195 protein-coding genes, 4 tRNA genes and 4 pseudogenes are annotated in these 230,686 nt (G+C 33.1%); 58 read left to right on the forward strand and 145 right to left on the reverse strand.

Features of this window, described 5'->3' with window-relative positions:
- The 5 genes from dnaA to LNP27_RS00025 all read left to right on the forward strand — a co-directional run bounded on the left by dnaA (nt 1) and on the right by LNP27_RS00025 (nt 5,029).
- Nucleotides 1-1,428 (forward strand): chromosomal replication initiator protein DnaA, encoded by a 1,428-nt coding sequence (dnaA, locus tag LNP27_RS00005; protein ID WP_229942497.1) that lies wholly within the window; start codon nt 1-3, stop codon nt 1,426-1,428.
- An 8-nt stretch (nt 1,429-1,436) separates the two neighbouring features.
- Nucleotides 1,437-1,904: a low molecular weight protein-tyrosine-phosphatase gene (locus LNP27_RS00010; RefSeq protein WP_229942498.1), complete on the forward strand. Its 468-nt coding sequence runs from the start codon at nt 1,437-1,439 to the stop codon at nt 1,902-1,904.
- A gap of 83 nt (nt 1,905-1,987) precedes the next feature.
- Complete coding sequence (locus LNP27_RS00015) at nt 1,988-2,710, forward strand: SAM-dependent methyltransferase (protein ID WP_229942499.1); 723 nt, start codon at nt 1,988-1,990, stop codon at nt 2,708-2,710.
- A 474-nt stretch (nt 2,711-3,184) separates the two neighbouring features.
- Complete coding sequence (locus LNP27_RS00020; protein WP_229942500.1) at nt 3,185-3,718, forward strand: hypothetical protein; 534 nt, start codon at nt 3,185-3,187, stop codon at nt 3,716-3,718.
- 429 nt (nt 3,719-4,147) lie between these two features.
- Nucleotides 4,148-5,029, forward strand: a complete 882-nt coding sequence (locus LNP27_RS00025) for an SDR family oxidoreductase (protein WP_229942501.1) — start codon at nt 4,148-4,150, stop codon at nt 5,027-5,029.
- A 135-nt stretch (nt 5,030-5,164) separates the two neighbouring features.
- On the opposite strand, the gene LNP27_RS00030 is transcribed toward LNP27_RS00025, so the two are convergent.
- From LNP27_RS00030 to LNP27_RS00040, 3 genes are all read right to left on the reverse strand, one after another.
- Nucleotides 5,165-5,695: a YceI family protein gene (locus LNP27_RS00030; RefSeq protein ID WP_229942502.1), complete on the reverse strand. Its 531-nt coding sequence runs from the start codon at nt 5,693-5,695 to the stop codon at nt 5,165-5,167.
- 38 nt (nt 5,696-5,733) lie between these two features.
- Nucleotides 5,734-6,486 (reverse strand): pirin family protein, encoded by a 753-nt coding sequence (locus LNP27_RS00035; protein WP_229942503.1) that lies wholly within the window; start codon nt 6,484-6,486, stop codon nt 5,734-5,736.
- Nucleotides 6,487-6,574: 88 nt separating this feature from the next.
- On the reverse strand, nt 6,575-7,156 hold the full coding sequence (locus LNP27_RS00040) for a Crp/Fnr family transcriptional regulator (RefSeq protein ID WP_229942504.1): 582 nt from the start codon (nt 7,154-7,156) through the stop codon (nt 6,575-6,577).
- A 147-nt stretch (nt 7,157-7,303) separates the two neighbouring features.
- Here LNP27_RS00040 and udk point away from each other — a divergent pair, with 147 nt between their 5' ends.
- The 4 genes from udk to scpA all read left to right on the forward strand — a co-directional run bounded on the left by udk (nt 7,304) and on the right by scpA (nt 11,933).
- Nucleotides 7,304-7,912, forward strand: coding sequence for a uridine kinase (udk, locus tag LNP27_RS00045; protein WP_229942505.1), 609 nt, complete (start codon nt 7,304-7,306; stop codon nt 7,910-7,912).
- Nucleotides 7,913-8,037: 125 nt separating this feature from the next.
- Entirely contained in the window at nt 8,038-8,361 is a 324-nt protein-coding gene (locus tag LNP27_RS00050) for an FtsB family cell division protein (protein WP_229942506.1), read from the forward strand.
- Nucleotides 8,362-8,378: 17 nt separating this feature from the next.
- Nucleotides 8,379-9,743 (forward strand): methylmalonyl-CoA mutase subunit beta, encoded by a 1,365-nt coding sequence (locus tag LNP27_RS00055; RefSeq protein ID WP_229942507.1) that lies wholly within the window; start codon nt 8,379-8,381, stop codon nt 9,741-9,743.
- A 60-nt stretch (nt 9,744-9,803) separates the two neighbouring features.
- Nucleotides 9,804-11,933: a methylmalonyl-CoA mutase gene (gene scpA / locus LNP27_RS00060; RefSeq protein ID WP_229942508.1), complete on the forward strand. Its 2,130-nt coding sequence runs from the start codon at nt 9,804-9,806 to the stop codon at nt 11,931-11,933.
- A gap of 306 nt (nt 11,934-12,239) precedes the next feature.
- Here scpA and yidC read toward each other — a convergent pair whose 3' ends face one another.
- The 7 genes from yidC to LNP27_RS00095 all read right to left on the reverse strand — a co-directional run bounded on the left by yidC (nt 12,240) and on the right by LNP27_RS00095 (nt 21,789).
- Nucleotides 12,240-14,147 carry a membrane protein insertase YidC gene (yidC, locus tag LNP27_RS00065; RefSeq protein ID WP_229942509.1) on the reverse strand — a complete coding sequence of 636 codons (1,908 nt, stop codon included), beginning with the start codon at nt 14,145-14,147 and terminating at the stop codon, nt 12,240-12,242.
- Nucleotides 14,148-14,200: 53 nt separating this feature from the next.
- On the reverse strand, nt 14,201-15,814 hold the full coding sequence (gene pyrG / locus LNP27_RS00070; protein WP_229942510.1) for a CTP synthase: 1,614 nt from the start codon (nt 15,812-15,814) through the stop codon (nt 14,201-14,203).
- 197 nt (nt 15,815-16,011) lie between these two features.
- Nucleotides 16,012-16,245: a DUF3820 family protein gene (locus LNP27_RS00075; protein WP_229942511.1), complete on the reverse strand. Its 234-nt coding sequence runs from the start codon at nt 16,243-16,245 to the stop codon at nt 16,012-16,014.
- A 70-nt stretch (nt 16,246-16,315) separates the two neighbouring features.
- A complete protein-coding gene (locus tag LNP27_RS00080; protein WP_229942512.1) occupies nt 16,316-16,717 on the reverse strand; it encodes an OsmC family protein in 402 nt (133 codons plus the stop codon).
- Nucleotides 16,717-18,663, reverse strand: a complete 1,947-nt coding sequence (locus tag LNP27_RS00085) for a LysM peptidoglycan-binding domain-containing protein (protein ID WP_229942513.1) — start codon at nt 18,661-18,663, stop codon at nt 16,717-16,719. The genes LNP27_RS00080 and LNP27_RS00085 overlap by 1 nt, the downstream gene beginning before the upstream one ends.
- Before the next feature lie 127 nt (nt 18,664-18,790).
- The gene (gene guaA, locus LNP27_RS00090; protein WP_229942514.1) at nt 18,791-20,320 is read right to left on the reverse strand and encodes a glutamine-hydrolyzing GMP synthase; all 1,530 of its coding nucleotides are present in this window, start codon (nt 20,318-20,320) and stop codon (nt 18,791-18,793) included.
- Nucleotides 20,321-21,120: 800 nt separating this feature from the next.
- The gene (locus tag LNP27_RS00095; protein WP_229942515.1) at nt 21,121-21,789 is read right to left on the reverse strand and encodes a hypothetical protein; all 669 of its coding nucleotides are present in this window, start codon (nt 21,787-21,789) and stop codon (nt 21,121-21,123) included.
- A 285-nt stretch (nt 21,790-22,074) separates the two neighbouring features.
- On the opposite strand from LNP27_RS00095, the gene LNP27_RS00100 reads away from it, so the two are divergent.
- From LNP27_RS00100 to LNP27_RS00130, 7 genes are all read left to right on the forward strand, one after another.
- Entirely contained in the window at nt 22,075-22,485 is a 411-nt protein-coding gene (locus tag LNP27_RS00100; RefSeq protein ID WP_229942516.1) for a RidA family protein, read from the forward strand.
- Between the two features lie 33 nt (nt 22,486-22,518).
- The gene (locus LNP27_RS00105; RefSeq protein WP_229942517.1) at nt 22,519-23,775 is read left to right on the forward strand and encodes a voltage-gated chloride channel family protein; all 1,257 of its coding nucleotides are present in this window, start codon (nt 22,519-22,521) and stop codon (nt 23,773-23,775) included.
- Nucleotides 23,776-23,835: 60 nt separating this feature from the next.
- Entirely contained in the window at nt 23,836-24,840 is a 1,005-nt protein-coding gene (locus LNP27_RS00110; protein ID WP_229942518.1) for a DHH family phosphoesterase, read from the forward strand.
- Nucleotides 24,841-24,845: 5 nt separating this feature from the next.
- Nucleotides 24,846-25,502, forward strand: coding sequence for a gliding motility-associated peptidyl-prolyl isomerase GldI (gene gldI, locus LNP27_RS00115; protein ID WP_229942519.1), 657 nt, complete (start codon nt 24,846-24,848; stop codon nt 25,500-25,502).
- A 10-nt stretch (nt 25,503-25,512) separates the two neighbouring features.
- Nucleotides 25,513-26,628, forward strand: a complete 1,116-nt coding sequence (locus tag LNP27_RS00120; protein ID WP_229942520.1) for a peptidylprolyl isomerase — start codon at nt 25,513-25,515, stop codon at nt 26,626-26,628.
- A gap of 44 nt (nt 26,629-26,672) precedes the next feature.
- On the forward strand, nt 26,673-27,947 hold the full coding sequence (locus LNP27_RS00125; RefSeq protein WP_229942521.1) for a peptidylprolyl isomerase: 1,275 nt from the start codon (nt 26,673-26,675) through the stop codon (nt 27,945-27,947).
- A gap of 459 nt (nt 27,948-28,406) precedes the next feature.
- Nucleotides 28,407-30,911, forward strand: coding sequence for a beta-N-acetylglucosaminidase domain-containing protein (locus tag LNP27_RS00130; protein ID WP_229942522.1), 2,505 nt, complete (start codon nt 28,407-28,409; stop codon nt 30,909-30,911).
- Between the two features lie 211 nt (nt 30,912-31,122).
- On the opposite strand, the gene LNP27_RS00135 is transcribed toward LNP27_RS00130, so the two are convergent.
- Complete coding sequence (locus tag LNP27_RS00135) at nt 31,123-31,566, reverse strand: hypothetical protein (protein WP_229942523.1); 444 nt, start codon at nt 31,564-31,566, stop codon at nt 31,123-31,125.
- Nucleotides 31,567-32,126: 560 nt separating this feature from the next.
- On the opposite strand from LNP27_RS00135, the gene LNP27_RS00140 reads away from it, so the two are divergent.
- Both LNP27_RS00140 and LNP27_RS00145 read left to right on the forward strand, forming a co-directional pair.
- The gene (locus LNP27_RS00140) at nt 32,127-34,280 is read left to right on the forward strand and encodes a PAS domain S-box protein (RefSeq protein ID WP_229942524.1); all 2,154 of its coding nucleotides are present in this window, start codon (nt 32,127-32,129) and stop codon (nt 34,278-34,280) included.
- A gap of 317 nt (nt 34,281-34,597) precedes the next feature.
- A complete protein-coding gene (locus LNP27_RS00145) occupies nt 34,598-37,426 on the forward strand; it encodes a M16 family metallopeptidase (protein WP_229942525.1) in 2,829 nt (942 codons plus the stop codon).
- Nucleotides 37,427-37,624: 198 nt separating this feature from the next.
- Here LNP27_RS00145 and LNP27_RS00150 read toward each other — a convergent pair whose 3' ends face one another.
- The 3 genes from LNP27_RS00150 to LNP27_RS00160 form a co-directional block, all read right to left on the reverse strand.
- Entirely contained in the window at nt 37,625-37,984 is a 360-nt protein-coding gene (locus LNP27_RS00150; protein WP_229942526.1) for a hypothetical protein, read from the reverse strand.
- 33 nt (nt 37,985-38,017) lie between these two features.
- Entirely contained in the window at nt 38,018-39,196 is a 1,179-nt protein-coding gene (locus tag LNP27_RS00155; RefSeq protein ID WP_229942527.1) for an AIR synthase related protein, read from the reverse strand.
- Nucleotides 39,197-39,612: 416 nt separating this feature from the next.
- Nucleotides 39,613-41,802, reverse strand: coding sequence for a glutamine synthetase III family protein (locus tag LNP27_RS00160; RefSeq protein ID WP_229942528.1), 2,190 nt, complete (start codon nt 41,800-41,802; stop codon nt 39,613-39,615).
- A 285-nt stretch (nt 41,803-42,087) separates the two neighbouring features.
- Here LNP27_RS00160 and LNP27_RS00165 point away from each other — a divergent pair, with 285 nt between their 5' ends.
- The gene (locus tag LNP27_RS00165) at nt 42,088-43,038 is read left to right on the forward strand and encodes a TerC family protein (RefSeq protein ID WP_229942529.1); all 951 of its coding nucleotides are present in this window, start codon (nt 42,088-42,090) and stop codon (nt 43,036-43,038) included.
- 67 nt (nt 43,039-43,105) lie between these two features.
- Here the strand turns inward: LNP27_RS00165 and LNP27_RS00170 are convergent, their stop codons facing one another.
- Together LNP27_RS00170 and LNP27_RS00175 are read right to left on the reverse strand one after the other, a co-directional pair.
- The gene (locus LNP27_RS00170; protein WP_229942530.1) at nt 43,106-43,606 is read right to left on the reverse strand and encodes a hypothetical protein; all 501 of its coding nucleotides are present in this window, start codon (nt 43,604-43,606) and stop codon (nt 43,106-43,108) included.
- Between the two features lie 388 nt (nt 43,607-43,994).
- The gene (locus LNP27_RS00175) at nt 43,995-46,628 is read right to left on the reverse strand and encodes a valine--tRNA ligase (RefSeq protein WP_229942531.1); all 2,634 of its coding nucleotides are present in this window, start codon (nt 46,626-46,628) and stop codon (nt 43,995-43,997) included.
- Between the two features lie 161 nt (nt 46,629-46,789).
- Here LNP27_RS00175 and LNP27_RS00180 point away from each other — a divergent pair, with 161 nt between their 5' ends.
- Complete coding sequence (locus tag LNP27_RS00180; protein WP_229942532.1) at nt 46,790-47,176, forward strand: DUF1573 domain-containing protein; 387 nt, start codon at nt 46,790-46,792, stop codon at nt 47,174-47,176.
- 53 nt (nt 47,177-47,229) lie between these two features.
- On the opposite strand, the gene LNP27_RS00185 is transcribed toward LNP27_RS00180, so the two are convergent.
- A complete protein-coding gene (locus LNP27_RS00185; RefSeq protein WP_229942533.1) occupies nt 47,230-48,558 on the reverse strand; it encodes a PDZ domain-containing protein in 1,329 nt (442 codons plus the stop codon).
- A gap of 127 nt (nt 48,559-48,685) precedes the next feature.
- On the opposite strand from LNP27_RS00185, the gene LNP27_RS00190 reads away from it, so the two are divergent.
- The 5 genes from LNP27_RS00190 to lgt all read left to right on the forward strand — a co-directional run bounded on the left by LNP27_RS00190 (nt 48,686) and on the right by lgt (nt 53,797).
- Nucleotides 48,686-49,891 (forward strand): pyridoxal phosphate-dependent aminotransferase, encoded by a 1,206-nt coding sequence (locus tag LNP27_RS00190; RefSeq protein WP_229942534.1) that lies wholly within the window; start codon nt 48,686-48,688, stop codon nt 49,889-49,891.
- Between the two features lie 318 nt (nt 49,892-50,209).
- Complete coding sequence (gene folE / locus LNP27_RS00195; RefSeq protein WP_229942535.1) at nt 50,210-50,881, forward strand: GTP cyclohydrolase I FolE; 672 nt, start codon at nt 50,210-50,212, stop codon at nt 50,879-50,881.
- 128 nt (nt 50,882-51,009) lie between these two features.
- A complete protein-coding gene (gene cysS / locus LNP27_RS00200) occupies nt 51,010-52,491 on the forward strand; it encodes a cysteine--tRNA ligase (protein ID WP_229942536.1) in 1,482 nt (493 codons plus the stop codon).
- Nucleotides 52,492-52,524: 33 nt separating this feature from the next.
- Nucleotides 52,525-52,773 (forward strand): membrane protein insertion efficiency factor YidD, encoded by a 249-nt coding sequence (gene yidD / locus LNP27_RS00205; protein WP_229942537.1) that lies wholly within the window; start codon nt 52,525-52,527, stop codon nt 52,771-52,773.
- 67 nt (nt 52,774-52,840) lie between these two features.
- Nucleotides 52,841-53,797, forward strand: coding sequence for a prolipoprotein diacylglyceryl transferase (lgt, locus tag LNP27_RS00210; protein WP_229942538.1), 957 nt, complete (start codon nt 52,841-52,843; stop codon nt 53,795-53,797).
- A 470-nt stretch (nt 53,798-54,267) separates the two neighbouring features.
- On the opposite strand, the gene secDF is transcribed toward lgt, so the two are convergent.
- The 3 genes from secDF to gyrB all read right to left on the reverse strand — a co-directional run bounded on the left by secDF (nt 54,268) and on the right by gyrB (nt 60,439).
- Nucleotides 54,268-57,240, reverse strand: a complete 2,973-nt coding sequence (gene secDF, locus LNP27_RS00215) for a protein translocase subunit SecDF (protein ID WP_229942539.1) — start codon at nt 57,238-57,240, stop codon at nt 54,268-54,270.
- A gap of 225 nt (nt 57,241-57,465) precedes the next feature.
- Nucleotides 57,466-58,401, reverse strand: coding sequence for a malate dehydrogenase (gene mdh / locus LNP27_RS00220; protein WP_229942540.1), 936 nt, complete (start codon nt 58,399-58,401; stop codon nt 57,466-57,468).
- 94 nt (nt 58,402-58,495) lie between these two features.
- Complete coding sequence (gyrB, locus tag LNP27_RS00225) at nt 58,496-60,439, reverse strand: DNA topoisomerase (ATP-hydrolyzing) subunit B (RefSeq protein ID WP_229942541.1); 1,944 nt, start codon at nt 60,437-60,439, stop codon at nt 58,496-58,498.
- Between the two features lie 200 nt (nt 60,440-60,639).
- On the opposite strand from gyrB, the gene LNP27_RS00230 reads away from it, so the two are divergent.
- On the forward strand, nt 60,640-61,098 hold the full coding sequence (locus LNP27_RS00230) for an RNA methyltransferase (RefSeq protein ID WP_229942542.1): 459 nt from the start codon (nt 60,640-60,642) through the stop codon (nt 61,096-61,098).
- A gap of 166 nt (nt 61,099-61,264) precedes the next feature.
- Here the strand turns inward: LNP27_RS00230 and gatB/aspS are convergent, their stop codons facing one another.
- The 5 genes from gatB/aspS to LNP27_RS00255 all read right to left on the reverse strand — a co-directional run bounded on the left by gatB/aspS (nt 61,265) and on the right by LNP27_RS00255 (nt 68,687).
- Nucleotides 61,265-64,606: a bifunctional amidotransferase subunit GatB/aspartate--tRNA ligase AspS gene (gatB/aspS, locus tag LNP27_RS00235; RefSeq protein WP_229942543.1), complete on the reverse strand. Its 3,342-nt coding sequence runs from the start codon at nt 64,604-64,606 to the stop codon at nt 61,265-61,267.
- Nucleotides 64,606-66,003 (reverse strand): amidase, encoded by a 1,398-nt coding sequence (locus LNP27_RS00240; protein ID WP_229942544.1) that lies wholly within the window; start codon nt 66,001-66,003, stop codon nt 64,606-64,608. The genes gatB/aspS and LNP27_RS00240 overlap by 1 nt, the downstream gene beginning before the upstream one ends.
- A gap of 2 nt (nt 66,004-66,005) precedes the next feature.
- The gene (locus LNP27_RS00245) at nt 66,006-66,278 is read right to left on the reverse strand and encodes an Asp-tRNA(Asn)/Glu-tRNA(Gln) amidotransferase subunit GatC (protein ID WP_229942545.1); all 273 of its coding nucleotides are present in this window, start codon (nt 66,276-66,278) and stop codon (nt 66,006-66,008) included.
- Between the two features lie 302 nt (nt 66,279-66,580).
- The gene (locus tag LNP27_RS00250) at nt 66,581-68,206 is read right to left on the reverse strand and encodes an amidohydrolase (protein ID WP_229942546.1); all 1,626 of its coding nucleotides are present in this window, start codon (nt 68,204-68,206) and stop codon (nt 66,581-66,583) included.
- Nucleotides 68,207-68,237: 31 nt separating this feature from the next.
- A complete protein-coding gene (locus LNP27_RS00255) occupies nt 68,238-68,687 on the reverse strand; it encodes a hypothetical protein (protein WP_229942547.1) in 450 nt (149 codons plus the stop codon).
- A gap of 225 nt (nt 68,688-68,912) precedes the next feature.
- Between LNP27_RS00255 and LNP27_RS00260 the strand changes: the two genes are divergently transcribed.
- Nucleotides 68,913-69,458 (forward strand): DUF2911 domain-containing protein, encoded by a 546-nt coding sequence (locus LNP27_RS00260; protein ID WP_229942548.1) that lies wholly within the window; start codon nt 68,913-68,915, stop codon nt 69,456-69,458.
- Nucleotides 69,459-69,532: 74 nt separating this feature from the next.
- Here LNP27_RS00260 and LNP27_RS00265 read toward each other — a convergent pair whose 3' ends face one another.
- Together LNP27_RS00265 and LNP27_RS00270 are read right to left on the reverse strand one after the other, a co-directional pair.
- On the reverse strand, nt 69,533-71,347 hold the full coding sequence (locus LNP27_RS00265; RefSeq protein ID WP_229942549.1) for a porin family protein: 1,815 nt from the start codon (nt 71,345-71,347) through the stop codon (nt 69,533-69,535).
- 84 nt (nt 71,348-71,431) lie between these two features.
- The gene (locus LNP27_RS00270; protein WP_229942550.1) at nt 71,432-74,446 is read right to left on the reverse strand and encodes a tetratricopeptide repeat protein; all 3,015 of its coding nucleotides are present in this window, start codon (nt 74,444-74,446) and stop codon (nt 71,432-71,434) included.
- Between the two features lie 247 nt (nt 74,447-74,693).
- Here LNP27_RS00270 and LNP27_RS00275 point away from each other — a divergent pair, with 247 nt between their 5' ends.
- The 3 genes from LNP27_RS00275 (at nt 74,694) to LNP27_RS00285 (ending at nt 77,333) form a co-directional block, all read left to right on the forward strand.
- Nucleotides 74,694-75,380 carry a cell division ATP-binding protein FtsE gene (locus LNP27_RS00275; RefSeq protein ID WP_229942551.1) on the forward strand — a complete coding sequence of 229 codons (687 nt, stop codon included), beginning with the start codon at nt 74,694-74,696 and terminating at the stop codon, nt 75,378-75,380.
- Nucleotides 75,380-76,276: a glycosyltransferase family 2 protein gene (locus LNP27_RS00280; protein WP_229942552.1), complete on the forward strand. Its 897-nt coding sequence runs from the start codon at nt 75,380-75,382 to the stop codon at nt 76,274-76,276. The genes LNP27_RS00275 and LNP27_RS00280 overlap by 1 nt, the downstream gene beginning before the upstream one ends.
- Nucleotides 76,277-76,397: 121 nt before the next feature.
- The gene (locus LNP27_RS00285) at nt 76,398-77,333 is read left to right on the forward strand and encodes a glycosyltransferase family 2 protein (RefSeq protein ID WP_229942553.1); all 936 of its coding nucleotides are present in this window, start codon (nt 76,398-76,400) and stop codon (nt 77,331-77,333) included.
- Here the strand turns inward: LNP27_RS00285 and LNP27_RS00290 are convergent, their stop codons facing one another.
- Both LNP27_RS00290 and LNP27_RS00295 read right to left on the reverse strand, forming a co-directional pair.
- Nucleotides 77,334-77,726 (reverse strand): sugar 3,4-ketoisomerase, encoded by a 393-nt coding sequence (locus LNP27_RS00290; protein WP_229942554.1) that lies wholly within the window; start codon nt 77,724-77,726, stop codon nt 77,334-77,336.
- A 1-nt stretch (nt 77,727) separates the two neighbouring features.
- On the reverse strand, nt 77,728-78,801 hold the full coding sequence (locus LNP27_RS00295; RefSeq protein WP_229944081.1) for a glycosyltransferase: 1,074 nt from the start codon (nt 78,799-78,801) through the stop codon (nt 77,728-77,730).
- 55 nt (nt 78,802-78,856) lie between these two features.
- Between LNP27_RS00295 and LNP27_RS00300 the strand changes: the two genes are divergently transcribed.
- Nucleotides 78,857-79,753: a glycosyltransferase family 2 protein gene (locus tag LNP27_RS00300; protein WP_229942555.1), complete on the forward strand. Its 897-nt coding sequence runs from the start codon at nt 78,857-78,859 to the stop codon at nt 79,751-79,753.
- Between the two features lie 57 nt (nt 79,754-79,810).
- On the opposite strand, the gene LNP27_RS00305 is transcribed toward LNP27_RS00300, so the two are convergent.
- The 7 genes from LNP27_RS00305 to LNP27_RS00330 are packed head-to-tail and all read right to left on the reverse strand — an operon-like array spanning nt 79,811 to nt 86,070.
- Complete coding sequence (locus LNP27_RS00305) at nt 79,811-80,530, reverse strand: acyltransferase family protein (RefSeq protein WP_255673709.1); 720 nt, start codon at nt 80,528-80,530, stop codon at nt 79,811-79,813.
- Nucleotides 80,531-80,558: 28 nt separating this feature from the next.
- Nucleotides 80,559-80,864: an acyltransferase family protein gene (locus tag LNP27_RS15215; protein WP_255673710.1), complete on the reverse strand. Its 306-nt coding sequence runs from the start codon at nt 80,862-80,864 to the stop codon at nt 80,559-80,561.
- Nucleotides 80,861-82,354, reverse strand: coding sequence for an oligosaccharide flippase family protein (locus tag LNP27_RS00310; RefSeq protein WP_229942556.1), 1,494 nt, complete (start codon nt 82,352-82,354; stop codon nt 80,861-80,863). The genes LNP27_RS15215 and LNP27_RS00310 overlap by 4 nt, the downstream gene beginning before the upstream one ends.
- A 5-nt stretch (nt 82,355-82,359) precedes the next feature.
- Entirely contained in the window at nt 82,360-83,364 is a 1,005-nt protein-coding gene (locus LNP27_RS00315) for a hypothetical protein (RefSeq protein ID WP_229942557.1), read from the reverse strand.
- Nucleotides 83,352-84,458 (reverse strand): DegT/DnrJ/EryC1/StrS family aminotransferase, encoded by a 1,107-nt coding sequence (locus LNP27_RS00320; protein ID WP_229942558.1) that lies wholly within the window; start codon nt 84,456-84,458, stop codon nt 83,352-83,354. The genes LNP27_RS00315 and LNP27_RS00320 overlap by 13 nt, the downstream gene beginning before the upstream one ends.
- Nucleotides 84,455-85,441 (reverse strand): GNAT family N-acetyltransferase, encoded by a 987-nt coding sequence (locus LNP27_RS00325; protein WP_229942559.1) that lies wholly within the window; start codon nt 85,439-85,441, stop codon nt 84,455-84,457. Before LNP27_RS00325 ends, LNP27_RS00320 begins: the two co-directional genes overlap by 4 nt.
- Before the next feature lie 26 nt (nt 85,442-85,467).
- Complete coding sequence (locus tag LNP27_RS00330; protein ID WP_229942560.1) at nt 85,468-86,070, reverse strand: trimeric intracellular cation channel family protein; 603 nt, start codon at nt 86,068-86,070, stop codon at nt 85,468-85,470.
- Between the two features lie 178 nt (nt 86,071-86,248).
- On the opposite strand from LNP27_RS00330, the gene LNP27_RS00335 reads away from it, so the two are divergent.
- The 5 genes from LNP27_RS00335 to LNP27_RS00355 all read left to right on the forward strand — a co-directional run bounded on the left by LNP27_RS00335 (nt 86,249) and on the right by LNP27_RS00355 (nt 92,864).
- Nucleotides 86,249-87,034 carry a TrmH family RNA methyltransferase gene (locus tag LNP27_RS00335; RefSeq protein ID WP_229942561.1) on the forward strand — a complete coding sequence of 262 codons (786 nt, stop codon included), beginning with the start codon at nt 86,249-86,251 and terminating at the stop codon, nt 87,032-87,034.
- A gap of 54 nt (nt 87,035-87,088) precedes the next feature.
- A complete protein-coding gene (locus LNP27_RS00340) occupies nt 87,089-88,639 on the forward strand; it encodes a serine hydrolase (RefSeq protein ID WP_229942562.1) in 1,551 nt (516 codons plus the stop codon).
- Nucleotides 88,640-88,741: 102 nt separating this feature from the next.
- Nucleotides 88,742-90,964: a RelA/SpoT family protein gene (locus LNP27_RS00345; protein WP_229942563.1), complete on the forward strand. Its 2,223-nt coding sequence runs from the start codon at nt 88,742-88,744 to the stop codon at nt 90,962-90,964.
- 117 nt (nt 90,965-91,081) lie between these two features.
- Nucleotides 91,082-91,567: a Fur family transcriptional regulator gene (locus tag LNP27_RS00350; protein WP_229942564.1), complete on the forward strand. Its 486-nt coding sequence runs from the start codon at nt 91,082-91,084 to the stop codon at nt 91,565-91,567.
- 25 nt (nt 91,568-91,592) lie between these two features.
- Nucleotides 91,593-92,864 carry an adenylosuccinate synthase gene (locus tag LNP27_RS00355; RefSeq protein ID WP_229942565.1) on the forward strand — a complete coding sequence of 424 codons (1,272 nt, stop codon included), beginning with the start codon at nt 91,593-91,595 and terminating at the stop codon, nt 92,862-92,864.
- A gap of 44 nt (nt 92,865-92,908) precedes the next feature.
- On the opposite strand, the gene LNP27_RS00360 is transcribed toward LNP27_RS00355, so the two are convergent.
- The 6 genes from LNP27_RS00360 to LNP27_RS00385 form a co-directional block, all read right to left on the reverse strand.
- Entirely contained in the window at nt 92,909-94,552 is a 1,644-nt protein-coding gene (locus tag LNP27_RS00360) for a hypothetical protein (protein ID WP_229942566.1), read from the reverse strand.
- Between the two features lie 156 nt (nt 94,553-94,708).
- Nucleotides 94,709-95,128: a hypothetical protein gene (locus LNP27_RS00365; protein ID WP_229942567.1), complete on the reverse strand. Its 420-nt coding sequence runs from the start codon at nt 95,126-95,128 to the stop codon at nt 94,709-94,711.
- 11 nt (nt 95,129-95,139) lie between these two features.
- The gene (locus LNP27_RS00370; protein ID WP_229942568.1) at nt 95,140-95,715 is read right to left on the reverse strand and encodes a hypothetical protein; all 576 of its coding nucleotides are present in this window, start codon (nt 95,713-95,715) and stop codon (nt 95,140-95,142) included.
- Nucleotides 95,716-96,139: 424 nt separating this feature from the next.
- Complete coding sequence (locus LNP27_RS00375; RefSeq protein ID WP_229942569.1) at nt 96,140-96,583, reverse strand: hypothetical protein; 444 nt, start codon at nt 96,581-96,583, stop codon at nt 96,140-96,142.
- Nucleotides 96,571-97,860 (reverse strand): hypothetical protein, encoded by a 1,290-nt coding sequence (locus LNP27_RS00380; protein WP_229942570.1) that lies wholly within the window; start codon nt 97,858-97,860, stop codon nt 96,571-96,573. The genes LNP27_RS00375 and LNP27_RS00380 overlap by 13 nt, the downstream gene beginning before the upstream one ends.
- A gap of 96 nt (nt 97,861-97,956) precedes the next feature.
- The gene (locus tag LNP27_RS00385) at nt 97,957-98,169 is read right to left on the reverse strand and encodes a hypothetical protein (RefSeq protein WP_229942571.1); all 213 of its coding nucleotides are present in this window, start codon (nt 98,167-98,169) and stop codon (nt 97,957-97,959) included.
- Nucleotides 98,170-98,381: 212 nt separating this feature from the next.
- Between LNP27_RS00385 and nudK the strand changes: the two genes are divergently transcribed.
- Both nudK and LNP27_RS00395 read left to right on the forward strand, forming a co-directional pair.
- Nucleotides 98,382-98,963: a GDP-mannose pyrophosphatase NudK gene (gene nudK / locus LNP27_RS00390; RefSeq protein WP_229942572.1), complete on the forward strand. Its 582-nt coding sequence runs from the start codon at nt 98,382-98,384 to the stop codon at nt 98,961-98,963.
- Nucleotides 98,963-99,868, forward strand: coding sequence for a DMT family transporter (locus LNP27_RS00395; RefSeq protein WP_229942573.1), 906 nt, complete (start codon nt 98,963-98,965; stop codon nt 99,866-99,868). The genes nudK and LNP27_RS00395 overlap by 1 nt, the downstream gene beginning before the upstream one ends.
- A 37-nt stretch (nt 99,869-99,905) precedes the next feature.
- Here LNP27_RS00395 and LNP27_RS00400 read toward each other — a convergent pair whose 3' ends face one another.
- The 3 genes from LNP27_RS00400 to LNP27_RS00410 all read right to left on the reverse strand — a co-directional run bounded on the left by LNP27_RS00400 (nt 99,906) and on the right by LNP27_RS00410 (nt 102,926).
- The gene (locus LNP27_RS00400; protein ID WP_229942574.1) at nt 99,906-100,544 is read right to left on the reverse strand and encodes a peroxiredoxin; all 639 of its coding nucleotides are present in this window, start codon (nt 100,542-100,544) and stop codon (nt 99,906-99,908) included.
- A 227-nt stretch (nt 100,545-100,771) separates the two neighbouring features.
- Nucleotides 100,772-101,983 (reverse strand): MFS transporter, encoded by a 1,212-nt coding sequence (locus LNP27_RS00405; protein WP_229942575.1) that lies wholly within the window; start codon nt 101,981-101,983, stop codon nt 100,772-100,774.
- Between the two features lie 34 nt (nt 101,984-102,017).
- Nucleotides 102,018-102,926 carry an AEC family transporter gene (locus LNP27_RS00410; protein WP_229942576.1) on the reverse strand — a complete coding sequence of 303 codons (909 nt, stop codon included), beginning with the start codon at nt 102,924-102,926 and terminating at the stop codon, nt 102,018-102,020.
- Between the two features lie 207 nt (nt 102,927-103,133).
- On the opposite strand from LNP27_RS00410, the gene meaB reads away from it, so the two are divergent.
- On the forward strand, nt 103,134-104,276 hold the full coding sequence (meaB, locus tag LNP27_RS00415; protein ID WP_428979025.1) for a methylmalonyl Co-A mutase-associated GTPase MeaB: 1,143 nt from the start codon (nt 103,134-103,136) through the stop codon (nt 104,274-104,276).
- 7 nt (nt 104,277-104,283) lie between these two features.
- Here the strand turns inward: meaB and LNP27_RS00420 are convergent, their stop codons facing one another.
- Nucleotides 104,284-104,514 carry a hypothetical protein gene (locus LNP27_RS00420; RefSeq protein ID WP_229942578.1) on the reverse strand — a complete coding sequence of 77 codons (231 nt, stop codon included), beginning with the start codon at nt 104,512-104,514 and terminating at the stop codon, nt 104,284-104,286.
- A 7-nt stretch (nt 104,515-104,521) separates the two neighbouring features.
- A complete protein-coding gene (locus tag LNP27_RS00425; RefSeq protein WP_229942579.1) occupies nt 104,522-105,916 on the reverse strand; it encodes an MATE family efflux transporter in 1,395 nt (464 codons plus the stop codon).
- Between the two features lie 225 nt (nt 105,917-106,141).
- On the opposite strand from LNP27_RS00425, the gene LNP27_RS00430 reads away from it, so the two are divergent.
- Complete coding sequence (locus LNP27_RS00430; protein WP_229942580.1) at nt 106,142-106,711, forward strand: hypothetical protein; 570 nt, start codon at nt 106,142-106,144, stop codon at nt 106,709-106,711.
- Nucleotides 106,712-106,763: 52 nt separating this feature from the next.
- Here LNP27_RS00430 and LNP27_RS00435 read toward each other — a convergent pair whose 3' ends face one another.
- Nucleotides 106,764-107,642 carry a PPK2 family polyphosphate kinase gene (locus LNP27_RS00435; RefSeq protein ID WP_229942581.1) on the reverse strand — a complete coding sequence of 293 codons (879 nt, stop codon included), beginning with the start codon at nt 107,640-107,642 and terminating at the stop codon, nt 106,764-106,766.
- A 136-nt stretch (nt 107,643-107,778) separates the two neighbouring features.
- Here LNP27_RS00435 and LNP27_RS00440 point away from each other — a divergent pair, with 136 nt between their 5' ends.
- From LNP27_RS00440 to LNP27_RS00450, 3 genes are all read left to right on the forward strand, one after another.
- Complete coding sequence (locus LNP27_RS00440; RefSeq protein ID WP_229942582.1) at nt 107,779-108,615, forward strand: DUF6929 family protein; 837 nt, start codon at nt 107,779-107,781, stop codon at nt 108,613-108,615.
- A gap of 65 nt (nt 108,616-108,680) precedes the next feature.
- On the forward strand, nt 108,681-110,546 hold the full coding sequence (locus tag LNP27_RS00445; protein ID WP_229942583.1) for a M61 family metallopeptidase: 1,866 nt from the start codon (nt 108,681-108,683) through the stop codon (nt 110,544-110,546).
- A 198-nt stretch (nt 110,547-110,744) separates the two neighbouring features.
- Nucleotides 110,745-111,455, forward strand: coding sequence for a DUF4369 domain-containing protein (locus LNP27_RS00450; protein ID WP_229942584.1), 711 nt, complete (start codon nt 110,745-110,747; stop codon nt 111,453-111,455).
- 238 nt (nt 111,456-111,693) lie between these two features.
- Here LNP27_RS00450 and LNP27_RS00455 read toward each other — a convergent pair whose 3' ends face one another.
- The 7 genes from LNP27_RS00455 to dapF form a co-directional block, all read right to left on the reverse strand.
- Nucleotides 111,694-111,978, reverse strand: coding sequence for a hypothetical protein (locus LNP27_RS00455; RefSeq protein WP_229942585.1), 285 nt, complete (start codon nt 111,976-111,978; stop codon nt 111,694-111,696).
- 192 nt (nt 111,979-112,170) lie between these two features.
- Complete coding sequence (locus LNP27_RS00460; RefSeq protein ID WP_229942586.1) at nt 112,171-112,602, reverse strand: hypothetical protein; 432 nt, start codon at nt 112,600-112,602, stop codon at nt 112,171-112,173.
- A 303-nt stretch (nt 112,603-112,905) separates the two neighbouring features.
- Nucleotides 112,906-113,547, reverse strand: a complete 642-nt coding sequence (locus LNP27_RS00465; RefSeq protein WP_229942587.1) for a peptidoglycan-binding protein LysM — start codon at nt 113,545-113,547, stop codon at nt 112,906-112,908.
- Nucleotides 113,548-113,643: 96 nt separating this feature from the next.
- Nucleotides 113,644-114,561 (reverse strand): DUF2279 domain-containing protein, encoded by a 918-nt coding sequence (locus tag LNP27_RS00470; RefSeq protein ID WP_428979008.1) that lies wholly within the window; start codon nt 114,559-114,561, stop codon nt 113,644-113,646.
- Nucleotides 114,562-114,563: 2 nt separating this feature from the next.
- The gene (gene mltG / locus LNP27_RS00475) at nt 114,564-115,604 is read right to left on the reverse strand and encodes an endolytic transglycosylase MltG (RefSeq protein ID WP_229942588.1); all 1,041 of its coding nucleotides are present in this window, start codon (nt 115,602-115,604) and stop codon (nt 114,564-114,566) included.
- Nucleotides 115,605-115,689: 85 nt separating this feature from the next.
- Entirely contained in the window at nt 115,690-116,223 is a 534-nt protein-coding gene (locus tag LNP27_RS00480) for a GNAT family N-acetyltransferase (protein WP_229942589.1), read from the reverse strand.
- Nucleotides 116,224-116,236: 13 nt separating this feature from the next.
- Nucleotides 116,237-117,019 carry a diaminopimelate epimerase gene (gene dapF / locus LNP27_RS00485; protein WP_229942595.1) on the reverse strand — a complete coding sequence of 261 codons (783 nt, stop codon included), beginning with the start codon at nt 117,017-117,019 and terminating at the stop codon, nt 116,237-116,239.
- 137 nt (nt 117,020-117,156) lie between these two features.
- On the opposite strand from dapF, the gene LNP27_RS00490 reads away from it, so the two are divergent.
- On the forward strand, nt 117,157-118,557 hold the full coding sequence (locus tag LNP27_RS00490) for a trypsin-like peptidase domain-containing protein (protein WP_229942596.1): 1,401 nt from the start codon (nt 117,157-117,159) through the stop codon (nt 118,555-118,557).
- A gap of 123 nt (nt 118,558-118,680) precedes the next feature.
- Here LNP27_RS00490 and LNP27_RS00495 read toward each other — a convergent pair whose 3' ends face one another.
- The 5 genes from LNP27_RS00495 to LNP27_RS00515 all read right to left on the reverse strand — a co-directional run bounded on the left by LNP27_RS00495 (nt 118,681) and on the right by LNP27_RS00515 (nt 131,659).
- A complete protein-coding gene (locus LNP27_RS00495; protein ID WP_229942597.1) occupies nt 118,681-120,378 on the reverse strand; it encodes a tetratricopeptide repeat protein in 1,698 nt (565 codons plus the stop codon).
- 452 nt (nt 120,379-120,830) lie between these two features.
- Nucleotides 120,831-121,220 (reverse strand): hypothetical protein, encoded by a 390-nt coding sequence (locus tag LNP27_RS00500; RefSeq protein WP_229942599.1) that lies wholly within the window; start codon nt 121,218-121,220, stop codon nt 120,831-120,833.
- Between the two features lie 2 nt (nt 121,221-121,222).
- Nucleotides 121,223-122,131: a hypothetical protein gene (locus LNP27_RS00505; protein WP_229942600.1), complete on the reverse strand. Its 909-nt coding sequence runs from the start codon at nt 122,129-122,131 to the stop codon at nt 121,223-121,225.
- 69 nt (nt 122,132-122,200) lie between these two features.
- Nucleotides 122,201-130,771: a LamG-like jellyroll fold domain-containing protein gene (locus LNP27_RS00510; RefSeq protein WP_229942602.1), complete on the reverse strand. Its 8,571-nt coding sequence runs from the start codon at nt 130,769-130,771 to the stop codon at nt 122,201-122,203.
- Between the two features lie 9 nt (nt 130,772-130,780).
- Nucleotides 130,781-131,659, reverse strand: coding sequence for a tail fiber protein (locus LNP27_RS00515; protein WP_229942603.1), 879 nt, complete (start codon nt 131,657-131,659; stop codon nt 130,781-130,783).
- 524 nt (nt 131,660-132,183) lie between these two features.
- On the opposite strand from LNP27_RS00515, the gene LNP27_RS00520 reads away from it, so the two are divergent.
- Nucleotides 132,184-133,632, forward strand: a complete 1,449-nt coding sequence (locus LNP27_RS00520; RefSeq protein WP_229942604.1) for a glyceraldehyde-3-phosphate dehydrogenase — start codon at nt 132,184-132,186, stop codon at nt 133,630-133,632.
- A 177-nt stretch (nt 133,633-133,809) separates the two neighbouring features.
- Here LNP27_RS00520 and LNP27_RS00525 read toward each other — a convergent pair.
- From LNP27_RS00525 to LNP27_RS00535, 3 genes and pseudogenes are all read right to left on the reverse strand, one after another.
- Nucleotides 133,810-135,216 (reverse strand): annotated as a pseudogene (locus tag LNP27_RS00525) (APC family permease).
- Between the two features lie 256 nt (nt 135,217-135,472).
- Nucleotides 135,473-135,700: a CDGSH iron-sulfur domain-containing protein gene (locus LNP27_RS00530; protein ID WP_229942605.1), complete on the reverse strand. Its 228-nt coding sequence runs from the start codon at nt 135,698-135,700 to the stop codon at nt 135,473-135,475.
- Between the two features lie 47 nt (nt 135,701-135,747).
- Nucleotides 135,748-136,752 carry a TlpA family protein disulfide reductase gene (locus LNP27_RS00535; RefSeq protein WP_229942607.1) on the reverse strand — a complete coding sequence of 335 codons (1,005 nt, stop codon included), beginning with the start codon at nt 136,750-136,752 and terminating at the stop codon, nt 135,748-135,750.
- A 243-nt stretch (nt 136,753-136,995) separates the two neighbouring features.
- On the opposite strand from LNP27_RS00535, the gene LNP27_RS00540 reads away from it, so the two are divergent.
- Nucleotides 136,996-137,505 carry a pyridoxamine 5'-phosphate oxidase family protein gene (locus LNP27_RS00540; protein WP_229942608.1) on the forward strand — a complete coding sequence of 170 codons (510 nt, stop codon included), beginning with the start codon at nt 136,996-136,998 and terminating at the stop codon, nt 137,503-137,505.
- Nucleotides 137,506-137,568: 63 nt separating this feature from the next.
- Here the strand turns inward: LNP27_RS00540 and LNP27_RS00545 are convergent, their stop codons facing one another.
- From LNP27_RS00545 to LNP27_RS00565, 5 genes are all read right to left on the reverse strand, one after another.
- The gene (locus LNP27_RS00545) at nt 137,569-139,014 is read right to left on the reverse strand and encodes a peptidoglycan endopeptidase (protein WP_229942609.1); all 1,446 of its coding nucleotides are present in this window, start codon (nt 139,012-139,014) and stop codon (nt 137,569-137,571) included.
- A 707-nt stretch (nt 139,015-139,721) separates the two neighbouring features.
- Nucleotides 139,722-141,983, reverse strand: coding sequence for an aconitate hydratase (locus LNP27_RS00550; RefSeq protein WP_229942610.1), 2,262 nt, complete (start codon nt 141,981-141,983; stop codon nt 139,722-139,724).
- Nucleotides 141,984-142,322: 339 nt separating this feature from the next.
- The gene (locus LNP27_RS00555) at nt 142,323-145,094 is read right to left on the reverse strand and encodes a bifunctional aconitate hydratase 2/2-methylisocitrate dehydratase (RefSeq protein ID WP_229942612.1); all 2,772 of its coding nucleotides are present in this window, start codon (nt 145,092-145,094) and stop codon (nt 142,323-142,325) included.
- Between the two features lie 329 nt (nt 145,095-145,423).
- Nucleotides 145,424-146,377 carry an AAA family ATPase gene (locus tag LNP27_RS00560; protein WP_229942614.1) on the reverse strand — a complete coding sequence of 318 codons (954 nt, stop codon included), beginning with the start codon at nt 146,375-146,377 and terminating at the stop codon, nt 145,424-145,426.
- 118 nt (nt 146,378-146,495) lie between these two features.
- Nucleotides 146,496-147,932, reverse strand: coding sequence for a peptidylprolyl isomerase (locus LNP27_RS00565; protein ID WP_229942615.1), 1,437 nt, complete (start codon nt 147,930-147,932; stop codon nt 146,496-146,498).
- A gap of 441 nt (nt 147,933-148,373) precedes the next feature.
- Here LNP27_RS00565 and LNP27_RS00570 point away from each other — a divergent pair, with 441 nt between their 5' ends.
- Nucleotides 148,374-149,963 (forward strand): peptide chain release factor 3, encoded by a 1,590-nt coding sequence (locus LNP27_RS00570; protein WP_229942616.1) that lies wholly within the window; start codon nt 148,374-148,376, stop codon nt 149,961-149,963.
- A gap of 90 nt (nt 149,964-150,053) precedes the next feature.
- Here LNP27_RS00570 and LNP27_RS00575 read toward each other — a convergent pair whose 3' ends face one another.
- From LNP27_RS00575 to LNP27_RS00670, 20 genes are all read right to left on the reverse strand, one after another.
- Complete coding sequence (locus LNP27_RS00575; RefSeq protein ID WP_229942617.1) at nt 150,054-150,416, reverse strand: hypothetical protein; 363 nt, start codon at nt 150,414-150,416, stop codon at nt 150,054-150,056.
- Nucleotides 150,417-150,822: 406 nt separating this feature from the next.
- The gene (locus LNP27_RS00580) at nt 150,823-151,134 is read right to left on the reverse strand and encodes a DUF3467 domain-containing protein (protein WP_229942618.1); all 312 of its coding nucleotides are present in this window, start codon (nt 151,132-151,134) and stop codon (nt 150,823-150,825) included.
- A gap of 3 nt (nt 151,135-151,137) precedes the next feature.
- On the reverse strand, nt 151,138-155,445 hold the full coding sequence (rpoC, locus tag LNP27_RS00585) for a DNA-directed RNA polymerase subunit beta' (RefSeq protein ID WP_229942619.1): 4,308 nt from the start codon (nt 155,443-155,445) through the stop codon (nt 151,138-151,140).
- Between the two features lie 256 nt (nt 155,446-155,701).
- Complete coding sequence (rpoB, locus tag LNP27_RS00590; RefSeq protein ID WP_229942621.1) at nt 155,702-159,514, reverse strand: DNA-directed RNA polymerase subunit beta; 3,813 nt, start codon at nt 159,512-159,514, stop codon at nt 155,702-155,704.
- A gap of 275 nt (nt 159,515-159,789) precedes the next feature.
- Nucleotides 159,790-160,158, reverse strand: coding sequence for a 50S ribosomal protein L7/L12 (gene rplL / locus LNP27_RS00595; RefSeq protein WP_072993142.1), 369 nt, complete (start codon nt 160,156-160,158; stop codon nt 159,790-159,792).
- A gap of 89 nt (nt 160,159-160,247) precedes the next feature.
- Complete coding sequence (rplJ, locus tag LNP27_RS00600) at nt 160,248-160,760, reverse strand: 50S ribosomal protein L10 (protein WP_229942622.1); 513 nt, start codon at nt 160,758-160,760, stop codon at nt 160,248-160,250.
- 22 nt (nt 160,761-160,782) lie between these two features.
- Entirely contained in the window at nt 160,783-161,472 is a 690-nt protein-coding gene (gene rplA, locus LNP27_RS00605; RefSeq protein ID WP_188049611.1) for a 50S ribosomal protein L1, read from the reverse strand.
- A 13-nt stretch (nt 161,473-161,485) separates the two neighbouring features.
- Complete coding sequence (gene rplK / locus LNP27_RS00610) at nt 161,486-161,923, reverse strand: 50S ribosomal protein L11 (RefSeq protein WP_121925843.1); 438 nt, start codon at nt 161,921-161,923, stop codon at nt 161,486-161,488.
- Nucleotides 161,924-161,991: 68 nt separating this feature from the next.
- Complete coding sequence (nusG, locus tag LNP27_RS00615; protein ID WP_229942623.1) at nt 161,992-162,543, reverse strand: transcription termination/antitermination protein NusG; 552 nt, start codon at nt 162,541-162,543, stop codon at nt 161,992-161,994.
- Between the two features lie 10 nt (nt 162,544-162,553).
- Entirely contained in the window at nt 162,554-162,751 is a 198-nt protein-coding gene (gene secE, locus LNP27_RS00620; RefSeq protein ID WP_229942624.1) for a preprotein translocase subunit SecE, read from the reverse strand.
- Nucleotides 162,752-162,767: 16 nt separating this feature from the next.
- A tRNA-Trp gene (locus LNP27_RS00625) sits at nt 162,768-162,838 on the reverse strand.
- A 61-nt stretch (nt 162,839-162,899) separates the two neighbouring features.
- Nucleotides 162,900-164,087: an elongation factor Tu gene (tuf, locus tag LNP27_RS00630; protein WP_210644253.1), complete on the reverse strand. Its 1,188-nt coding sequence runs from the start codon at nt 164,085-164,087 to the stop codon at nt 162,900-162,902.
- A 53-nt stretch (nt 164,088-164,140) separates the two neighbouring features.
- Nucleotides 164,141-164,212: transfer RNA gene (locus LNP27_RS00635), tRNA-Thr, on the reverse strand.
- 182 nt (nt 164,213-164,394) lie between these two features.
- Nucleotides 164,395-164,475 (reverse strand) — tRNA-Tyr (locus tag LNP27_RS00640).
- 55 nt (nt 164,476-164,530) lie between these two features.
- Nucleotides 164,531-164,604, reverse strand: a tRNA-Thr gene (locus tag LNP27_RS00645).
- 91 nt (nt 164,605-164,695) lie between these two features.
- Nucleotides 164,696-164,998, reverse strand: a complete 303-nt coding sequence (gene hpf / locus LNP27_RS00650; RefSeq protein ID WP_229942626.1) for a ribosome hibernation-promoting factor, HPF/YfiA family — start codon at nt 164,996-164,998, stop codon at nt 164,696-164,698.
- 18 nt (nt 164,999-165,016) lie between these two features.
- A complete protein-coding gene (locus LNP27_RS00655) occupies nt 165,017-165,928 on the reverse strand; it encodes a tyrosine-type recombinase/integrase (RefSeq protein WP_229942627.1) in 912 nt (303 codons plus the stop codon).
- Between the two features lie 75 nt (nt 165,929-166,003).
- Nucleotides 166,004-166,198: a 30S ribosomal protein S21 gene (gene rpsU, locus LNP27_RS00660; RefSeq protein WP_035670421.1), complete on the reverse strand. Its 195-nt coding sequence runs from the start codon at nt 166,196-166,198 to the stop codon at nt 166,004-166,006.
- 167 nt (nt 166,199-166,365) lie between these two features.
- On the reverse strand, nt 166,366-167,535 hold the full coding sequence (locus LNP27_RS00665; protein WP_229942629.1) for an acyl-CoA dehydrogenase family protein: 1,170 nt from the start codon (nt 167,533-167,535) through the stop codon (nt 166,366-166,368).
- Nucleotides 167,536-167,712: 177 nt separating this feature from the next.
- Nucleotides 167,713-168,600 carry a ComEA family DNA-binding protein gene (locus tag LNP27_RS00670; RefSeq protein WP_229942630.1) on the reverse strand — a complete coding sequence of 296 codons (888 nt, stop codon included), beginning with the start codon at nt 168,598-168,600 and terminating at the stop codon, nt 167,713-167,715.
- A 372-nt stretch (nt 168,601-168,972) separates the two neighbouring features.
- Between LNP27_RS00670 and LNP27_RS00675 the strand changes: the two genes are divergently transcribed.
- A complete protein-coding gene (locus tag LNP27_RS00675; protein WP_229944083.1) occupies nt 168,973-170,451 on the forward strand; it encodes an amino acid permease in 1,479 nt (492 codons plus the stop codon).
- A gap of 74 nt (nt 170,452-170,525) precedes the next feature.
- Here LNP27_RS00675 and LNP27_RS00680 read toward each other — a convergent pair whose 3' ends face one another.
- On the reverse strand, nt 170,526-170,753 hold the full coding sequence (locus tag LNP27_RS00680) for a PspC domain-containing protein (protein ID WP_229942632.1): 228 nt from the start codon (nt 170,751-170,753) through the stop codon (nt 170,526-170,528).
- 107 nt (nt 170,754-170,860) lie between these two features.
- Entirely contained in the window at nt 170,861-172,132 is a 1,272-nt protein-coding gene (locus LNP27_RS00685) for a DUF2851 family protein (protein ID WP_229942633.1), read from the reverse strand.
- Between the two features lie 173 nt (nt 172,133-172,305).
- On the opposite strand from LNP27_RS00685, the gene LNP27_RS00690 reads away from it, so the two are divergent.
- Complete coding sequence (locus LNP27_RS00690; RefSeq protein WP_229942634.1) at nt 172,306-173,982, forward strand: PNGase F N-terminal domain-containing protein; 1,677 nt, start codon at nt 172,306-172,308, stop codon at nt 173,980-173,982.
- A 67-nt stretch (nt 173,983-174,049) separates the two neighbouring features.
- Here LNP27_RS00690 and LNP27_RS00695 read toward each other — a convergent pair whose 3' ends face one another.
- The 6 genes from LNP27_RS00695 to LNP27_RS00720 form a co-directional block, all read right to left on the reverse strand.
- Nucleotides 174,050-174,532, reverse strand: coding sequence for a 3'-5' exonuclease (locus tag LNP27_RS00695; protein WP_229942635.1), 483 nt, complete (start codon nt 174,530-174,532; stop codon nt 174,050-174,052).
- A gap of 99 nt (nt 174,533-174,631) precedes the next feature.
- Nucleotides 174,632-175,993, reverse strand: coding sequence for a pyridoxal-phosphate dependent enzyme (locus LNP27_RS00700; protein WP_229942636.1), 1,362 nt, complete (start codon nt 175,991-175,993; stop codon nt 174,632-174,634).
- A 186-nt stretch (nt 175,994-176,179) separates the two neighbouring features.
- A complete protein-coding gene (locus tag LNP27_RS00705; protein ID WP_229942637.1) occupies nt 176,180-178,135 on the reverse strand; it encodes a putative porin in 1,956 nt (651 codons plus the stop codon).
- A gap of 155 nt (nt 178,136-178,290) precedes the next feature.
- Entirely contained in the window at nt 178,291-179,676 is a 1,386-nt protein-coding gene (locus LNP27_RS00710) for a RagB/SusD family nutrient uptake outer membrane protein (RefSeq protein WP_229942638.1), read from the reverse strand.
- 4 nt (nt 179,677-179,680) lie between these two features.
- Nucleotides 179,681-182,602, reverse strand: coding sequence for a SusC/RagA family TonB-linked outer membrane protein (locus LNP27_RS00715; RefSeq protein WP_229944084.1), 2,922 nt, complete (start codon nt 182,600-182,602; stop codon nt 179,681-179,683).
- Nucleotides 182,603-182,638: 36 nt separating this feature from the next.
- On the reverse strand, nt 182,639-182,785 hold the full coding sequence (locus tag LNP27_RS00720; RefSeq protein WP_229942639.1) for a carboxypeptidase-like regulatory domain-containing protein: 147 nt from the start codon (nt 182,783-182,785) through the stop codon (nt 182,639-182,641).
- Between the two features lie 306 nt (nt 182,786-183,091).
- Here LNP27_RS00720 and LNP27_RS00725 point away from each other — a divergent pair, with 306 nt between their 5' ends.
- Nucleotides 183,092-183,832 (forward strand): tyrosine-protein phosphatase, encoded by a 741-nt coding sequence (locus LNP27_RS00725; protein WP_229942640.1) that lies wholly within the window; start codon nt 183,092-183,094, stop codon nt 183,830-183,832.
- Nucleotides 183,833-183,946: 114 nt separating this feature from the next.
- Here the strand turns inward: LNP27_RS00725 and LNP27_RS00730 are convergent, their stop codons facing one another.
- The 8 genes and pseudogenes from LNP27_RS00730 to LNP27_RS00765 all read right to left on the reverse strand — a co-directional run bounded on the left by LNP27_RS00730 (nt 183,947) and on the right by LNP27_RS00765 (nt 195,378).
- Nucleotides 183,947-185,914: a polysaccharide biosynthesis protein gene (locus LNP27_RS00730; RefSeq protein ID WP_229942641.1), complete on the reverse strand. Its 1,968-nt coding sequence runs from the start codon at nt 185,912-185,914 to the stop codon at nt 183,947-183,949.
- Nucleotides 185,915-186,382: 468 nt separating this feature from the next.
- Nucleotides 186,383-187,252: a glucose-1-phosphate thymidylyltransferase RfbA gene (rfbA, locus tag LNP27_RS00735; protein WP_229942642.1), complete on the reverse strand. Its 870-nt coding sequence runs from the start codon at nt 187,250-187,252 to the stop codon at nt 186,383-186,385.
- A 146-nt stretch (nt 187,253-187,398) separates the two neighbouring features.
- Nucleotides 187,399-187,623: pseudogene (locus tag LNP27_RS15315) on the reverse strand (GxxExxY protein).
- A gap of 84 nt (nt 187,624-187,707) precedes the next feature.
- Nucleotides 187,708-188,757: a dTDP-glucose 4,6-dehydratase gene (gene rfbB / locus LNP27_RS00740; protein WP_229942643.1), complete on the reverse strand. Its 1,050-nt coding sequence runs from the start codon at nt 188,755-188,757 to the stop codon at nt 187,708-187,710.
- 132 nt (nt 188,758-188,889) lie between these two features.
- Nucleotides 188,890-189,183 (reverse strand): GIY-YIG nuclease family protein, encoded by a 294-nt coding sequence (locus LNP27_RS00745; RefSeq protein WP_229942644.1) that lies wholly within the window; start codon nt 189,181-189,183, stop codon nt 188,890-188,892.
- A gap of 419 nt (nt 189,184-189,602) precedes the next feature.
- Nucleotides 189,603-190,454 (reverse strand): dTDP-4-dehydrorhamnose reductase, encoded by an 852-nt coding sequence (gene rfbD / locus LNP27_RS00750; RefSeq protein ID WP_229942645.1) that lies wholly within the window; start codon nt 190,452-190,454, stop codon nt 189,603-189,605.
- Between the two features lie 2,785 nt (nt 190,455-193,239).
- Nucleotides 193,240-193,572 carry a hypothetical protein gene (locus LNP27_RS00760; protein WP_229942647.1) on the reverse strand — a complete coding sequence of 111 codons (333 nt, stop codon included), beginning with the start codon at nt 193,570-193,572 and terminating at the stop codon, nt 193,240-193,242.
- Nucleotides 193,573-194,853: 1,281 nt separating this feature from the next.
- Nucleotides 194,854-195,378 (reverse strand): GNAT family N-acetyltransferase, encoded by a 525-nt coding sequence (locus tag LNP27_RS00765; protein ID WP_229942648.1) that lies wholly within the window; start codon nt 195,376-195,378, stop codon nt 194,854-194,856.
- A gap of 333 nt (nt 195,379-195,711) precedes the next feature.
- On the opposite strand from LNP27_RS00765, the pseudogene LNP27_RS15320 reads away from it, so the two are divergent.
- The 3 genes and pseudogenes from LNP27_RS15320 to LNP27_RS00780 form a co-directional block, all read left to right on the forward strand.
- A pseudogene (locus LNP27_RS15320) lies at nt 195,712-195,849 on the forward strand (tyrosine-type recombinase/integrase); the annotation flags it as partial.
- Nucleotides 195,850-195,906: 57 nt separating this feature from the next.
- Entirely contained in the window at nt 195,907-196,557 is a 651-nt protein-coding gene (locus LNP27_RS00775; RefSeq protein WP_229942649.1) for a tyrosine-type recombinase/integrase, read from the forward strand.
- Complete coding sequence (locus LNP27_RS00780) at nt 196,536-197,651, forward strand: IS91 family transposase (RefSeq protein WP_229941399.1); 1,116 nt, start codon at nt 196,536-196,538, stop codon at nt 197,649-197,651. The genes LNP27_RS00775 and LNP27_RS00780 overlap by 22 nt, the downstream gene beginning before the upstream one ends.
- Nucleotides 197,652-197,868: 217 nt before the next feature.
- Here LNP27_RS00780 and LNP27_RS00785 read toward each other — a convergent pair whose 3' ends face one another.
- Complete coding sequence (locus LNP27_RS00785; protein WP_229942650.1) at nt 197,869-199,287, reverse strand: DUF6794 domain-containing protein; 1,419 nt, start codon at nt 199,285-199,287, stop codon at nt 197,869-197,871.
- Nucleotides 199,288-199,673: 386 nt separating this feature from the next.
- Here LNP27_RS00785 and LNP27_RS15325 point away from each other — a divergent pair.
- The 3 genes and pseudogenes from LNP27_RS15325 to LNP27_RS00800 form a co-directional block, all read left to right on the forward strand.
- Nucleotides 199,674-199,811, forward strand: a pseudogene (locus tag LNP27_RS15325) (tyrosine-type recombinase/integrase); the annotation flags it as partial.
- A gap of 57 nt (nt 199,812-199,868) precedes the next feature.
- The gene (locus LNP27_RS00795; RefSeq protein ID WP_229942651.1) at nt 199,869-200,519 is read left to right on the forward strand and encodes a tyrosine-type recombinase/integrase; all 651 of its coding nucleotides are present in this window, start codon (nt 199,869-199,871) and stop codon (nt 200,517-200,519) included.
- Nucleotides 200,498-201,613 carry an IS91 family transposase gene (locus LNP27_RS00800; protein ID WP_229941399.1) on the forward strand — a complete coding sequence of 372 codons (1,116 nt, stop codon included), beginning with the start codon at nt 200,498-200,500 and terminating at the stop codon, nt 201,611-201,613. Before LNP27_RS00795 ends, LNP27_RS00800 begins: the two co-directional genes overlap by 22 nt.
- A 222-nt stretch (nt 201,614-201,835) precedes the next feature.
- On the opposite strand, the gene LNP27_RS00805 is transcribed toward LNP27_RS00800, so the two are convergent.
- From LNP27_RS00805 to LNP27_RS00880, 16 genes are all read right to left on the reverse strand, one after another.
- The gene (locus tag LNP27_RS00805; RefSeq protein WP_229942652.1) at nt 201,836-202,306 is read right to left on the reverse strand and encodes a hypothetical protein; all 471 of its coding nucleotides are present in this window, start codon (nt 202,304-202,306) and stop codon (nt 201,836-201,838) included.
- Nucleotides 202,307-202,669: 363 nt separating this feature from the next.
- Nucleotides 202,670-203,617: an alpha/beta fold hydrolase gene (locus tag LNP27_RS00810; protein ID WP_229942653.1), complete on the reverse strand. Its 948-nt coding sequence runs from the start codon at nt 203,615-203,617 to the stop codon at nt 202,670-202,672.
- Between the two features lie 142 nt (nt 203,618-203,759).
- Entirely contained in the window at nt 203,760-204,140 is a 381-nt protein-coding gene (locus tag LNP27_RS00815) for a hypothetical protein (RefSeq protein ID WP_229942654.1), read from the reverse strand.
- Nucleotides 204,141-204,151: 11 nt separating this feature from the next.
- The gene (locus LNP27_RS00820) at nt 204,152-204,334 is read right to left on the reverse strand and encodes a hypothetical protein (RefSeq protein ID WP_229942655.1); all 183 of its coding nucleotides are present in this window, start codon (nt 204,332-204,334) and stop codon (nt 204,152-204,154) included.
- 352 nt (nt 204,335-204,686) lie between these two features.
- Nucleotides 204,687-205,019, reverse strand: a complete 333-nt coding sequence (locus LNP27_RS00825; protein WP_229942656.1) for a hypothetical protein — start codon at nt 205,017-205,019, stop codon at nt 204,687-204,689.
- A gap of 205 nt (nt 205,020-205,224) precedes the next feature.
- Nucleotides 205,225-206,196 (reverse strand): hypothetical protein, encoded by a 972-nt coding sequence (locus tag LNP27_RS00830; protein ID WP_229942657.1) that lies wholly within the window; start codon nt 206,194-206,196, stop codon nt 205,225-205,227.
- A 233-nt stretch (nt 206,197-206,429) separates the two neighbouring features.
- Complete coding sequence (locus tag LNP27_RS00835) at nt 206,430-207,503, reverse strand: GTPase (RefSeq protein ID WP_229942658.1); 1,074 nt, start codon at nt 207,501-207,503, stop codon at nt 206,430-206,432.
- 270 nt (nt 207,504-207,773) lie between these two features.
- Nucleotides 207,774-208,325, reverse strand: coding sequence for a DUF7010 family protein (locus tag LNP27_RS00840; protein ID WP_076388682.1), 552 nt, complete (start codon nt 208,323-208,325; stop codon nt 207,774-207,776).
- Between the two features lie 185 nt (nt 208,326-208,510).
- Nucleotides 208,511-209,065: a GNAT family N-acetyltransferase gene (locus tag LNP27_RS00845; protein ID WP_229942659.1), complete on the reverse strand. Its 555-nt coding sequence runs from the start codon at nt 209,063-209,065 to the stop codon at nt 208,511-208,513.
- A 172-nt stretch (nt 209,066-209,237) separates the two neighbouring features.
- A complete protein-coding gene (locus LNP27_RS00850) occupies nt 209,238-209,756 on the reverse strand; it encodes a hypothetical protein (protein WP_229942660.1) in 519 nt (172 codons plus the stop codon).
- A gap of 43 nt (nt 209,757-209,799) precedes the next feature.
- Nucleotides 209,800-210,339: a hypothetical protein gene (locus tag LNP27_RS00855; RefSeq protein WP_229942661.1), complete on the reverse strand. Its 540-nt coding sequence runs from the start codon at nt 210,337-210,339 to the stop codon at nt 209,800-209,802.
- 45 nt (nt 210,340-210,384) lie between these two features.
- Nucleotides 210,385-210,534, reverse strand: a complete 150-nt coding sequence (locus LNP27_RS00860; protein ID WP_229942662.1) for a hypothetical protein — start codon at nt 210,532-210,534, stop codon at nt 210,385-210,387.
- 192 nt (nt 210,535-210,726) lie between these two features.
- Nucleotides 210,727-211,107 (reverse strand): hypothetical protein, encoded by a 381-nt coding sequence (locus LNP27_RS00865; protein WP_229942654.1) that lies wholly within the window; start codon nt 211,105-211,107, stop codon nt 210,727-210,729.
- 11 nt (nt 211,108-211,118) lie between these two features.
- Complete coding sequence (locus LNP27_RS00870) at nt 211,119-211,301, reverse strand: hypothetical protein (protein WP_229942655.1); 183 nt, start codon at nt 211,299-211,301, stop codon at nt 211,119-211,121.
- 147 nt (nt 211,302-211,448) lie between these two features.
- Nucleotides 211,449-212,168, reverse strand: a complete 720-nt coding sequence (locus LNP27_RS00875) for a formylglycine-generating enzyme family protein (RefSeq protein WP_229942663.1) — start codon at nt 212,166-212,168, stop codon at nt 211,449-211,451.
- The gene (locus LNP27_RS00880; RefSeq protein WP_229944085.1) at nt 212,165-212,527 is read right to left on the reverse strand and encodes a DUF4180 domain-containing protein; all 363 of its coding nucleotides are present in this window, start codon (nt 212,525-212,527) and stop codon (nt 212,165-212,167) included. The genes LNP27_RS00875 and LNP27_RS00880 overlap by 4 nt, the downstream gene beginning before the upstream one ends.
- A gap of 182 nt (nt 212,528-212,709) precedes the next feature.
- On the opposite strand from LNP27_RS00880, the gene LNP27_RS00885 reads away from it, so the two are divergent.
- On the forward strand, nt 212,710-212,931 hold the full coding sequence (locus tag LNP27_RS00885) for a hypothetical protein (protein ID WP_229942664.1): 222 nt from the start codon (nt 212,710-212,712) through the stop codon (nt 212,929-212,931).
- A gap of 136 nt (nt 212,932-213,067) precedes the next feature.
- Here the strand turns inward: LNP27_RS00885 and LNP27_RS00890 are convergent, their stop codons facing one another.
- The 14 genes from LNP27_RS00890 to LNP27_RS00955 form a co-directional block, all read right to left on the reverse strand.
- Nucleotides 213,068-214,111, reverse strand: a complete 1,044-nt coding sequence (locus LNP27_RS00890) for a hypothetical protein (RefSeq protein ID WP_229942665.1) — start codon at nt 214,109-214,111, stop codon at nt 213,068-213,070.
- A gap of 183 nt (nt 214,112-214,294) precedes the next feature.
- Nucleotides 214,295-215,116, reverse strand: coding sequence for a hypothetical protein (locus tag LNP27_RS00895; protein WP_229942666.1), 822 nt, complete (start codon nt 215,114-215,116; stop codon nt 214,295-214,297).
- A gap of 154 nt (nt 215,117-215,270) precedes the next feature.
- A complete protein-coding gene (locus LNP27_RS00900) occupies nt 215,271-215,561 on the reverse strand; it encodes a DUF3781 domain-containing protein (RefSeq protein ID WP_229942667.1) in 291 nt (96 codons plus the stop codon).
- Nucleotides 215,548-216,039 (reverse strand): GyrI-like domain-containing protein, encoded by a 492-nt coding sequence (locus tag LNP27_RS00905; protein ID WP_229942668.1) that lies wholly within the window; start codon nt 216,037-216,039, stop codon nt 215,548-215,550. The genes LNP27_RS00900 and LNP27_RS00905 overlap by 14 nt, the downstream gene beginning before the upstream one ends.
- Before the next feature lie 171 nt (nt 216,040-216,210).
- Nucleotides 216,211-216,798, reverse strand: a complete 588-nt coding sequence (locus LNP27_RS00910; RefSeq protein ID WP_229942669.1) for a hypothetical protein — start codon at nt 216,796-216,798, stop codon at nt 216,211-216,213.
- 161 nt (nt 216,799-216,959) lie between these two features.
- Entirely contained in the window at nt 216,960-217,514 is a 555-nt protein-coding gene (locus tag LNP27_RS00915) for a GNAT family N-acetyltransferase (protein ID WP_229942659.1), read from the reverse strand.
- A 187-nt stretch (nt 217,515-217,701) separates the two neighbouring features.
- Nucleotides 217,702-218,064 carry a hypothetical protein gene (locus LNP27_RS00920; RefSeq protein WP_229942670.1) on the reverse strand — a complete coding sequence of 121 codons (363 nt, stop codon included), beginning with the start codon at nt 218,062-218,064 and terminating at the stop codon, nt 217,702-217,704.
- 270 nt (nt 218,065-218,334) lie between these two features.
- Complete coding sequence (locus LNP27_RS00925; RefSeq protein ID WP_092910458.1) at nt 218,335-219,072, reverse strand: hypothetical protein; 738 nt, start codon at nt 219,070-219,072, stop codon at nt 218,335-218,337.
- A gap of 161 nt (nt 219,073-219,233) precedes the next feature.
- Nucleotides 219,234-219,845 (reverse strand): hypothetical protein, encoded by a 612-nt coding sequence (locus tag LNP27_RS00930; RefSeq protein ID WP_229942673.1) that lies wholly within the window; start codon nt 219,843-219,845, stop codon nt 219,234-219,236.
- A 178-nt stretch (nt 219,846-220,023) separates the two neighbouring features.
- Complete coding sequence (locus tag LNP27_RS00935; RefSeq protein ID WP_229942670.1) at nt 220,024-220,386, reverse strand: hypothetical protein; 363 nt, start codon at nt 220,384-220,386, stop codon at nt 220,024-220,026.
- A gap of 279 nt (nt 220,387-220,665) precedes the next feature.
- Entirely contained in the window at nt 220,666-221,253 is a 588-nt protein-coding gene (locus LNP27_RS00940; protein ID WP_229942669.1) for a hypothetical protein, read from the reverse strand.
- Between the two features lie 166 nt (nt 221,254-221,419).
- Nucleotides 221,420-222,007, reverse strand: coding sequence for a hypothetical protein (locus tag LNP27_RS00945; RefSeq protein WP_229942669.1), 588 nt, complete (start codon nt 222,005-222,007; stop codon nt 221,420-221,422).
- 173 nt (nt 222,008-222,180) lie between these two features.
- Entirely contained in the window at nt 222,181-222,684 is a 504-nt protein-coding gene (locus LNP27_RS00950) for a VOC family protein (protein WP_229942674.1), read from the reverse strand.
- Between the two features lie 77 nt (nt 222,685-222,761).
- The gene (locus LNP27_RS00955; protein WP_229942675.1) at nt 222,762-223,577 is read right to left on the reverse strand and encodes an AraC family transcriptional regulator; all 816 of its coding nucleotides are present in this window, start codon (nt 223,575-223,577) and stop codon (nt 222,762-222,764) included.
- A gap of 140 nt (nt 223,578-223,717) precedes the next feature.
- On the opposite strand from LNP27_RS00955, the gene LNP27_RS00960 reads away from it, so the two are divergent.
- Nucleotides 223,718-224,023: a hypothetical protein gene (locus tag LNP27_RS00960; protein WP_229942676.1), complete on the forward strand. Its 306-nt coding sequence runs from the start codon at nt 223,718-223,720 to the stop codon at nt 224,021-224,023.
- 137 nt (nt 224,024-224,160) lie between these two features.
- Here LNP27_RS00960 and LNP27_RS00965 read toward each other — a convergent pair whose 3' ends face one another.
- The 10 genes from LNP27_RS00965 to LNP27_RS01010 all read right to left on the reverse strand — a co-directional run bounded on the left by LNP27_RS00965 (nt 224,161) and on the right by LNP27_RS01010 (nt 230,534).
- The gene (locus tag LNP27_RS00965) at nt 224,161-225,240 is read right to left on the reverse strand and encodes a baeRF3 domain-containing protein (RefSeq protein WP_229942677.1); all 1,080 of its coding nucleotides are present in this window, start codon (nt 225,238-225,240) and stop codon (nt 224,161-224,163) included.
- A gap of 13 nt (nt 225,241-225,253) precedes the next feature.
- Nucleotides 225,254-225,448, reverse strand: coding sequence for a LapA family protein (locus tag LNP27_RS00970; RefSeq protein WP_123903519.1), 195 nt, complete (start codon nt 225,446-225,448; stop codon nt 225,254-225,256).
- Nucleotides 225,449-225,453: 5 nt separating this feature from the next.
- Complete coding sequence (locus LNP27_RS00975) at nt 225,454-225,846, reverse strand: hypothetical protein (RefSeq protein WP_163518348.1); 393 nt, start codon at nt 225,844-225,846, stop codon at nt 225,454-225,456.
- 217 nt (nt 225,847-226,063) lie between these two features.
- Complete coding sequence (locus LNP27_RS00980) at nt 226,064-226,753, reverse strand: restriction endonuclease (RefSeq protein ID WP_229942678.1); 690 nt, start codon at nt 226,751-226,753, stop codon at nt 226,064-226,066.
- The gene (locus LNP27_RS00985) at nt 226,753-227,250 is read right to left on the reverse strand and encodes a hypothetical protein (RefSeq protein ID WP_229942679.1); all 498 of its coding nucleotides are present in this window, start codon (nt 227,248-227,250) and stop codon (nt 226,753-226,755) included. The genes LNP27_RS00980 and LNP27_RS00985 overlap by 1 nt, the downstream gene beginning before the upstream one ends.
- 189 nt (nt 227,251-227,439) lie before the next feature.
- Nucleotides 227,440-227,994 carry a GNAT family N-acetyltransferase gene (locus LNP27_RS00990; protein WP_229942659.1) on the reverse strand — a complete coding sequence of 185 codons (555 nt, stop codon included), beginning with the start codon at nt 227,992-227,994 and terminating at the stop codon, nt 227,440-227,442.
- Between the two features lie 154 nt (nt 227,995-228,148).
- The gene (locus LNP27_RS00995; RefSeq protein ID WP_229942654.1) at nt 228,149-228,529 is read right to left on the reverse strand and encodes a hypothetical protein; all 381 of its coding nucleotides are present in this window, start codon (nt 228,527-228,529) and stop codon (nt 228,149-228,151) included.
- An 11-nt stretch (nt 228,530-228,540) separates the two neighbouring features.
- Nucleotides 228,541-228,723, reverse strand: a complete 183-nt coding sequence (locus LNP27_RS01000; protein WP_229942655.1) for a hypothetical protein — start codon at nt 228,721-228,723, stop codon at nt 228,541-228,543.
- 162 nt (nt 228,724-228,885) lie between these two features.
- Nucleotides 228,886-229,443 carry a hypothetical protein gene (locus LNP27_RS01005; RefSeq protein ID WP_229942680.1) on the reverse strand — a complete coding sequence of 186 codons (558 nt, stop codon included), beginning with the start codon at nt 229,441-229,443 and terminating at the stop codon, nt 228,886-228,888.
- Nucleotides 229,444-229,445: 2 nt separating this feature from the next.
- On the reverse strand, nt 229,446-230,534 hold the full coding sequence (locus tag LNP27_RS01010) for a DUF262 domain-containing protein (protein ID WP_229942681.1): 1,089 nt from the start codon (nt 230,532-230,534) through the stop codon (nt 229,446-229,448).
- Nucleotides 230,535-230,686 lie beyond the last annotated feature (152 nt).

Consider the following 230,686-nt stretch of genomic DNA (forward strand, 5'->3'; position numbering starts at 1 on the left):
ATGAACAAAACTGCTCAATCAGTATGGGAAAACTGTTTGTCTTTTATTAAAGACAACATCCAGGATCAAGCCTACAAAACGTGGTTTGAACCAATCAAGTCAGTTGAACTTACCGATAACGCATTATACATTCAAGTTCCAAGTAAATTCTTTTACGAATGGTTGGAAGAGCACTACGTAAAATTACTAAAAGTAGCTCTTACGAAAGAACTTGGAAAAAACGCTAAGTTACTTTATAAAATCAGAATGGAAAACACTTATGGCAATAAACAACCGTTCACAGAACAGTTGCCTAGCGCTAATAGAGTTCCTATGAAACCGCAGGAAGTGGATGCTCCTTTTAAAAATTTAAACCCAGAATTAAAAAATCCTTTTGTAATTCCAGGAATTAGAAATTTAAAAATTGAATCTCAGCTAAATGCAAACTATAGTTTTGATAATTTCTTAGAAGGTGATTCTAATAGATTAGCACGTTCTGCAGGCATGGCTGTGGCCAATAAACCTGGTGGAACTTCTTTTAATCCGTTATTAATTTTTGGTGGAGTTGGTCTTGGAAAAACGCACTTGGCACATGCGATTGGTGTGGAAATAAAAGATAAATATCCAGAGAAAACTGTTTTATACATTTCAGCGGAAATTTTCACGCAACAATACATTGATTCTGTAAAGAAAAACAATAGAAATGATTTCATCCATTTCTACCAATTAATAGATGTATTAATTATTGACGACGTTCAGTTCCTTTCAGGAAAATCAGGAACGCAAGATGTATTTTTTCATATTTTTAACTATTTGCATCAAAATGGAAAACAGGTAATACTGACTTCAGACAAAGCTCCTGTTGACATGCAAGACATCGAACAACGTTTACTGTCTCGTTTCAAATGGGGACTGTCTGCGGAAATTCATCAACCAGATTACGAAACTAGAATTTCTATCTTGAAAAATATTCTATATAGAGACGGTGTAGAAATTCCTGATGAAATTATTGAATATGTCGCTCGCAATATCAAATCGAATGTTAGAGAATTAGAAGGAGCAATCATTTCATTAATAGCTCAATCATCTTTTAACAAAAAAGAAGTTACTCTTGAACTTGCAAAAAGCGTAGTTGAAAAATTTGTTAAGAATGTAAAAAGAGAAATTTCGATCGATTACATTCAGAAAATTGTTTCGGATTATTTCCAATTAGATTTAGAGACCTTACAATCTAAAACGAGAAAAAGACACGTTGTACAAGCCAGACAACTAGCTATGTTTTTCGCAAAGAAATTCACTAAAGCATCATTAGCAAATATTGGTTCTCAAATTGGAGATCGCGATCACGCCACCGTATTACATGCTTGTAAAACCGTTGACAATTTAGTGGCAACCGACAAACAATTCAAAAAGTTCGTTGAAGATATCCATAAAAAATTAACGCTATAAACGCATTTATGTCTATTAAAATTTTAATGGTATGTTTAGGAAACATTTGCAGATCTCCTTTAGCCGAAGGAATTCTTGCTTCTAAACTACCTAAAAATAAATTCACTGTGGATTCAGCGGGAACAGGATCATGGCATATAGGTAATTCTCCTGACGAACGCTCTATTAGCGTGGGTAAAAAAAATAAAGTAGATATTTCCAGTCAAAGAGGACGTCAATTCAGTACTGCTGACTTTGATACTTTCGATTATATTTATGTTATGGATAGTTCTAACTACAGCCATGTTTTAGAATTAGCCAAAACTCAAGATCATAAAGAAAAAGTTCAAATGATTTTGAATGATTTGTTTCCAAATGAAAATGTGGATGTTCCCGATCCTTATTTTGGCTTACCTAATGGATTTGAAATTGTGTACAACATGCTTGATGAAGTTTGTGAGGTTATTTCGAAAAAACTAATAGAAAAACATTCCTAACTTTTTTACTTCAAAATATTTATTCTAATTCCTCGGAATAGGAATTGTCCACATAAATTACTGTCTGAATATAAATAACATCAATGAAAACAAATACTTCTTTAGGAAAACTGTATTTAATCCCTACAACTATGGGTGATTGCGAACCAATGGATGTACTACCACAGACCATAAAAAGATGTATTGATCTTATTGATTATTATGTTGTTGAAAATGACAAAACAGCTAGAAAATCTATAAAAGGCGTTAGTCCTGAAAAGAAACAATCAGAGTTGAAACTTTTTGTTTTAAACAAACACACAGAAGCTAAAGAACATTTAGACTTTATAAAACCTTTGCTAGAAGGACATAATATGGGTTTAATGAGTGAAGCAGGATGTCCTGGAGTCGCTGATCCTGGTGCTGTAATTGTTAAAATAGCTCATGACAGAGGAATACAAGTGATTCCTTTAGTTGGGCCTTCTTCTATTCTCTTAGCCATGATGGCATCAGGAATGAACGGACAAAGCTTTACTTTTCATGGTTACTTACCTATCGAAAAAGACGAAAAGAAAGCTAGTTTTAAAACATTAGAAAGAATCTCGTTTGAAAAAAATCAGTCTCAAATTTTCATTGAAACACCGTATCGTAACAATAAACTTCTAGAAGATTTAATCCAAACATTACATCCTGAAACACATTTATGTATCGCAACCGATATTACTTTACCAACTGAATATATAAAGACTAAAAAAATTGCGGCTTGGAAGAAAGAAATTATCGATTTACACAAACGTCCTACAATTTTTATTATTCACAAAATGTAGTTCCAACTTTAAGTTTAAGGCAATATCCACAATCATTTTTTAGTCCTAAACCATCACAAAAATAATACCGAATCGATCATTTTTTAAATTAAAAAAATACAAAATAATTCCTATTTTTCATTTAAATCAGCACTAAATACTAGATTTTTTTAGTTTCTTAGAGTTAAAAAAAAACACTTTTTTTTAGTTAAAGTAGTATTTAAAAACGGATTTTCCTGCTAAAAAACACCTATAAATTCGTGCTTAAATTAACACTATTTACAAAAAAATTAACCACGAGAAATTAAAAAAGTTTTAATTTTAATCGTTCCCAAAATCACTTTTGAACACCTATTCAAAAGCATTAAGCTGCTAATGTTTATATTTTAATGATTCATGAAGTTCATTAACAGAAGGGGAAGAAAAAACAAGCCTTACAACCTCTCTTGATCATTAAATGATGAGTACTTAATTTTAATTTAAAAAGTAAATATTATGAAAGCATTTAGTTTTTTAGTACTTTTTTTAAGTATTACAACTGCCTCATTTTCACAAGGCACTATGGAAACACCTGCGCAAGGGAACATGAAAATAGAGGAACTACCTGCAGTTGTTATCAAAAATGTGGGGAAGGATTTCTCAATTTACATACCGGACAGAAATCCAGACGCAAGTGTTAGAGCACTTGAAGATAAATTTATAGCCTATGATTTAGGAAAGGATTACCTAGGTTTTGAAAACTATTTAGTTATTATGGAAACTGCTAAAGGATCTTTAACAGCTACTTACAATAAAAACGGAAAATTATTGACCGTAATAGAAAATTACAAAAACGTTAAAATCCCTAATGAAGTCATTTATTCCATTTACAAATCATTTCCCGGATGGCATATTATAAAAGATAAATATCTATATTCTCAAAAAGAAGGTGACATAATTAAAAAAGAATACAATCTTAAAATAAAAAAGGATAAAGAAATCCGTTCGCTAGTAGTTAAAGCAGATGGAGAAGTTATAAAAGGAATGTAAATAATCAACTAATATAAAATTTAAGACTGCCTCTAAAAAGTTAATAACGCTTGGAGGCAGTTTTTTTTTGCGAAATAACAATTAACTTTATTGCGAATAAAATCTCTCCCGAAAGTACTATTTGAAAAGCATTTGGAGATTATTTGGCTCATTAAAAGCGAAAACTTATAATAGAACTACTAAGATTTATTTAACAACATAAAACTATATAATCAAATTTCTACCCATGAAAGCTTTAAAAGAAGCTTCATCTCCAAATTCTACTTTTTATTGTAATAGCACAATTAAAAGAATAATACATAATAATTAATAATTCGAAACCTTGAATAAAGCTACTATATCAATAGTTTAAATTAAAAAAAAACATTTTTTATTATGCATGCATACTATTTCAATTCGTTATATTTACAATTCAAAAAATAAAAAATTATGAGTTATACAGATAAAATGTTACGCGATGATGCTCTTAAAGGCAAAGTAATAGTGGTAACTGGCGGCGGAAGTGGGTTAGGAAAAGCAATGACTAAATATTTCTTAGAACTAGGCGCTCAAGTTGCAATAACATCAAGAGATTTAGAAAAACTTAAAAATACGGCAAAAGAACTGGAAGCAGAAACTGGCGGAACATGTCTTCCTATTCAATGTGACGTACGTCATTACGAAGAAGTTGAAAACATGCTACGACATGTTTTAAAAGCCTACGGAAAAGTAGATATTTTACTTAACAATGCGGCAGGAAACTTCATTTCTCCCACTGAAAGACTGTCTGCAAATGCATTTGATACTGTGATTGATATTGTGCTAAAAGGAACTAAAAATTGTACACTTGCTTTTGGAAAACATTGGATAGATACTAAACAAAAATCTTCTACTGTTTTAAACATTGTTACAACTTATGCTTGGACGGGTTCTGCTTATGTAGTGCCAAGCGCCACTGCAAAAGCAGGAGTTCTAGCTATGACACGAAGTCTAGCTGTTGAATGGGCAAAATACGGCATTCGCACCAATGCGATTGCTCCAGGACCATTCCCAACAAAAGGAGCATGGGATCGATTACTTCCAGGTGATTTAGCTGAAAAATTTGATATGGCTAAGAAAGTTCCAGTGCAACGTGTGGGTGATCATCAGGAACTAGCCAATTTAGCGGCTTATTTAGTTTCTGATTTTTCTGCTTATGTCAATGGCGAAGTAGTTGTTATTGATGGCGGCGAATGGCTAAAAGGTGCTGGACAATTCAATTTGCTGGAAGCAATACCAGAAGAACTTTGGGACCAACTCGAAATGATGATTAAAGCAAAAAAGAATAAATAAGATAAATGAAAGAGAGTAATTAAAGAAGATGCCCCAAAAAGTTTCATACTATTTGGGGCATCTTTAATAGAAAAAGATATAATTATAATCAGGATATTTCTACATACTATAACTACTCGATGTAATCATAGATAATTATTGCTTTATAAATTGCAGTTCGATAAGCAAACGCACTTCTTCACCTACTAAAACTCCTCCAGTTTCAAGTACTGAATTCCAGTTTAATCCCCAATCTTTTCTGTTAATTTTACCATCTAATGAAAATGCTATCTTTGCATTTCCCCAAGGATCTGTCAGCAATCCACTATATTCTGCCGATAATTTTACTGATTTTGTAACACCATGCAAAGTTAAATCGCCTACCAATTCATATTCACCTTCATTAACTTTAGTAAAAGAAGTAGCGCTAAATTTAAGTTCTGGAAACTGTGCTGCATCAAAAAAATCTACGCTCAATAAATGCGTGTCTCTATCAGCATTTCCTGTTGTTATAGAATCAACTGCTCCAGTAAATTCAATCGTTGCATTTTCAAAATCGTTGTTTTCAGATTCAATCGTTGCGTCGAATTTTGAAAATTTACCTGAAACATTTGTGAACATCATATGTTTCACTTTAAAACCAATTTCTGAGTGTGTTGGGTCAATTACCCATTTTGTTGCTGACATAGTAGTAGTATTATTTATTAGTTATTTTTTTTATTTAATTAGAATTGCATCGGCACTTCCATCAATAAGATTTCGGCATCAGCTGAATTAGCAGTAATTTTAATAGTATCAGTATCCCTTATTCCTAATCCATCACGCTCTTTTACGACGATGTTTCCAATCCTAAAATCCCCTTTTAAAACAAAAGCGTAAATTCCATTTCCTGATTTTTTTAATTCATAAGAAGTAGAAAATTCATTTTCGAATTTACCAATATGAAACCAAACATCCTGATGAATCCAAACCCCTTCATCTTCTGGATCTGGCGATAAAATTTGCTGTAATTTATTATGGCGGTCTTTTAAATCTAAACTAATTTGGTCATAACGTGGCGTTACATTTTTTTTATTTGGATAAATCCAAATTTGTAAAAATTTCACTAATTGATCATTATTCTTATTTTTCTCACTGTGAAATATTCCTGTACCAGCACTCATAACCTGAATATCGCCTTCCTTGATTACAGTAGTATTTCCCATACTATCGTGATGTTCTAAATCTCCCTCAAGCGGAATAGAAATAATCTCCATGTTATCATGCGGATGTTTTCCAAAACCCATTCCTTGATTAACTTTATCATCGTTAAGGACTCTCAAAACACCAAAATTCATACGCTCTTGATTTTGATAATTCGCAAAACTAAAAGTGTGGTAGGATTCTAACCAGCCATGATTGGCATGACCACGAGTATTTGCTTTATGCAAAATATGATTTGCAATTGCTTGGTCTATTATAGTTTCATTATTCTCCATTGTCTTTTTCTTTAATTTGCTAATACAAAGTTGCGACAAATGAAAACCAAAAGCATTGAACTAGGACAAGAAATGAAAAAATTGAACTTTACTGTTTTGCGATTTTTGTTCTTATTTTACTTAAAAATTCAGCTGAAATACCTAAATAGGATGCGATATAATGTTGAGCAACACGTTGCGGAAGCGCTGGGTAATGCTCTAAAAACTCAATATATTTCTCCGTGGCAGTTTTAGAAATAGTGTTAAATAGACGATCTTGAGTAACGGATAAACTACGTTGCATTAAAATTCGAAAAGCACGTTCAAACCTTGGTGCTTTGCGGAATAATTCTTCCTTCGTTTCAGGATTAAACATAAAGAACTCACAATCTTCTAAAGTTTCGATGTAAACTCGACTTGGGTTTTCTTCATAAATACTAAACGAAATATCACTAATCCACGCATTTTCAATGGCAAATTGAAGAATAACTTCAAAACCATTGGCATCAATATAATACTTTCGCACACAGCCTTTGATAACAAAAGCCTCAAAGTTGCACATTTCTCCTTCTTGAATCAAAATGGTTTTCTTTGGAACCGTTTTATACTCCAATAAAGAATTAAAAGTATCTAATTCAGTAGAGGTAAAAGAGACATATCGTCCTATGTTGGTATTGATTTGCGAATACAAGATGTAAAGTATTAAAAACTAAAGGTAAAAAATGTTTACCAAAAATGCTTGATAAATATATTAATTTAGCAATTATTTCTGCTAAAACAAAATTCACTCCCGATTAAATTCCTATTTTTGTATTAATATAAATATAACAGAAATTTTATGCTCATTATAGGAATTGCAGGTGGTACGGGAAGCGGAAAAACTACCGTTGTACATCAAATCATGAATGAATTACCAGACGCAGAAGTTGGTATAATTTCACAAGACTCATATTACAAAGAAAATATTGGACTTTCTTATGATGAAAGAGCATTAATTAATTTTGATCATCCGCGTGCTATTGATTTTGAATTATTGGTTGCGCATCTTAAGGAATTAAAAAAAGGAAATAATATAAATCAACCCGTTTATTCTTTTGTAACGCACAACAGGACGGACGATACTGTTTTTACACATCCTAGAAAAGTGATGATTGTGGAAGGGATTCTAATTTTGGCAAATCCAGAACTAAGAGATCTTTTTGATGTTAAAATATACGTTCATGCGGATTCTGATGAGCGCTTAATCCGACGTATGAAACGTGATATTGCTGAGCGCGGACGTGATATGAGCGAAGTTTTAAATAGATATCAAACTACTTTAAAACCCATGCATGAGCAGTTTATCGAGCCGACAAAGGCTTTTGCTGATATAATTATTCCAAACGATAAGTACAATACAGTCGCCATTGATGTCGTACGAGCGGTAATCAATCAGAAAATATCGTAAAGTATCGTTATTTAAATTAATAGCAATAATTGGGAGCTATTCCTGCTTTACATTACAATCTTTTTTCCTCGCAAGGGCGAGATAAAAAAGGATTTTCATTGCAATCAGGGCTAAAAAAAATAAAAATGAAAAATCCATATAAAAACAAACCTTGGTTTAAATTCTTAAGTAACAAATACGTTTGGGTGTTGTGTTTCTTTTTTACGTGGATGATTTTTTTAGATAATTATTCCTATTTCGACCACCGTATTTTAGATCAACAAATTGAAGATTTAGAGGACAATGCTACTTATTACAAAGAAGAAATAAAAAAAGACCAACAGAATATCAAACAACTGAAAAACTCTGAACAAATAGAAAAATACGCTCGCGAAAAATACTACATGAAAAAAGATAGCGAAGACATCTATATCATCGAGTTTGAAGGCGATACAATTGAAAAACAATAATATAATCTGCAAATAAAATGGCTGCTACTCTTTTCGATGATTTCAACCCCATTTCTTCCAAACAGTGGAAACAAAAAATTCAATTTGAACTAAAGGGAGCTGACTATAGTGAAACCTTAGTGTGGAATTCTGCAGAGGATATTCAGGTTAAACCTTTCTACCATAAAGATGAAAATAATAAGAGATATTCCAATAACACAAAGGCAACCGAATTTAAAATTTGCCAAAATATATTTGTCTATGATGTTGAAAAATCTATAGAAAGAGCCGTAAACACACTTAGTCGAGGTGCTGATAGTATTCGTTTTTCAATAGAAAACGATTCAATTGATGTGATACGTTTGTTAGAGAATTTACCATTAAACGATTGTACTGTTTATTTTAATCTAAGCTTTTTATCAATCGATTTCGTTAAAAAGATAGATGCATTTGCAACAAAAAACAATACAACAATTTTTTGTAATCTAGATCCAATAGGTCAATTAGCAAAAGATGGAAACTGGTTTACTACTAAAGAAAAAAATAATTTCGAAACACTAAATTTACTTTCAAAGCAAACAAAATCAGTTTCTTTACTAAGTATTAACGCCGCTTTGTATCAAAATGCAGGAGCAAATCTAGTTCAACAAATTGCTTATAGCTTAGGACAAGCGAATGAATATTTCAACAGAATTGAATCTATCAACAAACCTATCGTTTTTGAAGTAGCAGTTGGTACTAATTATTTTTTTGAGATTGCAAAATTACGTGCGTTACGACTTTTATTTAATCTCATCGCAAAAGAATACAACCATACTTTAGATTGTAATATCATTGTTTCGCCTACAAAACGAAACAAAACATTATACGATTATAATGTAAATATGTTGCGTACTACAACCGAATGTATGAGTGCTATTATAGGTGGCGCAAATGCTATTGCTAACTTACCTTACGATGCCTTATACCATAAAGACAATGAATTTGGAGATAGAATTGCTAGAAATCAATTACTGATCTTAAAAAATGAAAGCTACTTTGACAAAGTGAATAATCCAGCTGATGGAAGTTACTACATAGAAACTCTAACGAATCAACTAGCCGAAAAATCGCTTGCTTTATTCAAAGATATGGAGCGTAATGGCGGCTTTCTGAAGCAATTGAGCGAAGGAATTATCAAGAGAAAAATCCAAGAAAGCGCACATACTGAGCAAAGCTTATTCGATTCAGGGAAAGAAATTTTGTTGGGAACAAACAAGCATCCTAATAAACAAGACAAAATGAAGCATGATTTAGAATTGTTTCCTTTTGTAAAACAAAATCCTAGAAAAACATTGATCAAACCAATAATCGAAAAACGTTTGGCTGAAAAATTAGAACAGGAACGATTGAATCTTGAGTAAAATAAGAGTTTAAAAAAAACTAAAATTGATCAGGTTAGCTTTAATTTGGCACTTACACAAATGAGAAAAGACATACAACATATAAAACTAGATGAGGCTGAAGATAAATCAGTACGTTCAGACGAAAAAAGTTTTCTAACCGCTGAAAATATTGAACTGAAACAAACCTACTCTGAACAGGACATTGACAATCTTAATCATCTTGATTTTGGAGCTGGCTTTGCGCCAAATTTACGCGGTCCTTACGCAACGATGTATGTTCGTAGACCTTGGACTGTTCGTCAATATGCTGGATTTTCGACAGCTGAAGAAAGTAATGCATTTTACAGAAGAAACTTAGCTGCAGGACAAAAAGGACTTTCTATAGCTTTTGATTTACCTACCCATCGTGGTTACGATTCGGATCACGAACGCGTTGTAGGTGATGTTGGAAAAGCAGGAGTTGCAATAGACTCTGTGGAAGATATGAAAGTATTATTCGACCAAATTCCTTTGGATGAAATGTCCGTTTCGATGACGATGAATGGAGCTGTATTACCAATTATGGCTTTCTATATTGTCGCGGCAGAAGAACAAGGCGTAAAACCGGAATTGCTTTCTGGAACGATACAAAATGACATTCTGAAAGAGTTTATGGTGCGAAATACGTATATATACCCACCTACTCCTTCGATGAAAATCATTGCTGATATATTTGAATATACTAGCAAAAAAATGCCAAAATTCAATTCTATTTCTATTTCTGGCTACCACATGCAAGAAGCTGGAGCGACTGCTGACATTGAGTTAGCTTACACTCTTGCCGATGGTTTGGAATATATAAGAACAGGATTAGCAACAGGAATGAAAATTGACGAGTTTGCGCCAAGATTATCATTTTTCTGGGCTATTGGAATGAACCATTTTATGGAAATTGCCAAAATGCGTGCTGGAAGAATGATATGGGCTAAACTAGTCAAACAATTCGAACCAAAAGATGATAAATCATTAGCCTTACGCACGCACTGTCAAACGTCAGGTTGGAGTTTAACGGAGCAAGATCCGTTTAATAACGTGGCACGAACATGTATTGAAGCTGCAGCAGCCGCTTTTGGAGGAACACAATCACTACACACTAATGCTTTAGACGAAGCAATAGCGTTACCAACAGATTTTTCGGCTAGAATAGCTAGAAATACACAATTGTATTTACAAGAAGAAACAAAAATAACCAAAACAGTCGATCCTTGGGCTGGAAGTTACTATGTAGAAAGTTTGACTAATGAAATAGCTGAAAATGCTTGGAAACTTATCGAAGAAGTAGAAGAATTGGGTGGAATGACCAAAGCTATTGAATCTGGGATTCCAAAATTACGTATTGAAGAAGCAGCAGCAAGAAAACAAGCAAGAATTGATAGTGGACAGGATATTATCGTTGGCGTGAATCAATATCGTTTAGAAAAAGAAGATCCTTTACAAATATTAGATGTGGACAACCAAATGGTTCGCAAGCAACAATTAGAACAGCTAGATCGCATTAAAGCTACTAGAGATTCTAAAAAAGTTAAAAACTCTTTAGACAAATTAATTATTTGTGCTCAAACTGGAAAAGGAAACTTACTTGAAATAGCTGTTGAAGCGGCTAGAAACAGAACTACATTAGGAGAAATCAGCGATGCATTAGAAACAGTTTTTGGACGATATAAAGCACAAATTAAATCTTTTAGCGGTGTGTATAGTAAAGAAATAAAAGACGACAAAAGTTTTGAAAAAGCAAAACAAATGGCAGATGAATTTGCCAAACAAGAAGGGCGCAGACCGCGCATCATGATTGCAAAAATGGGGCAAGATGGTCACGATCGCGGAGCCAAGGTTGTAGCAACTGGTTACGCTGATGTAGGCTTTGATGTTGACATAGGTCCGCTTTTTCAAACGCCAGTAGAAGCAGCTAAACAAGCGGTAGAGAATGACGTTCATATCTTAGGCGTTTCATCGCTTGCTGCTGGACATAAAACATTAGTTCCCCAAGTAATTGCTGAACTTAAAAAATATGGCAGAGAAGACATTATGGTTGTTGTAGGCGGAGTTATTCCTGCACAGGATTACCAGTTTTTGTTTGATGCTGGTGCTGTGGCTGTTTTTGGACCTGGAACAAAAATTAGTGAAGCTGCTATTAAAATTCTTGAGATATTAATGGGAAGTTTCGAGTAGAAATAGTCAAAACCAATCTTCTATCTTCTATAGTAAGTAAATTATTAAGCGTAGCCCCAAGTCAAACTTATTAGATAAATAAAACTAAAAAAAAGACTGTCCGAAAATAATTTCTGGACAGTCTTTTTTGCTTTCATTATCTATTGCAATAAAATATTGACCTACCTCTATATTTTAATTCTACTCCTGAAGCTATAATTTATTTTATAAATAATAACCCACTTGAAACATTAGAAACAAAAAAAGGCATTAAGTAAACTTTCGTTTATTCAATGCCTTTTAATCATGGAGAAAAAACTAAAATAATTATTTTTTCTTTTTATCTAATGCTTTTTGAGCTTCAGCTTGTTCCATAACTTCTTGAAGTTTTTTCTGGAATTTACCTTGTTTTTTAGGTTCTTTCAATTTATTTTCTTGTATCTGAAGGTGGATTTTATCACTATCGATAAAATATCTTTTGATTACAATCATAATTCCAATTGTAATAAGGTTTGAAATAAAGTTATACAAACTTAATCCAGCTCCGTAACTATTGAAGAAAATTAACATCATTAATGGTGAAACATAAATCATGATTTTCATCATCTTAGCCATATCTGGCATACCTTCTTGTTGCGGAGCGGCCATTTGCTGATCTCCAGAAGTCATTTTCATATAAAAGAAAATCGCTATCGCAGCTAATATTGGAAACAAACTAATATGACTTCCGTACATTGGGATATGGAAAGGCAATTTAATAACCTCATCAAATGAAGATAAATCGTCTGCCCAAAGGAAACTTTTTTGTCTCAACTCAAATGCTGATGGAAAAAACTGGAACGACGCGTACATAAAAGGAAGCTGAATCAATGCTGGAATACAACCTGCCATAGGATTTACTCCTGCTTTATTGTACAATTTCATCGTTTCCTGTTGCTTCTTCATTGGATCTTTTTTGAATTTTTCACCTAATTCAGTTATTTCAGGACGTAGTACTTTCATCTTAGCTTGCGACAAGAATGATTTGAAAGTAATAGGCGACATAGCTATTTTTATTAGAATAGTAAAAACTATTATCGCAATTCCATAAGGAATATAATCACTTAAGAATCCAAATAAAGGAATAAAAATAAACTTATTTATCCATCCAAAAATTCCCCAACCTAGCGAGATAATTTTTTCTAGATTCTTATCGTAATGTTTTAAAGTCGTATAATCAGTTGGGCCAAAATACCAACTCATTTTGTGATCTAACTCTCCATTAGTAAATGCTAAAGGAATATTAGCTTTAAACTGTTTAGTATAAACGGTATCAATTTTATCATCATTAACTAAATTAACAGAGGTAACTTTAGCTGTTTCTAGTGGTGTTTTTGATAAAAGTATAGAAGAAAAAAAGTGCTGCTTGAATGCAATAAAAGTTGCCTTTTCAAGATCTTCCGCTTCTGTTTGCCCTAATCCAGCATAATCAATTTTTCCGTCTTTATGCTCAAAATAGATTTCATTATATCGGTTTTCATAAGCAATACTTTTTTCATTTCGGTATGCTTTCAAATCCCATTCTAAATCTAATGGTTTAGCAGTATTCAAAACTTTATTCAACCCTTGAGAACGAATATCGAAATCGACCATATATTCGTTTGGCTTCAAAATGTATTTGTACTCTAAAAATTCGTTAGCTCCCGCTTTCAACTTCATAGATAATACCTGGTCAGCTCCTATTTTCTCTAAAGTTGGTTCAAAAAATAAATCCTTAGAGTTTAACGTACGGTTATCACTAGTAAGTAATTGCACATTCAAATGAGCATTATTATCTTTAACTAATTCTACTAATTCTCCCGAACCTTTCTTGAATTTTTCAAATTTCTTTAAAACTGCCTCGACGATAAAACCACCTTTATTAGCAATAACTAATTTTACAACATCGTTTTCTATAGTCGTAACACCAGCTTTTGCTGAAGGAAGTGTAGCAGAATAAGCAAAATTACCAAGGTTTTTTTGCAATTGCGCTAATTGTGTAGAATCACCCGTAGCTGCAACAGCAACAGTTGCTACTTCAATTTTTTTATCTTCTAATTCTTTCGCTTTAGCAGCTTTTACTACTAACTCTTTCTCTGCTTTTTGAGCTGCAAGTACCTTTGGATCTGGCTGATTTTGATACATAATGAAGATCAAAATAACAAAAATCAATACAAAACCAATAATCGAATTACGATCAAATCTTTTTTCTTCCATTTTAATTTAAAAAGTTATAAATTTTAAGGTTACTGAAAACAAATAATTCTCAGTTATTTCTTCTTTGCCTGAACCGCTGCTGCCACAAAACTTACAAAAATAGGATGCGGATTCGCTACTGTACTTTTGTATTCTGGATGGTACTGTACACCGATGAAAAACGGATGATCTTCGACTTCTACTATCTCAACCAATCCTGTATCTGGATTTACACCTGAGGCAATTAATCCATCATTTTGTAATTGTGCCACATAATTACTATTGTATTCATAACGGTGACGGTGGCGTTCTGAAATAGTTTCTTTACCGTATATTTTGTGTGCTAATGAACCTTCTTTAATATCACATTTCCATGCTCCAAGACGCATTGTACCGCCTTTATCTGTAATGGTTTTCTGCTCTTCCATTAGATTTACAACTGGATGTGCCGTATTCTCATTCATCTCCGTTGAATTAGCGTCAGTCAATCCTAAAACATTTCTTGAATATTCGATAATTGCCATTTGCATTCCTAAGCAAATTCCAAAAAATGGAATTTTATTTTCACGTGCATAACGAACAGCGTATATTTTACCTTCAATTCCTCTTTCTCCAAAACCTGGAGCCACAAGAATTCCGTCTAAACCAGCAAATTTCTCGCTAATATTTGTAGCGTCGATGTGCTCAGAATGTATCGAAATTACGTTCACTTTAGTTTCATTTGCCGCACCGGCGTGAATAAAAGCTTCCAATATCGATTTGTAGCAATCTTGCATTTCAACATATTTTCCAATCAAACCAATGTTGATAATATGTTTTGGATGTTTTAATCTACGTAAAAAAGTATTCCAGTTTTTTAAATCTGGTGCCGCTTTTTTAGGCAAATCTAACTTCTTAAGCGCCACAATATCAAGCCCTTCTTCAAGCATTAAATTAGGCACTTCATAAATAGTAGATGCATCTATCGATTGAATAACTGCTTCTCTTTTTACATTACAAAACAACGCAAGTTTGCTACGGATTTCATCTGAAATTTCATGCTCAGTTCTACAAACTAAGATGTCCGCTTTAATACCACTTTCCATCAACGTTTTTACAGAGTGCTGCGTTGGCTTTGTTTTTAACTCACCTGCAGCAGCTAAATAAGGAACTAACGTTAAATGTATAACTATAGCGTTATTCTCACCTAAGTCCCACACCAATTGTCTAACAGACTCGATGTAAGGTAAAGATTCAATATCACCTACTGTTCCACCTATTTCAGTAATTACAATATCAAAATCGCCAGATTTTCCTAGCAACTGCATTCTATCTTTAATTTCGTTGGTAATATGAGGTACTACCTGTACCGTTTTTCCAAGAAATTCTCCTCGTCTCTCTTTTTCAATAACCGAAAGATATATTCTACCTGTGGTAACATTATTAGCTTGAGAAGTAGGTACATTCAAGAAACGCTCATAGTGTCCTAAATCTAAATCGGTTTCAGCACCATCATCAGTAACATAACATTCGCCATGCTCATAAGGATTTAAAGTACCTGGATCTACATTTATATACGGGTCAAACTTTTGAATAGTTGTACGGTAACCTCTTGCTTGTAACAATTTTGCCAAAGAAGCCGCAATGATTCCTTTCCCTAAGGAAGAAGTCACACCGCCTGTAACAAAAATATATTTCGTTTGATTCATTCTGTTGTTGTTTGTGTTGTAGTTGTGTAAAAAACTTGGCAAAAGTACGAATTAAATTAGAGAAACTGCCAATTAGATAATGAGAAAATAAAGAGATAATTTAATTAGAAAATTTATGCTTTGGAACATACAAAAAAAGCTACTTAAAGTAACTTGCATTTTATATCGAAAACTAAGAAAGACTATGAATTGAAGAATTACATTGGTTTTGGATACTTCTTTTTGATATTTCTAATTAGCTCCTCTAAACCATTTAACTTCAATTCGTAAATTAATTTCAATTGCTCTCCTAATTCTCCTTTTGGAAATCCTTTATTCGAATACCAAACGATATAATATTCAGGAATATCAATAAGAAACCAGCCTTCGTATTTACCAAAAGGCATTTTAGTATGAGCTAACTTTATAAGTTGTTTTTGATTTTTATCCATTTATAAAAAGAAAAAAGAAGCAAGAATATAGAATTTCTTTACACTTACTTCTTTTTTTTACACTTGATTATTATTTCCAGTTAAAAGTAATTCGCTTTTCAACATCTGGATGCAGACTTAAAAATACTGGACAAGTCATTGCTGCTCTTTCAAGAATCGTTTTGCTTTTTAGATCATCAGTTCCTTGCATCTGAAAAACTATTTCAATAGCACCAATACGTCTTGGCTCTGCATTCATAATTTTAACAACTTCAGCAGTAGTACCTGTCAAATCAATTTCTAAATCTCGTGCCTTGATTCCCATAATAGTCATCATACAAGTTGCTAAACCATTAGCAACAGTATCCGTTGGAGAAAAAGCTTCTCCTTTTCCGTTATTATCTAAAGGTGCATCCGACAGAATTTCTGTTCCAGATTGTATGTGAATAGAGGAGGTTCTTAAATCTCCTAAATAAGTTACTTTTGATGTCATTACTTTGCTTCTTTAATAGTTAAATCAGTGTCATAGTACAAAATATAAATCCCTTTATTTGCATAACCGCCACCTTCTTTTTTATAATACTCAAATTTATTATCCACTTGTTCCGTTGCTACATTTTCAATAGTATCTTGATATTTTTTATCTTGAGACAAACGCAACATTGTGTCAAAAGTAATATCAAAACCTCGGCTAGCAAAAACAGAAGGATCAATTCTATTTTTCTTTTTGAATTCTTTTTCGAAAATCAAAGCTTCAGGAGATTCATTTTCACGATTTACTGATGGATACATTAAGTTCAACTTTGCTAAGTTCGCAATACTAACCTCATCAGTATCCAATGTTTCGTTAGGTTCCAAAATAACAAGTTGCACTTTGTACGTCCACATAGCGCTTAGCATCGCTGCTACTGTAGCTTTAATCATTCCCGTATTTCCTGTTTCCATTACTACGTAGTTCATTTTTTCTTTTACAAATAAACTTTTTAGATTATCAGCTGAAACACCTCCATTTGCCGTAAGAGCAGAAAATTGAACATCTTTATGATTCTCTTTAATGTACTGAATTACAGAACCTTTCTTTTTATCCACTACCGCAATCATATTCCCGCCTTTTGAACGCATATACTCAAATATTGCATTTTTGACCGCATCAGGTGAAGGAACCGATTGAAAAACATTAGCAAAAGAAACGCTTTGGTCTTTTGATAATGGAGAAATTACAGCAACATCATTAGGCAATAATAATTCGGCAGTTTTATCAACATTACTTTGATAAAAAGGCCCAATTACAACATCTGAACTCTGCAAATTATTATCTTTCAAAAGCGAGCTAATCGCCGATGTATTTTTTGTTTCTTGCGAATCGTATATAGAAACATCAATATTAAGACCTAATACTTTAGCAGAATCAATAGCTACCAAAGCACCAGCATAAAAATCCAAAGTCATATTTAAGAATTTGTCTTTCTTTAATCGTTTTGATGTAGAATTTAATGTATCGCCTTCAATTTTAGCAATATTGAAAGGCAAAAGCAACGCTAATTTTTTTCTCTCATTACTTTTAACTTTAGACAAATCTGTATAATCTTTTTTAGCTTCCTGCACTACAACTGTTGAAACTCCAGGAACTTTAAGAATCATACCTTCTGTAACCCCTTCAGACAAACTAGGATTTAGCTTAGTTAATTCCTCCTGACTGATTTCAAACATTTTAGACAATCCATATAAGGTTTCTTTTGGCTTAACAACATACTCTCTATAACTTTTTACTTCAGCTATTTTTACTACCGCAGTTGGTGTTATAATTTCTTTTTTAGGTTCCATTTTTACTGGCGCTACCTCAGCTTTGACAGCATTCCCTTTAATTACTAATTTGAAACCTTCTGGCAAATTAGCAACTACTTCGGGATTTTTACGTTCTAATTCTTGTAATGATATTCCGTATTGCTTGGCAATTGAATATTTAGTTTCTTTTGGAAGAACAATATGATAAACCGCTTTTTCAGTCGATTCGGTTATGTTTTTCTTTGTTTTATTTGAAGGAATAGTAAGTACTTGACCTATCTGCAATCCGTCTTTCTCAAGAAATGGATTGGCTAGTTTTAATACTTCGTCTGTTACACCATATTTTTTTTGGATACCGTACAAAGTCTCTTTTGGCTGTACTTGATGCGTTATTCCTTGGCTCGTTGATTTCTCAGGAACAGTTAATGCTTGTTTCATAGATATAACTGGAATTAGCAATACGCTTTTTGGTTTTATACCCGATATAGCATCTGGATTTAATTGGTAAATATCGTAAGGTGTGACATTATATTTCTGGGCAATCTGAATGATTGTTTCTCCTTTTTCAACTTTATGTGTTGTGCTTTTAACTTGCGCAATAACACTATAACTGAACAATAGTGCAGTCGTGCAAATCGTATAAAAATATTTCATCCTATTTATTTATAAAATTATTCAAAACATTAATAAAACAACGGTATCAAATTTTATTCCAAAAATCTGATACCGTTTAGTAACGAACACTCTTAACATTGATGTTCAAAAAAAGATAAAATCTAAATTATTCCCATTCAATCGTTGCAGGTGGTTTAGAACTAATATCGTAAACGACTCTATTAACTCCTCTTACTTTATTGATAATATCATTTGATACTTTCATCAAGAAATCATACGGTAAGTGAACCCAGTCTGCAGTCATACCATCAGTAGACTCTACTGCGCGAAGTGCTACTACTTTTTCATAAGTACGCTCATCACCCATTACACCTACACTATTTACAGGAAGAAGGATTGCTCCAGCTTGCCATACTTTGTCGTATAAACCCCAAGATTTTAATCCATCAATAAATACAGCATCTACATCTTGTAGAATTTGTACTTTTTCTGGTGTGATATCTCCTAAAATTCTAATTGACAATCCTGGTCCTGGAAAAGGATGTCTTCCCAATAATTCTGGATCAATTCCTAATGAAGCTCCTACTCTACGTACTTCATCTTTGAAAAGCATACGCAATGGTTCTACAATTTTCAATTTCATATAATCAGGCAAGCCTCCTACATTATGATGTGATTTTATAGTTGCTGATGGACCTTTAACAGAAACCGACTCGATAACATCAGGATATATAGTTCCTTGCGCTAACCATTTTACATCTTCAATAAGGTGTGATTCATCATCAAAAACTTCGATAAATACACGTCCTATAATTTTACGCTTTGTTTCTGGATCACTTACACCTGCTAATTCAGATAGGAAACGATCACCAGCATCTACACCTTTTACGTTTAATCCCATTCCTTTGTATTGATCTAATACATTTTGGAATTCATTTTTACGAAGTAAACCGTTATTTACAAAAATACAGTAAAGATTTTTACCAATAGCTTGGTGCAATAAAACAGCCGCTACGGTAGAATCTACTCCGCCTGAAAGCCCAAGAACTACTTTGTCATCTTTTACTTTCTCTTTTAATTCCGCTACCATTTCTTCAACAAAAGCATTTGGAGTGAAATTTTGAGGCACTTCTGCTATTTTAACTAAAAAGTTTTCTAACATTTTAGATCCATCAGTAGAGTGAAAAACTTCAGGATGGTACTGAATCGCGTATGTTGTCTCGCCTTCAATCTTGTAAGCAGCAAATTCTACATCATGTGTACTTGCAAGTTTTACTCCATTTGTAGGCAATGCTTTAACGCTATCGCTATGGCTCATCCAAACTTGGCTATTCTCAGAAACGCCTTCAAAGAAAACTTCGTCTTCTTTAATAAAGGACAAATTAGCTCTACCATATTCTCTCGTATTCGAAGACGCAACTTCGCCACCACTAAAATGAGCTAAGTATTGTGCTCCGTAACATACGGCAAGCATGGGTAGTTTACCTCTAATTTGTGATAAATCAGGATGTGGCGCATCTTCTGCTCTAACAGAAAAAGGACTACCTCCTAAAATTACCGCTTTGTAAGAGGATAAATCAGTTGGAAAATTATTGTATGGGAAAATTTCGCAGAATATATTTAATTCGCGAACTCTACGCGCAATAAGCTGTGTATATTGCGATCCGAAGTCTAAAATAAGTACGTTGTGTTGCATGCGCAAAAATACTTTTTATATTTTGAATTGTAAAATTGAATTTTGAAAATCTTCAATTTATTTTTTTCAAGCGTCGGTTTACATTTTATTTTTAAATCACTAAAACATTAATTAAAAACAAAAAGAGTTTTAATTTCGTAAATAATCAAAGCACTAATCAACTAAAAACAATTAAAAATCACATTAAAAACAAAAGCAATTATCCTGATTACATTCCTATAGCTATCGCTATTTTCTTGCAATGTGATCGATAAACTACTCACTTTCAATATTAGCAATCAAACTTCATTTTAAATTTCTACAGGATTTCCACTTAATCGTGCTACAGAAATAATAACGCCAGACGTAACAACAAATTAGAGCTCAGAATTTAAAAACAATAACACAAAATCTGATTTAGTAAAAGACATTAAATTGAAAGAATTAAAACTTACAATCACTAATCCTAGCGACAAAACTTTTACTTTTTTTTAAAAAATCGATCCATTTATATATTTCGACTGATGGAACAGATGAAATTGAATTAGCCTACTCTAATAATATAAATGCTGCATCAAACTCAATAGAACTTACTTGTAAGTCACAAGAATTAGACAAATACATTAAAGCGCCTAGCTACAAAATACGACCGAAAGCAGTTATCAAAGAAACAATAACTAAAGATGTTACTGTAAAATGCGACATGAAATTTAAAGTTATTGCAGATCCTTTTTAAAAACGAAATTCACCTAACGTAACCTTCATCATGATACTAACTCAGCAATCTGTTTTTTTTTATATAAATATTTATGAACTGACAATTACTCTTTTACTAAGATAATAGTGGCTTTAAAACCAGTACCTAAATTCCACTGACTAGCTGAAATTAAACCGCCTTTATCATCATAAACCTTAAATTCAGCAGTATTAGGACCTGAAGTTCCCTGATTCAATGCTTCAAAATCAATTTTATTAAATCCTTTCTCTAATACAATTTCAAAACCTTTAAAATCGCTATCCAAGTTCACTTGATATTGTATCACTTTATCGTTCAAATACACTCTTATTTGATCGCCATCAACATACGCTGCATCACGATACATCACTTTTGCAGTAGTCGAACCCGTTTGAAAATTACCTAAGTTTTGATTTTTTCGGTAAACAACTCCCTCTTGTTTATCTTCTTTTTTATTCCATTTGTCTTTATAAACATCTCCAGGATTAATAAACTCGTTTTTTGGAGTCATCGAAAAATTAGTAGCAGGTGCAATAGTACCCGTAGGTTTTGGATTTGGATTAAATATCTCTGGATTTTTAAAAACGTTTGGCGTTGTTATAGGAGGTATATCTAATTTTGGCGGAGTTGCTTTTTTGATTTTTGGCGTGTTGCTTTTAGGCGGAATTGCTTTAAACTTAGAGTTGAATTCACTCTGAGCATATCCACTTAAAGACATTGTAAATGTAATCATTAACAATAAAATCCTTTTCATAACTTTCTTAATTAATTTAATCGGTTTTTGTGCAATTTTAAAAATAAAAAATCATTCCTAGTTAATCAAAAAACAGGCTGTAATTTAACTTTCATTTATAACTTCTAATAATCGCTTTTATTACATTTTTCCATCAAAAACTGGTAGGCTTGAAGCTCGTGAAAATTCAGCTTTTTAATTAAAATTCAGTATTTTTATTTATCATTTTTTGCTAAATTGCAAAAAATATACCAAAAACCTAAAGAGCTTGTATTATTTAAAAAATCCGCAAAAAAACCACAAAAAATGAAAAGAGAAAACATACTAACAGGATCTCCATGGGAAGATAAAATGGGTTACTGTCGCGCAGTACGAATAGGAAATATAATCGAAGTATCAGGAACGGTAGCAATAATTGACGGCGAAAAAGTAAAAGCTAACGACGCTTATAATCAAACACTTAATATATTAGAACGCGTAGAAAAAGTACTAGAAGAACTAAATGTAAGTATGGAAGATGTGATTCGCACGAGAATATTCACTTCTGATGTTTCCTTGTTTGAAGAAGTGGCTACAGCTCACGCAAAATTTTTTAAAGACATAAAACCAACAACAGGTTTTTATGGAATAAACCAATTAGTAGCACCTGAATATTTAGTAGAGATAGAATTTACTGCTATTGCTTCTGAAAAACCATTAATTCAAAAAGGATTATAATACTTTTGTAAAAAAAACACTTGCATCCATCTAATGAATCTAGTAATTACTAAAGAAAACATACCTGCCGCGCTGAAATGGATTTTAATTTGTGCACTGACAGGTGTTTTTTCTGGAACAGCTTCTGCATTTTTTTTAGTATCGCTTGAATGGGCAACAAATTATAGAGAAAGTAACAATTGGATAATTTGGCTATTGCCAATAGGTGGTCTGGTGATAGGATTGAGCTATCATTATTGGGGAAAATCAGTAGTAAAAGGCAATAACTTATTACTGGAAGAATACGAAAATCCTCAAAATATAATCCCATTAAAAATGGCTCCTTTAGTGCTATTTGGCACGCTAATCACTCATCTTTTTGGAGGTTCGGCTGGGCGCGAAGGAACAGCTGTACAAATGGGAGGTGCAATTTCTGCACAGTTTACACGATTTTTTAAGCTCGATAATTCTGATAGAAAAACAATTGTGATTCTAGGCATTAGTGCAGGTTTTGCTTCTATTTTTGGAACACCATTAGCAGGAGCTTTATTCGCTTTAGAGCTAGTTTATTTTAGTAAAATCAGTTTCAGAAGTATTCCTTTATCTTTCTTAACCGCATACATCGCTTATTATACGGTCGAGATTTGGAACGTGAAACATACCCATTATAGCATACCATTAGTTCCAGAAATGAGTTTAACTATTTTACTTTGGATATTCATAGTAAGTATATTATTTGGTTTAGCAGCCATGTTGTTTTCAAGAAGTACACACTTATGGGGTACTTTATTTTCTAAAACTATAGTCTATCCTCCACTCCGACCGTTTGTTGGAGGAATTATTTTGGCAACAGCCTTCTTTTTTATTGGGACAGAAAAGTACGCAGGCTTAGGAGTTCCCGTAATCGTTGATGCTTTCTCAACCTCTGCTGCTCCTTATGATTTTTTGATGAAAATCTTATTTACAGGTTTTACATTAGGAGCAGGTTTCAAAGGTGGTGAAGTAACTCCTTTATTTTTCGTGGGTGCAACTTTAGGCAGCGCGCTATCAATTGTAGTTCCATTACCAATAGCGCTGCTAGCAGGAATGGGATTTGTTGCGGTTTTCTCCGGTGCAACCCACACACCTATAGCTTGCACAGTCATGGGAATGGAACTTTTCGGCCTGGAAAGTGGGATGTTTATTGGGTTAACTTGCATTATTGCTTATTTCTTTTCTGGCTCCGTAGGTATATATAAAGATCAAATTGTAAAAGGAGCAAAATATCATTTGTACGAAAAATTTAAACGAAAAGGAACTGACCTTTTATAATAGGTGAAAATCATGTTAATGATTTCAACATTAGCGTAAAAAAATGTATTTTCGCACTCTATGAAAATACAAGACATTCAAGAAGTTCAGTTGTTATTATCAACTCCTAAAAAGATTGCCATAATCCCACACCGAGGTCCTGATGGAGACGCTATGGGCTCAACATTAGCATTATATCATTTTTTATTAAAAAACAATCACGAAGCAGTTGTCGTTTCCCCAAATGAATTTCCCGACTTTCTAGCTTGGATGCCGGGATCAGAAACCGTTAAAATATTCGAAAAAGACAAGCAGAACTGTACTAAAATTCTTGACGAAGCTGAACTTATTTTCACATTAGATTTTAATGCTTTGCATCGTACGGGTGAAATGGAACATGTTTTAGCTAAGCTAAAAGCGCCATTTATCATGATTGATCATCATCAAAAACCTGATGATTACGCTACCGTAACCTACTCGGATACCACTTTTGGTTCTACTTGCGAAATGATTTATAACTTCGTCTCTTTCCTTGGAAAAAAAGATCAAATTGATAAAACAGTTGGTACTTGTATATATACAGGAATTTTAACCGACTCTGGTTCTTTTAGATTCCCAAAGACAACTGGAAATACGCATAGAATTGTTGCCGAATTAATTGACTTAGGTGTCGAAAACACCGAGATTCCGACCTTGCTTTTTGACAACAGTGGTTTCGAACGCTTACAACTTTTAGGCAGAGCATTGCAAAATATGAAAGTAATTGCAGAGCATAAAACCGCTTACACCACATTGACTCAAGACGAATTAAATTCTTTTAATTATGTAAAAGGAGATACGGAAGGAATTGTAAATTACGGTTTACAGATAAAAGGGATTAATTTTGCTGCCATTTTCATCGAAAATAAAGATGAGAAAATCATTAAGATTTCTTTCCGTTCCCAAGGTGATTTTGATGTAAATCAATTTGCAAGAGATCATTTTAATGGTGGAGGACATCGCAATGCGGCTGGAGGAAAATCAGAAGAAACGATGGAAGAAACGATTAAAAAATTCGAAAATTTAGTTACGAAAATTAGCATCTAAATAGTATGAAAAACGCAAAGCTACTCACAATTATAGCTCTTCTATTCATTATAGCGTCAAGCTGTAAGCAATCTCAAGATGCTAGAAGACCTATTTCACAAGCTTCGGGAAGCTTCATGAAAAAATCGATTATTCGAAATAAGAAACTGGTTGCTACGGAAGAAAGCTTAATTAAAGATCTAATGAAAAGCAATCCATCTGTAAAGTACATCGCTTCAACAAAAGGATATTGGTATTCCTATAATGTGCAAAATAAACTAGACACCCTGACTCCAAAAAAAGGAGATGTAGCGTTTTTTGATTATGAAATAAAAGATTTAAAAGGAAACATAATCTACTCTGAATTAGAACTTAGACCTCAGATTTATTATGTAGACAAGCAAAATATTATGATGGGATTAAGAGATGGCATCAAATTGATGCATAAAAATGAAGAAGTGAATTTTTTGTTTCCATCAAATATGGCCTATGGATATCATGGAGATAATAAAAAAATTGGAGTGAATGAACCACTAATATGCAGGGTCACTCTTCGTGATTTCAAATCAGAAGCTATTTATAAAAAAGAAGTTCAAATAAAATTAAAACCAGTTCCTAGCGCTCCCGCTACTGTTGTTCAAGAGAAACTAATTGAAAAAAAACCTAACGATACTATCAAATAATAAATTACAAATGAAAAAAAACATCCTATTCGCATTCCTTATAATTGCTTCCTTTTACTCTTGTAAAGACGATCATAGCAATCTTCCTGATGGTCTATATGCCAAAATTGAAACTAATAAAGGAGAAATAATTGTACAATTAGATTTTGAAAAAGCACCTATAACTGTAGCCAACTTTGTGACGCTTGCCGAAGGTAAAAATGAATTTGTAACGAATGAAAATTTAAAAAACAAACCTTTTTTTGATGGTTTAAAATTCCACAGAGTTATCAAGGACTTCATGATTCAAACTGGAGATCCACTAGGGACAGGTTCTGGAGATACTGGTTACAAATTTAAAGATGAATTTTCTGATTTAAAATTTGATGACGGTGGTGTTTTGGCTATGGCCAATAATGGACCTGCTACAAATAGTAGTCAATTTTTCATCACGCACCTTGCAACGCCTTGGCTAGATGGAAAACACACAATCTTTGGTCATGTGGTTGAAAAAGGAATGGATATAGTAAATAAAATTGAACAAGAAGATTATATCACTAAAATCACAATTATCAGAAATGGTGAAGCTGTTAAAAAATTTAACGCAGCAAAATTATTCCATGATTATTTTTCAGTAGAATCGGAAAACCAAATTAAAAATGCGGCTATTGAGGCTGAGAATAAAAAGGTTTATGATGAAAAATACAAAACAGTTCGTGATGAAAAAATCGCTTATTTTGCAGATTTAAAAGCAAAATCAGTAAAAACTCCTTCTGGTTTACAATATGCAATAACTAAAAAAAGTGGTGGTAAAAAACCAGCTAGTGGTTCTACTCTTGCTATTCATTACGCTGGTTTCTTAGAAGATGGAGAATTATTTGATACTAGTATCGAAAGTGTTGCTAAAACCTACGGACGATATGATGAAAACAGAGCGGCTCAAAATGGATACCAACCTATTCCTTTTCAAGCTGGTAAAAAAGATGGCATGATTCCCGGTTTCATTGAAGGATTAGAGAAACTATCACTTGGAGATAAAGCAGTGATTTTTATTCCATCGCGTTTAGGATATGGAGCGGCTGGTGCTGGAGGCGTAATACCACCCAATGCCAATATCATTTTCGAAATCGAATTATTAGATCAATAGGCTTTATCACTTTTTAAAAAAGTACAACATTAATTATTTGTAAAATGAAATTTAAGATTCTATTTTTATTGTTTCTAGGAATGGCAAGTGTACATTCTCAAACTATCAAGAAATCTACTACTGCTAAAAAACCCACTACTACCGTTAAAGCAGCCATAAAGAAACCTGTAAAACCAGCTGTAAAAGCTCCCGTTGTAATCGAAGGAATTTTTGCAACCATCTCTACAAATAAAGGAGATATTACCATACAATTAGAGTATAAAAAAGCACCAGTTACTGTAGCTAACTTTATCGCTCTAGCGGAAGGTACTAACACATTTGTAACTGACGAGAAATTAAAAGCGAAACCATTTTATGATGGTTTAAAATTTCACCGTGTGATTAAAGATTTCATGATTCAAGGAGGAGACCCATCTGGAACTGGATCTAGCGGACCTGGATATTCATTTAAAGATGAATTTACAGATTTGAAGCACAACAAAGCTGGAATTCTATCCATGGCTAATTCAGGACCAGCAACTAATGGAAGTCAATTTTTCATTACCCATAAAGAAACGCCTTGGTTAGACGGGAAACACACTGTTTTTGGTCACGTAACAGAGGGAATGAATGTGGTCAAATCTATTGGTCAAAACGATGTAATTACAAAGATTACCATTATTAGAAAAGGTCCTTTAGCTCAAAAATTTGACGCTCCAAAAGTGTTTGCTGATTATTTCAATAATAGATCAGAGGATCAAAAGAAACAGGACCTCCTTGCTGCCGAGAACCGAAAAAAGCAAGAGCAAATAATGGCAGAGCATAGAGCAAAACAAGAGGCTCTAAAAGCAGAAGCTAAGAAAGTCTATCTTGAAAAATATGGCCCTGCAGTAAATGCAAAAGCAGCTTATTTTGCAACTTCAAAAGCAACTTCAACCACTACTCCATCTGGTTTAGCATACAAAATTGTTAAGCAAGGAAATGGCGTAAAACCTATTAACGGATCCACTATCTTTTTTCACTATGCAGGTTATTTTGAAGATGGGAATTTATTTGACAGCAGTTATGAAGACGTTTCTAAAGAATTTGGGAAATATGACGCTAATAGAGCTGCGCAAAACGGTTACCAAGCTTTTCCTTTTGAAGCAGGTAAAAAAACCGGAATGATTCCTGGATTTATCGAAGCACTTTCTTTAATGTCTTATGGAGACAAAGTTGTAGCATTTCTTCCGGCTAATTTAGCGTACGGTCAAAATGGTGCAGGTGATGTTATCCCTCCTAATTCAACCCTAGTTTTCGAATTGGAAATGTTTGAAAAACAACCCAACGCAAAACAATAAAATAATTCCTGAATTACTAAATTATAAAACCCGTCAGATTTCAAAATCTGACGGGTTTTATTTTTTTTAAAATAGTTTCTGTTTTTATTTAAACTGACTATTATTTTCAAAGTCTAAAAGATAAATTACAAGAACATTTTATCTCTGTATAACTTTGTTTGCTTAACTACATACATGACCTTATTATTATAAACCAAGAGCTACTTGCCGTTTAAAATTACATGATTCTAAAGAAACAGAAAGTTGATTTTAAAACTTACATATCTTAACTGGTAAAAAAAGAACATTAATTTCTTCTCAAGAATTAGCTGGCGTAATCAAAAAAAAAAAAAACATTTTACTATCAAAAGCATTTTATTTTATAATGTAAATCCTCTACTTTTACGTTTGGCAAAATTTGAACTGGCTACAACTAAAAAAAATATTCGCCTATTTTATTACCAAAATAAACTTTAAAAAATGAACCAAAAGCTTTACCTATTAATTGCATTATTCGCATTTATCACTAATTCTACAACGGCACAAAACAACAATGCCATCTTCCCTAGTCCACAAAAAATAAACTACAGTGAAGGAAAAACTAGTTCTGATACACCTTATTTATTGCAAGGTAATTTCAAACTCCAACCAAATAGTTTAGTCGTTTTGAACGAGCTATTCAATACCAAAAGTGCCAACAAAGCATTGCCAATAATCATAACTTCATTAAAAAGTACAGATAAAAACCTAAATGTTTCTGGAGCTTATACCTTAAAAGTAACGCCACAATCAATACAAATTAGCGTTTCAGATCATAGAGGCGCTTTTTATGCACTTCAAACATTAAAACAATTAAAAAAAGACAACAATTTCCCTTTAGTTGACATCACTGACTATCCAGTTGTTTTATCTCGTGGTTCTGTTGAAGGTTTTTACGGAAACCCATGGAGCCATCAAGATCGGATTTCACAATTCAAATTTTACGGTAGTTTAAAACTAAACACATATATATATGGTCCAAAAGATGATCCTTACCATTCATCACCAAATTGGAGAAAGCCATATCCGGAAAAAGATGCAAATCAAATTAAGGAACTAGTAAAAGAAGCAAAAAATAATGAAATAGATTTTACTTGGGCAATTCATCCTGGTTTAGATATAAAATGGAATAAGACAGATAGTTTAGCCATTTTAAACAAATTTGAATTAATGTACGATCTAGGAGTACGTTCGTTCGCAGTTTTCTTTGATGATATTTCCGGTGAAGGTACAAAAGCTGAAAAACAAGCGCAACTATTAAATTATTTACAAAGTCAATTCGTTGAAAAGAAAAAAGATGTTTTGCCTTTGATTATGTGCCCTACAGAATACAATAAATCATGGTCTAACCCAAAACCCGATACGTATTTAGATATTTTAGGTGATAAATTACATCCTTCTATTCACGTAATGTGGACCGGAGATAGAGTAATTGATGATGTAAGCGCCTCTGATCTTGACTGGATCAACAAGCGAATCAAACGTAAAGCGTACATCTGGTGGAACTTTCCGGTGAGTGATTACGTGCGCGATCACTTATTGATGGGTGCCGCTTATGGATTAGACACAACTATAAAAAATGATTTATCTGGATTTGTTTCAAACCCAATGGAACGCGCTGAAGCTTCTAAAGTAGCTTTGTTTAGCGTTGCATTATACTCTTGGAATCTTATAAGTTATGAACCAATGTCTGCTTGGCATGAGGCTGCAAAATATGTTATGCCCGAAGCGACTGCGGCATTCCAATTATTCAACGAGCATAATAGCGACTTAGGTCCAAACGGACATGGATACAGAAGAGTAGAATCAGTAATTATAAAACCAACAATTGATTCCTTTTTGGCAGCTTATAAAAACGGAAATTATTCAACGGAATTAGCTTCAAAAATCAAAACAGAATTTGAAAATATCATTCCAGTTTCTGAAGAAATACGCAGCAAATCTCAAAATAAAAACTTAATAACTGAGATTGAGCCTTGGCTAATTCAATTTAACTTATTAGGAAAGGTAGGTGTCGAAACAATGTCGTTTCTTGAAGCAAGACAAGCAGGAAATAAAGCATTGGCTTGGGACAGCTATTTAAAAATGGAAGCACTTTTAGAAAACATTCAATTAGTAGATAAAAAGTATAACCAAAACCCTTACCAACCAGGTGTCAAAACAGGATCTTTAGTTTTGATGCCTTTTGTCAAAACTATTTTTGATCAGGCACAGAATTATTTCATACCTACTACTGGAAAAATCGAAAAAAACAGCACTACGGCCTTAGTTAGCAATACTGAAAAATTAAAAAATCAGCCTTTACAATTAAATAATACAAGCATCGCAATATCGCCTATTTTAGAGGTTATTAACTTGAATCCGCAAGAATATTTAGGAATTCACATCGATAAAAGCTTAAAGGCAAAAGAATTCTATTTCAATTTAGAATCAAATACTTTGCTTGAAAATAGCACTTTTGAAACTTCAATAGACGGAATTAGTTGGGACGTTTTAAAAGTGGAACAGAAAAAAGGAAAAGGAAACACTAAAGCTTTAGCTGATGACATAAAATACATCCGTTTCAAAAATAATGCTACTACGATTAAGAGTTTTTTCTTAAAAGAATTTAAAATAATGGTGGAGGCAGAAAATAAAAACACCGATCAAGCTATTTATTTTCAGGATTATTCGATTGCAACGTACTTAGAGCTGAAGGATAAGGAAAGTGCAAATATAGCTATCACTTTAAACAAGCAAACTAAAACGGTAAGTGTACTCGTAAATAATAGCAATAAAGCTTTTGAAATTTTCCAAATCAACAAACGTGGTAAGAAAACACCATTGTATAAAGGTGCAGAAAACTTTATTGTAATTCCAGCTAAACAATTAAAAAAAGCGACGAATTTAGAAGTAAACACAAATGGCAATAAAGATTTTAAAATCTATGAAGTAATACAAAACTAATGCTAATACTTGCTACTAAATAGCTACTATTTCGAACCATTAAGAACATGAAGTGGATTTATAATTTAACTTTATGTAATTGATGTTTCTAGTTAAATTTGATTATTGAGTTATGTTTATTATTGCACCTAATCTAATAAGCGTTTTATTATTTCAACAAAAAAACCCGATAGTATAGAAGCTATCGGGTTTCGTTTTTTATAATGTAAAATTACTTTTTAGCTGGGAATTTCCAGTCAAATTCGTCTTTTTGATTGATAATTGCACCTATTTCAAATTTGACCACCTCATCAAATTCAGTTTGAAAAATAATCCAATTCTCCTCATTAAAGTAATTTTCAAACGTATCAAACTCTTCCTGAGTAAATTTTGTTATTCCTTTTACAACTAAATCCTTCTTAACATCGCTAATTTTTCTGTTAAGAATTTTGTTCCCAAAAAGTTCTAAATCTGGACTAGAAGCTACAATATAACCCAGTTTAAAATCTTCTTCTACATAAAAAGTCAAACGCATTTTTAACTTATTGTAAGCAAAAATTACATTTTCATCTTCATCCTTGTAATTTCTATCCGGCTTACCGTATATCGCCGTTACATCATTTTGCTTCATTCCGAAAATGACTTTATCAATTCCGTTTTTTGGATTTATTTTCATAAATATTTATTTATTTTACTGCTCTTCAGCACTTTATTTACACTTGCAAAAGGTCAAAAAATTTGCTTAATTGACATTCTTTTAATTAAGGGCAAAGTTCGCAAAGTTTTTTCAAAACGCACTACTTTTTACTTTTTAAATAAAAGATAAACCATCGATAATGAATCCAAAAAAGTAGAATATTTGGGCGTAACCCTATTGAAACCCCTGGGTACTTCCGGAGGTTTCAATAGGGTCGGGCTATGCGTTGCAATCCTCGCCCAAAAGCGTGGGATTTCCACTGCCATCCCTTACGCAAACTAGTTTAATTTCCTAAAGAAACGACGTACCAGAAACAAAAAATCACATTCTTATTTACTAATCATATTTTTAAACTAAAAGACATTTATTATCCTCTAACATCGACTCAAACAATACAAAATAAGACCTCAAAACTGCAACAATGATAAAAAAAATCCTTGCTAATTCAATATAATTAACTAACTTCCATATACTTAAAATCTAACTTCTACAACAATACTATTGAGGTTAAAACTTTCTAATTTTAATACTACACGAACATGAATATTACTTTAGAGAAAAAAATTGTTACTGGATTTATTATTAACTTATTAGTCGTTTTTGCTATAGCATGGATTTTTATATTACGAACTAGTAAACAAAGAGACGAATCACTAGACGGTTTATTAAACTGGATAGAGATTTCATTACTAATACTTTCTATTATTTTATTAACCATCGTTTACATTATCATTCGTACACAACTTAAGGCAAAAAACATTTCCCAAAACTTACTGCTAGAAAACAAACAGTTGCTTCAATCAATAATTGACAATACCTCAAGCCCAATATTTATAAAAAAAATAAATGGCGAATATCTATTAATCAACAAGCAATTTGAATCTCTATTTAAGCTTTCAAACGACGAAATAATAGGTAAAACAGATCATGATTTTTTACCCGCTACAACCGCTGACACTTATCGTAACTCCGATATAGAAGTAGTTAAAAAATTAAGAGAACTTAAATCAGAAGAAACAGTACAGCAAGCTGACGGCTTACATACTTATATTGCAGTTAAGTTCCCTATTTACGATTCTGAAAAAAGGATCAATGCTATTGGTGGAATTTTCACAGATATAACCGACAGAAAAAGACTTGAGGAATCTAGCAATGCAGCAGATAAATTTTTTACCTTATCACTAGACATGATGATCATTTCATCAATGGAAAAATTCATAAAAGTTAATCCAGCGGTAAGTATTATTTTAGGGTACTCAGAGGAAGAACTATTAAGCAAAAATTTTCTAGAATTCACCTATCCTGATGACATCGAAATCACAAAAAAAGAAGTAGCTAAACTCAAATCGGGAATTTCCTCAATACGATTTGAAAACAGATATATTTGTAAAGATAGAAGCTTAAAATGGCTAGTTTGGTCTGTCTTCCCAGATGTAAAAACTGGAGTCCTATATGCAGTTGCAAGCGATATAACAACTAAAAAAGAAGTGGAGCATGCACTGACTATATCTAACACCTTTTTCAATATTTCGTACGATATGTTTGTGGTTATAAAAGACCTGAAATTTGTAAAAGTAAATCCAGCTTTTAATAGGATACTTGGTTATGGTCAAAACGAAATAATAAACAAAAACATTATAGAATTTGTACATCCTGAGGATTCCAAAATAGTTGAAGAGAGCTTTAAAAAACTACATAGTAACAACTCTGTTGTTAATTATAGAGTAAGAGAGCGCATGAAAAACGGCTCTTACAAATGGCTTGAATGGACTGGAACAATTGATATTCAAACCGGAATAATAAATGCAGTTGCTAGAGATGTTTCAGAATTGATTGAAAATGAAGAGTCTCTAAAAATATCGAACATGTTCTTCAATATGGCTTTTAATATTTTTACAGTGGCCAAAGACGGTCATTTTATCAAAATCAATCCAGCGTTTACCAAAACTCTTGGTTACACGCAAGAAGACATGTATGGTTTAAAATTAATGGACTTAATTCATCCTGAAGACACACAAAAAGCAAGAGATATTCGTGGACAATATCATAAAGGCGAAGCAGTTATAAATTTTAGAAACCGATTTTTGTGTAAAGACGGTTCTTACAAATGGTTAGAATGGAATAGCAACATGGACGTAGAAAACAACACTTATTACTCCGTTGGCAGAGATGTTACTGAGCTCGTTCAGCTAGAAAGCGAACAACAAGAGGCAATAACCACTTTGTATGAGAACGAAGAAAAATTGCGACTAATTGTTGACAATATAAGCGAGGGAATTATCGTTGCAGATACCGGTAAAAAAATTATCATGGCTAATGATATGGCAAACTCAATTTTCGGTATCAATGAAGATGACGAAATATCAGCTGACTTAAGCAATCATTTCGAATTGTATTTCCCTGATGAAAGAACTGTTTTCCCATCACAGAATTTACCATTAGAACGAGCGCTAAACGGAGAAGTGACGGAAGATATTGAAGTGGTGTTGTGGAGTCCCGCGGCTAAAGAAAAAAGGAGAGTTCTTATTAGTGGCAGACCATTAGTTGATCAAAACAATAAGGTTGCCGCTGCCGTTGTTACTATCAAGGACATCAGCAAATACAAACAAATGGAGCAAGAATTAAAAGAATCAGAAACCAAATACCGAAAATTAATTGGTTTTAGAAAAGGGGATAATGAAGTAAAACCTTAGACTTTAAACAAAATACGATCTGTATCTTAAAGTGTGTAATTTCAATAGAACTTGGGTTAGAGAATTTCTTTACTTGTAAAACTCAGACTAACAGACAGTAAGACAAGCAGAATAATCCTTTTGTTATAACATTCTGTTTGTTCTCATGGCAAAATAGCAGCAACAAATACTTCAAATTCCATATTCCATTATCAATTCTATTCGCTTTCTCCGCGTCACGATTTGATGGATTTATTATTATTTTTTCATACTTTAGTTCTCTGAAATATTTCAAACATTTATTTCAAAAAGATAACGCAGTTCATAAATTTTAAAAGATGAAATCACTCCACGCCTTCCTATTCTGTTTCTTAGTTTTTAGTTCCATTTCTAGTTACTCTCAAAAAGAGAAACCAAAAGAATTCAAAGTAGAATTCGAAAAATTCACTTTAAAAAACGGATTGCAAGTCATATTACATGTCGATAAATCAGATCCTGTTGTTGCAGTGGCATTGACAAGTCACGTGGGATCTGCGAGAGAAAACGTAGGCAGAACTGGATTTGCGCATTTATTTGAACATTTACTTTTCTTAGAATCAGAAAATTTAGGAAAAGGAGGATTAGATAAAATGAGTGCCCGAATTGGTGGCGAAGGAGCAAATGGCTCTACTAGTAGAGACCGTACTAATTACTATCAAACCGTTCCTAAGGATGCATTAGAAAAAATGATTTGGGCAGAAGCTGATAAATTAGGATATTTCATCAACACCGTAACTGAGCCTGTTTTAGCTAAAGAAAAACAAGTCGTTAAAAACGAAAAAAGGCAGAGTTATGATAACAAACCTTACGGTCACACTTTTTCTGTAATTTCTAGCAATTTATATCCTAGCACACATCCTTACAATTGGGATGTGATCGGTTCACTTGAAGATTTACAAAATGCAACACTTGAAGATGTCAAAAATTTCTACAAGCGCTGGTATGTTCCTAATAATGTAACCTTGACAATTGCTGGAGATTTTGATGTAAATCAAACTAAAAAATGGGTTGAAAAATATTTTGGAGAGATAGAACGTGGAGAAGCAATCCCTAAAATGGAAAAGCAATCTGTAACCTTAACGGAAACTAAAAAATTATACTATGAAGATAATTTTGCTCGTTTACCACAACTTACCCTAACGTGGCCATCCGTTTATGAATATCATCCTGATAGTTATGCTCTTGAAGTTTTAGCTAGTTATCTTTCTAAAGGTAAAAAAGCACCTTTATACAAAACCTTAGTCGAGGATAAAGAACTTACTGATGAAGTTGATGTTTTTCAATACAATTCAGAATTAGCAGGTCAATTTATGTTAAGTGTTACTGCTTTTGATAAAAAGAATCTAGACGACGTAATGACTGGAGTGAATGAAGCTTTCAAGAACTTTGAAGCACAAGGGATTTCACAACAAGATTTAAAACGAATTAAAGCGGGACAAGAAACCGCATTTTACACAAAACTATCAAGTGTACTAGGAAAAGGATTTGAATTAGCACAGTACGAAATTTTTGCAGGAGACCCAAATTATATTGAGCAAGATGTAAAGAATATTCTTGCGGTAACTACAGCTGATGTTATGCGTGTGTATCAAAAATACGTGAAAGGAAAACATTTTGTAGCTACTAGTTTTGTCCCAAAAGGAGAGGCTGCATTAGCATTAAAAGGTTCTACATTAGCAAAAGTTGTAGAAGAAAAAATTGTTGAAGGCAAAGAAGATGTGTTTGATCCCAATGTTACCGCTACCTACGAAAAAACACCTTCTACTTTTGATAGAAGCATTGAGCCTGCTTACGGAGAAAGTCCTGATGTTAAATTACCTTCCGTATGGAAAAACAAATTGACTTCTGGGCTCAATCTTATAGGAATTGAAAATCATGAAGTACCACTTGTTCAATTTTTATTACAAATAAAAGGCGGAATGCTACTAGAGAATACTACTAAAATAGGAGTTTCAAACATGCTAGCTGAATTGATGACTAAAGGAACAAAAAACAAAACTCCAGAACAATTAGAAAATGCAATTGAAAGCCTTGGAGCTACTATCAAAGCGTATTCAACGGATGAGGGAATTTTTATTTCTGGAAATTCATTAGCTAAAAATTACAAAGCGACAATTGCTCTAGTGGAAGAAATAATTCTTCAACCTCGTTGGGATTTGAAAGAATTTGATTTAATCAAACAAAGTACTTTAAGCCAAATTCAACAACAAAAAGCGGATCCGAATAGCATTGCTAGAAATGAATTTAAGAAATTAATTTATGGAAAGGAATCTATTTTGTCATACAACCGCAGCGGCGATGAAAACTCAGTAAAAAACATCACTATTGATGATTTGAAAAAATATTACACCAGTAATTTTTCTCCATCAGTTTCGATTTTTCAAATTGTAGGTGCTGTTTCAAAAAACGAAGTAACTAATTCATTAATAGCATTAAATAAAAACTGGAATGCTCAAAAAGTGAGTTTCCCAGCAGTTAAAGTTAATAACACAGTTGCTGCATCAAAAATTTATTTTTACGATGTTCCAGGTGCAAAACAATCAGTAATTAGAATAGGTTATCCAGCTCTCGCAACCACTGATACTGATTATTATCCAGCAATGATTATGAATTATCGTTTAGGTGGTGGTGGATTTGCTTCACAACTTACCCAACAATTGCGTGAAGGAAAAGGATATACGTATGGAATTAATTCTTCTTTCTCTGGTTCAACTAACAAAGGGCCATTCACTATTGGTAGCGGCGTTCGCTCTAATATAACTTTTGAATCTGTTAGTTTGATAAAAGAAATTCTAGAGAATTATGGCAAAAACTTTAATGAGAATGATCTTGAAGTTACTAAAGGTTATTTAATCAAAAGTAATGCAAGAGCATTTGAAACGTTGTCTGCTAAACTAGGAATGCTGAACGAAATTAGCAATTACAACTATGCTGATTCGTATGCAAAGCAGCGCGAAGACATTGTAAAAAACAGTACAACAACCGAGATAAAAAGACTTTCAGAAAAGTATTTGAATCCAGATAAAATGATTTATTTAATAGTAGGAGATGCAGAGACGCAATTGAAAAAATTAGAGCAAATAGGATTTGGAAAACCTATCCTTTTAAATGAATCAGCGGTGAAATAAACGCTGTTTCAAAATAAGATTTTCTAATTAAAATTACAAGTGATAATTAGCCCATATTGAAGTGAAAAGTCCGGATTGTAAAAAAATAATTTTTCTTGTCCTGAAAGAGCGACCACCGGAAGCTCCTTTCAGGATTTAGAAAAATATTTTTTTTTAGGGAGGCTTTGTAGCGTAGAGCTGGATTAGCTCCTTAAAAAACTACTCGGCCATTTCATCGTATCGCTGTGGAACTTGCGGATCATAAAGTGCACACTTGAACTCTTCCATAATATTTACGAGAGTATCCATTGTTTTACCCTGTGTACCGTAGCAATCAATTTTTATGCTTTGAGGCGTAGTTCTGACGTGAAAAGCACCTACTCCATCGTTATTTTTCCAACTTCTTTCGTCGACTTTTTCCCATTTAGAGAAAACAGAAGCGATTCTATTTAAGATAACTTGCACTGGAAGTATTTCTAGACCTTCAATTTCAGTTTGCTCTTCGCAAATGAATTCGTAAACTTCATGATGGTTTAAATAAATTCCCTCAAGATAATTCCAAAAAATTAATTCGTACATCATGTATAGATTAGAAAATTAAAGAAATAAATTTTAATATTCGAAAGTTCCGTATTCGCTGCTAATAGTAAGTTTTTTAGTATCAGATTCCATTACTCTCCCCACAATTTGAGCATCGACATTAAATGATTTTGAAATTGCAATAATCTCTTGAGCAATATTTTCTGGAACATAAATTTCCAAACGATGCCCACAATTGAATACTTGGTACATTTCTTTCCAATCAGTTTTAGATTGCTCTTGAATCAATTTGAACAAGGGTGGAACTGGAAATAAATTATCTTTTATGATGTGTAAGTTTTCTACGAAATGTAAAATTTTAGTTTGCGCGCCACCACTACAATGTACCATTCCGTGAATTTCATTAGACGTATATTGATCTAAAATTTTCTTGATAATAGGAGCATACGTTCTGGTTGGCGAAAGTACTAATTGTCCCGCATTGATAGGAGAATCTTCTACTCCATCAGTTAATTGCACTTGTCCTGAATAAATTAAATCTTCTGGAACAGCTGCATCATAACTTTCTGGATATTTGGTTGCCAAGTACTTCCCAAAAACATCATGTCGCGCTGACGTAAGACCGTTACTTCCCATACCGCCATTATAACTTTTCTCGTAAGTAGCTTGACCAAAAGAAGCCAATCCTACAATTACGTCACCCGCTTTAATATTAGCATTATCAATTACTTTACTTCGTTTCATACGAGCAGTAACTGTTGAGTCAACAATTATAGTTCGAACAATATCACCTACATCTGCAGTTTCTCCACCAGTTGAATGGATCGTCACACCAAAGGAATCTAGTTCTTTAATTAGTTCTTCGGTTCCGTTTATAATTGCTGAAATAACTTCGGCTGGAATCAGATTTTTGTTTCTTCCAATGGTTGAAGAAAGTAAAATATTATCTGTTGCTCCTACACACAATAAATCGTCGATATTCATGATTAACGCATCTTGTGCAATGCCTTTCCATACAGAAATATCTCCTGTTTCTTTCCAATACATATATGCTAAAGAGGATTTAGTTCCTGCTCCATCTGCATGCATGATCAAACAATAGTCTTCGTCTTGTGTTAAATAATCTGGAACGATTTTACAGAAAGCTTGTGGAAACAGTCCTTTGTCAATGTTTTTTATGGCGTTGTGTACATCTTCTTTAGATGCCGAAACACCGCGAAGCGCATATCTTTTTGAAGTGTCTGAACTCATGTAGTATAGTTGTAAATCCTGCTTTTAGGCAGATTGTTGTTGCGGCAAAGATAATTATTTTTTTGGGTTTTGCCTATGGAGTTTTAGTCTGAAATTCGGTTTTAAAGTATCTCCACACGAATTTCACCAATTATCACAAATTGTTTTTGTTTATAAAACGGAATTACACAAATTCTCTTAATAAAAATGATTTGTGCAATTAAAATAAATTGTTTTCTACGTAAACTATTAGCACTTCAATAGTGAAAAGCCAAAGTATATTTGATCACAACTTTCTTGAAATAAAATTACTTGGTTTTGCAGAAAGAGTTCATAGAAAATTGCCTTTTTAAAAATAGTTGTTTACCACTTTAATTGTGAATTAAAACAAAAAAAGAGGCTACGAGAGCCTCTTTTCCTACTACATTATTAATATACTATTTTGTAAACAACAATTCTCTATATTTAGTTAAAGTCCAGATTTCGTTATCAACAAGCAATTCTAATTTATCGCAATGTTTTCTAATAATATCAAAATAAGGTTTTACATTGTTGCAATATGCTTCAGCCATTTCTTGAGCATCAGTCAGCGTATTTGCTTTCTTTCTCTCATTAGTCATTGCTAATACATTAGAATTAATTCCTTCGATATGCTTAGAAATTTGCTTAATAAGAACGATTTGCTCTTTAGCAATATTTTCGAAGTCATCTCCAAAAATATCTTTTAATCCTTTTACATTAGTAATCAAAGTATTTTGGTAACGGATCGCTGTAGGTATAACGTGGTTTTTAGAAATATCTCCTAAAACTCTACCTTCAATTTGAACTTTTTTAGTGTATTCCTCTAATTCAATTTCGTATCGTGCTTCAACCTCAACGTGGTTCATCACATTCAATTCAGAAAACAAGTCTAAAGATTGTTTAGAAATTCTGGCTTTCAATGCTTCAGGAGTAGTTTTAAAATTACTCAAACCTCTTTTCGCAGCTTCAATTTCCCATTCTTCGCTATATCCGTCTCCTTCAAAAAGGATTTTTTTAGATTTTTTGATATAATCTCTTAGTACATTAAAGATAGCATCATCTTTCTTCATGTCTTTAGATTCAATCAAAGCATCCACTTCTACTTTAAAATCTCTTAATTGTTTAGCCACAATTGCATTTAAAGTAGTCATAGAATTAGAACAGTTAGCTGTTGAACCGACTGCTCTGAACTCAAATTTATTTCCTGTAAAGGCAAATGGTGACGTTCTATTTCTATCAGTATTATCTAAAAGAACGTCTGGAATTTTTCCTACTACGTTCAATTTTAAGTCTGTTTTTTCTTCAGGAGATAATTTACCCGCAGTCACACCTTCTAATTCATCTAACACTTTAGTCAATTGTTCTCCAATAAACACAGAGATAATTGCAGGTGGCGCTTCATTAGCACCTAGTCTATGATCATTACTTGCTGATGCAATAGCTGCTCTTAGCAAAGACTCATTATCATGTACTGCTTTGATTGTATTAATAAAGAATGTCAAAAACTGTAAATTACTCATTGGTGTTTTACTTGGACTTAACAAGTTAATTCCAGTATCAGTTGCTAATGACCAGTTATTATGTTTTCCAGATCCATTTACTCCTTTAAAAGGTTTTTCATGAAACAACACTTTGAAATGGTGACGCTCTGCGACTTTCTGCATAACATCCATCAACAAACAGTTGTGATCTACTGCAAGGTTAGTCTCTTCAAAAATTGGAGCTAATTCAAATTGATTTGGTGCAACTTCATTATGACGCGTTTTTACAGGAATTCCTAATAACATGCATTCTTGCTCTAAATCTCTCATGTAAACAAGAGCACGAGTAGGAATAGATCCAAAATAATGATCGTCTAATTGTTGCCCTTTAGCAGAAGTATGTCCTAGTAATGTTCTTCCCGTCATCATAAGGTCTGGGCGAGAATTTGCTAAAGCACTATCAATTAAGAAATATTCTTGCTCCCAACCTAATGTCGCAGTAACTTTCTTTACATTTTTGTCAAAATATTTACAAACCTCTGTAGCAGCATCATCAATAACTGTTAGTACTCTTAATAATGGCGTTTTATAATCTAAAGCTTCTCCAGTGTAAGAGATAAAAACAGTTGGAATACATAACGTAGTTCCAAAGATAAAAGCTGGAGAAGTTGGATCCCAAGCAGTATATCCTCTTGCTTCAAATGTATTTCTAATTCCTCCATTTGGAAAACTAGAAGCATCTGGCTCTTGTTGAACTAATTGCGCTCCACCTAATTTTTCAACTGGATCGCTACCGTCTGGAGAGGTTTCAAAAAAAGCATCATGTTTCTCAGCAGTTGTTCCCGTAAGTGGTTGAAACCAGTGCGTATAATGAGTTACTCCTTTAGAAAGTGCCCATTCTTTCATACCCATAGCGATATAATCCGCTAATTTCCTGTCAATTTTAGTTCCATGCTGTACCGCACCTTGAACTCCTTTAAAAGCATCTGAAGTTAGAAACTGCTTCATTGCTTTGTCATTAAATACATTTGAACCAAATAAATTTGATTTTCTATCAGATTCTTCAAATTTAACTGGTTTTCTTGTTGATGCTTCTTTAAGCGCCTGGAAACGTAATGTTGACATAAAATTGGTTTTATTTAATTAGACCCCTACTATTTTGATGCAAATATAATTTATTTCACACTTTTATAATGACACACCTCCTATTTTTATGGGTCTAAAATTAATTTTTATAATATTCGCAAAAAAAAGACCTATTATTAAAAGATAGTAATGGCAGAATTGCGATTTTTTTTCTCATATTCATAAAATAGAAACATCGAAACACTATCAACTTTCACGATAATATGTTGCAAAGTTCAAAAACCAAAAAGTATCTTTACAAAAAATATTTAAATACTTAACTCTATGATTGTCTGGATTTCTTTTTTAGTAGCCGTTTTAATTTTCTTAGCTCTTGATTTAGGAGTATTCAATAAAACGCCACACATTATCAGCACGAAAGAGGCTGGAAAATGGACTGCAATTTGGATTACATTATCATTTCTTTTTTCAGGAGTGATCTACTGGCTATACAAAACAAATTACATAGCGAATCCTGATAATTTGCAACCTACCACAGCAGCAATAAAATTTATCACTGGTTATTTGATAGAACTTTCTTTGAGCATTGATAATATATTTGTTATTGCTATAATCTTCGCCGCGTTCAAAATACCTCAGAAATACCAACATCGCGTTTTATTTTGGGGAATATTAGGAGCTATCATCTTTAGAGGTCTGATGATCTTTTTTGGTGTAATGCTTATTAATAAGTTCACTTGGATGACTTATATCTTTGGAGCATTCCTTATATATACGGCAATGAAAATGTTGTTTAATGGTGAGGATGAACAGTTTGAGCCAAAGAAATCATTTATTTACAAATTATTAAAAAAAGTGATGCCAATATCAAACCATATTGATAAGGAACATTTTTTTGTAAAAAGAAAACACATCACTGCTGCAACACCACTCTTTGTAGCACTTGTAGTTATTGAAGTGATGGATGTAGTTTTTGCGATTGATAGCGTGCCAGCTATTTTAGCGATAACAAGTGATCCGTTTTTAGTTTTCAGTTCTAACATCTTCGCTATTTTAGGACTGCGTTCCATGTATTTTTTCCTAGCAAACATGTTAGCAAAATTTAGCTATTTAGAATATAGTCTAATTGCTATATTAAGTTTCGTGGGTCTAAAAATGTTAGTCCATGATTTTATCAAATTACCAGAATGGGTATCACTAGCATTCATAGCCGCTGCACTTATTATAGGAATTATAGTTTCATTACAAAAAAGCAAAAATGAAGTAAGTGAGTAACATCAAAAAATAGTAGTCATAAAAAAAGGGAAATCTCACGATTGCCCTTTTTTTATGTAATCAAAACTTATAGGTCTATTTTTTTTATCGCTCCACTATTAACTTTTAATGCAGACATCACAGCGTCGATACTATTTTTATTTACCGATTTAGCAAAACCATCAGGTATAATTACGATTCTAAAAGTTTGATTTTTTGTCCAACTTGCATCTAAAGTATTAAGATTGAAATTAGCAGAAAGAAAGATTTTTGCGTTGAACTTTGTGTAATCAAAATTAAAATCTAGCGCTCCGTTATCACTAAAATAATAAGTTTGTGGCATTAGTTTCCATACATCCTGCCCATTAACTACGTCATACAAGTGATAAAGTAAAACAGAATCATTAGAATAAAGTGGCGGATCAAATACAACCAAGCTACTATAATTATTACTAGAAGAAAATGAAGTCGTTACTTCAAATACTTCTGTTCTAGGAGCATTATTAGGAGCATCATACACTTCAGTAACTTCGCAACTTTGTAGTGTCATCATCCCGATGAAAGCTAACAATAAGGTAATTCTCTTCATGATTTATCGTGTTTTAATTTTGTCTTCAAAACTGTATCCATGAACTGTGCCAAAATTTATTTTGAAATAGTTACCTATTTATAAAACCTTCAATCTCATAAAATCAAATTATTGTTTATGAGCTCAATAGCCATTCAATATAAGTTGTAATTTAATTAAATACAGAGCTATTTTCTGTAGAAAAATTAAAATTACAATACCATTTGCTCTATCAATTTAGCCATTAAAATATCTTCCAAAAAATAATCCCAATTCTGATAATTCAGAACTGGGATTTGTTATTTAAAAATACTTTTCTTTTATCTCCGTACTACTAAACTCTATTCGATTGATCTATCGATACGAGGAACGACACATTCGCAGTAAGAAAATCATAATCAAACCAAAATTACTTCAATCCTGCTAAACTTTGCTCGATCGTTTCGATTTTAGCAAGCGCATCAGCTTCTTTTTGTCTTTCGTTTGCCAAAACTTTCTCTGGCGCACCAGCAACAAATTTCTCATTAGCAAGTTTGCTTTGAACTGATTTTAAAAAACCTAACGTGTATACTAATTCTGCTGTAAGTTTAGCAATTTCAGCTTCAACATCAATATTTCCAGTAATTGGAATAAAATATTCATTCGATTTTACACGGAAAGATAAAGCTCCATCCACTTTCTCTGAAACGTATTCCATTGCGGTAATATTCCCTAATTTTGCTACAACCGCATCAAAATAAGTTGAAGTTTTATCATTGTTTATTGCTTTCAATTCGATCGCATCTTTAAACGGAATATTCTTGTCTTTACGAATCGTCCTAATGCCTGAAATTACCTCAATTGTATTTTCGAAATCTGAAATTAAACTAGCTTTAAAAGACTTCATTTCTGGCCAAGTAGAAACTATCAGCGCTTCTTCGTTAGTTCTTTCGGCAATTATTTGCCAAATTTCCTCTGTTAAGAAAGGCATAAATGGATGTAATAATTTCAAATTATTTTCCAGCATTTCTATTGCTTTCGCAAAAGTTACGCTGTCAATTGGTTGCTGGTAAGCCGGTTTTATCATTTCTAAGAACCAAGAACAGAAATCATCCCAAACCAATTTATAAATAGCCATTAAGGCATCAGAAATTCTATATTTTTCGAAATTGTCTTCAATTTCTAGAAGTGTTTGTTGCAATTTGGCTTCATACCACTCAATTGCCACTTTTGAAGATTCTGGTTGCGGAATAGTATCTGAAACTTCCCATCCTTTTATCAATTTAAATGCATTCCAGATTTTATTGGTAAACGCTTTTCCTTGATTACACAACTCTTCATCAAACATAATGTCATTTCCTGCAGAAGCGCTCAAAAGCAAACCTACACGAACACCATCTGCACCAAATTTCTCGATTAAATCCAAAGGATCTGGCGAATTTCCTAATGATTTAGACATTTTACGTCTTTGTTTGTCACGAACTAAACCTGTCAAGTACACATTTGTAAATGGCTTTTTATCGGTATATTCATAACCTGCAATAATCATACGCGCCACCCAGAAAAATAAAATGTCTGGACCAGTTACTAAATCATTTGTTGGATAATAATACTTGAAATCCTCACTTTCTGGATCCATTATTCCTCCAAAAACTGACATTGGCCAAAGCCAAGAAGAAAACCAAGTATCTAAAGCATCCACATCTTGTCTAAGGTCAGAAGTTTGAAGTCCAGCGTTATTTGTCTTTTCTTTAACTAAAGCCAAAGCTTCTTCGATAGATTCAGCAACTACAAAATCTTCTTTTCCGTCGCCGTAGAAATACGCAGGAATTTGTTGTCCCCACCATAATTGGCGCGAAATATTCCAATCGCGAATATTATTTAACCAATGCGCATACGTATTATTGAAACGTGCTGGATGCAATTTAATATCTCCATCAACCAAAACAGACTGAATTGCTGGTTTAACCAAATCTTCCATTTTCAAGAACCACTGATCAGATAATCTTGGTTCGATAACCGCTTTTGTTCTTTCAGAAGTTCCTACTTTATTTAAGTGAATCTCTGTTTTTGCTAAAGCACCAATCGCTTCTAATTCTTTAGCTACTTCGTCACGAACAGCAAATCGATCTTTACCTTGGTAATGCAATCCAAAACTATTTAAAGTAGCATCCTCATTGAAAATATCTACAATTTCTAGATTATGTTTCTCACCTAAATTCTTATCATTCATATCGTGAGCAGGAGTTACCTTTAAACAACCTGTTCCAAATTCGATATCTACATACTCATCTTCGATAATAGGGATCACTCTTCCGCAAATAGGGACAATAGCTTTTTTACCCTTCAAATGAGAAAAACGCTCGTCACTAGGATTGATACAAATAGCGGTATCTCCAAAAATGGTTTCCGGACGCGTTGTTGCAATTGTCAGAAAGTCTTCACTTCCTTCGATCTTATATTTTAGGAAATATAATTTCCCTTGTTGTTCTTCATAAATAACTTCTTCGTCAGACAAAGTAGTTTTAGCTTCTGGATCCCAATTTACCATTCGGTAACCACGATAAATCAATCCCTTGTTGTACAAATCCACAAAAGACTTAATTACAGATGCTGACATATCTGGATCCATTGTAAACTTCGTGCGTTCCCAATCGCAAGAAGCACCTAGCTTTTTTAGTTGGTCTAGAATTACGCCACCATATTTGTCTGTCCATTCCCAAGCGTGAGCAAGAAATTCTTCCCGTGTTAAATCATTTTTATTGATTCCTTCCGCTTTTAGCTTTGCCACTACTTTCGCTTCAGTAGCAATCGACGCGTGATCCGTTCCTGGCACCCAGCATGCGTTGAATCCTTTCAGACGCGCTCTTCTAATTAAGACATCCTGAATTGTATTGTTTAGCATGTGTCCCATGTGCAAAACTCCAGTCACGTTTGGCGGAGGAATTACAATGGTATAAGGCGTTCTGTGATCTGGCTCTGAGTGAAAATAATTATTTTTCATCCAGTAGTCGTACCATTTATTCTCTATCGTTTTTGCGTCAAATTGTGCGGGAATTGTCATATAAAGCAACTGTTAAAACCAAATTTAATAATTGGTCTGATATTTGTATTTACTATTGGGAACAAAAGTAAATAATTAAGAACACTATAAAAAGATAAATAAAAATTTGTTCATTAATTAAAAGAACCTATTTTTACTAAATGATTGAAAATAACAACAACATGAAAAAAACTATAATTTTAATAGCTTTCGCATTAATCAGCAGTATTGGTTTTGCACAAAACGGTCCTAAAATTGTATTCTCTGCGCCAGACAACACTATTGATTACGGAAAAGTTACCAAAACAGAAAATGGAACTCGTGATTTTATTTTCACTAATACTGGCAACGCTCCTTTGATCATCACAAATGTGCTATCAACTTGCGGGTGTACTGTGCCAATAAAACCAGGAGAGCCAGTTATGCCTGGAAAAACAGGAAAAATAACAGTAAAGTACAATATGGCTCCAGGCCCAATTAGAAAAACAATAACAGTGGAATCGAATGCAGTAAACTATCCTGATGGTAGAGTAGCATTAAAAATAAAAGGAGAGGTAATCTCCAATTAATACAATCGAAATTAAAACACAAATGCTTCTGGAATTTTCAGAAGCATTTTTTTTTACAAAATATCATTTAGCTGAAATTTAAACTTTCTACTTTCATTTTTACGTTCTATTTCTAGCGTAATCCATTTATCAACATCAGACCGGAATAGCGTAATAATGTCTTGTAAAGAATATTTGTAAGTAGGATTATTATTAATTTTGATAATAATATCACCTTTCAACAATCCTGCAATTGCGGCTGGAGAATTCGCTCGCACATTTGCAATTTCGTAAAGTGGCTTCACTTGAAATTTATATTTAAATTCCGTTTTTGCACTATAAACATTGACCTCACTGTTTGCTCTTGGGGTTTTAACCATTTCCATTGGCACTGTTTCTTGAACCCACTGTAATCCATTATGCTGAATTTCAACACCACTTTTATTGTAACTAAAAGGTTGAGAATAGTTACTATTTTTTTTTAGAAAAAGTTGCTCATTTTGATAATCAAAGACTACATCAAACCTCTTCATAATTTCACCTCCCACTGAACCCATCCTATCTGGTACCATCGTAACATTTCTGATAGATGACGAATCTGGAAATGCAGCTATTGGGTTATTAAACTCAAAATTTGACATTACCATTCTTTCAATTTTGCCTCGTTTCCCTAAGACATCGCCACTAAATCCTTTACCTAAATAATCATCAAAGCTTTTTTCGGGAACTTTAATAAACTTAGAACGATCTTGAAACAACCATACGGCATCACTGTTCCCAATATCAACTAATAACTTTAGTGGTGTTGAATGGTCGTCGAGGGTAACAATGCCTTTAATATACGGTTTAAACTTTTCGACTGTTATTGCCATAGCATCGAATTTCCTCTCAATTTTCTTTCTGTTTTTTGGAATGTCTTTAAAAACTATAATCTTCTTTTTACGATAATTAATTTCCACCAAATTATTTCTAAAAAATTGATAACCCACAATCCCATTGACCGGAATTCCTATATGTGACGATAAATTAAAGTCAGGATCTAAAACGATATACAGCAAGTGATTCGGCATTTTCAAACTGCTAAATTCTAATACATTATTTTTCGATTTTAAGCCTTCTACCGCGATTTGATTTCCTAAACCTTTCAACAATATTTTCTCTGTATTAGAGAAGAGTACTTCTTTTTTTTCTTCTAAACTAAAAAGTATAGTCTCTGAGACACCAGTATCTAAAAGAAAATTTAATTCGACACCATTTACTTTAATAGGTACGAAAATCAAATTATTAATTAATTTAAAAGGTACGCTGACTTTATTAATCTCTTTTTCAAACTGAAATCCTTGCTGCGCGAAAACGGGCAACAAAAACAGATTCAGTAGTAGTAATAAAAGTCTTTTTGCCATCGTAATTCGTTTAGATAAAAATAATAAATAAAAGCGATCAAATATGCAGATTTAACAATATATACACTTTTTATTTACCACTAATTAGAAAAAAAAATCGCAAATTTGCAATTCAATAATTAACACTATGCCAAAAATATCACACAAAGGCGATTTAATGCCTGAATCTCCTATTAGAAAACTAGTTCCCTACTCAGAAATAGCTAAGAAAAAAGGTAATAAAGTTTATCATTTGAACATTGGTCAACCTGACATTAAAACTCCTGAAGTTGCCATTCAAGCAGTTAAAAATTTAGATTTAACAATTCTTGAATACAGTCATTCTGCAGGAAATGAAAGTTACAGAAAAAAATTAGCTGCATACTATACTAATCATGGTATTCCTGTAAACACTGAAGATATCATTGTCACAACAGGTGGATCAGAAGCTTTGATGTTTGCTATGGGAAGCACAATGGATCAAGGGGATGAAATCATTATTCCAGAACCTTTTTACGCTAATTACAATGGATTTTCAACAGCGTCTGGTATTAATGTAGTACCTGTTATTTCGACTATAGATACTGGTTTTTCATTACCAGCCATTGCTGATTTTGAAAAATTAATTACTTCAAAAACAAAAGCGATTCTTATTTGCAATCCTGGAAACCCAACTGGATATTTATACTCTAAGGAAGAAATCATACAATTAGCTGATTTAGTCAAAAAACATGATTTATTTTTGATCTCAGATGAAGTATATCGTGAATTTACTTACGATGGAGATATTCATTATTCTGTAATGAATGTTCCTGGACTTGAAGAACATGCAATCATGATTGATTCAGTTTCTAAAAGATATAGTATGTGCGGCGCTAGAATAGGCTGTATTGTTTCTAAAAATAAAGAGCTAATGGCAACGGCTATGAAATTTGCACAAGCGAGACTTAGCCCGCCAACAATTGAACAAATTGCTAGTGAAGCAGCATTAGACACTCCACAAAGTTATTTTGACGAAGTAATTTCAGAATATAGAGAACGTAGAGACACTTTAATCGAAGAATTAAACAAAATAGAAGGTGTTGTAGTAAGCAAACCAAAAGGTGCTTTTTACTGTATCGCTCAATTGCCTATTGACAATGCTGATGCCTTTGCACAATGGCTTTTAGAAAGCTATGATTTGAATGGCGAAACTGTAATGGTCGCTCCGGCGGCTGGCTTCTACTCTACTCCAGGAATGGGATTAAGTGAAGTTCGGATTGCTTACGTATTAAAGAAAGAAGACTTAGTAAGTGCTGTAAGAATATTAAAAGCAGCAATTCCTGTGTATAATGCATTGCAGGCAAAGTCATAATATTGCTTTTTCTGCTTAAAACAGAAACTATAAACAATTATTTAGAAAAGGCAATAACCACTAGGTTGTTGCCTTTTTTTATTCTCAATTTCAAACTAATTGCTACTAATTGTAAACGCAACAATTATTTTTTTTCCACGGATTCTACCAAGATCACGATTTTAATAAAAACATCAAATTACTATCGATTTATATATTTTAGACTATAAAATAAGCCCTCCTATAACCTGAAATAATACAAGCTATATAAATTCTTTAATTTATATTATTTACCTTTACCCCTTAAATAAATTATACCCATAATAATAGTTCCTTTTAATGATAAATAAAGAAGAATTCCAAGACGAAATAGGAGATAATCACGTTAGTTTATCCGCAAAGAATCCTTTACGAGATGATGCTTTCGCTATTTCTGATGATGAGAAAATAGAAAAAATAAAAAAAGACGTTGAGAGCATTCTGCTAACTTTAGGAATGGACTTAACAGATGATAGTTTAAAAGGCACACCTAATCGTGTAGCTAAAATGTTTGTCAAAGAAATTTTTGGAGGTTTGAATCCTGAAAGAAAGCCAAAAGCTTCCACTTTTGACAATAACTACAAATACGGTGAAATGTTAGTTGAAAAAAACATCATCGTATATTCTACCTGTGAGCACCATCTTTTACCAATTATAGGAAGAGCGCATGTGGCTTACATTTCTAACGGAACCGTTATTGGCTTATCTAAAATGAACCGAATTGTCGAATATTACTCAAAAAGACCTCAAGTGCAAGAGCGTTTGACGATGCAAATTGTTCAAGAATTACAATTGGCTTTAGGAACTGAAGATGTAGCTTGCGTTATTGACGCTAAACACCTTTGCGTAAATTCAAGAGGAATCAGTGATATTGAAAGTAGCACTGTAACTTCAGAATTTGGCGGAAAATTTAAAGATAATGTAACTCGCAGAGAGTTTTTAGATTATATCAAATTAGAGACTAAGTTCTAATTTCCACTAGTCGTAATTGAACTACTAAATCCTAGCCCTGATTGCAGTGGAAATCCTTTTTATTGGCGGTAGACAATAAAAAGATTGAAGCGGAAAGCAGGAAAATGCTCCTAAAAAAAACAAAGAAAATGCCTTTATACGAAACGCAAACACTCAAAATATATAATTCTCTTTCGGGAGAAAAAGAAACATTTAAACCAATCCACGAAGGAAATGTTGGGATGTATGTTTGCGGACCTACGGTGTACAGCAATGTGCATCTTGGTAATGTGCGTACTTTCATGTCTTTTGATGTGATTTTTAGGTATTTTTTGCATTTGGATTACAAAACTCGTTATGTTCGTAACATCACAGATGTTGGACATATCGTGGATGATGTGGATGAAGGCGAGGACAAAATTGCTAAAAAAGCGCGTTTAGAGCAGCTAGAACCTATGGAAGTCGTGCAGCGTTATACTGTAGATTTTCATGAAATTTTAAATGCTTTTAACTTTTTGCCACCAAGTATAGAACCTACCGCAACAGGTCATATTATTGAACAAATCGAAATTATCAAAACTATTATTGATAAAGGAATAGGATATGAAGCTAACGGGTCAGTATATTTTGATGTTGTAAAATTCAACAAAACGAATCATTATGGTCGTTTAAGTGGTCGAAACATTGAGGATATGCTTGCTAATACACGTGATCTTGATGGTCAAAGTGATAAGAGAAATCCACAAGATTTTGCGCTTTGGAAAAAAGCAGAACCACAACATATCATGCGCTGGCCTTCACCTTGGAGTGATGGATTTCCGGGTTGGCACTTAGAATGTACAGCAATGAGTACTAAATATCTAGGCAATCATTTTGATATTCACGGTGGCGGAATGGATTTGAAATTCCCACATCATGAATGCGAAATTGCTCAAAATGAAGCTTGCACCGGACAAACTCCTGTAAATTACTGGATGCATGCCAATATGCTTACCTTAAATGGTAAAAAAATGGCTAAATCTACTGGAAATAATATTTTACCAAGAGAAATATTAACTGGAGACAATACTATTTTGAGTAAAGCTTTTTCAGCATCGGTAGCGAGATTTTTTATGCTGCAAGCGCATTACAGAAGTATTCTCGACTTTTCTGATGATGCAATTGTTGCAGCAGAAAAAGGATACAAGCGATTGATGGAAGCGATGAATTTACTTAAACAAATTACAGTAAATACTAAAAGTACTATTGATGTTCAAGCATGGCAACAATCATGTTATGATGCTATGAATGATGATTTTAACACGCCAATCTTGATTGCGCAGTTATTTGAAGGAGTTAAATATATCAACTTACTAAATGATGGTAAAGAAGCTCTTAGTGCAGCAGATTTACAATTGTTTACTAAAGCCATGAATGCTTTTATCTTTGATGTTCTAGGATTAGAGGATGAAAAAGAGTCCGACAGCAATAATGACAAATTAGAAGGTACAGTAAATATGCTTATCGAAATGAGAAAGCAAGCAAGAGACAATAAGAATTTTGCCCTGTCAGATCAAATTAGAGACCAACTAATTACTTTAGGAATTCAGTTGAAAGATGGGAAAGAAGGCACTACATTTAGTGTTCAATAGTCAGTACAGGATTTCAGACGGTATTTTAAAATTATGATTTCAAAAATTCTCATATATCCTTTTGTACTCTTAGTTAAGTTTTACCAAACTGCTATTTCTCCTTTCACGCCCTCAAGTTGCCGATTTGAACCTACCTGCTCGACTTATATGATTCAGGCGTTGCAGAAGTATGGTTTATTGTACGGTGGATTCTTAGGCTTGAAAAGGATTGTTAGTTGTAATCCGTGGGGAAGAACGGGTTATGATCCAGTTCCTGAGAAGAAATGCAATCATGAACATTAACCTTTTATTGGTACCATTCTTTCTTTTATTAATTATTTTTACGGCAGATTAAAAAAAACAACAATACATGACACATGCATTAAACATCGTTTGGAATCCATCAGAAGGAATAGATTTAGGCTTTTTTATGATTCGATATTACAGCTTAATGTTTGTAATAGCTTTTGGATTAGGCTGGTACATTATGAAAAAAATGTTCGAGCGCGAAGGCGAATCAATTGAAAAATTAGATTCTTTATTTATTTGGACAGTTTTAGCAACTTTACTTGGTGCACGTTTAGGTCACGTTTTCTTTTACGATTGGGAATATTATCGCAATCATTTAGTAGAAATTCTTTTACCGATAAGAGAAAATGCAAATGAATCTCTATTTAATATTATTCAAGGATGGGAATTTACAGGATTCCAAGGATTAGCTAGTCACGGAGCAGCCATTTCTATTATAATTGCTATGTATTATTTTAGCAAAAATGTATTGAGAAGACCACAATTATGGATTTTAGACCGCGTAGTAGTTCCTGTTGCTAGTGGTGCTATTTTTGTGCGTTTAGGTAACTTTTTCAATTCAGAAATCATTGGTCACGAAACGATTTCACCTTTTGGAATAAAATTCATTAAAGACCATTTTAGCCCTATGGATGTCGTAAATGCAACTGGAATTCCAAATCCGCAAGCAGCTTACGCAGCAATAGCTCATGATCCTAAATTTTCTGCATTATTAGAACAAGTTCCTGCAAAACATCCAACACAGCTGTACGAAGCAATCTGCTATATTTTTGTTTTTGCTGCCTTATACTTCTTGTATTGGAAAACAGAAAAGAGAAAGTTTAGTGGTTACATTTTTGGAATGTTTCTAGTGCTACTATTTACAGTACGTTTTATAGTGGAATCAGTTAAGGAAAGCCAAGGTGGTTTTGAAAGTGCCTTAGGATTATTCTCAACGGGACAATGGTTGAGTATACCTTTTATCTTAATTGGACTCTATTTTGTATTTACTGCAAAAAAAGAAATTACTAGTTTATAAGTTTTATAGCTATAAAATAATAAAGCGTTATCTGCAAAATTAGAGTAGATAACGCTTTTTTTTATGATCATAACTCTTATTAATCTGTAGAAACAATAGAACACTATTCACCTCTATTAGTTTTTTTTCATGTTGAAAGCATTATACTACTTAAGAGTAACTTAGTAGAGACGCTTCCAGAGTGACAAGTAATGGACGTCGCAATACCCACAATAGTACTATTCAAATCGTAACACCAACCCTTCAAGTGTTGAAACAAAGAAAACTATCACACTGCTAAAAACAGCCCTAATAACACGATAACAACTTCGTCACTACAATGATGTTAAAGATTTAAAGTATCATGCAGTAAACCTATTTATTATAGCAGTTAAATATTTAAAACAAATAGTCGAAAGCAATATTTGTCCAAAAAAAAAGAGATTCAACTTTCGCTGAATCTCTTTTTTGAACTTTATATAAAAAGCTGTTTACGCTTCTTGATGCTTAACTTCAACTTTATCTTTATCTTCTTTAGATATAGTATCTACAAGGATTGGCGTTGCGATAAATAGTGAAGAATAAGTTCCTACTACAATACCAATCAACATAGCGAAAATAAATCCTCTAATTGATTCTCCACCAAAAACAAACATGATTAACAATACAACAATCATAGTTAACGACGTGTTAATCGTTCTTGACATGGTAGTATTAATAGATTGATTTACAATATCAGAGAATGAACCTTTAGTTTTACCAGCTAAGTATTCACGAACTCTATCAAATACAATAACCGTATCATTCATAGAGTATCCAATAACCGTTAGAATCGCAGCGATGAAATGCTGATCGATTTCCATACCAAAAGGCATGAATTTATAACACAATGAATAAATACCTAATACAAAGATAACATCATGCGCTACCGCAGCAATCGCACCTAAACTATATTGCCATTTTCTATAACTAATCATTAAGTATAAAAACACTAGTGCCAATGAACCTAATACAGCCCAATATGCATTAGTTTTAATATCCTCTGCCACTGTTGGTCCTACTTTAGAAGCTTGTAATATTCCTAAACTTTTTCCGTCGTAAGCATTAACAAATTTATCATAAGTCATACCTGCAGAATAGTGTTGCTTTAAATTATCAAACAATAATTTATTAACTTCTTCGTCAGCTTTAATTCCTGGCTCTTGAACTTTGTATTTTGTAGTTATTTTCAACTGATTGTCGCTACCAAATATTTTTACTTCCGCACTACCATCAAAAACTTTTTCTAATTCAAGTTTTACTGTTTCAGTTGAAACTGGTTTTTCAAAACGTACCTGAAAAGTTCTTCCTCCAACAAAATCCGTTCCTTGATCCAAACCATTTATAGCTAATGAAGTAAAACTTACAATAACAATTACAGTAGAGATTAAGTACGTCCATTTTTTCATACCTAAGAAATCGAAATGGAAATTAGTGAATATATTTTTAGAGTATTTAGTAACAAATGTTAAATCATTCTTTTTACTAATGTTCCAATCGATAAAGATTCTAGCGATGAAAATAGAAGTAAACAATGAAGTTACTATACCAATTAACAATGTAGTAGCAAAACCTTTAATTGGTCCTGAACCAAAAATAAATAATACAGCTCCCGTTAATATGTGTGTTACGTTCGCATCAGTAATAGATGACATTGCACCTCTCCAGCTATAAGAAGTTTTAACAGCTTCATCAAGTGACTTACCAGCACGTAGCTCTTCTTTAGCTCTTTCGTAAATAATGATATTCGCATCAACTGCCGTACCCATTGTAAGAACAATACCAGCAATACCAGGCAAAGTTAATACAGCACCTAAACTTGCAAGAATACCGAATAAGAAAAGTAAGTTAACTGCTAAAGCAACGTTAGCATACCATCCTGCTTTACCATAGAAAAACATCATCCAAAGTGATACTATTATTAATCCCCAAATAGCAGAGTTAGTACCATTATCAATTGCTTCTTGTCCTAAAGATGGCCCTACCACTTCTGACTGAACAATATCTGCAGCAGCTGGTAATTTACCCGCTCTTAAAACGTTAGCTAAATCCTTAGTTTGTGTTACATCAAATGATCCTGAAATCTCTGATCTTCCACCAGAAATAGGTCCGCTAGAAACTCCTGGTGCAGAATAAACTACATCATCAAGAACGATAGCAATATTACTTTTTTGCGTGTAAGCTCTACCTGTTAATTCTTCCCAAGATTTAGCACCTTGACCGTCCATTTGCATGGAAACTGCTGGTTTTCCTAATTGATCAAAAGTATCTTTTGCATCAGTAACAACACCACCACTCATTGCAGGAACGTTATCTCTATTACCTTTTAAAGCGTATAATTCTACTGCATCTACATCTTTCCCTTTAGCATCTTTGATAGTAGAAGGAATACCCCAAACAAATTTAGCATAACGCTGATCTCCCGCTAATAAGATTTTAATATCAGCTCTTTTGAAATAACCATTAATTGCAGCAGTATCCTTTGGAGAGAAAAGACCTAAAACTGGACCACCACCTTGAGCTAAGATTTTATCAAATAAAGGATTGTTTCCTTTTTTAGCAACAGTTGAATCTTTATCATCAGCTAATAAAGCACTAATTGAATCTTTAACTACTGCTTTTATTTCAGTAGTATTAACTTCAGTTTTTTTCAATGACTCATTTGCAGCCATCATAAAATTACCGATTTCTTCTATTTTATACGTTTCCCAAAACTCTAATTGAGCAGTACTTTGTAATAATTTCTTGATTCTGTCTACATCTTTAGCACCAGGAAGTTCAACAAGAATTCTTCCAGACTCGCCTAATTTTTGAATGTTAGGTTGTGTTACTCCAAATTTGTCAATACGTTTTCTTAAAACTCCAAAAGCACTTTCTACAGATTCATCAACTTTTCTAGAGATTACTTTTTTTACCTGCGCATCTGTCATTTGAAAATCTACTCCACCTTCACCTTGCAAACTTCTGTTTGCGAAAATATCAGGAGAAGCTAATTTTACAGTTCCTTTTGAATTTGCATCAAAAGCTTCGTAAAAAGCGTCTAAATAGCTTTGATTTCCTTTTTGATTTGCACTTGCATCAGCTAATGACTTATTGAAAACTGGGTTTTTAGAATTATTAGATAATCCTTTCAAAATATCTTTAACTGATATCTGAAGAATAACGTTTATTCCTCCCTCTAAGTCAAGACCTTTGTTAATTTGCTTATCACTAACTTCATTGAAAGTGAAATTGGTAAACCCAAGATTAAATACTTTCTCCTTACCAATAGAGTCTAAATATTTTAATTCCTTTTCAGAATTCCCCTTAGCAAAAGATTTTGCATCGTTTTTTACTTTACTTGCCACAAAAGTGAAAGAAAGTTGGTAAATACTTACCAATGCAAATAGAATTGCGAAAAATTTAATAAGTCCTTTATTCTGCATTATTACTAAAAATTAATTATTTTTTATTTATTATTTTTGATCTAAACCTTGTAAAACAACTACTTACACTCATTTTTCTTACTTAAAATAAACATACGGAGCTATCTAATTTTTTTTAAACCGAGCAAATATATAATTAACGACAAGATTAACCAATTTATTTATTAATTAATCTCAAGAAAAAAGACTGCAAAGTTGCAGTCTTGTATTTCTTATGATTAATTATTATACTAAAATCGATTTTAGCGCCTCATTCATTTGTCTAACAGCATCTGCACTTTTAGCAAATAATGCTTTTTCACTATCATTTAGTTCAATAGGTAGAATTTCTTCAACTCCATTTTTACCAATAATACAAGGAACACCAATACAAATATCGTTTTGACCATATTCTCCTTCAACAAAAACAGAACAAGCGATCATTTTCTTTTGGTCATTTAAAATACTGTCCACTAAAAAAGCAACTGAAGCTCCAGGAGCATACCAAGCTGATGTACCTAGAAGACCTGTAAGCGTAGCTCCACCTACCATGGTATCTGCAGCAACTTTTTGTAATTGTTCCTCTGAAAGAAATTGAGAAACTGGTATACCATTATAAGACGCTAATCTTGTTAATGGAATCATTGTTGTATCACCGTGACCACCAATAACCATTGCTGAAATATCATTAGCTGGCTTGTCCAAAGCCAAAGATAAATACGTTCTAAAACGTGAACTATCTAATGCTCCACCCATTCCTATAATTCTGTTTTTAGGCAATCCAGTAGCTTTTAATGCTAAATAGGTCATTGTATCCATAGGATTAGAAACTACTACAATAATAGTATCTGGAGAATGCTTCAATACATTTTCAGCTACCGTTTTTACAATTCCTGCATTAATCCCTATCAATTCCTCACGAGTCATTCCTGGCTTTCTTGGAATTCCTGATGTAATAACAACTACATCACTTCCTGCTGTTTTAGAATAATCATTAGTAACTCCTGACACTTTAGTATTAAACCCTGTATTAGTAGCACACTGCATAATATCTAACGCTTTACCTTCTGCAAAACCCTCTTTAATATCTAATAATACAACTTCGCTCGCAATGCCTCTATAAGAAATCACATCTGCGCACGTCGCACCTACATTTCCTGCTCCTACAATGGTAACTTTCATAATTTAAAGTTTATTTGGTTGTTTTTTTTAATCTAGTTAAATAGTTTAAAAACCTCTATTACAAAATACAAAAGAGAGGCTTTTTTTATATTGTTTACGCATCAATTTTAGCGTATACTGCATTTTTCTCGATAAACTCTCTTCTTGGCGGTACTTCATCACCCATTAACATAGAAAAAACTCTATCAGCTTCCACCAAACTATCAATAGTTACCTGGCGTAAAGTTCTGAAGTTAGGATCCATTGTAGTTTCCCACAATTGCTCTGCATTCATCTCTCCAAGACCTTTATAACGTTGAATTCCTGCGCTTCCACCCATTCGTTCATTTGCTTGATCACGTTGAATATCATTCCACGCGTACTCTTTCTTGTTTCCTTTTTTAACTAAATACAACGGCGGAGCAGCAATATAAATGTGTCCATTCTCGATTAATTCTTTCATAAATCTAAAGAAGAATGTCAAAATTAAAGTAGAGATATGACTACCATCGACATCGGCATCACACATAATAATCACTTTATGGTAACGTAGTTTCGAAATATTCAATGCCTTACTATCCTCTTCAGTACCAATTGTTACCCCTAGAGCTGTAAATATATTTCGAATCTCTTCGTTTTCAAAAACTTTATGGTGCATTGCTTTCTCCACATTCAAAATCTTACCACGCAAGGGTAAAATCGCTTGAAATGCACGATCACGACCCTGCTTAGCCGTTCCACCTGCCGAATCTCCCTCGACAAGATATACTTCACATTTTGCTGGATCTTGCTCTGAACAATCAGATAGTTTCCCTGGTAATCCACCGCCACCCATTACGGTTTTGCGTTGTACCATTTCACGAGCTTTCTTAGCTGCGTGACGCGCCTGAGCTGCAAGAATTACTTTTTGAACAATGATTCTAGCATCATTTGGATTTTCCTCCAAATACGCTTCAATCATATCCCCTACGGCTTGAGAAACTGGAGAAACTACTTCTCTATTTCCAAGTTTAGTTTTAGTTTGACCCTCAAATTGTGGCTCTTGAACTTTGACAGATATAATAGCTGTTAATCCCTCACGGAAATCATCCCCTGAAATATCAAATTTCAATTTATCTAACATTCCAGAAGCATCCGCATATTTCTTCAATGACCTCGTAAGACCAGTTCTAAAACCTTGCAGGTGCGTACCTCCTTCGTGCGTATTGATATTATTTACATAAGAGAAAATATTCTCTGTATAACTAGTGTTATAAATTAAGGCAACCTCAACTGGAATTTCTCCTTTGTCATTGTCCATAGAAATTACGTGTGCAATAATAGGCTCACGATTTCCATCTAAATATCTAATATATTCCTTAAGACCTTCCTGAGAATGAAAAATTTCAGAAACGAAATTTCCATCTTTATCTACTTCTCTTTTATCAGTAAAAGTAATCGTAATACCTTTATTTAAGTATGACAATTCACGCATACGAGCTGATAAAGTATCATAAGAATACTCAACCGTTTGTGTAAAAATAGTAGGATCAGGATAAAAAGTTACAACAGTCCCTCTTTTAGTAGCATCCCCAATTTGTTTTACCGGATATAAGGCTTTTCCTTTTTCGTATTCTTGCTCGTAGATTTTTCCATCTGCACTATAAACAGTCGCACGTAAATGTTTTGATAAAGCGTTAACTACAGAAACCCCAACGCCGTGAAGTCCTCCAGAAACTTTATAGGAGTCTTTATCAAATTTCCCACCAGCACCAATTTTAGTCATTACAACCTCTAATGCTGAAACACCTTCTTTTTTATGAATTCCAACTGGAATACCACGACCATTATCTTCGACAGTAATAGAACCGTCTTCATTTATATCAACTCTAATGGTATCACAATGGCCTCCCATTGCCTCATCGATAGAGTTATCAACCACTTCGTAAACTAAATGATGCAGACCTCGAACACCTACATCTCCTATATACATCGATGGACGCATTCTTACGTGCTCCATTCCCTCTAATGCCTGAATACTATCCGCTGAATAACTGTCCTTCTTGATTTCTTCGCTCATATTTATATTCTAAAAAAATGTAATTTTTGTCTAACACGCAAATATATAAAAACGCAAATTAGATAACCGTTAAAATCCCCTTCAAAGCCTTTAAGTTATTAACATTTTGTCATTTTTTGGTAACAAAAACAACTATAAATAAGGCTTTTTTATAAAATTAAAACTTTGACAATACAAATAACTGTTTGTATTTTTACACAATGAATGATAATTTTATAACTGAATATTTTGGAATAGGGATTTTGAACGGCAAAACCCCTGAAAACTTAGGCGTATTATGGCGATCTGCTCAAAATTTAGGTGCCAGTTTTATTTTCACAATTGGCAATAGATATGCAAAACAAGCATGCGACACTCACAATGCAGTAAAATCGATGCCCTATTTCCATTACGAATCTTTTGACGACTTTTATAAAAACTTACCAAAAGGTGCTCGATTAGTTGGTGTTGAATTAGATGAACGAGCTGAAGATTTAGAAACTTTCGAACATCCAAGACGTTGTGTTTATTTGCTTGGCGCAGAAGACAATGGACTAACGAAACAAGCAATAGAAAAATGTCATTTTCTAGTAAAATTCAAATCTGAAAAAAGCTTAAATGTATCGGTAGCAGGAAGTATTGTGCTTTATGATAGAGGAATTAATAAGCCACGTTCATAAACAACAAATGACCGCAGATTCGCAGATTTTTAAATAATTTTAAGCGTAAGTTTTTAAAGAAAAAATCTGCGAATCTGCGGTTAAAAAATATCTATCACAAAAAAAAGCAGATTTATATCATTCGATACAAATCTGCTTTTTAAATATTTATTTAGATTTTAAAAATCTATTTCCTCATAATCCTCACATTCATTTCCTCCACTTTTTTATCTGATAAAAGAGATGGTGCGCCAAATAATAAATCTTCGCTCGATCCTGTCTTTGGGAAAGCCATAACTTCACGAATCGATGCTTTTTTCTCCAAAATCATCATCAAACGGTCAATTCCCCAGGCAATTCCTCCGTGTGGTGGTGCTCCGTATTGAAACGCTTTATGCATCGTTCCGACACTTTTCATCATTTCTTCTTTGTTGTAACCCATATTTCTATAAGTCGCTTCTAGAATTTCTGATTTGTGTGCACGAACCGATCCTCCACCAATTTCATAACCATTTAAGATAATATCATATTGCTGTGCAATGATAGTTCCAATTTCTTCATCATTACCATTCATATGTTTTTGTAAATCATAAATAGCAGGCATAGAGAAAGGATTGTGTGTAAATGTCCATCTTCCTTCATCTGTTCTTTCAAACATTGGAAAATCAACTACCCAAGCCGGTCGCAATTCCTTCGGATTGATCAAGTTCAGCATTCTACCCATTTCTTGACGAACCGCATCCAACGCTTTGTTAGCCGTTGCATAATCAGCCGCTGAGAAGAATACAATATCCCCAACTTGAGCATTAGTCGCATTAATGATTCCCACAGCTATTTCCTCACCTAAAAACTTAATAATAGGTGATTGCAATTCGTCTTCATTTACAATAATATAAGCCAATCCACCCAAACCGTTCTGTTGCGCAATAGCGGTAAGATTTTCGATTTGACCTTTAGACAAACGTTTGTTTCCTTGCTCTTGAGCCGAAACTTTGATACATTTTACAATTCCACCTTCTTCAATTGGCTTACTAAAAACTTGGAAAGTCGTTTCTTTTACAATATCGGTGATGTCTTGCATCTTCAGACCATAACGTAAATCAGGTCTGTCGCAACCGTAAAAATCCATTGCATCTTTATAGGTAATCAATTCAAACGGATGCAAAATCCATTTTTTACCATATATTTTTGTCACTACTTCATTGAACATTTTAGTATTCAAATCAATAATTTGCTGCATACTCGCATACGCCATTTCAATATCCAATTGTGTAAATTCAGGCTGACGATCCCCACGAGAATCTTCATCTCTAAAACAACGCGCAATTTGGAAATATTTCTCGTAACCACTTACCATCAACATTTGTTTGAACTGTTGTGGCGCTTGTGGAAGCGTGTAAAATAAGCCTGAACCTTTACGAGTAGGAACAATAAATTCACGTGCTCCTTCATCGGTTCCTGCACTCAAAATTGGTGTTTCAATTTCTAGAAATTCTTCTTCATCTAAAATATCACGCAATAACTTAATTACTTTATGACGGTTTACAATCGCTCTTCTTACCTCTTCGTTTCTATGATCTAAAAACTTGTATTGAAAACGAATTGCTTCATTTGTTTTTGCTGCTCTTTTAATTTCAAAAGGCAAAGTTTTAGATAAATTTAAAATTTCTAAATCAGAAGTTTCTAATTCAATTTTACCCGTACGTAAACCTGCATTATAATCGTCTACATTACGACCAACCACAATACCTGTTACCGAAATAACCGATTCTGGTTTCAATTTCACTAACTCATCGATATTAGGAAATGACTCTCTACTGATACGAACTTGGAAAATTTCGTAACTCGAATCACGCAAATCGATAAACATCAAATCTCCATGATCACGAACACTTGCAACCCAACCCGACAACATCACTTCTTCTTTGATGCTTTCTTCTGACAACTGCGAAATCTTATGCGTTCTATACGTATCTTTTATAATAATTGGAATTTCAGGAAGACTTTCTTCTTGAATTACCTTTTCTTCCGAAATTGCCACGGACAAATCGGGATTTTCTTCCGAAAATGGTACAGACAAGTCGCGACTTGTCCCTACAGCTAATCCATCTAAAATAATTTGACGAATTACTTTTCCGTTTGCTCCTTTTCCAATAATTCCTAAAACCTTCCCAACTAAAATACCCGCTTTTCCTTGGTCACCTGCTTTAATATCATTGGCTACCTCCTCATTTTCTGAAATTACTTTTGCAATAACTTCTTGGATTTTATCTTCTGAAATCGTGTTATCTGAGAAGTATTTGTTGTAATCAAAATTTTGATCTTGTAAATAACCTGCAATCGCATTTTGAACTAAAACTGCCGTTATTTTTTCTGCTTTAAACAAAACAAAAATGGTTTCTAAATGCTCAATATTATGAATTTTAACGTAGTCTTCTGCCTTAACATTATTAGACAAAGTTTTAGCAACAAAAGAAGGATCGTTAATTTTGTTATTCAAAGTCACAAACGTTCTAGAACGCAACGCATCTGCAGTAAAAAACTTAGCATCTTGGGGCAAGACACCTCCGTTAATCAAAATAGATTCCACCGCATAAGGCAAAGCACTTGTATCTACTTTAATCGCTTCAATCTCTGCTTTAATATTTACGAAAGGCAAATCGGGTTCCGAAATAAAACGGTAATCCGCTTCGAATTCTTTTTTACGCATTACTTTGGTTTGCTTCAAATCAGCATCCCATAAAACCGTAGTTTGATCAGGTCTAAACTCTTTGTTTTCGATAAAATAATTGAACTGCTTCTCTACTTCTTCTTTCAAAGCTTCAATCATAAACTTAAACGAATTCAAGTTTTTGATTTCTGTCCTTGGATTTAAAACATCTGAATTTATTTTGCGTAAAGAAACCGAAACATCCGATTTGAATTCTCCTTTTTCCAAATTCGCTTCAGAAATTCCTAGATTTTGAACAATACGTTGAATGTATTGTGCGTAAGTCGAAGCATCTTCTATATTACGAACACAAGGTTCTGTAACAATTTCGATCAATGGAACACCAGCTTTGTTAAAATCGACTAACGAAATTTTCTTTTCGTGCATCAATTTGGCAGCATCTTCCTCAATATGAACTTGCGTTAAATTCACAGTAAATTGAGAACCGTCATTTCTATAACAAGAAACTTGTCCGTCAGGAATTATTGGATTGTGAAATTGCGTTATCTGAATATTTTTTGGATTATCTGGGTATTCGTAATGCTTTCTATCCCAAGAGATAATTTCATTACTAAATGATGATTCTACCGCTTTTCCAAAATAAATCGCTTTGGTAATCGCTTCTTTATTCAAGGCAGGCAAAACCCCCATTTGTCCAGTACAAACCGAACATATATTTTGGTTAGGTGTTTCTATTTCTTGATTGGGACAAGAACAAAACAACTTGGTTTTGGTATTCAATCGAACGTGAGTTTCCAGTCCGATTACCAATTCTAAATCGTGGGCTTTTAATGCCGATGTTAATTGCTCCAATTCCATTATAGTGTATCTTTTAAGAAGTTTGCAAATTGCAATACTAATTCATCATTATTTTTTGCTGCCGTAATTTGCAGTCCAGTGCTAGTTCCTTGTGGCACGGTTAACGTTGGTAATTGTCCCAAACTAAAACCAACCGTATACGCATCTGACAAATACATTGCCAACGGATCTTTTAAACTATCTCCAATTTTAGGCGGAGTACTTGGTGTAACTGGCGATAAAATAATATCCACCTCGTTAAAATCTTTACTGAAGTTCTCCGAAATTTGATCTCTTACTGCCAATCCTTTCAAATAGATTTCATCCGAGAAACCTTGAGACAATACTTGGTTTCCACCAACGATTCTACGTTTTGTTTCTTCTGAAAAGTTTTCAGAACGCGTTACTGCATATGTTTCAATTAAATTCTCTGCTTCAATTCGGTTTCCGTAATTAGTTCCGTCTAGACGAGATAAATTCGAAGCCGTTTCCGCCATTGCCAACGTATAATAAGTCGAAACTAAAATATCCGATTTAAAGAAATCCAATTCTTTTACTGTAATTCCTTTGGCTTTTATTCTTTCGATACTCGCTAAAAAATCAGCTTTTACCTGAGCATCAATAGCATCACTTTCGATAAAATTTTTGAAATATCCAACTGTTTTCACTCCTGAAGTTGCAACTGCCGCTTCACTAATTTCGTTTGAAGCAATTGAAGTTTGATCTTTTGGATCTTTTCCACTCATTACATTCAATACAATTCGGATATCTTCAATTGATTTTGCCAATGGCCCAACGCAATCTGTAGAAGATGCATACGCCATTAGTCCAAATCTTGAAATCCTTCCGTATGTTGGTTTGAAACCATAAATATTATTGTAACCTGCTGGCTGACGAATCGAACCTCCTGTATCTCCACCAATAGAAAAAACTGTGTATTCTTTTGCCACATTTACCGCAGATCCACCGCTTGAACCTCCCGCAACTAATGTTGGATCGACCGCATTTTTCACTGCTCCAAAAATGGTGTTTTCGCTAGAAGAACCGTGACCAAAACTATCGCAGTTTTCTTTCACCAAAGGAATCGCACCTGCATCCAATAATTTTTGAATGGCAGTTGCCGTATATGGCGATTTATAATTTTTAAGTAAATCAGAACTTGCCGTTGTGTAAGTTCCTTGAACCATATACACATCTTTAATTCCAAAAGGAATTCCTTCTAACAGACCGATGGTTTCTCCGTTTGCAATTTTAGCATCTACCTTAGCAGCTAAATCTAGCGCCAAAGTATCCAATAAAGAATTGACAGAATTATACGTATTTTGTTTAAGCACCTCTAATTTTTCTTGTACCAAAGCCGTACAAGTTATTTGTTTCGACACCAATTGTTGGTGTATTTTTTTTATTTGAGAATCCATTTTTATCCTTCTATCACTTTAGCAACTACTAAAAAACCATTTTTTTTGTTCGGGAAGTTTTCTATAATTATTTGTTTTTCAATAGCCGAACTCTCTATCACCACATCTTCTCTTAAATCATTTACAGACACACAATTACGATTGACATTATTTTCAGGATTATTATTATTTGTTGGAACTGCATTTTTAATTACATCAAATAATTTGTTCACGGACTCTGAAGGCTGTGCTCCTTTAATACTCGACAAGATGTCGACTGTCATTGTTTTGCTCATAATTTCGTTTCGTTTTAAAGTCAAACTTTTAAGGTGGCGAATTTACGAAAGTTTTAGTTATGGAATGGTGTTTTTTTACTGATTTAAGACAGACAATAGCTTTGTATTCTCACAAAAATAACAGATTTTGTGCTTTTTTGTGAATTAGGAGATTAGGAAATGGTTAATCATGCTCTAACTGCCATTTTGGATATAAAACATTAAATATTTTTCAAAAAAAAGGACTCATTTTGGCTTCTATTGAATAAAGGCAAAATGTAAACATCTTCAAAAACCATAAAGAATCATTCTCTTAAATATCCTTATTTCACTTTTTTCCCTTTTAAATAAGTGGCTGACGGAACAATTTTTACAATTTCTTCCTCCTTAACTTTCATCAAATCTTGATCAAAAATTACGAAATCAGCCCATTTTCCAACTTCTAAACTTCCTTTTTCTTTTTCCTCGAAATTTGAAAAGGCAGCCCAAATTGTCATTCCTTTTAATGTCTCTTCTCTGCTTAACGCATTTTCCATTTGGAATCCACCTTTTGGATAATTTTTACTGTCTTTTCTAGCAACAGCTGAATGAAAAGTTAACATTGGATTTACTTCTTCGATTGGGAAATCAGTTCCTAAAGCTACAATTCCAGCTTTTTTAAGCAACTTTTTATAGGCGTACGAATTTTTCAGTCTTTCTTTTCCTAATCTATCACCTGCCCAATACATATCAGATGTTGCATGAGTAGGTTGAACCGAAGGAATGATTCCTAATTTGAAATAATCAAAATCTTGTTCCCGAATTACCTGCGCATGTTCAATTTTCCATCTTCGGTCTTTTTTACCAGTCAAAACTTCTTTATAGATTTTTAATAAAACAGTATTGGCTGAATCTCCAATAGCGTGTGAGTTTAGTTGAAAATCAGATGCTGCAATTTGTTTTGCAATCGATTTTAATTCTTGCGGAGTGGAACGCAAAGCACCATGTTGTTTAGCCATATCCGAATATTCTTTGTGCATACAAGCACCCCTAGAACCTAAAGCTCCATCACCAAATAGTTTAAACGAACGCACATTCAAAGCATCGGTTTTATAAAGTCCTTTTTTTAGATATAAATCAATATTTTTCTGATTGGCTGAAATCATTGCATAGACATTAATATTCAACACTTTTGCTTTCTGTAAACTGTCAATTAACTGGATTATATCAGGAGATAATCCCGCATCATTTACAGTGGTTAAGCCATAATCAAACATCGTTTTTTCAGCATCTACTAAAGCTGCTATTTGCGTTTTACGGCTTGGTTGTGGAATAATAGCGCTAATCATACGCATTGGATTATCAATTAAAATCCCTGTTGGCTGTCCATTCACCAATTCGATTTGACCTCCAATAGCAATAGTTTTACTAGTAATGCCAGCTAGCGCTAAAGCTTTACTATTAACAATCATAGCATGTCCATCTATTCTATTTAAAACTACAGGAATATTAGGAAACTCAGCGTCTAAATCTTCTTTTGATGGATATTTTTTTACTTCCCAATCGTTTTGATCCCAACCATTACCTACAATAAAATCGAGATTTTTCTCTTTCTGAAAAGCCTTTACACGCTCTATAACTTCCTTCATACTGATTGTACCGCGCAAATCTACTTCCTGCAAATTTAGTCCGTAACCATAAAAATGACAATGCGCATCTATCAATCCTGGATAAATAAATTTGCCTTTTGCTTCAATCATATTTTTAGAATCGTAAGTGTTTTTAATTTCTTCATTGGTTCCAATTGCTAGAATTTTACCATCACTAATCGCCATAGCTGATGCAGTACCAAATTTTTCATCGACGGTGTAAATTGTAGCATCAGTAATAATAGTATCAGCAGCTATTTTATTTTTTTGATTACAAGAAATCAATAAATATATAGAAAGAAGTAGTATGATTTGTTTCATGTATTTAGAATTTAAAGTATTAACTCTTAGATTATGATAGGTCTTCGATAGTATATTTTGTACTATTTATTTCAAAAGTAAAACCTACTGGATTCCCCATCAACTTATTACCCAATGGAGATTGTGGAGATAGTGCGATAACATTAATTCCTTCGATATTAATTTTTGGCAAAGCCAAAGATAGATACAAGTAAATTCCGTTTGCCTTTACTAAACTCCCCAAAATAATAGTTTTGGCAACAGTATTAGAATCTATTTTATCCAAAATTATTTTTTGATCTAGCACTTCTCTCAATTTGCGATTGAGTTTTTCTTGTTCAATGTGCATCATTGATAATGCTGTTTCATGCTTATCACCAGCTGAACCTTTAGCATCATTCTTTGAATCATCAGTAAGCGCCACAATCATATCTTTAAAAATATCGATTTTGTCTTGAACTAACTGCAAGTAATAGGAATGTATTTTTTGTTTAAAAGTCATATTTTTTTGTATGAAATAATGCTGAGAAAGAAAACAAAACTAGCGTAAATTAACTAAAAACGGAAACCAGTTTTGAGTCTTATTAAACCATCAAAGTTAGGGTATTATTTCAAAATCATAACATTAGATAATAAATCGTAATTTCTTTGTTATGAAACTTCGGTATGAATATATAACTTTACGAATTAAAATTGACTTTATAAACTATTAACCGTTAGTATAATTATGAAAAAATCGACACTTATTACCACAGGAATCTGTTCACTTACGATGCTTTTATCTGTTGACGCAAATGCTCAAAAATTTCCAGATCTAGACAAAAGCCCAATGGATGCGGCATGGTTTCCTACTGATTATAAAGATTCCAACAAAATTGCTCGAGTAATCTACAGCAGACCTCAATTAAAAGGGCGTAGTCTTACTGAAGTAGTACCTCAAGGAAAAGTTTGGAGAACAGGAGCTAATGAAGCAAATGAAATAAGTCTTTTTAATGACATGTATTTAGGTAAAACCAAAGTGCCGGCTGGGATTTATACCCTTTATACCATTCCCACCGAAAATGAATGTGTCATTATAATAAACAAAGACAGAAATGTTTGGGGAGCCTACACGTACAACGAAAAAAATGATGTAGCACGCTTAACAGTTCCTGTAACTGTGGCAGATGAATATCTAGAAGCTCTTTCTATGGTTTTCACCAAAGCTGATAATGGAACAGTACTTAATTTAGGTTGGGACAAAGTGAGACTTGCTATTCCTTTTACAAAGTAAAAACAAAATCTAATTTATACAAAAACAGGCTACTCGAAAGAATAGCCTGTTTTTTTTATGTGCATTTTAAAATATTAAAAGTCAAATTTATAATTTGCTCCTAGAATCAATTGAAAACTCTGTACCGGATAACTTAACCATTTTTGGTATCCATTATTTGCAATATTATTAGCTCTAACAAATGCAGTCAAACGATCACTATAATTGTATCCAACATTTGCGTTAACATCAAAATATGATTTTAAGGTGGTTGGATTTTGACTTGGAGCAACTACATACACTATATCCATATTTGTTTTATAGTCTTTACGTTCTCCTACGTAAAACAAATTAGCTCCTGCAAACCATTTTTTTGTAATATTAAAATCAAGACTTGTATTTACTTTTATAGCTGGTAAATTCCAGGCTTCACTTTGATTATCATTCTTAAAACTACTGAAACTTCCGTTTACGCCAAAAGTTACATTGTCCGAAAAATCAGCTTTTAATTCTCCGTAAAAATTCAATGTTCGCATATCATCGTAAACTACTTGAAAAGAATTTCCAAAAGCATAGTTTTCATTAGCAGTATTTTCAGTGTAATCATTACTTCTAAATAATGCTTTGTTTCTTTCGTTAATATAAGAACCCTTAACATTATAACTTAAATTATTTGTTAGTTTTCCTTTTAAACCAGCAAAAATATCATATTGCTGATCCGAAGGTTTAATGAATAAAGTTGGTGACAAAAATGGATTTAAATCTACTAAATCTTGATACGAGTTTTGCTTTAAATCTCCCTCTGCTCCAGCATAAAAAATCATTAAGTCTCCAACTACTTTATAAGAAGCGTTGAATTTTGGATAAACATACAATTTATTAGTATTTTGATTTTCTATACTGTAAAAAATAGCAGCACCAATATTCAATGTCCAGTCTTCTTTTAGCATTACAAAACTAGGAGAAATACCTATGTTTGTAAAACCATATTCTAAAGACTGCGTATTATTGATGTAGTTTTTTTCGAAAGTTCCACCTACATAATCCACTATTATATCTGTTTTTACAGCACTATCCATTACGTCAAATTGTACTGTTGGTTTTATGTAGAATCTATTTTCCGCAGAATTAAAAATATCCGTAAAATGACTGAATTCCAAACTCATTTTATTTAAGATACTTTCTTTAAAAGCGATATTTCCACCTAAAGATATTCTATTGTAAGATTGTCTTGGATCAATACTATTTATTAGTTGCCCTCTGTTTTGCGGAGTTAATCCACTACCGAAATCAGTTGGTAAACCATACCAATTATAAATTTGATTCTGCAAACCTAAATCAAGATTCCACGACACATTTTCGCGATTTGAACCGTACATTAAATCTAATGAAGTATCATAGAATTTATCATCTAACAACACGTCTTTAATACCGCCTTGAGATGAATGATGACGGAACATTCCGCCCACATAATCCGTATCATTTAGATCATGATTTACAAACAATTCCCCAATAAATGTACCGTAGTTACCAAGACCTGCAGTTGCATAGTTTTTAAACAAATGTGCTTGCTCTTCTTTCTCTACTCCTTCAGCTTTTCCTTTAGAAGGTGCAAACGTTGAGGCTACTGGAAATGAAAAAATAGTATATTTAATCGTTTCTTTTTTAGCATTTCCCTCATCATCTAACTCAGGCACTTCTTTTACTTTAGAAGCATCAGAAATTTTTGGAGTATAAGGTTTAACCACATTTACCGTTTCATTTCCTATTTGTTTTTTGTCTTGCGCAAGTGAAATTTGCGATATAAAAAGCAGCGCCACTCCCACACTAAGTTTACTAACAGAAAGTAAATTGATGCATTGAGAAAAAGGCTCTTTAAATGAAATTGTATTATATTTTTTAATTACCATCTTATTTTATGTGTTTTTAACAAAGAGAAATACACTCTTGATTTTTATCAAATTTTAGATCTAAACAAAGATTAAATCGGCGAATTATTTTGTTATCGATGAATTTGTTTTAGCTTCTTCTGTTTTAATTTTGTCCAACGTTGTTTTAGCGTCTGCAACTACTTCCGGATAATCTGTGAAGTTTTTAATTACATTTTCTAAAATATAAGTTGCTTGAAAACTATCTTTCAGTCCGTAGAAGTTTTTAGCCATTAAGACTAATCCTTTTGCTCCAAAATATTTATAACTTGAATAATTCTTAGCCAGTTTCTGAACCACATCATTTGAAGCACTGTAATTTCCTTCTTTATTTTTGAAATACGCATCATAGTATAGCGCCTCAGCTGCTAATTCTCCCCTAGCAATATTCTGTACTTGCGCATAAGCGACTTTTGCTCGTGCCTCATCACCAGTTTCAAATGCTGCTCGTGCTATAATAATTTGAGCATCACTTTTAACTTTGTCATCCATTCTAGTGTTTGCTAATACTTTTTCAGCATACACTACTGCATTTGGATAATCCTTTAGCTCGTAGTAAGATTTCATCAAATTAGATTGTGCATAGGTTTTATTCTGAGCAACATCAGCTTCATTATCTAAACGTAATAAAACAGGAATAGCTTTCTCAGTTTGCTTGTTTTTCAAATATATTTGAGCCAAACGAGATAAAGATTGCTCCGTAAATTCGCTTCGTGCTTGTGCAACTACAAATTCATAATTTGGTATGGCTTTGCTTTCAGAACCCTCAGCAAAATAAGATTGTGCTAAGTAATAATTAGCTTTTAAAGCATGTAAACCACGAGGAAATTGACTTATATAACTATTAAATCCTGCAATTGCTTGTTTTGAATTATTCTGTTGAAATTGTTTTTCAGCCGCTTCATAGCTGTCATTTTCAAGCTCTACATCAGTTACGGCAACAAAATCTAAAGTACGAACCCAACTTGCATACTCATCAACTCTACCACTATCCACATAAATCAATCTAGCGGTTGCCACTGCTTCTAAAGCCTCTGGAGTGCGAGGAAAATCAGCAGCAACTTTTTTAAACTTAATTACTGCCTGATCATTTTTATCTGTATTATAATAAACTAATCCTTGGCGTAAAATAGCTCTGGAAGTAAATGAGCCTTTCTTGAATTCAACATTCAAACGCTCGTATGTTTTAATCGCTAAATCATTTTTATTATCAGCAACGTAAGTATTAGCTAATTCAAAAAGTGCATCATCTTTATATTCTGATTTTGGATACGATTGAATGAAATTATTTAACTCGTCAATTTTTTTGTCATTTTTAGACAAAAACCCATAAGAAATTGCTTTCTGGAAATAAGCATAATCCGCATCAACACTTTTAGATTCAATCACTTTATTATAAGCGTCCATAGCTTGACTGTACTTAGAAGTGACAAAACGACAATCAGCTAAACGCAAATACGAATCACTTAAACGCACCTTATCAGAAGGCGCCTTTTCTATTTGGCTTTGAAAATAATTACCTGCCTGATCGTACTCTTTTAGTTTAAAATACGAATAGGCAATATTGTAATTGTAATTTTTGTACTCAGCCGTTTTTGATGCTTGAGCCGAAGCAGCAAATTGTTTGTAACTCAACAATGCTTCTCTAAAATCATTCAAAATATATTCTGTTTCCCCTTTCCAGAAAATTGCTCTAGCTGCAAAAATAGGATCTTTTTGCTCTGTAGTTGCTTTGGTAAACATTTTTAAAGCATCATCATATTTCCCATCCGTGTATAACTCAAGTCCTCTGTAAAAAAGCACTTTTTGGTACGCTAATTTATTTTCAGGTGATTTATTTTTTTCCAATAAAACTAAAGCTTCCTTATAGTTTTTAGAAGAAATATAAGAATCGATCACTAATTTTTCAATCTCTGATTTACTTGTGTTATTTGGATATTTACTAAGGAAACCTTGCAGAATTGAAGGCACGCTTTGATACGAATTCCCTAATTCATAACTCAATTTAGCATAATTCAAACTAGCATCTTCTTGAATAGCTAGATCATAGCTCATCTCTGAAGCATTTTTGAATGCATTTAAAGCCTGTTGCTTTTTATTGGTATTAAGATAACTTTCACCTAAGTGATAGTACGCATTTTGTGCAACTGAATCTTTACCACCTATAATTTTATTGAACTGTGAAATTGCACTTTCATACTCTTTTTGCTTGTAATACGCATACCCTAATTGGTAATAATCAGTGTTATTCCATCTTCCATTTTTTCCTTTGTAAGCAACTAAAAAAGGGATTGCAGTGTCATATTTTTTTAAATTAAAGTAGCTTTCCCCTATAATTTTATTCAATTCTGATTTTTCAGCAGGAGTTGATTTCGCCATTGCTTTTTGACCTAAGTCAATCGCTTTTTGGAAATTACCCAACTTAAAATTCATATCCGCTTGATAATAGGAAAGCTTTTCTTTATATTTTTCTTCTGTAGAAACTTCGTCAAAATACTTTGTGGCTTGCTTATAGTCATCACCTTCATATGCCATAAAACCTAAATAATATTTTGCTTGAGAACCATATTCGGCAGAATTCACCACTTTGTTCAAATATGTTGTTGCCTCTTTTTTCTTTTGTGCATTAAAGAAACTGTAGCCTTTTTGAAAGTTAAACTGATCTTGATCATTTCTACTCAAACTACTTTCGTCCACTTTATCAAACCACTGTAACGCTTGCGGATAATTACCTTGATTAAAATGGTAATGCGCCACTTCAATATAGGCTTGGTTTTGTTTAACACTAGTAGGATAATCCGAAACGAATTTCTCCATCAAATCATCAGCATTCGATTGATTGGTTCGAATGGCACAATTAGCAGCGTAGTACGCACAATCAGATTTTAATTCAACAGTATTTGCCGTTTCAGCTACTTTATTAAATATAAGTTGTGCAGATGCATACTGTTGCCCTTTAAATAAAGAAACGGCTCTATTAAAATCCTTAGATTCATGTGTGTAAATATCTGATTTTTGTGCTGAAGCCCCAGCTGATATAATAAAAGAAGTAAGTAAATAGCCCCAAGAAAGTTTACGCATTGTAGTTTTATTTTAATAATTCAAATATATTATATTCCAAACTCTATAACGAATCAAAATTAACTTTTATTATCTAAACTTATTTTACAATCTCTATTTCACCTTATTTACTTATACTATTCTTAAAATCAAAGGTCCTACTTCCCATTATTATTTTTTTAATTTTCTAATTCTGCCTTTTACAGTAGAATTTATTTTGAATAGAACCGTTATCTTATTACTTTTACCACATAAACAAAAGCAAATTATGTCACAATCCGTCCTGTCTTTAAAAAATGTAACTATTTATCAAGAAGCAAAATCTATTTTAACAGAGGTAAACTTAGAGGTAAATCATGGAGAATTCCTTTACATCATTGGTAAAACAGGTTCTGGAAAAAGTAGTTTAATGAAAACTTTATATGCTGATTTACCTTTATCTGAAGGTGAAGGAAGTGTTGTAGGTTTTGATTTAGCCACTTTAAAAGAAAATGACATTCCTTTTTTAAGAAGAAAGATTGGTATTGTTTTTCAAGATTTCAAACTACTTCCAGACCGCAGTATCAATGACAATATGTTATTTGTACTTAAAGCAACTGGCTGGACTGATAAAGTAGAAATGGAAGACAAAATTGTTGAAGTTTTAAATAAAGTGGGAATGGGAAATTTTGGCAAAAAAATGCCCCATCAACTTTCAGGCGGTGAGCAGCAACGTGTGGCTATTGCACGTGCTTTACTGAATGATCCAGAATTGATTCTTGCTGATGAACCTACAGGAAATCTAGATCCACAAACTAGCGTTGAAGTACTAGAGCTACTAAAAAAAATCAATACGAACGGAAAAACCATCATTATGGCAACGCACGATTATGCGTTGTTAATGAAATTCCCTTCGAAAACATTGAAATGTGAGGACTCTAAAATTTTTGAAGTAGTTCAGCAAAGAGCAGTTTAATGCTCTCCATCCTGGTTCCAATATACAATTACAATGCTTTTCCGTTAGTATTTGCATTGCATCAACAATGTATGGAATGCGGGATTCCTTTTGAGATTTTATGTCAGGATGATTGTTCAACTATAACCTTTATTGAAAACAACCAAATAAATAAATTACAAGGTGGCCAATATCTGAGTAATAAAAAAAACCTTGGCAGAGCTCCCAACATCAACACGTTAGCTGAAATTTCAAAATTTGATTATCTGCTAATTCTAGAGGCCGATAGTTTTCCCTTAAATAAAAATTACATCAAGACCTACATTGAAGCAAGCAAGCAAGAGCCACAGGCGGTATTTGGCGGAGTAACTTATTCTGAAGCTAAACCTCAAAAGAACAAGCTACTGCGTTGGATTTACGGCAATGCAAGAGAAGCTAAAGATTTGACATACCGCATTACAAATCCGCATGACATCGTTTTTAGTTGGAATTTATTAATTGAGAAAAAACTTTTTTTAAACAATCGCTTTGACGCTACTATAACGACTTATGGATTTGAAGATTTAGTTTTTTTGAAAAAATTAAAAGAAAAGAATGTATCCATACGGCAGATTGACAATCCTTGTGTGCATCAAAATGAAGAACAGTCAGCTGTTTTTATTGAAAAATCAAAAATAGCAGTACTAAATCTGATTGAATTATATCGAAAAAATATACTTTCTACTTCTGATTCAAGTTTACTAAAGGCGTTTGAAATCTTAAAAAACACGTACTTAGTAGCTACAACTTCCTTTCTTTTTGATCGTTTTGAAAAACCATTGAAAAAAAACCTGCTATCTAAAAAACCATCCTTATTTTTATTCGACCTTTACCGATTGGGTTACTTTTGTAAAAATTCCAAAATGAAAAAGATCTAGTTTCATCTTTCTTTTCAAAGCTGCACTTAAAACTCAAAATTCAACATCATTAAAAAAATGTGATATTAACCCATTTGACCCTTAAAAAATATATTATGTTTGCTAATAAAAAAGTAGTTAGATGCCTTTATTTTCGGTCATAATCCCTCTTTTCAATAAAGAAGCTTTTATTGAAAACACTTTAAAAAGCATTTTCAATCAATCTTTTTCAGATTATGAAATTATAATCGTGAATGATGCTTCAACTGATAAAAGTGAAGAACTTGTTTTGCAATTCAATGATGCTAGAATTAAATATTTTTACAAAAAAAACGAGGGAGTTTCTGTCGCTAGAAATTATGGCATTGAACAATCAAAAGGAAATTATGTAGCATTCTTGGATGCTGATGATTTATGGCTTCCTGACCATCTTGCAGTTTTAAATAAATTAATTCACAATTTTCCTGAAGTCGGCCTATATGCTTCTAGGTATATTTCTAAAGTATCAAAAGACAAATACATCAAAAACAAGTTTTTAAAAATACCTGAAAATTTCACAGGTATCGTAACCGATTTTTTTTATTCTAGCTTAGTTAACAGAATTGCATTAACATCAGCAGTTGCAATCCCAAAATATATTTTAGATAAAATAGGAGGTTTCGACCCAAATATATCTAGCGGTCAAGACTTAGATTTATGGATAAAAATTGCCGTTCATTATCCAGTCGCTATAACAAATTCAGTTACTGTAGAGTACAATACAATAGACAACAATAGCCTTTCAAAAATCAATATTAAAGACAAAAAACTGATTGACTTTTCTCAATTTCAAGATACAGAAAAAAACAATCAAAGCCTTAAAGCCTTTATTGATATTCACCGTATGGATTATGCATTAAAGTTTAAAATTAGTGGAGATTTAAAAAAAGCGAAAGAGTATTATAAAAATATTGGCAAAGAAAACATAACATTAAAAAACTGGATTGTGTTCCATTTACCTCGATGGATCCAAATTCCATTGGTTACAATAAAGAAAAAGCTCTATAGAAACGGAATCGAATTTTCCGTATATCAATAATTAATATTTAAACCCTAGAAATTCTTCAAAATCTCTAATATAGTCATTTTCATCAAAAACAGCAGAAGCAACGACCAGACAAACACTTCCTGAAGAAAAATTATTGAGTTCACGCCAAATCCCTTGGTTAATCAATAATCCTTCATAAGGCTTGTTCAGGGTTACTATTTGCTGATTTTGACCATCATTCAAAACCACATCAAAGCTTCCGCTTAATGCTACAAGAAACTCTTTTTGGTCGATATGTGAATGTCCGCCGCGCTCAGCTCCCGCTGGAACATCATACAAATAATAGACTCTCTTTATTTCAAAAGGAATCACATCGTGCTCAATAACAGATAAATTCCCACGATTATCTTCAATTTTTGGAATTGATATTAGTTTTATATTCATATTAAACTTCATTGATACTCAATAATTTTAACCATTTTTTCTGAATATTTTCTCCTAAAAATGATTGAACTGACGTTTTTGAATTTTGTTTACAAAAATTGTACAAATGATTGCCATCTACTATTCTGTTAATTGCCATTTGAAGCGCTACAAAATCTTGATCTTTAACTAATAAACCATTAAATTCATGCTGTACTAATTCATTTGGCCCCGTTTCGCAGTCAAATGAAACAACCGGAATTCCAGCATTTAAGGCTTCTAATACGACCATTGGAAAACCTTCATATTTACTACTTAACACTAAAAACCTAGCTTCCTTAATATAGCAAATAGCATCATTTCTAAAACCTAGTAAATGAACGAATTTTGTCAATTTCAAACTTGCAATTTGCATTAATAAGTTTTCTTTCTCTATACCATCGCCAACAATAACTAAATGTATTTCGCTTTTACGTAAATTTGAGTTGCAGTATGCATCAATCAGTTTATCAAACTGTTTTAACTCTACTAATCTCCCAACAGCAATACAGTATTCAAAAGGAAATAAAGCATCTAAACACTCCGCTTCACATGATTTTTCAGCAATTGAATTAGGAATTACAACGCAATCATGGAACTGATATTTTTTTTTAATTTTCTCATTCAAGGCCCCAGAAACCGATACAATTCTATAAGCTCGATATAACATTTGTTTAGAAATCCATCCTTTAGAAGTTAAGTACACCTCTAATTTACTACTATGAATAGTATAAATAAATTTAAAACCAGAATAAATATAATGAATAAACAGCAGTTCCATCCAAGGATTTATGCGATGTCTAAAATCAATCACATAATTAAACTGATTCCTTTTTAAATAGCGTCTTAATTTAAAATATTTTTTAAACTTAGAATATCCTCCTAAATTAATCAATGTTCCATGAAAAGGATATTCAACTTCATTTTCTAAAACAATCCCACAAACTTCACAATTCGAATAATGCAACAACTCTGAAACCGTACTTAAAACACGCTCTAATCCGCCATTGGCTAATTTATATCCTACCAGCGCTATTTTAATCTTTTTACCTTGCATTGCCAATATCGAAGTGTTATTTTCGTAACAAATATAAAACTCTTATATCAAATTTATGCACAACAAGCCGTTAGTTACCGTTATTTGTTTGTGCTACAATCATGCTAGCTTTGCGATAGAAGCTTTAGAATCAGTTCTAGGTCAAACACATCCTAATGTGGAACTAATTGTTGCAGATGATTTTAGTACAGATAATTCAGTGCAAGTCATTAATAACTGGCTAAAACAACATCCAGAAATTCAGTTTATAGCTAATAAGGAAAATTTAGGCAATACCAAAACCTTTAATAAATGTCTAAAATTAGCTAAAGGTGAGTACATAATTGACCTAGCTGCTGATGATCTTTTGAAACCAGATAGTATTGTAAATCAACTTAAAGGTTTTGAAGAAAGTATTTATGGAAATCTAGGTTTAATTTATGGAAATGCCGAGTTAATTAATGAAGATGGCCGCTACATCAAAGATTATTTTGAAACAAACAGTAACCAAAAAAGAATAAGAAGGCAACCTACTGGAGATATTTACATCGGCTTACTAAATGGGAACAATAATCTTTGTTCTATAAGCTCTTTGGTCAAAAGAGAGGTTTTTGATTCCCTAAACGGATATGATGAAAACTTGGCTTATGAAGATTACGACTTCTGGATTCGTGCATCTAGAATTTACAACTTTGATTATGTGGATAAAATTTTAGTTCAAAAAAGGGTATTAAAAGATTCCATGTACACTTTACTCACTCAAAAAAACAATAAAAAGACCCGCAGATTCAACCACTCTACTTACCTAATTCTTCAAAAAGCGTTTAAATTGAATCGCACAAAAGAAGAGTTTGTAGCAATGCTGAAAAGAATTCATTTTGAAATGACAGTTGCTTATAAAACAAGGGATTTTGCGTTATTGATTAAATATATCTTTTTAGAGTTAAAAGTTAGACTAGAAACAAAAAAGTAAAGTTTTCTTAGATATTTCAGTGGATTCTGTGCTAGAAGAGTCACTTTCGATCAAAATTTAAATACTTCTAAAATAATCATTCAAAGGCTTTTCAACATAATAATAAAGTGTAATTGCAATTACATTTAAAGATAGAAAAACGAAAAAATAATTAGTCGAAATTGTATTTAAAAAAGTTCTAAAAAACCCAATGTGAATTAGATAAAAAACATAAGAACTTTTGCCTAACAAGATAAAAAAATCACTACCTAATACTTTCGAAAATGCTGTTTTTTCATTAATTAGTCCGTAAAAAAAAGGCATTATTCCAAAAACAGGAAGTAGTATACTATTAACTATACTTTTTTGAATAAAAAGCAGGTTGGAATAAGGATGATATTCTAAAATCGACAAAAAATAAATGAAAAATAGAATACCAAAAACACCTCCAGCTGTAAAAAATTTAAATTTGTAATTTGGATTCTTTTTCAACAGTAGTCCTAATGTTATACCTACAAAAAATTCAAATATCCGACCAAAGAAAGTATATCCTAACATAAAATTAATGTTATTCATAAAACCATGAAAATTGCAATTTTGGAAGATTCCAACTAAAAAAACCCCTAATAAAATAAAGCAGAATGGAATCAAAATTACCATCCATTTGCATTTTTTTATAAGTACAAAAAATAACGGCGCTAAAAAATAAAAGGATTCTTCTACCGTTAAGGTCCATCCTTGAGCAATATCGCTAAATTTTAAATCATCAAAAAAACCTCTCAAAAATGTAATGTTCAAAAAATAACTTCCTAAACTACCATAACTTTTAAAGAAAAAAATACCCTAAAAAAAATGTCAAGGAAGTTAAAATAAAATACATGGGGTATATTCGAGCCAACCGTTTTTGTAAATACGATTTGAGATCAAAATCACGACTGTCAAAATATCTATGTGTAATTAAAAATCCGCTCAATACAAAAAATAAAGTTACTCCTATGTGAAAACCATCAAAGAAATAATGCATACCAACACCAAATACCTCTGCTTGAAATGGATTAAAATGATGGATGTAAACCATATACGCTGCAAGAATCCGAATGCCTGTCAATGCTGGAAAATTCACTTGTCTCACTTGTTGAATTTATGTCTAAACTTTAATAAATATTCTTCGATTTTAATTCTCTTATTCAATTCTACATAAGAGAAATAGATAGATGTCAAACACAAAATTAACAGAATCAAATACGCATCAGGGTAATCAACGAAAAGAACGGTAATTGCAGCCAAAATTCCTAAAACCATAGATTTCACTATAATTCCTAATGTGTTTTTTCGAAAAGTAAATTGGAATTTGTTTTTGACCACGTTATAAACATAAACCCCATAAACCGTGTAATTGAATAGCATTGCCAATCCAATTCCTATCAGACCAAAGTATTCATAAAATAAAATAGTGAAACCAATATTCATAGCATCACCAATTAATTCCTGCTTAAAATAAAGTTTTTTTTCTCCCTTAGCTAAAATTATAAAAGCGAGCGGCCAAATAATTGCTTTTACGATTATTGCCAATAATGCCAATTTTAGAATTAAAACCACATTGAGAAAGTCCTTTGAATAGAGCAGTCTGACAACAACTGGTGCTAAAAAATAAAACCCTAAAATTAATGGTGTAATTAGTAATAATGCCACTTCAATTTGATCATTTACCATTTCTTTTACTTGCGAATTAACTTTTTGCACAACTGTCAGCCTCGGATAAAAATCAGTGGACATGGCGCTAAAAATCATTCCGACATAAGTAATTAACAACGTTGAAGCTACAACATATAATCCCAAAACTGAATCTGAAGTATTCTGGAAATTAAAATACAACTTCAGTAAATAAGACATTATTTGCCCAAAAATAACATTGATAGAAAGTAAAAAACCCAATTGAATCATTTCTATTCCGCGCGAAAGAGTTTCTTTTACGCTCACTTGGACAGGAATTATTTCAATCTTTCTTGAGAAAAACCAATTGACTAAATAATTCAAAACAGTTGTTAAAACCAATACGGCAACAATTCCGTCCATTCTAAAAAAGTAATAAATGGGAATGGTAACGAACGTTGCTAAAATAGCATATATAACCGTTGAAAGTACAATCGCTTTCATCGAACGCGTACCTTGCAAAACCACCATTTTATTAACTGCTAAACTTGAAAAAATGAAATTGATGGATAAGATGAAAAACCAGTTTACATAATCAGAAGAGCCAAAAGTCCAAATACTTAATGGTTTAGCTAGGATTAAAGTTAACAAAACCCCTAGAATTCCAGTTAAAATTGACCATCTTTTAAGAGCTAAAATTGTTTTTGAAAACTCTCGCTGATTATTTTCTGAATACGACAAAGCGACCATTCGAACCCCGCTAATATTGATTCCAAATCCAGTTAATGAGGTGATAATGGAAAGTGTGTTTTGTAAAAGTCCTACTACACCTATTCCTGTTGTCCCTAAAAATAGAGCAACAAACTTAGAACTAACTAATCCTACAAGTATCTTTAGCAGCTGGGCAAAGCCAAAAACCCCTGTTGTTTTAAGAATAGTTTTGTGTGATTCTTTTTTTTCTATTTCCACTTTTACTAAATGTTACAACCTATTTTCCGGAATTGTTGTTTAAAAAGAAATACCCATTTATTCCAATCTTGTACAGTCGCTTTAAAATTATTTTCTATTGACAAAACACCTTCAATTTTTGTAAGATTCACAACTTCTGAAGTATCATCATTCATATTAAATTGATCAACAAACCAAGCCTGATTTAATATTTTATTAAATACAAAAACATCAAAGTTACCTACTGCAAAATTTTTATTCGAAGCAGAAGATAAAAATCCAGTAGCTACATACTCTTCAGTAGTCCTAGCGAACTGAATTTTTGAATTTTTATACAAAAATTTAACTGCGTTTCTTAATTGTAAATTTTCATCCACTTGGTTTTCATGATCGTTCCATAGCGTTAGAAAATAATCTTTTTTAAAAACTGCACCGGCTACATTATAAATTGAATAATAATGCAATGCACGATCTTTTGAGTATACCTTAAAAACACTCATTATTCTTCTGATTTTATACCGTGTTGTCCCAAAAATAAGACGATGAAAAATAGGTCTCTTTACAAATAAATCCGGATTATATAGCGTAATATCACCCTTGGTTTTAATGGTGCTTCCATTAATTAACTTCGGGTTATTCAACCAAATTAATTTCAACAAGTAAATATTCTCCTCTTGCAAAATTTTTTGCGTTTCTTCTAAATTAATCTTTTTTGTAAATTGAAAATCATCTTCAAGTAGTAAAAAATAGTCTGTTGCATCTTTTGCAGCATTGATCCATAAATCTATTGGAATTCTCAAACTTTCTATTTCTCGATTGACATCAATTGCTTCTGATTTTTCATCATAATAGGATGATTTATAAATAAGAATTTTAGGATATTTAATTTGTAACTTTTCTAAGTAGCGAGAAGGTGTCCCGTCGTCTAAAACTTTGATTAAAATCGCCGTATCCAGTACATTTGCATAAATGCTTTGAATACATCGATCTAGGTAATACGGCCTGTTAAACGATTTTATTAGAATATCCATTGATTCACTATTTTTATAATATAATCAACCTCAACCATAGTCAAAACCGGGCTTATAGGCAAACTCAATACTTCATCATGAATTTTCTCCGTAAGTGGAAAAGATAGATTATTAAAAGAAACTAATGCTTTTTGCTTGTGCGGCGGAATTGGATAATGAATCATGGCTTGGATTCCGTTATCTAATAAAAATGTTTGTAATTCTGTTCTTTTTTCAGTTCGAATAACAAATAAATGAAATACATGATTTGACAAATTATCATAAAACGGCAAAATAATTTTATCATTTTTAATTTCAGACAAATACCTTTTTGCAATGATTCGACGCTTTTCATTTTCGGCATCTAAATATGGTAGTTTGACATTCAAAAAAGCGGCTTGCAACTCATCTAATCTTGAATTTACACCAATATAATCATTATAATATTTGGTTTCTGAACCATAATTGGACAGGGAATAAATGACATTTGCTAATTTCGCGTCATTTGTTGTTACTGCACCCGCATCGCCTAAAGCTCCTAAGTTTTTCCCTGGATAAAAGCTGTAAGCACTTGCAGATTGGAGATTATCGGTTTCAAGTTTTAGATTTTTTACTGCGCCGTGAGCTTGAGCTGCATCTTCTACAACGATCAAATTAAATTTTCTAGCAATTATATTTATCGTGTCCATTTCTGCTAACTGACCATATAAATGAACTGCTAAAATAGCTTTAGTTTTAGACGAAATTTTTTCTTGAATTAAATCTGGGTTAATGTTGTAGGTTTCCAACTTTGGCTCGACCAAAACAGGAATTAAATCTGCTTGTAAAATAGCGAGAATACTCGCAATATAAGTGTTTGCCGGAACAATAACTTCGTCACCTTTTTGCAATTTCCCTAACTGAATATATCCTTTAAAAATCAAGACTAAGGCATCAAGGCCATTCCCTACTCCAATACAGTGTTTTGTAACACAATAGTTGGCAAAATTAGTTTCAAATTCCTTGACTTCATTCCCTAAAATATACCAACCATTATCTAAAACCGATTTCAGTTTTTCCTGAAAAGCAATTTCATACGGTTCGTTTATTTTTTTTAAATCTAGAAATTTAATCATACTATTATATTGTCTAAATAGTAAAAATTAGCAGTTGAAACTTCATAAAAGTCCTGTACAACAATATTTGCTCCAAAACTTTCTTTCCAATAACTAAGTCCTTGATTTAAGTTTCGCCCCTGATTTAAATTAGAAATACCAAAATCAAGATAGGCTTTGTTTTTAAATACTTTTGTGACTAAATTATAGTAAACGAAATCAACACTACCTAAAGTACTTTTATCAAAATCACCTGAAATATATTGAGCGTGAGCCACGTTTTTAGTTTCGAAAATAGTAGTTCCTGCCACAATTTTATTTTCATGGTAAACATTAAACTGTCTTATATTACTTGGAAATTTTTGATGCAAATATTGAATTTCTTCTAGTGAATGAACAGGTTTAACCTGATAGTTTTCGCTAAGATTGGGAATTAAAATTTCATTCCAAAAAGCGTCAAAAGCACATTCCTCTTTAATAACTAGATTATTATTTCGAGCTTTTGCAACCCCTTGCATTCTTCCTTTTGCAATTAAAAATTTCTTTTGTAAATCGATAACAGCACATGTATCTCTTCTAAATAATTTGGCTTGAGCTAAAAACAATGCGTAGTTTATTTCCTCAGAATGCGCTATCGCATAAAAACTAGGCAACAAGTTTATTTGCAATTGTAAAATCCCTTTTTTATTTAAAAAAGCTAAAACACTTCTAAAAACCTCCAAAACATGCGTCAATTTCAGTTTTTGACCATAAACCAATCCGCCATACGTTAAACCTTGATGCGAATAAACAGTATCTCCTACTCGATTTGTTGGCAACACCGCAACAAGTTTTTGTTCATTATATATAAGAAGTGAATAATCCTCAAATCGGTCTTCATGGTATTCCATAAAATCGCGATGAAATAAAAAAGTAGCATTTTTGGCTTGACCAATAAAGGCATTCCAAGCTAAATAATCACTTTTTTGGTATTTTTTGACAGAATAATTTTTCACTATTTCCATTTAAACTTCGTGAAAGTAAACATTTTTTATTTATTTTCTACAGTAGGTAAAGACCATTTATACTTAACGGCCATTAATCGGACTATAATAATTACAAGCGAAGTCGTTAGGTACAAAACATCGTTATCTAAATTTAGTTTGCGAAGTAAAAAAAACACTGTTCCACCTAAAATGCAAATTGTAGCATAAATTTCCTTTCTAAAAATTACGGGAATTTCAGTACATAAAATATCACGAATCACTCCTCCAAAACAAGCAGTCATAGTACCTAATGCTATACAAATCATGGGATTAAGACCAATATTTATTCCTTTCTCCAATCCTATTAATGTAAAAACACCTAATCCGATAGTGTCAAATAAAAATAAAGAAGTGCGCAGTCTATCAAATTTTTTTCTAAAAATAATAGACAAAATAACAGCAGCAATTATTACATAAGCATATTTTAAATCTAGCATCCACCCTACTGGCGTTCTACCAATCAATACATCACGTAATGTTCCGCCACCAACCGCAGTTACAAATGCGACAATAAATACGCCAAAAGGATCCATCTTTTTGTTCATCGCCGTCAAAGCGCCTGACATGGCAAAAGCCATTGTACCAATGATATCCAGTAGTTGAAACATTTGAGTTGTAAATTTAGATTTTCAGAATTTTACAAAAATAAAGAAAATACTCGTCAATTCTGTTGTAAAGTCTTGTAATTAAAGAAACTGTTTACAGTTAAGAAATAATTGATTCCTATTAGAATAACTGGATTTACTCTCTGTATCTTTGTGGCTACTAATTAAACTGTTGAAAGTCTTGAAACAAATCACTTCAATACAAAATCCATACGTAAAATCTTTAGTGCAGTTGCAGGAAAAGGCAAAAGCGCGCAGACAATCAGGAACATTTTTAATGGAAGGAAAACGCGAAATTGAAATAGCCATTAAAGGTGACTACGAAATAGAAACACTCCTATTTTTACCTGAAATTTGTTCCGAAAGTGAAGTTCGCCAGTTATCAAAAAATGCGGAACTTATAGAAATCAACAAAGAGGTCTATCAAAAACTAGCGTATCGCGATACCACCGAAGGTATTTTGGCTGTAGCCAAAACAAAAACACTGCAACTATCTGATTTGAAACTATCAGAAAACCCATTGATCCTAGTGGCCGAAGCACCAGAAAAACCAGGAAATATTGGCGCATTGTTAAGAACGGCTGATGCCGCTAATCTGGATGCCGTCATTATTGCCAATCCAAAAAGTGACTTATACAATCCTAATATTGTGCGGTCGAGCGTGGGATGTTTGTTTACGAACCAAATTGCAACTGGAACAACTTCAGAAATTATTGCTTTTTTAAAAGAGCGAAAAATCAATTTTTATTGCGCAACGTTACAAAATTCAACGAGCTATCATACACAGGATTACACTTCGCCAACTGCATTAGTTGTTGGTACAGAAGCCACAGGTTTAACGGAAGAATGGAGAAAAGAAGCTACGCAAAACATCATCATTCCAATGCAAGGAGAAATCGACTCTATGAATGTCTCGGTTGCAGCAGCAATTTTAATTTTCGAAGCCAAAAGACAAAGAGGGTTTTAGATTGCAGATTTAAGCTTTTTAGAGAAATATCAAATTAATTACAATTATTGAAACATGAAAAAATTCACCATTATACTTTTGGTTTTAGCTATATCTCATACTGGTATTTACGCGCAAATTAGCTCGAAGCAAGTAGATGAACTTGTTGAAAAAACTCTGAAAACATTTAATGTTCCTGGAATTGCAGTTGCTATTGTAAAAGATGGAAAAGTCATTCATGCAGAAGGATACGGCGTTAAATCAATTTTGACAAAGCAGAAAGTAGATACTAATACACTTTTTGGAATAGCATCAAATAGTAAAGCGTTTACTAGTGCAGCCTTAGCCATGCTTGTGGATGAAGGGAAAGTAAAATGGAACGACAAAGTCATTAAATACCTTCCAAATTTCAGAATGTATAACGAATACGTAACTAATGAATTTACGATTCGGGACTTACTAACACACCGCAGTGGTTTAGGCCTTGGAGCAGGTGATTTAATGATTTGGCCTGACGGAAGTGATTTTACCGCACAAGATATCATTCAGAATTTACAGTATCTTAAACCTGTTTCCGCATTTAGAACGCAATACGATTATGACAATTTACTTTATATTGTAGCTGGCGAAGTAATACACGTTGCCAGTGGATTATCTTGGTGTGATTTTATCGAACAACGCATGATGAAACCACTAGAAATGAACAGCAGTGCTGCCTCGTTCCTACGACTAAAAGACACTACAAATATCATTGTTCCTCACGTTCCTATTGATGGCAAACTTAAAGTTATAAAACGATATCAAAACCAACTTTTTGATGCTGCCGCCGGAATTTATTCCAGTGTGAATGATTTGAGCAAATGGACCATCATGCAAATGAATAATGGAAAATATGGAACAAATAACAAACAATTATTTTCTACTAAAGAGCATAATGAAATGTGGCAATTGCAGACTATAATTCCAGTAAATCCGAGACCTCCTTACAATACTCATTTCAGCGGCTATGGTTTAGGATGGTTTTTGAGTGATGTAAAAGGATACAAGCAAGTGACTCATACTGGAGGATTAGAAGGAATTGTTACACAGGTTACACTAATTCCAGAATTAAATTTAGGAATTATTGTATTGACAAATCAACAATCTGGCGCGGCATTTCGGGCGATCACAAATACTATAAAAGACAGCTATTTAGGAATACAAGCAGAAGATTATATTACGAATTACAGCAAGATTGGAAAAGATAATCAAGATTCAGCCGATAAAAAGACAGAAGCAGTTTGGGCCACCGTAGCTAAGAACAAAAAAGATAAATTCAAAGTTGATTTCAAAACTATTACTGGAACTTACAAAGACAATTGGTTTGGCCAAGTAGTGCTATCAGAGAAAAAGGGTAAACTATACTTTGCTTCAAAACGTTCTCCTCAACTTAGTGGCGAAGTTTTTTTATACAAAGACAACAACTATGTCGTAAAATGGAACAATGCTTATTTCCATGCTGACGCTCATTTATTTTTTGAATGTGACGCAACTGGTAAAGCAGTTCGATTGACTATGAAACCTATTTCTGAACTGACTGATTTTAGCTATGATTTTCAGGATTTGGATTTTAGTAAAATTCAATAAAAATATATTGAATGTTTAAACTTTTTATTTAAAACAGAATGCCAATTTTTCTTGTGTATCTCCTAACTAATTTCTATTTTTAGGAATTGAATCCTTCCACTTATGATAGAAATTGATCTAGAAAAAGAAAATAAAGCAATTGCACAAGAGTATAAAGAGCTACTCCGTATTAGCTACCAAACCTTAACTGATGAGGATAAAAAACTCATCAGAAAAGCATTTGATCTTGCTGTAGATGCTCACAAAGACCAAAGACGAAAATCTGGTGAAGCTTATATTTTTCACCCCATTGCAGTTGCAAAAATTGTAGCCTCAGAAATTGGTTTGGGATCGACATCTATTGCTGCAGCTTTACTCCACGATGTGGTGGAAGATACTGAAATTACAGTTCAAGACATCGAAAAGATGTTTAATCCGAAACTAGCACAAATCGTCGAGGGTTTGACCAAAATAGCATTGGTTCAAAAAGATTTGAATATATCGATGCAGGCAGAGAATTTCAGGAAAATGATCTTAACTCTGAATGATGATGTACGCGTTATTCTGATCAAACTTGCTGACCGTTTGCACAATATGCAAACAATGGATTCAATGCGGGAAGATAAACAAACCAAAATCGCATCGGAAACCTTGTACATATATGCTCCTTTAGCACATCGATTGGGCTTATATAACATCAAATCCAAGTTGGAGGATTTAGGATTAAAATATACCGAACCTGCCATTTATAATGAAATTGTAAGTAAGCTTAAAGAAACTAAAGAAGAACAAGATGACTATATCAAATCTATTTCTGAAGTGATTAAAAAGTCATTAGACGAAGAAGGAGTCGAATATTTCATTAAAGGACGTCCAAAATCTATTTATTCGATTCGCAGAAAAATGCAAGCGCAAAACGTAAGCTTCGAGGAGGTTTACGATAAATTTGCACTGCGAATTGTCTACAAATCAAATCCACATGAAGAAAAATTCATTGCTTGGAAAATATATTCTATAGTAACGGATCATTATAGACCGAGTCCCAGCCGTTTACGCGATTGGATTTCGTCACCAAAATCCACTGGATATGAAGCCTTGCACATAACTGTTATGGGACCAAAAGGTCGCTGGGTAGAAGTGCAGGTCCGTAGTGAACGTATGGACGAAATTGCTGAAAAAGGATACGCGGCTCATTATAAATACAAAAATGGTGCTACTGAAGAAAGCGGTTTAGATCATTGGTTGAATTTACTTAAAGAAGCTTTAGAAAGTTCAGAAGCAAATGCGGTTGATTTCGTTGAAGATTTTAAAATGAATTTATATTCAAAGGAAATCTTTGTGTTTACACCAAAAGGCGAAATCAAATCCTTGCCTAAAGGCGCAACATCATTAGACTTCGCATTTAGCATTCACTCAGAAATAGGAATTAGAACTAGAGGAACCCGTGTAAATGGAAAATTAGTTCCTTTGAATTTTGAATTAAAAAGTGGAGATCAAATCGAAGTTATTACCTCACAGCACCAGAAACCAACAATCAACTGGCTTGATTATGTAACTACAGCTAGAGCTAAAACTAAGATTAAGAATGTTCTTAATGAAAATACTAAGAAAATTGCCGAGGAAGGTAAAGAATTGCTTACCCGAAAATTAAAACATTTAAAAATTACATTAAGTGAGCAAGTTGTTAATGAACTGGTCAACTTTTTCAAATTAAAAACAAGCTTAGATTTATTTTATAGAGTTGGTGTGGGTGCAATTGAAAACCAACAGCTCAAAGATTACGCTGCACAAAAAAGCAATACGTTCATTAATTTTTTCAAAAATAAAATGAAACGTGCACCAAGCACAACATCTGATGAGGATATACACAGACAAGTAATTAGCAGTAATTACGATATGCTTGTTTTTGGAAAAGAACAAGATAAATTAGATTATAAGTTATCTCCTTGCTGCAATCCTATTCCTGGCGATGAAGTATTTGGTTTTGTAACTATAAATGAAGGAATAAAAGTGCATAAAAAAGATTGTCCAAATGCAATAGGAATGCAGTCCAATTATGCATACAGAATTATGCAAGCGAAGTGGATTGATTCCTCACAAGAGGAATTCAAAGCAATTATCAACGTCACAGGAATGGATGTCTTAGGGCTTACAAACCAACTGACAAAGGTAATTTCAAACAATATGCACGTAAATATTCAAAGTATTGCATTGAGTACTGATGCTGGACTTTTTCATGGACAGGTCACCGTAATTGTACAAAACAATACCATTTTGAAAAAAATGATTAGCAATATCAAAAAAATTGACGGAGTCGATAAGGTAACGCGCGAATACAAAACATAGAAAACGAGCCTTCTTATGATTAAAGTTTAGTTTTAAAATAAGAAAGACTACAAACTTAAAACTAAACAATCGCGGAAGTTTTATTCTTTAAACTAAAAAAATTATCTTTGCCAGTATATGACACTCATTTCCACAGATAACACGAAAAACCAAGAAATTGTAAAAAATGTTTTTACAATGTATCTTGAAAATAAAGGACATAGAAAAACTCCTGAACGCTACGCTATACTTCAGGAAATTTACGATAGTGAAGAGCATTTTGATGTAGAAAATTTATACATCAAGATGAAAAACAAAAACTATCGTGTAAGTAGAGCAACGCTTTACAACACCATCGAACTATTGCTTGACTGTGCTTTAGTGAGAAAGCACCAATTTGGACAAAATCAAGCGCATTACGAAAAATCCTATTTTGACAAACAGCACGATCATATTATTATGACTGATACTGGTGAAGTAATAGAGTTTTGTGATCCAAGAATACAAACCATAAAGAAAACAATTGAAGAGATTTTTGACATAGAAATCACGAATCATTCCTTGTATTTGTATGGTGTAAAAAAACAAAAAAAGGACGTGGGACAAGATAGTTCCGAAATATAAAAATTAACTACAAATAACACACAGAATGACCGTAGATTTATTACTAGGATTACAATGGGGAGATGAAGGAAAAGGAAAAATTGTTGATGTTCTTACTTCAAAATACGACATCATTGCTCGTTTTCAAGGAGGACCAAATGCAGGACATACTCTAGAATTTGACGGTATAAAACACGTACTTAGAACCATTCCTTCGGGGATTTTTCACGGTAACAACATGAACATTATTGGTAATGGAGTTGTTATAGACCCAGTAGTTTTTAAAAGTGAAATTGACGGTTTAGCTAAATTCAACTTGGATTTAAAGTCAAAATTAATCATTTCAAGAAAAGCACATTTAATTTTACCAACTCACCGATTACTAGATGCAGCTTCAGAAGCATCTAAAGGCAAAGCAAAAATTGGATCTACTCTAAAAGGAATTGGACCAACATACATGGACAAAACTGGTAGAAATGGAATCCGTGTTGGAGATATTGAACTAGAAGATTTTGCTGATCGTTATAGAGCTTTGGCTGACAAGCACGAGGCAATGATTGCATTCTATGATGTGGATATCCAATACAACTTAGTAGAATTAGAAAAAGAATTCTTTGAAGCAATTGAAGATTTAAAGAAATTAGATTTTATTGATAGCGAAGAATATTTACACCAAGCTCAGAAAGCTGGTAAATCAATATTGTGCGAAGGCGCTCAAGGTTCATTATTAGATGTAGACTTTGGAACCTATCCTTTCGTAACTTCTTCTAATACTACCGCAGCTGGTGCTTGTACTGGTTTAGGGATTGCTCCAAATAAAATTAAAGAAGTATATGGAATTTTCAAAGCTTACGTAACTCGCGTAGGTAGCGGACCGTTCCCAACAGAGCTTTTTGATGAAGACGGTGCTTCTATGGCACGTGTAGGAAACGAATTTGGATCTGTAACAGGAAGACAAAGACGTTGCGGTTGGTTAGACTTAGTTGCCCTTAAATATGCGGTACAAGTAAATGGTGTAACGCAATTGATGATGATGAAGGGCGATGTTCTTTCAGGATTTGAAACATTAAAAGTATGTACGGATTACAACTATAAAGGAGAGAAAATTACTCATTTCCCTTATAATATTGAACCAGAAAACGTAACTCCGGTTTATAAAGAATTCAAAGGTTGGAAAGCTGATTTAACAGGCATGACCACTTATGATGAATTACCAGCTGAATTGAAAGCATATATTGATTTCATTGAAAAAGAAGTGGAAGTACCCATCAAAATTGTTTCTGTTGGACCAGACAGAAAGCAAACGATTTTAAAATAAAAGCACCAAACGCCTTGAAACTTTCGAGGCGTTTTTTTTGGATTTTATTTTTCCAATGTTTGTATTTCTATCAAACGTCTTTTAGTTTCAATTTTTATATTTTCAACTGTTTTGGAAGGAATTTTAACCTTCAAATTTAGTATTGAATTTCCCCAATATAATGCTTTGTTCCACTGTTTTGCTTCGTAATAAAACTGAAACAATACTTGCCTATTTCCAAATAATTTCGGATCTAAATAAACTACTTGAATAAATTGTTTCTCAGCTTCTGAAAATTGTTTCTTTTCTAAAAGCAAGTTTCCCATCAATAAAGCACATTTATCATCGTAACGATATTTCATTGTTTCATTTAGAACTATTATTGCCGAATCCAGTTGATTAACTTTAGTCAGTTCATCCGCATAATTATACATTAAATCTCCATCTTTAATAAAATCATTATACAATTCGCAATAGTTATTTATTGCTTTTTTTCTGAATCCGGTATTTGACAACAAAACCGTTTCATTAGCCTTTTGGTAAAAAAGAAAAGATTGATAACCAAAAAACAAAAGACAAATTGATGTTACTAAAAGTGTTATTTTACCAATGACTTGATATTTATTCTCATTCAAAAATTGTTGCTTTGAAGATTCCTTTTGGTGATAACTAGCTATAACTGCAATACACAATACAAAATGAATTAAAATTCCAATCATCTGAAATGGAAAGGAGAAAAAAGAACTCACAACTATACAAACAATACTTAAATAAGCACCAAATAAAATTGGTTTATCAATCAATGATAAGTAATCACGCCTTAAACATCTAAAAAAATAAATTGTTCCAACAATTAAAATCGCAAGTCCCAATAATCCAATTTCTATAACCAATTGCAAAGGATCATTATACATATAAATTGTATTTCCTGCTAATAAAGCTTCATCATTACTAATTGATTTTTTTGAAAAATAAACAGCTTGAAATAAGTTATATTGAGCTCTAAAATTCCCATAACCTATACCCAAAAATAATTCTTTAGGTTCTAATTGCGTATAAACCACTTTGTAAATAAGCAATCGTCCATTTGAAGAATCTGATTTAACATTTATCAATGCGAGCATTAAACAAGAAATAGTCGCTCCAATAATTAAAATACTGATTTTTGATTTTAAAAAATGGTAATTCAAAAAGAGTAAACCAACTGTAAATCCTAAAATTCCAGCTCTTCCTTTAGTATAAAACAAAATGAAGTAACAAAAAATAATAAAAATATACGGAAAAATTTTATTACTGTTTTTCTCTTTGTAAAACCGCTTAAGAGTAGGAATTATAAACAACAACTGTCCAGCCAATAATATTGAAAAAACACTTTCGTTGGGATAAAATCTAAAAAATTGAAAGTTTTTAGATGCCAAAACAAGAACATTTTCTATACTAATCATTATACCATAAACAACAATTAAACCTTTACTATTTATGATTTTGTTTCCAACTAAAAAACTATAAAACACTTCGTACAAAAGAAATAGAGCCAAAATAAAAATATAAGGGAATATATTTCCTAAACCAAAATAACACTTCAAATCTAGCCAGAACACACCTAATAATGTCAAGACATTAGCAATACTATTTCCAGTAAAATTTTCTCTTTTTAATACCATTAACAAACCAGTGAAACCAACAATAAAAACAAATACAGGCTTCATAAACATCCTCGCATCACTATAAAAATGAAAAAATGGAAAAATAATGATTAGGCAAAAAAAGAATACATAAAGATTAGTACAGAAATTTTTCATTGAATTAAAAGAAATAAAAAACTGACACAAAATTGTATCGGTTCAAATTACATTTTTCCTTTTTTACTCCTTAGGCTGATTTATGACTTTTATTCTCACAACAGCAAGATTGCCATATTTTTCAGCATCTTCTTTAGTCCATATCAGCTCATTTCCTTTAGGTCTTTTTTCCCATTTCCAATCAATTGGTTCTTTTACATAGACATAAAGGGATACACGATCTTCCCAATTGCCTTTATTCGTTCTCTGTTGTTCATATGTAATAAATTTAAATCTGAAAAAGTAAGGACTATCAATACTAGTGTCAGCTGTTCTAATTTCAGGCTTAATTTCTTTCAGTAAATCTTTTAGTGGTTTATTAATAAATTGTTGCTCGTTTGTTTTTAATAAATAGACATCTTTGGTTGTTTGCACCATTTGTGCCTTACAGCTATAGTTCATTAAAAGGAATACTATTACTGAAATTTTTAATAAGGTTTTCATAATTTATTATTTTAGTTATTACAAGGTATTAAAGTATATGTTTTGGAACCATCAGGATTTACGGTTTCTTCTATTTTAAAAGGCTTAAAGTTTCCGTCACTATCTTGCTTTAGTATCGTTATTCCAGATTCATATTTATCTAATAGGAAAGAAATTGCTCTCATATAATTTTCAACACTAGAACCTGAACCCATAGAATACCTTAAAGAATAAATTTCATCTAAAATTGCATCAGGAAATTCTGGAGGATAATTCAGTGATATATCTGCAGGATAAGCTACCACAAAATTATGAGCTGCTGACAAATCAGTTACCACTATTGCATATGAACCGTCGGGCAAATTCACAAATGAGGTAATATGCTCACTATTTATTTCATTTTTTTTAACAGCAGCATATACTATATCATTAGATGATGGTGGTCCATTTGTTGTGTGGTTATGAATATCTGCGAAAGCGCCAGGCCAACTAGTGTTTGTTGCTACAATATTAGGACTGCCATTATTCATAGGGGCTTGAGTAATATTCCCATGAACATCTCTTCCTAATGTGATACTGTGTTCATTGCCATCAGCACTGGCTGTCATTATGCTTGTATTAGCTGTTATGTAGCTACTATTTTGAGAAATAGTTGTAGTTGCTGAACCAGTTGAGCAAGGATCGTTTGGCGGTCAGCTGGTGGGTCAGTTGGTGGATCTCCTCCACCGTCGCTACAGCCCAAACCATAAAATTCACATAGGCAATTAGGGTCAGGATTATTATCACATGGATTTGTACCATCTGGTGCACATATTTCGTATGGTGCAGACTCCCAAACTAAAACCCAATTATCACATTCTCCTGTATATACCCAGACATCTCCTTGTTGCTCAATTTCACATTGTGCTTCCCAATACTGATCTTTAAATGTTTCGCAACTATTGTTTTTTTTTGGGGTTAATGTACTTTTATTAGTTTTTATTTTTACTTTTTTTAGGCATTTTTATGAATCCAATTAATTTTTATTTTTGATTAGGCAGTACCATCAAGGAAAATTCTCCATTTCAAATAATATCCTTCTCGTATTTTATAAATCACGTACATATATTGACGATGGTATCTTCCTTTCCTATATTGATCTGGAGTAATGTATTTTATACAATCGATTGACTTCAGTTTTTTAGGACGCTTGTCAATACATAACATTCTAATGCAGAAATCTTTTACATTTACTGGAACCATTTTTTTTTGAAGTTTTCTTATGCTATCAAAATGGTTTTTTCTCTGTTCTTTCGTTTCATATCCTTGCAAATAGATACAAAAATCTGCTTTGGTACTATCTTTCGAAAAAAAATATTCTACAAACTTTGTTCCTTTTTCTATATAAATAAAGGTGGAATCATTTTTATCGTTTTGTGAAAAAGAATAAAAAGATGTCATTAATAACAAAAAAAATGTTAGTTTTAGTTTTGACATTTTGGCGAATTTTGTATATAGTTATTTAAAGTTTGTATTAAATTAAGGCGCTCCTGCGCACTCAGATTTTTCCAAGCAGTTGTTGAATTAGGTAAAAGACCTGTACTATCAAACGAACTTCCCGTACCTTTCAATCCAAACCAAGCAATTGCATTATATACATCATTGGTTTGGGTATTATCGTATTGTTTTAATGCACTTACAATAATACTAATATAATGTTGAGCCATTAGTTCGTGCATAGCATTTGAAGGCTCTTGACCAGAAGGTACATTATATTCATATCTCATATAGTAATCATAAAGCCCTGGGAAATTATTTCTTAAACTTTCTACATAATCAATTTGTTGCTGTGTAGTCATAATAGTTGGGTCTATATTTCCACTTTCGGCAGCTATCATCATTTTTCTGAACATTTCAGCATGAATAATTTCATGAATAAAAATATCAGCAACAAATAAAGGAGGAGTTTCTGCCAACTTACCTGCATCAAGTGTAATAGTAATTGATCCATTATTAGGCGGTGAAGTTTCACCGTATGTATTTCCAACGAGAGTTCCAATAGCAAAATTCAAATTGGCAACGGAATTATTTCCGTCAAATCTTTTAAGATAATAATCAAATCCACTTGCTTGTCCAAGTTTAGAATACACTTCATTCAAACAAGGATTATTTTTCAACGCTTGATCATTAATTATTATAGCAGGTACAACCGGACTCCCTCCTCCATCACCACCGTCGCTACAGCCAAAACCATAAAACTCACATAGGCAATTAGGGTCAGGATTATTATCACATGGATTTGTACCATCTGGTGCACATATTTCGTATGGTGCAGACTCCCAAACTAAAACCCAATTATCACATTCTCCTGTATACACCCAAACATCTCCTTGTTGCTCAATTTCACATTGTGCTTCCCAATACTGATCGGTAACTGTTTCGCAACCATTGGTTTTGTGGGTTAATGTACTTTTACTAGTTTTTATTTTGACTTTTTTTTTATCCTCTGGTTTGATTGTATTAATCGTTTTTCCATTTGATAAAATCTTCATTGATAAAACTTCAGAGTCCCATGTTTTTATAATTACTTTTCCAGAAAAGTCATTCCCTTTCCGCAAATCTACATCACTTATATCAAAACCTTTACGCTCTAAATAATCATAATCTGGTATATACTGTATTTCACGCAAGTAAATTTTATCCTTCCCCATCTTAATGAATACCGCTCTAGTCAATGACGCATCTAAAACTCTTTGAGCTTGTGCTGAATTCAATTTTCCAGAGTTAACAAAACTAACTTGTTTTTTTGCTTTTATTAATGGAAATTCAATAATCTCAACATATCCTATTTTTCTATAATACTCATTATTCTAATCCGGATATTTTTTATCCTTCCTTTTAACAGATTTATTATATTGATCTGTTTTTTTAAACATAGAATAGTACCACAATTCAGCTTCCTCTGTAGAAAAAGAAGTATCAGTTGGTTGTTCATAAAGATCTTTTTCACAAGAGGTAAATAGCAGGTTAAGCATTACAATTAAACAAAATAGTTTGAGTAATTTAGGATTTTTTTCTTTCATTTTAATAATATATAATTTATAAAATAATTTTTACCTACTTTAAATTTGCAAAAAAACAACTTAATTATAAGAATTATTTTATTATTTTAACAAAAATTTAACTTAATAGTTAATAAAAATTCTTTAAAATTAAACAAATGTACATTGCTTTTTAAGATTCTAAAAATCTCATTTCACTGCTTTATACTATCTTTATAGATTAATTCAAACCAATGAAAAACCCAGCTATAAAAATCCAAAAAACAGAATTACTTTCTGATAATTGGTACCTATTAAATAAAGTAACCTTTGACTATCAGAAAGAAGATGATTCATGGATCACTCATAAACGAGAAGTCTATGATCGTGGTAACGGCGCTGCAATTTTACTTTATAATACATCTAAAAAGACAGTGATTCTTACGCGTCAATTTCGTTTGCCTAGTTATCTAAACGGAAACCAAACAGGCATGATGATTGAGGTTTGCGCTGGTTTATTAGACCAAGACAATCCAGAACAATGCATTATCAGGGAAACAGAGGAAGAAACAGGATACCGGATTTCTAAAGTCGAAAAAATAATGGAAACCTATATGTCTCCTGGCGCCGTAACCGAGATTTTACATTTATTTATTGGAGAATATGATGAAAGCATGAAAGTTAGTGAAGGTGGCGGATTAGAGCACGAACAAGAAAATATTGAAGTAATGGAAATGTCTTATGATGAAGCTTACTCCATGATTGCATCAGGCGAAATAAAAGATGCTAAGACTATTTTATTACTGCAACACGCCAAAATAAAAAATCTTGTTTAATGAATAATCAGACAAAAGGTGTCTTATTTGCCTTATTAGCTACTTTTTTATGGTCGGTTAACATGGTAATTGCAAGCGGAGTAAAAGGACATATTCCTCCTGTGGGACTAGCTTTTTGGCGCTGGACAATAGCTTGTATTGTGTTAGCTCCATTTGCATTAAAAGAAACTATTGGAACTTTTAAGATTGTTAAAAATCATTTTTGGTTTCTTACAGTAACCGCTATCTTAGGCATAACCATTTTCAATACTTTAATTTACTTTGCAGGAAAAACGACGAGTGCTGTCAATTTATCTTTGATTGCAATTTCAATTCCGTTATTCATTATTGCAATTTCGAGAGTTATGTTTAGAGAGAAAGTTTCAAACCTACGAATCCTGGGAATACTTACCATAATCACAGGCGTTTTTGTCTTGATCACAAAAGGTTCTCTGGAAGCATTACTCAATATTAACTTTACAATTGGCGATTTATTAATGCTACTCGCCTGTTTCTTCTTTGCGTGCTACACACTTTTAGTTCGCAAGAAACCTCAGGAAATAGATTCAAAAGTATTTCTGTTCAGTGTATTTGTAATTGGCGCAGTAGTACTTTTACCCTTCTATATATGGGAACATAATTATTATGAAAAAATGACATTCGACTTTAAAACTATACTAATTACCTCGTATGTAGGGATATTTGCCTCCTTGGTCTCCTATTATTTATGGAATGAAGCTATTGCATTAATAGGAACTTCAAAAACGGCTTTGATTTATTATTTGATTCCAATATTTAGTGGAATTCTAGCATATTTTTTTCTCGATCAAGCGATAGAATTTATTCAAATAATAAGCATGGTGATTATCGTTTTAGGATTATTAATCACCAATAGAAATAACTCTGAAAACAAGAAAGCAGCATAAAAATATACTGCTTTCTTGTTATTATACTTTACGAAAACTATTTATTAGGTTGCGGAGTCATTCTAAGATATGGTTTTATTCTTTCGTGCCCTTTAGGAAATTTAGCGGGAATATCTTCATCTTTAATAGCAGGTGAAATTACAACTCTTTCGCCATCCTTCCAGTTGGCTGGAGTTGCAACACTATAATTAGCGGTTAACTGTAAACTATCGATCACACGCAGTAGCTCATCAAAGTTTCTTCCCGTAGAGGCTGGATAAGTCAGTGTTAGTTTAATTTTCTTGTCCGGTCCTATTATGAAAACAGAGCGGACTGTAAAACTCTCACTTGCATTAGGATGCATCATGTCATACAATTCAGCTACACGCTTGTCTTCGTCAGCGATTATAGGAAAATTCACTACGGTGTTTTGGGTTTCGTTGATATCCTTGATCCATTCCATGTGTGAATCTACGCCATCAACACTTAATGCAATTACTTTTACATTTCGTTTTTGAAATTCCGGATAATAGTTAGCTACTGTACCTAATTCAGTAGTACAAACTGGAGTAAAATCTGCAGGATGTGAGAATAATATACACCAAGAATCACCAATCCATTCGTGAAACTTTATTTTTCCTTGTGATGTTTCTGCTTCAAAATCAGGGGCAATATCGCCTAATCGTACTGTTGCCATAATGGTTTTATTTTTTGAAATTAATAACAATGTAAGTTATTGAAATTAAACCAATATACTAAGAATATAATCCTAAAATTCTACTAATTTTTGACTGGAATTAAAAAATGAATTTCGGAAAATAGTGATAGGATTCCGGTTTGTATTGCCCTGATCGCAATGGCATCCCACGCTTTTTAGCGTGGATATAATGAAGAGCAGGATTAAGCTCCAAAAAAATAAAGGAATTACTTTTTCTTTAAATTGGGCAAAAATAAAGCGACAATCCCAATTAAGGGCAAGTAAGCGCAAAGGTAGTATACGTACGTTATACTGGTATGATCGGCGAGATTTCCTAACAAGGCAGAGCCTAAACCTCCCATTCCGAATGCAAAACCATAGAAAAGTCCCGAAACCATTCCGAGTTTTTTAGGGAGTAATTCTTGTGCATAAACCAAAATAGCTGGAAAGGCTGAAGAAATAATTGTTCCTATAAGAACCGATAACACAGCAGTCCAAAATAAATCGACATACGGTAATAACAATGTAAACGGAGCCGCTCCTAATACGGAAAACCAAATGACATATTTTCTGCCAAACTTATCTCCTAATGGTCCGCCGATTAATGTACCAATTGCGCAAGATGCTAAAAATAAAACCAAATAAAATTGAGAGTCTTGAACTGATAAGTTAAATTTTTCCATCAAGTAGAATGTAAAATAACTAGACATACTGGCCATGTAAAAAAACTTAGAAAATATCAAAACCATTAAAATTGCTACTGATAAAATAATTTTGTTTTGAGAAATATTTGGCAAATCGATTACTGCTTTCTTAGTACTTCTTAAGTTTAAATGATTTTGGTACCAAAGAGCAATTCTACTCAAAACTACTAATCCAATTATTGCTGCGGCAAGAAACCAAATAATGTAGTGTTGCGCGTTAGGAACTACAATTAGTGCAACTAACAATGGCCCTAATGCAGTTCCTGCATTTCCTCCTAATTGAAATATGGATTGTGCTAAACCACGTCGGCCTCCTGATGCTAAAAATGAAATTCGGGAAGCTTCAGGATGAAAAATAGAAGACCCTATTCCCACCAAAACAACGGAAACAATAATCATTGAAAAACCAGAAGCATAGGACAAACATACGATTCCAAGGGAGGTAAAAACCATTCCAAAGATTTGAGAATAAGGCTTTGGTTTCTTGTCTGTGTAAAGTCCGACCAATGGTTGTAATAAAGATGCAGCTAATTGATATGCAAGCGTTATCAACCCAATTTGCGTAAATGTTAAATTAAAATTTTCTTTTAGAATAGGATAAGCAGCGGGTATAACGGCTTGTAATAAATCATTTATTAAATGTGCAAATGCAATAGAAAACAATATAGGATAAACCGTTTGCGGAACACTAGGTACACTTGCAATATTCGAATTTGTAACCGAAGATGAACTCATTTTTTGAAAAGAACTTTAATGACTAATAATTAATTTAAAGCTGAAGTATAAAATACCAAAATAGTAAGGTAATAAACGATAATGGAATTCCAAAACCAATCATCATACTACACAATCGCGGCTTGAGTCCATGAGCGGAGGCAAGTATGCTTGCCGTAATCATTGGCGCCATTGCTGATTCCATAACTGCAACTTCAATCGTTTTTGAATGTTGCTGCAAAATTACAACATACAACACGTAAATGACAGCCGGAGTCAATATTAATTTATACAAAAGTCCATATCCTAAAAATCTCCAATGCTGGCTTTTCCTATCAAACTGTAATTGTAATCCAACAGATAGCATTGCTAATGGTGTCATCACAATACCTATTTGTTGAAGCGTGAACTGAATATAGTAATGAAAATCCAAGTTTAAAAAATTCATCAAACAAGCTACTAAAAAAGTAATAAAAGGTGGAAATATCGCAATTTTCTTTACAATTTGTAATCCGTTCGGTTTTCCACTGGAATACATTGTTGCTACAATAATTGCTAAAGTAGAAAGTACTACAAATGAGCCAGGCTGATCGACTAAAATAGCCGTTTTCATTCCTTCTTCTCCGTATAACGCTTGAATAATAGGAAATCCTAAAAAAGAAGTATTTCCTAAACCAGCAGTAATAATCAAACAACCAGTCAACTTTTTAGACCAGCCGAATTTCTTACTCAAAAAATTAAAGAACAAATAAGCACCTCCAAAAGTAATCCACGCAACACCTATTGGATATAGTAATTCATCGCTAGCCTCAATCTTTGGAATATAGTATAACGCTAAAGCAGGAAGACAAAAGTAAATCACAATAGTATTCAACACTTTGTACACGCTTACAGGGAATCCCTTGACATTCTGTAGAATTAGACCTAAGAATAGAAAAACAAAAATTAGGATGAAGTTGTACATATAAAATAATTGTGTACAAAAATACCAATTAAATTTAGCATGAGAATGAAGAAAAATCCATTTACATAATTAATGTATCTTTCCTATTTATTCAATGTTTAATTAGTATTTCGTGAAAAATCTCCTTTTATATTCATTAATCAACACGAATTAATAAAACAGGAAACAAAGTTTCTTTTAAGTCAAAATAAAGAGTTTGCGATGGCAATGCATTTTTTGAAAGTGTTTTTGTTTTTCTTACTTTTACATTTCAAACTATTCGCTTTGTCAAAAAAACAATATCCCAGCGCTCTAAACGAAAAAGCAGGAATTTCTCCTCCAGAAATCACTAGCCTAACTTCTATTGAACACATTCAAAATTATCGAAAAATACAACCGTCAGCGGCCGAATTAGTTGAAGGTATTCGATCGGGGAATATAACTGCTTTGAGTCGGGCGATTACATTGGTCGAAAGCACTAATAGCGATCATTTGGCTAAAGCCAATAAAGTAATAAATGCTTGCTTGCCCCATTCAGGCACCTCCGTCCGAATAGGAATAACTGGCGTTCCTGGCGTAGGGAAAAGTACTTTCATTGAAGCTTTTGGAAAATTCTTAACCAGTTTAGGTAAGAAAGTTGCCGTACTTGCAGTTGATCCTAGTAGTACGATTAGTCACGGAAGTATTCTAGGTGATAAAACCAGAATGGAAGAATTAGTAAAAGACAAAAATGCGTATATACGTCCTTCAGCTTCGGGAGAAACATTAGGCGGCGTGGCTCGAAAAACGCGCGAAACCATTACACTTTGTGAAGCCTGTGGTTTTGACACCATTATCATTGAAACCGTAGGTGTTGGTCAAAGCGAAACTGCCGTTCACAGCATGGTAGATTTCTTTTTATTATTAAAGATCTCTGGTGCTGGCGACGAACTACAAGGAATTAAACGAGGCATTATGGAAATGGCGGATGCCATTGTAATCAATAAAGCAGATGGCGATAATATAAAGAAAGCACATTTTGCTAAAATGGAATTCAATAGAGCACTTCATCTTTTTCCGGCTAAAAAATCAGGATGGACACCCAAAACTTCGACTTGTAGCGCGATAACACAAGAAGGAATTCCGGAGGTATGGGAAATTATTGAAAAATTTCTTGAATTAACGAAAGGAAATAATACCTTTTATGATAAAAGAAAAGACCAAAATCAATATTGGATGTTGGAAACCATCAATGAGCAGTTAAAACTGAATTTCTACAACCAGCCCGAAATTCATAATCTATTAGAAGATACTAAAAAAGCGGTGCAAAATAATGAAATATCACCTTTTGCAGCCGCTCAAAAATTATTAGAACAGTATTTTAAAAAATAGTGAATTATTACTCTTTCTCGTAACGCTCCATTTCACGATCATAAAACGTATTGGCTTGTTCGATCAAACCTTCCATTTCAGTATTTAATTCTCCTTCATCAAGATCCTCAGCCTCTTCCATAAACTCAACCTCATCATCTTTTAAGTTGATGATAAACCTTGGATAATCTAAGTGAATGATAAAAATATCATCGGGAAAATCAGTGTTATCCCCTAGTAAAAATTTTGGTAATTCCATTTTATTCTTATTTATTAATGCCGTTATTATCTCCTACTAAAATTAATTTCTTTGTCAATCTTACAAAGCGAATATACAAAAATATCGAGGCAGCTGTTAATCCTGCTAAAAGTCCGATCCAAATACCAATTGCCTTCAAATCTGTATACAATCCCAAGTATATTGAAATAGGAAAACCAATAATCCAATACGCAACAAAAGTAATGTACATAGGCACTTTTACATCTTGCAAACCTCTTAAAGCACCTAAAACAACAACTTGGATGCCATCTGAAATTTGGAAAAAAGCCGCAACAAACAACAGTTGCGACGCTATTAAAATCACTTCGTTAGTTTCTATTATATGACTCATATCATTTACATCGACAAATAATTGCGGTAAATACTGATGAAAAATGATGAAAATCGCAGCAAACACAATCTCAACAAGTATTGCTAATAAGAATATAGATCGTGCTACAAGTTGTAATTTTACATAATCCATTAAACCTTTTTGATTACCCACTCGTATCATTACAGCCACGCTCAATCCCATAGCAAACATAAATGTTAATGAAGCTAAACTTAAAGCAATCTGGTTGGCAGCTTGACTTGTAGTTCCTAAAACTCCCGATAACCAAATAGCTCCTGTAAATAAAGCAACTTCAAAAAACATTTGCATCGCTGAAGGCAAACCTAAGTTGATGATTTTATTCAGCATCTTTTTCTTAATTTCTTTAAAACTAAAATTCTCAAAATAAGGATGAAATTTCGGTTTTCTAATCAGGCTGTAATGCATATACGCTAACATCACAATTCTGGAAGCAATTGTTCCAATACCCGCTCCTACAATTCCCATTTTAGGAAAAATCCAGATTCCGTAAATCAAGAAATAATTGATAATCACGTTAACGACATTACCTATTATCGTGGCCCACATTGAAATTTTAGTTTCTGATTTACCATCAGCAAATTGCTTATAGGCTTGATAAATAATCAGTGGCACAAGTGAAAACGCGACAATATCCAGATAAGGTTTTGCCATTTCCACTACAATCTCTGGCTGCCCCATTAATGAAATTAATGGTTTGAAAAAGAAAATTATAAAGAAAAGCGTAAATCCTAAAATTGTGCATAAAAACAAACCATGGTGAAAAACACTTCTTCCCTCTTCAATATCACTCTTGCCATCTGCTTCAGCAGCTAAAGGTGTTATAGCGGTTGAAAAACCAATTCCTAATGATAAGGCTATGAAAACGAAACTATTACCTAGGGAAACTGCAGCTAATTCTGTTGGTCCAAGTTTACCAACCATTATATTGTCAACAATACCTACAATTGTATGTCCGAGCATACCCAAAATAATAGGATAGGCCAATCGTAAATTATAAGAAAACTCTTTTGTGTACTGGGATAAATTCACTTCATTTTTTTTAAAGGCCACAAAGGTAAGCAGAAGCTTTGAATTGTATCCCCTCAATTCAATATATAACGCTGTTATTTCATGAAATCGAATCGTTAATCTAATAATTCTGTAACAAAGCCTTTAAATGATGTAAGTGCAGATACTATTTGCTGTTTTACTTTTACACCGTTGATTTAGGTCAATAAAAACAAATAAAAAGAACCCAATTTTAAAAAAAAGATTATGAAAATCGCAGGAAAAATTAAATTAGCATTAGTATTTACAATGGCACTTTTTTTCGGAAGCCAAGCACAAGCACAAGAAACAAATTACGACCAAGGATTCCGTTTAGGATTTGGAGCAAATGTTGGATATGCAACTAACGACCCATACAAATTAGCATTAGGAGGAGATATTAGAGGTCAATACGATTTATCTAAAGTGTACTCCCTTACATTAACTACAGGTTATACTAACTTATTTGTTAGCAAAGCTGATGTTTTCCCGGGGCAAGTTGAAGGAAAAGACTTGGGGATTATCCCAGCTAAAGCAGGCTTTAAAGCTTTTGTATGGAATGATCAATTTTATTTAATGGGAGAAGCTGGTGCAGCATTTGCAGTAAGTAATGTAGATAATACGAGAGACAAAACTTCGTTATTGTTATCCCCAAGTGTTGGATACGCTACAAAGTACATCGACATTTCTTTGAACTATACACATTATAATCATTTTGATCGTATAAATGATAATGGTTCTGTTGGTAAAGGTGTAGGACAAGTAGGAGTTAGATTAGCTTACGGTTTTAAACTATAAAACAACTTTTAAAATCATAAAAAATGCGCTGAAAATTCAGCGCATTTTTTGTTTATTCCTTTGCCAAAATATCTTTGTACATTTCGATATTAGCCTTTACTTTATCATCTATTTCAGGATTTTTTATATCGGTGTGTTTCTGCATTTCTTCCCAAATAATTTTACCCACAATATAACGCGCCATTTCCTTATCGTCAGCCGGAATAACATACCAAGGAGCTGATGCTGTCGATGTGTTGTTTATAGCTTTTTCATAATAATCCATATATTCATCCCAGTGTTCTCTTTCTTTTAAATCACCCGTCGAGAATTTCCAGTTGTGTTTTCCTTCCTCCAATCGGCGTAATAAGCGCTGTCTTTGTTCTTCCTTGCTCAAGTGTAAATAGAATTTCAATACTATAATTCCGTTTTGTGTAATATGTTTCTCAAAATTCTTAATTTGCTCCATCCTATTTTGCCAAAACTCAGGAGTAATATCAGCCACTGACTCTATTCCTGGTAAATTCTCGTTCATTATATATTCCGGATGAACCCTAGTCACCAAAACATTTTCATAGTGCGACCTATTAAAAATAGCGAACTTCCCTTTTTCGGGTAAAGCTAAATAATGACGCCATAAATAATCATGTTCTAGTTCCGCTGAATTTGGTGTTTTGAAACTATGTACCACTACTCCACGTGAATTAAAACCTTTGAAAACCTCTCGAATCAAACTGTCTTTACCCGACGTATCCATACCTTGAAGACAAATCAAAACGCCGTATCTATTGTGCGCATACATCACATCTTGCAATTCACTAAGCTTCTCACTCACTTTTTCAAGCTTGTTCTCTTTTTTGTCGTCACTCGCACCAATTTCTAAATTTGTTGGTATTTGTGATAACTTAATGTTTTCAACTACTTTAAAATCATCGGGATCTATAGACTTCATAATAAAAATTTTATCTTTATAAACTCAAATATAGCAAATTTTAAGGAGCTATTTCCCGCTGTTCGCTATATCCACGCCCAAAAGCGTGGGATGCCGCTGCCATCAGGGCTAAAAACTTATTTTCAAAACACAACTAATGGATCAATTAAAACTAGAATTATTATTTCAAATCATCGGCATTGGTTCCGCCTCCGGACTCGTTTACAAAGACAATGCACTATGGATTATCGGTGACAATAGTGGCTTTCTTTATGAATATCATATGGATTCCAAAGATTTAAATCGGCATCCGTTAATCGAAAATCCATCTGAAAATATTCTTAAAAAAGATAAACCTGATTTTGAGGCCATTACCCATTTTGGCGAAGACCTTTATATTTTCGGTTCTGGTTCTACCGAAAAAAGAAACAAAATGGTTCAGATAAATGTGGCAGATAAAAAAATAATAACCACTAATGATCTTGGTGATCTATATGCCGTAATGCAAAGTTTTGGAAAAATAAAACCCGAAGATTTTAACCTCGAAGGCGCCATTTACAATGGTAAAAGTTGGTACTTACTAAATCGCGGCAACGGAAGCGCTACTAAAAATGTGCTGTTTACTATTGAAGGTGAAAATTTAACTGATCAATTTTCCGTTCTTTCAAACGACTATAAACTTCCTAAAATCAAAGGAGTTCGTACCAGCTTTACAGATGCAGTTCTGGTCGACAATACCATTTATTTTTTGGCCACAGCCGAAGACACCGTATCTACTTATGAGGATGGTGAAGTATTGGGGAGCATCATTGGAAGCATTGACTTGAAAACTATGAAAATAAAGTTTACAAAAAAAATAAGTGATAGCCACAAATTTGAAGGCTTAACATTGTATAGCCAATCTAGCGAAAAAATTGAATTTTTACTCTGCGAAGATAAAGACACGGAAGTTCTAGAAACTGATATCTATAAATTAAGCATTGACCTCAACTAAAACTTCGGAATGCTGTAACATTTATAAATCCTTATAGTCTAACCACTAAAAATAAAACAATATAGATGAAAAGAATATTTTTCGCATTAGCTTTTGCTTCCTTTTTCTGGAGCTGTAAAACTGCTGGAGTAGCTATCTTTACCAAGCCAGTTATTGAAAACGTAGCAGTTGCAATCAATCTAAATGATGTAAATGATGACAAAGTCTTAGTTACTATTACCGCACCCAAAATCAGTACGGACGAAGTAACCTATAGTATTCCTAAAATTGTACCGGGAACCTATTCTATTGACAATTACGGCAAGTTTATTGAAGATTTTAAAGCATTCGATAACAAAGGAACTGCTTTAACAATTGCGAAAACTGATGATAATACATGGTCGATCAAAAATGCAAAAACGGTGGCAAAAGTAACCTATTTAGTTAATGACACTTTTGATACTGAGAAAGGAAGTGGTTTTGGAAATAGCGATATTTTCTCGCCTGCTGGTACAAATATCGACGCTGGGAAAAACTTCATGCTCAACATGCATGGTTTTGTAGGTTTTTTTCAAGACAAAAAAGATTTACCTTATAATGTGAGCATTTCGCATCCAGCAACGCTTTGGGGAGCAACATCAATGACTGATCGTGACGTTAGCGACACAAATGACTTGTTTACAACCACGCGGTATGCGGAGTTAGTGGAGAATCCTATTATGTACGCTAAACCGGATTACACCACATTTACAATTGATGGTATGGAAATTCTAATTGGCGTGTATTCACCAACTGGAAAAGTAACAGCTGAAAGCATTACTTCAGAAATGAAAACGATGATGACCGCGCAAAAGAATTTTCTAGGAAAAATAAACGCAACAAAAAAATACAGTGTTTTACTTTATTTATCAACAATGACAGATACTGATGCAAAAGGATTTGGTGCTTTAGAACATCCTACAGCAACCACCGTTGTTCTACCTGAAATGATGCCAAAATCTGAATTAGTAAAATCAATGGTCGACGTAGTTTCACATGAATTTTTTCATATTGTAACACCATTATCGATTCATTCGAAAGAGATTCATGATTTTGATTACAATGCGCCAAAAATGTCAGAACACTTATGGATGTATGAAGGTGTTACGGAATACTTTGCTAATTTGTTCCAAATCAATCAAGGATTAATTACTGAAGAAGATTTCTTGAACAGAATGTCCGAAAAAATTGCGAACGCTAATGCTATGAATGATACCATGCCTTTTACAACCATGAGTGCAAATGTTTTGAATGAGCCTTACAAAGCGCAATATTTGAACGTTTACGAAAAAGGAGCTCTTATTGGAATGTGTCTGGATATCATTATCAGAGAAAAAAGTAATGGCGAAAGAGGAATTCTTGATTTAATGCAGAAATTATCAAATGAATATGGACCTTCAAAACCTTTTAATGATAATGAGCTTTTTGCAAAAATAACTTCGTTCACGTATCCTGAAGTAGGAACTTTTTTAGAAACGTATGTTTCTGGACCAACACCTATTCCTTATGATACTTTTCTAGCTAAAGTAGGAATTACAAAGTCATTGAAAAAAGTACCAACAAATGTTTTCCTAAAAGGACAGGTTCCGTATATCACCGTGAATCAGCAAACCAAAGAGATCATTGTAATTCCAAATAGTGAGTTAAACGATTTTTATAAAAATTTAGATTTAAAAGGAGGCGATATTATAGTCGCAATAAACGAAAAATCCTTTTCACTTGAGAATATTTACGAAATGATAAGTGTTAGCGAAACGTGGAAAGAAAATGATCCAATTGCCATCAAAATAAAAAGAAACGGCAAAGAACAAATAATCAAAGGAAAAGTAAAACTTCCTTATGAAGAAAAGGAAGGACTTAATACGACCGACTCTTCAAAAAAAGCATTGAAAGAAGCTTGGTTAAAAGGATAAGCTCACTAACAATTGAAGAAATCCCAATTTAGAAATAGATTGGGATTTTTTTTTAGAAATTTGGCACTAATACCTGAATCATATCAACAATTTTCTTTATTTTGCGCCAAAATTAAAAAGGAAATAAATTCATATTGATTTAAAGAAATCAGAAAAGAATAACGAATAATATTCCAAGAAAAATAAATTTTACTTCACATGAAAAAATCAATTATTGCAATTGTTACACTTCTTTTATTAGTTGCCTGCGACAAAAATGAAACTAAAGGCAATCTTCATATTACCGGAAATATCAAAGGATTAAAAAAAGGAACTTTATATATACAACGACTTGTGGACACTGCATTTGTAGCGATGGATACCATTATAATTGAAGGAAGTTCAACTTTCACTAGTAATTTAGATCTTAAATCACCTGAAATGCTTTACTTATTCCTAGATCGTGGGACAAGTAATTCATTAGACAATAATATACCTTTTTTTGCCGAACCTGGGAATATAAGTATCGAAACGACACTCGAAAATTATTTATCTAATGCTAAAATTACGGGTTCAAAGAACCACGAAATATACGAAGAGTACAGAAAAATAAATAGCACTTTTACAGACAAAAATCTTTCTAACATAGAGCAAAAATTCAGTGCTTTAAAAAATCAAAACGCAAAAAAAGTAGATAGTATCAACGTCGCACAAGATGCTAATGTAAAAAGAAAGTACTTATTTGCAGCTAACTTTGCTTTGAACAATAGAGATTATGAGGTTGCTCCTTACATTGCGTTATCTGACATCTATGACATTAATATAAAATATTTAGACACGATTCAAAAAGCGATGTCTCCAAAAGTAGCGCAATCACTTTACGGAAAAAAACTAACGGAATATGTTACGGCTGCTAAAAAAGAAAATTAAAACAGCTCTAATTTATTAAAATCAAAAAACCATCTTGTTAATCGCAAGATGGTTTTTTGATTTTAAGGGGTTTTTTTAATAGTAACGAAATAAATACTTTTAAAATATGTATTGGAATTAAAACAAAAGATTACAACGGCAATCTGCCCACAAAAACCCCAAAAAACATAAAAAGTTACAGTGAAAAAATAATCACCATCATAATTCCAATATATTGTTAATGTGATTTTAAATAGCATTAAGAGGTAATCAATTCTTCTGAATCATTATCGCGTAAAACTGCTTGAGCATTGGAAGCAAATTTATTTAGGTTATAAGTAGGTAAGAAATAAAATACTGCAACCAGAAAGTAGAGAAAAGAGATAAAAATCCTAAAAGAAGGATCACCAACAGCTAACATTGCATTTGCACTACAAGTCGCGGAAATTAGTGTCCCAGCAAAAAGTGCTATTAGAACAATAAACCCAATTCTTATAGAGCCAATAATCGTTAAAAAATAAGCCCATTTTGTGGTCTCTTTCAAAAGTTTCTTTACAGATTCATTTAGCTACCTATCGAGATTTACGATATTTGAATGTTCTTCCATACTTTATAATTTTAGTTTGATTTCGAATGTAAGTAAAAACAGTAAATATATTTAAAAACAAGTTTAATTATTTATGCAATAAAGACAAAAATTAGAGCACATTTAATTCAAAATTTTCAAAGAAATCATCTAACGTATAAAAAGTACCAAATAAATTAAAGAAATAATTACGGTCATCACTCCAATGTACTTGTAATGATTTTGCAAATATTTGAAAGACGCTGCTAGCATTTCTGCATCATTTTCATTAATAGCTTCTTTCATTTCTGACGAAAATTTATTCAAATTATAAACAGGATAGAAATAAATCAAAGCCATTGCTACTCTTAAAAGGGCCATCAAAATCCCCAAATTACCTCCTATTCTATACATTCCTGTACCTATTTGTCTCATGGAATAAGAAATTTTCAGCCCATATAATCCAGCGCTGAATATTAATACAATTGCGATGTAACCAATTATTGATACATAATAAGTCCATTTAGCAATTTCATTCAAAGAGTCTTTTGCAGATTCATTTAGCTTAAGATCATAATTTTCAATTTTGGATTGCTCTGTCATAGTGTATTCAAATTTTTTGGTTTAACATCAAATGTACTACTATTCTTTAGTAAAAAAACACATTTAATTTTTTATTTAATATAGCACTAACTACACGAAATACAGCAAAAAAATAACACTGTTACTGTATTCGGATTCAAAAAATAACAGCTAAATTAATAGTCAATCATCCGTATTTGCTGTTGCAAACAACTTGTTTAAAGCAGTGCGTTAACACTCATAACTTCAAAATCAAAAATTGTACAAAAACAGAAAAGGCCATCATTGTTATGACGACCTTTTCTTATAGGAATAAAATGAGTTTTATATAGTTCTTGCTTTTGCATTTATATTTGCTACGATAAACGATGTATCGTAACCACCAAACATTTTCATATAGCTTCTTATGGAGCTTCCGTACGCATCTTTAAAATTGCGTTTTCCTTTATATCTAAAAAATTTCTTTACAGATCCAGCTCCTCCAAGATGAGCAGCTGCTAAAATACCAGATTCGGTAACATGAAGACCATTGATTACTTTACCGTCGTATTTTTCAATTTCTTTTCTTAATTCCCATTTATTCTTTGCTAAAAGTGCTATAAAAGCTTTTTCTTGCAATTCTGGACTGTTCAAAAAGGCATCTTTATCATGTATGCCAACAGATTTTAAGGTTTCAATACCAAACTGGTATTTACCTATATAACCTAAAGAATTAATTTTTTTGTATTTACTTTGTGATTCTCGGAAGCCAACTGCTTCTCTAAAACCAACAAAGAAATTTCCAGTAAAAGGGATGCTCAAATTAGCGTATTCTTCTACTTCTTGAGATGGAAATAAGTAGTGTGTACCATCTTCTTCATTAATAAGAAACCAGGGGTTGGTTTCGACATTTGCAGGTTTAAAACCTAAGCTTAAAAAAACTGTAATTACAGTTAGACTTGAATAAAAATACCATTTCTTTATCATAAATTGTTTTTCTTCAAACGCTGTCCCGTTATGAAATTTCTACGCGCAAAGATACAATAAAAATATTAATACTGATAATCAAGTAGTTAAACTTTTCTAAAAGTAAACAAAGTGATATTTAGGAGCGCCGTGAGACCGCAACTCTATTGTAGGTGCCGGGATTTTTAATGTATTTACAAGCGAGAAAATGGTTTTCAAAAAAGCAGAATTTGTTTGAATTTTTTTTAAATCTACGTCCAAACTGAGGTAAAATTGTCTAAATCTTTCAGGATTTGAAGTTGAAAAAGTAGCTATATTTTGTGTGTTTCCAGTAATCATTCCATCGGCTCCATAACCTAATGCTAAATTTAACCATTTGGGTATTTTGGACTCTTTAAAAAAGGAATGCATATTGACAGAAAGCCAATAAGTTTGACCATTATAATCTTTTAGAATTTGTTCTGAAAAGGAACTTCCTAAAGCTTCTGGTCGTACATTAGCAAATGGAGTACTGTGAAAAGAAAATTTAGGAATAAGGCGCTGCTCGTTCCATAATAATTCCTGCGATATAAATAAAGCCGTTCCCGAAGCATTAGCTATTATATCGCCTGTAGAAGCGCCCCATTGTGAAGAATATCCGTCTAGAACCTCAACTGCTGTAAGAAAAGCAAAACCTAAACCTGCACCATAAAGCAATTGCTTTTGTTTAGAAGCACCGCTCCACTGCAACATTTCTGAACCAAGTCGGCCTGAATGATAGGATGAAAAAGCGTGTCCCACTTTATCCATTTGAAGCCACTCCGAATTATCATTAATAAAATGAAAATTAGAGCGAGGATAATCTGAATACCAAAGTTGGTTTAAACCTATTAAAGTACCCGCAGCGAGAACTGTTTCAGAAAGTAGTACTGTATTCTGTCTTCTTACGTTTAAAGAATCTGATGGTTTAAAGAAATCTCCAAATTGCCTATTTTGTGAATAGCCAATTTGAAAACCAAACAAAATCAGGTATAGAAGTCCTATTTTAAATTTCAAAACTATCTTTTCACGTCTTGACTGTTAATCCAGTCAGAATATTTCTTAGCATTTTTAGTATGCTCCTCATAAGTAGCAGCAAACTCATGATATCCGAAACGATCTATACTTGCACAGAAATAAATAAAATCATTCTTTTCAGGAGCTAACACCGCTTCAAGTGCTGTAATATCAGGCATAGCAATGGGTCCTGGAGGAAGTCCTAGATTATTATACGTATTATAAGGATGACTCATTGTTAAATCCTTGTAAAATACTCTTTTGATAACTTGTTCAAAATCATTCGACTTCTTTTTGATCGCATAAATAACTGTTGGATCCGCTTGTAGTGGCATTCCAGCTCTTAAACGATTCAAATAAACGCCAGCAATTCTAGGTCTTTCATCTTTTTTAACTGATTCTTTATGAACAATTGAAGCTAATATAGTCGCATCAATTGGCGTTAAACCTTGTTTTTCAGCTTTTACAACTCTTTCTTTGGTCCAAAAATTGCGGTATTCCTTAATCATTTTGTCGCGGAATTTCACAGCTGAAGTATTCCAGTACACCTCATACGTGTTTGGGATAAACATTGCTAAAACATTTTCTTCATTAAATCCATTCTCTTTTAAGAAAATAGAATCTTTAAAGGAAGTAAGCAATGACAAACTGTCAGCTTCGATTTGCGATCCTACACGTCCTGCTAAATCCTCAACTCGCTCTTGATTATTGAAAGCTAGTTTTACGGGCGAATTAAGTCGCATCGCTTTTACAATAGCGTAGCTATTCATACCTTTTGTCAACAAAAAACGACCAGGAACAACATTCTCATCATATCCTCTTTTGCTCGCTACTAAATCAAATCGATTCATGTTTTCAATGTAAGGCGAAACTATTTTCTTTACATCATCATATGTAGCAGCTGTTGGCACGTATACGTAAACTTCTTTCTCAGTAAATTTGGTATTTGCAGAAAAAATTTGGTTTAAAAGAATCAGTCCATATATCATTAACACTGATATTAAAACAACAGATACAATGGTGATAATTTTCTTTATGTTCATTTGAAGTATTTTTTATTTTTAGAAATTAAAGTAACTCTATTTTTCTTTTTTATTTTAAAATTACAAACCTTTATAACTAAAGGATTTAAAATTTAGTATTGATTAGCTGAAAAATAGCTTCGTCTTTGTATTTTCCATTTACAAAAGTCCAATCTTTTTTCACACCTATCAATTCGAATCCAAATTTAGTAAAAAGTGCTTTACTTGCTACATTTTCAGTGCCAATATTTGCATACAATTGATGTAAATTCAAAGTAGAAAAGGCGTACTCAATTAATAAATGCAATGCTTCTGATCCAATATTCTGATTTCTATTTTCACTTCCTTGAATAACGATGCCAACCCCTGCTCTATTATTCTTTGGATCAAAATCAAATAAATCTACTAAACCTACTGCGGGAAAATCCTGATCTTGACAAATAGCTAGTCTCAACTGTTTCGCTTCATATATATCTTGATGTGCATTTTCTAAATATTGTTTCACTAAAAACCGACTATATGGCGTATTGGTATTACTCACCTCCCAAATACTTTGATCGTTCTCTATACCATAAATAAACTCTAAATCATTTGGCTCCAATGCTCGGATATAAATGTCATTCCCTTTTAATGTTTTCATTTTTTAATTGCGTTTAAATCTCAATAGTTCCTTTAAAAACAAATTCGGCAGGACCTTTTAAGGTTACTTGCGTAAAAATGTTATCATCTCTGTCAAAAGAAACGATCAGTTTACCGCCTTCAACATTCAAATTTACCGAAGAAGCATCCGTCTTTCCTAGGACATTCATCGCAATGGCAACAGCTGTAGCACCTGTTCCACAAGAAAGCGTTTCATCCTCCACGCCTCTTTCATAGGTTCGCAAAGAGAACGTATGTGAGTCAATTTGTTTCACAAAATTAACGTTACTTCCCGCTTTTCCATACAAGTCACCATATCTAATTCGGGCTCCATTTTCCTTGATATTGTAATTTTCGAGATCATCAACTATTTGTACATGATGAGGTGAACCTGTATTCATAAAAACAAAATCTGGATTTACTTGTACATCTGTAACATCTATCATTTGCAAAGCAACTAATCCGTCATCACTGATAGTTGCGTGATGTAAACCATCCGTTGCAATAAAAGTAGTATGATTTTCAATTACTCCTAATTTTTTAGCAAAAGCCACTAAACATCTACCTCCGTTGCCACACATAGAACTTTGATTTCCATCAGAGTTATAATAAACCATTTTAAAATCGGTTTCCTTATTGTTTTCTAATAAAATTAATCCATCACCACCTATACCAAAACGTCTATCACATAAGCGCGCTATCAAATCAATATTCTCTTTTGGGAAAAATTCCGAACGATTATCAATCATTACAAAATCATTTCCTGTACCTTGGTATTTATAAAATTCTAATTGCATTTTATTTTTTATTTATTGACACAAAAGTACGAACTATTAATGAAATGTTAATCATTGTTAAAGAGCGTTAAACCTTAATTTATGGAATGATTTTAGTGTTAATTTTACATATAAATGTTTTAAAAAACGAAGATAATATGAAAAAAATTTCAACACTTTTACTGGTTTCGTTGCTAAGTGGAGCTGTAACACTTGGAGCATACAAAGTATTATTTGATACAAACGGCTATTTTTCACATGACAAAAATTCAGGAATAACAACGGTTGCCAATTCTTATGGTAAAAAAGTAGGTCTCTCAGCAGACGTAATTGATTTTACAGCTGCTGCTGAAAAAACAATTCATACTGTTGTTCACGTAAAAAATGTTTCGAGAAGGACAGTTAGCAACCCAATACTAGAATATTTCTATGGTTATAGAGGCGGACAGACACAAGAGCAAGTAGGAACGGGTTCTGGAGTGATAATATCTGAAGATGGATATATAGTAACCAATAATCACGTAATTAAAGGTGCTTCGGAAATTGAAATCACCTTGAATAACAAAAAATCCTATCCTGCAAAATTGATTGGAACGGATTCCAAAATGGATATCGCTTTATTAAAAATTGACGCAAAAGAAAAATTACCGTACACGGTTTTTGCCAATTCTGATTCGGTGAAAATTGGCGAGTGGGTTTTAGCAGTGGGAAATCCCTATAACTTAACTTCTACAGTAACTGCTGGAATAGTTTCAGCTAAAGCTAGAGATTTAGACACAAGCGGAATCCAGTCATTCATACAAACGGATGCAGCTGTAAATCCAGGAAATAGTGGTGGTGCGTTAGTCAACACACGTGGAGAATTGATAGGAATAAACACGATGATTTCGTCAATGACAGGTTCATACGTGGGATATTCATTTGCCGTACCATCCAATATTGCTCGAAAAATAATTGAAGATTTGATGGAATTTGGTAACGTACAACGCGGAATATTAGGCGTTGAAGGAGGTGAACTTAATGGAATTGCCTCTAAAGAATTAGGCGTTGCTCAAACTGAAGGGTTTTATATCAATAAAGTAACTAAAAACTCTGGTGCGCAAAAATCAGGTCTAGCAAAAGGTGATATAATTGTCAAACTAGACGAACAAAAGATTGCTACTTTTGCTGATCTTTCCGGCTTTATTAATACTAAAAGACCAAATGACTCAGTAAAAGTGACTTATATTAGAAATGGAAAAGAGAATGTAGTTTCAGTTGTACTTACTAAAAATGAGTTTTTCACCACTGATTTTAAAGGAATTGAATTAGAAAATATTGAAGCTGCTGATAAAAAGAGATTCAAAATTGATTATGGTGTGAAAATTAAATCAATAACAAGCGAAAGCCTAAAACAATATACTGATGAGCTTAAAGGGAATATTATTTTGAGCATTGATAATGTAAAAGCTACCGATGTAGAAACAGTGTCAAAATTATTAAGTAAAAAAGAAGAAAATCAAACCGTACGCATCGAAATGATTAATAAAAATGGAGAAATAATGCGTGTGATTATCTAAGAAATATTTGGCTTTAACAAGATTTAATAACCTTTGTTTAAATCTTATACTAAAAAAAACGCCCTCAAATAGTCAAATGCTATCTGGGGGCTTTTGATTGAAATAGAAAAAAAACTATTACATCTAAGCATTTAAACTTAAATAATGTTCTAACTTCTCATATTTTTCGCCTAATTTTTTCCTTAATCGCTGCTTTGATTTTTTAATAGCTTCAGTTGTAACTCCTAAAAGTTCCGCTATTTCAGTATTACTAAAATTAAGTTTCTGAAGTAATAGTATTCTCATATTTGAATCCGTTATTTCTTTATATTCAAATAATAACATTTGATAGAAATCAGGATGTTCTTTTTCAAATTCTCGCTTAAAAATATGCCAATTACTTTCAGTCATCAAATGTGACTCTAATAATGCATTTAGCTTTCCACTTTTCTCTTCTAAATAATGAGAAGAAGATTCCTTAACTGTAATGATTTCACTTTTTAACTTCTTAATTTGAACATTTTTATTTTTTAGATATTCAATTTGAGTGCTTAAATCTTCGTGAGCCTCAGATAATCTTTTATCCATTTCAACCTTGTCATTTTCTAATGATGTCACTTTCTGAGTATAATCCAATTGTCGCTTTTTTAATCTTTTCTTAAAATTAAAATAGATGAATAAAGCTATTAAAATGGCAAAAAATGCAATAATAGCATACATAATCTTAAAAAATGATTCTTGTTGGTATTGTAATTTTGTAGTGTTTAGTTTTTTTTCAAATTTAGTTTTGTTAAAAATCCAGCTGGCATTGCCTATTGCAATTTCACCATCTTTTGTTTTTAAAGAATCATCTAATGTCGCCAAACGCCTCCTAAGGATTAATTCATCCTCTGCGTTATTTTGCTTTTGTAAAACAGCTAATTGAAGCTTAATAATTTTATGCTCAGAAATATTAAAATATGATTTTGAACGGGCAATAAATATTGCTTTATCAAGAAACTCCTCTGCCCGTTTCAAATCATTTGTCGCTACATACAATTCTGATAAGGAAATAGCAGCATGCATCGTGTTTTTATCATTTCCACAACTTTCAGATAGCCTAATGTCTTCCTTTAATAAAGAAATTGCCTTGGTTAAATCACCCTCTTTTTGACGTACCTCAGCAATATATCCTAATGATTTTGCATAATTCAAAGTATCTCTAATTTGTTGAGATAGCTTCGCGGTTTTATAGTAATAATAAAGCGCTTTTTTTGAATCATTATTTTTAAAATAATGCGTCCCAATAGAGTTTAGCACACTGGCATATTCTGAACTGTTCTTAGCTGTATAGGCCTCTGCTAGTTCTAAATAATACATTGCCGTCTTGTAATCACCAAATGATTGTAAGATCCACGCTATTTTTTTAAAGGATTCACCCGGAAAGATCATCTCATCAGGAGCTATAACCTGCGTTTTGTTGATAACCTCTAATAGTAAAGGAGTTAATTTTACGTAATCTCGATAATTATACAAATAGCTAATATAATTGAGTTGTGTCCAAATTTCTAATGCGGGTTTTTTGTCCCTTTTTGCCCAACCAATAGACTGTAAATAATGATGATTACTTTTATGGTTTATTTGATCAAAAGCCACACTGATACCATTTGCTAACACAGCTTCGTATACGACTAGAAATTGATTGTCTTTTAATAAAGGATTTAAATATTTTTTTAAAGAAATTGTATCGGTCCCAAAATCTTTATTTTGTAATAGTATAGCTTCTATAGTTTTATTCTCTTTTTTAGAAAAAGGAATTTTTAAAACTTGTGCATTTGCTTGAAAAAAAGCAAAAAAAATCATTAAAAAAAAGTAGGTCTTTTTTTGGAGCATAGTTACTTTAAGATAGCTTAAACCTTTTCGTTTATAAAAGCCAAATTACTCTTATTTTTATTTATTACAAAACATCGTTTTAAAAGTTAAAAAAAAAATCCTAATAAAATTACACTAATACTAATTAAGAAGCAGTTATACGATTTTAAACCATTGGCAAAATTAAGTGTAATTACCCTTACCTTCTGCATTAAGGTTAATAAAATTTAATGAATGACTTTCGCTGTCTTTTTATAAAATATACTGTATAAATGACTTGAGAACATATTGGTTTTTACCATAAAATGCATTCTTAAATCCAAGACCTTAGGAAATAACGATTGTGTTTTAAGCAAAAAACCTCCTAAATCAAAAATTTAGAAGGTTATTTTATCCAATTAAATGTTTAATCCTATATCATTGTTAACATATTATTAATTTAGTTATTCAACTAATTCAAAATCTCCTTGTCCCTGGTATTTAAGGTACGCTTTATAATCACTACCTAATATTTGTGCCAAATTATCTCCTTCTACAAGTACAATTGGAATTATTTGCGCCCCTTTTATCGAGAAATTCATTGTATACACAACTCCATTAACAGAATAATCTACACGTAGCGGCTGGCCTTTAGTTTTAAATTTAGAGGTAGTTTCTACCTTGATTGCGTATTTCATATTGGGATTAATACATTCATTTTCAGCAATTGCCGTGCCATCTGCATGAACAAAAGAAATATTTGACGGACTCATTACGTTAGGTTCTTCATCTGGCGAACAGGAAAAAAACGCCATAACTAGTAATAGTAGTAAAAAAGAGTTTTTCGTTTTCATGATTAGTTTTTTTGTTTAATACTTACTTCTTTGTTCATACCTCCTACATTTATTACGTAGGCACCTACTTCAAGATTATTAAAAATAGTTTCACCATTAGTCACTTTTTGAGAGGTGATTAATTTACCATTTTTAGATAATGTTACAGTAGCATTATTGTCATCATACAAAACTTTGATAATACCTCCAGCATAACACACTGCATCTTTTTTATAAAATTTTGCTGTTCCTATCTTTACAATTACTGTCCATTTTTTTAATACAGATTGATCCTCGGATAGTACTTGAAATTCAACTGGGTTTTTAAAATCTATAGTGTTTGAACCTGACACCTGATTTATAGTTCCTACAAATAATTTAGCTCCAAGACTTAGCTCAAATATTCCATTCAATGCCGAAACATTTGTGTCTTTATCGACAAAGAGTGTTAGTTGCGATCCTACAGCCGTTTTATCTATTACTTTTAAATCTTTAAATTTAAAATCGACTATTTCAGCACTACTATTCAATGATGGACTAGCAAAACTGTACGCTTGAAACAGGTTTCCAAAATGCTTATTATTTTCGAACACTTTTGTTTTTTCCACATTCTTAATGGAATTAGTTGCCGAATCATAAATTTTAAAACTGATTACCTCACTATCCACATTAGCAAAAACGGTTAGATAAGCAATGTACTTTTTTTCTGCTGGCACGTATAATAGCCTCGCACTACCGCGACATTCACCATTTACAAAAGCTGCCACTTTATCATTTACGTTGGATAAAGTTTTTCCATCCACATTGATAAAACCTTCAATTGACATAGTGTATTGAAAACTATTTTCGTTCACAGACCAATCCGGTGATTGTCCAAATGCATTAATACTCATTAAAACAAGTATAAATATCTTGTATATATTATTCCTCATATTTAAGTGATTATAAGCTCCTAAAAATTGTTTTATGAGCAACTTTTTAGGAGCTCAATAATTAGATTATTACTTTTTAATTACTTTAAAAATTTCTATTTTCCCATCTCTTTCAATTTGCAAGATATAAACACCTTGAGCTACATTTGGTGCAACTTCAAGTAGATTATTGCCTTTTTCCACCTGTTTTTCTTCAGTAAACACTAATTGGCTTGCTACTGTAAAAAGTTGAATTTTCACTTCTTGACTTTTAGCTACAGTAAGCGCTATGTTTAATTTCGTGTCAAAAGGATTCGGATAGATACTAGTACCATTAATAGTGCTATTTGAAATTCCTTCTAAAACAATAGGATTCAAGGTCGTTCCTAGGACATCATTACCTTTAAAAACAAAAGTTTTAGCCGTAGTTGTCTTATCGAATTCATTTCCTATTGTAAAAGTTAGTGTCTCAGAGTCATCTCCGAAAATGGTTATAAAACATAGTTCTCCACCGTTAACTTTTTGATTCTTTGTTACCCCTTTTAAAGCCCCTTTAGAATCATATACAAATAGTTCATCGAAACCTTTAGGTAGTAAAACAATAGCATTCATATTCTGTGAATACTGTTGAAAATCTGGTCTAATTGCCTCTTGCTTATCCTCTGAAACTGTTTTCAAACGAGCCTTTGACTTTTCATTTTGATAAGTTGGATACTTAAAGGTTTGAGGTTTCGTTGACTTAATCATATAACCTTTTCCAGCCTCTAAATATTTTAAAGTTCCGTGCCATCCGATAAGTGGATCATAAACAGCAAATAAGTTCTGAGATTTAATTATATCCCCATCAGTGGCGTCAAAATAAGCTAATGCCTCATTTGTAGATTGATTATTGGTCAATGGATAAGGAAGCCAGTTCCAGTTCTCTTTGATTGGAAAACTCCAATTAGCAATATCAAGACGTTTTCCTTTAATAGTTAAAGTTTGCTGATTTGTTAAATTAGTCTTGTACATTTTTGACGCTAGCAATCCTCCATCAGTACTTATCGTTCCAGACCAACCACTACGTGAAGGAGTAGATAAATCTTTGAAATAAGTTTCTAATTGTGCAGGAGAATGACTCAAAATACGATTAGAGGTTTCCAATATCAAACTCTTAGTCAAGCTATTAATTTTTGAAAAACTTTCATCATATACATTCAAAGAAATCCAAGACCATCCTTTATTGAGCGCAATTTGTTGTTCTACAAATCCAGTATTAGCAAAAATACTTGGCTTACTTAAAGTTCCAAACACTTCATTATCCCTAAAAGTAAATGATGTGTTAGCATTAAGACTTGCATCGACGACCATACCTTGAGAAGCATCCCAGATCTTAAATGTTAAATCTTCACCAGAGTTACTGTTGCTGTAAACTGTCAAAAATGCAAAGTATTCTTGATACGGTTCATTATAAACTAAATTTACTGATCCTCTAACTTCTCCATTATGGAAAACGGCAATTTTATCGTAAGAATCGGTTGAAAGTATACCATCAACCTTTATTTTTCCAACGATGCTCATGCTATAATCGAACTTGGTAGCATCAACGTTCCAATCTGGTTCAGGAGCCAAAACTCTCAATTTTACTTGTATTTTTTGATCGTAACCAAAGTCTGTTTGCAATTGCAAATTCTCTAAATACGCACCAGCTGAAATTTCTTTATCAATGGTTGCTACGATAGTTACTCTGCTATCAGGTTCAATTGTGCCCGATTTTTTGCTTAAACTTAACCAACTAGGTACATTATTGATTGTGTAAGGGTGTTTTTTTCCTCCTTTATTAACCAACGTGATATCAAAAGATTTTGTTTCACCACTGTTCTTAACAATTTCTACAATTTCATTGTATCCTTCGGCAAACCAGCTTACTTCATTGCGATTTACATAAGCTGTCCAAGTCGCTGGAGATTGTTGCATATTATTACCACTATCAAACATTCTGTGTACCGTAATATCTACTGTTTGTCCTTTTAATGATGCCCAATCTGTAATAACTGGTTCAATAATCATTTCGCCCTCTTTAATTACATGATTTGTCATAAATTTAATTAACTGGCGTTCTGGTTTTATAGCTGGAACATCATTAGAATAATTTACCACTCCACTACTTAGTGTAGCATTACTCGCAACTACGGTTTGGTTTACATCTGCATGATAGTATCTTGGACCATTAGCTGTAACTGGTTCTGGAACATTCATCCGTGCATATAGCATCAGGCCTATTGTTTCTACATCTAATTCGTGATAACTATCTCGAGTTATTTGTTCCACATTTCGCAAAGTATTCCAAAAACGGAATTCATCAATTTTCCCTGTAAATTCACGATCAACAGTTTCTATTCCTGCTAAATCTTTTGAACCTCTAGCACCTAACCAAACTTTATTGCCCGAGAAGCCGCCAATGCTAGTCATTTGATTAGAAGAAACTAATTTTGTATCTACATACGTTCTTAATGAACCAATTCGATTGAATAATAAAGTCACATGATGCCAATTGTCATCAGCAACACTTTTTGTTGTTAGTTCATATGATTTGCCCTCACTTTTCAATGATAACAAACCAGAATTATTGATATCAACAGACCATTTATTAGATAAGCCATTGCTTTGAATTACATCCGATCCATCTCCTTTTCCATTTGAAAAGATGGTAGCTTCCTGGGAAGTTCCTGTTTTTATCCAAAACTCCATAGTAGCGTCCATTTCATTAGTCAACTGAACAAAATTCACATTGTCCATTACCAAATGTTGTCCGTTAGTAAATTCATATGAAGTCCCTTTTGGTTTGATATCCCAAGAAGTATTGACAGTAGCATGTTTATATCGCGCCAAATCTTTAGCCAAATTACTTCTACCTTCATTCATTGGCCAATAACCAATCAATTTAGACTCATTACCTGATAACTTACTAAACATTTTAGCATACGAGTCTTCCTTTGTGATTGATTTATTCCACAAACGAAGGTCATGCATATTTCCAACAAATGTATTTCCTCCAATTATCAATGCATTGTTATTTGCAAATTGCATATTAGCACTTGCTGTTTTAGTACCTATTTCAGTATCATCTTCGAAGATCCGAATAGCACCAGTAGTGCTATTATAAGTAAAGGTATAGTGATGAAATAAGTTGTCATTTGTCAAAATTCCATCTGTAGTAACACCTCCTAATGTGAAAGAAATACCATCAGTACCACGTAATCCGATACTCAAGCCACCTTCTTGTGAAAGAATAGTACTTGGACTACTAGTTTTTGTTCCATTTTTCATCCAAAATTCAAAAGTCAAATCTCCTGAAGCAATTTTTGGATCATTTATTACAGCAGTGTTACTATTTCCTTCAAAATAAAGAGATACATTATGATCAACTGGCAATTGATTGGTTTGTCCTTTTATTTCTATAGTACTTACTGCTGAGTTGTAAAAAACATCTTCACTGAAATTCACTTTCAAATCTTCTCCCACTCCTAAAATTCCATCAATAGGTAGAGGGGTGCCAAATAATTGTGGCGCACGTAAATCGACTGTTCCGGTTATAACATCAGATATAAACTCAGTATCATTCGTACACGTACTTCTCGCTCTAATTTCATATTTTCCATCAAGCAATTTTGAAGTTGCAATGTCAAAATTATAGGTCAAATTAGAAGCTGAACCAATAGCCGATATTTGAGTCTCTTTGTTTAATACCGCTTCGTCGTAAAATGCAGTAGTGCCATAATAAGTATGTAAACGAATCCAATTAGGACTTGACGCCAATCGATACTCTAAATCAAGTTTTTTGAAACTCTTGAATTTAGTACTAAAATTATTCAAATTTATTGCTAATGGTTTCGTTGTACCATCAGTATTAAAAGCCTTTTCTCTATTGTAAACCCAATTGTTTAACGGAGCACTCACCGTTACACTAGAACAGGAAGGTAAGAAACCTGCCGAAATTAGTACTTCTGAACTTACCTCTTCTGCATCACATAAAGATTCCATTCTAATTTTTATATCCTTGTAATCATAAACATCAGAAATGGATTTAGCTAGAGTTAATTTATAAACCACTTCTTCTCCATAAGGAACATATACAATAGTTCCATTAGGCTCAATATTGATTAAGGCATTATTTGGATTAGTAGTATTGTCTACAATTAATCGGAAGCTTGCATCTAAAAAGTTGGCTCCAGATTTAGCAGCACTATTGTTTGTTAATATTAATTCGAATTCAGCATTTCTATTTTCAGAAATATTACTAACATTGTTTTCAGTTACCTTCAGTACAGGAACTTCTACCATTTGAGTAGCAAAACTTAATGCTTCTTGTTTATCTTCAGGCAACTCCTCTATTACTTTCGATAAAGGATCGTAGGTCGCTTTATTGTAAAAAAGTGACATTTCTGCACCTTCCTGAGGACATGATGTTTGACCTCCTTTAGTTATAAAAATAGGACCGTTACCATCAAATGGATCAATGACATCAACGCTTAAAAAGTTGGCTACATCATTATCCTTAATCGTATAACTGATGTTTGTCGTATTTGCAGTTTCTTGAGATACCGAAGAATTAATATCCTGCTGAAAAAACGCACTCGTATTTACAGTCAGTCCTACTTTATTTATCTTAAAACCAAGCTCCAGCGCTAGCGATTCATCAATAACAAGGTTGTAGGAAGTAGAAGATTCTTCTACTACACTAGTCTCTACACTTTGTGTAAAAGAACCCAAGCCAGCATCAAAAGAAAGATTTTTTTTAAAATTAGAATCTAGTAAGTTTTTAACAGCATCGGATTGGTTAAGTTTTCTTTTTAATTTATTTTCAGCTACAGGATCTCCAACAACAGTGCTATATACTCCGTTAACTTTATTTTTAAAATTACTTATGACATTTGACAAACTTGCTTTGTATTCTTCTGGACTATTTTTTGCCGCATATTTGCTCTTTTCATTATCTAAAATAACTTTTCTCCACAATCTTATCTTCTCCATATATCCCTCTCTTAATTCGATGTTTTTCTTAGAATTAGGGTCTGGTCCATTTAGATTATTCGTAATGAATACATCGTATTCAGGAATCAAAGTATTCAAAATATATTTCTGCGAATACATGAAAAATGTGGGGCTAATGCGATCATTTATCATCAAAGCTTTTTGCTTACTGATATAAACAGGATTTGAGACCGTACCTAAATTTACATACTCCGTTATTGGAAGTTCTTGTAAAACACCATTAACTGATTTTTTGGGTATTGTATTAGACAGCTCAACATTATCAAAAGATCCATAATACATGTTTTTTGAGTTTCCAATATATAAATCACCATCAGAACCTACATAATCTACACCATCGCTAGTTGATATTGCCTTATTAAAAGTATAAGTACTTGTTATACTTTTACCATCAAATGACGTATTACTCAAGCCTAAATTAGATTCCAGACTATTTACAACCTCAGTATCTATTTCTGGGGTTGGTACTATTCCTCCAGAAATAACAAATCGTGTTCCCATACTAGCAGTAGTATTATTTAAAAAACCCTCCTGGTCAGTTAAAGAAGCTTGAGAGGTAAACGAAATACTAGTTCCTTGTTCAATAGTAGCAGAGCTGTTCGACCCTGGTGGATCCCTTAAGATAATAGCTGGAATTTCAGGCGCTTCAGTTACAAAAGTCTGACTTCCGTCTGAAGCACCCCCTATAATAATACCAGTATCTTTAAAGTTTTCAACTTCATAATCAATCTCGTTTATTCTATATTTTAAAGTGCTTCTTACTTCAAATGGAGGTAGTACCGATGGCACTCCTGCTTTAAACGTATAAGTTAATGTGTTTCCATTCGTTACAATTGACTCTGAATCAGCTAAAGCTAGATTATTGGTTTTTACTAACTCTCCATCTGTTACCGGTACATTGACATCAATACCTATTCCAGAATCATTATTGGTATAACGCTCAAAACGGTTCATAACAATTTTATATTCTAAAAACTGTTTATAAATAGGTTTTACAAAGTTTTTTGTTGACACAGAAACTCCATTCACATCAAGATTTTGTTCAGAAGTTTGCTGGGTTACTTGTAATACTGGAGTAGATCTGAAGGTAAAACTTTTTTCATAATGATAGGCCGTTCCTTTTAGTATTTTATCAATACCGCCTTCTTTGTATTGATATTCAGGTATTTTAACAGCTGGTATCGCTAAAAAGTCAAATATCTCTGTAGTTCCTGCTTTTAATAAGGAAATAGCTGAGTTAGTTTTGATTTTTAAGTCACTATCTTGAAGATTATAACGTAGTGGCATTACAGCAACTCGATACTCACCCGATTTTTCATTAGTCGTAAAACTGAATTTAGTGTAATCTGTAACATTAGCTCCTACTGGAGCATAGCCTAATGTAAAATCAGCTTTACCGATATTGTTTTTAGCACTAACTTCCAGTGTTTTTGTTATACCAGAATCGACCACTGTTTTTGTGACTAAACCCTTGTCACCAAATCCAATAACTTTAGCAGACTCTACAGCACCACCTACCACTTTACCTACTACATCAACTCTAGTTGTATTAATAAAATAAACGGGAGCATTAGAGTCTTCAAAAAATTCCTTAAACTCACTTGTAGCTGCTGGAAAACGACCATTATAAGTAAATTGATGTCCATCTTTTTTTACTGTGATGTAATGTTTTCCAATAGGTACGCTGATATCAAAACGACCTTCATCATCAGTAACTACTGGAATATTATTGGCATCTAACACAATAGCTCCATCTATATAAACATTAGCTCCTTCTGTAAAAATAGTAGCATATCGATCCAAATAATCATCTGACTTGTCCGCAGGAGTTCCAGCATCATGTATCCAATATTTACCTTTAGGATATTTTTCGCTATTAATTTCATATTCGTTATAGCCTTCATCAATAATATTACTCCCCCCAGCAACCCATACATCACCTTCATTAGTTGCTTTTTTATCATCTACTTTTGCAAATGAAGGAAAAACACCTCGAGTATCAAACTGAACAACTCCTTTGAAACTAAACGAAGACTGATCAATAAAGTCAATTTTATTTACCACCTCTGAACCTTGTCCTAAATAGACCAATTGTTGATTGGGCTCAAATTTGTGCTGACCATATAAAGGTGTAATATTAAAAGATTCACCAGTTCCAGAATACTGTATTGATGTTATTTGATAGTTTCCGTTTTTATCAGTGACCCCTAAAACTCCCAGTTGAGAGGTAGTTGGATAATTGTCTGCTGCAGTCGCCCACTTTACTTTGGCTGTTGGATCTGTATCCTCATTCGAAAATTTTCCATGATTTTTGTTATAATTAAAACCATTTCGTGATAAATCATAAGCATAAGCACCTGTTTTCTCGTTCGCTCTTAAATACGAAACCAATCGGGAATCATTTCCACTTATAAATCGAGAATAGTCGGTACGTATTATTGCTTCGTCCAAAGGTGCGTTCCATATTCTGATTTCATCAATATAACTAGCCTTTCCACCTCCGACTTTAGTATTGCCCCAAGATCCTTGTACCAATGAAATGGTACCAGTAGGAATACTAACATCAAAAGTTGAATAGATTCCTAATTGAGCTATTTTCTGCTTGTATTGGGCTGTAATAGCTCTACCATTAATATAAAGCAAAGGGACTTGAGTGTCATTAAGCACTATTGAAAAGTGAGCAAATGAAGTGTTAAACTCTGAAATTGGCACTAGCACATCATCACCTCTTGTATTCAATTTTCCAGAAGGAAAATAATCTTTCAAAGTATACGTATTGCCTCCAATAGTAATATCCATTGTTTTATTAACAGGGTTTAATTTTACCGCAGTTTCTATAGTAGTTGTAGCGTTTGATATTGTAAATAATCGAATAGCCGCTTCTGTATCGCTAGTATATCCATTCTGAGGCTTTACCCATGCTTGAAAAGTCGCCGAATTAGATAAGAGTGAACTCGCACCACCGATGCTTACAAAGCTAGTCGCTGGAATACTCAAAGAACTACCCGATTTTAACTCACTTCCGCTAGAGACCGCTGTAACAATCACATCCTTTACCGGATTTCCTCCTTTAAAACTAATGTTACCTGTAACAACCGCAGTAGGGTTTCTATACCCAATACCAGTTATATAGGTATTATAAAGACTTGAAATATTACTAATTCCTTCTGCTTCTACTTTGTATTCGTAGAGTACTCCTCCTTCAACATATTTGTCTTCATAATTAGTTTCGGTCGAAGGAAGCCCCACAACTAGATTATACGGTTTATCTCCCTGCTCGGAATAAATTCTTCGGTATATTTTCAAACCTTTAACCAAGTTAGAATTAGCTCTTAAACTCCAACTAATAAGTATTTTATCACCATAAAAGCCTTTAGATACTTCAAAAGACTCCTCGGCAAAAGTATTATACAAATAAAGTACATCCCATGGAAATCGGATATCTGCAGGATTTGTAATCCTCGGTCCATTTGTATTTTGTCCCAAATAAGGAAGTCCGACTTGTATACTGAAGCCCTTATTTTGGATAGCCTGAGATACAGGTACAATTTTAGCTCCACCTGCATTTTGGGCTCCTACTCCTGTTACCAGAAAAAAGAGTCCGAGTGCTGTTAGTATTTTTTTCATAATTACAGCTTATAATTTTATGATATAATTTACACCGTAGTTTACTGGTCGAGTTTCATCAATCCCTATTTCTTGTGTTACCCCAGCAGTGACGGCATGCGAGTGGGAACCAGCATCCTTCATTTTTTTTGGATATTTAACATCTGGCTCACCACTAGTATCATCTATATTTCCACTAGTATTATCACCGGTAACTCGTAAAATATATTGATATTCACCGTCGGAATGGTTGTGATTTCCAGTCGTATTTGTTGTAAGTGTACCAGGACCATGAGCGTGTTTTTCAAAACTATCTTGTTGTACCGCTTTTAAAGCAGGTCCTGTTTGTCCTGCTCCAGCTGTACCTGTCCCTCTAAGAAACATTCCTTGTAGATTCGGAGCATTAGCACCTACCATAGCGATTAAAGCTGTAGCTGTAGTCGGTAAAGGAGTTCCATTGCACAATGCCCATCCAATAGGGGCAACTGCGCCAATAAATGGCATTATAGAACCCGTAGGCACTCCGTTGTTTGCAGAAATAGCATAAGGAACATGACGTAATTGCTCGTCTGAAATTACATCATCACCATTTTCAATTTTAAGGTAAGCGATATTGTCCGCAAACAAAAAATTATTTGTAGCCGCTGGCTCAATAACATCTGAGAAAACACCAAAATTATCAGTTGTTACATTTTTAGTAGTAGTATAAATTTCTTTAGGAGCTTTAGCCGCATCCAAGTAATACAAAGTATACGTAAGACTGATAGTCTGATTTGTCCTAGCTGTATTATTATTATCTCGGGCAATACCTTGGACAGCAATACCTGATTGTGTTGCTGAACTTTGAGCATAGTTTAGAGTTATTGAACAGATCATGAAAAACGCTGATAATAGTAATTTTGATTTCATAAATAATTGATTTAAGTTTTTTATTTCATTATGTTAATTGTGACTGAAGTCACTAATTAACTTGATGTGAAATTATTTCAAAAAAAATCAATACTACTAAATAAGAGGGGGACAAAAAAGGGACAAAAAACTTTTAAATGTTTGATATACAATAATTTAAATCATAACTATTTATTAAAAAGCAAAAAACACCTAAATAATAGGATAAAATAGCCTTGCAAATTAGAATACAAACGTAAAAGAGAAAGCTTTTGTAATGAACCATATTGAAAAAATATTAAATCAGAAATCAAAACTCTTCTTTATCAAAAGCCCGTACGTTAAAAAATTGACATCTAAAAATTAGCCCAACCAATAAGAATTACGATCGTCTGTCTTTTAAAAACAGAACTTATTTTTATATTCTAATGAAATCTGCTTTATTTAAAAATAAGTCACAAAATAGTTTACGAAATCGATTGAAATGGGTATTTTTGCACAAAATTTTAAAAAATACACTAACTTATTTTCATTAAATTTTCAACATGGCAACTACCACTTTATACGAAAAAGAAGTTTCTTTTCAAGCCGACAGGCGACGTGCAGGAGTAAAACTGATTAAAATCATCAGTGATTTATGGTATGATAAATCAATAGAAATGGTTCTGTTTCGCAACCAATTAATTGATCGAAATGTCAGCGACATTATTAACCTTCATGGTTATGCTGCCGAATTTGTAGGTAAACCAATTTCAATTTTCAATTCCGTTAAAATTGCAAAAGCTATTTTAGAGTTAGACCTTCCACCTGCAAAATTAGACATTGGAAAATTAGCCTATGAATATGCTTTGGAAGAAGACAAATACCAAGATGCCAAGTATTTTGTGATTGACAAATTAAAAAACGCCAAAAACTCAGAAGAAATTCATCCAAAGGATGTTGTTCTTTATGGTTTTGGTAGAATTGGACGCTTATTAGCGCGAGAATTAATGTCAAAAACAGGAAAAGGAAGCCAATTAAGATTGAGAGCTATTGTAACGCGAGATAAAAACGATGCAACAACACTAGAAAAAAGAGCCTCTTTATTAAGATATGATTCTATTCATGGTGATTTTCAGGGATCAGTAACTGCAGATACTAAAAATAACGCATTGATTATTAACGGCACTACCGTTTACGTCATAACTGCAAATAGTCCAGAGGAAATTGATTATACGCAATACGGAATTGATAATGCATTAGTGATAGATAACACAGGAGCCTTTACCACACACGAAGCGCTAAGCCGCCATTTAGTTTCAAAAGGAGCTAACAAAGTGTTGCTTACTGCTCCAGGAAAAGGAGTTCCAAATATTGTTCATGGGGTAAACCAAAATGAATATAATCCTGATGAGATTGATATTTTTTCTGCAGCTTCCTGCACTACAAATGCAATTACTCCTATTCTAAAAGTTGTTGAAGATAATTTAGGTATAATTAGAGGACATTTAGAAACAATTCATGCCTATACTAATGACCAAAATTTAGTTGATAACATGCATAAAAAATACCGTCGTGGCAGAGCAGCTGCTTTGAATATGGTAATCACTGAAACAGGTGCTGGAAGTGCTGTTGCGAAAGCTTTACCTTCATTAGAAGGAAAGTTAACTTCGAATGCAATTAGAGTTCCCGTTCCAAACGGTTCATTGGTGGTTTTAAATCTTGAAGTTTCAAGAGAAACTTCAGTTGATGAAATCAATGCCATAATGAAAAAATATGCATTGGAAGGTGAATTGGTAGAGCAAATCAAATTTTCTATGAATAACGAGTTAGTTTCATCCGATATTGTGGGTACTTCACAACCTGCAATTTATGATAGCAACGCAACTATTGTTTCAAGAGATGGAAAGAATATAGTATTATACATCTGGTATGACAACGAATACGGATATAGTCACCAAGTAATTAGACTAGCAAAATATATTGCCAAAGTAAGACGTTTTACGTACTACTAGTCTTTAAGTTACAGGTTGAGGATTGTAGTTGTGTCTTGTTTTTTAGTTTTTAGTTTTTAGTTTTTAGTTTAAATTTAAAATAGCAGCAACTCAACCTGAATTCAATAGAAAATCCGTCGCGTTATGATAACGAGACGGATTTTATTATTTAAGAACTCAACTCATTTACCACCAAAACTACTCCTTAGCTTTAGTCAAATAATAAATTGGGACTCCCATTAGCATTATCAAAACTCCCCAACCACTTGTACTTGTTTTAGTATATAATAATGCCATACAAATCGCAGAAGCTATTATAATATAAATCGCTGGCAAAAATGGATAACCAAAAGCTTTATACGGTCTTTCGACATCAGGAATTTTCTTACGAAGAATAAATATCCCTAAAATAGTTAGTATGTAAAATATCAAAACTACAATCACTACAAAATCTAATAAATCACCATATTTACCCGTCAAACATAATGCCGAAGCCCAAAAACATTGTACTCATATTGACCAAGCTGGAACGCTTGCTTTATTCAATTGGGCCGCTTTTTTAAAGAATACACCGTCTTGCGCCATCGTATAATATACTCTAGCACCCGCCATAATTAATCCATTATTACAAGCAAAAGTCGAAATCATTATCATTACGGCAATTATCAAAGTCCCAATAGAACCAAAAATATCTTGCGAAGCCACAACGGCAACCCTATCAGATTCAGCAGTCGCAATTCCTTGTATAGGTACCACTGCTAAATACATCACATTTGCCAATATATAAATAACACTAACAATTAAAGTTCCTAAAAACAAACTCAAACCCACATTGCGTTTTGGGTTTTTAATTTCTCCTGCAATAAAGGTTACTCCTTCCCAAGCCACACTCGAAAACAAAGACCCCACTAAAGCTGCAGAAATAGCAGATATTAGAGCTAAGCCACTAATAGGCATCCAACTTCCCGAATCTTTATCCAGTGATTGTGAAACCCAAGCATTAGACCAGTTGGCATCCCAAACGTCTGCTTTAGCAGCCATGAAACCAAAAATAATCAATCCAGCGATGGATAAAATTTTAATTACCGTAAGAACTGTTTGTAAAATCTTAGAGTTTTTTACCCCACGACTATTTATATAACTTAATAAAATAATTGTAGCAATAGAAACAATCTGCGCAGCATTGAGCTTGAAATAGCCAATCTCATATAAAATGTTTTTATCACTGAAAGGAGCGTATAAATAAGCAGCAAATTTAGCAAAAGCAACACCTACAGCAGCAATTGTACCTGTTTGTACTACTGCAAAAAAGCTCCAGCCGTATAAAAAACCGATTAGCTTCCCGTAAGCTTCCTTTATATACACATATTGTCCGCCTGCTTTAGGAAACATAGCACTCAACTCACCATAACTCACTGCAGCAATGACAGTAATAACTCCCGTAAGAATCCACATAGCAATAAGCCAACCAGCAGAACCCAACTGTCGTACCATATCTGAACTGACAATAAAAATTCCCGAACCTATCATAGAACCCACAACGAGCATTGTTCCATCTAGTAATCCTAATTCTCGTTTAAAATCTTCTGGCTTATTGTCTTCCATATAGTAGTGTTTGGTTTTACTTTGGTTTTGTTAAAGATATACTTTTTTTTAAAATCTTAAATAAAATGAAAAACATAATCTTAAACGCAACAAAGTTAAAGAGCTAATGCATTATAAATAAAATGAAAAAGACGCTTCCATTCCTATTAAGGAACGGACAGCGTCTTTTTAATTAAATCCTACTTTGATTTTAGTAAGCACCAACGATATTAAAAAATAGCAATTAATCTAAACTGTTTCAAGAAAACATACTTTCTTAATTCGTTTTCATTGGAGGCAAATCAAATGCTTCACACTCATGCTCAAAATTATTACGGTGCGAACCATCACAGAAAGGCTTATTCTTTGATTCTCCACAACGACAAAGTCCTAAAGCAGTTCTGCCTCCTAAACCGAATACATTTCCCTGGCTATCTGTTATTTCAAAATCACCTTCGATTTTTATAGAACCATTTCGGTTAATTGTCAATTTTGTTTTACTCATTATCTTTTGATTTAATTCTAAAATTATTAATATATTAAACGATAATATTAGTTAAGTAATGCGTCAAACTCAGCTTCAATTGTTGGGCTTGAAGGTCTTGGAGCATCAGCTTTAACAATATTTCCATTTGGATCAATCAAGATAAATCTCGGAATTCCTGTAATATTATAATCCTTTACAAATTGAGAATTCCAATCTTTGTCAGCGAAAACCTGAACACCACCTAGTTCTTTATCTTTAATTAACTTTCTCCATTTTTCAACATCTTTTACTTGATCAATAGAAAGACTAACGAAAACAATATTTTTTTGATGGTATTTCTCTTCTAATTTTTTTAGAAAAGGAATTTCTGCACGACAAGGAGCACACCAAGTAGCCCACACATCAATGTAAACATATTTACCTCTAAAATCTTCTAGTTTAGTCTTTCCTCCCTTGTAATTGTCATAGTCAAAAGTTGGAGACGGCGTACCATTCATTTTTTTTGTCATCAAAGCTTCTTGATGATACTTGCTTAAACCAGCTATTGATCTATCGATGCTCTTTTTTTGTAATTCAATAAAATTAGGATCTAATTTTTTGTTTTCTAAAGCCAATAGATCAGCGGCCTTTTTTTCGTTGACGCGAGCGGTAAAAACCTCTTGGCTTGATGCCAATAGAGAGTCATAATCATATTTTGCTTCTTCAACGCTGTTCTTCGCAAGCATATTATTCTCTAAAGATCCTTTGCCAGTGTATACTATTGATTCGTCGAAATTTTTAGCATCCATTTTAAGGTTTAGGTCGTATCCATTTTTAAGAAACAATTGAGTGTATTCCTTTCCATCAAATAACATGTAAAATCCTTCTGCAACTTCAAAGGAATCCTTAAAAATACCATTTTTGTCCACGGCAATCTTCTTGATTTGCTTACCATTATTTCTATCTAGAAAACTGATCGTATCTGTATTTCTGTTGGCAATTTCAGCCTTAAAATTTAAAGCAGTTTTGCTTTGCCCTATCGCATTTGCAGCACTTATAAATGCTAATGCGATAAAAAGTACTTTTCTCATGGAGTTATGTTTTAATTAGTTGCTCAAAACTAAAATATTAATTTGACGTGATATTAACAATTAACAAAAAATTAATGGCAGAAATAAAAAAAAGAGTACATATTCTTTATATTACACTGTATGAAGTTAAAGCACTGAAAATCTGAAACTTTTATTTCAAATTCTGTAACACAATATGCACTTTAGTTAACCAACTTTGTAAAATACTAAAGAGTAATTATTAATTATTTAAAAATAAATATCATGAGCGATAAAGAAAATAAATATATGATAGAAGGAATAGACAAATTAAAGAGCTTAGTTAAAGATATAACTATGTGCCTTTTTTGTACCAACATAGAAAACAATGATGGATCAACAACTAGACCAATGAGTGCCGTTCATGTCTGCGACCAAGGAAACATTTGGTTTTTCGATCAGAAGAATAGCGATAAAAATAAAGAAATAGAACAAGATCCGAAAGTTCATTTATTTTTTGCACATCCAGGTAAAGGCAGCTATATGGTTGTGAATGGCGAAGCATCAATTGTTATAGATCAACAAAAAATTGATGAGTTATGGAACCCTATAGTGGGTATATGGTTTAAAGACGGTAAGGACGACCCAAATATTGCTCTAATTAAAGTAGCTCCTAAAAGTGCTTATTTTTGGGACACAGATGGGAATCAGATGATCAACTTTCTCAAAATGGGAGTATCTGTAGTGACCGGCACCAATCTAATTAGTGGTAATCAAGGTGAAATAATAGTTTAAAAAATTAAAAAAAAACGCTTCAGGTAATTTGAAGCGTTTTTTATAAAAACATGTTTTACAAATCTACTGTAATACTCTATTGATTTGACTAAAATTTTTCTGGTAATATCTTTCTTTAGTTGAAGAGATAATTACTCCATTACTTACTGATGAGTGGATGAATTTAATTTCTCCCTCGTTTACCTCAACTACCATTCCTACATGATTGATTTGGCTTCTACCATTAGTTTTAAAGAAAATTAAATCTCCTTTTTGCGCTTCCTCAGTACTTATTTTGGTACCAATACTTGATTGTTCACGTGAAGTCCTTGGTAATTTGATATCAAATGCACCATACGTAGTTAGCATCAATCCTGAGCAATCAAATCCTGATTTTGAAGTACCGCCAGTTCTATATCTTGTGCCTATATTTTCTGAAGCTTCCTCTATCAACTGATCTAGAAAAGCAGTATTATGAAACGATTGTACAGAACGATTATTAAAATCAATTTTAGAATTTAGAATTTCGCTATTAGAACTGTTACCCGAAACAGCAATTTTTGATTCTTCGGCAGGTAAATTTGGACCGCTAATAGTCAGTTTATGACCAACAAGAAGTTTTCTTTTAATCTCCGGATTTTGCTTTTCTAATTCTTGCACTGTAATCCCGTATTGCTTAGCAATCGCGTATTTTGTTTCTTTTGGCAATACCTCTCTAACAATAGTTGAAATGGAATTGTTTTCGATTACTGTATTTGCAGCAACTGTATTATTTTCCTTTTGTGGTAAATCAACTTTAGCTACAGCTAACTTCTCTTCTATTTTAGATAATTCTTTCTTTTCCTCTGCTGCAACTACTGTTTCAGCAATTGGCTGAGGATTTCCTGGAATATTGATTTTCTGACCTACTCTAAGAGACTTAACACCTAATTCAGGATTTACTTTGTCAAATTCCTTAATCGTTATTCCGTATTTTTTTGTAATTGAATATTTAGTTTCTTTTGGTTGAACTTCCCAAACAAATGTTGTGGGACTTTCAACAGCAGTTCGAATTATTTCTTGTTTTTGTGGGGTCGTTTTTGTGGTTGTAACAACTGCGATTTCACTTTTGATTGCCGCAGCAGGAACATTTATTTTTTGTCCAATCTTTAAATCTGTAGAGGCTAAAATTGGATTCAATTGACTTAATTCATTAACTGAAATTCCGTATTGCCTTGCGATTCCGTAAAGTGTTTCTTTAGCTAGTACTTCATGTTCTGAAGCGGGAATATTTTGTACTACAGGAGTAGTTGCTGATTTGTTATTTGACTTTTGTAAAGCTGAGACAGGGATTAATAAAACAGAATTAAGTTTTAAAAGTTTTTTGGCACTAGGATTTAATTTAAAAATTTCGCTTTGCTTAACATCATACTTGGTAGCAATACTCGAAATGGTTTCCCCTTTTATAATAGTATGCTTTATATTTTTTTCCTGTGCAAAAAGGAACATGCTATTCAAAAAAACTATTGTGACAATTACTCTTAGACTCATATTCATTTATTTCAAATTACTTACCCCATGGTATTATTACTGATGATTTCGGGATATAATTATTAAATTTCGACACCATGTGCTCCTCAAAGATATGTAGGAAACAGTTTTTGCATATTTGACGTTAAGATTAAAAAACAAAAAAATGTCCGCTTTTATACCTTAAAAAAATCATAATAATGCAAAAAGGCTAATTTAAAACAATTAATCAAAAAAACGACTCTTTTACTTCAAAACTTTTTAAAATTCTTATATAATAACTGCTTTTTCGACTTTTAATTATGTTTTAGAAACAAAATTAAATCGCTGTTATTACTTCATAAGACAATCCTTTTTTACAAATTGCCGATTTGAATATTTTATTTAATTCGAAATTAAACTTGGTTTTTTATTAATCAAATTCTGAGAACAAGCTTCTATTTAAGGATTTTCAATAAAACTGCGAATCCTAGCCCTGATGAAAGTGGAAAGCCTTTTGAAGTGGAATTGCATTTTTTCCTGATTAAAAAGAGCGACAAGAGGAAGCTCCTTTTAATCAGGAAAAAAGCAATTACACGAAAAAGCTTGCAACGGACAGCAGGATAAGCTTCTAAAACAAAGTGAACAAAAAAAGTGCTTAGAAATTAGAAACAGTTTTTGAATACTGTTTCTAATTTCTAAGCACTTTCTATTTTATCGAGTCTCGTAAAATAAACCCGCAAACTTTATTATGCTTCGGCAGCAATTAAATTTAAAGCTGAACCCGCAACGAACCAACCAATTTGCCCTTCATTATAGGTATGGTTTGTCATAATAACATCTGAACTTCCATCAGCATGAACGAATTCGAGTGTTAACTGTTTCCCCGGAGCAAATTCTGTTAAATCTAAGAAATTGATGGTATCATCTTCTTGAATTTTATCATAATCTGATTCGGAAGCAAAAGTCAATCCTAACATCCCTTGTTTTTTCAAATTTGTTTCATGGATACGAGCAAATGATTTGACCAAAACCCCTTTTACACCAAGAAAACGAGGTTCCATAGCTGCATGTTCACGAGAAGAACCTTCACCATAATTGTGATCTCCCACTACAATTGAAGGAACATCTGCCGCTTTGTAAGCGCGTGCTACAGCGGGAACAGCGTCATAAATACCTGTTAATTGATTTTTGACAGAATTTGGTTTTTGGTTGAACGCGTTGATCGCGCCAATGAGCATATTATTAGAGATATTGTCCAGATGCCCACGGAAACGCAACCACGGTCCTGCCATCGAAATATGATCTGTTGTACATTTTCCAAAAGCTTTTATAAGCAATTTTGCGCCCGTGATATTTTTTCCATCCCAAGGTGCAAATGGAGCTAATAATTGCAGTCTTTCAGAAGTTTCACTTACAATTATTTCAACACTGGAGCCGTCATGCGCGGGAGCTTGAAAACCAGGATCAACAACATCAAATCCGTTAGGTGGTAATTCATCTCCGGTTGGCTCTTCTAAACGTACTTCCTCTCCATCCTCATTAATTAAAGTATCAGTCAACGGATTAAAACCTAAATCTCCTGCAATCGCCATAGCGGTAACCAATTCTGGTGAACCCACAAAAGCTAATGTATTTGGATTACCATCGGCTCTTTTTGAAAAGTTACGGTTAAAAGAGTGAACGATTGTATTTCTTTCCTCTTTCTCTGCTCCTTCTCTATCCCACATTCCGATGCACGGTCCGCAAGCATTAGCAAAAACTGTAGCACCAATTTTCTCGAAAGTGTCAATAAATCCGTCACGCTCAATGGTGTAACGAATAGTTTCAGAACCGGGATTTATGGTAAACTGCGCTTTTGTTTTTAACTTTTTATTTGCAACTTGTCGCGCTAGTGAAGCCGCACGCGAAATATCTTCGTAAGAAGAGTTTGTGCAAGAACCAATTAAACCCACTTGAATTTGCATTGGCCAATCGTTTTTAATGGCTTCTTCTTTCATTTTAGAAATTGGAGTGGCTAAATCAGGAGTAAATGGTCCATTTAAATGAGGCTCCAATTCAGATAAATTAATTTCGATTACTTGATCAAAATATTTCTCTGGTTCAGCATACACTTCTGCATCACCAGTTAAATATGGGGCAATTTCATCAGCAGCATCAGCGACATCAGCTCTATTAGTCGCACGTAAATAACGACCCATTGAAGCATCATACCCAAAAGTTGAAGTGGTAGCTCCAATCTCTGCACCCATATTACAAATTGTTCCTTTACCAGTACATGACATTGCAGTAGCGCCTTCGCCAAAATATTCAACGATAGCGCCAGTTCCTCCTTTTACAGTAAGAATTCCTGCTACTTTAAGAATCACGTCTTTTGGTGCGGTCCACCCAGAAAGTTTTCCTATTAGCTTAACTCCAATTAATTTAGGAAATTTTAATTCCCATGCCATACCTGACATGACATCTACTGCATCAGCACCACCAACACCAATAGCTACCATTCCTAAACCACCTGCATTCACCGTATGTGAATCCGTTCCAATCATCATTCCTCCTGGAAATGCATAATTTTCAAGAACTACTTGGTGAATAATTCCAGCTCCTGGTTTCCAAAAACCAATACCGTACTTATTTGATACTGAAGACAAGAAATCGAAAACCTCATTGCTTTGTGTTTTGGCTCGAGCCAAATCTTTCTCTGCACCTACTTTTGCTTGGATCAAGTGATCGCAATGCACGGTTGTAGGTACCGTAACTTTAGGTTTACCAGCATGCATAAATTGCAACAGTGCCATTTGAGCAGTTGCATCTTGACAAGCCACTCTATCAGGCGCAAAGTCAACATAATCAGCACCTCTAGTAAAAGCTTGCGTAGGCTTTCCTTCCCAAAGATGGTTGTAAAGAATTTTCTCCGTTAAAGTAAGTGGTCGTCCAACTATTTTGCGTGCTGCATCAACACGACTTGTCATGTTAGAATACACTTTTTTAATCATTTCAATATCAAAAGCCATAGTATATAGGTATAAATGTTATTAAATTTTAAACATTACAAGTTACAAAAAATACTAGAGCGCACAAAAATTAAGAGTTGCAATGTTTCTAAACAAAAAGTTAAACTATTGATTAATAAAAATGAGGAAAATGAACGTAGTTTTTTTTACTTCAATCAGAAGGTTAGCGCAATATAAACTCAGCATATATGATCTTATTAATTTTATAAAATTTTCATTTTCACCATATTATTGCACCTTATTTAAATAGCATTTACATTACATTTTAAACACATTATAAGTATAAAAAAAAGCCTGAGTCAAACTCAGGCTTTCCTATAAAAAATAATTTATGGCGTCTTATTTAACCAACAATCGATGAGATGGTGCAAATTGAGTAAGATTAATACCTTTTACAGCAGCTTTATATTCCTCAATATTAGGCGTTCTTCCTAAAATAGTAGATAATACAACCACAGGTGTTGACGAAAGCAAAGATTCTCCCTTTTTACCGTCAGCATCTTCAACCACTCTACCTTGGAAAAGTCGCGTAGAAGTTGCCATTACAGTATCTCCTTTTTCTGCTTTTTCTTGGTTACCCATACAAAGATTACAACCAGGACGCTCTAAATATAGCATCTTTTCGTATGATGTACGTGCAATCCCTTTCGGAGCATTATCATCAAACTCAAAACCAGAATATTTCTGTAAAATATCCCAATCCCCTTCTGCTTTTAATTCATCTACAATGTTATAAGTTGGAGGCGCCACTACTAATGGTGCTTTAAACTCAACCTTACCATATTGTTCGTCAATATTCTTAAGCATTTGAGCAAGAATCTTCATGTCCCCTTTGTGAACCATACAAGAACCAACAAATCCAAGATCTACTTTTTTAACTCCACCATAAAAAGACAACGGTCTAATGGTATCGTGTGTATATCTTTTAGAAACATCAGCATTATTCACATCTGGATCTGCAATCATTGGTTCATCAACTATATCTAAATCAATGATTACTTCAGCATAATACTTAGCAGTAGCATCTGGAACTAAAGCAGGTTTTGCACCTGATTTTATTTCCTCGATTCTATTATTAGCGATGTCAATTAATCCTTGAAGAACTTGTTTTTCATTATCCATTCCTTTGTCGATCATGATCTGAATTCTACCTTTTGCAATTGCAAGTGATTGAATTAAAGTATCATCTTCTGAAATACAAATAGAAGCTTTCGCTTTCATCTCTGCAGTCCAGTCCGTAAAGGTAAACGCCTGATCAGCAGTAAGCGTGCCTAAGTGAACCTCGATAATTCTACCTTGGAAAACATTCTCTCCACCAAAAGTTTTAAGCATTTGAGATTGAGTAGCATGAACAACATCACGGAAATCCATGTAGTTTTTCATCTCGCCTTTGAACGTCACTTTCACTGATTCCGGAATAGGCATTGACGCTTCACCAGTAGCAAGTGCCAAAGCAACTGTTCCCGAATCTGCACCAAAAGCAACCCCTTTGGACATTCTTGTATGAGAGTCACCACCAATAATGATTGCCCACTCATCTACAGTAATATCATTCAAAACTTTGTGAATTACATCGGTCATTGCAGGATATTCTCCTTTAGGATCACGAGCCGTAATTAAGCCAAAGTCATTCATAAATTTCATCAATCTAGGAATGTTTGCTTTCGATTTATTATCCCAAACCGAAGCAGTATGACAACCTGATTGATAAGCACCATCAACGATTGGAGAAATTACAGTTGCAGCCATTGACTCTAATTCCTGAGAAGTCATCAATCCCGTTGTGTCTTGCGAACCAACAATATTTACTGTTACACGAACATCAGAACCAGCGTGTAAAACTTTACCTGGAGTATTCCCAACCGCATTTTTATTGAAGATTTTTTCAACCGCTGTAAGTCCTTGACCGTCTATAGAAACTTCTTTTGATGGAGCAAATACTGGAGCAATAGCAATACCTAAAACCTTAGAAGCAAAAGTTTGTAATTTTTTCCCGAAGACAATCGCATACGAACCACCAGCTTTTATAAATTCCATTTTCTGAGGTGTAAATGCCTTAGAAATATCAATTAGCTCATGGTTACCATTATATAATTTCTTTGTTTTTGTATTAATAGTAAGTACGGTTCCTGTCGCAACAGAATACGATTGCTCTAATATAGGCTCCCCATTTTCATTACGGATAGGATTACCATTTTCGTCTATTTTTTTAACCCAGTTTTTAAGGTCAAGACCTATACCACCAGTTACATCAACCGTAGTAAGAAAAATTGGAGATATACCATTTGTTCCAGCTACAATTGGAGCAATATTAATAAACGGAACATAAGGGCTTGCTTGTTTTCCAGTCCAAAGCGCGACATTGTTTACACCAGACATCCTTGACGAACCCACACCCATTGTTCCTTTTTCAGCAATTAACATCACGCTCTTATCAGGATGTTGTGCTTTTAAAACCTCAATTTCAGCTTGTGCTTCAGGAGAAATTAAACATTTCCCGTGAAGTTCACGATCTGAACGAGAGTGCGCTTGGTTCCCTGGAGACAATAAATCTGTTGAAATATCTCCTTCACCAGCTACATAGGTAACTACTTTAATTTCTTCTACAACTTCTGGAAGTTTAGTAAAAAACTCAGCCTTAGCATAACTTTCTAGAATTGCTACAGCAACTGTGTTTCCTTTCTTGAAAGCTACTTCTAAACGATTCGTATCTGCTTCATACAAGAAGAATTGTGTTTTAAGAACTTCCGCAGCATCATTTGCAATAGCAGTATCATTTCCTAAAGCTAAATCTAGCAAAACCTCAATTGAAGGACCACCTTTCATGTGAGATAATAATTCAAAAGCAAAAACTGGAGTGATTTCTTTAACCGCAGAATCTCCCAAAATAATTTCCTTCAAGAAGCTTGCTTTTACTCCTGCAGCAGGCGTAGTCCCTGGAACAACGTTATAAATAAAAAACTTAAGAGAATCTTCTCTATTGGCATTATCTACATCTTTAATTTGTGTTATGATCGTGCTTAACAATTCAGCACCATCAATTGGCTTCGGATGAAGCCCTTGCGCTTTTCTTTCCTCGATTTCTTTTAGATAATCGTTGTAAATGTTCATATTAGCAGTATTTTCAATGTTAAAGGCTTTTTATTTTGATAAACTCAAAATAAAAAGCCAGAATATATAGGTGATTTTTATTTGTGATACAAATTTAGTTATTTCAGGTGATATTAGAAAGAATTTAATAAAACTCGTTATTCTAAAACTTATTATTACAAATAATTAGTTTTCTTAATGTATTATTGAGAAAAACCTAAAATATTAATATGATTTTAATTAATTGACAATTTTAGACTTAATCTGTGACATTTTTAATATAAAACATCACTGGAAAATCTAAAAAAAGCATAACTATATCGTTTTCTTTGACCGGAATTCTGTCGAAATTAAATCAATTTAGCAATGATCATTTCCTCTGTAATTCCTTCTGCATCGGCTTTGTAATTTTTAATAATTCGATGACGCAAAATTCCAGTCGCAACTGCTTTTACATCTTCAATATCGGGAGAGAATTTTCCGCTAAAAGCAGCATTGGCCTTTGCCGCCAAAATTAAATTTTGTGACGCTCGTGGTCCTGCACCCCAATCTAAATAATTTTTAACAAATTCGTTAGACAATGGATTATCGGGCCGCGTTTTACTTACCAGCGAAACAGCATATTCAATCACATTATCCGCAACAGGAATCCTACGAATTAAGTGTTGGAAATCAATGATTTCTTGCGCCGTAAACAACGGACTTACAGTAGTTTTTGTATCTGATGTAGTTCGTTTTACTACTTGAACTTCCTCCTCGAAAGAAGGATATTCTAACTTTATAGCAAACATAAATCGGTCTAATTGCGCTTCAGGTAAAGGATAGGTTCCCTCCTGTTCTATAGGATTTTGAGTAGCTAAAACAAAGTAAGGCAAATTTAACTTATAATTTACGCCTGCACTAGTAACAGAACGTTCCTGCATCGCTTCAAGCAAAGCCGCTTGAGTTTTAGGTGGCGTTCTATTAATTTCGTCAGCCAAAACAATATTAGAAAAAATTGGTCCTTTTATAAATTTAAAATTCCGACTTTCATCTAAAATTTCACTTCCTAGAATATCCGAAGGCATTAAATCTGGCGTAAACTGAATTCTTTTAAAATCCAAACCCAATGCTTGAGCTAGCGTATTCACCATTAATGTCTTGGCTAACCCAGGAACTCCAACTAACAAAGCGTGACCACCTGAGAAAATACAAAGTAAAATTTGATCTACTACAGCATCTTGTCCTACAATGATTTTCGCGATTTCGTTTTTTAAGTCGTTTCTCTTCTGGACTAAGTTCTGAATTGCTACTACGTCTGACATGTATAAAGTATTTGAAATTAAAAAGAGTTAGCTTTATGAATTCATAAAACTAACTCTTTTTCTTTATCTAACGAAAATTATTCTACACTAATCTACAACTAAAGTGCTAAAAAATAAACTATTTCTTAAGCCAATTATTAGTGAAATCACAATCTCTATATTCACCAATAATTTTTATATAAGTTTCTTTAATTTTTTCATCAAACCATTTTCCGATAGCAGTGATTTGTTTACTTTTCAAAGCTAAATCTTTTATTTTGATGTAATCTTTTGCATAATCAGCAGCATGTTCATCAATTCTATTAGTAACAGTAATCAATTTGAATTTCTTTTTACCTTCTTCTCCTTGATCTAGAATTGGAGCTGAAATTTGATTTGTTTTCAAATTAGAAACTTGACTATAAAAAGCAGGATCCATTTTAGTCAATTCAAAACGCGTATCTTGGGTTTTTGGATTAATTAACGCACCGCCATTCGCTCTTGTTTCTTTTTCATCAGACAATGTTCTGGCTGCTTCTGCAAAAGTGATTTCTTTATCTTCAATTCTTTTCTTAATCAAAGTAATTTTATCTTTTGCTTCAGTTAGAGCGGCTTCAGTAACTGTAGGAGTCAATAATATATGACGTAATTCTACATCTTTTCCTTTTATTTTTTCAACATAAATAATGTGAAAACCAAAATCAGTTTCAAATGGTGCAGATATCTCACCTTCCGCTAAGCTAAAAGCAACATCTTTAAATTCTTTTACAAATGGTGTTTTGCGATTCATTTTGTAAAATCCACCATTAGCTCTTGATCCAGGATCTTGCGAATACAAAACCGCTTTTGTCGAGAAACTAGAACCCTCTTCTATTTCTTTTTTGAAACCATTTAATCTATCAATAACTTTTTGCTTATCATCTGCTGAAACTTTTGGAGTGACAACAATTTGCGCAACTTCTAATTCTACACCAAAAAATGGTAAATCACTTTTAGGAATTGTTTTAAAATAATTACGAACTTCCTCAGGAGTTATTTCGACCGCATCAACGATTTTTTTCTGCATTTCAGAAGTTAATTTTCCTTCTTTCAAAATATCTGAAAAATAACTTCTAAACTCTTCTTCTGAGTCTTTTTTGTAATACTGAATTACTTTTTCCATAGAACCAATTTGCTCTACCATGTATTGCAAACGGTCTTCCATCATTCCCTTAACCTCAGCATCAGTGACAACAATACTATCTTGAACCGCTTGATGAGCATATAATTTATCTTCTAATAATTTTCCTAGCATCTGACATCTAGTAATATCCTTCACAGAACCTCCTTGTGCAGAAATTTCAAGAAATGACTTATCAATGTCTGAATCTAAAATAATATAGTCACCTACTGTAGCAATTACACCATCAATTTTTAGCTTACCCGTAGTAGATTGTTTCTTTGCAACGGGAGTACTTACAACAGAATCTTTAATAATTTCTTGAGCACTAGTGATAAAACTTGTGAAAATTAAAAATAAGAAAATAAGTGAAAATCTATTAACATTGAATTTCATTGGTATTTTGTTTATTGGCATTGGTATAATTTAATTATAAATGTAAAAATCGTATTTGTATAGTTCTAAATTAAGCTGTAAGGCCAATTTATTGGCAAATATACACTTTTAACACCCAAGATAATGAAGTGAATTAAACAATACAATTCCTTCGTCTCTTTTAAATTTAAAACGAACAAAAATAGTAATTCAATACTACAATACAAGTTTCCGTAGTACTATTAACAAAAAATTATATTGCACCTTATTTTTGCTAGTTTGAATATGATTTACTGTAATAGAAAGACAATCTAACTTTAAGTTAAACTAGTAAAACACAACCAATCTCAACCTTTCCATTCGTTTACTAAACTTCTCTAAAAAGCAAAAAAATGAATTTCGTTATTTACATTTTCAATTAAAAGATAGTATTTTTTCAATTGGCATTTTTAAATAGTACTTTTGCACCCTATTTATATAAATATGGGCTTTTTAGAAGAAATACAACGCAGAAGAACTTTCGGGATTATCTCACATCCTGATGCAGGAAAAACAACACTTACTGAAAAACTACTACTTTTTGGTGGTGCTATTCAAGAAGCAGGTGCTGTAAAGAATAATAAAATAAAGAAAGGTGCTACGAGTGACTTTATGGAAATTGAACGCCAAAGAGGTATTTCAGTTTCCACCTCTGTATTAGCCTTCAATTATAAAGACAAAAAAATAAACATTCTAGATACTCCAGGACATAAGGATTTTGCCGAAGATACCTTTAGAACACTAACGGCAGTTGACAGTGTTATTGTTGTAATTGACGTTGCCAAAGGTGTCGAAGAGCAAACAGAAAAATTAGTTGCTGTTTGTAGAATGCGTAAAATTCCGATTATTGTATTCATCAACAAATTAGACAGAGAGGGTAAAGACGCTTTTGACTTAATGGACGAAGTGGAACAAAAATTGGGTTTACGAGTAACACCTTTGAGTTTTCCTATAGGAATGGGTTATGATTTTCAAGGTATTTACAATCTTTGGGAGCAAAATATCAACCTATTTAGTGGCGATAGTAGAAAAAATATTGAAGAAACAATTGCTTTTTCAGATGTACAAAGTCCGGAATTAGAAAAAATTATTGGTCAAAAGCCAGCTGATACACTTAGAGAAGAAATAGGATTAATTGACGAAGTATATCCAAAATTTGATCGTCAAGAATATCTAGACGGAAAGTTACAGCCTGTATTTTTTGGTTCTGCTTTAAATAATTTTGGAGTAAGAGAATTATTAGATTGTTTTATACAAATTGCTCCTTCACCAAGACCAAAAGATTCAGAAACAAGATTGGTTGATCCAAAAGAAGAAAAAATGACAGGTTTTGTTTTTAAAATCCATGCTAATATGGATCCAAAACACAGAGACCGATTGGCTTTTATAAAAATTGTTTCTGGAACCTTTGAAAGAAACAAACCGTATTATCACGTACGCCAGAAGAAAAATTTAAAATTCTCTAGTCCAAATGCTTTTTTTGCTGAAAAGAAAGAAATCGTAGACATCTCTTATCCTGGTGATATTGTAGGTTTACACGATACTGGAAATTTCAAGATTGGGGATACGTTAACCGAAGGGGAAATCATGAGTTTTAAAGGAATTCCAAGCTTTTCACCAGAACATTTCAGATACATTAATAATGCTGATCCAATGAAAGCAAAACAATTGGATAAAGGTGTTGACCAGCTGATGGACGAAGGTGTTGCACAGTTATTCACGTTAGAAATGAACAACAGAAAAATCATTGGAACTGTAGGTGCGCTACAATATGAGGTTATTCAATACCGATTAGAGCATGAATACGGCGCTAAATGTACGTATGAAAACTTCCCCGTTCACAAAGCGTGTTGGGTAAAACCAAACGATTCTAAAAGTGATGAGTTTAAAGAATTCAGACGTATCAAACAGAAATATTTGGCACATGATAAATATGGACAACTAGTATTCCTTGCTGATTCTGATTTTACGATACAGATGACTCAAAACAAATACCCAAATGTTAAGTTATTCTTTACTTCAGAATTCGAATAAAACAGCATTAGTTTAATGCTAAATCTTAGACATAAAAAAAACGCTAATTTCTAAAAATTAGCGTTTTTTTTTATTTTAAAACTAGTTCAATTAGGCAAGCATACTATCTAATTCAACTGCTTTCTTCAAAAAAGCCTTGATCAACAAACGATTTGGCGCTGTTCCCGAAGTAATCACTTGTTTTTTTGTATTGACACCTTCTGTAGAAATAGTGGTTTTTGGATCTTGTTTAGATCCCATAAACCATAAAACAAAGTTCATAGTATTTGATGCAGATGAAAAGGCACTAACATTTTGCACTTTACTCTCAGGAGTTGCTTCAACTGCAGTTTCAATAACTACACTATTTGCAGTTTGAGCTACAACAGCTGTACTTGACAACAATAGAAAAGCAAGCAAGAATAAGCCTTTAAATAAAATATTGTTATTCGCTATGGAAGCAATAGACTTCATACTAATTTAGATTTTTATTAGAGCTGCTAATCGCAATTCTATTTCGAGTGCGAAAGTATATCAATTGCAAGGTTGCAGAAAATAATTCCGATAAATCACCCGAATACTCGATTAAAGGATGAATTTATAATTCTAGTCGAATTACGGATCTCTGAATTGATTATTTTACAAAAGAACACAACTAAAAATACAGTTTAAGTAAATATGAAATTAAATTGTGACTATTAGGATTAGACGCCTATAGTCACTTGAAGAGAAGAATTAATATGACTGTAGAAAGATTGAGCCGGTAAGTATATAAACTAGTAAATCAAATAAAAGGCTGTTTTTACACTATAAAAAGAGAAGCATTTAAAATGCTCTAAAAGCAAAAAGGCTTTCACCGTAGTGAAAGCCTTTTAAAATATTATGCTTGTCCCGCAGGACCAAAATTAAGCGGTATTGGTGCTTGCTCCGTGTCTTTTATTTCGCCATGAGCGACTTCAAATCGATGGATATTTTCACCTATTGCCTTAAATAATCTTTTAGCGTGTTGTGGTGTCAAGACAATTCTTGATTTCACCTTAGCTTTAGGAATACCAGGCATAATACTAACAAAATCTAAAACAAATTCTGAAGAGGAATGATTTATAATAGCTAAATTAGAATAAATTCCTTCAGCCGTTTTTTCATCTAACTCAATATTAATTTGCTCTTGTTGTGGATTAGAATTACTCATATCTTAGTAAATATATTCCTCTTTGTTAGCCATCATATCATTGTAATCATCTTTCGAACCTACTATTGTTTGGTCATATTCTCTCATACCCGTTCCGGCAGGGATTCTATGTCCTACAATAACATTTTCCTTCAATCCTTCTAAGTAATCGATTTTACCTGCAACAGCAGCTTCATTCAATACTTTAGTAGTTTCTTGGAACGATGCAGCAGAAATAAATGATTTCGTTTGAAGAGACGCTCTTGTAATACCTTGCAATACTGGTGTTGCAGTTGCAGTAACAACATCACGAGCTACAACAAGATTTTTATCTGTACGCTTCAATAAAGAGTTTTCATCACGCAACTCGCGAGGCGTAATTATTTGTCCTTCTTTAAGCGCACTAGAATCCCCAGCATCTTCAACCACTTTCATACCGTATAATTTATCATTTTGAACGATAAAATCTTTAGTATGAATTAATTGATCTTCTAAGAATAAAGTATCACCTGGATCCTGAACTCTTACTTTACGCATCATTTGACGTATTACTACTTCAAAGTGTTTGTCATTGATTTTTACCCCTTGTAGACGGTATACTTCTTGAATTTCATTAACCAAATACTGTTGAACAGCTGCTGGTCCTTGAATTCTTAAAATATCATCTGGAGTAATTGCTCCATCAGACAATGGCACACCAGCTCTTACGAAGTCATTTTCTTGAACTAGAATTTGGCTTGATAATTTAACCAAGTATTTTCTAATATCTCCAAATTTAGATTCGATAACAACCTCACGGTTACCTCTTTTGATTTTTCCAAAAGAAACAACACCATCAATCTCAGAAACTACAGCTGGATTAGAAGGATTACGAGCTTCTAATAACTCAGTAATTCTAGGTAAACCTCCTGTAATATCTCCAGATTTAGAAGAACGACGAGGGATTTTTACCAATACTTTACCTGCTTTAATTTTCTCACCGTTATCAACCATCAAGTGGGCTCCAACTGGTAAGTTATAAGAACGAATCAATTCACCATCTTTACCGTAAACCAATAAAGTTGGGATTAATTTATTAGCTCTTGATTCAGAAATTACTTTTTCTTGGAAACCAGTTTGCTCATCAATTTCAACCATGAATGATTGACCTTGCTCTAAATCTTCATAAGCAATTTTACCAGTAAACTCAGAAACGATAACTCCATTATATGGATCCCATTTACAGATTACATCTCCTTTTGCTACAGACTGACCGTCTTTAACAAAAATACTTGAACCGTAAGGGATATTATTAGTACTCAATAAAATACCTGTTTTCTCATCAACTAATTTTAATTCAGTAGAACGAGATACAACAATATCAACTGCATTACCTTCGCTATCTTCACCTTTAACCGTTTTCAAATCTTCGATTTCAAGTCTACCACCGAATTTAACTATAATACTAGATTCTTCAGAAATACCTCCCGCAACCCCTCCAACGTGGAAAGTACGAAGTGTTAACTGTGTTCCTGGTTCTCCAATAGATTGAGCTGCAATTACACCAACTGCTTCTCCTCTTTGTGTCATTTTTCCAGTAGCTAAGTTTCTACCGTAACATTTAGCACAAATACCTTTTGTAGCTTCACAAGTCAATGGAGAACGAACTTCAACTTTCTCAATAGGAGAAGCATCAATCGCTTTCATTATAACTTCTGTGATTTGCTCACCAGAACGAATCAAGATTTCATTAGTTAAAGGATTAACTAAATCTTGTAATACTACACGACCTAATATTCTTTCTCCTAATGACTCAACTATTTCTTCATTTTTCTTCAATGCTGAAACTTCAACACCTCTAAGTGTACCACAATCATCGATATTAACAATAACATCTTGAGATACATCATGCAATCTACGAGTCAAGTAACCAGCATCTGCTGTTTTCAATGCCGTATCCGCAAGTCCTTTACGAGCACCGTGAGTAGAGATAAAGTACTCAAGAATCGAAAGACCTTCCTTAAAGTTAGAAAGAATCGGGTTTTCAATAATTTCACCACCACCAGCAGTCGATTTTTTAGGCTTAGCCATCAAACCACGCATACCAGTTAACTGACGAATTTGCTCTTTAGATCCCCTTGCACCAGAATCAAGCATCATATACACCGAGTTGAAACCTTGTTGGTCTTCTCTAATGTTTTTCATTGCTAATTCTGTCAATTGAGCATTCGCTGAAGTCCATACATCAATAACTTGGTTGTAACGTTCGTTATTTGTAATAAGACCCATGTTATAGTTCATAGAAATACCTTGAACTTGTTCTCTCGCGTCTGCAATTAATTTTGGTTTCTGATCTGGAATTCTAATATCCCCTAATGAGAATGACAAACCACCTTTGAAGGCAAATTTGTAACCCATGTCTTTCATATTATCCAAGAAAGCTGCAGTTGTAGGTACATCAGTAGAACTTAAAACGTGTCCAATAATGTCTCTAAGGTTTTTCTTAGTCAATACATCATTGATATATCCAGCTGCTTCCGGTACTACTTCATTAAATAATACACGTCCAGCAGTTGTTTGAATGATTTGGTACACTAAGTCACCAGCTTCATTAAAGTGTTTTGCTCTAATTTTAACAGAAGCATTCAGTTCTAATCTACCTTCATTTAAAGCAATATTTACTTCTTCAGCAGAGTAGAAAGTGATTCCTTCACCTAAAATTTTCTTTTCAGGAGTTGACAAACGTTCTTTGGTCATATAATATAGACCCAAAACCATATCCTGAGAAGGTACTGTGATTGGCGCTCCATTTGCAGGATTCAGAATATTATGAGAACCCAACATTAAAAGTTGTGCTTCCAAAATAGCTTCTGGTCCTAAAGGCAAGTGAACTGCCATTTGATCCCCATCAAAATCCGCATTAAATGCAGTACAAACTAAAGGGTGCAATTGGATTGCTTTTCCTTCAATTAATTTTGGTTGGAATGCTTGAATACCTAATCTGTGCAAAGTAGGAGCACGGTTTAGCAATATTGGGTGACCTTTAATTACATTTTCAAGGATATCCCAAACTACTGGCTCTTTCTTATCTATTATTTTTTTTGCTGATTTAACCGTTTTTACAATTCCTCTTTCTATCAATTTACGGATAACAAAAGGTTTGTATAATTCTGCTGCCATATCTTTAGGGATACCACATTCAGATAATTTTAATTCAGGTCCAACAACAATTACCGAACGAGCAGAATAATCCACACGTTTTCCAAGTAAGTTTTGACGGAAACGTCCTTGCTTACCTTTTAGGGAATCAGATAACGATTTTAGTGGTCTGTTTGATTCTGTTTTTACTGCAGATGCTTTACGAGTATTATCGAAAAGTGAATCTACAGATTCTTGCAACATACGTTTTTCGTTTCTTAAGATCACTTCTGGAGCTTTAATCTCCATTAATCTTTTCAAACGGTTGTTACGGATGATTACTCGACGATATAAATCATTTAAATCTGAAGTTGCAAAACGACCTCCATCAAGTGGCACAAGCGGACGTAATTCTGGCGGAATAACTGGTACCACTTTCATAATCATCCATTCTGGACGGTTCTCACGGTTCAAGTTAGACTCACGGAAAGATTCAACAACTTGCAATCTTTTTAGTGCTTCAGTTTTACGTTGTTTAGACGTTTCATTATTTGCATTATGTCTCAATTGGTAAGACAATTGATCTAAATCAATTCTAGCCAATAAATCCATAATACACTCTGCTCCCATTTTGGCAACAAATTTATTAGGATCAAAATCATCTAAATATTGGTTGTCAGCAGGAAGAGTGTCAAGAATATTCAAATATTCTTCCTCTGTAAGGAAGTCCAATCTTTGTACTGATTCACCTTCTGCATTTTTAGCAATACCTGCTTGAATTACTACATATCTTTCGTAGTAGATGATCATATCTAATTTCTTAGATGGAAGTCCAAGAATATAACCAATTTTATTAGGAAGAGAACGGAAATACCAGATATGAGCAATTGGCACAACAAGGTTGATGTGTCCTACTCTGTCTCTACGTACTTTTTTCTCAGTAACTTCAACACCACAACGGTCACAGATGATCCCTTTGTAACGAATTCTTTTATATTTACCACAAGCACATTCAAAATCTTTTACTGGACCGAAAATACGCTCACAGAAAAGACCATCACGCTCTGGTTTGTGCGTTCTGTAGTTGATAGTTTCTGGCTTTAAAACCTCTCCTCTTGACTCTTTCAAGATAGATTCTGGCGAAGCTAATCCTATCGAAATTTTATTGAATCTTTTTACAGGATTCTTATCTTTATTATTTCTATTATTGATCATAGTTTTTACTATTGATTTATTTGCAATTAAAAATTGATTTTAGATTTATAATCTACTCTTACTAAAAAGAGTTAATCATTCAGCTACTACCTCGAGTTACTTCTCTAAACTTCAAACTACTTTTGAAGCGCTAGTTATAAAAAAAAGTATTTTCTATAAAAAATCGGAACGGTTTACGGGTATAAATCCTAAAAACTTCTATAAATGCCAAAGTAGAGACGTGATTACTCGCGTCTCTACAGTTGGCAAAATTTATTTATTCTTCTAAACGAATATCAAGTCCAAGACCTTTCAATTCATGCATCAATACGTTGAATGATTCTGGCAATCCTGGCTCTGGCATAGACTCTCCCTTAACGATTGCTTCGTAAGTTTTAGCTCTACCAATTACGTCATCCGATTTAACTGTTAAGATTTCACGTAAAGTACTTGATGCTCCATAAGCTTCAAGTGCCCAAACCTCCATCTCTCCAAAACGTTGACCTCCAAATTGTGCTTTACCTCCAAGTGGTTGTTGCGTAATTAAAGAGTACGGTCCGATTGAACGGGCGTGCATCTTATCATCAACCATGTGACCTAATTTCAACATGTAGATAACTCCAACTGTTGCTGCTTGGTGGAAACGCTCTCCAGTACCACCATCATATAAATGTGTATGTCCAAAACGTGGTATTCCAGCTTCGTCAGTCAATTCATTAATTTGGTCTAGTGAAGCACCATCAAAAATTGGAGTAGCAAATTTTCTACCCAAGTTTTGTCCAGCCCAACCTAATACTGTTTCATAAATTTGACCAATGTTCATACGTGAAGGTACTCCAAGTGGATTCAACACGATATCAACTGGCGTTCCGTCTTCAAGGAAAGGCATATCTTCATGACGAACGATACGAGCAACAATACCTTTGTTACCGTGACGTCCTGCCATTTTATCCCCTACTTTTAACTTACGCTTTTTAGCGATATATACTTTAGCTAACTTCAAAATTCCAGCTGGTAACTCATCACCAACAGTAATTGTGAATTTCTCTCTACGTAAAGCACCTTGTAAATCGTTCAGTTTAATTTTATAGTTATGAATTAAATCATTAACCATTTTATTAGTTGCATCATCAGCAACCCATTGACCTTTACTTAAGTGAGCAAAATCTTCAACAGCATAAAGCATTTTTTGAGTATATTTTTTACCTTTTGGTAAAACTTCTTCACCCAAATCATTCATTACACCTTGAGATGTTTTTCCGTTAACAATCACGAACAATTTCTCTACTAACTTGTCTTTTAATTCAACAAATTTAGTTTCGAATTCCATTTCAAGTGCTCCTAAAGCATCTTTATCTTGCGTACGTTTACGTTTATCTTTAACCGCTCTTGCGAACAATTTTTTGTCTAAAACAACACCATGTAAAGAAGGAGATGCTTTTAACGAAGCATCTTTTACATCACCTGCTTTATCCCCGAAGATTGCACGAAGCAATTTCTCTTCTGGAGTAGGATCTGATTCTCCTTTTGGAGTAATTTTTCCGATAAGAATATCACCAGGTTTAACCTCGGCACCAATTCTAATCATACCATTTTCATCTAAATCTTTAGTAGCTTCTTCAGAAACGTTCGGTATATCGTTCGTTAATTCTTCGTTACCTAATTTAGTATCTCTCACTTCTAACGAATAATCATCAACGTGAATAGAGGTAAAAATATCGTCACGAACCACTTTCTCAGAAATAACGATTGCATCCTCAAAGTTGTATCCTTTCCATGGCATAAACGCCACTTTCAAGTTACGACCTAAAGCCAATTCACCATTTTGAGTAGCATATCCTTCAGATAATACTTGACCAAGAACCACTCTATCCCCTTTTCTTACGATAGGTTTAAGGTTGATACTTGTGCCTTGATTGGTTTTTCTAAACTTAATTAGATTGTATGTTTTCTCATCAGATTCAAAACTAACCATTCTTTCTTCCTCAGTACGATCGTATTTGATAGTGATGATGTTTGCATCTACATACTCTATAACTCCATCTCCTTCAGCATTAATCAATACTCTAGAATCAGAAGCAACTTGACGCTCTAAACCAGTTCCAACAATAGGAGCTTCAGGACGAATTAATGGCACGGCCTGACGCATCATGTTAGATCCCATCAAGGCTCTATTCGCATCATCATGTTCTAAGAAAGGAATTAACGAAGCTGAGATAGAAGCAATTTGATTTGGAGCTACATCCGTATAATCAACTCTTGTAGGTTCGATTACAGGGAAATCACCTTCTTGACGTGCAATAACATCTTCAGCAGTAATTTTTCCAGTAGCGTCCATTTGGATATTTGCCTGAGCAATCATCATTCCTTCTTCTTCTTCTGCGCTTAAGTACACTGGAGTAGAATCTAAATCTACCACTCCATTAGTTACTTTACGGTAAGGTGTTTCAATGAAACCCATACCGTTTACTTTAGCATAAACACCAAGAGATGAAATCAAACCAATGTTTGGTCCCTCTGGAGTTTCAATTGGACATAAACGTCCGTAATGCGTATAGTGAACGTCACGTACCTCAAATCCAGCTCTCTCTCTCGAAAGTCCACCTGGTCCTAGTGCAGATAATCTTCTCTTGTGCGTAATCTCAGCAAGTGGATTCGTTTGATCCATAAACTGTGACAACTGGTTAGTACCAAAGAAAGAGTTGATCACTGATGATAATGTTTTAGCATTAATCAAATCAATTGGTGTAAACACCTCGTTATCTCTAACGTTCATTCTCTCACGAATAGTTCTAGCCATACGCGCCAAACCAACACCGAATTGTTGAGACAATTGTTCTCCAACTGTTCTAACACGACGGTTTGATAAGTGATCAATATCATCAATCTCTGCTTTAGAGTTGATTAATTCAATCAAATATTTCACGATAGTTATGATATCTTCTTTGGTCAAGACTTGCTTTTCCATTGGAGTATCTAAACCTAATTTTTTATTAATTCTATAACGACCAACTTCACCTAAGTTATAACGTTGATCAGAAAAGAATAATTTATCTATGATACCACGAGCAGTTTCTTCATCAGGCGGTTCTGCGTTACGAAGTTGTCTGTAGATATGCTCAACAGCTTCTTTTTCAGAGTTTGTTGGATCTTTTTGCAACGTATTATGAATGATGGCATAATCACCTTGATTAGCATCTTCTTTATGTAACAAAATAGATTTAACGTTAGAATCAATGATTTCTTCCACATTATCTTTGTCGATAATAGTATCTCTATCAAGGATTATTTCGTTACGTTCGATAGAAACAACCTCACCAGTATCTTCATCTACGAAATCCTCATGCCATGTATTCAATACACGTGCAGCTAATTTTCTACCGATATATTTTTTAAGACCTGTTTTAGATACTTTAATTTCCTCAGCAAGGTCAAAAATCTCAAGGATATCCTTATCTCTTTCGAAACCAATAGCACGGAATAAAGTAGTTACAGGTAATTTTTTCTTTCTATCAATATAAGCATACATTACGCTGTTTATATCTGTAGAAAATTCTATCCAAGAACCTTTAAAAGGAATTACTCTGGCAGAATATAATTTAGTTCCATTTGCATGGAATGATTGACCAAAGAAAACACCTGGAGATCTATGTAATTGAGAAACAACTACACGTTCAGCACCATTAATAACAAAAGTACCACTTGGTGTCATATAAGGAATTGTACCAAGATATACATCTTGAACAATCGTTTCAAAATCCTCATGTTCTGGATCTGTACAATATAGTTTCAATCTTGCTTTTAAAGGCACACTATACGTAAGACCTCTTTCTATACACTCTTGAATTGTGTAACGTGGTGGATCTACAAAATAATCAAGGAATTCTAATACAAAGTTATTTCTTGTATCAGTAATTGGGAAGTTTTCCATGAAGGTATTGTAAAGCCCTTCGTCGCCTCTTTCGTCAGATTTTGTTTCTAATTGAAAAAAATCTTTAAACGATTTAACCTGAACATCTAGAAAATCCGGATATTGAGGTATGTTTTTTGTAGAGGCAAAATTTAATCTTTCAGTCTGATTTGTAATCATCAATGGAGAAATTTTGATTAAAAAAAGTAGTTTTTGTGCAAAACACTGTTTAATTTATAAAACAATCTATACTTTTTTTTTATAATCGATACATCTTTAAAAATAAATCAAGAGAGCCTCTATCCTATATTTTCTTTCATCGTATTGATTTAAAAACCTATTTGTATTTATGCTATTTTATAATAAAACCTAAAAATAATTTTATTATACGAAAAATGGTTTAGGCCTTAGACATACATCTAAGACCTAAACCTTATTCTTAAAAGAGAGATAAACTATTTAAGTTCAACCTCAGCTCCTGCTTCTTCTAGAGATTTTTTAAGACCTTCAGCCTCTTCTTTAGTAACACCTTCTTTAACGTTACTTGGAGCGCTATCAACTACATCTTTAGCTTCTTTCAAACCTAAACCTGTAAGTTCTTTTACCAATTTAACAACAGCTAATTTAGAAGCACCTGCTGCTTTTAATACTACTGTAAATTCTGTTTGAACGTCTTCAGCAGCAGCTTCACCACCACCTGAAACTACTACAGCTGCAGCAGCTGGTTCGATTCCGTACTCATCTTTTAATATTGTTGCTAATTCGTTAACTTCTTTTACAGTAAGGTTAACCAATTGTTCTGCGAATTGTTTCAAATCTGCCATTTTTTCTATCGTTTTAAAATGATTTGTAAAAATATAATTTATTTATTGTGCGCTTTTTTAAATTAAATTAGAGTAAAACTCTATTTTAATTATGCTTCTACTTCTTCTGTCGCCTCTTCGCCTTTTGCGAATTGGTTTTGAAGAGCAGAAATAACTCTTTGAGCTGGTGATTGAAGTAATCCAATGATTTCGCCAATAAGCTCTTCTTTAGATTTGATAGTTGCTAATGCATCTAATTGATCATCTCCAATATACACTTCAGCGTTAATATAAGCTCCTTTTAAAATAGGGGTAGCTGATTTCTTTCTGAAGTCTCTAATTATTTTCCCAGGTGCATTTGCAACATCTGAAATAAAGATAGCACTGTTCCCAGTCAATACTGATGGTAAATCACCATACTCATTAGTAGAAGCTTCCATTGCTTTTGCAAGCAAAGTATTCTTAACTACCTCTAATTTTATACCTGCTTTAAAACAAGCTCTTCTCAGGCTTGAAGTAGTCTCTGCATTCATTCCAGAAATATCAGATACATAAATAATATTTGTACCAGCTAACTGTGCAGTTAAATCTTCAATCGCGATTGATTTTTCTTCTCTAGTCATACTAAAAATTTTTAACTACCAATTATACTGCTTTAGGATCCAACGCAATCGCTGGACTCATAGTGCTAGTTAGGTAAATACTTTTGATGTAAGTCCCTTTAGCCGCAGTTGGTTTAAGTTTGATTAATGTTTGAATAATTTCGTGAGCATTGTCAATGATTTGTTCAGCTCCAAAAGAAACTTTACCAATTCCTGCATGCACAATACCAGTTTTATCAACTTTGAAATCGATTTTACCAGCTTTTACCTCTGCAACAGCTTTTGCAACATCCATAGTTACAGTACCTGTCTTAGGGTTAGGCATTAAACCTCTAGGTCCTAATATACGACCTAATGGACCCAATTTACCCATAACAGAAGGCATAGTGATGATTACATCAACATCTGTCCAACCGTCTTTAATTTTTTGAAGGTAATCGTCAAGACCAACGAAGTCTGCACCAGCTGCTAAAGCTTCCGCTTCTTTATCTGGAGTAACTAATGCTAATACTTTAACGTCTTTACCAGTTCCATGAGGTAATGTTACTACACCTCTAACCATTTGATTCGCTTTTCTTGGATCTACACCCAAACGAACTGCGATATCAACAGACTCATCAAATTTTGCAGAAGCAACTACTTTTATCAATGCCGCAGCATCTTTAAGAGAATATAGTTTGTTCTTTTCAATTTTTGAAGCAGCCTCTTTTTGCTTTTTTGTCAATTTTGCCATGTCTTTCTCTTAATTAAAAAGGAGCTTCTCCTGATACAGTTATACCCATAGATCTAGCTGTTCCAGCAATCATGCTCATAGCAGATTCGATTGTGAATGCATTTAAATCTACCATTTTATCTTCAGCAATTGCTTTGATAACATCCCAAGTAACGCTAGCTACTTTTTTACGATTTGGCTCACCAGACCCGGACTTTAGCTTTGCAGCTTCCATTAACTGGACCGCCGCTGGAGGAGTTTTTACAACAAAATCAAATGATTTGTCTTTATACACAGTAATTTGTACTGGGCATATTTTGCCGGCTTTATCTTGAGTTCTAGCATTAAATTGCTTACAGAACTCCATGATGTTCACACCAGCAGCTCCTAAAGCAGGTCCAACCGGTGGCGACGGGTTCGCAGCACCTCCCTTAACTTGTAGTTTAACTACCTTACTAATTTCTTTAGCCATTTTTTAAAAAATTTAACACTGCAATCATTGGAAGCGATTACAATGGATATTATAGATGTAACAAAAAATTATACTTTTTCAACTTGCATAAAACTTAACTCTAATGGTGTTTTTCTTCCAAAAATCTTAACCATTACTTCTAGCTTACGCTTTTCCTCATTAATTTTTTCAACAGTACCGTTAAATCCATTAAAAGGCCCATCAATAACCTTAATAGTTTCTCCAATATTGAAAGGTATTGCACGAGTATCAGTATTCACTGCTAACTCATCAACTTTACCTAACATTCTGTTTACTTCTGACATTCTTAAAGGAACAGGTTCACCACCTTTAATTTCTCCTAAGAAACCAATAACACTAGTTATAGACTTAATAATATGAGGTATTTCTCCAACAAGATTTGCCTCGATCATTACATAACCTGGAAAATACACCTTGTCTTTGACTATTTTTTTTCCTTCTTTTACGGTAACGACTTTTTCAGTAGGAACTAGAACTTGAGAAACATAATCAGTCATTTCTAATCTTGCGATTTCAGTCTCGATATATGCTTTTACTTTATTCTCTTGTCCGCTTACCGCTCTAACTACGTACCACTTTTTAACATTACTATCTGCCATAACAAAAAATTTAAGCTTTTATCCAGTTAAAAAATCCAGCTAAAACTTTTGCGAAAAATTCATCAACTCCCCAAGTTGCCAAGGCGAATAATACTGAAAAAAGAGCAACAACAATCGTTAGACGTTGCACCTCAGGCCATTCTGGCCAAGTTACATTTGACTTTAATTCCTCAAATGCTTCCGATATATAATTTACAACTTTTGCCATTATGTTTTCTTTTTTGCACGGGCGGAGGGATTCGAACCCCCATCAACGGTTTTGGAGACCGCTATTCTACCCTTGAACTACGCCCGTATGTTAAAAGCCAGTTAGATTTCAGTTAAGAAAATTAACTGGCTTTATATAATTTTTAGGATTAACCTACAATTTCAGTTACTTGACCAGCACCTACCGTTCTACCACCTTCACGGATAGCGAAACGTAAACCAACACTCATTGCGATTGGGCTTAATAAAGCAACATTGATAGTTAAGTTATCTCCTGGCATTACCATTTCAACTCCTTCTGGAAGAGTAATAACTCCTGTTACGTCAGTCGTACGTACGTAAAACTGTGGACGGTAGTTATTATGAAATGGTGTGTGACGACCACCTTCTTCTTTTTTCAAAATATAAACCTCAGCTTTGAAAGTAGCGTGTGGTTTTACTGAACCCGGCTTAATGATAACCATTCCTCTTTTGATAGATTCTTTATCAACACCTCTTAACAATAAACCTACGTTATCTCCTGCTTCACCTCTATCAAGGATTTTACGGAACATCTCAACTCCTGTAATAGTAGAAGTTAATTTTTCAGCTCCCATACCAATGATTTCAACAGCATCTCCTGTATTAGCAATACCAGTTTCGATACGACCTGTAGCTACAGTTCCACGACCAGTAATTGTAAATACATCTTCAACCGGCATCAAGAAAGGCTTCTCAGTATCTCTGATTGGTTCTTCGATCCAAGCATCAACAGCTGCCATCAATTCAAGAATTTTTGGTACCCATGTAGGATCATTATTCAATCCACCTAAAGCAGAACCTTGAATAACTGGACAGTTGTCACCATCATATTCATAGAAAGACAATAAGTCTCTAATTTCCATTTCAACAAGCTCTAACAACTCAGCGTCATCAACCATATCCACTTTATTCATGAATACAACCATTCTAGGAATACCAACCTGACGTCCTAAAAGGATATGCTCACGTGTTTGTGGCATAGGTCCATCAGTTGCAGCTACCACAAGAATAGCACCATCCATTTGAGCTGCTCCTGTAACCATGTTCTTTACGTAATCCGCGTGACCTGGACAGTCAACGTGAGCGTAGTGACGATTAGCAGTTTCATACTCAACGTGAGATGTATTAATTGTAATACCTCTTTCTTTTTCTTCAGGAGCATTATCAATTTGATCAAATGATCTTGCTTGACAGTAACCAGCATCAGATAATACTTTTGTGATTGCTGCTGTTAAAGTAGTTTTACCGTGATCTACGTGTCCGATCGTACCAATATTTAAGTGTGGTTTCGAACGGTTAAAGGTTTCTTTTGCCATTTTACTTAATTTTTAATCTTGTTATATATTAATTTCTATTTCTTACTTACTTGAGCCAACTACGGGAATTGAACCCGTGACCTCTTCCTTACCAAGGAAGCACTCTACCCCTGAGCTAAGTCGGCAGAGAATGATACTATAGCTTTAAGCATTCATTTTTTTTACAAATTGAACACTTTCCACACACTCATATCTAGATTAACTCCCAAAAGGTCGTTGATCATGCACCGATATTTTCGGCACTCAAAGTTTTAAAACAAATTTACCCGAAAGCAAACTTTAGGATCAATCTTTATTTAAAACTTTGTGGGGAGAGCAGGATTCGAACCTGCGAAGTTTACACAGCAGATTTACAGTCTGCCCTCGTTGGCCGCTTGAGTATCTCCCCTTTTTTTTCATCAATAAAACCATGAACACTTTTCCAAATCGCATTGGAAATTTAGAGCCGGCGGAGGGACTCGAACCCACGACCTGCTGATTACAAATCAGCTGCTCTAGCCAACTGAGCTACGCTGGCAATATCAATAAAAAAAGTCCGCTATTTCTAACGGACTGCAAATGTAGAGATTTTATCTCTCAATCAAAACATTTTTTTAAAAAATTTTATATTAAATATGTGAACTTATTTTTTCTTTTCTTTTTACTAACAATCGCTCCAGCGATTCTGAGGCAAGTTCAATCGCTTCTTCAAATGTTTTACATTGCTTTTTAACTAGAAAATCATCACCAGGAACATTAATTTTTAGCTCTGCAACCTTATTCTCTTTGTCACTTGTGTTTTCAACCTTCAAAAAAACATCTGCAGACACCACCTTATCATAATATTTCTCTAATTTATCCAATCTCTCTTGAACAAAATCTACTAGCTTTTTGTCAACTGTAAAGTTAACTGCATGAACACTTACCTTCATAATTTTCTTTTTTAATTATTACTCATCTAAAAATAACTTTTTCCCACGTGGGTGCGCATCCTTATGTACATTTTTAAGCTCTGACAAACTACTATGAGTGTAAACTTGAGTAGACGCCAAACTAGAGTGCCCTAATAATTCTTTTACAGAATTTAAATCTGCTCCATTATTTAACAAATGCGTTGCAAAAGTATGCCTCAATATATGAGGACTTTTTTTTACTTTCTCTGATACAGTACTAAAGTAAGAATTTATTAGACGATACACAAAAGATTCATTCAATTTTAATCCTTTTTTTGTGAGAAAAAAATAATCACCATCCAGTAGCATCACTAGGGATTGTCTTTCTTTTATATATATGTAAAATTGACTGATAATTATTGGCAAAATAGGCAGGATACGTTCTTTATTCCGCTTTCCTACTACTTTTATCGTATTGTTCGCCAAATCAATATTTTGCAATTTCAATTCAATTAGTTCCGCTCTTCGTATTCCGGTAGTATAAAGCAAATCTATAATAAGCTTATCTCTTATTTGCTCAAATCCAACTGTTATTTGCATTTGATCTAAAACACTTTTCATTTCTTTTTCAGAGAAAGGAATTTGTATACTTCTAGCCACTTTAAGGGATTTATGCCTTAATAACGGACTAATTTCTATTTGTTTGGTTTTTAATAAAAATCTGTAGTAGGCTTTTAGGGAAGCCATTTTTCTATTAACAGAAACATTCGAAACACCATCGTCGATCATCGAAACAATCCAGCTTCTAATTTGGCTGTAATCCACTTGATCAATATTGTCTTGATCGAAATTTAAACAGTTATAAGTTTGAAAAGATACAAGATCATCACAATAAGCCTTTAAAGTATGAGGGGAGTATTTTTTCTCGAATTCGAGATAATTCCGAAATGCATCGTGATTTGTAGACATAAAAAAAAAAAAAACCGTTAGCATCAAAGTTATAAAATTTTGATGACTAACGGTATTTTTATTTAATTGAATCGACTAACTCTCTAAGTTATCTCTCATATTTTGGATATAAGCCGCTTTTTGAATTTTGATTCTATTGGTTACTGAAGGCTTAATAAAAGCAGTACGCGCTCTTAGTTGACGAACAGTTCCTGTTTTATCAAATTTTCTTTTGTAACGTTTTAACGCTCTATCGATATTTTCTCCGTCTTTAATTGGTATAATTAACATAATATAGACACCCCCTTTCTTTAAGTGTGCAAAAGTAATCAAACTTATCGATTTTAGAGCATGAATTTCAAATTATTTCAAAACATCAACAAAGGCCAACAAAAAAAAGCCAATTCAAAAATGATGAATCGGCTTTTCTTTGCGTTATTTAAACAAATTAATTGCTATTATTTTACAGCTGGCTTATAATCTTTATTATCAATGATCATTTTTGATAATATCTCTTTTAAGATTTCAGAAGTTCCACCGCCTATTGGTCCTAAACGACTGTCTCTAAGTAAGCGCGCTAAAGGATACTCTTCCATATAACCGTAACCTCCTAGCATTTGCAAACAACTATAAATTGTTTCATCCGCTACTTTAGTGGATTTTAACTTAGCCATAGTCGCTTCTTTAACCACATACTCACCTTTATCTAAACGCGCCACGGCTGCATAATTAAACACTTTACAGTGCTCCACATCTGTAGCATGCTCTACAATTGTATGTCTTAATGCTTGAAACTTATCTAACGTTTTTCCAAAAGCCTCTCTTTGCGACATATACTCAATTGTATAATCAATAGCATATTCCGCTCTTGCATGGCCATTTACAGCCATTATCAAACGCTCTAAAGCAAAATGTTGCATAATATAAGCAAAACCTTTGTTCTCTTCTCCCATCAAATTCGTCAATGGAATTTCGACATTATTGAAGGCTATTTCTGCCGTATCAGAAGCGCGCCAACCTAACTTGTCTAACTTAGTGGCAGAAATTCCGCTAGTTTTTGTGTCAATTAAAAATATACTTATTCCTTTATTCCCTAAACTTGGATCTGTTTTAGCAGCAACTACATAGTAATCCGCGTAAACGCCATTTGTTATAAATGTCTTTGAACCATTTATAATGTATTTATCACCTTCTTTAACGGCAGTTGTGCGCATACCTGCAACATCACTGCCACCAAATGGCTCAGTAATGCATAACGCACCTATTTTTTCCCCAGAAATACTTGCTGCTAAATATTCTTGTTTAATTTTTTCATCACCTTCTGCATTCAAGTGTGTCATAGCAAGGTAAGCATGAGCCCACATTGCTGCAGCAAAACCTGATGATTTGATTTTTTGAAGCTCTTCAAGAAAAATAACTGTATAGAATAAATCTAAATTTAACCCACCATAAGCCTCAGGATATGGAATGCCAAAAAAACCCATTTCTCCGAACTTTTTCCATATAAAACGCTCTATTTTTCCTGTTTTTTCCCATTTCTCAATATGCGGCACCACTTCTTTTTGCAGAAATTCCTGCAGACTTTTTCTAAATAATTGATGCTCTTCAGTGAAATAAATTGATTCCATATAACTTCTATCTTTTTTTTAACAAATTGTATTATTGAGATAAGACAAGGTCTTTCGTTCTCAAATTATGATTGATTGAAGAACTAAAATAAGTTTCGATTTACACATAAAATAGCGCTTCGGAAACATAGAATCCGACTGAAGCAAATTATACTTAAACTAACATATTATGAAGTTCTAATTAAAGTCCAAATATAAGGCAATTGTTTTTGCTTTTTCAACAGGAAATCCTTTAATTTTTGTTAAATCCTCAACGTTCTTAAAATTTCCATTCATACTTCGATAGGTTATAATTTCTTTAGCTAATGCATATCTAAAATAATAAAATTGCGAAAGTTCTTTTAACGAAGCATTATTTACGTCAATTTTTTTAAATTCTGGCAGCGAACTTATTTTGAAATGCGAATTCAAATTCTCAATCACTTCAGGAGATAACCCCCAAACATCAGACATTTGATCCATCGAAACAAAACCTCCTAACACCTCTTTTTGTTTTAAAATTCTCAATGAAATAGCCTCTCCTATTCCATATATCTTTATTAAATCCTCTTTAGTCGCTTGATTTATATCTTTTTGTATTATTTTTTCATTTTTGGCGAAAGCCTTACTAGGAAATTTTTCAAATTGCTTTTTCTCTTTTTTATTATTCACCCAATCAGGGAATTTAAACAAGGGCGAAATCACATTCAATAATGAATCAGAAATTTTAGTAACTTTCTGAAATTCGTCAGCAGAGTTAACAAATTGATTTGTTTTACGAAATTCTAACAATCTATCAATTTCTGCAACTGACATTCCTAATTTATAACCTTTATAATCTGTTATAAAATTTGGATTAAAAAGATATATTTTTTGCTCCTTATTTTTATCATGACTTTTAAAGGAATCCATTTCGTATTGAAGCGAAAGCCATTTTTGCTTCTCAGGATCTTCTTTTATTGGAACAGAAAAGTCAACAAAAAAATAAACGAGTTGCAAAGCTATGATGATCCCAAACAAAAAGAAAATACCAGCACGTTGTTCTCTGGTAAAGTTAAAATAACTAAGAATTGTTTTAAAACTCATTTGACACGAATGGAATTAATTAATGCATTAGAATTCTAAATTTATAAATTAAATCAAGACCGATTACTTTCCAAAGAAAAAATTTCAGAACTAAAGTAGTTATAAACGGAAAATCTATAAATTAAGATCGAAAATCAAAAACCAAACAGATAATAAATTACAGTAATTCACATTAAGATTCATTACGATTTTAGAACTCATCTTGTTAAATTTTCTAGAAAACGAACTTACTCTCTAACTATTATTTATACAGAAATAACACCTAAAAATGATAATAATTTATAGTTTATGACTTAAATCTTAAATTATTGTTTTTATTTTTTGTAAAAAAGAATACATTTGAAAACTAAAAACAATAAAACCCATAAATATATGTCGATTTGGAAAACAAAACCACTCTCGGTTTTACTAAATGAAGCATCAGAGGATGAAAAAGGACTAAAAAGAACTTTATCAGCTAGATCACTTGTAGCTCTGGGCGTTGGTGCCATAATAGGTGCTGGATTATTTTCATTAACAGGAATTGCAGCAGCAGACAATGCAGGCCCAGCTGTTACATTATCTTTTATATTGGCCGCCGTTGGATGTGCATTTGCCGGATTATGTTATGCTGAATTCGCTTCGATGATTCCTGTTGCAGGAAGTGCATACACCTATTCGTATGCAACAATGGGTGAGTTTGTAGCTTGGATAATCGGTTGGGATTTAGTTTTAGAATATGCTTTAGGCGCCGCAACTGTAGCCGTAAGTTGGTCTCAATATGTGGATAAATTTCTCGGGAATTACGGATTACATATTCCGCAGTCTATCTTGCACGGCCCATGGGACTCCACGCCAGGATTTATTAATTTACCTGCTATTCTAATCATTTGTTTACTCTCTCTACTATTAATACGAGGCACAAAAGAATCTGCTTTAATAAATAACATTTTGGTTATTTTAAAAGTAACCGTAGTAGTTGTATTTATTGCATTAGGATGGGGCTTTATGAACAGCGCAAATCACACGCCTTTCATCCCTGTTAATGAAGGAGAAGCACTTTTAAGTTCTGGAAAAATGTCTTTCCTTAATTTCTTCAGTAGCGATTATTTTGGACATTATGGATGGAGTGGTATTTTACGAGGTGCTGGAGTGGTATTTTTTGCCTTTATTGGTTTTGATGCCGTATCTACAGCTGCACAAGAAGCAAAAGATCCACAAAAAGGAATGCCAATTGGTATTTTAGGCTCGTTAATTATCTGTACCGTTTTATATGTTCTTTTTGCTTTTGTTTTAACTGGTCTAGAAAATTATCTTAATTTTAAAGGTGATGCAAGTCCTGTTACTACTGCTTTTGCAAAGACAGGTTACACATTTTTAAATTCAGCACTTACAATTGCCATCATAGCAGGTTACACTTCTGTAATGTTAGTAATGTTAATGGGACAAAGTAGAGTTTTCTACAGTATGAGTATAGATGGTCTATTACCGAAGTTTTTCAGCTCTTTACATACTAAAAACAGAACACCTTATAAAACAAATCTTATTTTCATGGTATTTGTTAGTTTATTTGCAGGCTTCGTTCCAGTATCAGACCTTGGTCATATGGTGAGCATAGGTACTTTATTTGCCTTTGCACTTGTTTGTATTGGTGTTATTGTTATGCGAAAAACCAATCCAAATGCAGAACGAGGTTTCAGAGTGCCTCTTGTCCCTTTATTTCCAATCATCGGTGTTGTTATATGCCTAGTTTTAATGGCTGGCTTACCGGTTGAAAGCTGGGAGAGACTAGCGATTTGGATGATACTAGGAGTTGCTATCTATTTCTTATACAGTAAGAAAAACAGTAAATTAAACAATCCAGAAAAATAATTATAGCCATAAAAACAAAAAAGGATTATAGAGTAGCGATACTTTATAATCCTTTTTTTATGACAAATTTTAACTTACAAATCAAAAACCGAAGTACGTTTGGCCCGAATTAGATCTTTTAATCGAATCCAAAACGCCAAGGTTAGATAAACTCCAAACCCTAATCCTACGGTAACAAAGGAGATGTAAATAAAAAACAATCTAACGCTACTCGCACGCATTCCTAATGTATCCGCTAATCGGGAAGACACATGAAAGCCATGTTTTTCGAAAAAGAATTTAAGTTTTATAATTGCAGACATATTTAGCAGTTATCGGTTATCGGTTATCGGTTATCGGTTATCGGTTATCGGTTATCGGCAAAATTACAAAATTAACCAATTGACAAATTTTCTAATTAATAAAAATTTCAACTGCTTTTCAGTAGCTCTATACCAACGGCACATTCTAAACATTTACTTTTATTACAATAATCATTTTTAAGTTGCAACAAAGATTGGGATTCAAAAGCGTTTTTAGGTTTTATTCCAAAAGAAGTAAATTTATCAATAATAGCATTTTTCTCTGAAGTGACTTCATTTAGCAAAAGTATCAAATCTTCCGACGCTTCTTTTCCGATGCTTTTTGCATACGCAAACTGCAGTGGAATAATGGTGTTGATAACAATCAAATCGATGAAAGACTTAGAAAGCATTTTCTTTTTCTTCGGACTTTCTTTATCAAACTGATAATGGTTTTGCCAATAATTAGAAGCTGTGATTTGAAATACTTCGTAAATACTGTTCAACGAGATTACGATACTAATTTTTGAAAATAAATTTTGATGCGTATGGTAAAGATTGGCTAATTGCGATAGTCGAATGGTTGGAAAATTATCTGGACGATGTTTAAAAAACTGAACTGGTTCAACAAATGTTTTATCTATTTGATATTTATGCAACAAATAGAAATACCGAAATTTTAAATCCTTGTAATAGTTATCTTCTTTTTCCGAATCTAGTAAACCAGCAGCACCAAAAATTAATGCTTCTAGATTTTCGACTTCAAAACTTTCTTTTCGGATAATTGGAAAGGGAATGGAATGCGCAATTTTCATGAAAATCTCACCGTTGGTATTTAAACCAAAATTCTTCGCTAAAAGTAAAAACAGAACAGCTTCCCAATCCTGATTAGTTTGCTCCAGCAAATCAAAAATAGGTTGTGACTTTCGCTCTAATCGTTCAAAAAACAAACGTTCTTGCCAATTTTTCAAGATAAAGTCATCTACATCCTTAATTTGCTTTTCGCAAAAAATCCAAGATTTTGGAGATAGTAACGATTGATAATTTATCACTGTTTCACGATCCACATAATTTTTAAGTTCTAGAACGGGGATTTCACTATTGTCACTTCTATAAATGGCAGTATCATTTTCCCATACTACATGCAGAATCACATTTTCATATCTCGAATCACACTCATGATGATGTACATACCAATCTGAAGATTTAAGATGAATTTCTACATTCCCAGCCCACTTTTGACTCCCAATGGTGATTTGAGCATTAAAAAAATCAGGCCCTGCAAGTTCTAAATATTGACCAACACTAATTATTATAATCTCCTCTCCATTCGAAGTTTTCAAATTTAAAGTGTTAAACTTCTTGAATTTCCAAAGGTAATGGAGAAAGTCTTCTTTCATTGTACGACTATTTACAGAATAATAACAAACTGAAAACTAAGATAGTAAATAATAACAAACAAAAACCAACACGTTCATTACATTAAAAGAACTTTCTCTGGCTACTTTGAAAAAAATCTAACTCAAAATTCTCATTCATTTATTTATATTTGCTCACTTAACAATACACCATCATGAAAAAGCACTTTGTTTTATTCTTTGCGTTCGCGCTTATCTTTACAGCGGAAGCACAAAAAAATATTAAATCAATAAAAGTTACTTATTTAAGAAGTAATAACGGTAAAGTATTTGAAAATCAAGACCCCATACTTCTCTTCACTTCTAAAAAAATGAGCTTGGTTACAACCGAGAAAATCACTCTTAAAAAAGCTAATTTTCCAATTGAACAAACCTACGTGGATTTTCAATTCAAAACTACTTCACAACTGGCTGAATTCAAAAACAAAAGCGCTATTCTTAGTGTGGACAGTTTGGCATTGGGAAAACAGAAATTCACTATTACAGATCAAACTAAAAAAATATTAGGTTACACTTGTAAAAAAGCGACAACCTCCATCAACTCGAACAGTATTGAATTATGGTTCACTACTGATTTAAATTTAAAAGGAGCTCCTACTGCTCTAGGACAAGATTTAGGTCTGGTACTTGAAATGGTGCGAAATGGGAATACAAAAACAACTGCTAGCAAAATTGAAATCTTAAAAAACACTCCTGCACTGCTTGACTTACCAAATCCACTTCCAAAAAAAGTAGATCAACTGACTTATAAAGACTTGCTTTGGAAAAGCCGTTTTACCACTATTCCTGTTTTCGAAAAAGAAATTATTAATTTTATGGATAACCCCAAAAGCAATGATAGTATCCTGAAATTTGCTAGTGGAACAATTATCCTCAAAAAAGTGAAGTTTCCTAAAATAAATAAAGGAAGCAATATTTTTATAGATGTCACAGAACAATCTAATGGAGACGCGTATGACAGAACTGGTTCTGTATTCCTAATTCCAACAGACCAATCGATTTCTTTTTTAGACGGTTTGCAAAAAGGAGCAAAATCATTACCTGTTTATGAAAATGGCAATGGTGAAAAATACCAAGGAGTCGTTCGAACTGAAAACTATGCTCCACTTTTAGAACTGATGCGTTTTTTCACTCCATTTGGGGTAAAACATTTCAACAACTTAGAACTGAAAAATAAAGTGTGGCAAGACAGTGTGTATTATCGCCAAGATATATCTGAATTGACTGCTGCTTTGGACGAGAAAGAAGTTTGGATTGGAATGAATATTGGAAATTACGATAACGGTGGCCATAAAGTTAGTCTTAATATCACAATTCATCCAGGCTACGCAGCTAAGTCGGAGGATAAATGGTTACTTCCATTATTCAACACAAACAATGTTATGGAAATGGCGGGGCAGCAATATGCAACGATGTTTAATACTGAAAAAGGATTAGAACTAACATTTGAAGTTCCGGCAAGCGATAAAAATTATAGACTGCGATACATTACTACAGGTCATGGTGGCTGGGGAAATGGGGATGAATTTGTGCCAAAGAGAAATACAATTCTAGTAGATGGAAAAGAAATTTTCGCTTTTGTTCCTTGGCGTACTGATTGTGGATCGTATCGCTTGAGTAATCCCGCTTCGGGAAATTTCAATGACGGACTTTCTTCATCTGACTTAAGCAGATCTAACTGGTGTCCCGGAACTGTAACTCCACCAGTTTATATTGAACTAGGAAAGCTTTCAGCAGGAAAACACAGCATGCAAATTAAAATACCTCAAGGAGCTCCAGAAGGCACAAGTTTTAGCTCTTGGAATGTTTCTGGAGTATTAATTGCCGACTAAGACACATATAAAAAATGTAAAATGCCTATGACGAACATCATGGGCATTTTGTATTTATATTAAAAAATTATTTCATTAGGTATAATTTGGCGCAAGCTCTAGCATCAGATAAAGCTTCATGATGATTGAGTTGAATATTCATTTCTCGGCAACAATCGCTCAATTTGGCTGGCTTTAAGCCTTTAGCTTTATAAATTTTTACCGTGCATTCCCAGCGTGAAGCAATATTCAAATCAGCATAGTCTAAATTATAAAGCGCCATCGATTTAGCTAAAACATTACGGTCGAAACTTTCATTGTGCGCTACTATTACTCTGTTTTTTATTCTTTTTTGGATTTCTGGAAATACTTGTGCAAAGTTTTTAGCATTTACAGTATCTCGAGGATAAATACCATGGACTTGAATAGTGTAGGGAGAATATAAATTATTTGGCGGCTTAATCAAACTAACGAACTCATCTACAATAATTCCGTTTTCCACGGTAACAATTCCCACGGAACAAGGGTGAAATGCCGTTGCTGTTTCAAAATCTATGGCAGTAAAAGTCATTTTGATCTTAGATTTAGGATTAACGATTTTTGATTGCTCATTTTGACAAAATGTATTACGATCAGTCGAACATCATTTGACAAAACGGACTTAAGAGCGTTACTTTATTGAACCAATAATATCGTATTTAGTAATAATATGATGGGTACCATTTTCTAACTCCAGTAAAACCGCTGCGTTATCTCTAGTGAATAATTTAGACACCTCTTCAATTGAAGTTCCTTGTTTTACTATTGGGAAGGGTTCTCCCATAACATCCTTTATTGGTTTATCGGCAACATCTTTGTCAGCCACGTACCACTGAAACAAATCACCTTCATCCACAGAGCCTACAAAACCAGTGACATCAATAACAGGAATTTGCGAAATTTTATATTTGCGCATGCGCTCGATAGCATGTGAAACTAACTCTTCGGTGCGCACTACAATTAATGGTTTGTCAATATGATCTTTGATGACATCTTCGGCTTTTGTGATTTCTTCTTCTAAAAAACCGCGTTCACGCATCCAGTCATCATTAAACATTTTACCTACATAACGACTTCCTGAATCGTGGAATAAAACTACGACAACATCTTCAGGTTTAAAATGCTCTTTCAATTGCAATAATCCTTTGATAGCTGCACCTGCTGAATTACCGACGAAAATCCCTTCTTCTAATGCGATCTTACGTGTATAAACTGCTGCATCTTTATCTGTTACTTTTGTAAAGCCATCAATAAGAGAAAAATCGACATTTTTAGGTAAAATATCCTCACCAATTCCTTCAGTTATGTAAGAGTAGATTTCGTTTTCGTCAAAAATTCCGGTTTCATGATACTTTTTGAAAACAGAACCGTAAGTATCTATTCCCCAAATTTTGATGTTAGGATTTTTTTCTTTTAAATATTTAGCAACTCCAGATATAGTTCCACCTGTTCCTACACCTACAACAAAATGAGTAATTTTCTCCTCGGTTTGTTCCCAAATTTCAGGTCCTGTTTGCTCATAGTGCGCTATAGCATTTGAAGGATTGTCATATTGATTGACATACCAAGAATTAGGCGTTTCTGATGCTAATCTTTTAGATACAGAATAATAAGAACGTGGATCAGTTGGTTCTACATCAGTTGGGCAAACCACTACCTTTGCTCCTACTGCACGTAGAATATCCATTTTCTCTTTAGACTGCTTATCAGAGATTACGCAAATTAACTTATACCCTTTTATGATAGCTACTAGAGCTAATCCCATTCCCGTATTTCCTGAAGTTCCCTCAATAATAGTGCCTCCAGGCAGCAATCTTCCATCGGCTTCCGCATCTTCAATCATTTTAACGGCCATTCTATCTTTGACAGAATTTCCGGGATTGAATGTCTCCACTTTAGCAAGCACAAGTGCCTTTATTTCGGCTGTAATTTTGTTTAATTTTACTAATGGAGTGTTCCCTATTGTACCTAAAATATTTTCTGAGTAGCGCATTTTCGTGTGATTTTTTAAAACTATAATTTGTTATAAATCTTTCAGCAAAGATACTATTTTGTTACAAATATTATCGCTTGCTCGATTTTGCGTTAGTGATAAAAGCGGCATCCTTTGCTTGCTGTCTTTAAGCAAGGAAAGATATAGCGCTTAGCACGTAAAAACGCCCAAAAAAATAGCTTGAAATTAATTGAAGAAGTTCCAAATTAACCCAAAACGAATGGTGAAATCGCGCGAAGGATTATTTGGCGAAGCGTAAAAATTATTTCCGGTAAATGAAGAATTAAAATGCTCAACTTTGAAATATATTCTGGTTCGTTGAATTTTTGCATTGATGAAGAAGTCAAGATTTGGATGATTTCCTATCTGTTTTTCATTTTGAACAAAGAACTCACCAATTACTGGATTGTAGTCATTAGCATAATATTTAGAAAAATAATTTAGTACGATACCAGTCTGCAAAAACAACGCTTTTTTGAACATATAAGTCGTATAGTAAAAGCTGTTTCTGGTTACAATTTCCGGAACGTTTAAAACAGCGACATTTTGCTCCGTTTTTTGATATAACACTGTATTATCTAAAGCAAATTTTCCAAATTTAAACTCTCTATTTGCCTTAATCGACAAATAATTAATTGTTCCATCATACTGTGATGGTGCTACAATTTGCGTAAGCACTAGCTTTTGAGCTGCAGTAGAAACATCGTTGAAATACAAGTGATCGTTGAAAATGGAATACTGAACTTCTGCATTGACCCATGGCGAAATAGCATTTGCTTTTATGGTATTAATTTTTTCGTTCTTGAAATCGTTAGACCAGTTGTACTGCACATAACTACTTTGGTACAAATTGTAATTGTTATTCGGTAGTTTATTTATATTTTGATATTGAAATCCTAACTGAATTTCATCATTTAAATCATACGTCAGTTGTGCATCTAAGTTAGAAAGTGACTGCGCTGTTATTGACCTAGAGTACAAAAATTTTCCATTCCACTTGTCATGGCGATACTCGTATCGCCCACCTGCACTATTAATTTGCTGGCTATAAAAGCTAGGAATAGTTCCTTGATTATCAAAAACAAGGACTCTACTGTAATAGTAATTTGACCTGAAATCATCTACAAAAAAGAGAAATTTACCTAAAACCGTATTCTCGTAAACAAGTCCTGCACGATTATACATTTTGTTATAACGAGTCTGATCGTTAATTCCGCTGTCTAGAAATGAATTCCCAAAACGAGCCACTGTTTGATTTCCTACTGTTGAAGGAACCGTAGCTTGATTGTACTCGAAAAACTTATTCTCGTAATTAAACTGATGGGTAATGTAAAGATTATTGATTCCTTTTTTAGAATTGACTCTGAAATTATGGTCTACAAATATTCTTTTACCCTTTAAGAAAGACTTAGCATCATTAAAATACACTTCAAATCGTTGCCGATTGTTATAATTTGGGTCTTCGCTTTCAAAATCCTGAATAGTGGTTATACCGCCATTTTCTTCATTTAAAATATCTTGATACGTATAATGCGCATTAGCAAAATAGCGTTTGTTTTTAGTATTATAACTAGTTGTAAACCTGAAATTTCCTGTACTAGCTAACTGGTTTATATATTGACCTTCAGAACGCAGACCTTTGTAAGCCATAGAAAAATTAAGGTTTTCAGAAGTATTTAGCGTTATGAAAGCATCGACAGATTGTCCTTTTTTGATGGTACTTTTAAAATACAATTCGGTTACAGGAGTCGCTACTGAATAATATCTAATTTGGTTCGCCTCCATGAAATTAAAATGCTTCGCTTTGAAACCAAATTCTGGATAAGGCGAAAAATCAGTCAAGCTGTATTGCAACGTATTATACGTTTGACCTTCATTCGCAAAAGGCAAAAGTCCAAAAGTATCTTTTCGTAAATAATTGTGACTGTATTCTTTTTTTATAGTGAGCGATGTGTCTATATAAGTAGTATCGCGATCAATGGTGATTACTCTATATAAGTCAATAGGAGCTATTTTTTGCTTTTTAGTTGTGTCTGATTCTCGCTGGTATTTACTATTAGAGTTAGAGTCGCTGTTATTATTTGTTTGCGAAAACAATAGCGTAGGAAATACTAGAAAAATTAGAAAAATGAAAATCCTCATTTGGAAAAGGTATAGTTAGGTAATTATTACTGTAATAAAAATTAGTGTAAAGGTAAATTATAAAACGTATAAATAAAAAACATTCTTTTTATTGTACAAAAAAACCCTTCTGTAGTTTATTACAGAAGGGCTAAAAAGTTAAATTTACTATTTAATTAGTATCCTTTATTTTGAACAGTATTAGAATTTGCATTCATTTCTCTCAACGGAATTGGGAACGCATATCTGTAACTACCATAAGTAATTCCTGCTGCACCTAAATCATCATACGTTTGTTTGATTTCATCAACTACAGGCATATCCATTTTGTAACGTGCGATATCGTCAAATCTAAAGCCTTCAAAGCATAATTCTTTTCTACGTTCTAAAAGAATGTTTGCTACCGAAACAGTAACATATGGTAATGCACCACGATTTACCGCTACAAGATTTAAATTTGTCAAAGCCGAAACATCAGTTGGGTCAAGTTTGAAAGAGGCTTCTGCATTGATCAATAACATCTCCTCAAAACGGAATAATACTACGTTAATATCAGACTTTATAAACTTACCTGTATTTCTCAATCTTGATTTATCAGCTACAGTAATCAAATTTGCCCTTACGTCTAAAGGCGAAAATTGTTGTACTAAATCTTCTAAAACAACAATATCGCCATAAGCAGTATCGTTATATATCTGAAATAAACTATCATTACTACGGTTGTCATCAGCTGAAAATACTAACTCAAAAATAGAGTTTGCTTGCAAGCTCCCTTTAAATGAATCTGCATATTCTGATGCTAGAAGAACTCTAGCTCCACTATTATCTAAAACTTCCTGAGAAGCAGCTTTAGCAATAGCCCAATCACCGAAATACAAAGCAACTCTCGCTTTAATTGCATTAACAGTTACAGTTCTAATCGCTTTTTTGTCACCATCTAATGAAGAATTCATCATTGACAATGCTTTTGTCAAGTCCTCGTAAATAAAGGTTTTAACTTCACCAACAGAACTTCTTTTTGGTTTCATATCTTTTACATCCAAAAATTGCTTAACATAAGCTATTCCTAAAGAATTCAAATCACCACCGCCAACACCAATATGTTGTTGACCAAATAAACGCAACAAGTCATAATGAACTAATGCGCGCAAAGCTAATGCTTGCCCTTTTATATGATCAATAGCAACTGCATCACCTTCAATTGTAGAATTAATAATAATGTTACAATTTGCAATCACAGCATACATTTGTAAAAAAGCAGCATCTGCATCTCCATTAGAATTGGTCATATCCATAGAAGCTGAAGTTAAAAACCTTCCGGAATTTCCATTAGCATATGCATTATCTGATCTTACATCTCCAAAAATTAACATGTTTCTTCCGTAATAGTTTGCAGAAGTTATTCTATCGTAAGCACCTGCTAGCAGTCCTTTTAAATCACCTATATTAGTGATTGCTGTAACATCTTTATTTACACTTAAAGTTGGGTCTAAATCATTATCCGAACATGAATTAAAAAAAATTCCGGAAAAAATTAAAGCACCATATATTATTTTTTTCATTTTCTTAAAATTTTATATTAATTGCAAAAACTACTGATTTTACTGGAGGACTTACTAAGCGAGTAAAACCATCTGCTCTAACTTCTGGATCATATTTCATATTATCATCTTTAACGAAAGTTAATAAGTTTGTACCTCTCACAGAAATATCAAGACCATCAAGACTTATCGCTTCAGTAATAGTATTATTAAATTTATATCCTAAAACTAAGTCTTTCATTCTTAAATAATCTCCATCATATAAAAATCTTGTTGAAGTAGAAGATGCATTTCTTCCAGCACCAATTTCCATTTTAGGAACAGAAGCAATATCTCCTGGTTTTTGCCATCTATCCATCAAACTTTCTGTACCATTGAATGAAACAAAAGTGTTGTTCCCTGTACTTTGTGTATAAAAGGCCCAGTCTTCATATACTTTATGTCCACCTGCAAAGTAAAAAGATACATCAAAGTAAATTCCTTTATAATCAAGATGAGTCCCGAATCCACCAGAGAAAACAGGTGAAGATTTTCCTTGCATAGCTACTTTAGCATTATTATAAACAGAAGTTGTTGCTCCATCCACACCATTTACAAACCATAACGGCAAACCATTTGCAGGATCTACACCAGCCCATTTACGCATGTTCCAAGTGTTGATAGACTCACCAACTTTAGTAATTCTAGTACCAGTAGTTATTTCAATATCCTTACCTGAAGTATCTTTCGCAAGTTTCTCAACTTCATTATTGTTGTGAGAATAATTTCCAGAAACAGACCAGTTAAAATCATTTCCACGTATAATATCAAAATTCATATCTACTTCAATTCCCTTATTCAAAACAGAACCAACATTCATTAATTGAGATGTTGCTCCTTGTGTCAAAGAAACTGGTACACTTTGTAAAAGATCGTATGTTTTTCTGTTGTAGTATGACACACTTCCAGAAACTCTATTGTTCATTACACCAAACTCTAAACCAACATCAGCAGTGTTGTTTTTTTCCCATGTTAACAATTCATTTCCAATTGCTGAAGGATAAAAAGCAGGTTCAGAATCATAACTTGCGTCAAAACCTAATAACCTTTGGTATGAATTTTCATTAATACCACTATTTCCTGAAGTACCATACGATGCTCTTAGTTTTAAATTATTAAAAACTGAACCTTCCATAAATGACTCATTGTGGATATTCCACGCCGTACCAACTGACCAAAAATCACCAAAGCGATGATCCGGAGCAAACTTAGAAGAACCTTCTCTTCTATAAGTAGCGTCTAATACGTATCTGTTATCATAAGAATAATTGAATAAACCTAAATAAGAAACATTCAACCAATCTGAGAAATTACCCAAAGTAGATTTGTTTTTTGAAACTACATCTAAATAAATTAATCCATCTGCAGCAATATTCTCACCGTATCCACCTAGAAAGTCATTTTTGTTTTTCTGATATTCAAACAAAGCGGTAGCGTCAAAACTGTGTAAACCTATTTTTTTAGTGTAATTAATAGAGTTTTGAGCAACAACATTAGTATTTCTTCTAATATTTTGTTCAACAGATCCATTAACATCAGCACCATCTCCATGAATTCTGTTTGCATAGTCATGAAATGTATTCATATTATAATCTATTGCAAACACAGATTTATACTTGAAATTATCTGAAATTTTCCATTCTAAAGCATTGTTAGATCTAAGACCTAACAAATTATTAGTTTTTTTATTATTTGCTAACGTATAAAATGTATTATGCAAAGAGGTCCAATATCCAATATCAGATACATTTGTACCATCACCAATATTATAAGAACCATCGGCGTTATAAGGATTAACCCATGGATTCATGAAATATTTTGTAAGATTTGGGTTACTAAAAGTAGCTGAACCTTCTAAAATACCATTTTGCTTTGCTTCAGAAAAAGTGTTATTTGTACTAAACTTAAGTGATTCAGTTAGTTTTCTTGTCACTCCCAAAGTTGCTGTCAAACGCTTAAAGTCTCCACCTATAACTGTCGCTTCCGTTCTGTTATATCCCAAAGATGCGTTAAAAGTAGTCTTCTCATCACCAGCAGATACTGAAAAATTAGTGTTTTGCACAGTTGCATTTTTATTTTTCAATAATTCACCCCAATTATGGCTAACTCCATCCCAATCTTGTAAACCTGCTGCATCAGCATTTAATCCAGCACTAGTTCCTAACAACCAATTTTCGGCTCCAGCTCTATCAAAACTATTTGCCGTACCATAACTATTGAAAATTGCATCTAAATACAATTCTTTTCTTTGATCTCCAGTTAGAGGAGTTCTTCCATCAACAGCGTTGTTCTGAAATCCTATAGAGTTGCTAATAGTATATGCAGGCTTTCCAATTTTTCCTTTTTTAGTTGTAATAACAATTACACCATTTGATCCTCTAGCACCATAAGCAGCAGTTGCTGAAGCATCTTTCAACACGGTCATAGTTTCTATGTCATTACTATTCAAAGTAGCCAAAACAGATATCGATGAAGAGGTACCTTCATTACCATTAGTTCTATTATCATTTCCTCCCGAAAAATCCCCACTTATCACTGGAACGCCATCAATAACGTATAAAGGTTGATTGTTTGCAGAAATTGATCCTACACCTCTAATACGAATATCCTGCACCGATCCTGGAATCCCAGAAGAACTAGAAACTTGTAAACCTGCAACTTTACCTTGTAAAGCTTGATCTACTGAAACGGTAGGAACACCACTTAAAACTGCACCTGAAAGTTGTTTAGAACTCCCAGTCATACTGTTTTTACTTTTAGTAACATACCCCATTACAACAACTTCTTCCATTTGTTGCGCATCTGTAGTCATTTTAACATTTAAAGTGTTTGAAGATCCAACCGTTACTGATGCATCATTCATTCCGATAAAAGAAAAAACTAATACATCACCAGTTTTTGCCTTTATTGAATAAGCACCGTCAAAGTTAGTTTGAACTCCTGACTAACTCCCTTTAATTAAAACATTTACTCCTGGGATTGGACCCGAAGCATCTGAAACAACACCTGAGACAGTTTTTTCTTGCGCGAAAGAAAACTGCATAGATAACGCTAATAATAGCGTAAAAATCCATTTGAATTTTAACCTCATATTAAATTTATTTGTGAATTAGTTATCTCGCAAAAATGACACTATTTTACTAAAGAAACATGTGAGAATAGGAATTTTGAGCGCTTTGACTCTAGCACAAAAGTTACCTATAATACATATTTATGACTATAATTATAAAAAATTCACATAATAGAACTAATAAAAATGATTACAATTATATATTTACTAAAATATTAAAATTTCAATAAATCCTTACAGTATGCTTTTTTATCGAATAATTTGAATAACTATCGCTGATAGAATAAAACAGTTCAAAATCGTAAAAAAAAGCTCTAAATTTGCAGCATGTTTTCACTATTTAAATCAAAACCTACACTTAAGGATCTAATTCCTGATAACCATATTGACATTCATTCTCACCTTTTACCGGGAATTGATGACGGTGCCAAAACTTTCCAAGACACATTACGACTTACTAAAGCACTTCAAGCAATAGGAGTTTCGGAGTTTATCACAACACCTCACATCATCCAGCACGTTTGGGATAACACAAGCGACGAAATACAGTCAAAAAAAGCAGAAACAATCCATCAATTAGAGAAGAACGAGATAATCGTACCTTTTAGGGCAGCTGCCGAATATTTAATGGATGATCAGTTTGTCCGTTTATTTGAAACTGGACAACTACTGACGCTTAAAGACAATTATGTATTAGTCGAAATGTCCTATATTAATGCACCTATACAATTATACTCCATACTTTTTGACTTACAGGTTGCAGGCTACATTCCAGTACTAGCTCATCCTGAACGCTATCTTTTTTATCAAAACAACTTTAATGAATACGCCAAACTAAAAAAAGCAGGATGCTTATTTCAACTCAATTTATTATCCATTGTTGGATATTACGGTGCTGGAATTACTAAAACAGCAGAGCAACTACTTCAAAAAGGAATGTACACCTACGTAGGCTCAGATGTACACCATAATAATCATATAAAAGCATTTGATTTAAAAGTACAAATCAAAGACTTAGCACCACTTAGCGAAGCTATTGTAAACAATCAATTTTTTAAATTCGATTAATTTAGAAAATCACCAACTCTTTTTGACCGTATTACCCTATTAAACCATAAACAAAAAAGTTCCCAAAGCATATTGCCGTGGGAACTTTTTTTTGTGTCAATTAATTACTACTTTTTATTTATCCAGTAATTGAAAAGTGGAATTCATACTTCTAAATTCTGGTACTATTTTCTTCATTTGCATTACAATATCATCACTTTCGAGAAAATTAGCTTTATGTATCAGATCAATAATTTCATCATTCAAGTCGTCGAATTCCTCTTGTAACTCTTGAGCAATCATGATTTTCTCGTGATAGGTTGGTAAAGTTTTGGAAGAATCATTTAGCAGCTCCTCGTACAATTTTTCACCTGGTCTCAAACCTACTATTTTGATTTTGATTTCCTTCTCAGGAACAAATCCAGCTAGTTTAATCATTTTTCTGGCTAAGTCTATAATTTTAACTGGTTTGCCCATATCAAAAATATAAATTTCACCTCCGTTACCCATAGCGCCAGCTTCTAAAACCAACTGACAAGCCTCAGGAATAGTCATAAAATAGCGAATTATATCAGGATGAGTGATTGTAATGGGTCCGCCTTCAGCAATTTGCTTTGTAAACAAAGGCACTACCGATCCATTCGAACCTAAAACATTACCGAAACGAGTTGTAATAAATTTAGTAGATGACTCATCCTTTAGCTTATTATTTTTACACTGTAATGACTGCACATATTTTTCAGCAATTCTCTTACTTGCACCCATCACATTACTAGGATTAACTGCTTTATCTGTAGAAACCATTACAAATTTTTTGACTTTGTAAAAACAGGATAAATCAGCTATATTCTTAGTCCCTTCTATATTAGTAAGTATCGCTTGCGAAGGGTTATCCTCCATTAATGGTACGTGTTTATAAGCAGCTGCGTGAAAAACAACCTGAGGTGTATATACTTTAAAGAACCTCTTCATCGCCTCTTTATTTCTAATATCTGCCACCAAACTAACTATTTCAGTATCAGAATTTAAACTCTCCGTCTCTAATGTCAAACTATGTAATGGAGTTTCAGCTTGATCTAAAAGAATAATTTTCTTCGGATTGAATTTTAATACTTGCCTTACAATTTCGCTACCAATTGATCCAGCAGCTCCGGTAATCAAGATCGTTTTATCTTTCAGTTGTTTTGAGATTAGCTTACTATCTAGAACAATTGGCTTTCTCTCCAGTAAATCTTCGATTTGTATCGTTTTTACTTTTTGAGAAATTTCTTTTTGATTTTCCCAATCCGTAATTGAAGGTAAGTTATATACTTTATAATTAAATTCGATGCATTGCTCAATAATGACTAACTCTTCCTCTTTAGACAAACCTCTATCTGCAATAATCACACCTACAGCACCTACAGAACGCATTAATGTTGGCAATTTTTTCTTTTGAACAAAGATTGGTAAATCCAACATTCTCTTTGAGGCATTTTGATTGTTTTTATCTACAAAACCAATGATTTTAAACCGGGTTGGAGTTTCAAGCTTAAGTGCATTGGCTACTGATATTGCATTGGCATCCGTTCCATAAATAATGGTTCTAATCAATTTTTCACTTCCAATTTCAGAAAAATAAAGTTCAAAAGTTTGTTTTATAATTACGCGGTACACAAAGAGCCCACAGAAAGAAAGTACTATATTGATAAAAAAAGCAGTGTTTAAAAATACTTTTTCCTGATACAAATACTCAAATAAAAAGTTAAAAAACAAAAAGACTACTAACACTCCAGTTTGGGAAAACAAAATCTTTACGGCATCAATATACGAAGAGTGTCTGATAATTCCAGAATAGGTTCGGAATAGCCAAAAAAAGAAAATATTTATTACGAAAAGAGCTGTTGTAAATATAATAGTGTGAGGTGTAATAATGTACTGCAATCCTGTCCCTCTAAAGATTAGAATTGTAAAGAAGAATGCCAATAACAAAACGCTAACATCGATCGAGATAATTACCCATCTAGGCAAGTACCGCAAATTTTGAATATTAAATTTAAGATTATCTCTTGAAAAAAAAATAGAACTAAAGGATGCCAAATCAAATTTTTTATGTGTACTCAAAGTATTTTATTTTAATATTAACGCTCTTTATCTGCCTCAAAAATAACGTATTTTTAATTAGAAAAAAAAAAAACTCCAATGTCTTCGTTTTATTTTTTCATGACTGCTTGTTAAACGAACTAAATTCATTTTAGCCACGAACTACACCAATTGACACGAATTAATTAGCATAAATTAGTGTAGTTCGTGTTTGCTTATTTTTAGATTGTGAAAAAAAACAATTATAATAGTCACCGATAGCTATGTGGTTTTTATAAATTATTTTTGACTATTCCTTCACCATTTTACAACAGTGCTAAAGATCATTCTTTCACTCTATACTACTTCTACATTTATCATCACAAACATATTAGAACAAGCTTTCTGCTTAACCCAAAGGACACTACAATCCTAGCTTAGCGAACTAATACCAAAAACTCAATAGGCATTATCTCGCAAAAAATAAGCAGAATGTACTCTTTTTTACTATTATAATTTATGCTTTAGTAATCCCATTAGATATTCACCATAGCCCGATTTTTTTAAAGGCTCGGCTAGTGTTTTGAGTTGCTCTTCTGTAATAAATCCTTGCCTCCAGGCAATTTCTTCAATACAACCTACTTTTAACCCTTGTCGTTCTTCAATTACCTGAACAAACTGTCCCGCTTGCATCAAACTATTAAAAGTTCCTGTATCTAACCAAGCAGTCCCTCTACTTAGAATACCAACTTTCAATGCTCCTTTCTCTAAATAGACTTTATTCACATCAGTGATTTCATATTCACCACGAGCACTTGGTTTGATATTCTTGGCGATTTCTACTACTGAATTATCATAAAAATACAAACCAGGTACGGCATAATTAGATTTCGGTTCTACTGGCTTTTCTTCGATGGAAAGCGCTTTAAGGTTTTTATCAAACTCCACCACACCATAGCGTTCCGGATCTGAAACGTGGTACGCAAAAACAACTCCACCTTCTGGCTGTGTGTTAGACTTTAACAATTCATCCATATTTGCTCCGAAGAAAATATTATCTCCTAAAACCAATGCGACGCTGTCATCCCCTATAAATTCTTCTCCTATAACGAATGCTTGCGCCAATCCATTAGGAATTGCTTGTTCTGCGTAAGAAAATTTACAACCAATAGCAGAACCATCACCCAATAATTTTTTGAAATTAGGCAAATCATGTGGAGTGGAGATAATTAATATCTCGTTGATTCCTGCTATCATCAAAGTTGACAACGGATAATAAATCATGGGTTTGTCGTAAACCGGCATCATTTGCTTGCTCATTGCTAGCGTTAATGGATGCAAGCGCGTTCCGGAACCTCCGGCTAGTATAATTCCTTTCATCTTTTTACGAATTTTTACGAATTAATCCGAATTTTACGAATTATTTCAAATTAATGATTCTTTTATTAAGTTAAGGAAGAAGTTCCAAAATTAATCAACATTCCCAACTCTATATTTGTGCATTTTAAATAATTTTGTAATTATACCTAAAACGCAGTAGGTATTTGTGTCACTGCTTTTATTTCTACTATAATTTCATCATAACAAATAAAATCTGCCCGATATTGTTTGTTCAACAGCTGCTTATAGTAATACAATGACAACTTTAGTTGCCTCTTAAAGGGAATTTTCTGAAGGAGAAATTCTCATTGAAATGCTTCTTCATAAACCGCCTTCAAGAATCCTGCTCCTAATGAGCGATTCACTTTCATACAAGCACCAATAATAGCACCACTTACTTCTTTCTAAAGTGCTTTTTTGGCTACATCCATTAGTGAAATTCGTTTTGATTCGTTTTAATTTGAATACTGTTTTTCATAATAAGAAGCATAAGCTCCCGAAGTAATATTATTCAACCACGTCTGGTTTTCCAAATACCAGTTTACAGTTCTTTCCAAACCTTGTTCGAATGTAACTGATGGTTTCCAACCCAATTCTTTATTAATCTTACTGGCATCAATAGCATAACGCAAATCATGCCCAGGACGGTCTTTTACATAAGCAATCAGTTTTTCTGAAGTCCCTGCTGCTCTTCCTAATTTGCCATCCATGATTTTGCACAATAATTTGACCAAATCAATGTTTTGCCACTCGTTAAAACCACCAATATTATACGTATCGTGATTTTTTCCTTCGTGGAACACCAAATCGATAGCGACTGCATGATCTTCTACAAAAAGCCAATCACGAGTATATTTTCCATCACCATATACTGGCAAGGGTTTGTTATGAATAATATTATTAATGAATAATGGAATTAATTTTTCAGGAAAGTGAAATGGTCCATAATTATTAGAGCAATTTGTCAACACATAAGGGAAATCATAGGTTTCACCATAGGCTCTCACAAAATGATCTGAACTTGCTTTAGATGCTGAATAAGGAGAGTTTGGATCGTAAGCCGTAGTTTCTGTAAACAGTCCTTCGGCACCTAAACTTCCATACACCTCATCGGTGCTAATATGATAGAAACGTTTTCCTTCTGAATTATCTTTCCAAATCATTTTGGCGGCGTTCAACAAATTTACTGTACCAATTACATTTGTCTTTACAAATGATAATGGATCCGTAATAGAGCGATCTACGTGTGACTCTGCAGCAAGATGTAATACCCCATCAAATTGATGCTCTATAAAAAGTGCCTCTATAAAAGCCGCATCAACTATATCTCCTTTTACAAAAGTATAATTTGGAGCAGCCTCAATATCAGTAATATTCTCTAAGTTACCTGCATAGGTTAAGGCATCCAAATTGAATATTTGATACTGTGGATAGTTGTTTACAAAACGCCTTACGACATGGGAACCAATAAAACCAGCTCCACCTGTTATTAGTATTTTTTTCATTTTTATTTCTTTTTTTAATTATATCAATCGGCTCTAAAGCCAAAGTGATAATGATAATATAAATTTTATTTTAAAAAAAACAAACTCTTACTCATACCACCCTAACACACTATTACCTATATAGTGTTTGTTTTACTTGCCTAATTCCTTTTTAGCTACAGTAGCTAAGGTCGCATAATTTTCATTAATCAAGGCTTCTTTTTTAGCTCTGGACCATTTTTTTATCTGTTTTTCCTTTGCAATTGCAAGATTAATGTCTGTAAACTCACAATAAAAAACTAGTTCTAAAGGTCGTTTGTTGGTCGTATAACAATCAGGATAAAATCCAGAATTATGCCTAAAGATCCTCGCCGACAGATTACTAGTAACACCCGTATAATAACTATCGTCCGAACATTTTAATATATAAACATAAGATTGCTTCATTTTTATTATTTAATGAGAACTACTTCTCGATACATTTTTGGCTACTTGTAACCGTTTTTATTCTAATCCCTGCTGGCCAAAAACACTCGAAGTGACGGGTATGAAAACAAAACTTCTCGATACATTTTTGGCTACTGATAACCGTTTTTATTCTAATCCCTGCTGGCCAAAAACACTCGAAGTGACGGGTATCAAAACAAAACTTCTCGATACATTTTTGGCTACTTGTAACCGTTTACATTCAAATTCTTACTAGCCAAAAACACTCGAAGTGAAGGGCATGAAAGCAAAACTTCTCGATACATTTTTGGCTACTGATAACCGTTTTTATTCTAATCCTTACTAGCCAAAGACACTCCAAGTGACGGCGAACTGATTAAATTGACGAACATGTCTACTACTACAATCGTTCGAAAACACTATAACTCCATCATCTTTCTCAAACTCACTTTATATTCCGGAACAACCACGCCAAAAGTAGCTTTTATTTTACTTTTATCCAATAAAGAATAGGCAGGTCTTTTAGCAGGTGTAGGATAATTAGAAGCTGGAATTCCACCGACTTCACACTCAAAACCACCTATTTCTTGAATTGCCAAAGCAAATTCGTACCAGCTAATTTCTCCTTCGTTAGAAAAATTATATATTCCTGGTTGCCAATTTTTATGTTCTATGATCGTCATGATGGCTTGTGCTAAATCGGCTGCATACGTTGGACTACCAATCTGGTCACTGACTACATTCAGATTGTCTCTTTCCTGCATTAGTCGAGACATCGTTTTTACAAAGTTATTTCCAAAACTAGAATAGACCCATGAGGTGCGGATAATAATGGCATTAGGATTTTGCTCTACACACGCTTTTTCGCCAGCTAACTTAGTCACCCCATACACATTTATAGGATTGGTTGGTGCTGTTTCAGTCAAAGCCACCGCTGAATTTCCATCAAAAACATAATCCGTTGATACATGTATCAATTTACAATTATTGGCCTGACTCCATTTTGCTAAAATCGCTACCGACTGATGGTTCAACACATCCGATAATTCTACCTCTGTTTCTGCTTTGTCCACCGCAGTATGTGCGGCACAATTAATGATTATTTGAGGATTAATTTCTGTTACTTTTTCTTCTAAATGAGTTAAATCACATAAATCTAATTCCTTATAATCAGTAAAAATCCATTCGTATTGTGTTTTAATTACAGCTATTTGTCTAAGTTCAGAACCTAATTGGCCATTGGCTCCTGTTACAAGTATTCTTTTTTTCATGTTACTCTTATGTTTTTTTTTCTAAAATTAATAGCAATGACAATAGCAACAGCAAAAATCAATAATAAGCAGTTGCGCATTGCATATGATAATTTAGCGCTTTTCCTAACTCCTGCAAAAATAGTGAATTAATCAAATATAAATAATGTGAACTGAAAATCGTGCAGTATTAATAAACTATAGACTATATCCGCATCAGCTCTAAACAGCTTACCTTGTATACGATGCCGTATCAACCGCCTATTTAAATAGGTTGCCTAAACTAGTTGTTGAACTGGTTGTACGATTGTATGAAAAGGTCTATGAGTAATTTAACTCAAATGCTTAACCCACAATCAGCGGCTGTACCAGTTCTAATTTTAAGTCTGTATATAAACAAAATTCTTCAATGCTTACGAATTGATGTTCTTGTTTATTTAACTGCTTTTTAATAGTAATTAAAAGTAATCGTGCATATCGATAACTTTTACCTGTGATCCTCTGAACGTCTTTTGGGTAAATACATACTCTTTTCAGTTCTGTTTTCATGCTTTATCTATGCTTTATCCATGCTTTTGCGTGGTAGTATCTCTACTTTAATTTGCGAAAGACAGAATGTGCTTTTCAAAGTTATGGAATATTATTTATTTAATAAGTAAATACTTATTTTATATGTGGTGTTACTATGAATATTTTAATAGGTATTGTCTGTTAAGGTTTTCGGTCTTGCTATGGAGAGTGAGGGTATCTTGCTGGTGCGCATGATTTTGGTTCTCGATTTCGTTTGATGAGCCCTTCGTCTCTGCTCAGGGTGACAGTAACAAAAAAATCACTACCTGAAAATTAAAAACTTAAAAACTAACATAAAAAGCCGCATTTCCACAATATCGTTTTTTAACGTGTTTTTACTTTTTTGCTTGATCAACCCTTCGACTTCGCTCAGGGTGACGGAAACAAAAAAATCACTGCCTGAAAATTAAAAACTTAAAAACTACCTCAAAACACCGTTCTGCGCCCCGAGCCGTTCGCCAAAAGGCTCAACTCGCGGAGCGCTGCCACTCCGTTTTCTCGTTGTTTTTTTACGTTTTTAATTTAAGGGCGGGGGTAAAATTGGTAATGATAAAATTCTCTGTTTATTTTTAAAAACAAGTTAATAATATGATTATTTCAGTGTTAAATCATGTTTTTTCTTTTTTATCTCAGGTAGCTTTTATTTTAAGGGGTCTTCGAAGAATCTTCGATTTGTCTTGATGAACCCTTCGACTTCGCTCAGGGTGACGGAAACAAAAAAATATTCATGCGTTATTATTGTTTTTTTGTATTCATGACCCGAGCCTGAAAGGCGAACAGATGAAATAATCTTCGATTTCACTGCCTGAAAATTAAAAACTTAAAAACTACCTTAAAACACCGTTCCCGCCCCGAGCCGTTCGCCAAAAGGCTCAACTCGCGGAGCGCTGCCACTCCGTTTTCTCGTTGTTTTTTTTACGTTTTTAATTTAAGGGCGGGGGTAAGATTGGTAATGATAAAATTCTCTGTTTATTTTTAAAAACAAGTTAATAATATGATTATTTCAGTGTTAAATCATGTTTTTTCTTTTTTCCTTGATCAACCCTTCGACTTCGCTCAGGGTGACGGAAACAAAAAAATATTCATGCGTTATTATTGTTTTTTTGTATTCATGACCCGAGCCTGAAAGGCGAACGGATGAAATAATCTTCGATTTAACTGCCTGAAAATTAAAAACTTAAAAACTACCTCAAAACACCGTTCCGCGCCCCGAGCCGTTCGCCAAAAGGCTCAACTCGCGGAGCGCTGATACCTTACTGCCACTGGCAGTCCTCCCTTTAATTTCAAATGTTGTTTTTATACACTTTTAATTTAAGGGCGGGAGTAAAATTGGTAATGATAACCGCCTTCTCGATACAATTTTATAAAAAGGCTATCGCTATTTTATAAAATCACTCGAAGTGACGGAAATCAACTGAGAACTGAGAACCGACAACCGACAACGGATAACGGATAACTGAAAACCGATAACATCTAACTAACAAACACCGGCACCGCCAGCCTATTTGAACAAAAGGTCTCATTAATTTAATTTGAATTTATTAATGGTGCAGGATGTATTTTATTGTGAGATGTGAGATGTGAGATGTGAGAGTATAGAAAATAGACCAACTCCTACTCTACTGAATTTATTAATAAAAGAAAACTATTTTTTCTTTTATCTTGATGCAAAAGAAACAAAAAATACTCAGGTTAATATTTAAATTTTTGATTTCGTGACCCGAGCCTGAAAGGCGAACAGATGAAATAATCTTCGATTTCAAGCCTGAATAGTTGCATCCTGAAAATCTTCGGGAGCATTTATCTCACTAATGCCTTATTGTAATGGGTGTTCGATGAACCTCACTGCGTTTCGGTTTCCCTATCGCGACCCCAGCCGCTCGTGTTGCACACTCAACTCGGGGGTCACTCCCGCCGGCCAACGCTTAAATCCTTGCCCGGATTTTCTTGGATAAAAATATAAGGGCGGGGTTAAGCGGAAACTTATGGCCTTAAGTGAAGGAAAAACACATTAAAACCAACTGAAAAACTACTCCAAAAAAAAAGAGGATACTAAATCCTCTAAATATTCCTCAATTAATTTTGCGATAATTCCATAGTTCCTGCCAGTGACCGGTTCTCCCGCTAAAAATCGGGACAGGAGCTTTGATTACTTCGTCCGTTCGCTAAGCTAGGGTGTTCGTGTTGTGTGTACAAAGAAAGCTTAGCTTTTGTGCGTAGTTATTTGATTTGTAATTTAACTTCCTGAGAAACCTGAAATATTAAAAATTCCAACCGCTAGGTCTATCCAAATTAAAACAAACGTCAATAAAATGAATAAACAAATTAAAAGTCTTAATTTCTGTGTTTTAACTTTTCGGAGCACAAACTCGCATAATATTGCTGTGCCGAATAAAAGAAACCCAATAATTACAAAGTCGTTTAATTTCCAATTAAACCCTTGTCCATCAATACCTGTACCTATAGTTAGTTGTAATGCAGCAAATATTAGTAAAATAATACCTATACCAGATAATAAACTCAATAGCCTTTTATTGGATTTTTTTTCTAAAGTTTGAATTGTTTTCATCTTTTAATTATATTAATTAGTGGAAGTGCTTTTAAAAATGTGTGTTATTCCTAAGTACCTTAATTCGGGGAAAGTATATTTACTCCCATTGATAAGAGAAAGTCCATAGAAAGTTAAAGTCAGTGAAGGTAGAATACCTATAAAACCTTTATTTAATACCATTAGGCAGAAAACCCCACCTGTTATCAACGGAATTAACAAATTTAATAGAAGTCGTTTCGACAGACCATTCTAAATTATTTGCTTTTGAATTTTCGACTTCCTCCTCATAAAAAAGATTGCACTACCAACTGAAAGTATGATTGTACCTGTAGTTATAACCAACAAATAGATTTCTGTGTCATTGTGGAGTGTTACTGCATTATAAACCGAATAGTCTTGGTCTTTGAAAACAGTTATGAAGGCTAACCATATTCCCGTCAAAGCAATGATACCTGTCAAAACACCTGAAAGTCAGCTTAAGGAAATGAACTGAGTAGTTCGAGACATAATTTCTTTTATCTGCTTTAAATCATCTATATATTTTACTTTTTTAATTTTAAAAGTACTTTGTAATACAAAGTAATCTATAATAACTCAAGCTGCAAAATGTTTTGTCTATAAATATATAATTAATTGACGACGAATGTCTTGTACATTTACGCACAATCCTGTCACGCAAGGGAATTTCACCCCTACGTTCTCACGTCATCGTACGTGAAAGTGTCCCTTCATACGACTGTTCATGTTAATAAATCACACTAAATTTAATTCAATCTACGGATATACCAACAACCAATGTATAAATAATGCAGGTTTTTCATTACACTTTGTTTTTAAGTATCGAACAAATACCTTTTTATACAAATCTATTTCACATATTATCCATTTAAGTAATCAGGGGATGTTGCTTTTCCATCCATTTGTCAAACTCAACGTTAAGAAATAAATTTGCTAATAATTGATTAATTACTCCTCCTTCTTACGTTCCTGATAGCGAGGCCCGCCTGTTTGGTATCTTGGCGTTAGCCAGTACACGAATTCCTGTAAAAGTTAATTTTATGGGTAAGGGAAATTGTACCCAATCCCGAAGCTTCAGGTCAAGGAAAACACTAGAAAAAACATCCTTTATTTTATTGCAAAAAAAAGAGGCATTTTTGTCTCTTGTAACATCTGCAATAATTTTACGAGAACGCCATAGTGCTTGAGGGCATGTAATCGGTTCGATTCTCAACCGCGGGTTCATTGTTGGCTTTTCAAGCCCAACCCTTATCTGTTAACGGCTGCCTTTTTGTTTTCGTTTCAGTTTGTTAGTTTTAGTTTCATCATAATATCCGTTTGTTCATCTTCTCCAAGTTTGAAAATATGCTTGTCAAACTCTACAAAACCATTTTTCTTGTAAAAACTTATGGCTCTCGGATTTTCTTCCCAAACGCCTAACCAGACATATTCCGAACCTTTCTGTTTTGCAATTTCGATTGCTTTATCATACAATAATTGTCCAACGCTTTTGCCGTGAAACTCTTTTGACACGTAAATTCTCTCGATTTCAAGAGCTTTACTGTCTTTCAGTTCGGTTTGTGATTCTTCACAATTAACTTTTAAATATCCAATTACTTCTTTTTCCAGCGTTGCAAAGTAAAACTCTGAGTTTTTATCGCTCAGTTCTGCAGTCAATTTTTCTTTTGAAAAACCTTCTTCCAAATAGCTTTTCATGTTTTCTTCGGAATTAGATTCTGAGAATGTTTCTTTAAAAGTCTGTCTGCTAATTTTCTGTAGTTGGACAATTTCTGTCAAGCTTATTTTCTGGATTTGGATATTTGTCATTTTCTGTTAGGTTCTTTGAAGGTTGCCACTAACATTCTGGTGCTACAGCGGGTTTGGGACTAAATTAAGCCTTATCTTCGGATTTGCCAAATATTCCCAAATACAAGACCATTTTTAAATTAAGCCTATTGCCCAAATCCGTTGTAGCGTGTGTTGAACTAAACCTTCGGTAGCGCGAAACCGAAAAAGTAGTACTTTTCAAAGATAACTAAAATCTATTCTTATGACTACAAAAAAAAGCATCCTGATGCCTTAAGAGAAAACAATATTCTCAACCAAGCCAGGCGAGAAGTTCCGGGTTTTGAGGAACTAATAGATCGATTTGAGCGCACCATTTCGGTTTTAGGACGAAGCCCAAGTACTTTTAGAAATTATTCGCTCCATGTAGCTTCTCTTGCTTTGTATTTTGGGAAGATTCCCACCGAATTGGACCCTGAGCAAATACATGACTACCTTTTTTATCTACAAAAAAAGTCGAAAACCCCTTCACAAACCTATTTTAAACACACTGTTTACGGTCTTCGATTTTTGCTAAAATCGGAGGGGTTAGCTTATGAATACTTACGTTTACCTTCTATAAAACACGAGAAAAAACTTCCTGTAGTACTCAGTAAAGCTGAAGTTTGGGCGATGCTTCAAGGGGCTAAATTGCTCAAGCACAAAATCCTTATCGGTTTGCTTTACGGCTGTGGACTTCGTTGTATGGAAGCACGTTCGGTGCGTTTACAAGATTTAGATTTTGATAGAAAACAACTCAAAGTAGTACAAGGTAAGGGAAAGAAAGACCGTTATGTACCCCTTTCGGTTCATTTAATCCGAGGATTGAAGAAATATATTGAAGCCGAAAAACCCAAAGAGTATCTTTTTAATGGTCAGCCGATAGAACGATCTGGAGGCGATTTTGACAATCGATACAGCCAGCGCGGCGTACAATGGGCGGTAAAACAAGTCGCCAAAGCCGTTGGGATTATCAAAGAAGTTCATGTACACACACTACGCCATTCCTACGCCACACATTTGCTTGAAGACGGTATGGATATCATAACGCTCAAAGATCTTTTGGGACATCAAAATATAGAAACAACCATAGAATATTTGCAGATTGCTCAATTAGAGAGCCAACAAAAATTTAGTCCGCTTGATACTCTTTTTGCTCAATGCAGCCCAGGTTTGAAGTAGCCGATGTGCTGAGAAAGCTTGGAACAAGAATTGAAACTTTAGGATTAAACACTTGGCAACTCCGAACTTTATCTGCCCTAAAACGCTGTAGAACATCAGAACTAGGTGGCCATATTGATGCCTGTGATGGTTGCGGAAAAATCAGGATCAGTTACAACAGTTGCCGCAATCGGCATTGCCCAAAGTGTCAGGGTAACAAGCGAGAAGATTGGATTCAGGCAAGAGCCACTGAGCTTTTGCCAGTACCTTATTTTCATGTGGTTTTTACCTTGCCAGATAGTATTAATTCTTTAGCAATTCATCAGCCCAAAATGGTTTATGACATTTTGTTTGAAGCGACTTGGGAAACGCTAGGACAATTTGGTAAAACCAAGGATATACAGACTGGAATGATAGCCGTTTTGCACACTTGGGGACAGCAATTGAGTTTGCATCCGCACTTGCATTGTATTGTTCCTGGTGGAGGAGTGAATAAAGAAGGGAAATGGCAAAATAGCAGAATGGATGGTAAATTCTTGTTTCCAGTAAAAGCTTTATCAAAAGTTTTTAAGGCGAAATATTGCGAAAAACTCAAAGCAAAAGAGCCGATTAAATACGAACAAATACGTCAAGAATTATGGAGAAAACCTTGGGTAGTTTTTGCAAAGAAGCCTTTTGGAAGTCCAAAGACTGTGGTAGAATATTTAGGAAGATACACCCATAAAATCGCCATTAGCAACCATCGAATAAAAAATATCGACAATCAAAACGTCACTTTTGATTACAAGGATTATCGGGTAGCGGGAGCAAAGAAGCAAATGACGCTCACTCACGGGGAATTTATCAGGCGGTTTTCATTGCATGTTTTGCCCAAACGTTTTGTAAAAATCCGTCATTATGGCTTTTTGAGTAGCAGCTGGAAGCGCCAAAAGTTGAAACTTTTGCAGGAGAAACTCAAGGTTAAAACATTGGAAAAAGTAGAAAAAAAGCCCTTTTTACCCAAATGTCCGTGTTGTAAAACTGGGAATTTACACCGAATAGCGGTTTTTGACCAGCGTGGTCCGCCTGCTTGGTATCTTGGCGGTAGCCAAAGTGCTACTTCCTGTGAAAGTTAATTTTATGGGTAAGGGAACTTATGTTCTATTGTGACGTAAAACAGATTAAAACCAACTGAAAAAATACTCCAAAAAAAAAGAGGATACTAAATCCTCTAAATATTCCTCAATTAATTTTGCGATAATTCCATAGTTCCTGCCAGTGACCGGTTCCGTTCAACACGTGCTTCATTGTTGGTGCTTCGCACCCAACGAATCCCTAGCTGTTAGTGGCTGTTTATTTTTTTATTGGATTATCATTTTCCCAATTTTCTGCTGCATTAATTTCTTCTTTCAGCCATTTCACATATTCATAAATTATTATTCCTGAAATATAATCTCTGTCAGTTATTCCTCTTTCATTGAAATAAATTAATAATCTTGAACCACCATTTATTCCCCAATTATTTCTAATCCACATTCCTAAACCACCACCGTGAGAATTGAACATAAATAAGTCTGTTGATTCTTTAAGCTGTTTTTTACTTTTATTGTTCAATGTTTTATCTAACTGAATAAAACATTCTTTTAAGTTTTTTGGAATGTAAAAATTATCTATAGTATCAGCATATTTTCTATTTTCTTCTACTTTTAATTGTTCTAATTCATACTCTTTGGTGTCTAGTATTGCAATTTGATTATCAGCATTTCTGAATCTCCAAAAGAAATAATGATAAAAGAATTTATCAAATTCCTTCGGTAAAAAGCTTACATCGTAAGTTTGTTCTTCAAAGAAACTTTTAACTTTATCATATGGAAGTTTTTTGTCTACTTTTAAATTTAGTATTTCTAATTTTCCGTTTTGGTCAACAAAACCATTTATGTCAATTGTAAAATAATGATATTTTCCATCGTCACTATCGTTTACATACAATGCTTTCATTCCAAGCATTTCAGCTAATGCAATTGCTGTTTTTTTACCATTCTTCAAATTTGGAAAATAGGTATCATTATTTTGAGGAGTAGGAAATTGTTTTTGTTCAAATTTTATTTTATAGTTGCTCAAATTAAGTTTTGGATAAACTTTACTGAATTCAATTTTTTTAATAATTTTTTGATGAACTAAATCGAAAATTGTTGTAATTCTATTTGAGTTTGTTGAGTAAATGGTGTCATTTAATATGAAAACTGGATTCTTGGACAAGAATAATTCTTCCTGAGTTATATCATCTTTATATATGATTGTATTTTTTGTGTCATTAAATTTACTTTTATTATAATCAATTATATTGTCAAAATTATCATAGATAAGGTTACAAGTTTCATTTTCAGGATTGCAATTGCTAAATTCTTCAATTGTAAAAGTTTTTATTAACTTTCCTTTTTTATAAATAGTAACATTTCTCAATTCAACTTCTTTTGAATTTGAATTTTCCGACATAATATAAATAACATATTTACCATCATTACTTATTGCTAAATAACTTGAACTACCAAGCATTACGAATGGTCTTTCAATTTTATATTTTAATTTATTATTTTTGAATATTAAAGATTTACCTCTTAAACTTGGATAAAAATCATCAAATGGAGTTGATTCAATATAATATTTTCCATTTTCTGAGAATGTTTTTGAGATAGAAATTGGATTATAGTTTGTTTGTGAGTTAGAATTAACCCAAAATAAAATTACTATTAAAGTTATTATTTTTCTCATGTTTTCGGGTTAAATAGCTACTAACGTTTCGGGGCTTTGCGAAGTGGCGGGAAATCGAAGCGGAAAGTTTCGATTTAGACGATACATAGCAAAAGCCAATTTCTATTTGCTAAATTATGAAAAAAAGCCAATAAAATTGGCTTTTGCGGATTACGAAGCACAAACTTTCAACTTAGCCGTTACCCCGCCATTTTGCAAAACCCTTGTTGAACTAAACCTTCGGTAGCGCGAAACCGAAAAAGTAGTACTTTTCAAAGATAACTAAAATCTATTATTATGACTACAAAAAAAAGCATCCTGATGCCTTAAGAGAAAACAATATTCTCAACCAAGCCAAACGAGAAGTTCCAGGTTTTGCGGAACTAATAGATCGATTTGAGCGCACCATTTCGGTTTTAGGACGAAGCCCAAGTACTTTTAGAAATTATTCGCTCCATGTAGCTTCTCTTGCTTTGTATTTTGGGAAGATTCCCACCGAATTGGACCCTGAGCAAATACATGACTACCTTTTTTATCTACAAAAAAAGTCGAAAACCCCTTCACAAACCTATTTTAAACACACTGTTTACGGTCTTCGATTTTTGCTAAAATCGGAGGGGTTAGCTTATGAATACTTACGTTTACCTTCTATAAAACACGAGAAAAAACTTCCTGTAGTACTCAGTAAAGCTGAAGTTTGGGCGATGCTTCAAGGGGCCAAACTACTGAAACATAAAATCCTGATTGGTTTGCTTTATGGCTGTGGACTTCGCTGTATGGAGGCTCGTAGTGTACGATTGCAAGATTTAGATTTTGATAGAAAACAACTCAAAGTAGTACAAGGTAAGGGAAAGAAAGACCGTTATGTACCCCTTTCGGTTCATTTGATACGAGGATTGAAGAAATATATTGAAGCCGAAAAACCCAAAGAGTATCTTTTTAATGGTCAGCCGATAGAACGATCTGGAGGCGATTTTGACAATCGATACAGCCAGCGCGGCGTACAATGGGCGGTAAAACAAGTCGCCAAAGCCGTTGGGATTATCAAAGAAGTTCATGTACACACACTACGCCATTCCTACGCCACACATTTGCTTGAAGACGGTATGGATATTATGACGCTCAAAGATCTTTTGGGACATCAAAATATAGAAACAACCATAGAATATTTGCAGATTGCTCAATTAGAGAGCCAACAAAAATTTAGTCCGCTTGATACTCTTTTTGCTCAATGCAGCCCAGGTTTGAAGTAGCCGATGTGCTGAGAAAGCTTGGAACAAGAATTGAAACTTTAGGATTAAACACTTGGCAACTCCGAACTTTATCTGCCCTAAAACGCTGTAGAACATCAGAACTAGGTGGCCATATTGATGCCTGTGATGGTTGCGGAAAAATCAGGATCAGTTACAACAGTTGCCGCAATCGGCATTGCCCAAAGTGTCAGGGTAACAAGCGAGAAGATTGGATTCAGGCAAGAGCCACTGAGCTTTTGCCAGTACCTTATTTTCATGTGGTTTTTACCTTGCCAGATAGTATTAATTCTTTAGCAATTCATCAGCCCAAAATGGTTTATGACATTTTGTTTGAAGCGACTTGGGAAACGCTAGGACAATTTGGTAAAACCAAGGATATACAGACTGGAATGATAGCCGTTTTGCACACTTGGGGACAGCAATTGAGTTTGCATCCGCACTTGCATTGTATTGTTCCTGGTGGAGGAGTGAATAAAGAAGGGAAATGGCAAAATAGCAGAATGGATGGTAAATTCTTGTTTCCAGTAAAAGCTTTATCAAAAGTTTTTAAGGCGAAATATTGCGAAAAACTCAAAGCAAAAGAGCCGATTAAATACGAACAAATACGTCAAGAATTATGGAGAAAACCTTGGGTAGTTTTTGCAAAGAAGCCTTTTGGAAGTCCAAAGACTGTGGTAGAATATTTAGGAAGATACACCCATAAAATCGCCATTAGCAACCATCGAATAAAAAATATTGACAATCAAAACGTCACTTTTGATTACAAGGATTATCGGGTAGCGGGAGCAAAGAAGCAAATGACGCTCACTCACGGGGAATTTATCAGGCGGTTTTCATTGCATGTTTTGCCCAAACGTTTTGTAAAAATCCGTCATTATGGCTTTTTGAGTAGCAGCTGGAAGCGCCAAAAGTTGAAACTTTTGCAGGAGAAACTCAAGGTTAAAACATTGGAAAAAGTAGAAAAAAAGCCCTTTTTACCCAAATGTCCGTGTTGTAAAACTGGGAATTTACACCGAATAGCGGTTTTTGACCAGCGTGGTCCGCCTGCTTGGTATCTTGGCGGTAGCCAAAGTGCTACTTCCTGTGAAAGTTAATTTTATGGGTAAGGGAACTTATGTTCTATTGTGACGTAAAACAGATTAAAACCAACTGAAAAAATACTCCAAAAAAAAAGAGGATACTAAATCCTCTAAATATTCCTCAATTAATTTTGCGATAATTCCATAGTTCCTGCCAGTGACCGGTTCCGTTCAACACGTGCTTCATTGTTGGTGCTTCGCACCCAACGAATCCCTAGCTGTTGGTAGTAGTTGTTTTTATTTAAACATCTCTTTGTATTCGTATTTGAATTTGTATTCGGTTTGTCCCAAATATTTAATTTTTTTCTCAATTTCAGATTTCATAGTCGTATAATTTCTATGGTAAAATTCTGAAATTGAAGCAATTCTTTTGCCTTTACTAAGTATAAAAATATATTCATAAGTACCAGATTTACTTGGTTGAATTGAGACATTAAACCCTTCTAAATCCTTTAACTTAAAAACTTTATTTTTTCCAAGTCCAAAATATTCCCTTACTATAATCTTTTCATTTTGGATTTCTATGTTATGAGCTCTAGTTCTGAATTCAGTTAACCAAAAATAAATTACGAATATCAAATAAAGTATAGGAATAACAATTCCTGCTTTAGACGAATTTATAGTTAAATATAATAATCCCAATGCTGATATTGTCAGAAACGAACAAATGATGATTGGAAGGATAGCAAATTTTGTTTTGTTATCCATTTGAGTATTTGTTATTGTGTTTTCCACTTTCGGCTCTATTTTTTTGCGTTAATGTTATATTTTTAATTTGTAATTTAAACTTTTTTCAGCTTTTTAATATCAATTATTAACTGTCAATTTCTAATTATTTCTTTCTTTTCGCGTATTTTTGGAAGTAACTGGCTACTAACGGAAAAAGTATTTGCGAAGGGCGGGCTAAATTTAACTGAAAGTTCAATTTCGACCAACCGGAGCAGATGCTTTTTCAGATTGTTAAAATTAAGAAAAAAACAATATGAAAAGCAGCTGCGGCTAAAGAAAACCAGCGGTGATTTTATATATTCAACCCCGCCTTTTGCAAATACAATGTTACCTGCTGTCTCTTTATTCCCGAAGCCATTTATTTAGTTCGTTAAAAGTTTGTTCTCTTTGTTCAATCCAAGGAAAATGTCCTGCTTTATCAACAATTACCAATTTAGAATTTGGTAAACGAAGATGCAATTCTGTTGCAAATTCAGGCAAGTTATTTGTGTCATATTTCCCGTTAATAATTAAAATTTTTGTTTTTAAATCTTTAAATTTCTTTTGAATTTGTAAATATTTGTGGCGTTCTTCGGGCGTTTCCTGATAATAATTGTCTGCTATCGGTTTTCTTCTTCCCGCCTTTGTAACTTCTTTAACAATTGCGATAACTTTTTGAGCAGTTTCTTCATTGTAAGTCCACCATTTTGTTCTTGCAGTAGAAATATCATTTCCATTTTTGTCAAAAGTTGTATTGTTTGCAACCATATAATCCCAATCGTCAATAACTTTTGCAAACCATTTGGATTCTTTGATTCTTTTGTTTTCAGAAAGTTTCCGTCTTTCAATTGATTCATTTTGGCTTCCAACATAACTTGTTCCCGATAAAATTATTCCTGAAACATTTTTTGGAAATTCAACAGCGTATTGCAAAGCAATTGCACTTTGGTCTGAATGTCCAAAAAGCCAAATTTTTTTTGCGCCAAGTTTTTTCCTCAATAACTCAATTTCTTTTACGGAATTTTCAGCGGTATAATCTTCAAGTTTTTTTGGTACCTCAGATTTTCCTGTTCCACGAGAATCGTAATAAACCATTGTAAATTTTTCCTCAAGTGGTTTTAAAGTCATTTCGTAGCCAATTTTTCCCGAACTTGGGTGTCCGATAAGCATAATTGGTCCTTTTCCCTTTACGGTAAAATTGATATTTAAGTTGTCAACTATTTCGGTATGATTTCCATTCTCAATTTTGGAACTTGAAAAGCAGGAAATAAGGAAAGAAAAAATTATAAGTATTCTAAAAACTTCTTTCATAAACGCTATTTTGGTGAGATTGCAGGTAACGTTTCGCAGCTACACGATGCACAAGGATTCGGAACCAGAGTATTTTCGGCTTAACGAAAATATGATGCGAATCGATAATTCCACTAAAGCCTTGTGTATTGTGTAACTGCTGTTATGCCTTCGTGCTTTGTTCTTTATTTGTTTTATCCACTTCTTTTCCGTAAATGTCAAGGTTTTTCTCTTTGGAATATATTTTCCAATTCTTTATTAATTCCTTAAATTCAATTTCGGTACAATTATCAAACTTTTTTAAGGCAAAATACATTGCAGTTATTGAAATAGACCTAACTTTTGAGCGATGTCTTTTTTTGCAATTCGGACACCACATCATTGGGGGGTGAATTTTTCTTTCAGCTCTAATTTGGTTGAGTTTATTATCTAAATCGGCCACAAGTTTAAAATGTTTTGGAATTGTCAAATTAGTCTTCCAATTCTCTTTCAAAAGTTGCTTTAATTCAGGAAACCAAATTGTATGTGCTTCTCCAGATGACATTTGCTTTACTTTTATATTGTATCGTCAGTTTCGTGTTTTTCATTTTCAATTTCATTCATTTCTTCGTGTGTCACTCCATAGGGTGCGCCACCAGAAGTGTATCCAATAATAAAAGCAAAATTTTCATCGCTATCAAATTCAACGTCTTCAACTTTTATTTCTTTGTTTAATTTACGATTTTTTCTTTCGCTCATCTGTCGGTTTTTTAGCATGAGGCATAACGTTCTGGCACTACAGCGGGTTTGGGACTAAATTAAGCTCTATTTTCGGATTTGCCAAATCATCCCAAATACAAAACCATCTTTCCATTAATCCTTATGCCCAAATCCGTTGTAGTGGCTGTTGGCAGATCGGCTGTTTATTTATTTCGTTTGTGCATTCCACTTTATTTCAATTATCTTTTCGAATTGGCAATTCATTTTTGCTGTTTATTTTATTAAACAACTTTTTAAATTTAAAAATAAAAAAAAAAGAAAATTCCTCTTATAAGTTTCTTTTTATATTTGGTTTTTCGTCTGAGAAAAGCCAAATATTTTATTCTTTTTGTTAATCGCGTGATTTATATTTTTTGAATTTTTCATATTCACGATAAATATCATTTTCTACTGGTTTCCATAATTTTATTACTGAGCCCAAAATATCAAATACTTTTCCGTGATTCTTTTCTCCAAAATTTTTCATTTGTTCAAAGTTTGATTTAAAAGTTCTTATATTTTTACATTTTTCTGCAAGTATATCGTATTCCACAGAATTATTATTTTCTGCTAAACTCAGATAGTTTATTAAAATCTGAGAGCAAATCATATTTTCATTCCTAAACCATTTAGCGAGTTTAGGTGTAACTTTGTTTATTTGGTAAATTTCATTTTCGTTAATCATCTTTTAAATATTTTATTTGTTTAAACGATCTTCACTTTTTTCGTCTGCGCACAGCTGTCTGCCAACGTCCCGCTAGTAGGCGATGGTCGGGCTAAATAAAGCTATTATTTTCGGATTATCACTAATTTCCCAAATACAAAACCATTTTCCCATTAAGCCTAATTCCCGACTATTGCTTACTAGCTGTTATAGCCAGTGGTTCTTGTTACTCTTCGTTTGTCGGTATGTGCTTTTCTTTACAATAAGTTTCTACTTCGGTGTCGTTAGCAAAGTAACCGTCGCAAAACTCGTTAAGTTCTTTTTCTGCACCTGAAATATATTTTTCACTGGCTGTCATTAATTTCTCTGTCTGTTCAATAAACTTTTCAAACTCTTTATTCATTTTGCAAAGTTTGTCAATAGTTTTAAAATCTAAATCACGAAATACTGAAGGATAAAGGACTTTACTTTGATACGGATTTGCGTTAAGTTCAATGATCCCAATTCCAAACGATTGACTAAGTCTAGCCATTTCTTCGTTTAAACTATCACTAAATTCAAATGCTACTAAATAACCATAATTCGCCCAACTTGAATTTGAAACTGCTTGGAAAAATGCTTTTTTAAGTTCGCTGTCACTGTTTATTTCTCTTTTTAACTCGTATGAGCTTATTTTAAAAGTATCAACACGATTTATCGACTTTAAAAAATTTTGACTGACTTTTGTCTGCAAATTCAAGAACTTAATTCCAACCATATCGGGATGTGTCCAAATTTGATTATTATCTTTTCCGTTTGATTGTTCGTGAAAAATAGTTTTTGAGTAAGTATCTGTATTCTTTAAATAACTACTTAAAAGTTTGTGTAAGTCTCTTTCGTCATAGGTCTTTGACTTGTTTATTTTGGTAGGTTTTAATATTTGAGTTTCGATGTCTCCACTCAAAATTTCAATACCAATATTTTGTTCGTTTTTTGTCAAGTAGTAGGAATATGTTCCGCCATCTTGTTTAATCCGTTTTACTCTAGTGTCGCCATTGCGTATGAAATCTCCAAGAATTGCTGAAATTGTTGAGCCTGGTGTTTTTGCAACACCAAAGTCATAATAGTTTTTGTCAACAATATGATTTAGAACCGCTAAATAATTGGTTATGTCGTTAATATCTTCTAAACTTTTTAATACGGCTTCTTTTAATGTCATTACTTGTTAGTTTTTGTGTTGCAATTCGGTCTTCTTTACCATTGGCTATAACGTCCCGCAGCTTGGCGATGTGGCGGATTAAGGAAGCCTAAAGTTTCGGTTAAACACGGACTTTGCAAGTACAAAACCAACTTTAAATTAAGCCCAAAACCCGCCATATTGCCAAACTGCTGTTGGCGGTTCGGTTTTTTGTGATTTATAATTTATTTAATAAACGCACTTTTGATATACTTTTATTTTTCATATCTTTTTTTTAACTCTGCTAAAATATCATCTTGACTAATTTCAGTTATGTCTTTATCCTTTAGTAAGTAAGATAAGGTTGAAATATATGCTTCTCCAAAAGCCACAGTAAGTGCTGAAGCTGTTGCAGCGGCAATAGCGCCACCCGCAATGCTGCCTGCTCCAGGAAACATTTTCAATAAATTTGAAACTATTGTTTTTCCAATTAAAGTTGCACCTGCTCCCGTAATTGTGGAAGAAACTAATGTGGATAAAAAGGATTTGTTTAAATCAAAACCAAAAACAGCAGTTATTCCTGCTAACATTCCGACTTGAATTGGAACTAAAAGTGCAGCGTCTGAAAATGGTATTGGAACTGCTCCTGCGCCAGCAGCAGCAGAAGCCGCCGCAACGACAATAGCGTGAGATTTGTTTTTTTTCTGAGTTATACTTACTCTTTGCGCAGCTACAAAAGCATTTTTTTGTCCTTCGGGAACTATTTCCATTGCTAATTCCACAAGTTCATTTAAACCCGTAGGTTTAATAATATGACCATCATCTAAAGTTTGGGCTAAAGAATTGACACGAATAACATTTTTGGCAGACTTCAAAAGATTTTGGACTTCCAATCTAAAACCTTTATCAGCAGATGCTTTTGTTATAATTACAATAACAGGCATATGTTTTGAAAGAATTTTACAAAGTTCAATTTCTGCATCCTCAACTCTTCTAGAGCTTTCATCAATACATATCCAAGCCATATGTATATGTTTCATTGGGTCAGAATCATTGTTTTTTTGAGTTACAAAACTTTCAAGCTCTTTAAATGTTTCATCAAATTTTTGAAGTTCTAAACCTCTAGTATCGTATAAAGTTAAAGGTATTCCATCTTTTTTTATTTCTCTGGTCTCTTGAGTCACTGGTTTACCTTGCCCAGTTGTTGCAAAATTCCCTTGAAAAACAGCATTAATTAGAGTTGATTTTCCAACGCCAGTTTTACCTGCAATTAGTACATTTACTTCGCCTCTATCTTTCATTGCTTTCTTAATTGCATCTTCGATTATTTTTCCAATATTTTCAGACATATTTTTAATTTTCTGTTTAAATTAATATGATTTATTTTTTATTCTAGTAATTATTTAGCGTTTAAAATGAAACTACAAAATTCTTTTCAGATTATGTGAAGACGTCATTTTCGGCTAAACTGACCGCCAACGTTTCGCAGCTTGGCGAAGTGGCGGATTTTACAGCACTTACTTTCAATTTAGCACTAATGTTTATTAGAAATCCGAATGTTCAATTTAGCACTGAACCCGCCATTTTGCCAAACTGCTGTTAGCGGTTCGGCTTTTATTTTATAGTTTAAATTTTCTGTTTTTCAAAATTATAATTGATAGGATATATACTATAACAATAGCTATTGGAATTGTTATAAATCTGTCAGAAGGAAATAAATACCAAAGAACTAAAATTAAAATTGTCCTCAAAATTGAATGAAATAGTCCAACCCAATGGTCAATAATCCAAGTCAATGGAACCCACATTAGCCCTGTCAAAATTCCAACCGTTAATGGAAGAGATGTATAGTCTTCAATAAAAAATGGTATTGCGATTGAATACACTAAAATCGCTTGGGCAACTGTAAGAAAAAAAAGAGTGTCAAAAGTATTTTTAGGCTTGCTTTTGTCAAGATAGTCTTCACCAGTCAACTTTGAAATTCCCATAGCTAAGTAGACAATCGAGCCTGTTGCTATAAACAAAACCCAAACAGTAATATTGTCAGGAAAAAAAAATCCTGAAATAGCAACAATTAACCACGCAATTAATCCAGCAATCGGAGATGCTAAAAGTTTCTTTCGTTTAAATTCTTCTTTTTGTTCTTCAAGTGTTCGTTTATTGTCTGTCATATCGTGTCAATTTGAATTCGTCAGGTCATTTTTTTTAGCTGACCGCTAACGTCCCGCAGCTACAAGGAGTGGCAAACTTCGTAACCGAGACTTTTCGGCTACTACTAAATTTCTTGCGAAACGTAAACGTGAATTTACCGCATAATTTGCCATTTCTTGTAACTGCTGTTGTGCGTTCGGTTTTTTTATTTTAATGATAAACTCATTGTTAAATTATCATAGTATTTTCCATTTAGTTTAAAGTAATTTTTTATAATTCCATTTTCTTTAAAGTTCATTTTTCTATATAAACTTACACCTAATTCATTTTCGCAATAAACTTGAAGCCATAAAAGTTCTAATATTGGATTTTCTTTTGCCCAATTGATAGAATGTTTCATTAGTTGAGTTCCTAAACCAGAATTTCTCCATTCTGTTAACATTCCCATTCCTATAACTCCAGTATGTTGCATAATTACTCTAGAACTTCCTGTAATATCAATATTTCCGATAATTTCACTTTCATATTCGGCAATTAATAACAATGAATTTTCTTTTTGAATAAATGAATTTATCCAGTCTTCTTCTTGTTGAATTGTAAGTTTAATTTCATCAAAAAGTTTTGGAATAAATTCACTATCAACTATATATTTTTTAATAGTTTTCAATAGATTTTCAGCATCAGAAATTTCAGCACTTCTAATTTTTACTTCTTTTGCGTTTTTCAGTTTAACAATTATTGGATTAAATTTTATTTTCATTTTTCTTTCGGTTTTGTACGTTCCAACAAACTGACGCACAACGTTATGCCACTTTGAGATGGCTGGAAGTTCGTAACCGCTCAATTTTCGGCTAAACGAAAACTTGATGCGGAACGATAATTCCACTAAATTCCAGCTAGCTCAAAATGGCGGTTGGCAGTAGGTTTTTTATTTATAATAAATTTCGATAATCAGAATTCAACTTTTCGCCTATTGTTCTATATTTTGATATTGACAATTCATATTCTTTATGCAGTTCATCGTAGTTTCCATAAGAAGTTATAGCTTTATAATTATTTATACTTTTTTGATATAAAAATATTTGTCTTTTTATGAGGAGATTTATGGTTTCTTTTAATGATTTTGAATAAGAAAACAATGTATTGAAATATTTTTTTTCACTTTCATTTAAGTTTAAATATTCTTCTCTTTTGTATTTTTCCAATTCTTCAAATATTTCATTCCATTCTGGCAGAAGATTTTCAGAATAGTTTAAAAGTTCTTCTCCACTGATTCCTTTTCCAAATATGTTTTTAATCAAACTTTTAAATGTTGCTGACTCTTTGAAAATTAGATTATGCACATTTATATAATTAGTTAATCCAATATGTACTTTTGTAGCTAAATTTATTAATTCAAATGATTTATTCATATTTTTTATTTCGTCTTTTTTAATAAAGGTTGGTTTCAATTATGACCTTTCTGTACTTTGTTATGCTGTAGTTCGATGGTTTTTATTTAATCCAATAATTCGATAAACTTTTTGTTATCATAGTTCCTAAAACAAAAAATAAGTGTCTTGAATTTGCAAACTCCTTTATTTCAATGTTATGTGGGTTTTTACTGTATAAATCAATAAAAACCCAAGCACCGATTGCTTCTGATAATTCATCTAAATCTTTGATTTTATTTTTTGATGTTAGGTCATTTATATATCTACCGAATTCGATGATTAATTTTGAACTCTCGGAATTCCAACTAATAGCTTCTTTATTAATTGAAGAGATATATTCTTGTGTTTCTTTAATATTATAAGAATATCCAATTTGTGTCATTACAAATCCAATTGACGCAATTGTTACAAGAGTATCAAATTCTTCAAGTAATCCAGAGTCATTTATTAATGTTAGTTTTGGATATTCATTAACTAGTGGCATATAAAAAGAAACTGCTAATGTATTTGCAACTTTTACTAATTTTAATGCTTCCACAGATGTGTTTTTATTTTCAACCGTATTTTTTTTCTTTCCGAATATTTTTTGAAATATTTTCATATAATAATTGCTATTGTATATTTAACAGTTGATTAGAAAATAAAATTATAGACTGTCTAACTTATCGTTTATTAAATAAAGCTTTCCACTTAATTCAGCATTAGACTTTTTTAGTTCTTTAATATCAGTTTGCAGACTTTCAATTATTGTCATTAAATCGAGGATTGTTTGTTCTAATCTTTGTAAATCTGTCATTTTTTTTCTGTTTTTTTTTGGATAAATGTCGCGAAAATAAAAGTTGTTTTCTTCGATGTCGCGTTAAACTTACTGCCAACGTTTCGCAGCTACACGATGCACAAGGATTCGGAACCAGAGTATTTTCGGCTTAACGAAAATATGATGCGAATCGATAATTCCACTAAAGCCTTGTGTATTGTGTAACTGCTGTTATGCCTTCGTGCTTTGTTCTTTATTTGTTTTATCCACTTCTTTTCCGTAAATGTCAAGGTTTTTCTCTTTGGAATATATTTTCCAATTCTTTATTAATTCCTTAAATTCAATTTCGGTACAATTATCAAACTTTTTTAAGGCAAAATACATTGCAGTTATTGAAATAGACCTAACTTTTGAGCGATGTCTTTTTTTGCAATTCGGACACCACATCATTGGGGGGTGAATTTTTCTTTCAGCTCTAATTTGGTTGAGTTTATTATCTAAATCGGCCACAAGTTTAAAATGTTTTGGAATTGTCAAATTAGTCTTCCAATTCTCTTTCAAAAGTTGCTTTAATTCAGGAAACCAAATTGTATGTGCTTCTCCAGATGACATTTGCTTTACTTTTATATTGTATCGTCAGTTTCGTGTTTTTCATTTTCAATTTCATTCATTTCTTCGTGTGTCACTCCATAGGGTGCGCCACCAGAAGTGTATCCAATAATAAAAGCAAAATTTTCATCGCTATCAAATTCAACGTCTTCAACTTTTATTTCTTTGTTTAATTTACGATTTTTTCTTTCGCTCATCTGTCGGTTTTTTAGCATGAGGCATAACGGTTTGGGTATTGCCGAAGGCGGGGATTTTTAGCACAAAAGTTCAATCGAAGAACTAATGTTGAACTTTGTAAAAATGTCCAATCGAAGCCGTTCAGCCCCGCTTTTGGCAATACCTTGTTAGCGGTTCGTTGTTTTTTCTGTCTTATTTCTCGCAATTCTAAATCCAAGGTCGTCAATTTTAAATTTTAGTGGATGACTTCTTCTTCGAGTTGTCGCCATTACACTTCGTTCTTCGTCTGCCCAACCGCCACCTCTAAAAATTCTATATGAGCCATAAACGGTTTCGTCATAGATGTCTGAACACCATTCCCAAACGTTGCCAAGCATATCATAAAGTCCCCAAGAGTTCGGTTCTTTTTGTCCAACGATATGCGATGTCATTGACGAGTTGTCTTTGTACCAAGCAATTTTATTCAATTCTCCATATCTTATTTTAGTTTCACCTGCTTTACAAGCATATTCCCATTCCGCTTCTGTCGGCAAACGAAATCCATTTGCTGTTTTGTCAAAAGTAATTTCTTCGTATTCATCTGTAACCGCATAACAAGGATTTAGTCCTGTTTGTATTGATAACTTATTGCAAAAAATTACTGCGTCGTTCCAAGTAATAGTTTCAACAGGATATTTATTTCCTTTAATTGTACTTGGTTCTTCCTTTGTAATGTCAAAATACAATTCTTGTGTTACTGGAAATTTTCCAAGCAAAAACGGATTTACTTGAACTGTCCATTTCTGTTTTGTTCTGTCATCTCTCAACTCAATTTCTCCACTTGGTATTTCTACCATTTGGTCATTTATAATTGAACTAAAAGATATTTCTGTATTGGCTGTATTCATTTATTTGTCAATATCTTTACTGCTTCCGATTGTGAAGGAACAAAGTTGATTTGTTTGCCTTTGTTGCTTTCATAGATGAAGTCATTAACACTCTTGCTTGTATATTTTGAGAAGTCTCCAACGATAGCTAAACGTACACGATAATTGGAAAACTTTTGAAGTATTTCACCTGCAATACCGCTTTTTAGGTCGAAAAAGTCAGGCGTAATATTTTTGTCGTAAATTATAATCTTATCAAAGTCTTGGTAGTATAAGTTCCCCAAGAAGTCTAGTCCATCTTCAATGTTGTTTATAAGAGTATCTTCCGAAATCAATTCGGCAATTTTTGTTTCGTTTATATCGTGGGTTTTAATTTTCATTTTGTTGTCTGATGTTTTTTGCAAGGTCGTCCGTTACAATGACCGCTAACGTTTCGTTGCTTGGCATCTGTTGCTGATAACGTGAACGAACTTATGAAAACTAAATTTAATATCAGCAGAGTATTTTCCGCTGAAAAACAAAACGGCAATAGTGCCAAACAACTGTTATAAGCTGTTTTATTATGAAATACTTTATATATTTTGAATCTACCGAAGGAGGTATGGATTCACACAAATACGAGTTTAAAGACGATAATATTGAATTTAGTCTTTATTGTTGGATGAATGAAAATTACGGATGCGATACTTCCGACAAAGAATTAGTTGAATGGGCGAAAACTTGTAAAATAGGCGAATACTTTGAACACAGAATGGGTACGTGTGTTAGGGTAAATAGCTTATAACGTTCCCGCGCTACACGCAGTTTGGGACTAAATTAAGCCCTATTTTCGGATTTGCCAAATCTTCCAAATACAAAACCATATTTAAATTAAACCAAATACCCAAATTGCTTGTAGCGTGTGTTGGCGGATCGGCTTTTTATTTATTCTTGTTTTCGTATTCTTTTTCTGCTTCTATTAAAGGTCTGTGCCAGTCCCATAATTCTTCAAGAGTTTTTAATTCAGAATTTACAGGATTACTTGCACTAAATGCTTCATCCGGAGTCATTGGTAAAATATGTTGGAAATAACTTTCGCTTGTTCTTCTTGGATTATCAGCAAGTGAACTTTCAAAAAAATTATTTGAATAATCATAATGATGTGAATGAATAAAATTATCCCAACTTTCTCTAACAGTTTCTTCATCACGAATGTCAATTATCTCAAACTGCTCCATATTTCTTTTTTCTCCAGTTCCCCAAGATTCATTTAGCAGTTGGACAGCTTCAAGGTCTGATTTCGGAGCGCCATAACCAAAAATTGTTACAAGTTTAGTTGAATCAGAATTTAACCAATATTTTAATCTATCCCATTCAGTATTTATGAATTCGTCATCAGTATAATTTTTTTGCTCAATTGGATATAACAGTTTAGTTGGTTCAAAATATCCACCGTCTTTCCGCATATACATTCCAGCAGGTCCACATCTTTTGTCTTCTGCACTATATCCAATTGCAACGTTTCCGTGAAGAAATGAAAGTCTTGGTAAATCGTTTGTAAATTCTCTATTTCTTATCCAAGCTTGGTAAAGAAAAGGATCCCAATGAAAAGTTGCAATTAGATCTTTTCCTCGAAGTGAAAGAACGAGATAATCATAAATTGTAGGCTCATTTGGTAATTGCATATCTCCAAAATATTCAGATATTCTAAACTCAATTTCTTTAATTAAATCAGATTTTGGATTGTCTTTATGAAGATTACTATATAATGTTTCAAAATTTTTAGCAATTAGATTTTCAGGTAAATTACTAATTAAATCTTCAAGTCCTAAAATCTCAATAAAATTGTCCATTGAAGGCAATTTTTTTCCATATAATTCGCCATTTCTAAAAGTTGAAGCAATGCTTGCACCAGCTCCAAGAATTACGACGTGACCTCCGCCACCCATTACAGTTTTAATTCTATCTTCTTTTGTCTTTGGCATAATATTATATTTTATGTTTTCCGATTTTTTTTGAAGCTGTCCGCCAACGTTCCGGCGCTTGGCGAGGTTGCGAACTACGGAACTGATTATTTTCTATCAAAGATAAAATTTCTTGCGAAACGTAAACGTGAATTTACTACAAAATTCGCAATCTTGCCAAACGCTTGTTGTGCGATGTTTTTTTTATAATTTTATTAATATAACGCTTGTATTAAAGTCTTTAAATCTCATAGTTTTTCTTTCTTCAAGATAGTAATTGGATTCTCTTATTAATTTCAAAAAGTTCTTTTTTATCAAATGTGCTAAATCAAATTTTATAGCAATTTGCTTAAATGAATTATATAAAACTGTTGGATTTATTGCTAAAACATTTGAATCCACTGTATAATATGCTTCATCAAGATATTTTATTGATTCTTTAATTAACAGATTTACGTTAGTTGAGTCTATTTTTTCTGAGTTATTTTCCTCAGATTTATAATATACAATTTTATTATCACTTTTGTTACAGACAGTTTCGAAATAAATTAAGTCGTTTTCGAAAGATTTATATTCAATAAGTTTAATTTTATTCTCAACATTTTCTATTCTGCGAATAGTTGGATGATTAAAATTTTTCGCAATTAATATAATTTCAGGTTTTAATTTATTCTTTAATAGAATATCTTTTTCATTTTGATTTAAGTTTTCAGAACTTAAAACAATTAGATTATAATTTTCAATTATAAAATCAGTGTAATCTAATGCTTGGAAAAGAATGTTTTTATTGTTATCTTTTTTTAATTCAAAGACAGCTAATCTATTTTCATTTATGTTTAAAGCAAAAATATCAATTCTACCACTAATTCCGAATTTTCTAACATCACCTTGAAGTTTAAATTCACTGCTTAAAATTTTATATTCTGGAAATAATATGTGAAAATTATTTACAACTTGTTTTTGTAAATAATTTTCGGTTATTGAATTTTCATTAAATTTTGAATTGCTATTTATATCTAAAATCATTTTATTAAGTTCGAATTTTCAAAATATCGCACAACGGTTTACGGCTTGGCGATGTGGCGGAAATCGAAGCACAAATGTTCAGTTTTGCACAAAAGTTCAATCGAAGAATTGAACTTGAATTTAGCACTTCAGCCGCCATATTGCCAAACCGATGTTAGCTGTTCGTTGTTTTTTCTTTCGTTATTATTTTGTTTAATCTGTCGGCTGTAATTATTCTGTTCGTATAAGAATTTATTGTCAACCGAATGTTTTTTTCATTGTTTGTTATGTAAATATTTTTTCCTGTTTTTTGAAAATTTGTTTCGTCAGTTTCTATAATTATTGTTGAAATTAGCTTTTCAATTCTTTCTTTTGAGAGTTCTATATTTAATTTCTTGGCAATTCGTCCATAAACAAGTTCAGTGTAACAAATTTTGTCAATAATCTCTTTTTTATAATTCTTCATTCTTGTTCGTCTTTATTGGCAAATAAATGTCGATTTCAGAATTCGGTTTGTCCCAACCAAAACGATAGTCATACTTTTCAAAATGGATAAAACCTGATTTTGAATGTTGTTCTATCATCAGATTTGATTTGGGTAAAATATTTTTATAAATATTGTGAATTGTCAGCTTGATATTTTCCATTTTTCCTTTGTGCGTAAAAATCTCGTATTCGCCTTTTGGAATTTCTTTATTTACAAAATGTTCAGGAAAAATCATTTCGTTTTGTGGAATTGTAGTCAAGTAAAAATACTTTTCGTTTTTCTTAAAAGTAATTCCATATTTCTCCCAATTTCCACGGTTTTGAATTAAGTTATATTTTTTCAATTCAGCGTTGAACTTTTTCCAATGAGTTTTTATAATCTCAAAATTGTCAGTTTGAGATTTTGTAAGCTCTGTCAAAAGTCCAAAAGTCGATATGTTTTTGTCAATGGTTTTCATTCGGTGTCGGCTTTTTACAATGACAGCTAACGTTTTGGCGCTTGGCGAAGAAGCGGATTTCGATGCACTAAACTTTCAAGCCAGCACAAAAGTTGATACGAGGTAGAATGTTCAATTAACCACTGAACCCGCTTTTTTGCCAAGCGGCTGTTAGCGGTTCGGCTTTTCTCGTCAGCAAGTTTGGTGTATCCACACATATTTCCCATTTATAAATGTTATCAGTCCGCCACCAACTTCGTCCGCACCTAAAGCGATTGAATGGTTTTGAAGTTTTACTTCCTTGCTTCCCAAAACGTCACCGTCTTCCGTGAATGTTGTTTCACTCGTTTCTCTGTCTTCTACAAGTCCCCAATAGTCAACCCAATCAAACTCTGTAAAATGTGCGAAACTTTTACCGAAACCAATTTTAATTACTTCGTTTGTCTGCCCGTGTTTGATTATAATTCCTGAAGTTCCATTTTCTTTTCTATAGAACGCTTTGTCAATAATACCGTCTCCGTTAAAGTCTGCAGATATGGTGTCGGTCAACTTATATAGTGTCACTTTTTTAAATCCATTTAAAGACTGTTTTCTATCGTCTCCTTCGTTCTGGTTTTCTTCTGCTGATTTTTGTTGGTCATTAATTTTGTTGTCTTTTGAAATCGTGTCAGAGTTTAACACAAATTGTGTATCAGAAACAGATACAGTATTCTGTTCTGATTTTAATTGTCCGCAACCTGTTAAAATTAAAAATGTCAATATGTAGATTATCTGTTTCATTGTCGTCTTTTAAGCTGACCGCTAACGTCCCGCAGCTACAAGAAGTGGCAAACTTCGTAACCGAGACTTTTCGGCTACTACTAAATTTCTTGCGAAACGTAAACGTGAATTTACCGCATAATTTGCCATTTCTTGTAACTGCTGTTGTGCGTTCGGTTTTTTTATTTTAATGATAAACTCATTGTTAAATTATCATAGTATTTTCCATTTAGTTTAAAGTAATTTTTTATAATTCCATTTTCTTTAAAGTTCATTTTTCTATATAAACTTACACCTAATTCATTTTCGCAATAAACTTGAAGCCATAAAAGTTCTAATATTGGATTTTCTTTTGCCCAATTGATAGAATGTTTCATTAGTTGAGTTCCTAAACCAGAATTTCTCCATTCTGTTAACATTCCCATTCCTATAACTCCAGTATGTTGCATAATTACTCTAGAACTTCCTGTAATATCAATATTTCCGATAATTTCACTTTCATATTCGGCAATTAATAACAATGAATTTTCTTTTTGAATAAATGAATTTATCCAGTCTTCTTCTTGTTGAATTGTAAGTTTAATTTCATCAAAAAGTTTTGGAATAAATTCACTATCAACTATATATTTTTTAATAGTTTTCAATAGATTTTCAGCATCAGAAATTTCAGCACTTCTAATTTTTACTTCTTTTGCGTTTTTCAGTTTAACTATTATTGGATTAAATTTTATTTTCATTTTTCTTTCGGTTTTGTACGTTCCAACAAACTGACGCACAACGTTCCCACGCTTGGCGTCAGTTGCGAACTTCGGAACTGATTATTTTCTGTTAAAGATAATATTTCTTGCGAAACGAAAACGTGAATTTACTACAAAATTCGCAATTGCGCCAAACGTGTGTTACCTGCAGTGCCTTTTTCCATTTCTATTTAATAGGATTATTTTTTACATCTTCATTCATTTGCATTAAAATTTTAGAATTTGGTAAATTCTCAATTTTTTTGCGAACAATTTCAGGAAACATTTTGTTTATATCTTCTCCATACAAACTTCCGTCACGAGGTTTTTCTATATTCACAATTTTATCTTCCGTTATAGGATTTCCGTTTAGATTGATTTTTAGTGGAAGAGATGTTCCTGTTCCTTTTTCAACATTATTTTCCCCATAAAATTCTTGCAAAGTTGTCCAAACATAAACTTCTGATGGATTTCTTTGCAGGACAATTAAATCCCCAAAAATTTTTCCTCCAAATGCAGGTTTAATAATTTCTGCACTTATTTTTTTCAATAAAACAGTTTTTTCACTTTCCGAAATTTGATTTTCGGAGTTTTCACTTTTTTTGCAACTAAAAATTGTTAAAAAAATTGTCGTAATAATTAATATTCTCGTCATTTTATACGGTTTTTTTGATGGCATTGCAGGTAACGGTTTAGGCTATGAGTAGTTGCGTGGGTTAGCACTTAACTTTGCAAGTATGCACCAAGCTGAAAATCCGTGAGGATTTTCAGAAGTAGGCGAGAATAAGCAATTACTTATAGCCATTGTTAGCCACAGTACTTATTTCCACCAAATTGTAATTCCATCAAATTTTGCGTTGTCAGGAATTTTGGATTTATCGATTCCATTTCCATTCCACCAATCTTCCTTAAGTTCCGATTTCTTAATACTAAACCAAGCGTTAATATGACTTACATCCAAAACAATATGTTCCATATCGGGTGAAATTTTGTCTGTTGAATAGTATTTTTTTAAGTCTCCAAAAGTTGAGCTAAGTCCAATTTTTTCAGTTGTTTTAAATCGATTGTCTAAAATCGAAATTCGATTAATTTTTGAACTTGTATTTCCATTCTGCTTTGGTGTCAAAACCAAAATCTTTTTTCCGTTTGAGTCATAGATTTCGTAGTCATCATAGGTGTCGTCTGCGAATTCTCCATATCCAACAGTTTTTTTAATTTGTTCCTTTGGAATGGAATTATATACATCACTAATTGTCATACCTTTTGAAAATATTCCAACACGGTTTTCGGAAATGTGGAAATTGTCAAAAGTATAACCAGTTGTTTTTTTAACAGGTTCTTTTATTATTTCATTTTTAGTAGTTTCTTTCTTTTTTTCGATTTCTTTGGGCTTTGTTAATTCAATTGCTTTAGATTTAGAATTCTGCTCTTTTTTAGTCAATTCTAACTCACGTTGCAAAAGCTCATTTTCTTTTTCGAGTAATTCTTTTTCTTTTTTAGATATTGAATTACAACTTATTAAAATCAAAATAAAAATGGCTCCTAAAATTTTTTTCATAGTTTTGGTTTTGTATTGTGGCTAACGTTCTCGCGCTACAGCGGGTTTGGGACTAAATTAAGCCCATTATTCGGATTTGCCAAATCATCCCAAATACAAAACCAACTTTCCATTAAGCCAATTGCCCAAATCCGTTGTAGCGTGTGTTGGCAGTAGTAATTTTATTTAGTAAACTTTATCAGGTTCTTATTTGGCATTGGCATAGGAGGAAAGGGCAATTCCAAAGTGTCTTTGTTCATAGAATATTTTTCAAAATCTCTGCGTTTTATTTCTAATTCCTTCGGATTGTCAATTTTATTAAATCTCTTTTCTGAAAAATTATCATTTATTACATTTTGTAATTCTACAAATTCTTTATGCTTTGAATCAGTTTTGTATTCGGAAAAGTTAAACGTTAATTCTTTTTGATTTCTATATTTGATTTTGATTCTATTTATCGGACCGCAATAAATTTCTATCAAGTCATTTTTAGGTTTTACTTTATAATAATCGTCATTTCTATTTTTATTACTTAAAGATATTTTGTCAATAATTTTTTTGTCGATAATTGACTTAAAATTAATAAACGAATTTTCAGAAAATGGAATTTTTTGAATTGTTTCAACATTTCCATTTTCGTCAATTACAGAATAATTTACAATTTCAGTTTTAAATTCCGTTTGATTTTCGTTTAAATTGTAGTAATAAGACATAATTTCAATACTTTCAATTCCATCACTTTTTGAAGAGCAACTAAAAGTTAAAATCAAAAAAAGCAACATAAAGTTTCTCATTTTCCGCTCATTTTTGGGATTATTACTGCCAACGTTCCCACGCTTGGCGTCAGTTGCGAACTTCGGAACTGATTATTTTCTGTTAAAGATAATATTTCTTGCGAAACGAAAACGTGAATTTACTACAAAATTCGCAATTGCGCCAAACGTGTGTTACCTGCAGTGCCTTTTTCCATTTCTATTTAATAGGATTATTTTTTACATCTTCATTCATTTGCATTAAAATTTTAGAATTTGGTAAATTCTCAATTTTTTTGCGAACAATTTCAGGAAACATTTTGTTTATATCTTCTCCATACAAACTTCCGTCACGAGGTTTTTCTATATTCACAATTTTATCTTCCGTTATAGGATTTCCGTTTAGATTGATTTTTAGTGGAAGAGATGTTCCTGTTCCTTTTTCAACATTATTTTCCCCATAAAATTCTTGCAAAGTTGTCCAAACATAAACTTCTGATGGATTTCTTTGCAGGACAATTAAATCCCCAAAAATTTTTCCTCCAAATGCAGGTTTAATAATTTCTGCACTTATTTTTTTCAATAAAACAGTTTTTTCACTTTCCGAAATTTGATTTTCGGAGTTTTCACTTTTTTTGCAACTAAAAATTGTTAAAAAAATTGTCGTAATAATTAATATTCTCGTCACTTTATACGGTTTTTTTGATGGCATTGCAGGTAACGTTTTGGCGCTTGGCGAAGAAGCGGATTTCGATGCACTAAACTTTCAAGCCAGCACAAAAGTTGATACGAGGTAGAATGTTCAATTAACCACTGAACCCGCTTTTTTGCCAAGCGGCTGTTAGCGGTTCGGCTTTTCTCGTCAGCAAGTTTGGTGTATCCACACATATTTCCCATTTATAAATGTTATCAGTCCGCCACCAACTTCGTCCGCACCTAAAGCGATTGAATGGTTTTGAAGTTTTACTTCCTTGCTTCCCAAAACGTCACCGTCTTCCGTGAATGTTGTTTCACTCGTTTCTCTGTCTTCTACAAGTCCCCAATAGTCAACCCAATCAAACTCTGTAAAATGTGCGAAACTTTTACCGAAACCAATTTTAATTACTTCGTTTGTCTGCCCGTGTTTGATTATAATTCCTGAAGTTCCATTTTCTTTTCTATAGAACGCTTTGTCAATAATACCGTCTCCGTTAAAGTCTGCAGATATGGTGTCGGTCAACTTATATAGTGTCACTTTTTTAAATCCATTTAAAGACTGTTTTCTATCGTCTCCTTCGTTCTGGTTTTCTTCTGCTGATTTTTGTTGGTCATTAATTTTGTTGTCTTTTGAAATCGTGTCAGAGTTTAACACAAATTGTGTATCAGAAACAGATACAGTATTCTGTTCTGATTTTAATTGTCCGCAACCTGTTAAAATTAAAAATGTCAATATGTAGATTATCTGTTTCATTGTCGTCTTTTAAGCTGACCGCTAACGTTTTGGCGCTTGGCGAAGAAGCGGATTTCGATGCACTAAACTTTCAAGCCAGCACAAAAGTTGATACGAGGTAGAATGTTCAATTAACCACTGAACCCGCTTTTTTGCCAAGCGGCTGTTAGCGGTTCGGCTTTTCTCGTCAGCAAGTTTGGTGTATCCACACATATTTCCCATTTATAAATGTTATCAGTCCGCCACCAACTTCGTCCGCACCTAAAGCGATTGAATGGTTTTGAAGTTTTACTTCCTTGCTTCCCAAAACGTCACCGTCTTCCGTGAATGTTGTTTCACTCGTTTCTCTGTCTTCTACAAGTCCCCAATAGTCAACCCAATCAAACTCTGTAAAATGTGCGAAACTTTTACCGAAACCAATTTTAATTACTTCGTTTGTCTGCCCGTGTTTGATTATAATTCCTGAAGTTCCATTTTCTTTTCTATAGAACGCTTTGTCAATAATACCGTCTCCGTTAAAGTCTGCAGATATGGTGTCGGTCAACTTATATAGTGTCACTTTTTTAAATCCATTTAAAGACTGTTTTCTATCGTCTCCTTCGTTCTGGTTTTCTTCTGCTGATTTTTGTTGGTCATTAATTTTGTTGTCTTTTGAAATCGTGTCAGAGTTTAACACAAATTGTGTATCAGAAACAGATACAGTATTCTGTTCTGATTTTAATTGTCCGCAACCTGTTAAAATTAAAAATGTCAATATGTAGATTATCTGTTTCATTGTCGTCTTTTAAGCTGACCGCTAACGGTTTTGGGCTTGGCGAAGGTGGGGGATAGGAAGTACTAAAGTTCAAATTTAGCACAAAAGCTAATAGAAAGTACAAATGTTCAATTTAGCACTAAAGCCCCACTTTTGCCAAACCCATGTTATGCGTTCGCTCTTCTTTCTGTCTTTTAGTTAGGCGAATTAAGTGCCATTTTATTTCCCTCAGAGTCAATGAAAATAGCAAAAAATCCACTGCCGTCTGCATGAGCAGTTTTTTGTGTTAAGATTTTGCCACCACTTTTTTCAACCTTGTCAAGAATGATTTGAAGATTGTCGCCACCGTTTAAATAAATAGTTACACCGTCAGCCGAAGGTTTATATCCGTCAGCTTTTATGATCACTCCTGTAACTAATTGATCTTCATATGGCAATATTCCCATTTGCATTCCTTCAACATCCATTTTTTCAATTTTAATGTCCAATATTGCTTGGTAAAAATTAACTGCTCTTGAAATATCCGTTGCTGGAATTTCAAACATTGAAATATAACTTTTCATATCTTTTACATTTGAATTTGTTAATGTGTCTTTTGCTGTTGTTTCCGAATTTGCCTTTTTATTGTTAGGGTTTGTACATGAAGCAAGGGAAAAACCCAAAATTATTGTTACAATTATTAAATTTCTTATTGCCATATTAGTTGTCTTTAAAATTTATTCAAAATTATGTCAGTATTTTTTGTCAAAATAGTATAAATGCGACATATCGTACTTTATTTATAGAAAAGGGTAGAAAGAGCCATATTTTCATTTCCTAAAAATTCTTTTGGGGTAATTCCAACAAATTCTTTGAAGTCTTTTATAAAGTGATTTTGGTCGAAATATTCATTCTCGTAAGCAATATCAGTCAAAGTTTCGGATTTTTTACTGACTAACATTTGTAATGTCGCTTGTAAACGAATTACCTTACCTAACTGTTTAGGACTTATTCCAATTTGTTTTTTAAAATGTCTTTCGAGTTGTCTTCTTTTTGAGAGATTATCTTTCAAAATAACATTAATTGATATGTTTCCGTTTGTGGTCAAAAGTGTATCAACTGTAGTTTTGACGATATTTTCAATAGTGGCTTCTTCGTTTAATTTGTTAAGAAGAAATGTCTCAATGATCCCTATGCGTTCTTTTGTACTTGTTGATTTAATAATATTTTCCTCTAATACATTTGCTTGAATTTCATTAAAAACATCTTGAATTGGTGTTTCTTGGTCAACTAAATTTTCAAGTGGCAAGTTTACGAAGTTTGAAAACCCATGTGGATAAAAGCAAATTGCAATAGTGTCAACATTGCCAACTGGTTCTATAAAATAGGATTTGGTTCTTTGTCCCATTACCATAGCATTAGGATTGAAAATAAATTCCGTTTCCGAAGTATATCTTTTAATCTTATCGCCAAGGTTAAAAGTCATTTCAATGCAACCGTCAGGAATAATTTTTTGTTTTTGATTATTTCTGTCAAACGGCACTTCCAATGTCCAATAAAATTTTACTAAGGCTTCTAAGTCTGAATGTGGCTTATATGTCTGATAGTTCATTTTGTGTTGGGTGTTTCATAGAGTGACGCATAACGTTAAAACTATACTGCGGTTGCCTATGCGGTTTAGTAGATTCGGCAACTGCTGTATAGTGATTGTTATATTCTCGGCTTTTTTTCACTAACAATAAAATTAAAATTATGAAAATTAAAACCCTAAATTACATAGAAGTTGAAGGTTTAGAACACGAATGGGCGGTGAAGATTGATGATTGTAAACAAGAAATGAAGCCAATAATTCCAATGTTTATTTTTGTTCATAATGATATAAATCCAGATATTATTTATGTAGATAATACATTGAGCGACACGAAGCCTGAAAAAATAATTGAAGGAGTTACCGGAGGAATAGCTGAGGGATATATAGAAGTTGGATTTTGGAAAATAAAACACAAACAAACAGCGAGAGTAGCTTTGGCTACAAAGTTGCTCGAAGCTGGAATATAACGTTTTGGGGCTTTGCGATGGTGGGGCAATCGAAGCACAAATCTTCAATTTTGCACAGAAGTTCAATCGAAGAAATACCGTTGAACTTTGTACTTTTGCCCCACTATTGCAAAACCCTTGTTGTAGGCAGTGCCATTTTAGTATCTTGTTTTCAGCACTATCTTTCCAAGGTCTTTTATTTCATCTTGTGTGGTGAAAAACACTTCCCCTTTTTTAGAAATTACTTCCCACGCTATGTTACTCGTAATGTCGTCTATTGCGTTAGGCGTTGTTGCATCGTCTATAATGTCAAATGTTCTTTCGTCTTTCATCAACACAGCTTTTGAAAAGTCTTGGTGAACAATCAAAAGTTCGCCACGTCCGTCAATAGATGCTTGATAAATTTCTTGTAAATCTGTAAGTACTTTACCTTGTGCTACTGCTTCTTTCATTTCTTCAATAGCATTTTTCCTACGTTGTTGTTGCAAACCTTCAATGGTATTCCACGATTGCTTTACTATTTGATGTGTAGCGGTGTTGTTATAATCAATGGCTGTGTAACCAAGATATACCGATGGCTTGTCTGCCACTTGTTGTAGTCTGCTGTAATTGTCTTCTGTGCAAATAACTACACAATTTAAGTCAGTTTCATTGTGAACTTTTACCAAAGCTTTATCTACTTTGTTTAAAAATTCTCGAACCAAATCGTCTAAATGTTTTGGGTCGCTTCCTTTGTCGGAATGGGTGTTGTAATGACGATTTTCTGAAAATGGAAAATCATCATTTCTAACTTCTGCAATAATTTCATCATTTATAGCTTCATACAATTGTACACCACTTTGAGAAAGTAACATTACTAAATAGCTTACGCTTCTGTTGAATGATTTGATGATGGGACGAACCGCAAAGCTGTCAGAAATATGTACTCCTTCGTTGTTAGTTTTCCAGCTTGATTTTACAATTTCTTTTGTATCGTTTGATAGAAATAGGTGTAAACTATCTAAGTTATAATTTACATCGATTTCTGCGGAAACATTTTCTAATTTTTCTAAAAGTGAAGCTACTGGTCGTTTTCCAAATTCTGCAATTACTCTATCTTCTGCTTCTTTTAGAAGATTTTTTAAAAGTACTTCATCTTTTGCATTGTCTGGATGTGCACGATGTGTGTTTAAAGAAATGGTTACACAAGGTGTGTTTTTTTCGGTTGCTAATTTTTGTAGCTGTTCTTTTAATGCCATACTATTGTTTATTTTATTTGTTTTTGTTAAATGCTTTTGCGGTGTAATATCCAATGAAAAATACGATGGCTATGAGAATGACTAAGGGCATTTCAAAGCCAAATGCAATAAATTTTACCTTTACACTTTCAAGATTTTGACCAATGAAAATGAGTAGTAAAATCAATAAAACGATGTCAATAATTTGACGAGTTGAGATATTTTTCATTTGAGTTATTTTTTAAGTTCAATAATTTGCACATTGTTTGTACCATCAGTTGATTTCCATTTTTGATATTTCTTTTTGTTGGTCATAATAATCCACGTTTTAGAAAAATCAGAACCATTACTTTCTATGGAAATATACTTTCCGTCGTTCCAAGTCCATTTAAATGGAAGTTTATCATCTCTTTGGATGCCAAGAACGGAATAGTTTAGATTTTTTTCGCCACTTCCGTTTCCTTGAAACTGCATAGTTCCAATGTTGCTTAATGCCACGCCTTGTTGTCCTGGTGTTGTGGTTTCGTATCGTTGTACTGTCCAAGTTCCCACCATTCTGTGCGAACAAGAAGTTAATAATGTCGTTGCAATAACGAATGCCGATAATTTTAATGTTTTTAATGTCATACTTTTTGTCCTTTTTATGTTGTAAGTTAGTTATTTTATTTTTAAGGTTTGTTGTGGAAGCATTGCCTACAACGTTTTGGGTATTGCCGAAGGCGGGGATTTTTAGCACAAAAGTTCAATCGAAGAGCGAATGTTGAACCTTGCACAAATACCCAATCGAAGCCGTTCAGCCCCGCTTTTGGCAATACCTTGTTAGCGGTTCGGGCTTTTGCGGTTATTACTTTTCATATTTCAATCCAGTTGGTTTTTCAGTCAATTTGAAAAATGGTACTTGAGATAAAATCAAAATTATACCAGAAGATGCTCGTCCGACATAGTTTTGATTAATGTAGTCACGAGTTATTGAACCATCTGTCAAAAGTTTATTTACAGCTTGTTTAATTATTTCTATTTTAATTTTTCCATTATTTCCATTTGAGGTTTTGCGTTCTATTCCGCTCCAATCTGCTTTAATTATTTGATTTGTTTCTCCACTATTTCTTTTCAATATTTTGCCTTGAAGAGGAATTATGTAGTCTTCCCAAATTTGCTCAAATGTTTTGTCGTTCTTGTTTTTTGTTGCCGTTATAATTGTGGAAGTACTTTTCTGCATTTGATTTAAATACAGAATTTCAATTTTCAATTTTTCAGCTACAACCAAAGCGTCTTGAAGAAAAATTCCGTCTGTTGCTATAACTGCTTTTGTGCAATCAAAAAAATCTTTAGCACCGTGAAGTTCCATTACCATTTGTCGGTTAATTTTTCTTGTTGTATGCCCGTACATTTTTGATTGTATAGCAATTTTCTGCTTTCCCTTAATAGCGAAGCCGTCAATTCCATAATCGTTGCTGTAAGTAGTAAGTTCTGTTTTATATCCTTGTTGGCGAAAATGTTCACAAACAAATTCTTCAAATTGTCTTGGGTTCATTAGTCAGCAAGATTTGCAAAAGGTCGTTTAGAAAATTCTGAAACAAACTTTTTGATTAATGTATTCTCAAATGTTCTTGGGTCGTCATTTAGTAGTGGTTTCCAACAAACTATCAAATCATTACTATTTTTTAGTTGCCAAATTAATCTTCCGCCCCAATGTCCAATATTTTTCCCTTGACCAAAACCGAAATATTGTTTTAATCGAGAGTTAAGGGTTGCTTTGCTTGTTTCGCTTCCTGCCTTTCCGATATAAACAACAAGAGAATTTTCAACCCAATTTGATTTTAGTTCGTCAATAAAAACATTTGGATTTTTGCCTTTGAAATGTCCACCTGTTCCAATTTGTAAATATTCTGCTTTTTTAAAGTTTGGATTTAAAACAAGATAAACGCCTTTGATTTTCGGAATAGATGAACTGTCAACAAAAAGTTCGCTCATTTTTTTGAAGCCTATAAATCCCGCTTTTTTTATTTCGTCAATGTTGTTGAAGTCCATAAATTCAGTTTTTCGTTTTTGTTTTGGGACGGTCGTTTCAGCCTGACCGCTAACGTCCCGCAGCTACAAGGAGTGGCAAACTTCGTAACCGAGACTTTTCGGCTACTACTAAATTTCTTGCGAAACGTAAACGTGAATTTACCGCATAATTTGCCATTTCTTGTAACTGCTGTTGTGCGTTCGGTTTTTTTATTTTAATGATAAACTCATTGTTAAATTATCATAGTATTTTCCATTTAGTTTAAAGTAATTTTTTATAATTCCATTTTCTTTAAAGTTCATTTTTCTATATAAACTTACACCTAATTCATTTTCGCAATAAACTTGAAGCCATAAAAGTTCTAATATTGGATTTTCTTTTGCCCAATTGATAGAATGTTTCATTAGTTGAGTTCCTAAACCAGAATTTCTCCATTCTGTTAACATTCCCATTCCTATAACTCCAGTATGTTGCATAATTACTCTAGAACTTCCTGTAATATCAATATTTCCGATAATTTCACTTTCATATTCGGCAATTAATAACAATGAATTTTCTTTTTGAATAAATGAATTTATCCAGTCTTCTTCTTGTTGAATTGTAAGTTTAATTTCATCAAAAAGTTTTGGAATAAATTCACTATCAACTATATATTTTTTAATAGTTTTCAATAGATTTTCAGCATCAGAAATTTCAGCACTTCTAATTTTTACTTCTTTTGCGTTTTTCAGTTTAACAATTATTGGATTAAATTTTATTTTCATTTTTCTTTCGGTTTTGTACGTTCCAACAAACTGACGCACAACGTTTCGCAGCTACACGATGCACAAGGATTCGGAACCAGAGTATTTTCGGCTTAACGAAAATATGATGCGAATCGATAATTCCACTAAAGCCTTGTGTATTGTGTAACTGCTGTTATGCCTTCGTGCTTTGTTCTTTATTTGTTTTATCCACTTCTTTTCCGTAAATGTCAAGGTTTTTCTCTTTGGAATATATTTTCCAATTCTTTATTAATTCCTTAAATTCAATTTCGGTACAATTATCAAACTTTTTTAAGGCAAAATACATTGCAGTTATTGAAATAGACCTAACTTTTGAGCGATGTCTTTTTTTGCAATTCGGACACCACATCATTGGGGGGTGAATTTTTCTTTCAGCTCTAATTTGGTTGAGTTTATTATCTAAATCGGCCACAAGTTTAAAATGTTTTGGAATTGTCAAATTAGTCTTCCAATTCTCTTTCAAAAGTTGCTTTAATTCAGGAAACCAAATTGTATGTGCTTCTCCAGATGACATTTGCTTTACTTTTATATTGTATCGTCAGTTTCGTGTTTTTCATTTTCAATTTCATTCATTTCTTCGTGTGTCACTCCATAGGGTGCGCCACCAGAAGTGTATCCAATAATAAAAGCAAAATTTTCATCGCTATCAAATTCAACGTCTTCAACTTTTATTTCTTTGTTTAATTTACGATTTTTTCTTTCGCTCATCTGTCGGTTTTTTAGCATGAGGCATAACGTTCGGCGGCTTTGCGAGGTTGCGAACTTCGTAACCGATTATTTTACGTTAAAGATAAAATTTCTTGCGAAACGAAAACGTGAATTAACCACAAAATTCGCAATCTTGCAAAACCGCTGTTGTAGGTAGTGCTTTTATATTGGTCGTGCGATTAAATAATTTGTTGAATTCAATATAATTTCATTGTACGTTGTTAGATTTGATTTTCCTGTTGATCTTCTAATTTTTCTCAAAAATTCAAAAGGTTCAATAAAATCACGATTTCCTAATAAACTTTGAACATACTTTTTTCTAGATGATAAACTTTCATGAGCAATATAATTTCTCAAAATCTTCATATTATTGAATTCGTTGAAATAGTTTACGTCTCTTGTAATTATTTCAAAAGGATTTTCCACAAAAATATGTTCTGAAAGTTCAATTATATTTTCATAATAATTTATATATGCTTTATTTTTAGTTCCTATTACACCGTTTAAATGATTGTCATCTATAAATGGTAATTTTCTTTCTGGACAAAAATCAAATGAACTGTTTTGACCTGTGCAATAATAGATAAATAAATCTGATGTAAATTTTTCGAATTTTATATATATTTTAAAAAAAGCCATCTCTAACAATTTTGGATTGTCGGATGTTGCTAATATTTCATTCCAATATTCAATTTCATCAATTACTAATGAATTATCCATAATTATTCACACATTACGTTACACAAAATTTTTATTCTTTCGGTTCTTTCTGCAACGCTTGTTGTTCGTGTTTTGTGATATTTTTCAAAGTTTAAATATTTACTAATATCATTTTCATCTAAAAATTCTTTTTCCGAAAGAGTGTGTAGTAATTGAGCTTCAAAATTCATAAGTTTTGAAACAAGTATATTGATATTGTTATGAATATTTTGATTTGAAAAATCATCACAAACTATAATATCTTCATGTTGAATTTGTGAAATTTGAAAGTTTAAAGCACAAAAAAGAGTAAATAAGTAATTCTTTCTATGATATATTTTAGTTTCAAATAATGGATTTACAAAGATTTCATTTAAAATATAAAATATAACATTAAGTCTTTCCTCTATTTCATCTACTCGCTCAAATACTTTGTCATATTGTTTATAGTTTTTATCAAATTTAGATGCAGTATCATTGACAATTCCTTCCAAAAGATGTGTGATTAAAGAATTGAAAAAATCTACATCAATCATTCTTGAAAATTCCTTATCCTTAAAAGTATTATTGTTTATTAGAAAACTTTTAAATTCTGAAGATTTACGATAAACAAAAACTTTAAATTCTCCTGTAAATTGAGCGTTTCTTAATTCTTGTTTATTTAATGCCATATTATTTGTATTAAGCCTTGCGAACATTTCATAAATTTTCGCATCATCTTTAAGCTTAATAATTTCCACTCCAATGTTATAATGTAAAATCTTTTCTTTTACTTCATCTGATAATTCATTATAAAATTTCTTTCCAAATTCAGCATTATGTGAAGGTAAAATAGAAAATCTATTTTCAGTAAATTCAATTATGCTTCTAATTCTTTGTTGACCATCAATTATTTCTCTTGTAGTTTTTCTTGTATTTGTATCAATACTTTGTCTTAAAAATATTTGAGGAATTGGAAAACCTCTTATTATTGTATCAATTAAATAGGATTTAGCATTATTTCCCCAAACAGCATTTCTTTGATATTTTGGAGATAGTATTAATTCGTCATTGTCATACCAATTTAGGAAATCGTTTATGCTGTATGCTTTAGTATCTTTTATATCTGTCATTTTTGTTTTTTTTTATTTACGTAATTTTGTGATAGCATTACCTACAACGTTCCGCGGCTTGGCGCAGTAGCGGCTGCGTGAAACGATTATTTCTTGCTAAAATAAGATTTTCCAGCGGAAAATCGAACGTGTTGTTTATTGGAATTTTAGCT

Origin of the sequence: Flavobacterium galactosidilyticum (assembly GCF_020911945.1) — a bacterium.
Taxonomy (GTDB): domain Bacteria; phylum Bacteroidota; class Bacteroidia; order Flavobacteriales; family Flavobacteriaceae; genus Flavobacterium; species Flavobacterium galactosidilyticum.

Bases quoted from the DNA above. Each gene is read 5' to 3' on its own strand.
- LNP27_RS00370 (WP_229942568.1), bottom strand. From the start codon at position 95,715: ATGACAGCCAGTGCTGATGGCAATGAACACAGTATCACATTAGGAAGA.
- LNP27_RS00430 (WP_229942580.1), top strand. From the start codon at position 106,142: ATGAAAATCGCAGGAAAAATTAAATTAGCATTAGTATTTACAATGGCA.
- LNP27_RS00675 (WP_229944083.1), top strand. From the start codon at position 168,973: ATGTCGATTTGGAAAACAAAACCACTCTCGGTTTTACTAAATGAAGCA.
- LNP27_RS00250 (WP_229942546.1), bottom strand. From the start codon at position 68,206: ATGAAACAAATCATACTACTTCTTTCTATATATTTATTGATTTCTTGT.
- LNP27_RS00190 (WP_229942534.1), top strand. From the start codon at position 48,686: ATGCCAAAAATATCACACAAAGGCGATTTAATGCCTGAATCTCCTATT.
- LNP27_RS00275 (WP_229942551.1), top strand. From the start codon at position 74,694: ATGTCACAATCCGTCCTGTCTTTAAAAAATGTAACTATTTATCAAGAA.
- pyrG (WP_229942510.1), bottom strand. From the start codon at position 15,814: ATGAATCAAACGAAATATATTTTTGTTACAGGCGGTGTGACTTCTTCC.
- LNP27_RS00010 (WP_229942498.1), top strand. From the start codon at position 1,437: ATGTCTATTAAAATTTTAATGGTATGTTTAGGAAACATTTGCAGATCT.
- LNP27_RS00410 (WP_229942576.1), bottom strand. From the start codon at position 102,926: ATGTACAACTTCATCCTAATTTTTGTTTTTCTATTCTTAGGTCTAATT.
- LNP27_RS00105 (WP_229942517.1), top strand. From the start codon at position 22,519: ATGAATCTAGTAATTACTAAAGAAAACATACCTGCCGCGCTGAAATGG.
- LNP27_RS00445 (WP_229942583.1), top strand. From the start codon at position 108,681: ATGAAAAGAATATTTTTCGCATTAGCTTTTGCTTCCTTTTTCTGGAGC.
- LNP27_RS00875 (WP_229942663.1), bottom strand. From the start codon at position 212,168: ATGAATACAGCCAATACAGAAATATCTTTTAGTTCAATTATAAATGAC.
- gatB/aspS (WP_229942543.1), bottom strand. From the start codon at position 64,606: ATGGAATTGGAGCAATTAACATCGGCATTAAAAGCCCACGATTTAGAA.
- LNP27_RS00540 (WP_229942608.1), top strand. From the start codon at position 136,996: ATGAGCGATAAAGAAAATAAATATATGATAGAAGGAATAGACAAATTA.
- LNP27_RS00420 (WP_229942578.1), bottom strand. From the start codon at position 104,514: ATGGAATTACCAAAATTTTTACTAGGGGATAACACTGATTTTCCCGAT.
- LNP27_RS00550 (WP_229942610.1), bottom strand. From the start codon at position 141,983: ATGGCTTTTGATATTGAAATGATTAAAAAAGTGTATTCTAACATGACA.
- LNP27_RS00930 (WP_229942673.1), bottom strand. From the start codon at position 219,845: ATGAGAAACTTTATGTTGCTTTTTTTGATTTTAACTTTTAGTTGCTCT.
- LNP27_RS00785 (WP_229942650.1), bottom strand. From the start codon at position 199,287: ATGAGAAAAATAATAACTTTAATAGTAATTTTATTTTGGGTTAATTCT.
- LNP27_RS00265 (WP_229942549.1), bottom strand. From the start codon at position 71,347: ATGGTAATTAAAAAATATAATACAATTTCATTTAAAGAGCCTTTTTCT.
- LNP27_RS00695 (WP_229942635.1), bottom strand. From the start codon at position 174,532: ATGACTTTTACTGCCATAGATTTTGAAACAGCAACGGCATTTCACCCT.
- LNP27_RS00330 (WP_229942560.1), bottom strand. From the start codon at position 86,070: ATGTTTCAACTACTGGATATCATTGGTACAATGGCTTTTGCCATGTCA.
- rplA (WP_188049611.1), bottom strand. From the start codon at position 161,472: ATGGCAAAATTGACAAAAAAGCAAAAAGAGGCTGCTTCAAAAATTGAA.
- LNP27_RS00945 (WP_229942669.1), bottom strand. From the start codon at position 222,007: ATGAAACAGATAATCTACATATTGACATTTTTAATTTTAACAGGTTGC.
- LNP27_RS00260 (WP_229942548.1), top strand. From the start codon at position 68,913: ATGAAAAAATCGACACTTATTACCACAGGAATCTGTTCACTTACGATG.
- LNP27_RS00255 (WP_229942547.1), bottom strand. From the start codon at position 68,687: ATGACTTTTAAACAAAAAATACATTCCTATTACTTGCAGTTAGTTCAA.
- LNP27_RS01000 (WP_229942655.1), bottom strand. From the start codon at position 228,723: ATGAGCGAAAGAAAAAATCGTAAATTAAACAAAGAAATAAAAGTTGAA.
- LNP27_RS00135 (WP_229942523.1), bottom strand. From the start codon at position 31,566: ATGAAAATAAATCCAAAAAACGGAATTGATAAAGTCATTTTCGGAATG.
- rplK (WP_121925843.1), bottom strand. From the start codon at position 161,923: ATGGCTAAAGAAATTAGTAAGGTAGTTAAACTACAAGTTAAGGGAGGT.
- LNP27_RS00245 (WP_229942545.1), bottom strand. From the start codon at position 66,278: ATGAGCAAAACAATGACAGTCGACATCTTGTCGAGTATTAAAGGAGCA.
- LNP27_RS00700 (WP_229942636.1), bottom strand. From the start codon at position 175,993: ATGCGCTACTCAGAAAATATTTTAGGTACAATAGGGAACACTCCATTA.
- LNP27_RS00385 (WP_229942571.1), bottom strand. From the start codon at position 98,169: ATGAAAGAAAAAAATCCTAAATTACTCAAACTATTTTGTTTAATTGTA.
- meaB (WP_428979025.1), top strand. From the start codon at position 103,134: ATGCATTTTTTGAAAGTGTTTTTGTTTTTCTTACTTTTACATTTCAAA.
- LNP27_RS00810 (WP_229942653.1), bottom strand. From the start codon at position 203,617: ATGAAAGAAGTTTTTAGAATACTTATAATTTTTTCTTTCCTTATTTCC.
- LNP27_RS00900 (WP_229942667.1), bottom strand. From the start codon at position 215,561: ATGAAGAATTATAAAAAAGAGATTATTGACAAAATTTGTTACACTGAA.
- LNP27_RS00325 (WP_229942559.1), bottom strand. From the start codon at position 85,441: ATGGAAATAGTGAAAAATTATTCTGTCAAAAAATACCAAAAAAGTGAT.
- LNP27_RS00315 (WP_229942557.1), bottom strand. From the start codon at position 83,364: ATGGATATTCTAATAAAATCGTTTAACAGGCCGTATTACCTAGATCGA.
- LNP27_RS01005 (WP_229942680.1), bottom strand. From the start codon at position 229,443: ATGGATAATTCATTAGTAATTGATGAAATTGAATATTGGAATGAAATA.
- LNP27_RS00565 (WP_229942615.1), bottom strand. From the start codon at position 147,932: ATGCCAATAAACAAAATACCAATGAAATTCAATGTTAATAGATTTTCA.
- LNP27_RS00490 (WP_229942596.1), top strand. From the start codon at position 117,157: ATGAAAAAAATTTCAACACTTTTACTGGTTTCGTTGCTAAGTGGAGCT.
- LNP27_RS00855 (WP_229942661.1), bottom strand. From the start codon at position 210,339: ATGAAAATATTTCAAAAAATATTCGGAAAGAAAAAAAATACGGTTGAA.
- LNP27_RS00865 (WP_229942654.1), bottom strand. From the start codon at position 211,107: ATGTCATCTGGAGAAGCACATACAATTTGGTTTCCTGAATTAAAGCAA.
- secE (WP_229942624.1), bottom strand. From the start codon at position 162,751: ATGGCAAAAGTTGTAAATTATATATCGGAAGCATTTGAGGAATTAAAG.
- LNP27_RS00465 (WP_229942587.1), bottom strand. From the start codon at position 113,547: ATGATAAAGAAATGGTATTTTTATTCAAGTCTAACTGTAATTACAGTT.
- LNP27_RS00520 (WP_229942604.1), top strand. From the start codon at position 132,184: ATGGCAACTACCACTTTATACGAAAAAGAAGTTTCTTTTCAAGCCGAC.
- nusG (WP_229942623.1), bottom strand. From the start codon at position 162,543: ATGGCAGATAGTAATGTTAAAAAGTGGTACGTAGTTAGAGCGGTAAGC.
- LNP27_RS00915 (WP_229942659.1), bottom strand. From the start codon at position 217,514: ATGAAAATAAAATTTAATCCAATAATAGTTAAACTGAAAAACGCAAAA.
- LNP27_RS00500 (WP_229942599.1), bottom strand. From the start codon at position 121,220: ATGAAAACGAAAAACTCTTTTTTACTACTATTACTAGTTATGGCGTTT.
- LNP27_RS00825 (WP_229942656.1), bottom strand. From the start codon at position 205,019: ATGATTAACGAAAATGAAATTTACCAAATAAACAAAGTTACACCTAAA.
- folE (WP_229942535.1), top strand. From the start codon at position 50,210: ATGATAAATAAAGAAGAATTCCAAGACGAAATAGGAGATAATCACGTT.
- rfbA (WP_229942642.1), bottom strand. From the start codon at position 187,252: ATGAAAGGAATTATACTAGCCGGAGGTTCCGGAACGCGCTTGCATCCA.
- LNP27_RS00295 (WP_229944081.1), bottom strand. From the start codon at position 78,801: ATGCAAGGTAAAAAGATTAAAATAGCGCTGGTAGGATATAAATTAGCC.
- LNP27_RS00760 (WP_229942647.1), bottom strand. From the start codon at position 193,572: ATGAAAACAATTCAAACTTTAGAAAAAAAATCCAATAAAAGGCTATTG.
- LNP27_RS00450 (WP_229942584.1), top strand. From the start codon at position 110,745: ATGAAAAAATCAATTATTGCAATTGTTACACTTCTTTTATTAGTTGCC.
- LNP27_RS00950 (WP_229942674.1), bottom strand. From the start codon at position 222,684: ATGGCAATAAGAAATTTAATAATTGTAACAATAATTTTGGGTTTTTCC.
- LNP27_RS00690 (WP_229942634.1), top strand. From the start codon at position 172,306: ATGAAAAAGCACTTTGTTTTATTCTTTGCGTTCGCGCTTATCTTTACA.
- LNP27_RS00110 (WP_229942518.1), top strand. From the start codon at position 23,836: ATGAAAATACAAGACATTCAAGAAGTTCAGTTGTTATTATCAACTCCT.
- LNP27_RS00570 (WP_229942616.1), top strand. From the start codon at position 148,374: ATGGGCTTTTTAGAAGAAATACAACGCAGAAGAACTTTCGGGATTATC.
- LNP27_RS00995 (WP_229942654.1), bottom strand. From the start codon at position 228,529: ATGTCATCTGGAGAAGCACATACAATTTGGTTTCCTGAATTAAAGCAA.
- LNP27_RS00685 (WP_229942633.1), bottom strand. From the start codon at position 172,132: ATGAAAGAAGACTTTCTCCATTACCTTTGGAAATTCAAGAAGTTTAAC.
- LNP27_RS00530 (WP_229942605.1), bottom strand. From the start codon at position 135,700: ATGAGTAAAACAAAATTGACAATTAACCGAAATGGTTCTATAAAAATC.
- LNP27_RS00180 (WP_229942532.1), top strand. From the start codon at position 46,790: ATGAAAAAAACTATAATTTTAATAGCTTTCGCATTAATCAGCAGTATT.
- LNP27_RS00985 (WP_229942679.1), bottom strand. From the start codon at position 227,250: ATGGACTTCAACAACATTGACGAAATAAAAAAAGCGGGATTTATAGGC.
- mdh (WP_229942540.1), bottom strand. From the start codon at position 58,401: ATGAAAGTTACCATTGTAGGAGCAGGAAATGTAGGTGCGACGTGCGCA.
- LNP27_RS00495 (WP_229942597.1), bottom strand. From the start codon at position 120,378: ATGATTTTTTTTGCTTTTTTTCAAGCAAATGCACAAGTTTTAAAAATT.
- LNP27_RS00860 (WP_229942662.1), bottom strand. From the start codon at position 210,534: ATGACAGATTTACAAAGATTAGAACAAACAATCCTCGATTTAATGACA.
- LNP27_RS00870 (WP_229942655.1), bottom strand. From the start codon at position 211,301: ATGAGCGAAAGAAAAAATCGTAAATTAAACAAAGAAATAAAAGTTGAA.
- secDF (WP_229942539.1), bottom strand. From the start codon at position 57,240: ATGCAGAATAAAGGACTTATTAAATTTTTCGCAATTCTATTTGCATTG.
- LNP27_RS00990 (WP_229942659.1), bottom strand. From the start codon at position 227,994: ATGAAAATAAAATTTAATCCAATAATTGTTAAACTGAAAAACGCAAAA.
- LNP27_RS00350 (WP_229942564.1), top strand. From the start codon at position 91,082: ATGACACTCATTTCCACAGATAACACGAAAAACCAAGAAATTGTAAAA.
- LNP27_RS00145 (WP_229942525.1), top strand. From the start codon at position 34,598: ATGAAATCACTCCACGCCTTCCTATTCTGTTTCTTAGTTTTTAGTTCC.
- LNP27_RS00120 (WP_229942520.1), top strand. From the start codon at position 25,513: ATGAAAAAAAACATCCTATTCGCATTCCTTATAATTGCTTCCTTTTAC.
- scpA (WP_229942508.1), top strand. From the start codon at position 9,804: ATGAGAAAAGACATACAACATATAAAACTAGATGAGGCTGAAGATAAA.
- nudK (WP_229942572.1), top strand. From the start codon at position 98,382: ATGAAAAACCCAGCTATAAAAATCCAAAAAACAGAATTACTTTCTGAT.
- LNP27_RS00655 (WP_229942627.1), bottom strand. From the start codon at position 165,928: ATGTCTACAAATCACGATGCATTTCGGAATTATCTCGAATTCGAGAAA.
- LNP27_RS00835 (WP_229942658.1), bottom strand. From the start codon at position 207,503: ATGTCTGAAAATATTGGAAAAATAATCGAAGATGCAATTAAGAAAGCA.
- LNP27_RS00820 (WP_229942655.1), bottom strand. From the start codon at position 204,334: ATGAGCGAAAGAAAAAATCGTAAATTAAACAAAGAAATAAAAGTTGAA.
- hpf (WP_229942626.1), bottom strand. From the start codon at position 164,998: ATGAAGGTAAGTGTTCATGCAGTTAACTTTACAGTTGACAAAAAGCTA.
- LNP27_RS00680 (WP_229942632.1), bottom strand. From the start codon at position 170,753: ATGTCTGCAATTATAAAACTTAAATTCTTTTTCGAAAAACATGGCTTT.
- LNP27_RS00665 (WP_229942629.1), bottom strand. From the start codon at position 167,535: ATGGAATCAATTTATTTCACTGAAGAGCATCAATTATTTAGAAAAAGT.
- LNP27_RS00030 (WP_229942502.1), bottom strand. From the start codon at position 5,695: ATGTCAGCAACAAAATGGGTAATTGACCCAACACACTCAGAAATTGGT.
- LNP27_RS00480 (WP_229942589.1), bottom strand. From the start codon at position 116,223: ATGAAAACATTAAAAGGGAATGACATTTATATCCGAGCATTGGAGCCA.
- cysS (WP_229942536.1), top strand. From the start codon at position 51,010: ATGCCTTTATACGAAACGCAAACACTCAAAATATATAATTCTCTTTCG.
- rpsU (WP_035670421.1), bottom strand. From the start codon at position 166,198: ATGTTAATTATACCAATTAAAGACGGAGAAAATATCGATAGAGCGTTA.
- LNP27_RS00015 (WP_229942499.1), top strand. From the start codon at position 1,988: ATGAAAACAAATACTTCTTTAGGAAAACTGTATTTAATCCCTACAACT.
- LNP27_RS00885 (WP_229942664.1), top strand. From the start codon at position 212,710: ATGAAATACTTTATATATTTTGAATCTACCGAAGGAGGTATGGATTCA.
- gyrB (WP_229942541.1), bottom strand. From the start codon at position 60,439: ATGAGCGAAGAAATCAAGAAGGACAGTTATTCAGCGGATAGTATTCAG.
- LNP27_RS00765 (WP_229942648.1), bottom strand. From the start codon at position 195,378: ATGACAAATATCCAAATCCAGAAAATAAGCTTGACAGAAATTGTCCAA.
- LNP27_RS00725 (WP_229942640.1), top strand. From the start codon at position 183,092: ATGTTTTCACTATTTAAATCAAAACCTACACTTAAGGATCTAATTCCT.
- LNP27_RS00155 (WP_229942527.1), bottom strand. From the start codon at position 39,196: ATGAGTTCAGACACTTCAAAAAGATATGCGCTTCGCGGTGTTTCGGCA.
- LNP27_RS00270 (WP_229942550.1), bottom strand. From the start codon at position 74,446: ATGCGTAAACTTTCTTGGGGCTATTTACTTACTTCTTTTATTATATCA.
- rpoB (WP_229942621.1), bottom strand. From the start codon at position 159,514: ATGATTACAAATCAGACTGAAAGATTAAATTTTGCCTCTACAAAAAAC.
- rfbD (WP_229942645.1), bottom strand. From the start codon at position 190,454: ATGAAAAAAAGAATACTTGTAACAGGAGCCAATGGCCAATTAGGTTCT.
- LNP27_RS00560 (WP_229942614.1), bottom strand. From the start codon at position 146,377: ATGTCAGACGTAGTAGCAATTCAGAACTTAGTCCAGAAGAGAAACGAC.
- LNP27_RS00285 (WP_229942553.1), top strand. From the start codon at position 76,398: ATGCCTTTATTTTCGGTCATAATCCCTCTTTTCAATAAAGAAGCTTTT.
- LNP27_RS00840 (WP_076388682.1), bottom strand. From the start codon at position 208,325: ATGACAGACAATAAACGAACACTTGAAGAACAAAAAGAAGAATTTAAA.
- LNP27_RS00670 (WP_229942630.1), bottom strand. From the start codon at position 168,600: ATGAGTTTTAAAACAATTCTTAGTTATTTTAACTTTACCAGAGAACAA.
- LNP27_RS00780 (WP_229941399.1), top strand. From the start codon at position 196,536: ATGCAGCCCAGGTTTGAAGTAGCCGATGTGCTGAGAAAGCTTGGAACA.
- LNP27_RS00130 (WP_229942522.1), top strand. From the start codon at position 28,407: ATGAACCAAAAGCTTTACCTATTAATTGCATTATTCGCATTTATCACT.
- LNP27_RS00050 (WP_229942506.1), top strand. From the start codon at position 8,038: ATGAAAAATCCATATAAAAACAAACCTTGGTTTAAATTCTTAAGTAAC.
- LNP27_RS00910 (WP_229942669.1), bottom strand. From the start codon at position 216,798: ATGAAACAGATAATCTACATATTGACATTTTTAATTTTAACAGGTTGC.
- LNP27_RS00170 (WP_229942530.1), bottom strand. From the start codon at position 43,606: ATGAAGAGAATTACCTTATTGTTAGCTTTCATCGGGATGATGACACTA.
- LNP27_RS00705 (WP_229942637.1), bottom strand. From the start codon at position 178,135: ATGAGGATTTTCATTTTTCTAATTTTTCTAGTATTTCCTACGCTATTG.
- LNP27_RS00355 (WP_229942565.1), top strand. From the start codon at position 91,593: ATGACCGTAGATTTATTACTAGGATTACAATGGGGAGATGAAGGAAAA.
- LNP27_RS00845 (WP_229942659.1), bottom strand. From the start codon at position 209,065: ATGAAAATAAAATTTAATCCAATAATTGTTAAACTGAAAAACGCAAAA.
- LNP27_RS00970 (WP_123903519.1), bottom strand. From the start codon at position 225,448: ATGAAAAATATCTCAACTCGTCAAATTATTGACATCGTTTTATTGATT.
- LNP27_RS00975 (WP_163518348.1), bottom strand. From the start codon at position 225,846: ATGACATTAAAAACATTAAAATTATCGGCATTCGTTATTGCAACGACA.
- LNP27_RS00395 (WP_229942573.1), top strand. From the start codon at position 98,963: ATGAATAATCAGACAAAAGGTGTCTTATTTGCCTTATTAGCTACTTTT.
- LNP27_RS00075 (WP_229942511.1), bottom strand. From the start codon at position 16,245: ATGGATAAAAATCAAAAACAACTTATAAAGTTAGCTCATACTAAAATG.
- LNP27_RS00025 (WP_229942501.1), top strand. From the start codon at position 4,148: ATGAGTTATACAGATAAAATGTTACGCGATGATGCTCTTAAAGGCAAA.
- LNP27_RS00150 (WP_229942526.1), bottom strand. From the start codon at position 37,984: ATGTACGAATTAATTTTTTGGAATTATCTTGAGGGAATTTATTTAAAC.
- LNP27_RS00055 (WP_229942507.1), top strand. From the start codon at position 8,379: ATGGCTGCTACTCTTTTCGATGATTTCAACCCCATTTCTTCCAAACAG.
- LNP27_RS00925 (WP_092910458.1), bottom strand. From the start codon at position 219,072: ATGAAAAAAATTTTAGGAGCCATTTTTATTTTGATTTTAATAAGTTGT.
- LNP27_RS00965 (WP_229942677.1), bottom strand. From the start codon at position 225,240: ATGGCATTAAAAGAACAGCTACAAAAATTAGCAACCGAAAAAAACACA.
- rplJ (WP_229942622.1), bottom strand. From the start codon at position 160,760: ATGACTAGAGAAGAAAAATCAATCGCGATTGAAGATTTAACTGCACAG.
- udk (WP_229942505.1), top strand. From the start codon at position 7,304: ATGCTCATTATAGGAATTGCAGGTGGTACGGGAAGCGGAAAAACTACC.
- LNP27_RS00280 (WP_229942552.1), top strand. From the start codon at position 75,380: ATGCTCTCCATCCTGGTTCCAATATACAATTACAATGCTTTTCCGTTA.
- LNP27_RS00035 (WP_229942503.1), bottom strand. From the start codon at position 6,486: ATGGAGAATAATGAAACTATAATAGACCAAGCAATTGCAAATCATATT.
- LNP27_RS00805 (WP_229942652.1), bottom strand. From the start codon at position 202,306: ATGGATAACAAAACAAAATTTGCTATCCTTCCAATCATCATTTGTTCG.
- LNP27_RS00460 (WP_229942586.1), bottom strand. From the start codon at position 112,602: ATGACAGAGCAATCCAAAATTGAAAATTATGATCTTAAGCTAAATGAA.
- LNP27_RS00535 (WP_229942607.1), bottom strand. From the start codon at position 136,752: ATGAGAAAAGTACTTTTTATCGCATTAGCATTTATAAGTGCTGCAAAT.
- LNP27_RS00365 (WP_229942567.1), bottom strand. From the start codon at position 95,128: ATGAAAACCTTATTAAAAATTTCAGTAATAGTATTCCTTTTAATGAAC.
- guaA (WP_229942514.1), bottom strand. From the start codon at position 20,320: ATGCAACACAACGTACTTATTTTAGACTTCGGATCGCAATATACACAG.
- LNP27_RS00360 (WP_229942566.1), bottom strand. From the start codon at position 94,552: ATGAAGCCTGTATTTGTTTTTATTGTTGGTTTCACTGGTTTGTTAATG.
- LNP27_RS00505 (WP_229942600.1), bottom strand. From the start codon at position 122,131: ATGAGGAATAATATATACAAGATATTTATACTTGTTTTAATGAGTATT.
- LNP27_RS00545 (WP_229942609.1), bottom strand. From the start codon at position 139,014: ATGAGTCTAAGAGTAATTGTCACAATAGTTTTTTTGAATAGCATGTTC.
- LNP27_RS00955 (WP_229942675.1), bottom strand. From the start codon at position 223,577: ATGAACTATCAGACATATAAGCCACATTCAGACTTAGAAGCCTTAGTA.
- LNP27_RS00230 (WP_229942542.1), top strand. From the start codon at position 60,640: ATGAATGATAATTTTATAACTGAATATTTTGGAATAGGGATTTTGAAC.
- mltG (WP_229942588.1), bottom strand. From the start codon at position 115,604: ATGAACATAAAGAAAATTATCACCATTGTATCTGTTGTTTTAATATCA.
- LNP27_RS00405 (WP_229942575.1), bottom strand. From the start codon at position 101,983: ATGAGTTCATCTTCGGTTACAAATTCGAATATTGCAAGTGTACCTAGT.
- LNP27_RS00515 (WP_229942603.1), bottom strand. From the start codon at position 131,659: ATGAAATCAAAATTACTATTATCAGCGTTTTTCATGATCTGTTCAATA.
- LNP27_RS00240 (WP_229942544.1), bottom strand. From the start codon at position 66,003: ATGGATTCTCAAATAAAAAAAATACACCAACAATTGGTGTCGAAACAA.
- LNP27_RS00510 (WP_229942602.1), bottom strand. From the start codon at position 130,771: ATGAAAAAAATACTAACAGCACTCGGACTCTTTTTTCTGGTAACAGGA.
- LNP27_RS00020 (WP_229942500.1), top strand. From the start codon at position 3,185: ATGAAAGCATTTAGTTTTTTAGTACTTTTTTTAAGTATTACAACTGCC.
- LNP27_RS00710 (WP_229942638.1), bottom strand. From the start codon at position 179,676: ATGAAAAAAATAATATATGGTGCTTTAATTTTTTCCGGAATTTTTTTT.
- LNP27_RS00400 (WP_229942574.1), bottom strand. From the start codon at position 100,544: ATGGCAACAGTACGATTAGGCGATATTGCCCCTGATTTTGAAGCAGAA.
- LNP27_RS00340 (WP_229942562.1), top strand. From the start codon at position 87,089: ATGAAAAAATTCACCATTATACTTTTGGTTTTAGCTATATCTCATACT.
- tuf (WP_210644253.1), bottom strand. From the start codon at position 164,087: ATGGCAAAAGAAACCTTTAACCGTTCGAAACCACACTTAAATATTGGT.
- rfbB (WP_229942643.1), bottom strand. From the start codon at position 188,757: ATGAAAAAAATACTAATAACAGGTGGAGCTGGTTTTATTGGTTCCCAT.
- LNP27_RS00720 (WP_229942639.1), bottom strand. From the start codon at position 182,785: ATGAGGTTAAAATTCAAATGGATTTTTACGCTATTATTAGCGTTATCT.
- LNP27_RS00300 (WP_229942555.1), top strand. From the start codon at position 78,857: ATGCACAACAAGCCGTTAGTTACCGTTATTTGTTTGTGCTACAATCAT.
- LNP27_RS00575 (WP_229942617.1), bottom strand. From the start codon at position 150,416: ATGAAGTCTATTGCTTCCATAGCGAATAACAATATTTTATTTAAAGGC.
- LNP27_RS00960 (WP_229942676.1), top strand. From the start codon at position 223,718: ATGAAAATTAAAACCCTAAATTACATAGAAGTTGAAGGTTTAGAACAC.
- yidD (WP_229942537.1), top strand. From the start codon at position 52,525: ATGATTTCAAAAATTCTCATATATCCTTTTGTACTCTTAGTTAAGTTT.
- LNP27_RS00745 (WP_229942644.1), bottom strand. From the start codon at position 189,183: ATGAAGCAATCTTATGTTTATATATTAAAATGTTCGGACGATAGTTAT.
- LNP27_RS00980 (WP_229942678.1), bottom strand. From the start codon at position 226,753: ATGAACCCAAGACAATTTGAAGAATTTGTTTGTGAACATTTTCGCCAA.
- lgt (WP_229942538.1), top strand. From the start codon at position 52,841: ATGACACATGCATTAAACATCGTTTGGAATCCATCAGAAGGAATAGAT.
- LNP27_RS00905 (WP_229942668.1), bottom strand. From the start codon at position 216,039: ATGAAAACCATTGACAAAAACATATCGACTTTTGGACTTTTGACAGAG.
- LNP27_RS00440 (WP_229942582.1), top strand. From the start codon at position 107,779: ATGGATCAATTAAAACTAGAATTATTATTTCAAATCATCGGCATTGGT.
- LNP27_RS00140 (WP_229942524.1), top strand. From the start codon at position 32,127: ATGAATATTACTTTAGAGAAAAAAATTGTTACTGGATTTATTATTAAC.
- LNP27_RS00375 (WP_229942569.1), bottom strand. From the start codon at position 96,583: ATGTCAAAACTAAAACTAACATTTTTTTTGTTATTAATGACATCTTTT.
- LNP27_RS00290 (WP_229942554.1), bottom strand. From the start codon at position 77,726: ATGAATATAAAACTAATATCAATTCCAAAAATTGAAGATAATCGTGGG.
- LNP27_RS00080 (WP_229942512.1), bottom strand. From the start codon at position 16,717: ATGACATCAAAAGTAACTTATTTAGGAGATTTAAGAACCTCCTCTATT.
- LNP27_RS00185 (WP_229942533.1), bottom strand. From the start codon at position 48,558: ATGGCAAAAAGACTTTTATTACTACTACTGAATCTGTTTTTGTTGCCC.
- LNP27_RS00320 (WP_229942558.1), bottom strand. From the start codon at position 84,458: ATGATTAAATTTCTAGATTTAAAAAAAATAAACGAACCGTATGAAATT.
- LNP27_RS00815 (WP_229942654.1), bottom strand. From the start codon at position 204,140: ATGTCATCTGGAGAAGCACATACAATTTGGTTTCCTGAATTAAAGCAA.
- LNP27_RS00800 (WP_229941399.1), top strand. From the start codon at position 200,498: ATGCAGCCCAGGTTTGAAGTAGCCGATGTGCTGAGAAAGCTTGGAACA.
- dapF (WP_229942595.1), bottom strand. From the start codon at position 117,019: ATGCAATTAGAATTTTATAAATACCAAGGTACAGGAAATGATTTTGTA.
- LNP27_RS00100 (WP_229942516.1), top strand. From the start codon at position 22,075: ATGAAAAGAGAAAACATACTAACAGGATCTCCATGGGAAGATAAAATG.
- gldI (WP_229942519.1), top strand. From the start codon at position 24,846: ATGAAAAACGCAAAGCTACTCACAATTATAGCTCTTCTATTCATTATA.
- LNP27_RS00160 (WP_229942528.1), bottom strand. From the start codon at position 41,802: ATGTCAACATTACGTTTCCAGGCGCTTAAAGAAGCATCAACAAGAAAA.
- LNP27_RS00940 (WP_229942669.1), bottom strand. From the start codon at position 221,253: ATGAAACAGATAATCTACATATTGACATTTTTAATTTTAACAGGTTGC.
- LNP27_RS00880 (WP_229944085.1), bottom strand. From the start codon at position 212,527: ATGAAAATTAAAACCCACGATATAAACGAAACAAAAATTGCCGAATTG.
- LNP27_RS00580 (WP_229942618.1), bottom strand. From the start codon at position 151,134: ATGAGTAATTCTAATCCACAACAAGAGCAAATTAATATTGAGTTAGAT.
- LNP27_RS00890 (WP_229942665.1), bottom strand. From the start codon at position 214,111: ATGCCAAAGACAAAAGAAGATAGAATTAAAACTGTAATGGGTGGCGGA.
- LNP27_RS00095 (WP_229942515.1), bottom strand. From the start codon at position 21,789: ATGAAAAGGATTTTATTGTTAATGATTACATTTACAATGTCTTTAAGT.
- LNP27_RS00895 (WP_229942666.1), bottom strand. From the start codon at position 215,116: ATGATTTTAGATATAAATAGCAATTCAAAATTTAATGAAAATTCAATA.
- LNP27_RS00345 (WP_229942563.1), top strand. From the start codon at position 88,742: ATGATAGAAATTGATCTAGAAAAAGAAAATAAAGCAATTGCACAAGAG.
- LNP27_RS00555 (WP_229942612.1), bottom strand. From the start codon at position 145,094: ATGAACATTTACAACGATTATCTAAAAGAAATCGAGGAAAGAAAAGCG.
- yidC (WP_229942509.1), bottom strand. From the start codon at position 14,147: ATGGAAGAAAAAAGATTTGATCGTAATTCGATTATTGGTTTTGTATTG.
- LNP27_RS00830 (WP_229942657.1), bottom strand. From the start codon at position 206,196: ATGACATTAAAAGAAGCCGTATTAAAAAGTTTAGAAGATATTAACGAC.
- LNP27_RS00165 (WP_229942529.1), top strand. From the start codon at position 42,088: ATGATTGTCTGGATTTCTTTTTTAGTAGCCGTTTTAATTTTCTTAGCT.
- LNP27_RS01010 (WP_229942681.1), bottom strand. From the start codon at position 230,534: ATGACAGATATAAAAGATACTAAAGCATACAGCATAAACGATTTCCTA.
- rpoC (WP_229942619.1), bottom strand. From the start codon at position 155,445: ATGATCAATAATAGAAATAATAAAGATAAGAATCCTGTAAAAAGATTC.
- LNP27_RS00125 (WP_229942521.1), top strand. From the start codon at position 26,673: ATGAAATTTAAGATTCTATTTTTATTGTTTCTAGGAATGGCAAGTGTA.
- LNP27_RS00085 (WP_229942513.1), bottom strand. From the start codon at position 18,663: ATGAAATATTTTTATACGATTTGCACGACTGCACTATTGTTCAGTTAT.
- LNP27_RS00175 (WP_229942531.1), bottom strand. From the start codon at position 46,628: ATGACAATTCCCGCACAATTTGACGCAAAAACGATAGAGAATAAATGG.
- LNP27_RS00435 (WP_229942581.1), bottom strand. From the start codon at position 107,642: ATGAAGTCTATAGATCCCGATGATTTTAAAGTAGTTGAAAACATTAAG.
- dnaA (WP_229942497.1), top strand. From the start codon at position 1: ATGAACAAAACTGCTCAATCAGTATGGGAAAACTGTTTGTCTTTTATT.
- rplL (WP_072993142.1), bottom strand. From the start codon at position 160,158: ATGGCAGATTTGAAACAATTCGCAGAACAATTGGTTAACCTTACTGTA.